This window comes from Acetobacter sp. (genome assembly GCF_022483985.1).
In the GTDB taxonomy this organism is placed as follows: Bacteria; Pseudomonadota; Alphaproteobacteria; order Acetobacterales; family Acetobacteraceae; genus Acetobacter.
Window position 1 is genome coordinate 200,111 of the sequence record NZ_JAKVME010000003.1, and the last position, 230,686, is coordinate 430,796.

189 protein-coding genes and 3 tRNA genes (2 of these 192 cut by a window edge) are annotated in these 230,686 nt (G+C 58.2%); 117 read left to right on the forward strand and 75 right to left on the reverse strand.

Annotated features, from left to right (window positions below; translation table 11 throughout):
* Together LKE90_RS15115 and hemE are read right to left on the reverse strand one after the other, a co-directional pair.
* A protein-coding gene (locus LKE90_RS15115; RefSeq protein ID WP_291491498.1) for an HAD family hydrolase crosses the window boundary here: on the reverse strand, positions 1-314 show its beginning. The gene continues 388 nt to the left of window position 1, outside the view; only the first 314 of its 702 coding nucleotides appear in the window; the start codon lies at positions 312-314; the stop codon falls past the left edge of the window.
* Positions 315-316: 2 nt separating this feature from the next.
* Positions 317-1,324: a uroporphyrinogen decarboxylase gene (gene hemE / locus LKE90_RS15120; protein WP_291491567.1), complete on the reverse strand. Its 1,008-nt coding sequence runs from the start codon at positions 1,322-1,324 to the stop codon at positions 317-319.
* Positions 1,325-1,786: 462 nt separating this feature from the next.
* Between hemE and LKE90_RS15125 the strand changes: the two genes are divergently transcribed.
* Both LKE90_RS15125 and LKE90_RS15130 read left to right on the forward strand, forming a co-directional pair.
* Entirely contained in the window at positions 1,787-2,434 is a 648-nt protein-coding gene (locus LKE90_RS15125) for a Maf family protein (protein WP_291491497.1), read from the forward strand.
* Between the two features lie 96 nt (positions 2,435-2,530).
* A tRNA-Ala gene (locus LKE90_RS15130) sits at positions 2,531-2,606 on the forward strand.
* Between the two features lie 831 nt (positions 2,607-3,437).
* Here the strand turns inward: LKE90_RS15130 and LKE90_RS15135 are convergent.
* From LKE90_RS15135 to LKE90_RS15145, 3 genes are all read right to left on the reverse strand, one after another.
* Positions 3,438-3,980 carry a recombinase family protein gene (locus tag LKE90_RS15135; protein ID WP_407066049.1) on the reverse strand — a complete coding sequence of 181 codons (543 nt, stop codon included), beginning with the start codon at positions 3,978-3,980 and terminating at the stop codon, positions 3,438-3,440.
* Positions 3,981-4,216: 236 nt separating this feature from the next.
* Positions 4,217-4,681, reverse strand: a complete 465-nt coding sequence (locus tag LKE90_RS15140; protein WP_291501556.1) for a hypothetical protein — start codon at positions 4,679-4,681, stop codon at positions 4,217-4,219.
* A gap of 71 nt (positions 4,682-4,752) precedes the next feature.
* Positions 4,753-6,033: a DUF927 domain-containing protein gene (locus tag LKE90_RS15145; RefSeq protein ID WP_291491495.1), complete on the reverse strand. Its 1,281-nt coding sequence runs from the start codon at positions 6,031-6,033 to the stop codon at positions 4,753-4,755.
* Positions 6,034-6,732: 699 nt separating this feature from the next.
* Here LKE90_RS15145 and LKE90_RS15150 point away from each other — a divergent pair.
* A complete protein-coding gene (locus tag LKE90_RS15150) occupies positions 6,733-7,779 on the forward strand; it encodes a virulence RhuM family protein (RefSeq protein WP_291491494.1) in 1,047 nt (348 codons plus the stop codon).
* Positions 7,780-7,791: 12 nt separating this feature from the next.
* Here the strand turns inward: LKE90_RS15150 and LKE90_RS15155 are convergent, their stop codons facing one another.
* Positions 7,792-8,766 (reverse strand): tyrosine-type recombinase/integrase, encoded by a 975-nt coding sequence (locus LKE90_RS15155; protein ID WP_407066044.1) that lies wholly within the window; start codon positions 8,764-8,766, stop codon positions 7,792-7,794.
* 160 nt (positions 8,767-8,926) lie between these two features.
* On the opposite strand from LKE90_RS15155, the gene LKE90_RS15160 reads away from it, so the two are divergent.
* Complete coding sequence (locus LKE90_RS15160) at positions 8,927-11,047, forward strand: prolyl oligopeptidase family serine peptidase (protein WP_291491493.1); 2,121 nt, start codon at positions 8,927-8,929, stop codon at positions 11,045-11,047.
* 315 nt (positions 11,048-11,362) lie between these two features.
* Here LKE90_RS15160 and LKE90_RS15165 read toward each other — a convergent pair whose 3' ends face one another.
* From LKE90_RS15165 to thiC, 7 genes are all read right to left on the reverse strand, one after another.
* Positions 11,363-12,412 carry a CorA family divalent cation transporter gene (locus tag LKE90_RS15165; RefSeq protein ID WP_291491492.1) on the reverse strand — a complete coding sequence of 350 codons (1,050 nt, stop codon included), beginning with the start codon at positions 12,410-12,412 and terminating at the stop codon, positions 11,363-11,365.
* A 279-nt stretch (positions 12,413-12,691) separates the two neighbouring features.
* Positions 12,692-14,050 carry an ATP-binding protein gene (locus tag LKE90_RS15170; RefSeq protein WP_291491491.1) on the reverse strand — a complete coding sequence of 453 codons (1,359 nt, stop codon included), beginning with the start codon at positions 14,048-14,050 and terminating at the stop codon, positions 12,692-12,694.
* Between the two features lie 14 nt (positions 14,051-14,064).
* On the reverse strand, positions 14,065-14,853 hold the full coding sequence (locus LKE90_RS15175; protein WP_291491490.1) for a response regulator: 789 nt from the start codon (positions 14,851-14,853) through the stop codon (positions 14,065-14,067).
* Between the two features lie 92 nt (positions 14,854-14,945).
* A complete protein-coding gene (gene mnmA, locus LKE90_RS15180) occupies positions 14,946-16,028 on the reverse strand; it encodes a tRNA 2-thiouridine(34) synthase MnmA (protein ID WP_291491489.1) in 1,083 nt (360 codons plus the stop codon).
* 72 nt (positions 16,029-16,100) lie between these two features.
* Complete coding sequence (locus LKE90_RS15185; RefSeq protein WP_187668801.1) at positions 16,101-16,415, reverse strand: ferredoxin family 2Fe-2S iron-sulfur cluster binding protein; 315 nt, start codon at positions 16,413-16,415, stop codon at positions 16,101-16,103.
* Positions 16,416-16,439: 24 nt separating this feature from the next.
* Positions 16,440-17,606 carry a cysteine desulfurase family protein gene (locus LKE90_RS15190; RefSeq protein ID WP_291491488.1) on the reverse strand — a complete coding sequence of 389 codons (1,167 nt, stop codon included), beginning with the start codon at positions 17,604-17,606 and terminating at the stop codon, positions 16,440-16,442.
* A 226-nt stretch (positions 17,607-17,832) separates the two neighbouring features.
* Positions 17,833-19,671 (reverse strand): phosphomethylpyrimidine synthase ThiC, encoded by a 1,839-nt coding sequence (gene thiC / locus LKE90_RS15195; RefSeq protein WP_291491565.1) that lies wholly within the window; start codon positions 19,669-19,671, stop codon positions 17,833-17,835.
* Between the two features lie 422 nt (positions 19,672-20,093).
* On the opposite strand from thiC, the gene LKE90_RS15200 reads away from it, so the two are divergent.
* Both LKE90_RS15200 and ung read left to right on the forward strand, forming a co-directional pair.
* Positions 20,094-23,237, forward strand: coding sequence for a Hint domain-containing protein (locus tag LKE90_RS15200; protein ID WP_291491487.1), 3,144 nt, complete (start codon positions 20,094-20,096; stop codon positions 23,235-23,237).
* 199 nt (positions 23,238-23,436) lie between these two features.
* A complete protein-coding gene (gene ung, locus LKE90_RS15205; RefSeq protein ID WP_291491485.1) occupies positions 23,437-24,138 on the forward strand; it encodes a uracil-DNA glycosylase in 702 nt (233 codons plus the stop codon).
* A gap of 5 nt (positions 24,139-24,143) precedes the next feature.
* On the opposite strand, the gene rimI is transcribed toward ung, so the two are convergent.
* The 6 genes from rimI to LKE90_RS15235 all read right to left on the reverse strand — a co-directional run bounded on the left by rimI (position 24,144) and on the right by LKE90_RS15235 (position 28,786).
* Positions 24,144-24,572 carry a ribosomal protein S18-alanine N-acetyltransferase gene (gene rimI, locus LKE90_RS15210; protein WP_291491484.1) on the reverse strand — a complete coding sequence of 143 codons (429 nt, stop codon included), beginning with the start codon at positions 24,570-24,572 and terminating at the stop codon, positions 24,144-24,146.
* 35 nt (positions 24,573-24,607) lie between these two features.
* A complete protein-coding gene (gene tsaB, locus LKE90_RS15215; RefSeq protein WP_291491483.1) occupies positions 24,608-25,339 on the reverse strand; it encodes a tRNA (adenosine(37)-N6)-threonylcarbamoyltransferase complex dimerization subunit type 1 TsaB in 732 nt (243 codons plus the stop codon).
* On the reverse strand, positions 25,324-25,905 hold the full coding sequence (locus LKE90_RS15220) for a malonic semialdehyde reductase (protein ID WP_291491482.1): 582 nt from the start codon (positions 25,903-25,905) through the stop codon (positions 25,324-25,326). Before LKE90_RS15220 ends, tsaB begins: the two co-directional genes overlap by 16 nt.
* Positions 25,906-26,133: 228 nt before the next feature.
* Positions 26,134-26,844, reverse strand: coding sequence for an ABC transporter ATP-binding protein (locus LKE90_RS15225; protein ID WP_291491481.1), 711 nt, complete (start codon positions 26,842-26,844; stop codon positions 26,134-26,136).
* Positions 26,841-27,857: a FecCD family ABC transporter permease gene (locus LKE90_RS15230; protein WP_291491480.1), complete on the reverse strand. Its 1,017-nt coding sequence runs from the start codon at positions 27,855-27,857 to the stop codon at positions 26,841-26,843. The genes LKE90_RS15225 and LKE90_RS15230 overlap by 4 nt, the downstream gene beginning before the upstream one ends.
* Positions 27,854-28,786, reverse strand: a complete 933-nt coding sequence (locus LKE90_RS15235) for an ABC transporter substrate-binding protein (protein WP_291491479.1) — start codon at positions 28,784-28,786, stop codon at positions 27,854-27,856. The genes LKE90_RS15230 and LKE90_RS15235 overlap by 4 nt, the downstream gene beginning before the upstream one ends.
* A gap of 362 nt (positions 28,787-29,148) precedes the next feature.
* On the opposite strand from LKE90_RS15235, the gene LKE90_RS15240 reads away from it, so the two are divergent.
* The gene (locus LKE90_RS15240) at positions 29,149-29,658 is read left to right on the forward strand and encodes an Rrf2 family transcriptional regulator (RefSeq protein ID WP_291491478.1); all 510 of its coding nucleotides are present in this window, start codon (positions 29,149-29,151) and stop codon (positions 29,656-29,658) included.
* A 91-nt stretch (positions 29,659-29,749) separates the two neighbouring features.
* Here the strand turns inward: LKE90_RS15240 and thrS are convergent, their stop codons facing one another.
* The 3 genes from thrS to LKE90_RS15255 all read right to left on the reverse strand — a co-directional run bounded on the left by thrS (position 29,750) and on the right by LKE90_RS15255 (position 33,733).
* Complete coding sequence (gene thrS, locus LKE90_RS15245; RefSeq protein ID WP_291491477.1) at positions 29,750-31,678, reverse strand: threonine--tRNA ligase; 1,929 nt, start codon at positions 31,676-31,678, stop codon at positions 29,750-29,752.
* 76 nt (positions 31,679-31,754) lie between these two features.
* The gene (locus LKE90_RS15250; protein ID WP_291491476.1) at positions 31,755-32,672 is read right to left on the reverse strand and encodes a glycosyltransferase family 9 protein; all 918 of its coding nucleotides are present in this window, start codon (positions 32,670-32,672) and stop codon (positions 31,755-31,757) included.
* A 59-nt stretch (positions 32,673-32,731) separates the two neighbouring features.
* Positions 32,732-33,733: a tetratricopeptide repeat protein gene (locus LKE90_RS15255; protein ID WP_291491475.1), complete on the reverse strand. Its 1,002-nt coding sequence runs from the start codon at positions 33,731-33,733 to the stop codon at positions 32,732-32,734.
* Positions 33,734-33,771: 38 nt separating this feature from the next.
* Here LKE90_RS15255 and LKE90_RS15260 point away from each other — a divergent pair, with 38 nt between their 5' ends.
* From LKE90_RS15260 to LKE90_RS15300, 9 genes are all read left to right on the forward strand, one after another.
* A complete protein-coding gene (locus LKE90_RS15260; RefSeq protein WP_291491473.1) occupies positions 33,772-34,974 on the forward strand; it encodes a glycosyltransferase family 4 protein in 1,203 nt (400 codons plus the stop codon).
* A 554-nt stretch (positions 34,975-35,528) separates the two neighbouring features.
* Positions 35,529-35,819 carry a hypothetical protein gene (locus LKE90_RS15265; RefSeq protein WP_291491472.1) on the forward strand — a complete coding sequence of 97 codons (291 nt, stop codon included), beginning with the start codon at positions 35,529-35,531 and terminating at the stop codon, positions 35,817-35,819.
* A 280-nt stretch (positions 35,820-36,099) separates the two neighbouring features.
* Positions 36,100-41,247: a non-ribosomal peptide synthetase gene (locus LKE90_RS15270; RefSeq protein ID WP_291491471.1), complete on the forward strand. Its 5,148-nt coding sequence runs from the start codon at positions 36,100-36,102 to the stop codon at positions 41,245-41,247.
* Positions 41,248-41,252: 5 nt separating this feature from the next.
* Complete coding sequence (locus LKE90_RS15275; RefSeq protein ID WP_291491470.1) at positions 41,253-42,029, forward strand: thioesterase II family protein; 777 nt, start codon at positions 41,253-41,255, stop codon at positions 42,027-42,029.
* A gap of 87 nt (positions 42,030-42,116) precedes the next feature.
* Entirely contained in the window at positions 42,117-43,250 is a 1,134-nt protein-coding gene (locus tag LKE90_RS15280) for an HlyD family secretion protein (RefSeq protein WP_291491469.1), read from the forward strand.
* Entirely contained in the window at positions 43,247-44,827 is a 1,581-nt protein-coding gene (locus LKE90_RS15285) for a DHA2 family efflux MFS transporter permease subunit (RefSeq protein WP_291491468.1), read from the forward strand. Before LKE90_RS15280 ends, LKE90_RS15285 begins: the two co-directional genes overlap by 4 nt.
* Positions 44,824-46,416 (forward strand): efflux transporter outer membrane subunit, encoded by a 1,593-nt coding sequence (locus LKE90_RS15290; RefSeq protein WP_291491467.1) that lies wholly within the window; start codon positions 44,824-44,826, stop codon positions 46,414-46,416. The genes LKE90_RS15285 and LKE90_RS15290 overlap by 4 nt, the downstream gene beginning before the upstream one ends.
* 357 nt (positions 46,417-46,773) lie before the next feature.
* A complete protein-coding gene (locus tag LKE90_RS15295; RefSeq protein ID WP_291491466.1) occupies positions 46,774-47,262 on the forward strand; it encodes a sterol desaturase family protein in 489 nt (162 codons plus the stop codon).
* Between the two features lie 153 nt (positions 47,263-47,415).
* Complete coding sequence (locus tag LKE90_RS15300; protein ID WP_408737098.1) at positions 47,416-47,976, forward strand: 4'-phosphopantetheinyl transferase family protein; 561 nt, start codon at positions 47,416-47,418, stop codon at positions 47,974-47,976.
* A gap of 154 nt (positions 47,977-48,130) precedes the next feature.
* On the opposite strand, the gene LKE90_RS15305 is transcribed toward LKE90_RS15300, so the two are convergent.
* The 3 genes from LKE90_RS15305 to LKE90_RS15315 form a co-directional block, all read right to left on the reverse strand.
* Positions 48,131-48,658 carry a GNAT family N-acetyltransferase gene (locus tag LKE90_RS15305; protein WP_291491464.1) on the reverse strand — a complete coding sequence of 176 codons (528 nt, stop codon included), beginning with the start codon at positions 48,656-48,658 and terminating at the stop codon, positions 48,131-48,133.
* Positions 48,659-48,929: 271 nt separating this feature from the next.
* On the reverse strand, positions 48,930-50,609 hold the full coding sequence (ettA, locus tag LKE90_RS15310) for an energy-dependent translational throttle protein EttA (RefSeq protein WP_291491462.1): 1,680 nt from the start codon (positions 50,607-50,609) through the stop codon (positions 48,930-48,932).
* Positions 50,610-50,705: 96 nt separating this feature from the next.
* Positions 50,706-50,779 (reverse strand) — tRNA-Ile (locus LKE90_RS15315).
* A gap of 131 nt (positions 50,780-50,910) precedes the next feature.
* Between LKE90_RS15315 and ppa the strand changes: the two genes are divergently transcribed.
* From ppa to LKE90_RS15335, 4 genes are all read left to right on the forward strand, one after another.
* The gene (gene ppa / locus LKE90_RS15320; RefSeq protein ID WP_291491461.1) at positions 50,911-51,435 is read left to right on the forward strand and encodes an inorganic diphosphatase; all 525 of its coding nucleotides are present in this window, start codon (positions 50,911-50,913) and stop codon (positions 51,433-51,435) included.
* A 217-nt stretch (positions 51,436-51,652) separates the two neighbouring features.
* Complete coding sequence (locus tag LKE90_RS15325) at positions 51,653-53,605, forward strand: esterase/lipase family protein (RefSeq protein ID WP_407066042.1); 1,953 nt, start codon at positions 51,653-51,655, stop codon at positions 53,603-53,605.
* Positions 53,605-54,570, forward strand: coding sequence for an Lnb N-terminal periplasmic domain-containing protein (locus LKE90_RS15330; RefSeq protein WP_291491459.1), 966 nt, complete (start codon positions 53,605-53,607; stop codon positions 54,568-54,570). Before LKE90_RS15325 ends, LKE90_RS15330 begins: the two co-directional genes overlap by 1 nt.
* Before the next feature lie 157 nt (positions 54,571-54,727).
* Positions 54,728-57,163, forward strand: coding sequence for a membrane-bound PQQ-dependent dehydrogenase, glucose/quinate/shikimate family (locus LKE90_RS15335; RefSeq protein ID WP_291491458.1), 2,436 nt, complete (start codon positions 54,728-54,730; stop codon positions 57,161-57,163).
* A 433-nt stretch (positions 57,164-57,596) separates the two neighbouring features.
* Here LKE90_RS15335 and LKE90_RS15340 read toward each other — a convergent pair whose 3' ends face one another.
* The 5 genes from LKE90_RS15340 to ahcY form a co-directional block, all read right to left on the reverse strand.
* The gene (locus tag LKE90_RS15340; protein WP_291491457.1) at positions 57,597-57,944 is read right to left on the reverse strand and encodes an ArsC family reductase; all 348 of its coding nucleotides are present in this window, start codon (positions 57,942-57,944) and stop codon (positions 57,597-57,599) included.
* A gap of 85 nt (positions 57,945-58,029) precedes the next feature.
* Positions 58,030-58,842 carry a sulfotransferase family 2 domain-containing protein gene (locus LKE90_RS15345; RefSeq protein WP_291491456.1) on the reverse strand — a complete coding sequence of 271 codons (813 nt, stop codon included), beginning with the start codon at positions 58,840-58,842 and terminating at the stop codon, positions 58,030-58,032.
* Between the two features lie 44 nt (positions 58,843-58,886).
* Entirely contained in the window at positions 58,887-59,612 is a 726-nt protein-coding gene (locus LKE90_RS15350; RefSeq protein WP_291491455.1) for a glycosyltransferase family 25 protein, read from the reverse strand.
* A gap of 498 nt (positions 59,613-60,110) precedes the next feature.
* Entirely contained in the window at positions 60,111-60,485 is a 375-nt protein-coding gene (locus LKE90_RS15355) for a DUF3597 domain-containing protein (protein ID WP_291491453.1), read from the reverse strand.
* Positions 60,486-60,560: 75 nt separating this feature from the next.
* Entirely contained in the window at positions 60,561-61,862 is a 1,302-nt protein-coding gene (ahcY, locus tag LKE90_RS15360) for an adenosylhomocysteinase (protein ID WP_291491451.1), read from the reverse strand.
* A 137-nt stretch (positions 61,863-61,999) separates the two neighbouring features.
* Here ahcY and LKE90_RS15365 point away from each other — a divergent pair, with 137 nt between their 5' ends.
* Positions 62,000-62,215 carry a hypothetical protein gene (locus LKE90_RS15365; protein ID WP_291491564.1) on the forward strand — a complete coding sequence of 72 codons (216 nt, stop codon included), beginning with the start codon at positions 62,000-62,002 and terminating at the stop codon, positions 62,213-62,215.
* A complete protein-coding gene (locus tag LKE90_RS15370) occupies positions 62,212-62,865 on the forward strand; it encodes a helix-turn-helix transcriptional regulator (RefSeq protein ID WP_291491449.1) in 654 nt (217 codons plus the stop codon). Before LKE90_RS15365 ends, LKE90_RS15370 begins: the two co-directional genes overlap by 4 nt.
* Positions 62,866-62,984: 119 nt before the next feature.
* Here the strand turns inward: LKE90_RS15370 and LKE90_RS15375 are convergent, their stop codons facing one another.
* Positions 62,985-64,247: a 3-phosphoshikimate 1-carboxyvinyltransferase gene (locus LKE90_RS15375; RefSeq protein ID WP_291491447.1), complete on the reverse strand. Its 1,263-nt coding sequence runs from the start codon at positions 64,245-64,247 to the stop codon at positions 62,985-62,987.
* A 380-nt stretch (positions 64,248-64,627) separates the two neighbouring features.
* Positions 64,628-65,653, reverse strand: coding sequence for a recombinase RecA (gene recA / locus LKE90_RS15380; protein WP_291491445.1), 1,026 nt, complete (start codon positions 65,651-65,653; stop codon positions 64,628-64,630).
* 431 nt (positions 65,654-66,084) lie between these two features.
* On the opposite strand from recA, the gene LKE90_RS15385 reads away from it, so the two are divergent.
* The 3 genes from LKE90_RS15385 (at position 66,085) to tgt (ending at position 70,307) form a co-directional block, all read left to right on the forward strand.
* Positions 66,085-67,794 (forward strand): hypothetical protein, encoded by a 1,710-nt coding sequence (locus tag LKE90_RS15385; protein WP_291491443.1) that lies wholly within the window; start codon positions 66,085-66,087, stop codon positions 67,792-67,794.
* A gap of 91 nt (positions 67,795-67,885) precedes the next feature.
* Positions 67,886-68,944: a tRNA preQ1(34) S-adenosylmethionine ribosyltransferase-isomerase QueA gene (gene queA, locus LKE90_RS15390; protein ID WP_291491441.1), complete on the forward strand. Its 1,059-nt coding sequence runs from the start codon at positions 67,886-67,888 to the stop codon at positions 68,942-68,944.
* Positions 68,945-69,143: 199 nt separating this feature from the next.
* Positions 69,144-70,307, forward strand: a complete 1,164-nt coding sequence (gene tgt / locus LKE90_RS15395; RefSeq protein ID WP_291491439.1) for a tRNA guanosine(34) transglycosylase Tgt — start codon at positions 69,144-69,146, stop codon at positions 70,305-70,307.
* A 119-nt stretch (positions 70,308-70,426) separates the two neighbouring features.
* Here tgt and LKE90_RS15400 read toward each other — a convergent pair whose 3' ends face one another.
* The 3 genes from LKE90_RS15400 to LKE90_RS15410 form a co-directional block, all read right to left on the reverse strand.
* Positions 70,427-71,980: a PepSY-associated TM helix domain-containing protein gene (locus LKE90_RS15400; RefSeq protein ID WP_291491437.1), complete on the reverse strand. Its 1,554-nt coding sequence runs from the start codon at positions 71,978-71,980 to the stop codon at positions 70,427-70,429.
* Positions 71,977-72,264: a hypothetical protein gene (locus LKE90_RS15405; protein ID WP_291491435.1), complete on the reverse strand. Its 288-nt coding sequence runs from the start codon at positions 72,262-72,264 to the stop codon at positions 71,977-71,979. The genes LKE90_RS15400 and LKE90_RS15405 overlap by 4 nt, the downstream gene beginning before the upstream one ends.
* A gap of 277 nt (positions 72,265-72,541) precedes the next feature.
* Complete coding sequence (locus LKE90_RS15410) at positions 72,542-74,809, reverse strand: TonB-dependent siderophore receptor (protein ID WP_291491434.1); 2,268 nt, start codon at positions 74,807-74,809, stop codon at positions 72,542-72,544.
* A gap of 363 nt (positions 74,810-75,172) precedes the next feature.
* Here LKE90_RS15410 and LKE90_RS15415 point away from each other — a divergent pair, with 363 nt between their 5' ends.
* Positions 75,173-75,346, forward strand: coding sequence for a hypothetical protein (locus LKE90_RS15415; protein ID WP_291491433.1), 174 nt, complete (start codon positions 75,173-75,175; stop codon positions 75,344-75,346).
* 419 nt (positions 75,347-75,765) lie between these two features.
* Here LKE90_RS15415 and LKE90_RS15420 read toward each other — a convergent pair whose 3' ends face one another.
* Positions 75,766-78,351 carry a Hint domain-containing protein gene (locus tag LKE90_RS15420; RefSeq protein ID WP_291491432.1) on the reverse strand — a complete coding sequence of 862 codons (2,586 nt, stop codon included), beginning with the start codon at positions 78,349-78,351 and terminating at the stop codon, positions 75,766-75,768.
* Positions 78,352-79,077: 726 nt separating this feature from the next.
* Between LKE90_RS15420 and LKE90_RS15425 the strand changes: the two genes are divergently transcribed.
* The 4 genes from LKE90_RS15425 (at position 79,078) to LKE90_RS15440 (ending at position 85,716) form a co-directional block, all read left to right on the forward strand.
* On the forward strand, positions 79,078-80,007 hold the full coding sequence (locus tag LKE90_RS15425; RefSeq protein WP_291491430.1) for a nucleoside hydrolase: 930 nt from the start codon (positions 79,078-79,080) through the stop codon (positions 80,005-80,007).
* Between the two features lie 342 nt (positions 80,008-80,349).
* Positions 80,350-82,254, forward strand: a complete 1,905-nt coding sequence (locus LKE90_RS15430) for a CocE/NonD family hydrolase (protein WP_291491429.1) — start codon at positions 80,350-80,352, stop codon at positions 82,252-82,254.
* Between the two features lie 191 nt (positions 82,255-82,445).
* Positions 82,446-83,225, forward strand: a complete 780-nt coding sequence (locus LKE90_RS15435) for an AraC family transcriptional regulator (RefSeq protein ID WP_291491428.1) — start codon at positions 82,446-82,448, stop codon at positions 83,223-83,225.
* A gap of 262 nt (positions 83,226-83,487) precedes the next feature.
* Complete coding sequence (locus LKE90_RS15440; protein ID WP_291491427.1) at positions 83,488-85,716, forward strand: TonB-dependent siderophore receptor; 2,229 nt, start codon at positions 83,488-83,490, stop codon at positions 85,714-85,716.
* Positions 85,717-85,870: 154 nt separating this feature from the next.
* Here LKE90_RS15440 and LKE90_RS15445 read toward each other — a convergent pair whose 3' ends face one another.
* Positions 85,871-86,986, reverse strand: a complete 1,116-nt coding sequence (locus LKE90_RS15445; protein WP_291491426.1) for a threonine aldolase family protein — start codon at positions 86,984-86,986, stop codon at positions 85,871-85,873.
* A 60-nt stretch (positions 86,987-87,046) separates the two neighbouring features.
* On the opposite strand from LKE90_RS15445, the gene folD reads away from it, so the two are divergent.
* Positions 87,047-87,979, forward strand: coding sequence for a bifunctional methylenetetrahydrofolate dehydrogenase/methenyltetrahydrofolate cyclohydrolase FolD (gene folD, locus LKE90_RS15450; RefSeq protein WP_291491425.1), 933 nt, complete (start codon positions 87,047-87,049; stop codon positions 87,977-87,979).
* Between the two features lie 74 nt (positions 87,980-88,053).
* Here the strand turns inward: folD and LKE90_RS15455 are convergent, their stop codons facing one another.
* The 3 genes from LKE90_RS15455 to LKE90_RS15465 are packed head-to-tail and all read right to left on the reverse strand — an operon-like array spanning position 88,054 to position 91,202.
* The gene (locus tag LKE90_RS15455; protein WP_291491424.1) at positions 88,054-89,178 is read right to left on the reverse strand and encodes an acetoin dehydrogenase dihydrolipoyllysine-residue acetyltransferase subunit; all 1,125 of its coding nucleotides are present in this window, start codon (positions 89,176-89,178) and stop codon (positions 88,054-88,056) included.
* A gap of 3 nt (positions 89,179-89,181) precedes the next feature.
* Positions 89,182-90,210, reverse strand: a complete 1,029-nt coding sequence (locus LKE90_RS15460; RefSeq protein WP_077811444.1) for an alpha-ketoacid dehydrogenase subunit beta — start codon at positions 90,208-90,210, stop codon at positions 89,182-89,184.
* Between the two features lie 26 nt (positions 90,211-90,236).
* Entirely contained in the window at positions 90,237-91,202 is a 966-nt protein-coding gene (locus LKE90_RS15465; RefSeq protein ID WP_291491422.1) for a thiamine pyrophosphate-dependent dehydrogenase E1 component subunit alpha, read from the reverse strand.
* Between the two features lie 200 nt (positions 91,203-91,402).
* On the opposite strand from LKE90_RS15465, the gene LKE90_RS15470 reads away from it, so the two are divergent.
* Positions 91,403-92,323, forward strand: coding sequence for a helix-turn-helix domain-containing protein (locus LKE90_RS15470; protein ID WP_291491421.1), 921 nt, complete (start codon positions 91,403-91,405; stop codon positions 92,321-92,323).
* 122 nt (positions 92,324-92,445) lie between these two features.
* On the opposite strand, the gene serS is transcribed toward LKE90_RS15470, so the two are convergent.
* The 3 genes from serS to tatB are packed head-to-tail and all read right to left on the reverse strand — an operon-like array spanning position 92,446 to position 95,188.
* A complete protein-coding gene (gene serS, locus LKE90_RS15475) occupies positions 92,446-93,729 on the reverse strand; it encodes a serine--tRNA ligase (RefSeq protein WP_291491420.1) in 1,284 nt (427 codons plus the stop codon).
* Positions 93,729-94,505, reverse strand: coding sequence for a twin-arginine translocase subunit TatC (gene tatC / locus LKE90_RS15480; protein WP_291491563.1), 777 nt, complete (start codon positions 94,503-94,505; stop codon positions 93,729-93,731). Before tatC ends, serS begins: the two co-directional genes overlap by 1 nt.
* 32 nt (positions 94,506-94,537) lie before the next feature.
* On the reverse strand, positions 94,538-95,188 hold the full coding sequence (gene tatB / locus LKE90_RS15485; RefSeq protein WP_291491419.1) for a Sec-independent protein translocase protein TatB: 651 nt from the start codon (positions 95,186-95,188) through the stop codon (positions 94,538-94,540).
* A 498-nt stretch (positions 95,189-95,686) separates the two neighbouring features.
* Between tatB and LKE90_RS15490 the strand changes: the two genes are divergently transcribed.
* Positions 95,687-97,051 carry a lipopolysaccharide biosynthesis protein gene (locus LKE90_RS15490; RefSeq protein WP_291491418.1) on the forward strand — a complete coding sequence of 455 codons (1,365 nt, stop codon included), beginning with the start codon at positions 95,687-95,689 and terminating at the stop codon, positions 97,049-97,051.
* Here LKE90_RS15490 and LKE90_RS15495 read toward each other — a convergent pair.
* The 3 genes from LKE90_RS15495 to LKE90_RS15505 all read right to left on the reverse strand — a co-directional run bounded on the left by LKE90_RS15495 (position 96,986) and on the right by LKE90_RS15505 (position 100,246).
* Complete coding sequence (locus LKE90_RS15495; protein WP_291500999.1) at positions 96,986-97,963, reverse strand: glycosyltransferase; 978 nt, start codon at positions 97,961-97,963, stop codon at positions 96,986-96,988. The two genes, LKE90_RS15490 and LKE90_RS15495, sit on opposite strands and share 66 nt — an antisense overlap.
* Positions 97,964-97,968: 5 nt before the next feature.
* On the reverse strand, positions 97,969-98,961 hold the full coding sequence (locus tag LKE90_RS15500) for an ELM1/GtrOC1 family putative glycosyltransferase (protein WP_291491416.1): 993 nt from the start codon (positions 98,959-98,961) through the stop codon (positions 97,969-97,971).
* Between the two features lie 316 nt (positions 98,962-99,277).
* Positions 99,278-100,246, reverse strand: coding sequence for a metallophosphoesterase family protein (locus LKE90_RS15505; RefSeq protein WP_291491414.1), 969 nt, complete (start codon positions 100,244-100,246; stop codon positions 99,278-99,280).
* Between the two features lie 399 nt (positions 100,247-100,645).
* On the opposite strand from LKE90_RS15505, the gene LKE90_RS15510 reads away from it, so the two are divergent.
* Entirely contained in the window at positions 100,646-101,779 is a 1,134-nt protein-coding gene (locus LKE90_RS15510; protein ID WP_291491413.1) for a sensor domain-containing protein, read from the forward strand.
* On the opposite strand, the gene LKE90_RS15515 is transcribed toward LKE90_RS15510, so the two are convergent.
* Positions 101,758-102,849 carry a glycosyltransferase gene (locus LKE90_RS15515; RefSeq protein ID WP_407066041.1) on the reverse strand — a complete coding sequence of 364 codons (1,092 nt, stop codon included), beginning with the start codon at positions 102,847-102,849 and terminating at the stop codon, positions 101,758-101,760. The genes LKE90_RS15510 and LKE90_RS15515 overlap by 22 nt on opposite strands.
* A complete protein-coding gene (locus LKE90_RS15520) occupies positions 102,846-103,763 on the reverse strand; it encodes a glucosamine inositolphosphorylceramide transferase family protein (RefSeq protein WP_291491411.1) in 918 nt (305 codons plus the stop codon). The genes LKE90_RS15515 and LKE90_RS15520 overlap by 4 nt, the downstream gene beginning before the upstream one ends.
* A gap of 731 nt (positions 103,764-104,494) precedes the next feature.
* On the opposite strand from LKE90_RS15520, the gene LKE90_RS15525 reads away from it, so the two are divergent.
* Positions 104,495-105,481, forward strand: a complete 987-nt coding sequence (locus tag LKE90_RS15525) for a class I SAM-dependent methyltransferase (RefSeq protein ID WP_291491410.1) — start codon at positions 104,495-104,497, stop codon at positions 105,479-105,481.
* Positions 105,482-105,758: 277 nt separating this feature from the next.
* Here the strand turns inward: LKE90_RS15525 and LKE90_RS15530 are convergent, their stop codons facing one another.
* Positions 105,759-108,101 carry a glycosyltransferase gene (locus LKE90_RS15530; RefSeq protein WP_291491409.1) on the reverse strand — a complete coding sequence of 781 codons (2,343 nt, stop codon included), beginning with the start codon at positions 108,099-108,101 and terminating at the stop codon, positions 105,759-105,761.
* A 172-nt stretch (positions 108,102-108,273) separates the two neighbouring features.
* Positions 108,274-108,711 carry a Rid family hydrolase gene (locus LKE90_RS15535; protein ID WP_291491408.1) on the reverse strand — a complete coding sequence of 146 codons (438 nt, stop codon included), beginning with the start codon at positions 108,709-108,711 and terminating at the stop codon, positions 108,274-108,276.
* A gap of 113 nt (positions 108,712-108,824) precedes the next feature.
* On the opposite strand from LKE90_RS15535, the gene LKE90_RS15540 reads away from it, so the two are divergent.
* The 5 genes from LKE90_RS15540 to ptsP all read left to right on the forward strand — a co-directional run bounded on the left by LKE90_RS15540 (position 108,825) and on the right by ptsP (position 113,396).
* Positions 108,825-109,325 carry an HPr kinase/phosphorylase gene (locus LKE90_RS15540; protein WP_291491406.1) on the forward strand — a complete coding sequence of 167 codons (501 nt, stop codon included), beginning with the start codon at positions 108,825-108,827 and terminating at the stop codon, positions 109,323-109,325.
* Positions 109,326-109,502: 177 nt separating this feature from the next.
* The gene (gene rapZ, locus LKE90_RS15545; protein ID WP_291491405.1) at positions 109,503-110,600 is read left to right on the forward strand and encodes an RNase adapter RapZ; all 1,098 of its coding nucleotides are present in this window, start codon (positions 109,503-109,505) and stop codon (positions 110,598-110,600) included.
* Positions 110,597-111,133, forward strand: coding sequence for a PTS sugar transporter subunit IIA (locus LKE90_RS15550; protein WP_291491404.1), 537 nt, complete (start codon positions 110,597-110,599; stop codon positions 111,131-111,133). Before rapZ ends, LKE90_RS15550 begins: the two co-directional genes overlap by 4 nt.
* Entirely contained in the window at positions 111,133-111,441 is a 309-nt protein-coding gene (locus LKE90_RS15555) for an HPr family phosphocarrier protein (protein ID WP_291491403.1), read from the forward strand. The genes LKE90_RS15550 and LKE90_RS15555 overlap by 1 nt, the downstream gene beginning before the upstream one ends.
* 113 nt (positions 111,442-111,554) lie before the next feature.
* Entirely contained in the window at positions 111,555-113,396 is a 1,842-nt protein-coding gene (gene ptsP / locus LKE90_RS15560; protein WP_291491402.1) for a phosphoenolpyruvate--protein phosphotransferase, read from the forward strand.
* A gap of 129 nt (positions 113,397-113,525) precedes the next feature.
* Here ptsP and LKE90_RS15565 read toward each other — a convergent pair whose 3' ends face one another.
* Complete coding sequence (locus tag LKE90_RS15565; protein WP_291501558.1) at positions 113,526-114,602, reverse strand: hypothetical protein; 1,077 nt, start codon at positions 114,600-114,602, stop codon at positions 113,526-113,528.
* Between the two features lie 166 nt (positions 114,603-114,768).
* Positions 114,769-115,698 (reverse strand): oxygen-dependent coproporphyrinogen oxidase, encoded by a 930-nt coding sequence (hemF, locus tag LKE90_RS15570; protein WP_291491400.1) that lies wholly within the window; start codon positions 115,696-115,698, stop codon positions 114,769-114,771.
* A gap of 476 nt (positions 115,699-116,174) precedes the next feature.
* On the opposite strand from hemF, the gene queG reads away from it, so the two are divergent.
* The 4 genes from queG (at position 116,175) to LKE90_RS15590 (ending at position 118,863) form a co-directional block, all read left to right on the forward strand.
* A complete protein-coding gene (queG, locus tag LKE90_RS15575; protein WP_291491398.1) occupies positions 116,175-117,284 on the forward strand; it encodes a tRNA epoxyqueuosine(34) reductase QueG in 1,110 nt (369 codons plus the stop codon).
* Positions 117,281-117,550, forward strand: a complete 270-nt coding sequence (locus LKE90_RS15580; protein ID WP_291491397.1) for a ribbon-helix-helix domain-containing protein — start codon at positions 117,281-117,283, stop codon at positions 117,548-117,550. Before queG ends, LKE90_RS15580 begins: the two co-directional genes overlap by 4 nt.
* A 208-nt stretch (positions 117,551-117,758) precedes the next feature.
* The gene (locus LKE90_RS15585; protein WP_291491396.1) at positions 117,759-117,935 is read left to right on the forward strand and encodes a hypothetical protein; all 177 of its coding nucleotides are present in this window, start codon (positions 117,759-117,761) and stop codon (positions 117,933-117,935) included.
* 100 nt (positions 117,936-118,035) lie between these two features.
* Positions 118,036-118,863, forward strand: coding sequence for a TerB family tellurite resistance protein (locus LKE90_RS15590; protein WP_291491395.1), 828 nt, complete (start codon positions 118,036-118,038; stop codon positions 118,861-118,863).
* A 54-nt stretch (positions 118,864-118,917) separates the two neighbouring features.
* On the opposite strand, the gene LKE90_RS15595 is transcribed toward LKE90_RS15590, so the two are convergent.
* From LKE90_RS15595 to LKE90_RS15605, 3 genes are all read right to left on the reverse strand, one after another.
* Positions 118,918-119,733 (reverse strand): siderophore-interacting protein, encoded by an 816-nt coding sequence (locus LKE90_RS15595; protein ID WP_291491394.1) that lies wholly within the window; start codon positions 119,731-119,733, stop codon positions 118,918-118,920.
* Between the two features lie 26 nt (positions 119,734-119,759).
* Positions 119,760-120,374 (reverse strand): PadR family transcriptional regulator, encoded by a 615-nt coding sequence (locus LKE90_RS15600; RefSeq protein WP_291491393.1) that lies wholly within the window; start codon positions 120,372-120,374, stop codon positions 119,760-119,762.
* Between the two features lie 168 nt (positions 120,375-120,542).
* Positions 120,543-121,595, reverse strand: coding sequence for a glycosyltransferase (locus LKE90_RS15605; RefSeq protein WP_407066048.1), 1,053 nt, complete (start codon positions 121,593-121,595; stop codon positions 120,543-120,545).
* 264 nt (positions 121,596-121,859) lie between these two features.
* Between LKE90_RS15605 and LKE90_RS15610 the strand changes: the two genes are divergently transcribed.
* On the forward strand, positions 121,860-122,099 hold the full coding sequence (locus tag LKE90_RS15610) for a (2Fe-2S)-binding protein (protein WP_291491390.1): 240 nt from the start codon (positions 121,860-121,862) through the stop codon (positions 122,097-122,099).
* Positions 122,100-122,262: 163 nt separating this feature from the next.
* On the opposite strand, the gene LKE90_RS15615 is transcribed toward LKE90_RS15610, so the two are convergent.
* Both LKE90_RS15615 and guaD read right to left on the reverse strand, forming a co-directional pair.
* Positions 122,263-123,963 carry an OprO/OprP family phosphate-selective porin gene (locus LKE90_RS15615; protein WP_291491389.1) on the reverse strand — a complete coding sequence of 567 codons (1,701 nt, stop codon included), beginning with the start codon at positions 123,961-123,963 and terminating at the stop codon, positions 122,263-122,265.
* Between the two features lie 120 nt (positions 123,964-124,083).
* Positions 124,084-125,421 carry a guanine deaminase gene (guaD, locus tag LKE90_RS15620; protein WP_291491388.1) on the reverse strand — a complete coding sequence of 446 codons (1,338 nt, stop codon included), beginning with the start codon at positions 125,419-125,421 and terminating at the stop codon, positions 124,084-124,086.
* A gap of 187 nt (positions 125,422-125,608) precedes the next feature.
* On the opposite strand from guaD, the gene LKE90_RS15625 reads away from it, so the two are divergent.
* The 3 genes from LKE90_RS15625 (at position 125,609) to LKE90_RS15635 (ending at position 130,410) form a co-directional block, all read left to right on the forward strand.
* The gene (locus LKE90_RS15625; protein ID WP_407066047.1) at positions 125,609-126,661 is read left to right on the forward strand and encodes an ion channel; all 1,053 of its coding nucleotides are present in this window, start codon (positions 125,609-125,611) and stop codon (positions 126,659-126,661) included.
* Between the two features lie 277 nt (positions 126,662-126,938).
* The gene (locus tag LKE90_RS15630) at positions 126,939-129,377 is read left to right on the forward strand and encodes a membrane-bound PQQ-dependent dehydrogenase, glucose/quinate/shikimate family (protein ID WP_291491387.1); all 2,439 of its coding nucleotides are present in this window, start codon (positions 126,939-126,941) and stop codon (positions 129,375-129,377) included.
* 172 nt (positions 129,378-129,549) lie between these two features.
* Positions 129,550-130,410 (forward strand): transporter, encoded by an 861-nt coding sequence (locus LKE90_RS15635; protein WP_291491561.1) that lies wholly within the window; start codon positions 129,550-129,552, stop codon positions 130,408-130,410.
* A 325-nt stretch (positions 130,411-130,735) separates the two neighbouring features.
* Here LKE90_RS15635 and LKE90_RS15640 read toward each other — a convergent pair whose 3' ends face one another.
* The 3 genes from LKE90_RS15640 to LKE90_RS15650 all read right to left on the reverse strand — a co-directional run bounded on the left by LKE90_RS15640 (position 130,736) and on the right by LKE90_RS15650 (position 133,147).
* On the reverse strand, positions 130,736-132,175 hold the full coding sequence (locus LKE90_RS15640) for a glucoamylase family protein (protein ID WP_291491386.1): 1,440 nt from the start codon (positions 132,173-132,175) through the stop codon (positions 130,736-130,738).
* A 259-nt stretch (positions 132,176-132,434) separates the two neighbouring features.
* Positions 132,435-132,857 (reverse strand): EVE domain-containing protein, encoded by a 423-nt coding sequence (locus LKE90_RS15645; RefSeq protein ID WP_291491385.1) that lies wholly within the window; start codon positions 132,855-132,857, stop codon positions 132,435-132,437.
* Positions 132,854-133,147 carry a YciI family protein gene (locus LKE90_RS15650; RefSeq protein WP_291491384.1) on the reverse strand — a complete coding sequence of 98 codons (294 nt, stop codon included), beginning with the start codon at positions 133,145-133,147 and terminating at the stop codon, positions 132,854-132,856. The genes LKE90_RS15645 and LKE90_RS15650 overlap by 4 nt, the downstream gene beginning before the upstream one ends.
* Before the next feature lie 216 nt (positions 133,148-133,363).
* Here LKE90_RS15650 and LKE90_RS15655 point away from each other — a divergent pair, with 216 nt between their 5' ends.
* The 12 genes from LKE90_RS15655 to ybaK all read left to right on the forward strand — a co-directional run bounded on the left by LKE90_RS15655 (position 133,364) and on the right by ybaK (position 144,127).
* Entirely contained in the window at positions 133,364-134,146 is a 783-nt protein-coding gene (locus tag LKE90_RS15655) for a heme ABC transporter permease (protein ID WP_018308074.1), read from the forward strand.
* Positions 134,143-134,313, forward strand: coding sequence for a hypothetical protein (locus LKE90_RS15660; protein WP_291491383.1), 171 nt, complete (start codon positions 134,143-134,145; stop codon positions 134,311-134,313). The genes LKE90_RS15655 and LKE90_RS15660 overlap by 4 nt, the downstream gene beginning before the upstream one ends.
* Positions 134,310-134,822, forward strand: a complete 513-nt coding sequence (gene ccmE / locus LKE90_RS15665; protein WP_099347365.1) for a cytochrome c maturation protein CcmE — start codon at positions 134,310-134,312, stop codon at positions 134,820-134,822. The genes LKE90_RS15660 and ccmE overlap by 4 nt, the downstream gene beginning before the upstream one ends.
* A 139-nt stretch (positions 134,823-134,961) precedes the next feature.
* A complete protein-coding gene (locus LKE90_RS15670; protein WP_291491382.1) occupies positions 134,962-136,941 on the forward strand; it encodes a heme lyase CcmF/NrfE family subunit in 1,980 nt (659 codons plus the stop codon).
* Positions 136,938-137,531, forward strand: coding sequence for a redoxin domain-containing protein (locus LKE90_RS15675; protein ID WP_291491381.1), 594 nt, complete (start codon positions 136,938-136,940; stop codon positions 137,529-137,531). Before LKE90_RS15670 ends, LKE90_RS15675 begins: the two co-directional genes overlap by 4 nt.
* Positions 137,528-138,013, forward strand: a complete 486-nt coding sequence (locus LKE90_RS15680; protein ID WP_291491380.1) for a cytochrome c-type biogenesis protein — start codon at positions 137,528-137,530, stop codon at positions 138,011-138,013. Before LKE90_RS15675 ends, LKE90_RS15680 begins: the two co-directional genes overlap by 4 nt.
* A 33-nt stretch (positions 138,014-138,046) precedes the next feature.
* Complete coding sequence (ccmI, locus tag LKE90_RS15685; RefSeq protein ID WP_291491379.1) at positions 138,047-138,775, forward strand: c-type cytochrome biogenesis protein CcmI; 729 nt, start codon at positions 138,047-138,049, stop codon at positions 138,773-138,775.
* A gap of 237 nt (positions 138,776-139,012) precedes the next feature.
* The gene (gene metX / locus LKE90_RS15690) at positions 139,013-140,224 is read left to right on the forward strand and encodes a homoserine O-acetyltransferase MetX (RefSeq protein WP_291491377.1); all 1,212 of its coding nucleotides are present in this window, start codon (positions 139,013-139,015) and stop codon (positions 140,222-140,224) included.
* A 1-nt stretch (position 140,225) separates the two neighbouring features.
* The gene (gene metW / locus LKE90_RS15695; protein WP_291491376.1) at positions 140,226-140,828 is read left to right on the forward strand and encodes a methionine biosynthesis protein MetW; all 603 of its coding nucleotides are present in this window, start codon (positions 140,226-140,228) and stop codon (positions 140,826-140,828) included.
* A complete protein-coding gene (locus tag LKE90_RS15700) occupies positions 140,825-141,727 on the forward strand; it encodes a BadF/BadG/BcrA/BcrD ATPase family protein (RefSeq protein ID WP_291491375.1) in 903 nt (300 codons plus the stop codon). Before metW ends, LKE90_RS15700 begins: the two co-directional genes overlap by 4 nt.
* Before the next feature lie 351 nt (positions 141,728-142,078).
* A complete protein-coding gene (locus tag LKE90_RS15705) occupies positions 142,079-143,371 on the forward strand; it encodes a DEAD/DEAH box helicase (RefSeq protein ID WP_291491374.1) in 1,293 nt (430 codons plus the stop codon).
* A gap of 279 nt (positions 143,372-143,650) precedes the next feature.
* Positions 143,651-144,127 (forward strand): Cys-tRNA(Pro) deacylase, encoded by a 477-nt coding sequence (gene ybaK / locus LKE90_RS15710; protein WP_291491373.1) that lies wholly within the window; start codon positions 143,651-143,653, stop codon positions 144,125-144,127.
* A gap of 369 nt (positions 144,128-144,496) precedes the next feature.
* Here the strand turns inward: ybaK and hmpA are convergent, their stop codons facing one another.
* Positions 144,497-145,711 (reverse strand): NO-inducible flavohemoprotein, encoded by a 1,215-nt coding sequence (gene hmpA, locus LKE90_RS15715; protein ID WP_291491372.1) that lies wholly within the window; start codon positions 145,709-145,711, stop codon positions 144,497-144,499.
* 120 nt (positions 145,712-145,831) lie between these two features.
* Here hmpA and LKE90_RS15720 point away from each other — a divergent pair, with 120 nt between their 5' ends.
* From LKE90_RS15720 to ilvD, 14 genes are all read left to right on the forward strand, one after another.
* On the forward strand, positions 145,832-146,266 hold the full coding sequence (locus LKE90_RS15720) for an Rrf2 family transcriptional regulator (protein WP_291491371.1): 435 nt from the start codon (positions 145,832-145,834) through the stop codon (positions 146,264-146,266).
* Between the two features lie 302 nt (positions 146,267-146,568).
* On the forward strand, positions 146,569-147,447 hold the full coding sequence (locus LKE90_RS15725; protein ID WP_291491370.1) for a metal ABC transporter solute-binding protein, Zn/Mn family: 879 nt from the start codon (positions 146,569-146,571) through the stop codon (positions 147,445-147,447).
* Between the two features lie 56 nt (positions 147,448-147,503).
* Complete coding sequence (locus tag LKE90_RS15730) at positions 147,504-148,214, forward strand: metal ABC transporter ATP-binding protein (RefSeq protein WP_291491368.1); 711 nt, start codon at positions 147,504-147,506, stop codon at positions 148,212-148,214.
* Positions 148,215-148,247: 33 nt separating this feature from the next.
* Positions 148,248-149,045, forward strand: a complete 798-nt coding sequence (locus tag LKE90_RS15735) for a metal ABC transporter permease (RefSeq protein WP_291491367.1) — start codon at positions 148,248-148,250, stop codon at positions 149,043-149,045.
* Between the two features lie 111 nt (positions 149,046-149,156).
* A complete protein-coding gene (locus LKE90_RS15740; protein ID WP_291491366.1) occupies positions 149,157-149,516 on the forward strand; it encodes a hypothetical protein in 360 nt (119 codons plus the stop codon).
* Positions 149,517-149,624: 108 nt separating this feature from the next.
* Entirely contained in the window at positions 149,625-150,314 is a 690-nt protein-coding gene (locus LKE90_RS15745) for a Fe2+-dependent dioxygenase (RefSeq protein ID WP_291491365.1), read from the forward strand.
* A 44-nt stretch (positions 150,315-150,358) separates the two neighbouring features.
* On the forward strand, positions 150,359-151,192 hold the full coding sequence (locus LKE90_RS15750) for a hypothetical protein (RefSeq protein ID WP_291501000.1): 834 nt from the start codon (positions 150,359-150,361) through the stop codon (positions 151,190-151,192).
* A gap of 442 nt (positions 151,193-151,634) precedes the next feature.
* Entirely contained in the window at positions 151,635-152,354 is a 720-nt protein-coding gene (locus LKE90_RS15755) for a glycoside hydrolase family 108 protein (protein WP_291491363.1), read from the forward strand.
* Between the two features lie 121 nt (positions 152,355-152,475).
* Positions 152,476-152,847 (forward strand): phosphoribosyl-ATP pyrophosphatase, encoded by a 372-nt coding sequence (locus LKE90_RS15760; protein WP_291491362.1) that lies wholly within the window; start codon positions 152,476-152,478, stop codon positions 152,845-152,847.
* Positions 152,848-153,083: 236 nt separating this feature from the next.
* Positions 153,084-153,749: a CvpA family protein gene (locus LKE90_RS15765; protein ID WP_291491361.1), complete on the forward strand. Its 666-nt coding sequence runs from the start codon at positions 153,084-153,086 to the stop codon at positions 153,747-153,749.
* A 54-nt stretch (positions 153,750-153,803) separates the two neighbouring features.
* Complete coding sequence (gene purF / locus LKE90_RS15770) at positions 153,804-155,306, forward strand: amidophosphoribosyltransferase (RefSeq protein WP_291491359.1); 1,503 nt, start codon at positions 153,804-153,806, stop codon at positions 155,304-155,306.
* Between the two features lie 81 nt (positions 155,307-155,387).
* Positions 155,388-156,440, forward strand: coding sequence for an NAD(P)H-dependent flavin oxidoreductase (locus LKE90_RS15775; RefSeq protein WP_291491358.1), 1,053 nt, complete (start codon positions 155,388-155,390; stop codon positions 156,438-156,440).
* A gap of 132 nt (positions 156,441-156,572) precedes the next feature.
* Positions 156,573-157,733 carry a hypothetical protein gene (locus LKE90_RS15780; RefSeq protein WP_291491357.1) on the forward strand — a complete coding sequence of 387 codons (1,161 nt, stop codon included), beginning with the start codon at positions 156,573-156,575 and terminating at the stop codon, positions 157,731-157,733.
* Between the two features lie 204 nt (positions 157,734-157,937).
* Positions 157,938-159,800 carry a dihydroxy-acid dehydratase gene (gene ilvD, locus LKE90_RS15785; RefSeq protein ID WP_291491356.1) on the forward strand — a complete coding sequence of 621 codons (1,863 nt, stop codon included), beginning with the start codon at positions 157,938-157,940 and terminating at the stop codon, positions 159,798-159,800.
* Positions 159,801-160,031: 231 nt separating this feature from the next.
* Here the strand turns inward: ilvD and LKE90_RS15790 are convergent, their stop codons facing one another.
* Entirely contained in the window at positions 160,032-162,554 is a 2,523-nt protein-coding gene (locus LKE90_RS15790; protein ID WP_291491560.1) for an excinuclease ABC subunit UvrA, read from the reverse strand.
* Positions 162,555-162,739: 185 nt separating this feature from the next.
* The gene (locus tag LKE90_RS15795; protein ID WP_291491355.1) at positions 162,740-163,528 is read right to left on the reverse strand and encodes a deaminated glutathione amidase; all 789 of its coding nucleotides are present in this window, start codon (positions 163,526-163,528) and stop codon (positions 162,740-162,742) included.
* Positions 163,529-163,654: 126 nt separating this feature from the next.
* On the opposite strand from LKE90_RS15795, the gene LKE90_RS15800 reads away from it, so the two are divergent.
* Positions 163,655-163,936 carry a SelT/SelW/SelH family protein gene (locus LKE90_RS15800; protein ID WP_291491354.1) on the forward strand — a complete coding sequence of 94 codons (282 nt, stop codon included), beginning with the start codon at positions 163,655-163,657 and terminating at the stop codon, positions 163,934-163,936.
* A gap of 231 nt (positions 163,937-164,167) precedes the next feature.
* Here the strand turns inward: LKE90_RS15800 and LKE90_RS15805 are convergent, their stop codons facing one another.
* Positions 164,168-164,563, reverse strand: coding sequence for a hypothetical protein (locus LKE90_RS15805; RefSeq protein ID WP_291491353.1), 396 nt, complete (start codon positions 164,561-164,563; stop codon positions 164,168-164,170).
* A 241-nt stretch (positions 164,564-164,804) separates the two neighbouring features.
* On the opposite strand from LKE90_RS15805, the gene LKE90_RS15810 reads away from it, so the two are divergent.
* From LKE90_RS15810 to LKE90_RS15825, 4 genes are read left to right on the forward strand one after another with little or no spacing between them, the layout of a single operon-like run.
* The gene (locus LKE90_RS15810; protein ID WP_291491352.1) at positions 164,805-165,128 is read left to right on the forward strand and encodes a YnfA family protein; all 324 of its coding nucleotides are present in this window, start codon (positions 164,805-164,807) and stop codon (positions 165,126-165,128) included.
* A 42-nt stretch (positions 165,129-165,170) separates the two neighbouring features.
* Positions 165,171-165,806: a 7-carboxy-7-deazaguanine synthase gene (queE, locus tag LKE90_RS15815; protein ID WP_291491351.1), complete on the forward strand. Its 636-nt coding sequence runs from the start codon at positions 165,171-165,173 to the stop codon at positions 165,804-165,806.
* 2 nt (positions 165,807-165,808) lie between these two features.
* Positions 165,809-166,558, forward strand: coding sequence for a 7-cyano-7-deazaguanine synthase QueC (gene queC, locus LKE90_RS15820; RefSeq protein WP_291491349.1), 750 nt, complete (start codon positions 165,809-165,811; stop codon positions 166,556-166,558).
* Positions 166,551-167,075: a 6-pyruvoyl trahydropterin synthase family protein gene (locus tag LKE90_RS15825; protein ID WP_291491348.1), complete on the forward strand. Its 525-nt coding sequence runs from the start codon at positions 166,551-166,553 to the stop codon at positions 167,073-167,075. The genes queC and LKE90_RS15825 overlap by 8 nt, the downstream gene beginning before the upstream one ends.
* Before the next feature lie 463 nt (positions 167,076-167,538).
* Here LKE90_RS15825 and LKE90_RS15830 read toward each other — a convergent pair whose 3' ends face one another.
* Positions 167,539-167,943 carry a hypothetical protein gene (locus LKE90_RS15830; protein ID WP_291491347.1) on the reverse strand — a complete coding sequence of 135 codons (405 nt, stop codon included), beginning with the start codon at positions 167,941-167,943 and terminating at the stop codon, positions 167,539-167,541.
* 223 nt (positions 167,944-168,166) lie between these two features.
* On the opposite strand from LKE90_RS15830, the gene LKE90_RS15835 reads away from it, so the two are divergent.
* The 6 genes from LKE90_RS15835 to LKE90_RS15860 all read left to right on the forward strand — a co-directional run bounded on the left by LKE90_RS15835 (position 168,167) and on the right by LKE90_RS15860 (position 172,373).
* Positions 168,167-168,706, forward strand: a complete 540-nt coding sequence (locus tag LKE90_RS15835; RefSeq protein WP_291491346.1) for a hypothetical protein — start codon at positions 168,167-168,169, stop codon at positions 168,704-168,706.
* A gap of 333 nt (positions 168,707-169,039) precedes the next feature.
* Positions 169,040-170,443: a glycosyltransferase gene (locus LKE90_RS15840; protein ID WP_291491345.1), complete on the forward strand. Its 1,404-nt coding sequence runs from the start codon at positions 169,040-169,042 to the stop codon at positions 170,441-170,443.
* A 50-nt stretch (positions 170,444-170,493) separates the two neighbouring features.
* Complete coding sequence (locus LKE90_RS15845) at positions 170,494-170,865, forward strand: LapA family protein (RefSeq protein ID WP_291491344.1); 372 nt, start codon at positions 170,494-170,496, stop codon at positions 170,863-170,865.
* Between the two features lie 3 nt (positions 170,866-170,868).
* Positions 170,869-171,576 (forward strand): orotidine-5'-phosphate decarboxylase, encoded by a 708-nt coding sequence (gene pyrF, locus LKE90_RS15850; protein WP_291491343.1) that lies wholly within the window; start codon positions 170,869-170,871, stop codon positions 171,574-171,576.
* 13 nt (positions 171,577-171,589) lie between these two features.
* Positions 171,590-172,225 carry a phosphoribosylanthranilate isomerase gene (locus tag LKE90_RS15855; RefSeq protein ID WP_291491342.1) on the forward strand — a complete coding sequence of 212 codons (636 nt, stop codon included), beginning with the start codon at positions 171,590-171,592 and terminating at the stop codon, positions 172,223-172,225.
* A gap of 57 nt (positions 172,226-172,282) precedes the next feature.
* Positions 172,283-172,373: transfer RNA gene (locus LKE90_RS15860), tRNA-Ser, on the forward strand.
* A 306-nt stretch (positions 172,374-172,679) separates the two neighbouring features.
* On the opposite strand, the gene LKE90_RS15865 is transcribed toward LKE90_RS15860, so the two are convergent.
* Positions 172,680-173,915: a hypothetical protein gene (locus LKE90_RS15865; RefSeq protein ID WP_291491340.1), complete on the reverse strand. Its 1,236-nt coding sequence runs from the start codon at positions 173,913-173,915 to the stop codon at positions 172,680-172,682.
* 671 nt (positions 173,916-174,586) lie between these two features.
* On the opposite strand from LKE90_RS15865, the gene LKE90_RS15870 reads away from it, so the two are divergent.
* The 4 genes from LKE90_RS15870 (at position 174,587) to LKE90_RS15885 (ending at position 178,377) form a co-directional block, all read left to right on the forward strand.
* Positions 174,587-175,786 carry a cytochrome b gene (locus LKE90_RS15870; RefSeq protein ID WP_291491339.1) on the forward strand — a complete coding sequence of 400 codons (1,200 nt, stop codon included), beginning with the start codon at positions 174,587-174,589 and terminating at the stop codon, positions 175,784-175,786.
* A 53-nt stretch (positions 175,787-175,839) separates the two neighbouring features.
* Positions 175,840-176,538 (forward strand): cytochrome c1, encoded by a 699-nt coding sequence (locus LKE90_RS15875; RefSeq protein ID WP_407066046.1) that lies wholly within the window; start codon positions 175,840-175,842, stop codon positions 176,536-176,538.
* On the forward strand, positions 176,528-177,427 hold the full coding sequence (locus LKE90_RS15880) for an S-methyl-5'-thioadenosine phosphorylase (protein WP_291491337.1): 900 nt from the start codon (positions 176,528-176,530) through the stop codon (positions 177,425-177,427). Before LKE90_RS15875 ends, LKE90_RS15880 begins: the two co-directional genes overlap by 11 nt.
* Before the next feature lie 197 nt (positions 177,428-177,624).
* The gene (locus LKE90_RS15885; RefSeq protein WP_291491336.1) at positions 177,625-178,377 is read left to right on the forward strand and encodes a hypothetical protein; all 753 of its coding nucleotides are present in this window, start codon (positions 177,625-177,627) and stop codon (positions 178,375-178,377) included.
* Positions 178,378-178,446: 69 nt separating this feature from the next.
* Here the strand turns inward: LKE90_RS15885 and LKE90_RS15890 are convergent, their stop codons facing one another.
* On the reverse strand, positions 178,447-179,214 hold the full coding sequence (locus LKE90_RS15890) for a Crp/Fnr family transcriptional regulator (protein WP_291491335.1): 768 nt from the start codon (positions 179,212-179,214) through the stop codon (positions 178,447-178,449).
* Positions 179,215-179,852: 638 nt separating this feature from the next.
* Between LKE90_RS15890 and LKE90_RS15895 the strand changes: the two genes are divergently transcribed.
* Positions 179,853-180,644 (forward strand): OmpW/AlkL family protein, encoded by a 792-nt coding sequence (locus tag LKE90_RS15895; RefSeq protein WP_291491334.1) that lies wholly within the window; start codon positions 179,853-179,855, stop codon positions 180,642-180,644.
* A gap of 361 nt (positions 180,645-181,005) precedes the next feature.
* On the opposite strand, the gene LKE90_RS15900 is transcribed toward LKE90_RS15895, so the two are convergent.
* Both LKE90_RS15900 and LKE90_RS15905 read right to left on the reverse strand, forming a co-directional pair.
* A complete protein-coding gene (locus LKE90_RS15900; protein WP_291491333.1) occupies positions 181,006-181,749 on the reverse strand; it encodes an endonuclease/exonuclease/phosphatase family protein in 744 nt (247 codons plus the stop codon).
* Positions 181,746-182,813 (reverse strand): AI-2E family transporter, encoded by a 1,068-nt coding sequence (locus LKE90_RS15905; protein ID WP_291491331.1) that lies wholly within the window; start codon positions 182,811-182,813, stop codon positions 181,746-181,748. Before LKE90_RS15905 ends, LKE90_RS15900 begins: the two co-directional genes overlap by 4 nt.
* Positions 182,814-183,115: 302 nt before the next feature.
* On the opposite strand from LKE90_RS15905, the gene LKE90_RS15910 reads away from it, so the two are divergent.
* From LKE90_RS15910 to lexA, 4 genes are all read left to right on the forward strand, one after another.
* Complete coding sequence (locus LKE90_RS15910; protein ID WP_291491330.1) at positions 183,116-183,988, forward strand: helix-turn-helix domain-containing protein; 873 nt, start codon at positions 183,116-183,118, stop codon at positions 183,986-183,988.
* Between the two features lie 42 nt (positions 183,989-184,030).
* On the forward strand, positions 184,031-184,912 hold the full coding sequence (locus tag LKE90_RS15915; protein WP_291491329.1) for a sulfurtransferase: 882 nt from the start codon (positions 184,031-184,033) through the stop codon (positions 184,910-184,912).
* The gene (gene metC / locus LKE90_RS15920) at positions 184,909-186,123 is read left to right on the forward strand and encodes a cystathionine beta-lyase (RefSeq protein WP_291491328.1); all 1,215 of its coding nucleotides are present in this window, start codon (positions 184,909-184,911) and stop codon (positions 186,121-186,123) included. Before LKE90_RS15915 ends, metC begins: the two co-directional genes overlap by 4 nt.
* Before the next feature lie 98 nt (positions 186,124-186,221).
* Positions 186,222-186,920, forward strand: coding sequence for a transcriptional repressor LexA (gene lexA / locus LKE90_RS15925; RefSeq protein WP_291491327.1), 699 nt, complete (start codon positions 186,222-186,224; stop codon positions 186,918-186,920).
* Positions 186,921-187,033: 113 nt separating this feature from the next.
* Here the strand turns inward: lexA and LKE90_RS15930 are convergent, their stop codons facing one another.
* The 5 genes from LKE90_RS15930 to LKE90_RS15950 form a co-directional block, all read right to left on the reverse strand.
* Complete coding sequence (locus LKE90_RS15930; protein WP_291491326.1) at positions 187,034-189,286, reverse strand: TonB-dependent receptor; 2,253 nt, start codon at positions 189,284-189,286, stop codon at positions 187,034-187,036.
* A 213-nt stretch (positions 189,287-189,499) separates the two neighbouring features.
* On the reverse strand, positions 189,500-190,972 hold the full coding sequence (locus LKE90_RS15935) for a sugar porter family MFS transporter (RefSeq protein ID WP_366509532.1): 1,473 nt from the start codon (positions 190,970-190,972) through the stop codon (positions 189,500-189,502).
* A 555-nt stretch (positions 190,973-191,527) separates the two neighbouring features.
* The gene (locus LKE90_RS15940) at positions 191,528-191,923 is read right to left on the reverse strand and encodes a hypothetical protein (protein ID WP_291491323.1); all 396 of its coding nucleotides are present in this window, start codon (positions 191,921-191,923) and stop codon (positions 191,528-191,530) included.
* Positions 191,924-192,084: 161 nt separating this feature from the next.
* Positions 192,085-192,564: a thioredoxin-dependent thiol peroxidase gene (gene bcp / locus LKE90_RS15945; protein WP_291491322.1), complete on the reverse strand. Its 480-nt coding sequence runs from the start codon at positions 192,562-192,564 to the stop codon at positions 192,085-192,087.
* A gap of 179 nt (positions 192,565-192,743) precedes the next feature.
* Positions 192,744-195,866 carry a bifunctional [glutamine synthetase] adenylyltransferase/[glutamine synthetase]-adenylyl-L-tyrosine phosphorylase gene (locus tag LKE90_RS15950; protein ID WP_291491321.1) on the reverse strand — a complete coding sequence of 1,041 codons (3,123 nt, stop codon included), beginning with the start codon at positions 195,864-195,866 and terminating at the stop codon, positions 192,744-192,746.
* Positions 195,867-196,054: 188 nt separating this feature from the next.
* Between LKE90_RS15950 and LKE90_RS15955 the strand changes: the two genes are divergently transcribed.
* The 23 genes from LKE90_RS15955 (at position 196,055) to LKE90_RS16065 (ending at position 229,879) form a co-directional block, all read left to right on the forward strand.
* Positions 196,055-199,426: an AsmA-like C-terminal region-containing protein gene (locus LKE90_RS15955; protein ID WP_291491320.1), complete on the forward strand. Its 3,372-nt coding sequence runs from the start codon at positions 196,055-196,057 to the stop codon at positions 199,424-199,426.
* A gap of 248 nt (positions 199,427-199,674) precedes the next feature.
* The gene (locus LKE90_RS15960) at positions 199,675-200,655 is read left to right on the forward strand and encodes a CobW family GTP-binding protein (RefSeq protein ID WP_291491319.1); all 981 of its coding nucleotides are present in this window, start codon (positions 199,675-199,677) and stop codon (positions 200,653-200,655) included.
* A 38-nt stretch (positions 200,656-200,693) separates the two neighbouring features.
* Complete coding sequence (locus LKE90_RS15965; protein ID WP_407066045.1) at positions 200,694-201,746, forward strand: WD40 repeat domain-containing protein; 1,053 nt, start codon at positions 200,694-200,696, stop codon at positions 201,744-201,746.
* 819 nt (positions 201,747-202,565) lie between these two features.
* Positions 202,566-203,714: a type VI secretion system protein TssA gene (gene tssA, locus LKE90_RS15970; RefSeq protein WP_291491317.1), complete on the forward strand. Its 1,149-nt coding sequence runs from the start codon at positions 202,566-202,568 to the stop codon at positions 203,712-203,714.
* Positions 203,715-203,791: 77 nt separating this feature from the next.
* Positions 203,792-206,446, forward strand: coding sequence for a type VI secretion system ATPase TssH (gene tssH, locus LKE90_RS15975; RefSeq protein WP_291491316.1), 2,655 nt, complete (start codon positions 203,792-203,794; stop codon positions 206,444-206,446).
* 24 nt (positions 206,447-206,470) lie between these two features.
* On the forward strand, positions 206,471-206,950 hold the full coding sequence (locus LKE90_RS15980; RefSeq protein WP_291491315.1) for an Hcp family type VI secretion system effector: 480 nt from the start codon (positions 206,471-206,473) through the stop codon (positions 206,948-206,950).
* Positions 206,951-207,144: 194 nt separating this feature from the next.
* Positions 207,145-207,651 (forward strand): type VI secretion system contractile sheath small subunit, encoded by a 507-nt coding sequence (tssB, locus tag LKE90_RS15985; RefSeq protein ID WP_291491314.1) that lies wholly within the window; start codon positions 207,145-207,147, stop codon positions 207,649-207,651.
* A 3-nt stretch (positions 207,652-207,654) separates the two neighbouring features.
* The gene (gene tssC, locus LKE90_RS15990) at positions 207,655-209,151 is read left to right on the forward strand and encodes a type VI secretion system contractile sheath large subunit (protein ID WP_291491313.1); all 1,497 of its coding nucleotides are present in this window, start codon (positions 207,655-207,657) and stop codon (positions 209,149-209,151) included.
* Positions 209,152-209,174: 23 nt separating this feature from the next.
* On the forward strand, positions 209,175-210,683 hold the full coding sequence (gene tssC / locus LKE90_RS15995) for a type VI secretion system contractile sheath large subunit (protein ID WP_291491311.1): 1,509 nt from the start codon (positions 209,175-209,177) through the stop codon (positions 210,681-210,683).
* Positions 210,684-210,726: 43 nt separating this feature from the next.
* Positions 210,727-211,545: a type VI secretion system accessory protein TagJ gene (locus tag LKE90_RS16000; protein ID WP_291491310.1), complete on the forward strand. Its 819-nt coding sequence runs from the start codon at positions 210,727-210,729 to the stop codon at positions 211,543-211,545.
* Positions 211,542-212,069, forward strand: a complete 528-nt coding sequence (gene tssE, locus LKE90_RS16005) for a type VI secretion system baseplate subunit TssE (RefSeq protein WP_291491309.1) — start codon at positions 211,542-211,544, stop codon at positions 212,067-212,069. Before LKE90_RS16000 ends, tssE begins: the two co-directional genes overlap by 4 nt.
* 4 nt (positions 212,070-212,073) lie before the next feature.
* The gene (gene tssF, locus LKE90_RS16010) at positions 212,074-213,906 is read left to right on the forward strand and encodes a type VI secretion system baseplate subunit TssF (protein WP_291491308.1); all 1,833 of its coding nucleotides are present in this window, start codon (positions 212,074-212,076) and stop codon (positions 213,904-213,906) included.
* Positions 213,903-215,117, forward strand: a complete 1,215-nt coding sequence (tssG, locus tag LKE90_RS16015) for a type VI secretion system baseplate subunit TssG (protein WP_291491307.1) — start codon at positions 213,903-213,905, stop codon at positions 215,115-215,117. Before tssF ends, tssG begins: the two co-directional genes overlap by 4 nt.
* 258 nt (positions 215,118-215,375) lie before the next feature.
* Positions 215,376-216,554: a peptidoglycan-binding domain-containing protein gene (locus tag LKE90_RS16020; RefSeq protein ID WP_291491306.1), complete on the forward strand. Its 1,179-nt coding sequence runs from the start codon at positions 215,376-215,378 to the stop codon at positions 216,552-216,554.
* Positions 216,555-216,556: 2 nt separating this feature from the next.
* On the forward strand, positions 216,557-217,432 hold the full coding sequence (locus LKE90_RS16025) for a Tll0287-like domain-containing protein (RefSeq protein ID WP_291491305.1): 876 nt from the start codon (positions 216,557-216,559) through the stop codon (positions 217,430-217,432).
* Positions 217,433-217,434: 2 nt separating this feature from the next.
* On the forward strand, positions 217,435-218,976 hold the full coding sequence (locus tag LKE90_RS16030; protein ID WP_291491304.1) for a serine/threonine-protein kinase: 1,542 nt from the start codon (positions 217,435-217,437) through the stop codon (positions 218,974-218,976).
* A gap of 15 nt (positions 218,977-218,991) precedes the next feature.
* Complete coding sequence (locus LKE90_RS16035; RefSeq protein ID WP_291491303.1) at positions 218,992-220,767, forward strand: type VI secretion system Vgr family protein; 1,776 nt, start codon at positions 218,992-218,994, stop codon at positions 220,765-220,767.
* A gap of 24 nt (positions 220,768-220,791) precedes the next feature.
* The gene (tagH, locus tag LKE90_RS16040; RefSeq protein ID WP_291491302.1) at positions 220,792-222,348 is read left to right on the forward strand and encodes a type VI secretion system-associated FHA domain protein TagH; all 1,557 of its coding nucleotides are present in this window, start codon (positions 220,792-220,794) and stop codon (positions 222,346-222,348) included.
* Positions 222,345-223,673 carry a type VI secretion system baseplate subunit TssK gene (gene tssK / locus LKE90_RS16045; RefSeq protein WP_291491301.1) on the forward strand — a complete coding sequence of 443 codons (1,329 nt, stop codon included), beginning with the start codon at positions 222,345-222,347 and terminating at the stop codon, positions 223,671-223,673. Before tagH ends, tssK begins: the two co-directional genes overlap by 4 nt.
* Positions 223,674-223,683: 10 nt before the next feature.
* The gene (gene icmH / locus LKE90_RS16050) at positions 223,684-225,063 is read left to right on the forward strand and encodes a type IVB secretion system protein IcmH/DotU (protein ID WP_291491300.1); all 1,380 of its coding nucleotides are present in this window, start codon (positions 223,684-223,686) and stop codon (positions 225,061-225,063) included.
* A 5-nt stretch (positions 225,064-225,068) separates the two neighbouring features.
* Positions 225,069-228,587, forward strand: a complete 3,519-nt coding sequence (gene tssM, locus LKE90_RS16055) for a type VI secretion system membrane subunit TssM (protein ID WP_291491559.1) — start codon at positions 225,069-225,071, stop codon at positions 228,585-228,587.
* A 21-nt stretch (positions 228,588-228,608) separates the two neighbouring features.
* Positions 228,609-229,151: a type VI secretion system-associated protein TagF gene (gene tagF / locus LKE90_RS16060; RefSeq protein ID WP_291491299.1), complete on the forward strand. Its 543-nt coding sequence runs from the start codon at positions 228,609-228,611 to the stop codon at positions 229,149-229,151.
* Positions 229,148-229,879, forward strand: a complete 732-nt coding sequence (locus LKE90_RS16065; protein WP_291491298.1) for a PP2C family protein-serine/threonine phosphatase — start codon at positions 229,148-229,150, stop codon at positions 229,877-229,879. Before tagF ends, LKE90_RS16065 begins: the two co-directional genes overlap by 4 nt.
* A gap of 216 nt (positions 229,880-230,095) precedes the next feature.
* On the opposite strand, the gene LKE90_RS16070 is transcribed toward LKE90_RS16065, so the two are convergent.
* Positions 230,096-230,686: the 3' portion of an ABC transporter ATP-binding protein gene (locus LKE90_RS16070; RefSeq protein WP_291491297.1), read on the reverse strand. It continues 189 nt past the right edge of the window; only the last 591 of its 780 coding nucleotides appear in the window; its start codon lies off the right edge, out of view; it ends in the stop codon at positions 230,096-230,098.

A 230,686-nucleotide genomic window follows, 5' to 3' on the forward strand; every position in this document is an offset into this window, starting at 1 on the left:
TTTTCCAGCATGTCCCGGGCTCCATCGATCATATCGACAGACACATTGAAGGATTCAACAAAACGATCCCTCATGAGAATGGGCCAGTCCTGTGGAAGAATGGTGTCGGTCCTCTCCTCGATTTCCTTCTTCAGAAGCGTCAGGGCTTTCCCGCCAAACTGTGTCACCGCTTCTTCGTCGCTGAGAGCCCATCCGGCCTGACGAACCTCTTCAGCGATCAGACGACAGCTTGTACCTTCGCTGTCGATCAGCACACCATCGCAATCAAAAATGACAAGCTGTAACCGACCGTCGGCAGCAAGCGCGGATGTCATGGTCAGACAGTCCGCAACGCAGCGATCAGATCGCCGACATGCTCGGTCGGTGTCTCCGGCAGAACGCCGTGGCCCAGATTGAACACATGCGGACGGCCACGCCCGGCTTCACGGATCGCCAGAGCTTCCTGCACCATCGCCTCGCCACCAGCCAGCACGGCAACCGGATCAAGATTGCCCTGCAGGACCAGATCGGAACGGACCTGCGAAGCGACCGTGGTCAGATCGGCGCCGGTATCGAGCGCCATCGCATCCACACCTGTTTCCCGCGCATATTCCGGAGCCATGACACCGGCGAGGCGTGGAAAACCGATCACCGGCACATCCGGGTAACGCTCTTTCAGGAACGTCACGATCTGACGTGTCGGGTTGATGACATGACGGCGGAATTCCCGCGGAGGCAGCAGCCCGGACCACGAATCAAACAGCATGACCGCCTGAGCGCCTGCTTCGATCTGGTCTGCCAGCATGGTCGCCGTCGTTTCGGTCAGAAGATCGATGAGGCGATCAAACAGGCCCGGATCACGGAATGCCATCAGACGGGTCTGGGCAAATTCCTTCGAACTGCCGCCATCGACCATGTAGCAGCTCACAGTGAACGGAGCGCCTGCAAAACCGATCAGGGTGACGGTGTCAGGAGCCGCGGCTCCCACCTGTTCCCCAAGAGCCTTTCGGACCCGCCGCAATGTTTCCGCGACAGGCGCCGTGCGCTCGGGAATACGCTTCGGATCGAGCCTGTCCAGATCGGCGCGACTGCGGATCGGAGTGAGAACAGGCCCCTGTTTTTCAATGAACTCAAGAGATTGCCCCATGGCCCAGGGCAGGATGAGAATATCCGAGAACAGGATGGCTCCATCCATGGCAAAACGACGGATGGGTTGCAGCGTGATGTCCGTCGCCAGTTCCGGGGTCATGCAGCGCGTCAGAAAATCCGCCTTTTCGCGAAGCGCCCGAAACTCCGGCAGAAAACGCCCGGCCTGACGCATGAGCCAGACTGGCGGCGGCCACATGGCCTCGCCCTTCAGCGTGCGAAGAAGTCGTCGGTTCTCATCGGTTCCGTATGGGGCGTTCACTATCCGTCTACCGTCCGTTTCATCAGGCCCTCATCTCTAACGAATAAAAGAAAATAAAGAAATGATGAGGTTTCTATAGGGGGTGTGTATGTCGGGGTACCCACCTTTCCGAAAATGTACCCCAGTTTTCCCCGACTGTGTACAGAATGTATCCTGCCGGAAAATAAGGCCTTTCGGGAGTTATCCAGAAAAGTCCCCAGAAGACCTGTGTACAACCCACAGTGTCGGGAGAAGACTCACTTGTCCACGGTACTCGGTACGGACCGGAAAGATGTCTGGTACTATCCCCATGTACCCCAGTACCGCACAAAGTACTCGGTACAGTACTCACCGAAGTACTAACGAGATGAATGATGGATTATCCTTGTTCAGCCCTGAGGAATGGAAGGCGCAGGAAAAATGATCGACTCGAGTACTGATGAAGATGAAGTACTGACGCCCTCCTGTTTTTCTCTGGTGCTGGCGAGCGGTTCCACCATACGACAGACCCTGCTGCGGAACAGCGGTGTCGCTTTTACCGTCCGGACACAGCCCGTTGATGAGTCTCTCTATAAGAAAGAAGGTCGTCAGGCCGGAGACAGCGCGGCCAGCGTCGCTCTTCGTCTTGCGGCTGCAAAAGCGCAGGCAGTCAGTCGCGAGGCCGGACAACGCGATGCTCTTATTATCGGTGCGGATCAGATGCTGAGTTGTGAGGGAGACTGGTTCGACAAACCCGCTTCCTCTCTCTCCGCCAGAGCCCAGCTATCTCACCTGAAAGGAAAATCACACTTTCTCCATAGTGCGGTCGTGCTGTGCAGGAGAGGTGAGGTTGTGTGGTCACATGTCGAAGAGCCGAGACTGGAGATGCGCGATTTTTCGGATGCGTTTCTTGATGCCTATCTGGAGACGGAGGGAGAGGCCTGTTTAACGAGCGTTGGCGCCTACAGGCTCGAAGGGCCGGGTATCCAGCTTTTCAGCCGGATTGAAGGGGATTATTCCGCCATTCTCGGCCTGCCTCTGCTGCCTCTGTTTGCGGCACTTCGCTCGCTGGGTATGCTGGTCGGCTAATAAGGAAGTGGCAGGCATTAAAGGGCTTGTCACGGGCGTATCAACAGGATATATGCCCGTCACCCGGACGGTCTGTCACAGACAGGACGTCCTGATGGGGCCATAGCTCAGTTGGGAGAGCGCCTGAATGGCATTCAGGAGGTCGTCGGTTCGATCCCGATTGGCTCCACCAGTTCCCACCTACAATTTTTCAAAATCTGTGCGTTGAACTGGTGATGGAAATAAAGCTTCCGGACTCAATCCGGACTCTTTCAAAATTCCTGCTCGCTGCTGTGGTGAACCATGGGGCCGCATTGATGGGCCTTGCCGTTTAGGCAGGCGGTCCAGTGCCACTGTCACCCTACTGGCGAGCATGTGTCGGTTGGTGGCATCCATCCGATCTCATTGCTGCATCTCATCGTCCAGCAGATCCGCAAGCCGAGCGAACGACAACAACAACACCAAGCTGATTTTCTATTTGCACAAAAGGTGCCTCTTACCGGGGCGCGAATAACCCCCGACAGGCGGCCTTCCTAGGAAGGACCCATGACTTTTTTCTCCGGCACACCCTCCGGAGGTATGCGTTTGACGCATGATGTTCTGATACCTCACCTCTCCCTCTTTTTCTGCATTGTTCGAAAAAAGGTGTATGAGGTGTAAAGGTGTATGAGAACGCCATAAGGCAATGAAAACACTATCGTTTTCGAGTTACACCTTTTGCGTTTGGTCATTACACCTTTCGAAAAAGGTGTAACTGGCTCTTGTGTGTAAACGCCAGAAATCCGCCATTTTTAAAACAGAAGCACGTCACGAGTGGAAGTTATCCACAAGAGAAACGTCATTTTCACGCATGTTCGGCGCGTGTTTTGTTATGCGTTTAACGCATTCCTTGGGGCGTTTTCATGTCTGAAGCGCCTAAAAATCGGGAAGAAAACCATCGCGCTGCCCGCGCGCACCGGACACGCTCCGCAGGGTTCAGGAGCACACCGAAGGCTCTGGACGCGCCCGCAGGCAGGAAAGCAGATCAGGCGTCCTTGAGGCACCGATGCACATGCTGACGTGACACATTGAGACGTTGGGCAATCTCGGTGATGCTCACGCCTTCATTCTTCAGCTTCCGCACGGCATCACGATCCACTGTCCGCTTGCGCCCGGTATAGACACCGTTGGCCTTGGCGACAGCGATGCCGTCAAGCTGGCGCTCTTTGCGAAGATTGGTCTCAAACTCTGCGAAGACACCCAGCATATCCAGAAAGGCTTTTCCGGCTGCCGTGGTCGTGTCCACAGGCTGCTCGGTGCATTGCAGCGCCACGCCCTTGTTCCGAAGTGTCGTCACGATGGTCTGAAGGTCCGCAATGGAACGGGCCAGCCGGTCGATGCGTGTTACGACCAGCGTATCACCATCGCGCATGAAATCCAGCAGCGTGGCAAGCTCGGTTCGACCTTCCAGCTTTGTGCCGCTCTTCTGCTCCACTCGCACCTGTTGACACCCAGCCGCTTCGAGGGCCAGTCTCTGGGCTTCCGGGTTCTGGTCCGTGGTGGAGACTCTGGCGTAACCATATCGCATGGTGATGTGTAACATTAGGTTCTAGACTCACTCCTTTTGATGTAACATAACCAAAAAGTCAACCCTAATGTGATAGAGAAACCCTCACTTCCTGAAAGCCGATGTTACATCATCTTAGGGTATAGTCTAAAGTTACACCCCGGAGGCGGTCGACCACATACGGAAACCCGACCAACGAAAAAGGGCCGCCACAGTGTGACGACCCTCCGGAGGCTGACAGGAAAGAGGAACACGGTTCAGTCCGCGTCCCCGGCGTCCGATCCAAGGATTGCCGGATTGACCCGATAGGCCCGCACCGATTTCAGGCCCGGCGGACTGATGACCATGGCCAGCTTATTATCAGGACCACGAACGAGAAAGCCACGCTCGACCAGCACATGCTTGGCGTCACGAGCGTTCAGTCCATTCAAAGCTTCATTCATGCCTTCTGCCGTCAGATAATATACCCAGCCCGTCCCGCCACCATCGAGCTTTTCCCATCGCTTCCAGCCCGCACGCATCTGGGTCCGGAACCGTTCGCCCGGAGGTTCGGCATCACTCTCACTCTGAGGAATATCGGTTTCCTTGCGGTCCACCCACCGCTCAAAGCGGCCTTCGCCATTTTTGGCGATGAAATCCCGGAGCTGCTCGATAGCCTGCTCATCCTCACGGCGACCGGTTGTGCCGCGCATCCGAAGCCAGTCATTGAAACACAGCCGCACCAGCTCCCGTGCCGTGTCATTATCCCATCCCGTCAGTCCGAAGCCGGTCGCCAGTTCTCCGCCGAGGGCGACTATGGCAACCCGCCACCGTCTTCACCAAGGATCGTCAGGAGCGGCGCGGCAAAGGCAGCGGAGGCGGCCAGCACAAGGCGAGAATTGCCGCGACAGACGATGCCGATCCTGTCCCGCCATTCTTCAGCCGTGCCGGACACATTGAACAAATCAGGTTCCGGTGATTCCTGTTGCAGGACGACACGTTCGTCAGAACGACCGAACGCCTCCGATGCCAGCACAAAGACAGAACCATTGCGGAATTCATGCCAGCCGATCCGCGCCACGCTACGCGCCCGCTCCGAACTGGAAATCATGGCCATCCATTCGCTGAAGGCATTTTTTGCAGCCGGACCCGACGCCAGCGTCAGGCCACCATTCGCCAGACGGCTCCGAAGCTCACCGCAATCTCCGGAAAACATGGCCCGAGCAAAGGCTTCTTCATGACGGACACCGTCACGATCGGTCCAGCCGAACAGCACCCCCCAGCCATTGCCTTCTGCATCGCGCGTTTCGGCCAGGCACTCAATCGGCCCACTGACGAACAGATCAGGCTTGTCTTCATCGGCAGATTCACCCTTCCAATAAAGCCGAAAAGAATCCCATACGCAGGATGCAACAGGAATAGCGGAGTATTTCTCCATCTTTTGGGTCTGCCACTCATTGCCCGCCAGCCGCCGCCTCACGGCAACATCAATCGCGCTCCACGCTTTTCGGAAACGCTCAACAATGGCGCTCCTTTTGACCGCGTCCACCGTGGACGACGCATTTGGACCGCTTCGCCCCGCTAATTCAGCCTGTCGGCTACTGTGTACCTGCCTGATAATCGCGCTTACTTCGCTATGCGGATAAGCGCCATAGTCCCAACTGCGGACAGGAGACGACGAATTTGAACCGTATTTCCTCGCCCATTCAGCCGTTCGGTCATTATCTGCCTGTCGAGCAATCGCGCTTACGCCATCATAAGGAGCGGCCTCCGCAATCGCGGCTTTAATTTCTTCCTTCAGATCGGAGGGAACGAGTTCCGGAAACGCCTCATCCAGAGTCACCCAGTCGCCGCGTTCAAGTCGCGCCTTGACGCTTTCATCAGTCATTACAGCCGCCCCACGCCAGCTATCCCCACGCGCAAGAGCTGATGGCGCGGCGGGCCAGACGTGGGGTTCCGGCGTTCGGCGGCCAAACCTAGCCGCGCCGTCTGGTAGCATCAGGCACAAAGCAGGAACGGGCAAGGGCTGACTTATCGTGGGACACGTCACAGTCATCATGCGCCCTCCACCAGCAAATCCTGACAAAGAAGCCATGCCGGATATCCCTTTCGATCAGGGGGCATAGAGCCGTCTTGGCGGGTTTCGAGCGTTGTCATCACAAGCTTCGCCTTGGCCCGGAACCCAGCCAATGTGTGGGCAGGAATGGCGAGGGCTTGCGACCTCAGATCGTCGGCAATGATGGAAAGGCGGGTCTGCTCAGCGTCCACATGGTCCGGGATGTGAACCATACGGCACCATTTATCGACACATGCCCCAAACGCATCCCAAGCTGCCAGAGCTTACCTCCGCAGCGGCACCACATTGCCGCCCTCCGGCCTGTCCGCCTTTCCCTTCCCCCACACCCAGAACATGCCGCGCTCATGTATCCACACCCGCCTCCCCCAGCACCAACGGTGCAATGGTGTATGAAGAGCCGCTTTTTGTGGGGTGGCGAAAGGGTAGCCGCTTGGGTGGCAGATGGGTGGCAAGGTGGTAGTCGGATGGGTAGGTGACGGGTCTGTATCAGTGATGGTGACACATCGGTAACGGGTCGGTGTCGGGTATCTGGATGGTCCTTCATAGACCATTGCATCGTTGGTGCAGGTCGAAGTCTTGGCTGTCTCTATGAGCTGTTCATTCTGAGGTAGGTTGTATTGACGACGCCGAGACAGTGTTGATCACGATCTGATGCCGCGATAGCCATCAGGCGGGCAATCCGGAACGCTGGCAGTTGGAATAGCGACGGACGGGCAAGTGGCTGAGGAAGGACATGACAGCATGAGCAATGGCGAGATCATCCTCTACACGACCGAGGACGGCAAACAGACGATCCAGCTTCGGGCGGTCGACGGAACCGTCTGGCTTACCCAAAGGGAGATAGCAGACCTCTTTGATCGTGATGTAACGACCATAAATCAACACATTAAAAAGATTTATGAGGAGGAAGAGTGCGAGCCGGGAGCAACTATTGGGAAATTCCCAATAGTTCAAACTGAAGGAGGTCGTCAGGTTGCGCGTGAGGTTGAAGTTTACAATCTCGACGTGATCCTCGCCGTTGGCTTTCGCGTGCGAGGTCCGCGAGGCACCCAGTTTCGGAGGTGGTCGAACAGCGTCCTGTCAGAATATCTGGTCAAGGGTTTCGCTATGGATGATGCCCGGCTGAAGGATCCTGACGCGGATTATTTCGAAGAGCTTCTTGCCCGCATCCGGGACATTCGGTCATCGGAAAAACAGTTCTATAAAAAGATACTGGAGATTTACGCTACCAGCATCGACTATGACCCGTCAGCAGAAGCTTCCACACGGTTTTTCCAGACCGTTCAGAACAAGATGCACTGGGCTGCACATGGGCACACAGCGGCTGAAATCGTGGTCAGCAGGGCTGATGCCGACAGGGACCACATGGGGCTTACTTCTTGGACCAACCAGCCGAAGGGTGGCCCTCCACGCAAGGCTGATGCTGTCATAGCCAAGAACTACCTCAGCGACGAAGAGCTTCATGCGCTGAATCGTATCGTTTCCGCCTATCTGGAATTTGCCGAATTTCAGGCCATGAACCGCAGGCAGATGACGATGCAGGCATGGGTCGCCAAACTGGACGATTTCCTCCGCTTGGGTGATCGGGATGTGTTGACGCACGCAGGAAAATGCACAGCATCAGCCGCGAAACAGAAGGGCGGTGAAGAGTTTGAGCGCTGGCGTAAGCGGGCCATTGAAGCGCCGAGCGCTGTGGAACTTCACTTCATGGAGGCTGTCGGCAAGGTGAAACAATTAGCGAAAACCACCAGGAAGAAATCGTAATCAGACATCTGCCTACCTCCGTAGCGGCACCACATTGCCGCCACCCGGCCTGTCAGCCTTTCCTTCCGCCACTTCAAGAACATGCCGTGCCCAGGTATCCAGCGCCGCTGCACGCTCCGTCAGGAATTCATGGCGCTGATAGACCGCCGCCACACCCTTGATGGCACCCTGCACATGGTTCAGCACCCGGTCAGCAACATGATGGCCGATCCCAAGGCGTGCCATCACCGTGACGCCCGTGCGCCGGAGGTCATGGGGTCGCCAGTCAGTTCCGGGCAGGGGCGAGGTCTTTTTTCCGGCCTGTGGCTCCTCTGGCGCTGCCATCAGTTCCATGAGACGCGCCTTTGCCTTGGAGAAGCCTGAAATCGGCGTGCGCCCGTTGGTCGTGAAGACGTAGGGAGAGATGGCGCCGGTTTTCGGGTTGCTCTGTCTGGGAAGGCTGGCGAGGATCTGACTGGCTGGCTCAGACAGGTGGATGATATGTGCCCGTCCGTTCTTTGCCCGCTGCGCCGGAATGGTCCAACTGGTCAGGTCCGGGTCCAGCTCTGACCATTCCATGTCCGCCACCTCATCCCGACGCTGCAGCGTCAGAGCCAGAAGGCGGAAGAACGGGCCGAAAGGATAAGGAAGCTCACCGGAGGCGTTCCAGTAGGCCGAAAGCTCTTCATCTGTCAGCACCCGGTCCCGTGAGACGTTGCCACCTTCCACGATCACGCTGCCGAAAGGATTGGCTTCTATGAGCTGACGCTTCTGCGCCCATGTCATCATCGCTCGCCCGTAGTCATGCAGCCTTCTGGCCATGACAGGATGCTGACCCGCGATTTCATCGAGACGTAACTGCAATTCGCTTGAGGTGATCAAGCGGGCTGGACGGTCGAGGAAGGCCGCGAACGAGGCCCGTACTGCATTGTGAAGGGGGCTGTTCCGACACAGGTTGTCGCATTTCCAGAACAGATGGGATGAAACCGGGGCTGCCGGAGTGATCATTCGTTCAATATTACAGAAACTGTCTTTAACATGTCAGACAGTCCGATGTGATAGGGTCGGCTGTTATTGCACAAGATCATTCAGGTTCCTGATGGCAGTCAAACTTTTTGTCCGCGAAAAATCCTGTCTCTTTTGCTCAGGTTGGAAAATTGGTCTGACCATGACGCTGTCAGCGCTGCTGGCTGTACCGGCGCTGGCACAGCAGTCTGACACGCTTCCTTCCGGTGTTCCGGTCTTTCTCGATGAAATTCATGGTGCGCAGGCTCAGGATTGGGTCGAACGGCAAAACCGCAAGACTGTTTCCGTGCTGGAAGCCGATCCGCGATATCGGGATTTTTATGATCAGATCCTTTCCGCAGAGCAGAGCGTGGACCGTCTGGATGAACCGGAATTTCTGGGCGGAAATATCTGGAATTTCTGGCAGGACGGGCATCATCCGCACGGTATCTGGCGACGCACGACGCTGGCGTCCTATCGTCAGACCCTCACAGGCTGGCAAACGAAACTGGATATCGACGCTCTGGCCACGAGGGAGCACGAAAACTGGGTATTTGAAGGAGCGGACTGTCTCAGGCCGAAAGAGCGCTACTGCCTGGTCGGCCTCTCTTCCGGGGGAGAGGATGCCCGCACGTTGCGGGAGTATGACACGCAGGCAGGTCTGTTCATCCTGAACGGTTTTACGTTACCCCGCGCCAAGCAGAGCATGGCGTGGGTGGACCGTGACACGCTTCTGGTAGCGCGTGACTGGGATGGAAACGGAAGCATGCTGACTTCATCCGGCTATCCGTTCGTGATCAGGCGCGTTGTCAGAAATGAACCTTTCGATCAGGCGCTCGAAGTCTACAGGGGAGAAAAAGACGATGTCGCCGTTGATCCTCTGGTCATGATGGATGGCGATGGCAACAGGATTTTTCTTGTGCGGCGTTCTCCGTCATTCTTTGTCAGCCGGTTTGCCGTTCTTGAAGGGATGGACACGGCTTTTCAGGGGAGAGGGAAAGGCGTGTTACGCTGGCTGGCATTACCTGACCGCGTCGACCTGAAGGGAATGATTCACGGCAAGCTCGTTTTCAGTCTTGAGGAAGACTGGATACCGACAGGGAAGAGCAGGATTCCAGCGGGCTCTCTTGTTTTATTTGATCCGCACGATCCTCAGGCCACGCCAGAAATTCTGTTTTCTCCTGACACTGGAAGGGTTCTTGAAAACGCAGCCGTTACCAGAAATACAATCGTTATAAGCTACCTTGATCATGTTCAGGGGCACGCCATGGTTCTGCACGCTTCATCTGACGGCAGCGAGCGCTGGCATCAGGTAGTGCTCCCTCTTCCGGATATGTCTTCCGTTCATATTGTCGATGCGGATCAGTCTTCTGACGCGGCTTTTCTGAAAGTTGAAAGCTTTCTGTCTCCTCCGGAACTCTGGCTGGTGGGCACGTCCCAATCGGGGCTGGAGAAAATACGGCAGACAAAACCGCTGTTCAATACGGATGATCTTGCCGTCGAGCAGCTTCAGGCGCGCTCATCCGATGGAACGGAAATTCCCTACTTCCTTGTCCGATCAAGAAATATGACGCGTGATGGCACACACCCAACCCTGCTGACAGCCTATGGCGGTTTTCTTTCCTCACTCACGCCACGCTACGATCCTGTCATCGGTCGTGCCTGGCTGGCTCATGGCGGTGTCTATGCCGTCGCCAATATCCGTGGTGGCGGGGAGTTCGGTCCGACATGGCATGACGCCGGAAAAACGATTCATCGTCAGAAGGTCTTTGACGATTTTACGGCTGTCGGACGTGATCTGGTGAAAAGAGGCGTGACGTCCCATGACAGGCTGGGGATACGCGGCCGTTCGAACGGCGGGTTGCTGATGGGTGTCGCCTTCACGCAGCATCCAGAACTCTGGAAAGCGGTGATTATCGGCGTGCCGCTGCTCGACATGATCAATTACGAAAGCCTGTCTGCGGGAGCGTCGTGGGCCGACGAATACGGATCAATGAAAAAAACAGACGAGGCCCGCTTTCTCAAGGCGATCTCTCCTCTCCAGCATCTGAAAGTCAATGTGTCGTATCCCACGCCTTTCATCTTTACCTCGACATCTGATGATCGTGTGGGACCGGTGCATGCGCGAAGGTTTGCCGCGCGACTGGAGGCGCTCGGAAAGCCATTTTTCCATTATGAAGATGTGGAGGGAGGGCACTCCGGAACCGTGAATGCGGAAGAGGTCGCTCATGAGAGGGCGCTTGAGGCCGTTTATCTGGCGCAGCAGCTTTTGTCAGTTCAGTGAGCGCTGGGCCAGTGAGCTTTGGGCTTCAAAACGGCCAGTCCGTTTCATCGCAGAAGGCTCTCATAGGGTCGGGATAACTGACTGACCTTTGCTGATGTCGAAGCGGACTTTGCCCGCACCCACAAGGGACCACAGGCCCCTTGACCCCGATCTGTTTATAAAAACGGTTTTCAAAGGCGTGCCTTTGGCGGGGTGCGGGGCAGCGCCCCGTCACTCTCCCTGGCGTGTCAAAACCGAATCAGGAGCTGCTCCCTGTCCTTTTTTGAAAAAGAACCGAAACACCTTGTGATATACTGAATGAAACCCGATCTGACTTTACAGCAGACGGGTCACTTTCAGGACCAGCCATGTTCCCAGCATGATCAGAAAACACAGCCCTCCGGCGATGACGGTTCCCCAGTCGCCGCTGGTCAGGAACATGCCGGCGGTGTTCATGCCGAAAAAGCCGGTTACGAACGTTGCAGGCAGCATCAGGGTTGTGCCGACGGAAACGATATAAAGCCGTCGGTTGGTTTCTTCCGCCTGCCCCGATGTCAGTTCATCCTGCAATGATCGGGCCCGGTCCTGAAGTGCGAGAAGATCATCCAGCGCGCCATGAATCTGCCGCTCGGAACGGTCTTTCAGATCATCCTCGGCCCATTCCGGAATTTCCAGTTCTTCATCATGAAGGATACGATTGATCGGAGAGATGACACGTCGCAGTTCTGTGGAACGACGACGCACCTGACCAAGCATGCCGCCCATCCGTCCGAGGTCCGTATCATGGTCGAGCAGCAGCAGTACATCTTCAGCGCGGTCGAGCTGGTCATCCAGACGGGAAAGCGTGCGTCGGGCGGTATCGGCAAATTCCAGTAGCGCCATATCAACGAGACCTGCCGGGTTATCCGGCATTTTCCTACGATGAAGTTCCCGATAGACGACGCCAAGCGCCGGGACAGGATTGCGTCGTGTCGTGATCAGCAGGTTGGGGCGCATGGCGAAACGCCAGACACACACATCTCGGTCATCATCCGAGGCGGCGTCATCGAACGCGGGAAGAGCGCCGTAAACCAGATCATCGTCACCTTCCAGACGCGGACCGAAATCCGTGCTGGTCAGTGTCTGTTTCGCATCGTCTGTCAGCGTCGGAATGGCCTCGACCTGCGCCCGTGAACGGGTATGCACGATGTCGAAATGCAGCCACGCCCAGCCTTCTGAGGGGAAGGACAGATCTTCCAGACACCGGGCCGCTTCCTCGGCGGACAGTTTGACCGGCGTGTTTTCCGATGGATTTTCCGGCAGGCAGTGAATGGCCCACACGAGCCCGTCAGCCAGCGCGTTATTGACCTCGGAGAGAAGCGGAATGGCTGTTCTGGTTATCGGCATTATGGCTCCCTCCTTTCACTCATGGTTCAGGAAAAACATCGCGGACGAGAGACTGAATGCCTCACTATCCTTACGGGCAGTGATCTTGCACAGGATAGATTGAGTGACAATGCATCGTCTCAGCCCACGACCGGACATAATTCTGCACTGGGTGGCAACGAAGATGCTGCATATCGAAAGAGATTCAGCCGGTCGCCAGTCGTCTATGACATAAAACGGTCAACAAACTGCCTGTCATGGAACATCCCGGCCAGCGGGGCGACGCGGATCACAGAAGCATTACGGCGCAGGCAGCCGGTGCAGGGAAAGTGTCACCTGCGCCCGCAACCCGCCGTCCTGACGGTTGCACAGGCTGAACGTTCCTCCCGCGCGTTCCACTTCACGCTTTACGATGGCAAGTCCCAGACCAAGCCCGCCGGTTCTGCGTGAGCGGGAGGACTCCACACGATAGAACGGCGTCATGACACGGCTGAGTTCAGTCTCCGGGATGCCGGGACCGTCATCATCAATATTCACGACGACATGCTGCGCCGTCAGTCGCACGGAAATGGCGGCGGAGCCTGCATAGTGCAGGGCGTTTTCGACAAGGTTTGTGAAAACTCTTTTGATGGCCAGAGATGGCAGCACAAGCGGCAGCCGGTCCGGCCCTTCGTAGGTCACAGTGTCGCCCCGATCCGTGGCGTTATCCATGATCGTCATCAGGATAGCCGCCAGATCGGTCGAACGGGTGGCCTCGCGCTCCTTCTCGCCCGAAAGATAGGCCAGCACGCCATCCACCATGGCTTCCATCTCGTCGATATCGGCTTCGATGGCCTCCTGCGCCTCCGCATCGCCGATGAAACCCGCACGCAGCCGCAGCCGGGCCAGAGGGGTGCGCAGATCATGCGAGACCGCCGCGAGCGCTTCGGTACGGTCCTCGATCAGGTGTGCGATCCGGGTCTGCATCGCATTGATGGCGTGGGCCAGTCGCCGGACCTCCTTTGGCCCTTTCTCGGCAAGAGGCTGCCAGTCGCCCGCTCCTATCGTGTCGGCGACCGTGGCGAGAGCCCGCAGAGGCATGCTGAGAGCGTGGACGAGCATGGCCGCGACGAGCAGGACCGCAAGCGTGACGATGGCGGCGGTCGCCAGTCCCTGCGTGACGACATGGCTGCGCAGGATGTCAGGCGCGGTGAAGGAGATCTGGCTTCTGTCGTTCAGTTCGACCGTGCCGCCGATATCCGTCCAGCGTCCGGCCCCGCCGGTATAGAGTTGCAGTGCCGAGTGGCCGAGAATGGGATTGGCCTTTACCAGCCGCGCATGAAGCTGGTTCATGCCCTTGGGTTCCTGATGAACCTCATGCACTGCCGTCGCAGGCCGCCAGTTGATGCGCAGATCGTCCGTGGACAGCATGGTGGAGAGCATCGCACGGGTATTGGCGGGCGCCCCTTCAATCACCCGGACATCGGTGGCCAGCCGTTCTCCGATCAGGTCGAAACGGTCGCTGTCCTCGATATAGGCTTCGGCGTGTTCGTAGAGGGTCCAACTGGCGACAAAGACAATGCCGATCGACGCCAGAAGCACGAACAGCACGCGGCCCATGAGACCGCGTGGCCAGAGACGGATCAGTCTTTCACGCGGCGCGGCGTTGTCCGGCTGCAAGGGAGTGTCCGCTGTCAGACCCGTTCAACCGGCGCGGTGAAGATATAGCCCTGTCCCCGGACGGTGCGGATCAGACTGTCGGCTTCCGTGCCCAGCTTGCGGCGCAGACGACTGACCAGCACGTCGATGGAACGGTCCGACACGTCTCCAAGCCGGGTGCGGGAAAGCTCCAGCAGCCGGTCACGCCCGATCACGCGCTGCGGGTTGTCGAGAAAGCTGACCAGCAGATCATGCTCGGCTCCGGAAATTTCAACCACGGCGCCAGTCGGATCATACAGCTCGCGGCGGCGCAGATCGAGCGACCAGCCGGCGAAGTTGATGACTTCCCTGCGCTGACGTCCTGCTGCTGCGGCCGGCACCGTGCTGTTCTGACCGCGGCGGAGGACAGCCCGCACGCGCGCGAGCAGTTCCTTCTGTCCGAACGGCTTGGCTACGTAGTCATCCGCTCCGAGTTCAAGCCCCAGAACGCGATCGAGCTCCTCACCACGGGCAGAAACCATGATGATGGGGATATTTGAAAAAGACGCGTCCTCGACGCCGCCCTTGATCCCGCCCTGACGGAGGCTGCGGCACAGATCGAGACCATTCATGCCGGGCATCATCACGTCGAGGATGATGAGATCGGCTGTTTCGGTTTCAAGAGCATCCCACATGGATCGGGCGTCAGGAACCGCACGGATGCGATAGCCGTCCGCCTGAAGCGTACGGCTCAAAAGGGTTCGCATGCCAGCGTCGTCCTCGACCACGAGAATACGGGTCGGAAGATCGTGCAAATCGGCGTCGTGCGAGGCTTGTTGATTCATTTTTTTCGCATGGTCCGGTTTGTGAAACAGACTGAAACTCTAATCGCTTTGTTGCTGTCAGTCGAGCACGACACGCAATTCAGCTATGCGGCCTATTCACTTGTGCGGCAGATCAGACCTCCGCCCAGCACGCGCGAGCCGTCATAAAGCACACAGGCCTGCCCCGGAGCGGGCAGCGCCGGTTCATCGAGAATGACCTCGGCTCCGTCGCCGAGAGGCCGGACCGTCGCGGCACGGGGTTTCTCGCGGGCGCGAAGCTGCACCATGCACCGCACACCCTCGCCGCTGGCCTCGGTGGGAGGCGTGATGAGCCAGTTCATGTCCCGCAGGTGACAGACGGTCACCATGGCGCTTTCACGCGGGGCCACGACAATGCGTCGCCTGCCGGGTTCGATCCCCACGACCATCTGACGCTCCCCGGCAATCTGCGCGGCATCGCCGAGACGCTTGGTCTGGCCGATGGTAAAGCGCGTCACGCCCTCATGACGGCCAAGGACGTTGCCCTGACGGTCCACGATCTCGCCTTCGCCCCTTGTGTCGGGACGAAGCGTTTCAACCAGGTCGGAATAGTTACCCTTGGGGATGAAGCAGAGGTCCTGGCTGTCCGGCTTGTCGGCCACCAGCAGACCGAACCGCTCGGCTTCCTGCCGCACGGCGTCCTTGTCGGGCATTTCACCCAGCGGAAAGCGCAGATAGTCGAGCTGGTCCCGGGTGGTGGCGAACAGGAACCAGCTCTGGTCACGGTCGGCATCGACGGGACGGTGCATTTCGGCTCCGCTGGAGCCTTCGACGCGACGGACATAGTGCCCGGTCGCCATGGCGTCCGCGCCGATATCCTTCGCCAGACCGAGCAGATCGGTGAACTTCACGCCCTGATTGCAGGAGACGCAGGGAACGGGCGTTTCACCCTGAGCGTAGGACGTGGCGAAGCGTTCGATCACGCTCTCACGGAAGCGCTCTTCAGCGTCGATGACGTAATGCGGGATGCCCAGACGCTCCGCGACTTCACGGGCGTCCTGAATGTCGCGCCCCGCGCAGCACGCGCCCTTCTTGGCTTCTCCACGGGTGTCGTAGAGCTGCAACGTGGCGCCGATGACCTCATGCCCCTGTTCGACCAGACGCGCGGCGACAACGGAACTGTCAACGCCTCCGGACATGGCAACGAGAATACGCATGATGGTCAGGCCCCTTTCCCGGGAGGAACGTCCGGCCCCCGCCGTCGTTCTTCCGACGGGACCGGTCTCTTCTCAGCTTTTGCGCGGCAGACGGACTGTCAGGCCATCCAGTTCATCGTTCATGATGATCTGGCAGCCGAGGCGCGATGTTGCCTCAAGTCCGAAGGCGAGGTCCAGCATATCCTCTTCGTCCTCTGTCGCTTCCGACAGCTTCGGCGCCCAGGACGGATCGACGATCACATGGCAGGTCGCGCAGGCCAGTGAGCCTTCGCACGCGCCTTCCAGATCGACGCCATGCTTGTGGGCAATCTCCAGAACGGAAAGACCAACAGGCGCATCGACCTTGCGCTCGGTGCCATCGGGCTCGACGAAAATCATGTGAGGCATTTCGGAGTTCTCGCTCAGTCTGTCCTATTGAGTGGAGCCTGCGGCCCTCACCCGTTGCGCTGCTGTGGCAAGCAGGTCCGCCACACGCATGATATCGGCGGGCGTGGTAAAACGTCCGGGCGAGAGACGCAAGCTTTCTGCGGCTTCCGTGGCGTTCAGACCCATGGCTGTCAACACGTAGGACGGCGCCAGATCAGCCGATGAGCAGGCCGATCCCACCGACAGAGCCATGTCGGGAAGCGCTTCCATAACCCGCGCAGCCTGAGCGCCGGGGAGGCGAAGACTGATGATGCCCGGCAGACGCGGCGCTTCCCGTGCATTGATGACAAAGGCTGTCTGACGTTCTTGCAGACCGTGAAACAGGCTGCCAGCAAGGGCGGCGAGATGCCGGTCGTCGGCCTGCCACTCCGAGCGGGCGATACGGGCGGCCTCGCCAAATCCTGCGATCAGGGTGGAGGGGAGCGTTCCGGACCTGAGCCCCCGCTCCTGCCCGCCTCCCGAAAACAGAGGCTCCAGCCGGACGCGAGGGCGTCTGCGCACGAACAGCGCGCCCACGCCTTTCGGGCCATACATCTTATGGGCGGAGACAGAAGCGAGATCGAGCCCCAGCGCCTGCACGTCAATGGCCATTTTCCCAGCAGCCTGCGCGAGATCTGAGTGCAGGAGTGCTCCGGCCTCCCTGACCATGCGTCCAAGGGCGGGCAGGTCCTGTTTCACGCCGGTCTCATTGTTGGCGGCCATGATGCTGACCAGTGCGGTTGGAACGGCGAGGGCATTCCGGAGAGTGGCCGGATCGACCTGACCATTATGGTCCACGCCGAGAATGACGGGCTCGAACCCTTCCTGCGCCAGATCACGCACGCTCTCCAGAACGCATTTGTGCTCGGTGGCCAGAGTGATGACCCGCCTGCGCCCGTCGCCCATCCTGTTGCGAAAACGGACAACGCCCTTGATGGCCAGATTATTGGCTTCTGTCGCGCCGGAGGTGAAGATGGTCTCTCTCGGATCAGCGCCGATCAGCGCCGCCACATGCGCGCGCGCCTGCTCGACAGCCTCGGCCGCGCGTTTGCCGGGCGCATGTGTATCGCTGTGCGGGTTGGCGAATTCCTCTGCGAAAAGGGGAGCCATGACCTCCATGACGCGCGCATCGCATGGGGTGCTGGCGGCGTTGTCGAGATAAATCTCCTGCATGACTTTCTTTCGTGGCGGCGGGAGACAATGTTACCGGAAAATGGTTCTTCTGTCTCGGCTTTTGCCGGGAGGATTTGCGGGGCGCTGTCCCGCGCCCCGCCAAAGGCCCGCCTTTGGAAACCGTCTGTTATCAAGTTATTGGGGACAAGGGGCCTGCGGTCCCTTGCGGGCGCGGGCAGAGCCCGCATCCCTTACTTGACCAGAGACTTCAGTAAAGGATCAGTCTCTATTCAGCCGACACATAAACCTTGCCGCCAGCCTCGCGGAACTCGCGGCTTTTTTCCTCCATTCCGGCAATACGCCGGGCGTCGTCACGGATATCCTGCGAAATCCGCATCGAACAGAACTTCGGACCGCACATCGAGCAGAAATGCGCTGTCTTATGCGCGTCTTTCGGCAGCGTTTCATCGTGATAGGCGCGAGCTGTGTCCGGATCGAGTGACAGCTTGAACTGGTCCTCCCAACGGAACGAGAAACGGGCACGGCTCAGTGCATCGTCACGCAGTTTCGCCGAAGGGTGGCCCTTGGCGAGATCGGCTGCGTGGGCTGCAAGTCGGTAAGTAATCACACCAACTTTCACATCATCGCGGTTTGGAAGGCCGAGATGTTCTTTCGGGGTGACGTAGCAGAGCATCGCCGTGCCGAACCAGCCGATCATCGCGGCTCCGATGGCGGAGGTGATGTGGTCGTAGCCCGGTGCAATATCTGTTGTTAACGGCCCAAGCGTGTAGAAGGGGGCCTCGTGGCATTCCTTCAACTGCTTGTCCATGTTGGCCTTGATCTTGTGCATAGGCACATGGCCGGGGCCTTCGATCATGACCTGACAGCCCTTCGCCCAAGCGACTTTCGTCAGTTCGCCAAGCGTTTCCAGTTCGGCGAACTGCGCGGCGTCGTTGGCGTCGGAAATGGAACCGGGACGGAGACCGTCACCGAGAGAGAACGAGACGTCATACTTGCGCATGATGTCGCAAATCTCGTCGAAATGCTCGTAGAGAAAGCTCTCGCGGTGTTCCATCAGGCACCAGCTCGCCATGATCGAACCGCCGCGTGAGACGATGCCGGTGACCCGGTTGGCGGTCAGCGGAACGTGAGCCAGCCGCACGCCCGCATGGATGGTGAAGTAATCCACGCCCTGCTCGGCCTGCTCGATCAGCGTATCACGGAAGACTTCCCATGAAAGCTTGCTGACATCACCACCGACTTTTTCAAGCGCCTGATAGAGCGGCACGGTGCCGATCGGCGTCGGGGAATTACGCAGAATCCAGTCACGGATATTGTGGATGTTTCGACCCGTCGAAAGATCCATGACCGTGTCCGCGCCCCAGCGGATCGACCAGACCAGCTTTTCGACTTCCTCGGCGGCGGAGGAAGTGACGGCGGAATTGCCGATATTGGCGTTCACCTTCACAAGGAAATTGCGACCGATGATGACCGGCTCAAGCTCCGGATGGTTGATGTTGGCGGGAATGATGGCGCGTCCGCGGGCAATCTCGTCACGCACGAATTCGGGGGTGACGAATTCCGGAATGGCGGCGTCGAAATCCTCACCATCGGCCCGACGTGCGGCAGAACCTTCGACAGCTTTCAGTCGGCCGAGATTTTCTCGGTGAGCGACATAGATCATCTCCTCGGTGATGATCCCGGCGCGGGCGAATTCATACTGCGTGACATATTGAGCGTCACCAGCTTCAAGAACCATATGCGGCGCGGGACAGGGATCGACGAGGTTATCACCCGTCGCGCCGCCATTATCTTCCGGCTTCACCGTGCGGGGAGTCGCCCTGCTGAAGCCGCGTTTCGTCAGCCATTCGGAGCGAACTTTCGGCAGCCCGTTCGCCACGTCGATACTGATGTCTGCATCGGTATAGGGACCGGATGTATCGTAAAGACGCACCGGTTCTGCGTTGGCCGAGGGATCAAGCGCGATTTCCCGGAACGGCACACGAATTTCGGGATGGTTTGTCGGACTGGAATAAATTTTTCTTGAGCCCCAGACTGGACCTGTTGTGACATGCCCCGGTGCGGGAGCCTTGGTGTCGGGGCCTTTGGGTGAAATATGGTTCATGACGACGTCCTCGCGTGTGTGCGAGGAACGGGCCGAGCCGGATGGGTCTGCCGTGGGCATGGGGACACACGGCGCTGCTCGCGACCAGACCAGTCCCTCCGCCGGTACTAACCGGATCAGGTTCCCCAGCACTGATATAAGCGCTGGCAGGGTCGCTACGCCGTCCTTTGCAGGACATGCAGCCTCTCAGTTCCTTGAGCGGAACCCCCCTTGGTAGGCGTTATGAGGCAACAAACGGGGCTTGCTGTCAATCAGTGGTTTGATTGGCTGCTCCGAATGCCAAAGAAGTGATATCTATGTATCTTTTTCGTTATTAATGCTTTATTTTTATATGAAATAGTTAATAAATTGTTGATTGTTTGGGCGGTCTCAGTAAAATAAATTAAATAAGAATGTCATAAGTTAACAGAAAGCAATACAAAATGAGTGGAGCTATCTCAGGCGCAAATATTCCTTCCGTTATCTATGATGGGGGCACCTATGAAGTTGCTGCAGGAGCATCCGTCTCAGGTATCACTATTCTCAGTGGCACTCTCAATGTCGCGGGAAGCGCTTCTGGAACGCAACTGAACGGCTCCAGCGGCGGAGCTCATACGGCGACCAGCGAGCATGTCCTTTCCGGCGGGGTGGAATATCAGGCGACAGCCAGCGGCGGCTTTATCAGTGTCGCAAGTGGCGGAAGGCTTGTTTCGGCAAATCTGGAACAGTCTGATCTTGTCGTCGATGGTGGATCAGTAAATTCTCTGAGTGCCACTTCTGGTTCACAGGTTTCCGCAACCAATGGGGCCACGATCAATTCGGCAACCATGTCCCAATATGGCTGGCTTAATATTGATGATAGCAGCACCCTGGAAAATTCCGTTGTAGGTGGCGGTGCCTATCTTTCTATTGAAAAAGGTGCAAAATTTGAAAATGTTAGCCTGCTGGAGGCAGGTAACCTGTGGGTGAGTGCCGGATCGAGCGCGGGTGTCATTTCGGGGGCAGATCTTGAGGGAATAACATTCCAGTCCGGATCGACTATTGATGTCAGGCAAGGCACGCTATCGGATTTTCATCTTCCTGCCGGTGTTTTCCTTACGATCGGTGATTCAAATTCCGCGAACAATCTTGTTGTTGCCGGGACGGAAATCGTAAGCTCGATGGCTCACGACCAGAACAGCATCATTCAAAGTGGTGGCAAGCAGGTGCTTCTTGTATCTGCTGTGACATCAGGTGTGGTCGTATTATCGGGTGGAACGCAGGTTGTTTCGTCGGGTGGAATTGCTTTTGAAACGCGTCTTGAAAGCGGCGGCACTATTTATGTTTCGTCCGGTGGTTCCATCGTCAATTCTGACGACACCAAGCTTTCACAGGGTGTGGTCAATCTTGATGGAGGCAGCGTCGTCTTTACCGGTGACACAACGCTGAGCAGTGGTGTCATTTCCGGTTGTGGCTCCATTGTACAGGAAGGAAGCGGCTCACTCCATATCGCGAACGATGATGGCCTGTCCGGTTTTTCGGGAACCATCTATATCACGGACGGGGAGATTGTTGTTTCTGATATTACTGATCTGCACTCAGCTTCACTCGAATTCATGGATGGCCATACAGGCTCGCTTGTCATCAGTGGCTCGACCTCTCCCTCCGGTATAATCGGAGATATAGATCTCGGTGATACAATAGAACTGTCTTCCCTGACCTGGCAGGATGGCCTTACGACGCATCTTGAGGGTACCAATACGCTCCAGATCACACAACCTGACGGCGCCGTTGTGGGATCTCTCAATCTTGGCGACGCCAATTATACATGGTCTTCCTTTGTTCTCAGCAAAGGGAGCGACGGCGGTACGGTTATCGCTCTTGACGACAACAGTTCTCCTGGTGTCATCGCGAATACGATATTTTCCACCAATACTTCCAACGTGAATGTGAGTGGCACAGGGGCCGTCGTAAATGGCGCTACCGTCAGTAATGTGAGTATATCTTATGCTTCATTGTATGACCCTGCCACGACAGGCCATCTGATTCTGTATAATGGCACAAAGTCATTCTATACAAAAATCGATCGTAATACAGAAGAAGTCATCAGAAAGGGTGCGTCTTCCTATAATTCCACAGTAACAGGTGGAAGCGAACAGGTTTACGGCAACAGTTATCAGTCCCAGTTTTCTACATGGACACAGTTCAATTTCCAATATGTTGAGGCAAAACAGTTCATTTATGCTGGAGGTGTTTCTGATGGCGCGACTTTCAAACCATCCATTTGGGTCGCCGGAACCGCGGGTCCGCAGTCGACGGAAGCCAACCAGTACATTTATTCCGGTGGTCTGGCCAGAAACACGACTCTGGATGGCGATTTCTATACTGTTGGTGGAGTTCTTGGATACACGAATGTCTTGACCCAGTCGATTGAAACCATTTACAGCGGCGGCACGGCAGTCAACACCACAATTACACAATACGGTGTTGTCAACGCGGCAAGCGGAGCAACCCTTACCAGTGCTGTTCTGGATGGTGGCGTGCTCAACATGGCGTCTGGCACGATCATTTCCGATGGTCTGACTTTTAAAAATGGGACTATCTATATAACAGACATGAAATATGCAGCGGGAAGCGCCCTGCAGGTTTCTCTGGATGACAACGACAATCTTCTTATAACCGACGGAGATCTTTCCAAGGAGATTCATCTTAACGGCGATTATTCCAAGGGCTTTGATATAACACATGATGCTCAGGGCAATGTTTTTGTGACTTATGGCACGCCTGCACCCTGCTACTGCCGAGGCACTTTGATAGACATGCAGGATGGCAGGAAAGCCGTTGAGGATATTGTCATAGGTGACGTGGTGAAAACGGCCAACGGACAGTATCGTCCCGTGCGCTGGGTGGGATATCGTGCCTATGACGGCCTGTTCGCCAGAGGAAATCCTGATCTGATTCCAGTCATTTTTAGAAAAAATTCTCTGGGCAACGGCGTGCCGGTGCGTGATCTGACGGTTTCACCGCTTCATGCCATGTTTGTCGATGGATGGCTTATCCCTGCTCACTGCCTGGTGAACGACATGAGCATTGTTCATGGGGTTATCGACGAGAGGCTGGAATATTTCCATATCGAGCTTGAGACCCATGATATCCTGCTGGCAGAAGGTGCTCCCGCAGAAAGTTTTGTGGACGATCAGAGCCGCAACATGTTCCACAATGCTCATACATTCCACGAACTGTATCCTCATGTCTGTTCTGGTGAGGCACTCTATTGCGCACCGAGATTGGAAGAAGGAGTGATACTTGAACATATCAGGCAAAAACTAGCGGGATTGGATGGTGTTATGGAGACTGTCTCTGTCTGTCTGATAAAAGTGACCAGTAACGTCATTGCAGGCTATGTGACCGGTGGTTCGGTCAATCATGATGCGCTTGTCCTGAGTATTTCAGTCAATGGAGTTCATGTGGGCCATGTGACTGCGGATCAAAAGGATGCCGATGGTCGGAGACATTTTGTATTTGGGCTGACACGTTCGCAACCCCTTGCGGGGGATGAGGATATTCAGGTCGCTCCTGTGTATGTCGGGCAGGAACAGGCTGCCTGAGATGCAGGCATGGTTTGCGGTAATTTAGGTCGAAGCTTCAGGATACAAAAGGCGGTATCCTGAAGTCATTATGCCTGCAATCAAAAGAAGTATCTCCACAGAAGCTGTGAAGTGATTGAGAGGCCTGTAAATTCTCCTGATTGTCTGGCACCCTGATGCGAAGAGAGTTCTTGTCGATCCGGAGAAGGAAACGCGATTCATGGCAGAGGCAGGCATCAAACTGGACGAAAGCTGGCGTGTCGCGCTGCAGAAAGAGTTCGATTCCCCTTATATGAAGGATCTCAAGGCGTTTCTTCAGGAAGAGAAGAAAGCCGGAAAGATGATCTTTCCGCGTGGTCCGGAATGGTTCCGTGCGCTTAATCTGACGCCACTTGGGTCCGTCCGTGTCGTTATTCTCGGACAGGATCCTTACCACGGCGCGGGGCAGGCGCACGGTTTATGCTTCAGCGTGCGAAAGAATGTGCGGATTCCGCCGTCCCTGAACAATATCTACAAGGAAATGCTGAGTGATCTGGGAATTCCTCCCGCCCGTCACGGCAATCTGACATCATGGGCCAGACAGGGCGTGCTGCTTCTCAACAGTGTTCTGACTGTGGAGCAGGGGCGTGCGGCGTCTCATCAGCGCCACGGCTGGGAGCGGTTTACCGATGCGGTCATTGCCTGCGTCAACGAGCAGAAAACACCGGTCGTTTTCATATTATGGGGAAGTTATGCCCAGAAAAAAGCGGCTTTTGTCGACAGTTCTCGGCATCTGGTTCTGAAAGCGTCCCATCCATCACCGCTTTCGGCCCATACAGGATTTTTCGGGAATCGTTATTTTTCAAAAGCCAACGCGTTTCTGGAAGAGCACGGGCTGAAGCCGATTGACTGGCGTTTGCCTGATGAAGCCGAAGAAGACTGAGTGGCTTATGGTGATCTGGCAATGTCGCGCACCATAACAATGGCGTCCGAGCCATCTTCATAATAGCGTTTGCGGATTCCGGCTGCGCGAAAGCCTGCTGTAGTATAGAGCGCTTCTGCTGATATGTTCTTTGTGGAAACCTCAAGAAACAGCTTTGTAATCTGCTTTTTTTCCAACCCCTGCTCGACTGTCTCAAGCAGTTTTCTGGCGACGCCACGTCGTCTCCGTTCCGGAGCGACAGCCAGAGTCAGGATTTCGGCTTCATCCAGAACAATTCTGATAAGAACAAAACCAATCGGCTCGCCCTGCTCTGACGCGACAAACGCCTGAGTGCCCGGCGTGGTAAACAGTTCTGCAAATGCGCTTTCCGGCCAGCAGGCGCCTCCTTCAAACGCGCTTGCATGCAGGTCTGCCAGAACAGCAGAAAAATGCATGCCCCTTTCGGAAATGACAGGATCAGACACAGAAGTCACTCTGGTCTCGCCCGCAAACCCGCAGCAGGTAACTTGGCTTCCGGTGGATCGACATACAGGGGAAGAGCCGGGCGGGGCGCGGTCTGTCCTTCCAGCCGTTTCAGGCCGGATTTTGCGATCTCCTGCATGGACGCTTCTTCCCTGACCGGAAAAATCTTGAGGGAAAGAGGAGCTTTAAGAAGAACGTCATCCACGACATCCCCCGCGATCAGCCAGCACCCTGATGGAATTTCCCAGTCATCCTGTCTGACGGCAACGACAGAGCCCGGCGTCAGACTGTCCGGAGCCGCGCTTTCAACAAACCAGCGACCGCTTCTTGCCGCCGTCACACAGAGCCAGCCGTCAAGACCGTGTTCCGTGGCGTAAGCGGAAAGCGCTTCAGCAAGAGCCTCGCCCCGCGTGACGCCGACAACGGGGCAATCGTACCCAAATGCCAGCCCAGCCGCCAGCGAACAGGATGTCCTCAGACCAGTGAAGGAGCCGGGACCGGTCACGACGACGACAAGGTCGGGCCGTTCCCATCCTGCTTCTTTCAGAACGTCCTCAAGAAGGCTGGCCATGTTGCCGATGCCATCATGTCCGGTTTCGTTCCGCGAAGAAGCAACCCGAAACCCGCTTTCGTCATGGAGCACGCAGGCCACACGCGCCTGCACGGTCGCAGGGGCTGCATCAAGCACGGCAATGCGATGGCTGGCTGTAGGATGGCTGGCCGTCACAGGATACGGCACGCTTCATCGAAGGGTAGGCGCGGCGCACGCGGCGTTTCGACCGGCTCGCCATAACCGAGGCAGACGAGGAAATTTGCCCGCCAGCCTTCTCCGGCCAGAAACGTGTCTTCGACGATGGACGCATCGAAACCGGACATGGGAAGAGCATCCAGACCCAGAGCACGGGCTGCCATGATCAGGTAAGCGCCTTCCAGTGAACTGTTACGGAACGCCGTTTCTTCCGAAAGGCCCACGTCGGACGCAAACCATGTGCGCAGGTCCGGATCACTGCCCAGACGGGAGAAATACTCGAAGAACAGGGGATCGTATCCCACAATCGCCACGACAGGCGCTGTCATGGCCTTCTCGATATTGCCTTGCGAGAGCGCCTGCTTCAGCCGTTGCCTGGCATCGTCTGTGGTGAGAAACACAAATCGTGCGGGAGAGCTGTTTCCTGATGTCGGTCCGGTCTTCACAAGGTCATACAGTGCCCGAAGCGTATCCTCCGGGATGGGCCGGTCGGTCCATTTCTCCGGCGTCCGTGCCGTACGAAACAGATGGTCCAGAGCACTCTCATCAAGCGACATAACGGCTTTCCTCACCACTTTCTGCCTGTGTGAATACCGTTGTGTGGAGTGTGTTTCCAGTGACGAGTTTCTTTCGGCGGATTTTTACGGGAAAAATTCAACCACAGTCCTCAGAAAATCCCATATCACAGCAGAAGTTTTTCGGTATAATTTTTTTAAAAAGGACAGAATTTACCAAGGATTTTTTGAAAATATCTGTCAAAAGCTTTCTCATGATTTTCCGGGAGATCAGGAAGCGTAAAGCATCTCGATCCCTTCATCCGTCAGCACGGTCGGTGCCGGACCACACTCCATCAGCCTGCCGTCTCGCATCAGCAGCGCCTCATCAAAAATCTCCCGGGCTTTCAGGGGATCATGCGTGGTGCACAGGATCGTATAACCACAGTCAGTCAATTCACGAAGCCGGGTCCAGAGCCGTTTCTGCTGGCCGAAATCCAGCGCCGATGCCGGTTCATCGAGAAGCAGCGTCCGGCCTCCCTGCGCCAGCGCCCGGGCAATCAGCACAGCCTGCTGTTCTCCCCCAGAAAGCTGAGTGTAGGTCCGGTCGGCGAGGTGAGTGATGTTCATGAGGTTCAGAGCCTCTGAAACAGCCTCCTGATCGTCCCTGCCGGGGAAGAGGCCCAGACGTGCGTGAGACAGTCGTCCCATGGCGACCATATCTTCCACCGTATAGGCAAAGGCGACGGAATGGGTCTGCGGCACGTAGGCGATGCGACGGGCCGTTTCACGAGGAGACAGGATGGACAGGTCTTCGCCGTCCAGAAGCACTTTCCCCGCCACTTTCTCAAGACGGAGGATGGCGCGAAGCAATGTTGTCTTCCCTGCCCCGTTGGGACCAAGCAGGCAGGCCAGAACACCGTCTCCGATCGTGAAAGACACAGCATCCAGCACCAGACGATGATCCCGTCTGCATGTGAGATGTTGAGCCTCAAGGGTCATCGCCAGTTGCCCCGCAGACTGGTTTTCACACGCGGGAGCAGCAGCAGAAACAGGATCACACCGGACAACTCGGTCATGATACCCACTGGAATTTCCGCCGCTGAAAGATTGCGGGCGAGATCATCGGAAAAAGTCAGGAAAATCGCGCCGCTCAGGGCGCTCATGGGCAGAACGAGACGATTGCCGGGACCGACCAGAAGCCGGGCGATATGGGGAATGACAAGCCCGACCCAGCCGATAATGCCGGTCATGGAAACAGTCAGGGCGCAGAGCAGGGTCGCCAGCGCCACGACCAGATTGCGCACGAGGCGCACGGACACGCCAAGGCTGCGCGCCTCGTCATCGCCCATGCTGAGCGCATCCAGCAATCGTCCCATGACGCACAGGGCGGCCATCGCGCAGATCATGGGTATTGTGACGAGAGACAGGGTTTCCGGCGTAACGCGCGAGAGTGTGCCGAGAAGCCAGAACACGATATCGGGAAGCTGGCTGTCAGGATCGGCGAGATATTTGAGGATGGACAGCAGAGACGTGAAAAGGGCGTTACTGACGAGACCACCGAAGATCAGCATCAGGACCGAACTGTCGCCTGTCAGACGGGCGATGCCGGTTCCCATGAGCACTGCCAGAGTTGAGCCGGCAAAGGCCGAGACGCCGATCATCCACTGCGGAACATGCAGGATGATGCCCAGCGCCGCCCCAAAGCCCGCGCCGCTGAGCGCGCCCAGAATACCCGGAGAGACAAGAGGATTACGGAAAACGGCCTGATAGGACGCGCCTGAAACGGAAAGTGCGGCGCCCGTCAGAAGCGCCGCCCCCAGTCGTGGCAGGCGGATATGCGCCAGAATGGAACAGGAAATGCTCTGGCAGGAAGCCTGTGCGTTCCTGAAGAATGACAGGAAGAAATCAGAAAAATCATGCAGCGGTATGGGATAGCGGCCAACACAGAGCGAACCTGTCGCAACGATCAGGAGAAGGAGGAATGTCGTTGCGAGGGTAACGGCTCCCTTCATGCCGGCGGCTGGGCCGCGAGGATGCGCCGGGCTTCATCCTGCGCCAGATCGTAGGAGAAGAAGCGGCGATAGAAAGCCCGCGTGATCTCCATCATGTCCGTGTCATGAAAAAATTCCGGGTGAATAATGGTTGCCGCCCACTGAATCTGAAGGGCGAATTCAGTGCCGTAACGATCCCACGGAAAGACCCCGACGGGGTTGCGATAGACCTTTCCCGCTTTCACGGCCTTGAGTTCATTCCAGACTGGTCCATCAGTTTTTGGTTCGGCATCTCCGCTCATCCCGCCCAGAATAATGATGTCGGGATTCCAGGCGGCAATCTGTTCCAGAGATACCGGGCGTTTGGCTCCCTTGATCTCTTCCGCAGCGTTCCGCCCTCCGGCGAGACGGATCCATTCGTCAATCATCGTGCCTGCGCCATCAACCTTCATGGGAGAGAGTGACAGGATGTGCAGCACACGCGGGCGTGACGCCTCGGGAATAGCCGCCAGCCGGGATGTCAGGGCTTTCTCCGTCTCATTGAGGTAAGCCCGGTAGTCACGCGCCACCGTCTGAGCGTGGGGTGTGTCAAGAACGGTGGCGGTCAGATCAAGACAGCGCAGCAATCCGGCAGTGTCATGAAATTCCACGCCGACCGTGGGAATGCCGGTTTTCCGGTAGGTTTCCACTCCCGAGAGAGAAGGAGTGGCAAAAACCAGATCAACGTGACCTGCCAACAGGGTTTCGGCAGTCGGTGTGGTTGATGGCAACTGCGTGGCGTTACGCAGTGCTGGCGCCAGATGATACATCCAGGGAGACATGCTCTCCCGCTCAACCGTCATGGCGATAGTCGGCGCGCCGCCGAGCATGACAAGTATTTCGTTATGCGCATACCAAAGGTCCGCAATATGAGCGGGCCGGGCCGGTAATTCACCGACCACGCCAGTCATGTCCTGCAATATCCTTGCTTCCGCGGAGGCAGGATACGGGAGCATCCAGATGGCTGCGGCAAGGGTGCATCTCTTTATTTTCCTGAGAAAATATCCGGACATACCCATGCTTTCTTGTCTGCGGTGTTGCGGAACCCGTGCGGGGCTCGTTCCATCCGGATATAGACAGGAAGCGCACGAACGTCGAGGAGCGGTTTGATTCAATATTTCGTTAATTTTTAGATGGTAGGCACATAAGGTTACAATTCAATAATTTTAATGCAATTTACCGGGAACCCTTTTGTTTCTCTTTCGTTGGATTTTCAGACGAGCCGAAGGGGCTCGGATTGTAATACCAGCTTCTGAAACGGATCTGTGGCGGCATGCGTCTGACCCTGCATACGGACTATGCGCTGAGAGCGCTCATCTTTCTTACCTGGACGACGGATCGTCTCGCGTCTATTCGGGAAATTGCAACAACATACGGCATTTCTGAGAATCATCTGGTCAAGATTGTGCACAAACTTGGTCAGCAGGGTTTTATCGAAACGGTCCGTGGTCGAAACGGAGGTATCCGGCTGGCCCGTGACGCAAGCCAGATCTGTGTGGGCGACGTTGTGCGCGTCATAGAGGAAGGGCTGGAAGCGGCGGGCACCAAAAAAGAGCTTCTGTCAGAAGAGCCCGGTCGGCTTTTGCCGCAGAGCCGCTTCCGGGATGTCGTTAATACCGCCCTGAAGGCTTTCATGGCGGTTCTTGATGAAACCCGGCTCTCTGATCTGATTTTCGATGAGCAGAAGCAGATGCTTGGGATTGCCAGCAGTCCCCGGGCGCGGCTTTTAAAATCGAATGAGAACCGGGAAATCTGTGGAGTAGCGGTTCCGGCTGCGCCGTGAACAGCCTCTTTCGCACCATGCCAGCGTGGTCATGGAACCTGAAAAAGGCTCCGGAGAGACAACTCCGGAGCCTTTTTTAATGGGGCGGATATCAGCCCCGTCGTATGTCGGGAGCCTTGGCTTCCTCGGACAGAAGCGCAACAGCCTCGTCCAACGTCAGCATTTCCTGATCCGCACCGCCGAGACGGCGCATCGCCACCGTTCCGGCTTCCGCTTCCTTGCGCCCCACAACCAGAATGACCGGCACACGGGCAATGCTGTGCTCGCGGATCTTGGCATTGATCTTGTCCGCACGGGTGTCGGACTCGACCGTGAGACCGGCCTTGCGCAGACGCGTGACAACCTCTTCGGCGTAAGGCGCTGCATCGCTGACGATGCTGGCCACGACGACCTGCATCGGTGCAAGCCACAGTGGGAATTTGCCCGCATGCTGCTCGATCAGAATGCCGATAAAGCGCTCGAATGAACCGAGAATGGCGCGGTGCAGCATGACCGGGCGGTGGCGGGCGCTGTCCTCGCCAATGTAGTTCGCATCCAGACGCTCCGGCAGCACGAGATCGACCTGAAGCGTACCGCACTGCCAGTCACGACCGATGGCGTCACGCAGCACGAACTCCAGTTTGGGACCGTAGAACGCGCCCTCACCCGGATTATATTCATATTCGACGCCGGCAATTTCACAGGCCCGCTTGAGCGCGGCTTCGGACTTGTCCCACACCTCGTCGGAGCCGGAACGCTGTTCCGGACGGTCCGAGAACTTGATGCGGAAATGCTCGAAGCCGAGATCCTTGTAGACCTCCGTCAGCATCGCCACGAAACGCACGGTTTCGTCCGCAATCTGGTCTTCCGTGCAGAAGATGTGTGCGTCGTCCTGCGTGAAGCCACGCACGCGCATGATGCCGTGCAGGGAACCGGACGGCTCATAACGGTGGCACGCACCGAACTCGGCCATACGCAGCGGCAGTTCGCGGTAGGAGCGCAGGCCGTGACGGAAGATCTGCACATGACACGGGCAGTTCATCGGCTTGAGCGCGAGGGTCTTGTCCTCGTCCTCGACGGTCGCCACGAACATGTGGTGGCGATATTTACTCCAGTGGCCTGACGCTTCCCACAGGGCGCGGTCCACGAGCTGCGGCGTGCGCACTTCCTCGTATCCGGCGCGGGTCTGGGCGCGGCGCATGTAATCCTGAAGCGCCGTGTAGAGACGCCAGCCCTTGGCGTGCCAGAAGACCTGACCGACAGCTTCTTCCTGAATATGGAAGAGGTCCATCTCCTTGCCGATGCGGCGGTGATCGCGGCGTTCCGCTTCCTCAAGCTGGTGCAGATGCGCTTCCAGCTCTTTCTTGTCGCGCCATGCGGTGCCGTAGATACGGGTCAGCATCGGGTTGCGATGATCGCCACGCCAGTAGGCTCCGGCCACCTTCATCAGTTTGAAGGCGTTGCCGACATCGCCGGTGGTGCGCAGATGCGGGCCACGGCAGAGGTCGAGCCACTCACCCTGACGATAGATCGAGATTTCCTCGTCGCCCGGAAGGTCACGGATCAGCTCAGCCTTGAAGCGCTCGCCACGATCCTCGAAGAACTTGATCGCTTCATCGCGCGGCCATGCCTCGCGCGTAAAGGGCGCGTTGGCCTTGATGATCTCGTGCATCCGCTGCTCGATGGCCGTGAAATCTTCCGGCTTGAACGGTTCGTTACGGTAGAAATCGTAATAGAAGCCGTTTTCGATCGACGGGCCGATGGTGACCTGTGTGCCGGGGAACAGCGACTGCACCGCCTCCGCCAGCACATGGGCGGCGTCATGGCGGATCATTTCCAGCGCTTCCGCATCCTTGCGGGTCACGAAGCGGATGGATGCATCCTGTTCGATCGCGCGATCCATGTCGCGAAGCTGTCCATCAACTTCGATGGCGAGGGCCGCCTTGGCGAGGCCGGGACCGATGGACGCGGCGATGTCCGTGCCCGTCACCGTTCCGTCAAACTGGCGAACGGAACCGTCTGGCAGGGTGATGGCAGGCATGGATGGATGCTCCAGGCATTGAATGGGACGGACGACCGGGATGGACGTCCTTATGGGAAGGCCGACTTTAATGGCGTCAGCCGAGGGCGGAGACAACCCTATCCACGGAAAGAGTTGCCATATCGTGCACCCGGAGCACACGAACCTGCTCGGCAAACCGCCCGATGGGGGCTGTAAGGCCGGGATCACTCTCCGCTGAAAACAGCACAAGGCAGCGACAGCCGACAGCGGCGGCAAGGTGCATCGGGCCGGTATCATTGCCGATGGCGACGGTGGCTCGGGCGCAGATGCCGCCCAGATCAGGGATGGACGTCTTTCCTGTCAGGTCAACGGCGTTCGGACACACTGACTGGATGACGGTCGCCAGAGGGGTGTCCGCACCGCTGCCGATGACAACCGGCGTCAGACCCGTTGCCGCAAGATGAGCGGCCAGCGCGCCATAGCGTTCCGCCGCCCATCTCTTGCCGGGACGATGGGGCGCGGCCCCCGGCACGATGACCGCGTAGGGTGTGCTGAACTGCGTGACGAACCGGGAACCCTGCGAGGTGAGCCAGCCAAGGTCGGCCACCTCCGGCACCTCCGCAAGTCCCGCCACCCGGAGCTGGTCGCGCTGGCGGGCGCGGGTGTGCATCAGAGTGCGGCTGGGATTGGTGTGGGAAAGAAGGCCGTTACCCCCGATGCCGGACCAGTCAGCCGCTCCTGTCAGGCGGCGGTACCCGCTGGAACGGCCGGAGGTCTGGAGGTCATAGATACTGTCATAACCGCTTAACTGTTGTCTGAGCCGCTTCATGCCCCGGAGGTTGGTGATTTTCGGACGGGTATCGATCTCGATCTGGTCGAACCACGGGCTGGCTTCGGCAAGCTCACGGAACGGCGCTGTCGTCAGCAGGGTGATGGAGGCATCCGGATGATGGGCGCGGATCGCGGCGAAGGCAGGAAAACTCTGCACGACATCACCAAGGGCGCTGAGGCGGATGACAAGAATGCGCGTCATGGGCGGCAGATTGCCCTGCCCTGCCCTTTCACGCCAGAGCAGCCTGTTGGTGGAGCGTATCAGTGCGTGTCCGGTGCCGGAGACGCCGCTGAGGCGTGCAGTGTCACGTCGCTCGGTGGAAGAGCGTCCGGATCGGAGGCGAGAACCGTCAGATCCTGTCGCGCCAGGTCGGCTTCATGGGAATCAGGCTCAAGAGATACGACCTTTTCCCAGTCGGCGCGGGCGCCTGCCGGGTCGTTCAGACGCTGGCGGATGATGCCCCGCTCAAGCAGGGCTGTGGTGTCATCCGGCTCCAGCGCCAGAGACTGCTCAATGTCGATTTTCGCCAGCGCCAGCGCGCCGGTCTGTATTTCCGCCATGGCTTTCAGCCTGTGCGTCTCCGCCGCCAGCAGAGGGTTGCTGGCGAGTGGCGTCAGGTCCCGGATGACGGTCTGCGGCTGATCCATCTGGAGAAGCGCCCGGTCTTTCAGCAGGCGGAGAGCGACGGATTCCGGCGTCAGTGTCAGTCCGTATCCTGCGGCGTCGGAGGCTTTGCCGGGCATGGCGGCAGCGAACCATGCGCGGGCGGCATCAGCGGCGACATTGGCCCGTTCTTCCGTGGAATCATCGTCAGCGCCCGCCTCATGTCGGGCTGCCTCATGCGCCAGATGATCGAGCTGTTCCGCTCCGGCGAGCGCGTCTCCATCCATGACATCCGCAATCGCCCTGCAATGTCCGACTGCCCGCTCGCTGCCCGCAGTCATGTGGCTGGAGACGTAATCCTCCGCATCCGAAGGATCGTCATCCAGAAGGGCAAGGCATTCGGACAGGACAAAGGGAGGCTGCGCGATGGCTGTTGCCGCGCGGGCGGCACAGGTGCCGGTTGTCAGGGAGGCGAGCAACATGAGGGTCGATGCTCTGGGGCTACCCGGGAAGCGGGCGGTTTTTCGCTGCCCGACCATCATGAGCGATGCGGGGGGATGTTCGGAAACCAGGGACGGGGAAGAGGCCGGACCAGTCATGGGACCATTGAGGGCAGGGATGGCGTTGCGGTCAAGTCCGAACGAAAAAAGAGACAACAAGGTGCGGGATCGGCTGGTCCGTGCTATCCGCGAAAATTATGAATGCGTTAACTCGTAGGCCAGTCATCCTTCAGGTTCTGCCTGCCCTTGATGCGGGCGGTGTGGAACGGGGCACCGTTGAAATGGTGCAGGCCATCACGCAGGCTGGTGGAATACCGCTTGTCGCCAGCGCGGAAGGGCGGCTGGCTCCGATGATCGCCTACTATGGCGGTCGTCATATTCCGCTGGAACTGGGCCGGAAATCGCCCTTCGCCATTCTGCGGAATGCGCGGAAACTGAAAGCGATCATCAGGAAGGAAAAGGTCAGTCTGGTCCATGCCCGGTCACGCGCACCCGCATGGGCCGCGAAGCTGGCATGCCGGTCGCGCAAGGTTCCTTTCGTCACCACATGGCATGGCGTTCACAACGCGAATTTCCCGGGCAAGAAGGCCTATAACGCCGTGCTGGCCGCGGGCGACCGTGTGATCGCCATCAGCCAGTTCATCGCGGATCGTCTGAGGCGGGAATACGGGGTCGGGGACGATCGGCTCCGCATCATCCCCCGTGGCGCGGACACGGTGCAGTTCGATCCTGAAAACGTGCGGGGAGATCGGGTCGGCGCTGTTCTGACTTCGTGGAATATCGAGGATGACGGCGCTGCGATCATTCTCATGCCGGCGCGGCTGACGGAGTGGAAAGGGCAGGGGTTTCTGCTGGAAGCGCTTTCCATCATGATCCGCGAGAAGTGGACGACGCGCCCGTGGGTCTGCGTTTTCGCGGGAGAGACGCCGGAGAAATCAAGCTTTCCGGCCCAGCTTGAATCGCGTGTTGTCGAACTCGGTCTGACACCGCACGTGCGGTTCGGAGGTCATTGCACGGATATGCCAGCGGCCCTCGCCTTGTCCGAGATGGTTGTCGTGCCGTCTCTGCGACCGGAACCGTTCGGGCGTGTGGTGGTCGAGGCGCAGGCGATGGCGCGGCCTGTCATTGTCGCGGCACATGGCGCGGCCGTGGAGACGGTCCGGCATGGTGAAACCGGTCTGCTGTTTCCGCCCGGTAATGCGCGTGTTCTTGCGGAAATGATCGCCGCCACTCTGGAAGCGACGGAGGAGCAGCGCATGGCGTTGGGTCATGCGGCACGGCTGAATGTGCTGGAGCATTATACGACCCGCTCCATGCAGCAGGCGACGCTGGCGGTTTACGATGAAATGCTGGGTGAAGGGTTGGCTGGACGTTTTGCAGAGCCGGGTAGTGAGGGATAGCCCGTTCAGGGGTGTGCTATGTCTCGTTGAGTGAGATGGTCTTTCTGAATTTTTATTTAATATTCAGGAATTTTTTGTAAAATATCCTGAAAACCATCTTGTAAAATGGTATTTTGAAAACAGGGTTATTTATGGACAGATTTTTCTGTCCACAGATTAAGGGGCCGTTCTGTCGAATGGGATCAAACGGTTCAGGGACAGCACATGATTGGCAGTAAAGAGCATCCTCCTGGAAGACACCGGGGAGGCTGGCCCCTGCCGATAATAAGATAGAAATGGTGATAAAATAATACATTTAATACAGTAAATATGCATAACAAATGCCTATTTATTTCGTATTTTACTTGTTTATTTGTTTGGTGCAATAAAAATATTTACATGCATAGATAATATTGGTTATAATGATGACATTTGTATTTATTTTAACAAATACAGTTGATATAAAATCAAGTTAATGCTAAATATATTTTCTGTAGAGGGAATATATCTTTCTATAATCCTTTCAGAATTAATTGTTGAGGCTTTCTGTCATGAGAACACTAAGCGCTGAAGAAATGAATGAAATTTCTGGTGGCGGTCTTCTGGGTGGTCTGGGTAACGCGCTGATTTCTGTCGCTAACGGCATTAACACGCTTCAGGATCAGACCAACGTTTTCGGGTCGCTTCTTCACAATGTCGGCCTGGGTCCAGTAACGGGTATTGTCGATAGCATCATTCAGGACGGCACTGACGCCATTTCCTCTGCCGGTTACCTTCTTGGTGGAACAGAATCACGCGTGTCCCATCTGAGCAACACGGCAGCAACGGGTCAGTATGGCTTCAGTTTTCTGGGTTTCAGCCTCTAAAACTTCAGTCTGTGCAACCAGAAAGACAAAGTCCTGAATCTTTGCCATTTTTTTATGGCCCTGATTCATCTGGTGATTTCTGAAATGGTAGATTGATTTGTTTTGATGCGATTACGGTAATATTGGTACCGCAATCGCATTTTTCAGAGATCTGTCAGAGGGTCTCCTGAAATATGTAATATATATATGAAAAAAGAAAATATAGGAGCTTGCTCTTGAAATAATGGTGATTTTTTGTCCCAATTCTTGTCGTTTTCTGGCGTCGAAAAGGTAATTTGCAGTGGTGAAAAATGCGGATTTCATTGATATTCTGTCAAAAAGAGCCACGGCTCAATCTGCATCCATTGCTTTTTCGGAGCTTGATGCAATGCTCGATGTGCAGGCGTCACTTACTTACGCCGATCTGGATTTGCGAGCCCGCAAGATTGCCGTTTCCCTACTGAAAAGATCATCGCGTGGCGCAAGATGCCTTCTGCTGTATCCTCCGGGTCTCGATGCTGTCGTGGCTTTTTTTGGCTGCCTTTACGCTGGCATTATTCCCGTGCCAGTTCTGCCCTACGCGTCCAACAGACATCTTGATCGTATATGCCGCGTTGCTGAAAACGCAGGCGCTCTGATTGGATTGGCCACTGATACGGTCATTTCTGTTCTGGGGTGTCACCTTCCGCTCTCCAATGGAGAGATGCTCGAGTGGCTCCAGCTTCCCGTATTGCTGGATGAAGGCGAGGCTGCGGAATGGTCCGGTTGTGAGCATAATCCGGAAAATATCGCCTTTCTTCAATATACCTCTGGATCAACAGGCGCTCCACGCGGTGTGTGCGTATCTCATGCCAACCTTGTTTATAATGCGGAAGCTATCGCATCCGGTTTTGACGTTGTGGAGGACGGTGTACTCGTTTCATGGCTCCCTGCCCATCATGATATGGGTTTGATAGGATGTCTTCTTCAGCCGGTCTTTAGCGGTGTTTCTACATATCTTCTGTCACCACTGCATTTTACACGGCAGCCGCTTGACTGGCTTCGCGCAATCAGTCGCTACAAGGGCAATTACAGCGGCGCGTCTGATTTTGCCTACCGTATGTGCATTGAAGCTGCAGCGCAGAACGGATTGCCTGATGATCTGGATCTGAGTTGCTGGAAGACCGCTTTTTCGGGTGCTGAAGTCGTCAGGGCGTCAACATTGAAGAAATTCCATGAAATTTTCTCTCCTGTGGGTTTCAAGGCTTCATCGATTACAGCGTGCTACGGCATGGCGGAAACGACATTGTGGGTTTCTGGCGCTCGTGACTCCATGGCGCATATCCTTGATGTCAATCGGCAGGCTCTGGCTGCGGGTAATGCTGTCACTTCATCGGGTTCGGGTGAGACCATCCAGCTTGTCGGCTGTGGAGGCGTCTACGGTGATACTGATCTGCGTATTGTCAATCCGGATACCCTCAAGGAATGTCCGCCAGCCCGGATAGGAGAAATCTGGTATTCGGGACAGAATGTTGCTCAAGGATATTGGAAAAACTCTAAGGCAACAGAAGAAAAATTTGATTTTTTCCTTGATGGAATGAAAGAAAAAAAATATCTGCGCACAGGGGATATGGGCTTTATCAGTAACGGGCAGGTTTATATCACCGGACGCTTGAAAGATATCATCATCATCAACGGTAAAAATTACTATCCGGACGATATCGAAAATATCGTAATGGAAAGCCACCCGGTCATGAAAGGGGCTGCCTGTGTCGCTTTTTCCGTTGATGATGAGCATGGCGGTGAACGATTGGCGATTATTGTTGAACCGCACAACTGGCATCTAGGCAAGCCGGAGCAGGAGGCTGCCACGATAGCCTTGCGTTCGAGGATTTCATGCGAGGCAGGGTTGCGCGTGGATGAAGTGCTTTTTGTTCGTAGAGGACAGGTTCCCAGAACTTCTAGTGGCAAATTGCAGCGAAGCGCCGCAGCACAACGTTATCAGGCTGGTGAATTCAAGGAAATCAGGAATAAATCCGGTCAGAGTTGTATTGAAAAGAATAAATGTTCTACACCTTCTTTGCGCGCGTTTGTGGAGGAAGCGCTCCGCTTGCTTCCGGGATCTTTGCAGACCGATATCCCTCTGACATCGCTTGGGTTGGACTCTCTTACAGCCATGCGCATTTCCGGTGCGATCGAAAAGGAATTTCAGGTTCAAATTCCGCTCGATCTTTTGTTCGACGGCGCCAGTTTTGATGATTTGCAGGCGCATATTGCTTCTACCGATCCGATATCCGCTCCGGCAACGGAGATCGTGAATAATAGATTTTCTGGTGAAGAGGAATTCCCGCTTCGACCCATTCAGCGTGCTTATGTCGTCGGACGGGACGAAAATCTTTCATTCGGTGGCCTGTCCACATACGTTTATATTGAAATCGATGGAAATTGGCATCCTTCGCAGCTGGAAAATGCCTGGAACAAGCTCATATGTCGTCATGCATCTTTGCGGACTGTTGTCCTGTCACGTGGCGCACAGCAAATTCTTGAATCTCCCGGAAAATATATTATTCTGGTTAATGATTTTTCTGAATTGTTCGAAAAAGAAAAGCAGGAAGCGCTCCTTGCCTGTAAGCAGGAAAATGAAAACCGGGTTCTTCCTCTTGGCACATGGCCTCTCTTTGATCTGAAAATCAGCAAGATAGAAAGGGGAAGAAACAGACTGCATTTCGGTATTGATATGTTGATCGCAGATCTATCAACAATCACTCTTCTTCTGTCCGAAATGAATCAGCTTCTACAGGGAGAGGAACTGCCGGCGCTTCCGGAGATCAGTTTTCAGACTTATGTCGCATATGAACAGGCAGCGCAGTCCGGTAGGGCGAGAGAGAATGCTTTGCGTTATTGGCAGGATAGAATTGCCGATATCCCACCACCACCGCTTTCAATCGCGTCCCTTCAGGGACAGCGTCCACGTCTTGGACGTAGAAAATACGTATTGTCTGAAGATATGTGGAGTCGTCTTGTCCAAAACGGTGCACGTTTCGGCCTGACCAAATCAACCATCATGTGTGCGATTTATGCAGAAGTTCTGGGACGGTGGAGCGGCAATGCGCATTTTCATCTGAGCCTGCCATTGAATGACAGGCTGCCTGTCGATCTGAATATTGATCGGGTTGCAGGTGATTTTACCCGTATAGAAATTTTGGAGATTGATAATCGCAACGGAAAGAGTTTCGCTGACCGCTCTTTTGATATCCAGAAGCGTCTCCGTGAGGATCTGTCACACCGGATGGTCGACGGTGTGGATGTATTGCAACTTATGTCGCGAGTGGCTCCAGAGACAACTGAATATGGTCGTGTCGTGTTTACCAGCGGAATCGGCCTTCCTGATTTCATTTCAGACCCTGATTTCTGGATACTTGGTGAGGAAGCGGGAGGTATCAGCCAGACGCCACAGGTCGTTCTGGATAATCATGTTTTCGAGAGGCATGGAGGTCTCGTAGTTAACTGGGATGCCATGGAAAATGCCTTCCCGGACGGTTTTCTTGACAGCATGTTCGAAGCCTATATTGCTCTGATCACAGATTTGGCGGACAGTCCAAAGACTTGGTTCAAAACCTCTCCTCTTTTACTGACTCGTGGTCAGAGACTGACGAGAGATCATGTAAATGCGACAGAGACAGTTCTGCCTCATGGTCATCTTGATGACCCGTTCGGTAGACGGGCTTTACTGACTCCTGATGCGCCAGCTCTTCTCGGTCAGGGGGGAGATACGGAACTGAGTTACTCCGAACTGCGGCAATTGGCTGATGGAATTGCTCAGACGCTTGGACAGCCTCCTCTCAGCGGTCTGACCGGGGTTGCTATCGGGAAGTGTTTTGCCGGATTGGCTGCTATTATCGGAGTCTTGCTGTCAGGTTCTGGATATATACCGATCGATCCGGATTTACCTCTTCTTCGCCGGAAGCAGATACTGGTGAAATCTGGTATCAGCCGAGTGGTTGTGTCAGAAAAAAATGTTGATGATCCAGCCTGGTCTGGCCTTGAAAAAATTATTGTTGGTGCTGATGGTATGGTTATGGGTACGACATCAGCAGATAATATGGTTGAAGAAAAGAAAAGTGGTTTTGAAGACCTCGCTTATGTAATCTTCACATCCGGTTCGACTGGTGAGCCTAAAGGCGTGGCTCTGAATCATCGTGGTCCGCTGAATACGATCATGGACCTCATCCGCTGCTACGATATCAATGAGAATGATCGTTTTCTGGCGCTCTCTAATCTGAATTTCGACCTTTCAGTCTTTGACATTTTTGCTCCGCTTTCAAGCGGTGGCGCGCTCGTGCTCCCCACTGTGGAACAGCTTCGCAATCCAGAGCAGCTTCTACAACTGATGGCGGATACCGGAGTGACCATATGGAACAGTGTTCCTGCCCTGATGGACACTCTTATTGATCATATTGAAAATACTCCGGAATCAATACCGAATTTAAAGCTCCGACTCGTCATGCTCAGTGGTGACTGGATTCCACCTGCGCTTCCGGCAAAAATATCGGCTATCTGGCCGGGCATCCAAGTCCTTAGTCTCGGTGGGGCAACTGAAGCATCTATCTGGTCAATTTCACATCCGGTTGTGGATAATGAAGAAGGCTGGACAAGTGTGCCTTATGGCACGCCGATGGGTAATCAGACTTTTAATGTAATGAATGACAGGCAGGAGGACTGCCCAGATTGGGTTGAAGGTGAAATTTGCATCGGCGGCATGGGGTTGGCTCAGGGGTATCTGCATGATCCTGTCAGGACAGCAGAGCATTTCATAACAGATACTCGCTCTGGGAAACGCTTTTACCGGACAGGTGATCTGGGTCGTTATCGCCCAAACGGTGTGATTGAGTTTCTGGGACGTCGTGACGATCAGATAAAAATCAACGGATACAGAATAGAACTTGGTGAGATAGAGAAAATTCTGCTCTCTCATGATAGAGTGAGCAAGGCTGTCGTTCTGCGTCATGGTGATCGCTATGCGGGTCGTCTAGTTGCTTATGTCGTGCTTTCTGAAAACGACTGTCTTGCATTAGCTGAATTGAAAGAAATGTCACGCATTGCCCTGCCACATTATATGGTTCCTGAGCGTATCGTGATGCTGGAAGCATTGCCGCTGACTGCGAATGGGAAGATTGATCGCAAAGCTCTCAAAGAGAAGGAAATATCTTGTAGAGATTCTGATGTCGGTAATGTCAGTAATGACACAATAAAAAAATTACGGAAAATAGTTTCTGATGTAATGGAAATTTCTGAAGTGCCGTCCCATGCCAGTGCATTTGACCTTGGTGCGACGTCCATGCATCTGATTCGTATCCGGCGACGTATAGAAAGCGAGTTTGGTTGCAAGATCGGCCTAGCCAATCTGTTCCAGAATCCAACGGTGGAATCTTTGTCAGAATATTTACATGAAAATTCTGAAAAAGTTTGAGAGTGATGTCTAAAAAAAATCAGGTCACTCTGAAACGGTTTTCCGGAAAAGAGTCGTCCCGTCTGAAATTGATATGTTTTCCCTATGCTGGAGGGAGTGCAGGTGTTTTTCGTAACTGGGCAGATAATTTTCCTGAAAAAATATCTGTTTACGGTGTGAATCTACCTGGGCGTGAAGAGAATATTGGCAACTCCTGTCTCGATGATCTGATCGAAATAGCAGAAAATGTTTCTAATAGTCTTGAAAATGAAGATGGTGATTCATCAGTTTTTTTTGGGCACAGCATGGGAGCGCTTGTTGCCTGGGCTACGGCGCGTGAATTGAGGCGTCGAAAGCAGCCTCTTCCATTGCAGCTTTTTGTTTCTGGTATGAATGCTCCATCTGTCCCGCGAGATAAATTTTCTCATCTTGGCGATGATGAATTTATCCAGAAATTGCTGGAGATGAGTGAGGGAAGTCCGGAAGTTGCTGATAAAATAAACATTATTAAAGAAGAACCTGAACTTGTTGAGATCATGATACCAGTGGTCAGATCTGATATTCATGCTGTCGACACTTACAGATACACAGATGAAACTCCTCTTGCCTGTCCGATTTTCTCTTTTTACGGCAGCGTTGACAGTCAGACAACACCAGAGGGGATAGCGGCATGGAGAAAAGAAACACAATGCTCTTTTGGAATGCAGGAGTTCAACGGAGGCCATTTTTTCTTACATGATCGAGAACAGGAAGTTATTGATAAAATAAAAAATATATTTTCTAAAGAAGGTGTTTTTACATAAATATTATTTTTATCGTGCCCTGATACCATCGGCTTTCTTTTCTTGCGATGAGCTCAGGCAGATTTGGAATGGTGTGAAAGAGAGGACATGACGCAAGCTGATAAAATACAGGAGGAAGGAGGAGCTTTATACAGTATGGATGCTCTTGCTACTGAAGGCGATGCGGATAAGAAACTGCAGAAGAAAAACTGGAGACTGAATGCTGTCCTGATAGTTTTTCTCGTTATTCTAACCGTGTTTCTCTTATATCATTATTTTTATAAAAGCCGTAATGATGTAACGACAGAGGATGCCTATACGGCTGGTCGGAAGCATGCGATCTCATCACAAGTCAGCGGATATGTGACGCAACTACTCGTTGACGACAATCAGTTTGTCTATCGCGGGGATCTTCTGTTGTCAGTTGATCACAGCGATTACGTAGTTGCCTTTAACAAAGCGCGAGCATCCGTTCTCAAGGCAGAGGCCAATATCAAGGCATTTCGTATGATTGCGGAGATTTCACACAAAACTTTTCCCGGAAGACTTCGTGTAGCGGAAGGAAGCCTACAAATTGCAGAAGCTCAGCTTATGCGAGCGAAGGCTGACTATCGTCGACAACTCACAGTCATGCGGGAGGGAACGTCCCAGCAGGATATCGATCATGCCCGTACAGCTCTTGAAGAAGCTCAGGCGCGAGTTGCCTCTGCACAGGGAGATGTCACGCAGGCTGAGCCGGTCGAATCAAATCTTGAGAATGCTGCTGCTCATGTTTCCCAGGAAGAAGCGGCATTGGTTGAGGCAAAGGCTGATCTTGAACAGGCCGAAATCAATCTTGCCCGTACTCATATTCGTGCGCCCTGTGATGGGTGGGTGTCCCAGCGCAATGTGGAAGTCGGAAATTTTGTGAAGCCCGGCCAGCAGATGATGTCTATTGTTCCATCCGAGGTCTGGATCGTAGCGAATTACAAGGAAACGCAGATCCAAGGCATGAAGCCCGGGCAGAAAGTGGATATTTCTATCAATGCTTTCCCAGAACTTCGTCTTCAGGGGCACGTGGATTCCATTCAGTTGGGGTCAGGTGAGTCTTTCAGCACTTTTCCTCCTGAGAATGCTACTGGAAATTTTGTGAAAATTGTTCAGAGAATTCCTGTAAAAATTCGTATTGATACCGGTCTTCCTCTGAATAGTCGTCCTTTGCCGTTGGGCCTGTCCGTTGAACCGGTGGTTCATATAGAATGAGCAGGAATGAAATTCTTCCACAAAGAGGTTGGAAACCAAAGCATAATCCCTGGCTGATTGCTGTCGTTGTGACACTCGCAGCATTTATGGAAATTCTTGATACAACGGTCGTCAATGTGGCGATGCCTCATATCGCGGGAACTCTTGGTAGTTCCTATGACGATGCGACGTGGGCGCTGACGTCATATCTGGTTGCAAATGGTATTGTTCTAACGATTTCTGGTTGGCTTTCACGTGTTTTTGGACGAAAACGCTATTTTTTGATCTGCATTGTCATGTTCACCGTTGCGTCTCTTCTGTGTGGTCTCGCGAATTCTCTATATGCTCTTGTTATATTTCGTATTCTTCAGGGATTTTTCGGTGGAGGGCTCCAGCCCTGCCAGCAATCGATTATCCTTGATACGTTTCCGCCGGAAAAGCGTGGAGCAGCTTTCAGTCTGACGGCTGTGGCGACAGTAGTGGCGCCTGTAACCGGACCGCTGATTGGAGGGTATCTTACTGATGAGTTGTCATGGCGCTGGATTTTTTTTGTCAATGTACCATTTGGTATTCTGACCATTCTTGCGGTCATGATGCTGGTTGAGGATCCGGCGTGGGAGAAAGCCAGAAGGGAAAAGGTTGATGTTGTTGGCATCGGACTGATTTCACTAGGTCTTGGTTGCCTTGAAATAATGGCTGATCGTGGTGAAGATGAAGACTGGTTCAGTTCATCATTTATCGTAACAATGTCTCTTGTTGGTGGATTCTGTATTTTTGGTGCAATTATATGGCTTTGCCGTATAAAAAATCCTCTCGTCAAGCTTTCTGTTTTAAAAGATCGCAATTTTGCGGTTGGAACAATTCTGATTTCTGTCATGGGAGGTATACTCTATGCGTCGGCGGTCATTATTCCACAATTTTCACAACAGATGCTCGGGTATACAGCTACGATTTCCGGATTTGTGCTGGCGCCGGGTGGTGTAGCCGTAGTCTGCCTGATTCCTTTCGTAAACTGGCTTATGAAGAAAGTTCACGTACGCTTTATAATTGCATGTGGATTTTTTCTTCTGGCAATGGCGATGTTTCAGGCAACGTCACTCTATGCAGAGATTGATCTGGAGCATCTCATATTCTACCGGGTCTGTCAGACAGCAACAATGGCTTTTCTGTTTGTGCCGATTACCACAGTTGCCTATTCCACATTGCCGCGTGAACTTAATGCTGACGCTTCTGCGCTATTCAGTATGACCCGAAATTATATTGGTTCTCTGGCAATCTCTATAGGAACGGCAACTATTATTGAAATACGACAGAGGCATCAGGTCTATGTTGCAGATAATATGACTATCGGGCGGAGCGAATATTCAGCCTATCTTGATCGGGTAAAGGATATCGCAGAAAATTATGGATATTCCAGTGATATGGCTGAGACCTACGGGCGACATCGTCTGTTTAGTGAGTTTACAAGACAAGTGGCATTGCTGGCCTATAACGATGTTTTTTTTCTAATTGGTCTTCTATCGCTTGCAACTATTCCACTTTGTTTCTTTTTGCCTGCTAAGAGGGCAGATACGCCGATAGGCGTACGATCAAAATGATTTTCTGGAATTTTTTATTATCAATACTGATAGCTGAACAAAAATTTTGGCATCGGAGATTCAAAATGCGGATAACCTCGCGAATCGGGATAGTGTTTTCTTCTTGTCTTGTCCTGACATTAACGGGCTGTTTGCATGTTGGTCCGAAATACCAGGCACCAAAAGTGAGTGCTCCTGAGCATTTTGATCATCTGAACTCTAAAAACTCTGGAAGCATAACAAAAGAAAGCGAGATTTATATACAATGGTGGAAGACTTTTAATGATCCTGAACTGACGTCACTGGAAGAACGTCTGGTCACCAGAAATCTATTGCTTCGTCTGGCGCTTGCCAATTTGTCTGAAAGTCGTGCGCAACTTATGCTTGCTGGGGCAGAACGTTTTCCTGCCTTGAGCGCTACTGGTTCTTATCGTCGGGCTCAACGTAGTACAAAACTGATGCAGGAAACATTGCACCGTATTGGTGGTGGTATCGTTCGTGGCACGAGCGGGCAGATGGGTGAACTGGCTAGTGGATTTATTGAGGAGGCAGGGAATACTGCTACGGTCCCCCTGCTCAATCAATGGAGTTCAAGTGTAGACGCTACTTATGAAATTGATCTCTGGGGCCGTGTTGCTCATCAATATCAGGCAGCAAAGGCGGCGTTACAGGCGACGGAGGAGGAGCGGCATGCTGTTCTGATTGCCCAGCAGGCTGATATGGTGCGTGGTTACCTGATGCTGCGTGGCGATCAGCACCGGTTGCTCGTCATGCAGGAAGGTTTGAAGGTCATTCAGAAAATCTCCGATATTGCCAGAGGGCGGTATGAGGGAGGGCTTGTTTCCGAGACGGATTATGAGTCGGCACAGGCGCGCTTGAACGATATGCAAGCCCAGATTGCTGAAATGCGTATAAAGATAGCTCAGGAAGAAAATGCTCTGGCTCTTCTGCTTGGCGCGATGCCGGGGAGTCTGAACGCAGAGTTGGAGAAGAGTTCGACTATTCCAGTTGTTCCTCCCATTGTGCCTGTTGGTCTACCGTCAGAACTTGCCCACAGGCGTCCAGATATCAGGGAGGCTGAAGCGAAACTTCGCTTTGCTGTTGAGGAAACGGGTGAAGCTGTAGCGGATTTTTATCCAAAAGTGACAATTAATGCCGATTTTGGATTCCAGACACTTTCCTTTCGTGATCTGGGTTTCTGGAATGCCAAAGCGTGGAATGTAGGACCATCAATTTCCCTTCCCGTTTTTCAGGGAGGACGATTAAGTGGTCAGCTTGAGTTGAAGAAAAGCGCACAGAAAGCTGCGGCTATTTCATATCAGGCGATTGTTTTGCAGGCTTGGCATGATGTTGATAATGCCTTGGTTGCGTATCACGATGAGCAGACACGTCGGCAAAGACTGCATGACGAGATTACCAATGATCGTCACATTCTGATGTTGGCTGAAAGTCAGTATGGGAGCGGTTTGACGAATTATCTCAATGTACTGAGCACACAAGATCAGCTTTTGACGGCAGAACTGACTCTGGCGGAGAGCGATGAGGCAGTCGCAACAAATCTTGCCCGACTTTACAATGCTCTTGGTGGTGGTTGGGAAGATGTAGAATAATGTATTAATTATCTATATTTACATAATAATTGTATAAATGTATTGTGTTATTTTAAATAATATATGCGTGGAATTGAGTGAGTTCTGATAAAAATGTCTGTCTGCGCATTGTTTTTGCTTGAGGTGGAGGAGTGAGAAGCCGTTGAAAGGGTATCTTTTCTCACCCGAGCAATTTTCTGTTGGCTGAATATGAGGGACAAAATGGCACACAGTGTACAGAATTTCAGATTGTCATATCGAAGTAAAATATCAAAATATTATAACGTATATCTTCATAGCACTTTCGTAATTTTAGTGGGTGTTTTTGTTATAATTTTTTTTGGCTCAAAATTGCATAATGTTCAATGGATCGAAGGCGTGGCGTTTGTCGTCGGCGTGCTGTTTTTTAATGTCTGTGAATATTACATTCATAAAAGTTTTGGTCATAGAAAAAATCCTGTCGCTCTTCTTTTCTATAAAAGACATACAGGTGACCATCACAGTTTTTTCTCTGATGATGAAATGTACTTTGATCAGGCTCAGGACTGGCGGGTTATCCTATTTCCGCCATGGCTTGTTGTTGTTATATCTGTCTTACTTTTAGGGATATGGTCTGCTGCTTCTATCCTAAATCAAAATATGGCGTCTTTATTTTCCATTGCGGTGATGGGCAGCTTTTTATGTTATGAAATTTTCCATGTCTGCGCTCATGTGCCGTCTGGATACTGGTTTACAGAACTTCCCTGGATCAGAATGGTCCGTCGCCTTCATACCATTCATCATAGACGTCATCTTATGGCGGATCGGAATTTTAATATTCTTTTTCCAATGATGGATAAGATTTTGAAAACCATCGTAGAAAAATAGAAATTTTTTGTCAGTGCCTTTTATCGGGCACTGCTTTCTGGTGTCATGAGTATAAAAATACACAAAATATATCTATCTCCGTCATGTGAAATTGAAATATTTCATGTAAACCATCACGAAAATGATGGTTTCTTTCCTGAATTACTCGATTTCATGGATGGCCACGAAACTCGTAGGATAAAATCTCTAATTCATTATAAGGACAAACGATCGTTTGTGATGACGAGATACGCTTTAAAAAATATACTATCAGAAAAGATTGGTATTGATTTTGGTTGTTTTAGTATTATTTCGGAAAATGGAAATAAGCCCGTTATTGATCGGGATTGCGAAATATATTTCAATGTCAGTCATTCTGGTAGCGATGGTGTTATTTGTATATCCAGAAAATATAATGTTGGCATAGATCTGGAGCCTCATTCCTCAGGTGTTTTTTGTTCAGAGTTATCTGATTTTGTTTTCAATAAAAAAGAATATGAGTTTGCCTTGTCTCTGTTGCCGGAAGAAAGAGAAAAATTTTTCCTGAAGTGCTGGACAGCAAAAGAGGCTTACTGCAAGCTTCTGGGATACGGAATTACAGAAAATTTTAGAAATTTCGAGATTGTCCCTAATCAAAGTTCAATGACAACAAGAGATGGTCTCTCGGAAATTCAGTTGTTCTGGACAGATGAAGTGAAAAACCATTGTTTATGCGTCGCTGCCAGACCCGTGTAACAAAAGCAAATTTGACCCGACGCGATACTTTTTTTTCCTTGAAACACAAAAAATGGTGCCGAGATGGAAATCTCTTCTCATGGATGATGGAACAAAGTCCTTCATGCATAAGTTTGTTTTTTCCTGATCGGTCAAAAAATTTTGAAAAATGCGTTTACAGTTCGTGCGGTGACGCAAGACCCGCTTTACCTACCACACTTTCGAACACCAGCATGTCGTGTCCACCACGCATGAAATTCTCACACACCCGCATGCCAATGCCTCCGAGCACCTTGCGGGAGGCAATATTACTGTCTCGGGCGACAGCCACCACACGGGGAAACCCTGCTGCGTGGGCATGGCGGAGCGCCGCCGCCGCCGCTTCCCGGGCAAGACCTCTTCCCGCGGCCCACGGATAGATGGCGAACCTGAGGGCGACGCCACGTTTGTCAGGCCGTTCATGCACGCCGGTAATGCCGATCAGTTTGTCATTCTCGCGAATGGCAAACATGCCCGTACCGTGTTTTGCCCAGAAGGTGATGTCGGACACCATCTCCGCTTCAGCCTGCTGGCGGTTCCGAACGCCGCCAAGCATCATGGCGAATGCGCCGCCATCCGCCTTGAGACGTGCAATGTCCTCCATGTCCCGCCAGGATACTGGCGTCAGTGTGAGGCGGGCTGTGCGGAGGATATGGAGGCTCATGGATGATCTATCAGAAACACCCTGATGTGAGTTTGTAAAACGGAAACCAACACAGTCTCTGAAAACAGGCTCTCGGAAGCTTTTAGAAAAAGCTCAGCCAAAACTTTCTGGTGTTTGAAAGCTGGCCTTGGAGGGAAGCCTTTCCCGGTTACACCGAACCTCGGTAGAAGGTTCTGCTTTTATAGGCAGGACAAGAAGATCGAAAGAAAAGAACTCTGTTCCTTTGTGGAGCACGGGGCCACGCCCCGCAACTCCTCTTCCGGACTCGGGTTTATCGCGCCAGAGGACGATACTTGATGCGGCTCGGCTCAACCGAGGCGTCACCCAGACGACGCTTCTTGTCTTCCTCGTAAGCCTGGAAGTTGCCCTCGAACCATTCGACATGGCTGTCGCCCTCAAAGGCGAGGATATGCGTGGCGAGACGGTCAAGGAACCAGCGATCATGGGAGATGATCACGGCGCAGCCCGGATACTCGGCCAGCGCGTCTTCCAACGCGCGCAGCGTATCGACGTCAAGATCATTGGTTGGTTCGTCAAGCAGGATGACGTTGCTTTCCTTGCGAAGCATCTTCGCAAGGTGGACGCGGTTGCGCTCACCACCGGACAGGATGCCGACTTTCTTCTGCTGGTCCGCACCCTTGAAGTTGAAAGCGCCGACATAGGCACGGGATGCAACCGCACGCTTGCCGAGATAAATGACGTCCGTGCCGCCTGAAATCTCTTCCCAGACGGTCTTGTTGTCGTCGAGACTGTCGCGGGACTGATCAACATAACCGAGTTCGACGGTCTCACCAACGGTCAGCTTGCCGCTGTCCGGCTGCTCCTGTCCGGTGATCATCTTGAACAACGTGGACTTACCCGCGCCGTTCGGTCCGATCACGCCGACGATACCGCCCGGCGGCAGCTTGAAGTTCAGCTTGTCGATCAGCAGATGGTCACCGAAGCCTTTGCACAGGTCTTCGGCCTCGATCACGACATTGCCCAGACGGGGACCCGGTGTGATGACGATGTCCGCCGTGCCTGTGGCCTTTTCATTGCTCTTGGCCAGCAGTTCTTCGTATTTGGTGATACGGGCCTTGCTCTTCGCCTGACGCGCCTTCGGGCTGGAACTGATCCACTCCTGCTCTGCGGCAAGAGCGCGCTGACGGCCGCTCTCCTCCTTCTCTTCCTGCGCCAGACGCTTGCGCTTCTGCTCCAGCCAGGAAGAATAGTTGCCTTCGAACGGATAGCCACGACCACGCTCGACCTCAAGAATCCAGTTGGTCACGTTGTCGAGGAAGTAACGGTCATGGGTGATGACCATGACGGTGCCCTCGTAATCACGCAGGGTCTTTTCGAGCCAGGCCACGCTCTCGGCGTCGAGATGGTTGGTTGGTTCGTCAAGCAGCAGCAGGTCCGGCTTTTCCAGCAGCAGACGGCACAGCGCGACGCGACGGCGCTCACCGCCGGAGAGTTTTTCGACCGGGCTGTCGGCGGGCGGGCAGCGCAGCGCGTCGAGGGCGATTTCCAGCTTGCGATCGAGTTCCCAGCCATCGCCCGCGTCGATCTTCTCCTGAAGATCGGCCTGCTCGGCGAGGAGCGCGGTCATTTCGTCCTCGTCCATCGGTTCGGCGAACCGGGCGGAAATTTCATTGAAACGGTCCACCGCCTTCTTCAGGTCGCCAAAACCCTGCGCCGCGTTCTCGCCAACCGTCAGGTTCGGATCGAGCTTCGGCTCCTGCTCAAGGTAGCCAACCCGCACGCCCTCAGCGGCCCACGCCTCGCCGCCATATTCCTTGTCGATCCCGGCCATGATCTTGAGCAGGGTCGATTTACCGGCGCCGTTGACACCGAGGACACCGATCTTGGCGCCCGGCATGAAAGAGAGCGTGATGCCCTTGAAGACTTCGCGACCGCCCGGATAGGACTTGGTCAGATCCTTCATCACATAGACATATTGATATGGCGCCATGAGACGAAACTCCGTGACAGTAATGGAAGGACCGGACCGAGAGGGCCAGAAGCGGCGAACATCCGACAGGGTAATGACCCCGTCGATGGAGACGCCTGCGCCCGGCAGGACTTGAACCCGCAACCAAGCCGTTATGAGCGGCCCGCTCTAACCAATTGAGCTACGGGCGCGCAGGCGGGTCATCAATTCGCGCAACCCAACCCATTTTGCAAGCGTCCAGTGCAAGGAAATATGCCCGTCTTGGCAAGAAAGCGGCGCAGGGCTACGCTCCGCCCGCAATTTATCCATATGGAGCAGGACGATGGACGTCTCAAAACTTTCTCCCGGCAAGGACGTGCCGAACGACATCAATGTCGTGATCGAGATTCCGCAGGGGTCTTCGGTCAAATATGAGATCGACAAGGAAAGCGGCGCGTTGTTCGTGGACCGTTTCCTGTTTACGCCGATGGCCTACCCGGCAGCCTATGGCTTCATTCCCAACACGCTGGCCGCTGACGGTGATCCGGCCGACGCCATGGTTCTCACGCCGCGCGCTGTGGTTCCGGGCAGCGTGATCCGTGCCCGTCCGATCGGTGTGCTGCTGATGGAGGACGAGGCCGGTCAGGACGAGAAGATCCTGTGCGTGCCGCACGACAAGATCCACCCGCAGTTCTCCAAGGTCGAGAAGATCGAAGACCTGCCCGAGATACTGATTCAGGAAATCGAGCACTTCTTCACGCGCTACAAAGATCTGGAGAAGGGCAAGTGGGTGAAGGTCACGGGTTGGGGCGACAAGGCCCGCGCCGGTGAGATCATCAAGGCGTCTCTTGAGGCTGCAAAGAAGTAAGTGTCTTTGTTCGCTCTAACACACTGTTTATCGAGCCGCTTTATCCGACCAGACGATTCCGTCTGATCGGATGTTGCTCTGGAACCAGTAGAAACACCCTGCTTCCGGTCTGGATGCAGGGTGTTTTTTTGATTGCCGGCTGCCACAGGGGCAGGTCTGGTCGTGACGCGTCTGATGAGGGTGAAGGGGCGGACTGAGTATGGGACGGGGCGGACGGATGCCGGAGGCGGGAAGGACGAGGCGGAACACTGTGTGGGGGACGGTCGTGGGACTGTCGGTTCTGTTGCTGCTTTCAGCCTGTTCGCCTGTTTCCGTCCACCATCTCAGTCTGGTCGATGCTTACAGGGAACGCACCCGGAGCGCGCTGGAGACAGACCGGTTCAGCAACTCGACCTACACGGTCCTGCAACGACAGAACCTGCTTTCGGTCTGGAAAACCCAGCCTGAAAAAGCACTCGCCTCCCTGCGGAAAGCCACACAGGCGGGCTTCTATTCGGAAAATATTTCGGCCCAGATGTTTGCTCTGGCGGAGCTGAACTACCTGCTGGCGCGTCGCCATCATGACCCGGCCCTGTTCATGATGGCGGCTCTCTATGCCTATGCCTATCTGTCGCCCGACGCACCGGAGGCGGAGCGCCCCAGCCCGTATGACGGGCATTTCCGCCAGGCGTGCGATCTCTACATGCTGGCCCTGACAGAGGCGTTCGGCTCTCCGGCCAGAGTGGGAGCGCAGGTCTGGACGCTGCCTGTCGGGCGGCTGGAATTGCAGGCCAACCCGGATGATCTGAACTGGCATGGCCATACCCTGACGGATTTCCGCCCGACAGCCCGTTTTGCCGTCAGTGGACTGAACAACATCTATTCCGAACCCGGGCTGGGAGAGCCGCTCGCCGCGATCCCGCAGATGAACGCGGGGGAGACGAGTTCCTTCCAGATTTCGGATAAAATGCGTGTTCCGGTCAGTCTTTTCATGGAGATCGATCATTCAAGGGAACAGGTTCTGTCGGATCATATGTCCGGCCGGCTGGTTCTGACGGCCAGTGACAACGCCATGGAGCATCAGGAGGACAGACATCAGGTTCCGTTGCAGTATGACCCCAGCACCGCCCGCGCCATCAGCCTGAGTGAATCCGTCGACTGGTCTGCCGAATATACCGGTTTTCTGAATGGTCGTTATTTCGACGACCATAAACGGCTTCAGCTTGCCGCGATCGAACCGCATAGAAAGGGCCGCATGCCGGTTGTGCTGGTTCATGGCACAGCGTCCAGCGCCGGGCGCTGGGCCGACATGATCAATGATCTGCTGGCGGACCGGGATATCCGCAAACATTTTGAATTCTGGCTTTTCTCCTACAGCACAGGCAATCCCATCCCGTATTCGGCCATGCAGCTCAGGGAGTCGTTGCAGGAAGCCATCCATAACCTTGGCGGCGTGGAGGCGGACCCGGCGCTGGGGCACGTCACGCTGATTGGCCACAGTCAGGGTGGCCTTCTCTCCAAGATGCTGGTGATCAATACCGGAAACCGGCTCTGGGACGGGATGGTTTCCGTGCCGCTCGACAGTCTGGATCTGACGCCGAAGACAAGAGACCTGTTGCAGGAAGCGCTTTTTCCATCCGCCATGCCGGAGGTGAAGAATGTCGTTTTCATATCGACCCCGCAGCACGGCAGCTATCTGGCCACGCTCTCCCTGTCACGGTTTCTGGGAAGAATGATAACACTCCCTTTCACTGTCACACATATTCTGAATCAGCTTGTTCAGGCCGATGGAGCGCTGCGTCTGGATATGAGCCCTTGGAGAGTGGCCAGTGTGTATGGCATGTCTCCGCAGAGTCGTTTCATCAGGTCAATATCGGCCATTGAGGTGTCGCCGGATGTCGAGGCGCATTCCATCATCCCTGTGACAGGAGACGCTCCGTCACCGACCGCCAGCGACGGTGTCGTGGATTATGAAAGCGCTCACGTCCCCTACGTCAATTCCGAACTGGTTGTGAAACATTCCGAGCATTCCACACAGTCCAACCCGGTGACGATTGCGGAGGTCCGCCGCATTCTGTTCCAGCAGATTGTGGAAACATCCAGCGACAGGCCGCCTGCGGGCGATATGGCGAAAAGGAACATCGTGCGGATCGGAGGCGAGTATGTGCCGACTGAAAGAAGCTGGAAATAATGCGGGGGAAAGCCGGACGATGGTTCTGTTCTCTGGCCTGCGGCGTGATGCTGCCGTTCACAGCGGCGGCGTTCTGGTATTCGACCATTCTGCCTGACTGGCTGCGGATCGGTCTCGCCCTTCTGTTTCCAGCATTTTTTTTGGTGTGTCTGCTATGGGGTGGAAAAATCCGTCTGACTGGCTGCGCCATTCTCATGGCCGGTTTCTGGGGATGGTATCTGACCGACCCGCCCCGTAATGATCGGATCTGGGCGGGGGAATATGCTGTTCCGGCAGATGCGCGGGTTGACGGGACCATCGCGCATGTCAGTCATATCCGGAACTTTACCTATAAAACCGAGACCGATTACAAGTCGGCCTATTATGACGCTGACTATGATCTCGATAGACTGTCGGGGATGGATCTGGTCACCTCCTACTGGGCGGGCGACGCCATTGCCCATGTTTTCCTGTCATTTTCCTTCAGTGACGGACGGCATCTCGCCATTTCGATCGAGACCAGACGGCAGAAGCGCTTTTCCTATTCCACGATTGCCGGATTCTTTCATCATTACGAACTGTTCTATGTGACGGCCGATGAGCGTGACCTGATCGGCGTCAGGACCGATATCCGTAAAGAGCGTGTCTATCTCTATCATCTGCAATTGGCCCCGGCGACGGAACGGAGGCTGTTTCTCAGTTATCTCGCCGAGATTCACGCTCTGAACACGCAGCCCCGATGGTACAATACGCTGACAGACAACTGCACGACCGGCATCCTGCAACGCGCCGACGCACGCTGGCGCTATCGTCTGGACTGGCGGGTGCTGCTCAGCGGCTATACTGCTTCTCTGGCCTATGATCTCGGCTTTCTGGATCACAGGGACAATTTCGCAACCCTTCAAAATATGAGCCTTATCCGCAGACCGGAAGGCTCCCGTCCGGATGCGGATTACTCTCGTGAAATCTGGGAGAACAGGCCGTAGAGCCTGGGCCGGCGTCTTCGGTGAAAGCAGCTTCCGGTTGCTGCAAGGTTGGTCGCGCGGAGTTTTTTACTATGCGCCCTCTGTTTTTTCAGTCAGAGACAGTGAGCAAATTTACAAAATTTTCCGGCGGATGCCGGGATACGCTCTGGAGTGTCTTATGGGTGATCTTCAGCCCACTTACCGAAAATCCGGCCTGCTCAGCGGCTGGCGCGTTCTGGTCGCATTGCTCTGTCTGCTCATTGGAGCCGGTCTTGCCGCAGGAGGATTCAACCTCGTCATGCTGGGCGGCTCGCTGTACTATCTGTTCGCGGGTCTCGGTTATATCGTTCTCGCCATTCTGCTGGTCCTGAAACAGAGGGTTGCCCTGCCTTTTTCGGTTGGCGTGTTTGCCGCGACCATCCTCTGGGCGCTGTTCGATACACCGGAATTCGGATACTGGGCGCTCCTGCCGCGCCTTGTCGTTCCGGCTGTTCTGTTCGTCCTCAGTCTCTGGGCTGCCGCCACGCTTCAGTCTGTCGCACCGAAGACCCGCAGGTGGAGCGTGCTGGGCGGACTGGCGCTCACATGCTGCCTGCTGATCACTCTGCTGGAGGCCTTCACGCCTCACGGCGCGATCCACAACGATACGGGCTTCAGCAAACAGCCGCCTCTCGCCGTCGCGAAAGAGGATGTGCCAGAGGACTGGCAGTATTTCGCCCGCAACGAGCATGGCACACGGTATGTGCCCTACAGCCAGATCACACCGGAGAATGTCGGTCGTCTTCAGGTCGCGTGGGTCTATCACACGGGCCGCCGCATGGCTGGCGCTGGTGCCGGCGTCGATGAAAATACGCCGCAGCAGATCGGCAATGTGCTCTATTCCTGCACGCCGGAAGATCTGGTCACCGCCATTGATGGCGATACCGGCAAGGCGCTCTGGAAGTTCGATCCGCAGGCGCATTCGGCCGAGCATGTTTCCTGCCGTGGCGTTGGGTACTATGACATCGACAAGGACCAGACATTGTCCGTCGAGGACAGGGCTGCTGATCCGGATGCACCCTGCCGCCAGACCATCATCGTCAACACAATCGACGCCCGTCTGATCGGACTGGATGCTCACACCGGCGCGCTGTGCCCTAAGTTTGGTGAAAACGGCATTGTCGATCTGAAGCCGCGCATGGGGCCGGTGGAAAACGGCAAGCGCTACCATCCCACGGGTATCCCCGTGATGATGGGGCATACGGCGGTCATCGGCGGCTGGGTGCGTGACATCGTGCACGGCGAACCTTCCGGCGTGGTCCGTGCTTATGATGTCCGCACCGGCGCGCTCGCATGGGCCTGGGATGTCGGTGATCCGGACAACGCCAACGCAGCGGATCAGGGCAAGACCTACACGCTGGAAACACCCAACGTGTGGACCATTCCGACCTACGACCACGCGCTGAATCTGGTCTATCTGCCGACTGGTAACGGTCCGCCGGACTACTGGGGTGGCGACCGTGACGCGGTGAAAGAGAAGTTCGGCGCAGCCATCGTCGCCGTCGACGCCTCGACAGGTCAGACGAAATGGGTTTTCCAGACCGTGCATCACGATGTCTGGGACTATGACCTTCCTTCGCAGCCGGTTCTGTTCGATATGACGAACAAGCAGGGCGAGAGTGTTCCGGCCCTGATCCAGACGACCAAGACGGGCAACATCTTTGTCGTGGACCGTCGTACGGGCCAGCCGGTGACGGAGGTGATCGAAAAGCAGGTGGCCACGCAACCGGCGGCGGAAAGCGAGCATCTCTCACCGACGCAGCCTTTCTCCGTGGGGATGCCTGACATCGGCGCAAAGCCGCTGACGGAACGCTCCATGTGGGGCGTCAGCACGTTCGACCAGCTTTACTGTCGCATCATGTTCCGCAATTCGATCTATGAAGGCGCTTTCACGCCTCCCGGCGAGAAACCCTACATTGAATATCCGAGCCTGCTTGGCGGCATGAACTGGGGCGGCATTTCCATCGACGAAGCCCGTGGTCTGATGTTCGTCAATGACATGCGTATGCCGTTGCGCATGATGCTGGTGAACAAAAAGAACGCCTCGCACTACAGGATTTCGATGGACGAGGTTCCGGGCTTCATGGGCACGCTGCGTCCGCAGGTGGCGGGCCCCTATCAGGGTGTCCGTATCGACATCCTGCAATCACCACTGGCTGTCCCCTGCAACACACCCCCTTTCGGCACGATGAACGCCATTGATCTGCGTAGTAGGAAACTGCTGTGGCAGGTGCCGCTTGGCACGGTGAAGGACACCGGCCCGATGGGGCTGAAGACGCATATGGACGTGCCGCTGGGTCTGCCGACGCTTGGCGGTCCGACTTCGACGGCATCTGGTCTCGTGTTCTTTGCTGGCACACAGGATTACTACCTGCGAGCCCTGAACTCGCTGACGGGTGAGGAAGTGTGGAAGGCCCGTCTGCCTGCGGGCGCTCCAGCGGCTCCGCTGGTGTTTCGTTCTCCGAAAACCGGCAAGGAATATGTCGTGATTTCCGCAGGTGGGATGAGTCACTCACCTGACGTCAGCGATGAGATCATCGCCTACACGCTGCCGGATGAGGTGGCGGCTCACTGACAGGTCAGGGTTTCCGGGAAGAGTTTCCCGGAAATCTTGCGAACACATCGCCTTTTTGAAGAATGGCGATGTGCTCTCAAGAGGCCTGTATAGTGTCCGGTCGAGAGGTTCCGGACTTAATCGCCTGCGTCGCGACGATACGCACGCAAGTCCATATCGACATCCCGACCCCGCCTTCCCGAAAGCCGGAACTGGATCGCTCGGAAGAGTGGTTGCGAAATCGATTTCCGCCACACTTTCTTCAGGGACTCTTTCGGTTGAGGTGGTTATGGCGAGTGAAGCGCTACCACGTCATACCGGGGAAAGCAGACGTAATCCCCTCTCCTTAAATCCCGCTTCCAGCTCATATTGCTGACAGTCTTGTGTCCGCCATGATGACGGGATTTCCGTCCCTGACATCTGTGCAGGATTGTCTGAAACGGCATAAGAACAATCAGCCTTTGAAAAATTCTGCATATCTTTCAGGCTTGAAACCGATGAGCAGCGTCGCTGCCTCCAGAACAGGACGGCGGATCATGGAGGGATTGTCTGTCATGAGCTGGATCGCTTTTTCCTCGGTCAGATCAGTCTTGTCCGCCTCGGGGAGCTTCCGGAATGTCGTGCCGGAGCGGTTGATCAGTTCGGCCCAACCCACTTCCCTGACCCAGCCGAGCAGTCGGGCGCGGTCCACGCCTTCCTTCTTGTAATCATGAAATATGTAGGCAATGCCATGGGCGTCGAGCCAGACCATGGCCTTTTTCATTGTGTCACATGATTTGATTCCGTAAATCGCAACGCTCATCGTTCTGTATCCTTGAAATTTCAATATGAAATTTAAGGTCTAAAAAGAATTTGTAAATTGTCTGCGGAATCAAGGGCGTTCTGCGTCAGGAGGCATGAAGCTTCTGTCGCAGTTCCCGGACTTCTGTCGTAAGATGGGAGATCAGGAAGTCTTTCGTGCTGTTCCGCACAAATCGCTCATAGGCAGGAGCGGCAGTCGTATAACCATTCCACTCTCCTCCACATAAAGGGTCCGTGAGGAGAGCCTTGAAGCCTGTGGCAACGGCTTCATCATATGGTGGGGGGGCGTAACCGAAAAGCGCGTAGTCCCGCCGATAAAATCTCATGAGAAGAGATTTCATCTTTTCCTCGACGTCAGCGGAAAGATTATCCGTGTCTGATGCAGGCATGGCGGGCAGGGTATCGACTGCCTTGAAAAAATCATCACTCATGCCGCAGAGCATTCCCACGGCTCTCAGGTCTTCGGGCAGGGATTCTGTGCGTACGACAAAATCGGCGTATCTCTTGTTGCCGATATGTGTGAAGCGGCATTGAGGGATGAAGTGAATGTAGCGCGGATCATACGAAATCCGCACTTCATCGAGTTCTTCCAGAACCTGTAGCATGTTTCTTTTTCTGTGCTGTTTCATATGCTCCTTCAGGGAACTGACAAATCGTGACCAGGGATCACGAACAACAGCGATGACCGTATAGGAGCGGATCTGGCGCCATTCTTCTGTCTGGCGCAGGATATGGAGTGGTATATGGGCCTGATCCACCCATTCTCCTGCTGGACGGAGCCAGGCCCAGTCCCACCATGGACCTGTAGAGGCGATGGCTGAAAATGCTTTCCGCAGGGCTTTCCCGCCACATTTCGGCGTGTGGAGAATCAGGGTTCTGTCATTTTCGAGCAGGATCATCGTACACTCCTCCTGATCTATCGATACGTTATGGTTTCTGCTTGTCACGAGTGGATGATTGTCGATTTTGTATTCTCGTTTCTGGAGATACAGAGAGAGGGAAAACAGCAGAAAGCGTCTATTGTCTCGTAGTGATGACACATGACGTGGTCGAGCGACGTATTGTGCAGCGTTTCATTGGTTCTGCGATACCAGTATTCGGCATTCTGGAGTGGCAGACAGAGATCAAGGAGGCGGCGTGCTCCTCTGGGGGAGAGGGCGTATCCACAAATCCCCAGAGCCTTGAACAGTTTGAAGGGCGAAGCATTGATGGGCTGGCTGCGGTAACGCTCCACGCCGAGACGCATCAGCGTCTGGTTGAAGTTTGCGACGCAATAGGTAACGCCGGACAGAAGCTCGAAGACGAGATTCACATCGTAATTATAGCCCCAGAGAACGATGTCCCATTCATTTCCAAGGGATTCTATAATCCTGCCGGATTCTGCCGGAAAATTGCCGCTCAGGATGGCGTCATCCTCAAAAATCGAGACTGCCTGATCATTTTCCACGACAGCATTCCACAGCAGGATGTGGGAAAGCGCCGAGCCGATGGCGCCCCGGCTGTAGCAGAGGTCGGGCGCGATCAGGCCTGCCGACTGAAGTTCCTGCATGTCGAGTGTCTGCCCGTCGATCGCGCTGAAACGCCCGATCTCCGCAATGGAGCCGTTCATCTGACAGAAGCTGTCATAACGCTCCACGTCACAGTCGCGATTGATCACCAGAAGCTTCATATGCCGACGCACCCGAAATTTTCTTCAGGGTCGAGCCTATGGAGAGATATTAAAGGCTCTCCTAAAGATAAGGAGAACATTACAATTCGTTTCAAAACATGATGAATTGATGACTTCCTGTTTCGATCCGAGATCGCGCAGGAAAAGTTTTTCTTTCTTGCAAATCAGAACTGAAGGAAGCGTGCCGCCTTTGCGGGATTTGGAGTGGAGCCCTGATATCAGCGGCCCTTCTGCTTTACTCTTCCTGCCGGGGAGATTGACGGGACGCTGCCTCGAACCCCCCTCAAAGACGGCGCTTTTGGCAACCGTTTGTTATCAATAAATCGGGGTGAAGGGGCCTGTGGTCCCTGCCGGATGCGGGCAGCGCCGCACCGACCCCAGCAAAGGTCAGTCAGTGATGCTGAGCGTATGAGACTGCGCCACTCTCACATACGGAAAGACCAATAAAAAAGGAGGGCATGAAGCCCTCCCTCCCGACGTCATTGAAATTCTGAAAAATCAGAAACCGGCTGGCAGCTTGCCACCGTTTTCCGCCAGCTTCTGACGGACTTCCTTGATCAGCCACACGTTCATCGTGGCGGAATCATTCTGGTCGCCAGAATATTTCAGTTCCGTCGCCAGTTGCTTGCGGGCTTCGAGAGAGCTGTCGAGGCCGAGCAGCTTGAGAAGATCGACGATCGACTCTTTCCAGTTCAGCGGCTGGCCGGATTTGGCTGCCAGCGCTGTCAGGACTGCGTCGACATCCACCGGAGCCGCGGAGGCTGCGGCTGGAGCGGCTGCGGACGCGGCAGAGGTCGGGGCAGAAGCAGCATCAGGCGTTGCGGCTTCAGCGTGGCCAAAAATGGCAGAGACGATTTTACCGAAAATGCTCATGAGAGAACTCCCTCTCCGGGTTACACGCACCATACGTCACGGCTCCCGCCTGTCGGCGGGAACCACTCAGGCCAATCAGTAACGGTATTCTTCGTGCTTGAAGGGACCGTTGACCGGCACACCGATATAATCGGCCTGCACCTGACTTAGTTTCGAAAGATGCGCGCCAACTTTGGCCAAATGAAGGGCGGCGACCTTTTCGTCGAGCTTTTTCGGCAGCGTGTAGACCTTCGCCTCATACTGACCGGGCTTCGCCGTCCAGAGTTCGATCTGGGCGAGCGTCTGGTTGGTGAAGGAGGCCGACATCACGAAGGACGGATGACCCGTGGCGTTGCCGAGGTTCACCAGACGGCCTTCTGACAGCAGGATCAGGCTCTTGCCGTCGGAGAAGATGACCTCGTCCACCTGCGGCTTGATGTTGTCCCACTTGAAGTTGCGCAGCGCGCCGACTTCGATCTCGGAGTCAAAGTGGCCGATGTTGCAGACGATGGCGCGGTGCTTCATCTCGCGCATGTGCTCCAGACGGATCACGCCCTCGTTGCCCGTCGCCGTCACGAAGATGTCGCCACGCGGAGCGGCGTCTTCCATCGTCACAACCTCGTAGCCTTCCATCGCGGCCTGTAGGGCGCAGATCGGATCGATTTCGGTCACGAGCACGCGGCAGCCGGCGTTGCGTAGGGACGCGGCGGAGCCCTTGCCCACGTCGCCGTAACCGGCAACCACGGCAACCTTGCCGGCCATCATCACGTCGGTTCCACGACGGATCGCGTCGACGAGGCTCTCGCGGCAGCCATACAGGTTGTCGAACTTGGACTTGGTCACGCTGTCATTGACGTTGATCGCCGGAACCTTGAGCGTGCCTTCCTTCGCCATCTTCCACAGACGGTGAACGCCGGTGGTCGTCTCTTCGGACAGGCCGCGCACGTCCTTCAGCAGTTCAGGGAACCTGTCATGCATCATGACGGTCAGATCGCCGCCATCATCAAGGATCATGTTCGGCGTCCAGCCGTCCGGTCCCGTGATGGTCTGCTCGATGCACCAGTCGAACTCCTCTTCGTTCAGGCCCTTCCAGGCGAAAACGGGGATGTTCGCGGCAGCGATCGCGGCGGCGGCATGATCCTGCGTCGAGAAGATGTTGCAGGACGACCAGCGGACGGTCGCGCCGAGAGCGGTCAGCGTCTCGATCAGCACGGCGGTCTGGATCGTCATATGCAGGCAGCCGGCAATGCGGGCGCCCTTGAGCGGCTGGCTCGCGCCATGCTCTTCACGCAGCGCCATCAGGCCGGGCATTTCGTCCTCGGCCAGAGAGATTTCCTTGCGGCCCCATTCTGCGAGGGAAATGTCCTTGACCTTGTAGTCGGTGAATTCTGCGCTCATGTGACGTCCTGTTCAAAGGGAAAGCTGGCTCCCTATACAGGTTGAATGGCTGTCTTGCCACCCGGAGCGCACGCATGGACCGTATTGCGGGCCGATTGGCTGTTGCGCAATGCGGCAGGATTACGGACATTCACCTCATGTGGAATGAACCCTACCTTGAAACATGCTGCCGGTCGGCGCTGCATCGCCTCAGTCTCTCCGGCAGGCATGGGCGGCCTCACGGGCTGAAAGATGAGCCCTGCCTTGAACGGCTGACGCGCAAGGGACTGGCCTGTGTTGCGGAGGACGGGTGTTTTCACATCACGCAGGAGGGTGAGGCGCGTCACCGCTCCGAGATTCTGAAACAGGCATGAGCGACGGACGGTCAGAGCGTGTATGGGACGCCATTGACCGGCTCGCGATGGAGAAGGGCCTTACGCCTTCCGGGCTGGCGCGTGCCGCCGGACTGGACTCCACGGCGCTCAATCCATCGAAGCGCCGTACGGCTGACGGGCGGGTGCGCCTGCCCCGGATGGAGACCATGCTGGATCTGCTGCGGGCCGCCAACGTATCGTGGCGTGAGTTCGCAGGCTCTCTGGATGGCGAGGGGCATCCGGGGCAGGGGGAGCCGGAGCGCGGGCTGTCTGTCGGGCGGATACGGGTTGCCGCCTTTTCCCGGCTTGGGTCGGCTGAACTGTTCGATCGCGCCCATCTCCCCGTTCCGCATCTCTGGGCGGAAACAGACTCTCCATTTGCTGACGCCGGGTCGCATGACTACGCCATCCGGCTGGACAGCGCAGACTATGAGCCGTCTTTCCGGCAGGGCAGTCTGCTGCTGGTCACGCCAGCGAGCCTGATTCACAAGGGGGATCGGGTGTTGTGCCGTGCACAGGCGCCACTCATAGCCATTGCGGAGCAGAACGGAGAAGCCGGGTGGACGGTAACGACCTTCGGCGGGGAGTGTCTCACCATCCCGGTGGATTCAGTGTCTCCGGTTCACAGAGTGACCGCCGCCACCTTGTGAAAAGCGTTATGGTTCTGTCTTTGTCAGGGGCGGTTTCAGGGGGCTGCTTCTGAAGCCTTGATGAGTGCTGGCTTTTTGCAAAAGCCAGTCTCTCAAAATTTCATTCCCGTTGGTTACCGTCACTCTTCATTGATCAGCGACACACCAAGACCGCCAAGCGCATCCCAGTAGCCGGGATAGGTCTTCCCAACGCAGGCGGGGTCCAGAATGGTGATGCCGTCGATCTTCAGTCCTGCGAGCGCGAACGCCATGGCGATCCGGTGGTCGGAATAGGTTTCGATCCGCGCTGGAAGTAACTGACCCGGCAGGGAGGGGTCACTGTTTACAACCAGATCGTCGCCCTCTTCCCGGGCCAGCCCTGAACGGATGCGGTTCAGTTCTGTGGAAAGCGCGGCGATGCGGTCACATTCCTTGACCCGCAGATTGCGGATGCCGACGAAGCGTACGGGCGTGGCGTTGAACGCGGCCAGCACGGCGAGGGTCGGGACGGCGTCCTGCATCTGCGAGCCGTCGATTTCAGCGGGCATATGCGGGAAAAGCGATATCATGCCGAAAGCTTTCGCATCCGGCTGAGAGAAGGATTCCGGCGCCAGCCCGACATCGATTTTTCCGCCTGTCAGGGCGGCGGCGGCCCAGAGATAGGTCGCGGCGGAGGCGTCTGGCTCAATCCGGAAATCAGTCGCCCTGTAAGGTGACGGCGTGACATGCCAGCTCATCTCGCCACGCTGTTCGACCTTGCCGCCGAAGGCTTTCATGGCGGCGACAGTGAGATCGACATAACCCCGCGCGTCGAGACTGCTTCCTTCCAGCACAACGTCCGTGGGAGCGTCGGCCCGTCCGGCAGCCATCAGGATCGCCGAGATATACTGGCTGGAAAGGCCGGCATCGATCGTGACCTGTCCGCCTGCAAGATGTCCCGTGCCTTCGACCGTGATCGGAGGGCAGCCGGTCGGAGCGGAAAGGGTGACGCCCAGAGAGGACAGCGCCGTGATCAGCGGCGCGATCGGACGTTTCTGCATGTGGGCGTTGCCGTCCAGAATGACCGTGCCCTTCACATAGGGCGCTGTGGCCGTCAGGAAACGGACTGCTGTTCCGGCATTGCCGAGGAACAGGGGGGCGGAGGGAGCCGCGAACGTGCCGTTTCCCTTCACGATAAAGCTGGTGTCCGTCGGCTCATCGACGCTGATTCCCATCAGACGCAGCGCCGTCGCCATGTAGAGTGTGTCGTCGCTTTTGAGAGCGCCCGTCAGATGGCTCTCCCCATCGGCCAACGCTGCGAGCAGCAGCGCGCGGTTGGTGATGGATTTCGACCCCGGCAACTCGATCTGGCCATTCAACGGGCCTGCGGATGGAACGATGCGGAGTGCGGAAACGGCGACCATGAGACCTCTGCCCTGTAGCTGATAGCAGTATCTAACACACAAGGGCCGTTCTGTCTGATGGGGTCGTAAAATGCGTGGGAAACAGGGGAGATGTGATCAGTGTGAGCGCTGACTGAAAAGCGCTCAAATGGTGTTTTTTGAGAATTTCAGAAAGGACGATGAAGATTTCATGACAGCGGTTTCTGTGGGATGACTTTTATGTGGGTTCTGCCGCACCCGACAATCAACGGTTTCCAAAGGCGAGCCTTTGGCGGGGTCCGGGGCAGCGTCCCGCATCTCGCCGACAGGAGGCGACAACCCACAGGAGCGGTTGGCGCCAGACGGCATGACATGGTTCTGGTGTCAGGAAGCGTCCTGACACCAGAAAATATCCGGCAAGCTCAGCCCTCTTCGCCTTCGTCGGGGCCATCCATCATGGCTTCGGCGACCACACCGGCCTGCTCGCGGATGCGATGTTCGATGGCGTGCGCCATCTCCGGATGTTCACGCAGGAAGTTTTTGGCGTTCTCGCGCCCCTGACCAACCCGCTGGCTGTCATAGGAGAACCACGCGCCGGACTTCTCGACCACACCGGCCTTTACGCCGAGGTCGATCAGTTCGCCCATCTTGCTGATGCCCTCGCCATACATGATGTCGAACTCCACCTGCCGGAACGGAGGGGCCATCTTGTTCTTGACCACTTTCACGCGGGTCTGGTTGCCGACAACCTCATCCTTGTCCTTGATGGACCCGATACGGCGGATATCCAGACGCACGGAGGCGTAGAATTTCAGGGCGTTACCGCCTGTCGTTGTTTCCGGATTGCCGAACATCACGCCAATCTTCAGACGGATCTGGTTCAGGAAAACCAGCAGCGTGTTGGAGCGAGAGACCGTGCCGGTCAGCTTGCGGAGCGCCTGACTCATCAGGCGGGCATGAAGACCGACATGGCTGTCGCCCATATCGCCTTCCAGCTCCGCGCGCGGCACAAGAGCCGCGACACTGTCCACCACCAGCACGTCAACAGCGCCGGAACGGACAAGCGTATCGGCAATCTCAAGCGCCTGTTCACCGGCATCCGGCTGACTGATCAGCAGATTGTCCACATCCACGCCCAGCTTGCGGGCGTAGCCGGGATCAAGAGCATGCTCGGCGTCGATAAAAGCGCAGGTGCCGCCTTTTTTCTGGGCTTCGGCGATGATGTGCAGCGCCAGTGTCGTCTTGCCCGAGCTTTCCGGGCCGTAAATCTCGACAATACGTCCACGCGGCATACCGCCGATACCCAGCGCGATATCAAGCCCGAGCGAGCCGGTCGAGATCGCATCCGCTTCCTCTTTCGGACGCTGCCCGAGGCGCATGATCGACCCTTTGCCGAAAGCACGCTCAATCTGGCTCAGCGCCCCTTCAAGGGCCTTCGTCTTGTCCATGTCCATTCCTCGAAACCCGTTTCCACCTGTTGTTCCCCCCATCAAGGCGAACAGCGATGGCTCGTCAGGTGTAAAAACCGCACTGATTGACGAGTCTGTCACAAGCCTGACCCTTCCCGCAACGTGCGGCATCGGGAATTATCCCTGTTCCGCATATGTTCCAGAAACTGTTCCTTATGGCGCTTCTGCTCTAAAATCGCAGTTTCTCCACAAAAGCACTTTGTTAAGGATTTGTTCGCGTTTGTTCTTTTTTGGAACAAAAAAAGAACAAACGCAAGGGAAATCTGGGACTCGGGACTCTTTCGTGTGTACGGCAATCGGAGCGGATCAAAATTGAGATTTGATTATTACTGATGTCGTAAGAGGGACAGGGACTGCCGGGCAGGCTGAGAGCCGATGCCGTGTGTCATCAGAAGAAGGTATTCGTGCCAATGAACAGAAAACTGGCCTGCGTTTTGGGGGGACTGCTCTGTTCCACATGGCTGACGGCCCTGAATGCTGGTAACGCCGCTTCCGTTTCCGGCTCGGCGCCTTCCGTCAGGAAGTCAGATGCTCCCGTCGACGCCGATAGTGCCGCTGCTGAAAACGCATGGCGAGCGCAGGATTTTAATCAGGCCGCCATCCTGTACGGCAGGGCGGCGGAAAAAGCGGCCGTTCAGGGAAATGGCAAGAGTCCCGATTATTCCATGCGGCAGATAGGTGCCTTGCTCGTGCAGGATGCGCTTACGCCGGATATCAATATCTTGCTTCATGTCGTGTCGATTTTTCAGAATGAGATGTCGCATGTTTCGCGGGAGAATAATCCCGAACAGTGGGCTGTGATGCAGTTTCATCTGGCTCAGGTTCTGATCACAATCAGTCACAGGGAAATCGGATTGGCGTCTCTGGAGCAGGCGCTGGCGATCACCCGGACGGCTTTGCGTTCCCTGTCACGGAAGCAGTCTCCGTCCGCATGGGCCGAAGGCGTCAGGACCGAAGCGAATGCGCTTTGGTTCAAGGGAAATAAAACGGGAAATCCTCTGTTTCTTCAGTTGGCATTATCCAGCCTGGAGTCTGTCCAGACTGAGATGAAATGTGAAAGGTCGCCAGCCTTATGGGCTGTAACTGAACTTTTCCGCAGCACTACGCTCGCCCACATGGCAGTATTTGAATCCCGGACGGACCTTCTGAAGGAGGCGGAAAAATCCGCCCGGGTAGCTTCGAATATCCTGAAGGTCTTCGATAGTCCTCCCTATCAGGCGGCGATATGGAGTGCTTTCGGTTCTATCGCGATGCTTCAGGGAGAATTTGAAACCGGAACATCAGCCTTCCGGCGTGCCATTACCGATTTTCAGGCGGTTACCGCCATCTACACACAGACTCACATGCCGAGAGAGTGGGCTGAAACACAGTCAGCGAGGGTTTCCAGTCTGCTGCATATATTCTGGAGAAATGATGATCCTGTGACGATTGGACAGGCTCAGGAGGCGCTTCACGCTGTCGCTGCCCTGTTTACGCCTCAGAAAAATCCGCGCTCATGGGCAGTAAGTCAGATTTTTCAGTCTTATGTCCTCATCGAAAAGGGGCGCCTGACTGCGGACCGGAAACTGCTGGATCAGGCCATTGCCATACAGCACACCGTGCTTTCTGCTGTTTCCCCAGAAGCGGAACCTGCTCTCTGGCATTACGGACAGACTAGTCTTGCACGGGCTCTGTATGAATTGGCGAAACTGGACAGGGACAGTCTGACACTCAACAAAGCCGAGCAGGCAGTAAAGCTGGCATTGGATACAAAATCTGATGGAATGGTTCAGGATGTTCATGGGTATGAGCAGCAGTTTCTTGGACGGATTCTTCTGGAAAAAAGCAGATACGAGAAAGGTGTGGACAGTCTGGGACAGGCGATCACGGCGGAAAAAGCGTCTCTGGTGGATTTTTCAGGGAAAAAATTTTCTTTCGACTGGATTTCTTCACAACAGGTGCTTGCGACCATCCTGTCGGAGATGACGGCCCGCACCGGGCAGGCAAGGTATGCGCGGCAGGCTGTGGCTCTGTTCGATCTCTGCCTGAAGAAGACGCAGCAGGCATGGCCGGAAGCCAGAAGACGGGCGCTGGAGGAAGAACGTCTGGTGGCCGTCCAAAGGGTTCACGCTGCCCTGTGAGGGCTCTGAGCACTGAATGGGTCATCGGAGAGAGCATAATTTCCTTCTGACGACTGGCACAGGACGGCCAAATTCCGTAAATGCTGGCCGTATGGACGACCGTACCGCCGATTTCGATTTTCATCTTCCCGAGAGCGCGATCGCGCAGCATCCGGCGCGACCGCGCGAAAGCGCCCGCCTGCTGGACGTGCCTGCCGACCCAGTCACGCCGTTCATCGACCGGCATGTATCCGATCTGCCCGGCCTGCTGAGGGGTGGCGACCTGCTGGTGGCGAACGATACGGCGGTTATCCCGGCGCAGTTGCACGCCTTGCGTGGCGAGGCAAAGATCGGCGTCACGCTTGATCAGCATCAGGCGGACGGGTCGTGGAGCGCGCTGATCCGAAACGCCAAGCGGCTCAGGCTCGGCGACACGCTGGCCTTTCCCGGCACGGACGATACGGCCGAGGTGGCCACGCTCGACGGACAGGGCGGCGCAACCCTGCGTTTTAGTGCGGAAGGCGATGCGTTCGACGCGTTCCTCCAGACCGCCGGAGCGCTGGCGCTGCCGCCTTATATCGCCCGTCCACAAGGCCCGACCGCCGAGGATCAGAGTGACTACCGCACCATCTTCGCCGAGCATCGCGGCGCGGTGGCGGCTCCCACGGCAGGGCTGCATTTCACGCCCGACCTGTTGCGTCGCATCGACGAGGCTGGTGTCGGGCGCGAGACGCTGACGCTGCATGTGGGCGCAGGCACGTTTCTACCGGTGCGGGCTGAGACGCTGTCCGGCCATCGGATGCACGCCGAGCGCGGTATCATCACGCAGGAAACGGCGGACCGCATCAATGCGGTGAAGGCGCGTGGCGGTCGGATTGTCGCGGTCGGCACGACGACCTTGCGATTACTGGAAAGTTCGGTGTCGGAGGAGGGGCGCGTGATGCCGTTCGATGGAGATACGTCGATCTTCATTCATCCCGGTTTCAGGTTTCGCGCCGTTGATATGCTGATGACCAACTTTCACCTGCCGCGCTCGACACTCTTTATGCTGGTCTGCGCTTTTGCGGGGACGGAGCGGATGAAGGCTGCGTATCAGCACGCGCTCCGCGACGGCTACCGTTTCTATTCCTATGGCGACGCCTGCTTGCTGCGTCGGGCAGAAACTCCATGATGTTCCAAATGGTTTCCAAAGGTACAGCCTTTGGCGGGTCAAGGGCAGCGCCCTTGCTATCTTATCGGGGCTTTGCCCCGCACCCCACCAAAGGCTCGCCTTTGGAAACCATTTTTAACCAATCAAGGTGCAGGAAGCCGAGCTTCCTGCCGGGTTATGGGGTAGAGCCCCATAACATCACGACAAGAGGCCGAACATCATGAGCAGCACCTTCCGCTGGATATGCGAGTCCACCGACGGGCAGGCCCGTGCCGGCACGCTGCACACGGCGCACGGCCCAGTTCAGACGCCGACCTTCATGCCCGTCGGCACGGCTGGCACGGTGAAGGCCATGACCATGGACGCCGTGCGCTCGACAGGGGCAGGGATCGTGCTGGGGAACACCTATCACCTGATGCTGCGTCCCGGCGCGGAGCGGGTGAAGCAGCTCGGTGGCCTGCACAAATTCATGGACTGGTCGGGGCCGATCCTGACGGATTCCGGCGGGTTTCAGGTCATGTCGCTCGGCGCGCTGCGTAAGCTCGATCAGGATGGCGTGACGTTCCAGTCGCATATCGACGGTTCGAAGCACCGTCTTGATCCACAGCGTTCGACCGACATCCAGCACGCACTGGATGCGACCATCACCATGTGCTTCGACGAGTGCCCGGCTCTTCCCGCCGCGCCCGAGGCCATCGCCGCTTCCATGCGGATGTCGATGCGCTGGGCGGCCCGGTCGCGCGAGGCGTTCATCCAGCGCGAAGGCTATGGCCAGTTCGGCATCGTGCAGGGCGGCACTGAACCGGAACTGCGCGCCGAGAGTGTGAAGGCTCTGACGGATATCGGCTTCGAAGGCTACGCCATTGGTGGTCTGGCCGTGGGCGAGGGGCAGGAACTGATGTTCTCCACGCTCGACGTGACAACGCCGCTCATGCCGAGCGGCAAGCCGCGTTACCTGATGGGTGTCGGCACGCCGGACGATCTGCTGGGCAGCGTGATGCGTGGCGTGGACATGTTCGACTGCGTGATGCCGACCCGCGCCGGACGTACGGCGCGGGCCTACACCGAACGTGGCCACATCAACCTGCGCAACGCCCGTTTCGCGCTCGATGCGCGCCCGCTGTCGCCGCACTGTGACTGCCTCGCCTGCACGCGTCATTCGCGCGCCTATCTGCATCATCTGTTCCGTGCGGATGAAATCCTCGGTCCGATGCTGCTGACATGGCACAATCTTGCCTATTATCAGCGCCTGATGCGCGGTATCCGGGCGGCGATTGTGGACGGCACGCTGTCGGCGCACGCGGAGCATCTCCGCGCCGAATGGCAGGCTGGTGACTGGAGCGAAGACGAGGTGCCGCAGCCGCTCATTCCGCCGGTTGCATGAAGTAGAAACAGCGGTAGAAAGCGGAAGGCCGATGATGAAAATTTCTGGGCGTCGCTTTTTTAAATGCGACGCTTCCTGAGGTTTTCTGAAAAAATCTTCGCCAAAAAACTTTTGTAAATTTACAGGATTTTTTCAGTGGCAAGTCCTGAATATCCCTTTTTCTTCGCCATCATGTAGAAAAGGAGAGCCAGAATGACAGCCAGAACCGCGATGATGAACGAGGTGCCATCACCAAGACTCCCGCCTCGTGTCAGCGCAGCCACGGCCAGAGTGATGTGACTGAGAGCCGTAACGCCGAAAAGCACCCGTGCCTTGCTCTGTGAAGGCAGACTGAAAGCCAGCAATGTGCAGAACAGGAAAGTCCCATAATAGACCAGACTGACCGGCATGTAGGTCATCGGAGTGGGGAGGGCGGCGGCAAGCGTGATGATGGCGGCGATACCGGTCATGCAGCCTGTGCTGCATCCGATGGTCAGTGAGGAGAGAATACGCGAACCGCGTGTCTCGGTGACAAGGCCGGTGGCTCGTTCTCGCCGCCGCCGCGCCATGATCCAGAGCTGATTGCCCGAATAGAACAGAAAAGCCCCGCCAAATCCGAGAACAAGATAAGCCCAACGAACCGGATATCCGCCATAGCTGCCAAAATGCAGACTGAAGAAAGAGGTGATCGTTGCAAACCCGCCTGACTGGTGCCCCGGCAGATAGTCGGTCGAAAGGATACGACCGGTGACCGGGTCCATGACGGCAAATCCGGCGTTCGGTCCGCGCATGACAAAACGCGGGTCATGCCCGGCGACACGAAGCGTGAGCGTTCCGCCGCCGGGGCCGGGTCGTGTGACATAATTCAGTGTGTCGGCCTCAAAACCGGGCGCCTGTTGGGTGAGAGACGCGACAAGAGCCGCGGGTGTCAGGGGGGATGCGGCATCTCGTGCGGGAGAGGGATGCGGTCGGGTATGGGCCGGATGCGCGTCGCTGTGAAACAGTATGTTCTGTACTGCGTAAATTGGTTCATGGAATGCAAAAAGTACAGACGTGATCGCCATGACGACATGAAAGGGAAGTGAGAAAAAACCGAACACATTATGCAGGTCGAGCCACGCCCGGCGTTTGCCGCCTTCAAGCCGGACAGCAAAGAGGGTCCGTTTCAGTGCGGGCAGAAAGGCGATCACGCCTGACACCAGCGCGATAGCGTAGGCCAGCGCAACTACGCCCATGAAGGGCATCGCCAGATCTTCCGGTAAAGGCAGGCCCACGCGCTGGTGCAGAACGTCAATGAAATGCGCCGTTTCTGAAAGCGGCTGTTTTTCCGTAACCAGTGTTCCATTCGGATCGAGAGCCGCGGCGACAAGACGGTTGGGTCCGTGTTCACGGCTTTTCGGATTCTGGGGCCAGACCAGACGGGCAGGCTGGGTTTTATCCGGCGTCAGTACGATGGTGTAGTTTCCGCGTGCGTCCGGAAAAGCGGCAAAGGCTTTTTCCATCAGTTCCGGCGTACGGTCGAGAGACACGGGCGGGGGTAAATGGCTTTCCGGTGTCAGCCAGTTCTGAAGAGTCTGCTCAAACATGCTGACTGAGCCGGCATAGAACGCGATAAACAGAAAAAGAGCCGCCAGTATGCCGACCCAGCTATGAACTTCGCGATAAACAGAGACGATATCATCACGGAGTTTCATCGCATCACGTTCTTCAGAATGAGAAAAAGCAGCCAGACAAGAACGCAACTGCTCCCCAGCCCTGTCCATGCCCTGCGTCCGGAGGGAAACAGGAAACAGGCGCAGACAGGCACGATCCATATGAATGTCGCCTGCCACAGCAGGGCCTGGGCGGAAAGCGTCATGGGGCTGCCCGTCGTGTGACACAGCAGGCCAGCGATCCCCATCGCTCCCAATGCCAGTCCCGCTCCAGCAATAACTCCGGCGGAGAGTTTGCCTTTCCATTCCCTGTTGTCGAGTTTCATCGCCGTTCACTCCGTGGGTTCAGAAGAGCGATCCCAATCGGCAGAAGGCAGAGGCATAACATGAGCAGAACCGCAGTTGTGAACAGGGCGGCTGTCAGGCTCATGGTTTGTATGAAACACATAACGGCGCACAGGGTGAGGACGGCGCCGCCTCCTACACCCGTAACGCCGGACATGCATCGCGCAGAAAGCCTCTGCTGGCCGGAGGCGCAGTAGAACATGACGCCTGCGGACAATGTGGCAAGCCCCCCGATCGCCAGAAAAAATTCAGGCCGCATTACCAGCGATATTCCAGACGCATCGTCAGGCTTCTGCCCTGCCCGTAATAGCAGGCGGCAACGGCCGTGCAGGTCGCGACAAACCGCTTGTTGGCAATGTTGCGGACGTTGGCCGAGAAAGACAAACCCTCATACTGTGGGTGGGCCTGTCCGAAATCGTAGCGCAGAAACATGTCAAAGACGGTATAGCCGGGAATGGACAATGTGTTGTTCGTATCGCCGTAGCTGTGCCCGGTGTAGCGTACGCCGCCGCCAACGCCCGCTCCCCGTAAAGCGCCCTGACGGATACGCTGATCGACAAACAGGGAGGCCATCCATTTGGGAGCCTGCGGAAGATAGTTGCCGATCTGGTAAGCTGTGTTTGATTTCGTGACTCTGGGGTCGCTGCGCGTTCCGGTGAAAATAACCGACATGTCCCACGGAAGATTGGCGCGACCTTCCAGTTCAAGACCTCTGACACGCCCCTCGCCGGTCTGCACAGAACAGGTTGCCGTGCCACACATTTCTCCATTCGGTGCGGGCGTGGTCATGTTCTTCTGCTTGATCTGATAAGCGCCGAAGGTGACGTAAATGCTTTTCTTGTACTGATAGCGCAGACCGGCCTCATACTGATCACCCGTGGTCGGCTTGAAGGGTTTGCCATCCAGTGAGGTTGAAGGATCGGAGACCTGAGGCTGGAAGGATGTCGCATAGCTGAAATAGGGAGCCAGCCCGAAATCGAGCAGATAGACGGCGCCTGCGCGCCATGTGAACTTGTTGGAAGACGTGACATAGCGTTGGCGGGTCAGGATGTTGAGTGTATCGTCCGTCGCCCAGTCCTGCCGTCCGCCGACCGTGACGCGCAGGCGCTCGAATTTGAGCTGGTCCTGAAAATACACGCCATTCTGGTAGGATTTTGTGGCGCTGTAGACCTGTGGACCGAGGCCGCCTGAATAACCGCCCACACCCCGTGCTGATGGATCAAAGATATTCAGCATGGGCAGCACGAGCGAGGACGTGACCAGATCGCGGGAGCTTTCCCAGCTTGTGTAGAAATAGTCGGTTCCGACAAGAAGCGTGTGCTGCACAGGGCCTGTGTTCACATGCCCTTCAATCTGCGTGTCCATGGCTACGCCCTGAGAGCGGCCTCGTCCTTCCACGGCGCGGCGGTTCACGGTTTCACCCGCGACACAGCCCCGCACCGACCCCGGACAAGCCGCAAGCGTGTCGCCGCTCAGAACGGTCGCGCGATAGAGATTATCGAGGTAGGTGTAGCGGGTATTGTTGCGGACCGTCAGAAAACGGTTGAACCTGTGCTCCAGAAACGAGCCTGCGAGCGCCTGCGTGCGGTCGAATTTGTCCCAGTCGGGTTCACCGATATTGGCGTCATTGGCGATATATCGGCCTTTCGATGGAACGAGCGTGCCGGTCTTGGGCAGGAACTGGTAGGTGGAGCCGCCCGCGTCGCGCTGATACTGCGCCAGAAGGGTCCATGATGAGCCGGGAGCGTATTTCCAGGTCAGGCTGGGAGAGACGTAATAACGCCCGTTCATGACGCTGTTGACCTGCGTGCCGCCATAACGGGCAAGCGCCACCACACGTCCAAGGACCGTTCCCGATTTGTTGAGTTTACCCGAGACATCACCAGCCGCCTGTCCCTGCCAGTTGGCGAGATCCGTATAACCGGCTGTCTGGGTAAAGAACTCTCCGTGGCTCGTCTCGGTGGGTTTCTTGGTGGTCAGGTTGACGATGCCGCCGGGTGCTGTCTGACCATAAAGGGCGCCTGAGGGGCCTTTGAGGACTTCGATCTGCTGAAGGGCGAACGGGTCGAACGAGGTGCGCGTCCACTGACCTCCCGAAGGCAGGCGCAGACCATCGACAAAATTGTTGTTGGACGAGAAGCCGCCGGCGCCGAAACCCCGGACGGAAACCTCATCGACACGGCTGTCGATTCCCTGTGGTTCGGCCTGTACACCTGCCGTATAGGCCAGAGCGTCCGCTATGGTCGGAGAGGCGCGCAGTTCGATTTCTTCACGGGAGACAATCGAGATTGTCTGAGGGGATTCAATGATCGGGGTGCGTGTTTTTGTGCTGGCGGCGGCATGTGACAGACCGGTGGCGGTCACGATGATGACTTCATGTCCGGACGGCGGTTTGCGGGTTTTCTCACCGGTGGATTTCTGCCCGTTCACGGTCGCGTCGGACTGTGCCGCCCAGGCAGTCGATCCGAGAGACGCCATGATGACAACGGGCACGGCGCTGCGTGTCAGATATCGCGATTGCCGCATGAAATTCTTTCCGCATTCACATTCCAGAGAAAACGCCTTCTACGCAAATGCGAATCATTGTCAACAACAATCCATGATAGACACTTTATGACATATTTGACGGGAGAGACGTTTTGTAAAACTTCCTGTTTTTCCATTCGATATAAGACTGAATGTCCGGTCGGCTCCAAAGGTCAGAGGTGGAAAATTTCCTTTGTATAGCGTGGGTTCGTCTGAATCAATGGACAGATGGTGAAGTATAGGAGCCTGATGACCCTGTGCATAAGGCAGGCCACAATGACGGACCGGAGAGAGAGGCCCCAGCCACTCCTGATTCAAGGACGGTACCTGCGCTCTGGTTTGATGAGGTCCGCAGGCGTCTGTGTGGAACTGTCGGTTATGCTTGTTCACGGCACTGACAGGGAGAGCGGAGACCACGGCTTTTGCGAGACAGGAACCGGCAAACGTCTTGAGGGTTTCATGCGGGGTGTCGCAATAGCGGGTGTCTGTGACGAAGGGGTGACCGGCATGGAAATCGCCAGACAGCCTTTCTGCTGACAAGGATCACTGTTTTCGTCGCTGACAGGCTTGCCGTCCCTTCAGGGTATGGGCCGAGATGTGGAAGGTGGCTGGGGGCGTGTAGCACGCGGCTTTGACCTTGGGCGGAGCCGACTGGGCGTTGAACCGCTTCATCAAGGGCTGGCGTTGGGGGCGTGTGAGCAATGTCCTGTAAGGTGGTCAAGAGGACATTGCCACGACAGGAAGGTGAGAGGGCGCGAAATTGAAAGCAAGGGTGACGGGAGCCTGATAAAAGAATTATTTTTAAAAGAACCTGAAAACAATAAGAAATTTTCGGTGAAGATTTTTCAGGAACAATTCAGGCGGAATGTCTTCTCCGGATGCGGCGGCGGAAAGATCCTTCGCCACGGAACCTGACGATCTCCAGAATTCGAAGCGGAGATCGTCAGGGGTGAGTCTTATGCGCAGCGACGCATATCGGCAGGCGCGTCCTCAAGATACGGTCCGGCCGCGTGAAGCTGGAGCGTCAGGACCGCATAGGAGCCTGCTTCATAAAGCGGCAGGTCCAGAGTGGCCTCTCCCTGAGTCCAGCGCATGGGAACGGCTTCCCGCACGTCCCATCCTTCCCCCTCTTTGGTCAGATGGGTTGTGATGGAATGTGAATGTCCTCCGGCGTCAAGTGTGACCTCTCCCACGAGCACACCGAGAAAACGGCGGTCGTCTATGAAAGGACCAATGACGTCACAGGGCCGCGAAGCCCGTGACACAATGCTGACCTGAGAAATGGCGGACGGAAGATGGAACGTGAACCGGCCATCCATTGTCGCGACAGGGGCAAGCGATGTGCCGTCCGGCAGATGAAGATGCAGGGCCGGATCATGAATGAGGGAGGGGGCCTCGTGAGCCTCCGTGGTCACAGCACGCTCGACAAACCTGTTGAACAGCGGCTCCACAAAGGCGCGATCGACGCAGAGAAGCCCGGCCGCATCCGTCTCCCAGCTCTTGGGTCTGCCGGAGAAGGCGGTCACGACCCGCTCCTCCGCGACAGGGCGGAAATTGCGGCGGTTGCCCGTATCCAGATAGCTCTCGGTCAGCAGTCCGTTGACTCGGATGACCGCATGATCCCGTGTCTCGACATGATAACAGGTGTAGGAGTGGATGGTGCGGTCGTAGGCAATGCTGCTGCCGTTGACGAGCATCCGCACCGGCACGAACCGGCCATCGAACCACAGGCAATGTTCCGGCGTCACCAGAAGGTCGGCAAACGGTACAGTGTTCCCCAGAGCGCCTGCGCGGATACGCACCGGACAGCCTGCCATATCCGGCGGCAGATCGGCCTGCACACGCACATCCTGTCGGCCCACCCAGACGATTTCTTTCAGCAGCGCGGTTCCATGATCAAAGGTGGGGACCATCATGCCGGGCTGAAGAGTCTCGACCGCTACAGCGCCTGTCTCCGTCTCGACGAGGCTGCCCGGAAGGAAGCAGACGACTGCCGTGAGCAGCAGCGAGCCGTCCTCATCCGCCGCCAGCACGAACTGGTTCACTGTGTCCGCCAGAGAAACCGTCAGCGTGTAGGTGGTGCTTCCGGACGTGACGGTGACAGTGGAGCCGGATGCCTGCACGGTTGCATCCGCGCTGTAAGCCAGTGCCGAGAAATCGATGTAATCACTGGCGCTCATGTTGATGACGGCAGCGGAGAATGCGTCCGCGGCATCAAGGATCAGCGTGCCGCTGGAGGAAAACGCGATGGTCTGCGTGGAGAACGCCGCGCCTTCCAGCGTCAGTGTGGCGCCGCTATTGAACGCCACCAGATTGTAGGACTGGTCGCCAGTCAGAACCCAGTTTCCGGAAACGGTCATGGTCTGGAAATTGTCGGCGCCGTCAAAGGTGCCTGTGCCAACAAGATTGACGGTGTTGGAGCCCGCTCCTCCATCCACCGTGCCGTCAATCTCTGACCCGGTCAGGATGTTCAGCGTATCGTCACCCGAGCCGAGCAGGATGGCGTATGTGGTGCCGGAAATATAACCGGCGTTGGTGATGGTGTCGCCGAATGTATCGGTGATGTGGATGCCGTAACCGTCCAGCCCCTGAATGGTGCCCGCATTGACGATGGTCGTGGCGTACGGCGCGTTACCCTGACTGCTGTCATCGACCAGAATACCGTTATTGGCCCCGCTGATGATGGCGTCGGCGGCGTTCAGGATGTCACCGCCGCCGATCGACACGCCTTCACTCCCGTTGGGGAGGCCATCGCTGCCATTGCCGCCTGCGCCGGTCCCTTCAATGGTCCCGTAATTGGTGATCGTGGCGTAACCGTCGATATCGACACCGTCGCCGTCTCCTGTGCCTGATCCGTCATAGGCTCCGGTGATGGTGCCGTAATTGAACACCGTGCCGTCGCCATCGGACCCCACACCTGAGCCATCGCGACCCAGAATGGTGCCATCGGCGCCGTTGATGACAATGGCATTTTCACTGCTGGTAATGGCGTGTCGGGCGCCGGTGATCGTGCCGTTGTTCAGGACGATGCCGCCGTAATCCTGAAAATCGATCCCGTCATTTTTCGTGGCGCCGTTGACGCCGCCTGCGTCGATCGTGCCGGTGTTGAAGATGACGGCGTTGTTGCCGGGACGCAGGGCATCCGCATCCGTGGAGATGATTTCACCATCCCCCACATTGAAAATCAGAGTGATGTCGTTTGTAGCCACCGAGTTGAAATCGACGGCCTGCCCGTCGGTCGTCGATTCAATCGTACCGGTATTGATCAGGACCAGCGCGCCGTCCGGAAGGTCTGAATCGACACGGACGCCATCATCGCTGCCGCTGATCGTGCCGCTGTTCTGGATGAGCAGCACGGTACCGGACGCAGCGTCTCCGGACGTGTCGATGCCTCGTTTCGCTGTCGATTCCAGAGTGCCGCTGTTGGCGATGGCGAGAAAGGAAATCTCATCAAGCGTAGCCGTTACGGTTGTTTTCTTTGTGATCAGGTCTGCATCATTTGTGTAGGTCTGGTTCACATCCAGAGAAACTTCATCGCTCATGGGGCATCGTTCCGGAAACGGCGGTTGAGATCGGGTGGTTCTGCCGGAGAAAGCCCTATTGCATCTCACGACGCGAAATTGTGACTTTTTAGTTAAATAATTTCGGATAAGTCTCTATCGTTAAGAACTCGGGAATAATTGCGTGGACTGAGACTTCAGGATGGAGTGAAATTCTCAGAGTGTAATGTAAGAGAAAAATGATTATTTGTTGTATTCTGACGGGGTGTAGCAATATTCAGAGTGGTGGTTTTTGTCGCGGATTGCCTGTGCGACTGTCGTTTTCTGGATAACGACAACCAAGGCGGGTTCTGAATGATTTTTCGTTTTAAATAAAAAGAGATATTCAGAATCGTGTGTTTCTGTAAGTGAGGCTGGTTTTCTTGGCGGCAGGAGCCATACTGATACGACGTGTGTAGGGCAGTTCGTTGTCCATCGAGCATCTTCCCCAGTTTTTTAACTGAATCTGCTCTGGACACGCACGAGAGATGATACCCGCGTGTCACCCGCAACACAGCCTGTATTCCTTTCAAGAGCCCAATGATCTCGAAAAAATACCGGGATGAGTCGCTTTGGTCAGCCGGTGAAGCCTGCAAAGAAAACAGATCAGTGCGACATGTGAAAAGGACTGCTGACGGGACCGCCCGCAGAGGCTAGGCTCCCGTTACCTTGGCAATGAACCGATCATGCAGGCCCGCGACCGAGAGGGTCATATGAGGAGAACAGGCGTTGAAAATCATCATCGACACGGACCCCGGACAGGATGACGCCCTGACAATTCTCCTCGCGCTTGCCAGCCCGGAAATCGAACTGCTGGGCGTCACCACGGTTTCGGGAAATGTCGATGTCGATCAGGCGACGATCAATGCGCTGAAAACGATGGAACTGGCCGACCGACCCGACATTCCGGTGTTTCGGGGAGCGGAACGTCCGCTTCTCCGCACACCGGTCAACGCGACCCATGTGCATGGTCGCACGGGCTTTGAGGGAGTGGATCTGCCCGAGCCGGTGACAGCGGTGGCTCCCGGGCATGCGGTCGATTTCCTGATCCGTACCATCATGGAGAATCCTCCCAACACGATCACGATCTGCGCCATCGGTCCCATGACCAATCTGGCTCTGGCTCTGTCACGCGAGCCAGCGCTCCGGACGCGGATCGGTCGGATTGTCACCATGTCAGGCGCTTTTTCGGAGGTTGGCAATATTACGCCCAGTGCGGAATTCAACGTCTATGTCGACCCGCATGCCGCTGCCATCGTGCTGGAATCAGGTATTTCCATCACCATGTTGCCGCTCGATGTGACGCACACGCTGCACACCAGCGCGGCCCGTATGGCCCGTCTTGCGGCCATCCCCAACCGTGTCGGTCCGGTCGTTGCCGACTGGCTGCGGTTCGAAAAACGCTTTGAAGCCAATAAATACGGCACGGATGGTGGGCCGCTGCATGACCCCAACACAGTTCTCTGGCTTCTGAAGCCGGATCTTTATCGCGGGCGGCAGGTCAATGTGCGCGTGGAAACCGGTAGCGAACTGACAATGGGCATGACGGTCGTGGACTGGTGGGGTATCAGCAATTTTCCGAAAAATGTTTTGTTTATCAGGGAGTGTGATGTCGACGCCGCGTATGATGTCATAGCGGAGCGTCTGGCCCGGTTCTGAAGCGATCCGTCTGTGACCCGGATGGTGATTTCACTTTGAAGAGGATATCACCGTGAGTTTTGACGATACGGACTGTGCAGACATCTCTTTGTGAGGGCAACTGTCACATAGTCTGAAACCAGCGGGAAAAGACCTGAATATGCCAGTGGGACGAAGGCAATACCCCGAAAACGAAACTATATTTTATTGTTTGTGTCTTGGAGACAAAAGCACATGATGAGCATTCAAAACCCATGTCGGCCCCAAGCATGATCCACAGACGATATCTTCCTTTGATGCGAGAATTTTTAATCCTGAAAAGTGTCTTTCTGAAATGGAACTCTTGGGTTGTTCGCTTTGTCGATGAGCGCTGACATCTGTCGGAAAGGTCGGCAGGTGATGGTGGCGGGCATCATCGCTCTGCTGCTCACCGCCTGCGCGTCATCAATCGACCATCCGAGGACGGCTGAGCAGAAAGATTGCCGCTATACCATTGATATTTCCATGCGGGATGGTGTCCGGCTGCATACGGTCATCCTGCTTCCCGCAGAGGTTTCCAGCAGGACGACCCATCTTCCGATTTTGCTCACAAGGACAATCTATGGCGCCGATGATATCTCCCGTCAGATGGATGACCGGAGCGGGTCCAGCCCATTTGACGGGTGGGGGAAGCGTCTTGTCGGCGGACCCTATATTCGGGTTTTGCAGGACGTGCGGGGCCAGAACCGGTCGGAAGGAGAGTTCGTTGTCACGGGACCGTTGGCCCATACGGCGAACAACCATACCGCGACGGATGAATCCACGGACGCGTACGACACGATCGACTGGCTGGTTCATCATGTTGCAGAAACGGACGGGCGGGTCGGACTGATCGGTACTTCCTATGACGGCTTCACTACCCTGATGGGTCTGATCGACGCGCATCCAGCGGTGAAGGTGGCGGTGGCCGTCAATCCGATGGGCGACGGGTGGCGTGGCGATGACTGGTTTCATAATGGCGCTTTTCGACAGCTATTGATTCCGCAGATTGGTGCGGATGGAAAGCATGCCGATATTTCCCTCCCCACCACTGTCAGCGGGCAGGCTCAGCTCTTTCTGCATGAAGGGTCTGCGGGTGCTTTCGGACATCGCCACGGTATCGACGATGTGGTTTTCTGGCGTGAGATTCTTGCCCATCCCGCCTATGATTCCTACTGGCGGGCCAGAGCGCTTGACCGCGTTCTCGCCGCGCACCCTCCGCATGTTCCTCTGATGCTGGTTCACGGTTTGTGGGATCAGGAGGATATCTATGGCGGGCTCGCCGTCTGGAACGCATTGCGACCTCAGGGGAGACGCGCCGATACAACGTTCCTGACGATCGGACCGTGGCGACACGCGCAGGCTCTGGAAGACGGGAGCGCTGTCGGTGCTCTGCAATGGGGGCAGGACACCGCCGCATGCTGGCGTCAGGATGTGCTGATGCCGTTCCTCGCGCATTATCTCAAGGGCGTGCCGATGGATGTAGCGCCCGTCACGGTTTTCCGTTCAGGTTCCGGACAGTGGTTTGGTCTCCCGGACTGGCCACCTGCTACAGAGACACGCCCGCTTTATCTTCTGCCTGAGCACAGACTGGCTTTTTCCGCTGGACCGAAGCGGATGCAGACACTGGAATATCGCTCCGATCCTGCTCATCCGGTTCCTTTCATGCCGGATGCGGGAGGTGTGGTGTCGGATGAAACCTGGCTGGCTGCTGATCAGCGTTTCGTCACGGGGCGTGATGATGTGCTGACCTTTACATCGGATGTGCTGACCCACCCCTTGACGGTGGAAGGCACGCCTGTCGCTCATCTTGGAGCCTCCACCAGCGGAACGGATGCTGACTGGGTGGTGAAGCTGATCGACGCCTATCCTGTGGACTCCCAACAGGAGCCGGGGCTGTCGGGCGCTCTCATGCCGGTTGCAATGGATATTTTCCGGGGACGATATCGTAAGTCTCTGGAAAAACCTGAGCCTTTGCGATCCGGCATGCTTCAGTCCTATCGGATCGCGCTGCCGGAAGTCTCCCATACCTTTCAGGCCGGTCACAGGATTGTCGTGCAGATTCAGTCGAGCTGGTTCCCGCTCTACGACCGCAACCCACAGCGGTATGTCGGTAATATCTTTTTGGCCCATCCGGCAGACTATCGAGTGGCTCGTCAGCGTATCGCCGTAGGAGGCCCTCTGCAAAGCCATGTCGATCTTCCAGTCGTGAACGATGGTGGTGTGCTGCCTTCTCCCTCTCATCCGTGATAAGGGTGGGAACAGAAGAAGCCGTGGGCAAGGGTTGGCCTGTGTGCGTCCGATATGCCCGTTTCTGGCAGACCGGTAGCGGTCGATGAGGTTCTGTTCGTGTAAAATCTTGAAACAGAAGCGGTATTTCATATTTTTATGGATATTTTCGTGCTGTAACGAATGGCGCAAGACGATGGGGGCGTAGCATCATGAAGCGGACAGCCGATCTGCCCTGTCATCCGCCGCCTGTCGTGGGGTTTGCCGACAGCTATACCGGTGGTTTTATTGATGGCTTTCACGCTCACGACCGGGGGCAACTGTCGGTATTTCTGGCTGGAAGCGTGACGATCAACACGCTGGACAAAAGTTTCGTGCTTGGTCCCGGTCAGGGCATGTGGATTCCCGCCAACACGCTGCATCAGGCCAACTGCCGGACTGACCTGATGTTTCAGGTCGTGTATGTTGAAGCGGATTTCATCGGTTCTGATCTCCCCTGCAAGATGTTTGAACTTTCCACTCTTGTCAGAGGTCTGGTGGACGAAATCATCGCCATGCGCTTTGAGTTCACCATGGATGAACGGATGTCGGTCATCGCCCGGCTGCTGGTTGATGAAATCAGACGCGCCCCCCGGATCGCGGAGCGTCTGCTGCTTCCGTCCGACTCCCGGCTCCGGCGTGTGTGCGAGACGATCATGCTTCAGCCCGGGGATTGCCATGATATTGATTACTGGGCCCGTGAAACCGGCATGGCGCGGCGTACCTTCACCCGGCTCTTTCAGCAGGAAATGGGTATGGGTTTCGCGGCATGGCGTCGCAGGGTGCGGGTGATCGAAGCCGCGTCCCGCATCGCGGCGGGTCAGCCGATCTCGCAGGTCGCGTTCGACCTTGGATATGACAATGCCAGCAGTTTCAGCACCATGTTTCACCGGACTTTTGGTGTTGCGCCCCGTACCCTGCGTTTCAATTCAGAGGCAGGTCCGCACGCATAGTTCATGCGTCGTCTTCGGCGCCATGAGATTATCGCTCTGCGTTTTTAGACCAGAAATCAGCAGAAGACCGTTGGTCTGAAGGTCTGTCTGACGGTCCGGCGTCAGCGATCAGGCAGAATTTGCTCGTGTTCGGGCCAACCGTGGCGTTGCCGGTTGCTACGGGCCGCGAATGTGGCTAGGTGCGCAACTAAGACTTATTCTTAATATTAACACGGACGGCCGTACCCTCACGTAGCGGAGGCCGGTCACGAAATGAGTGGGCATGCAGCGCTACAGGATCATTTATTCGGCTCTATTCTCGCTTGTTCTGGGTGACGCCGCTCTGGCCGCCGAACAGGAGAAAAAAGCGCCTGAAAGACCTCGATCTTCCGGAACTGTAGCCGTCAGTCAATCCTCGATGGGCAAGTCCGGCAGTCCGTCCGCAAGACGAGCGACAACCGTTGAACAGATCAGGGTGCGTGGCCGTATACCGGCAACCGTAGCCTCCTCCGCCACCAAGATGAATACGTCTCTGGTCGAGACGGCGCAGTCTGTCACGGTCATCACGCGCGACGAGATGGATGCGCGCGGCGTGCTGACCCTCAACCAGGCCATACGGTATGCGGCAGGTGTGACAGCGGACACCCGTGGTGGAGAAGGGACACGTTACGACCTCTATGATCTGCGTGGTTTTACGGTGCCCACTTTTCTTGACGGGCTGAAATTACAGGATAGCCCAACAGGTTTTGCCGTTGCCCAGACCGATACGTTCCGTCTTGATCGTGTCGAGGTTCTGAAGGGACCGGCCTCTGCGCTGTATGGACAGTCCAGCCCGGGTGGCCTCACGGCGTTGTCCAGCAAACTGCCGACCAACCAGCGCTTTTATGGTGGCGTCACCACCACGGGCGGTATGTTCGATCTCTATCGTGTCGATGCCGATGTCGGTGGCTTCGCGACGAAGGATGGTCTCGTGCGGTACCGTATTTACGGCACTGCGAACGGACAGCATACCCAACTCAGCAGGACAGGAAGCCGACGTTTCAGCATCAGCCCGTCCTTCACGTTCGGAGGAGACGGCCCGACTACCCTGACTCTGCTGGGCAATTATCAGTACGATCCTGAAAATGGTTCCTACGGCGGTGTTCCACTGGTCGGGTCTCTCAAACGGGCAACCTACGGCTACCTGCCGCGCAATTTCTATGATGGTGATGTGCCGTCCGAGAAATTCAACCGGCGGCATGGCGCGCTGACCTATATGTTCAATCATAACTTCAATGATGACTGGAGTTTCAGCACGCGCGGCCGTTATGACGATATCCGCACGATCTACCGCAGTGTCTATAACAATGGTTACTATGACAGTGACGATGGCAGCAGTGGTCAGATGTTGTCGCGTTCTGCCTATGGTACGCAGGAGCACACTTACAATCTGGCCTTCGACAGCCAGTTCAAGGGCCATGTCCGCACGGGACCGTTGCGTCATGTGATGATGTTCGGCTTTGACTACATGCAGCAGCGGGCGAATGATCACGAGGCTTATGGGGACGCGCCTGATCTGGATGTCCTGCATCCGGACTATCATATGGACATCTCCGCTCTGACCCCGTCTCAGGATTATGTGACAAGATCCCATCAGATCGGCGTCTATGGTCAGGATGAAATCCGCTGGAATCGTCTGATCCTGACAGGAAGCATCCGTCATGACTGGTATCGCTCGCAGCAGATCGAGCGGATTGGTCAGACGGATATTCGTCAGAGCGCAGGCCAGATTACATGGCGTGCGTCGGGCCTGTATCATTTCGACTTCGGTCTTGCGCCCTACATCAGCTATTCGACTTCTTTCCAGCCGCAGTCAGGAAGCGTGTCGAGTGATGGGGGGCTTACAAGGCGTCAGGCCAGTCCGTCTCTGGGTAAGCAGCTTGAGGGAGGCCTGAAATATCAGATTCCCGGGACATCTGTTCTGTTTACGGCGGCTGGATTTCATATCGAACAGAGCAATGTTCTCGTTTCCGTCGCCAACACAGGATATAATATCCAGAGCGGTCTTGTGCACTCGGATGGTTTCGAGTTCGAAGCGCACGCGCAGCCCTATAAAAATCTCATGATCACGGCGGCTGTAAGCGTCCAGAAGGTGCATGACGACTCAACAGGCAAGCCACTCATGCAGTCCGGCAAGGGAAATGCTTCCCTGTTCGCATTTTATACGATGCCGAAAGGAAAGTTAAAAGGTTTCGGTTTTGGTGGCGGTATGCGGTATTCGGCCCGGGCTTATGGAGGTGAAGCGACATATGGCAGTGTCTGGCTTCCTCAATATGCGCTTTTCGACGCTTCCGTGGCCTACGATCTCACTAACCTGTCGAGTTCGCTCAAGGGGTGGAAAATATCGGCGAATGTCCGGAATCTTTTCGACAAGCATTATATCTCGAACTGCTTTGCCTATGGTACCGATGGAGAATACTGTTATTACGGAGAGCGGCGAAACGCTCAGGCCAGCATAGGGTATAGCTGGTAAGACGCTTCAGGAAGTATCGCTTTTTTGGAAAAAGACGATAGCCAGAAATTTTGTCGGGTCAGACAGCAGCGCATTCAACACATAAGCTGTCTGACAGAAAAAGATGCCGCCCGCTCCATCTGCCGCGTTTCTGACAACAGATGGAGCGCACCCATTATTCTATCGATGCCAGCGCCTCAAGCAGCGCATCGATATCGGCGGGCTGCGTGTCGTAGGACGTGACAAAACGCACCAGCGTACCTTCGACACCCGGAGGTGCGGTTCTACGGAGGAAGATATATCCGGCGGCCTCAAGCCCCTGCACCAGCAGTTCTGGCAGGATAGCGAAGACCTCGTTCGCCTGTGTGTCGAACGGCAGGATCGCACCCGGATGACGGAGGAGACCGCGGGCGAGGCGACCGGCCATCTCGTTGGCCTGATGTGCGTTGTGCAGCCACAGATCGTTTTCCAGCCATGCGAGAAGCTGCGCACTGATAAATCGCTGTTTGGCCCAGAGATGGCCGGCGCGTTTGATGCGTCGTTCCATGTCTTCGGCCAGCGTCGTGTCGAAGATCACCACCATCTCGGCGGCAAGAGCTCCGCTCTTGGTCGCGCCGAGAGAGAGAATGTCCACGCCGGCGCGCCAAGTCGTATCAGCAGGCGAGCAGCCCAGATGCGCGAGCGCATTGCCGAAGCGGGCGCCGTCCATATGCACGCCCATGCCCGCGTCGTGGGCGAGCGTCGTCAGTTCGACCAGTTGTTCGATCGTATAGACAGTTCCCCATTCCGTAGCCTGTGAGAGGGACAGGGCGGTCGGGCGGCTCAGCCGTCGGCCACCCGCCTGAAGGTCGGCGATCGTGCGGGACAGCAGCCCTGTGTGCATCCGGCCTTCCGCCGACGGAATCGGGCAGAGTTTGGCGCCGCTGGTGAAAAACTCAGGCGCGCCGCATTCCCTTCGGAAGATGTGCGAACTCTCGTCACACAGGACCGTTCCCCAGGGCGGCGTCAGGGCCGTGAGCGCGAGGCCGTTTGCCGCCGTGCCCGTTGCGACGGGAAAAACACGCGCCTCGGCTTCAAAGACTTCGGACACGCGGGCTTCGAGGCGGGCGGTCCATGCGTCATCGCCGTGGGCAGGGGCGTCACCCGTATTCGCGGCTGCGATGGCGGCCAGAATCTCGGAACAGACCGGTCCCACATTGTCGCTCATGAAGTTCGTGCGTATACGCTGCGACCCAGTGTCGTCATACGGTAGCGTGTCACCGAGCGGCGGTGTCTGAGCAGTCTGTTCCATGTCGCCTCCTGCCTTTTGATACGACCCGTCCACTCTAGCACCCATGGAAGGCCAAGCCCAATGTCCGAAATGACAGCGTCAGAAACAGCCAGCCTGATAGACGGCAAGGCCTTCGCGAAGAACCTGCGCCAGAAGACGGCGGAGGAAGTCCGGGACTTCCACGAGAAGCACGGTGTGACGCCGGGGCTGGCCGTGGTGCTGGTCGGCAATGATCCCGCGAGCGAAGTCTACGTGCGGAACAAGGCGCTGGAGACGCATCGCGTGGGCATGCGCTCGTTCATGCACATGCTGCCGGAAACGACGTCCGAAGCATCCCTGCTGCATCTGATCGAGCGGTTGAATGATGACCCGGAGATTCACGGTATCCTCGTGCAACTGCCGTTACCCAAACATATCGACCCGTTCCGCGTCACCAACGCCATCGCCCCGAACAAGGACGTCGATGGTCTGGGCGAAGTCAATGCCGGGCGGCTGACGGTCGGTCTGCCGGGGATCATCCCCTGCACCCCGCTGGGTTGCCTGATGCTGCTGAAGTCGGAACTTGGCGACCTGCGTGGCCTGAATGCCACCGTCATCGGCGCGTCCAATCTGGTCGGCAAACCGATGGCGCTGCTGCTACTCAATGAGGGCTGCACGGTTTCCGTCTGTCACATCGACACGGTCAATCCGGCGGCGATATCCCGCACGGCGGATATTCTGGTTGTCGCGACAGGCAAGAGCGGGCTGGTGAAAAAGGACTGGGTGAAGCCGGGCGCGGCTGTCATCGATGTCGGGATTACCCGTATCCCGACCGAAGGCGGCAAGACCCGGCTGGTCGGCGATGTGGATTTTGAGGAGGTCGCCCCGATTGCCGGACGCATCACGCCGGTTCCGGGCGGTGTGGGGCCGATGACCATCGCCTGTCTGCTGCGTAATACGCTGAAGGCCGCCCGCATGAGTGTCGGCGACAAGGCCTGCAAGGAAAGCGGCGACAAGAACTGGCTGCCTTACTGAGAGAGCGGGCCGCCATGCGTTTTCGGCGGATGGAGGGTTGTAAAAACCCTCCATAGAGTAAAATGAAACGTCTGCTATCCAATAAACGCGCTGATGGACGCGTTGACGGCGGCGGCCTGCTCCAGTTGCGGCATGTGGCCCGTATCCGGATAGCGGGTGACGCCGATGGCGGGGGGAAGCCCGTCAGCGTCTTTCACGGACAGAATCTCGTCCTGCTCGCCCCACAGGATCTGGACGGGTTTGTTGAATGTTTCCAGAACCGGTCTCAGAGAAACTGCCTGCTTTCCGTCAGGAAATGAGGCTGAGGCAATGGTTTTCAGGCCGTTGACCACCCCGTCGAGCCGCTTGTAGCGGATGATTCCTTCCACCATCTGCCGGGAAATCAGGCTCTTGTCGTGGACAAGATATTGCAGGACAGGCTCAAGGGTTTTGCGTCTGTCGGCTTCAATGAAGCCATTGATGAAGTTCATGTTGATGTCCTGACCCAGACCAGCCGGTGCAATCAGGGTCAGACTTTTCACCAGATCGGGTGAGGATTTCGTCAGTTCCAGCGCGATCGCGCTGCCGAGGGAGTGCCCGACGACATGCACTTCAGGCAGATCCAGCGCCTTGATCAGCGCTTCAACGGTTTTCGCAAATCCTGCCGGTGTGCCGTCTCCAACCTGCTTCGTGGATTCTCCATGTCCCGGCAGATCAAAAGCGATCACGTGATGAGAGGACGCCAGAGCGGACTGCGTCAGCATCCAGTTGCTGACATCGCCTCCGAAACCATGAATCAGAAGAACGGCCGGTCCTGTCGTGTCGTTTCCGCTTTCCTGTACGGAAATCCTGAGATCGCCAACATCCACCGTTCTGCGGGCGGAGGCGTCACCGTTTTTATCTTCTGTTTCCCCTGAAGAGAAATTGTCGTTGAAATTCTGAATGAAGGCATCAATCTCGGCATCGGAAACGTCCGCGTCAGCCAGAATGCCGATCAGCGCGCCGACGGGCAGCATCTCGCCTTCCGGCGCGACCTGTCGACGCAGGATTCCGGCAGCCGGACTCTCATAGCCGTTTGTAATCTTGCTTGTTTCGATATCAGCCAGTTCATCCCCGGCCTTGACTTCCTTGCCGATAGGAAGATTCCAGCTCGCCAGCTTGCCTTCGGTCATGGCCAGACCGAACTTCGGCATGGTGATCGGTGTGATGGTGCCACCCATGGATCAGGCCTCCTGTTTCACGCGGTAGGCAGCGACCGAGCGCACCGCGGCTTCAATTTTTTCCACGCTGGGCATGTAGAGATTCTCAAGAACCGTTGCGAAAGGGACGGGTGTGTGCGGTGGCACAACGCGACGGATCGGGGCTTTCAGGGCGTCGAACGCTTCTTCCGCGACCAGAGCGGCGACATCCGTCGCCAGATTGCAACGCGGGCTGGATTCATCAACGATCACAAGACGACCCGTGTCGGCCACACAATCGAGAATTGTGCCTGTATCCAGCGGGGATGTTGTCCGGGGGTCGATCACGGTGCAGGAAATGCCGTCTTTTTCCAGACGGTCCGCAGCCTGATTGGCGAAATTCACCATGCGGCCAAAGGCGACAATGGTGACGTCATCGCCTTCGCGCGTCAGGTTGGCTTCGCCGAACGGGATGGTGTACGGCTCGTCAGGCACCTCTTCCTCGTCGTCATACATGACCTTGTTTTCAAGGAAAATCACAGGATCATCATCGCGGATTGCTTCGATGAGCAGCCCTTTCGCCTCGTAGGGAGAAGACGGCACGACCACTTTCAGGCCGGGGATATGGGTGAACAGCGGATAGAGCGCCTGACTGTGCTGGGCGGCGGCATTGAAGCCCGCGCCATACATGGCCCGGATGACGAGGGGAGTGCGCGCCTTGCCGCCGAACATGTAGCGGAACTTGGCAGCCTGATTCATGATCTGATCGAGACAGCAGCCGACAAAATCGACAAACATCAGTTCCGCGACAGGGCGGAGACCGGTCGCCGCCGCGCCTGCCGCCGCGCCGATATAGGAAGCCTCGCTGATGGGAGTATCGAAAACACGATCTTCCCCGAATTCCGTCTGCAGACCCTTGGTGACGCCCAGAACTCCACCCCACGCGTCTTTCACGCCAGATGTGCCGCCACGTCCACCTGCGACATCCTCACCCATGAGGATCACGCGAGGGTCACGGCGCATCTCCTGCCGCAGGGCTTCATTGATGGCCTGACGAAAGCTTTTCCTGCTCATTTTATTATCCTTGTTTGCAAGAGAGATCAGTAGGAGACGTAAACATCCCGCATCAGATCAGCCTCTTCCGGCAGAGGGGCCGCCTTGGCGGCAACGACGGCCGCTTCGATCTCGCTTTTCACGGAGGCGTCGATCTCATCGAGAGCCGAACCTTCAAGCAGACTGATTTCCGTTACATGTTTCCTGAAATTGACAAGGCAGTCGTGTTCGGCGCGCTCTCTCGCCACTTCTCCCTCAGCCCTGTAGGTCATGGCGTCGCCTTCGAAATGGCCATACCAGCGGGACAGATGCACATGCAGCATCGCCGGTCCCTTGCCGGAGCGAGCGTGGGCGATGGCCTCGCCTGCGGTTTCATAAACGGCGAAGAAATCGGTGCCGTCGCATTCGAAATAGGGCATGCCGAAGCCTGCGGCCCGATCTTTTTGCGTGCCCGCGCAGGCGTAGGAAGCGCCTGTCGCCTCGCCGTAACCATTGTCCTCCACCACGAAGACCGCCGGGAGCTGCCATACGGTGGCGAGGTTGAGGCTTTCCAGTGTGCTGCCTTCGTTGGAGGCGCCATCGCCATAAAAAGCGACGGCAACACCGTTATCTTTCAGGAGCTTGTGCGAGAGCGCCGCGCCACAGATCAGAGGCGGTCCACCTCCCACGATGCCGTTGGCCCCCAGCATGCCGAGTGACAGGTCGGCGATGTGCATGGACCCGCCCTTGCCGCGACACACGCCTGTCTGACGGCCATAGATTTCCGCCATCATGCCGTCCACGGCGACACCTTTTGCAATACAGTGTCCGTGTCCGCGATGTGTGCTGGCGATGGTGTCGCTGTCGGTGAGATGGGCGCAGACGCCCACGCCGGACGCTTCCTCTCCGCAGTAGAGGTGGACGAAGCCCGGAATCTCTCCTGTGGCGAATTCGACATGCAGCCGTTCCTCAAAATCCCGGATCGTACGCATGGCCCGATAGGATCGTGTCAGGATATCCCTTGAAATCTGCATGACATTCCTCGTTTTTTCTTGTTTTCGCGCGGCCTGCCGGTATCCGCGCTGTCCGGGAGCAAGAAAAGAGGTGTTGCAGCGTTTCGGGTAAGGGTGGCTATTGCGCTGATCACACGTAAGTGACGAGGTAAGAAAGAGACTGTCGCGTTATCGCTACAGAGTTCAACAGAAATGCAATACTCAGGGGAGGGATGAGGATCATGAGCGAAAACGTGCTGATTACTCCTGATCGTCTGGCGATGATCCCCGCAGCCCTTCGCGTCTCATGGACGCGGTGCGCCTCGGCTTACGCCATTTCACCGATGGAGGAGGGGTGTGTCGAACTGCTCTGTGGCGCGGAACTCAGGCAGGCCTGTGCACGGATGGGGCCGCTCATGAAGACGGCAGGGCCGGAACTCGACCGGCTCCACGGCATTGTCTCCACGCTGGATTACACCGTGCTGCTCGCGGACCCGAACGGCATTGTTCTGGCCCGCCGGGGTGATCCGCCGCAGGAAAAGGGAAATCGCCGCTGGCATCTGTGGCCCGGCGCCTGCTGGTCGGAAAAACGGGCTGGCACCAACGGCATCGGCACCAGCCTTGTCGAAGGCCGTCCTGTCACGGTGCATATGGATCAGCACTGGCTGCTCAGCCTGCGGTATCTGGCCTGTTCGGCTGTGCCGTTTTATGGGCCGGACGGGCGCGTGGCCGGGGCGCTGGACGCCAGCTCAACCCGTCCCGACCCGGAAGGCCGCATCGCCATCATGATGGAGGCCGTGCTGGTGGATGCCGCCCGCCGTATCGAGCGCCGGAGCTTTCTGGATGCTTACGGCTCCCATACGATCGTTCTGCTGGGCGAAAGCAGTGACATCTCGCTGCCGATGGTGGCGCTGGATGAGTCGCGCGTCGTCGTGGGGGCGACGTTCGCCGCCCGTCAGATGCTCAAGCTGGGAGATGCAGGCTGTAACGTCTGCTTCGACCTCGGCACACAGGGCCGGGGAGTGCCGGATTTTCAGGAAGCCGAGCGGGCGGTCATCGAGGGCGCGCTGGCCATGTCCGGAGGCAAGGTCGCTCCGGCGGCGCGGCTGTTGGGGGTCAGCCGGTCAACGCTGCATCGCAAGATCAGGGCTATGGAAGCGTAAAGGTGGGAATCATGCGGGCTTTGCCCGCGCCCACAAGGGACCGCAGGCCCCTTGACCCCGATTTGTTGATAACGAACGGTTTCCAAAGGTGTGCCTTTGGCGGGGTGGGGCAGAGCCCCTCTTCAGACCAACCGCTCAACGCCACCCATGTAAGGCCGCAGGACCGGCGGCACGGTGATGCTGCCATCCTCGTTCTGCCAGTTCTCCATCACCGCGATCAGTGTGCGCCCAACCGCGAGGCCCGACCCGTTCAGCGTGTGAACGAAAGCTGGCGCTTTCTGATCCGGCGCACGGTAGCGGGCGTTCATACGACGGGCCTGAAAGTCCTTCGTATTCGAGCAGGACGAAATCTCGCGCCATGCCTGCTGACCCGGAATCCACGCTTCCAGATCGAAGGTCTTGGCCGCGCCAAAGCCGGTATCGCCCGCGCAGAGCAGCATGCGGCGATAGGGGATTTCCAGAAGCTCAAGAATCTTCTCGGCGCAGAGCGTCATGCGTTCATGCTCGGCCTCGCTCTCGTCCGGGGTGGTGACGGAGACCATCTCCACCTTCTCGAACTGATGCTGGCGAAGCATGCCACGCACGTCGCGCCCGGCGGACCCGGCTTCCGAACGGAAGCAGAGCGAAAGTGCCGTCATGCGGATCGGCAACTGTGCTGCGTCGAGAATGTCGCCCATCACCGAGGCCGTCAGAGGCACTTCGGCGGTCGGGACCAGCCAGCGATCGTCTTCCGTGTGAAAAGACTGATCGGCGAATTTCGGCAGCTTGTCCGTGCCGTACATCGCGGCTTCGTTGACCAGTACCGGCACATGGGTTTCGGTGTAGCCATGCTCGTTGACGTGCTGGTCAAGCATGAACTGCCCCAGCGCCCGTTCCAGTCGTGCGATACCGCCGCGCAGCAGGACAAAGCGCGCGCCGGACAGCTTGGTGGCCGTGGCGAAGTCCATCTGCGGCTGGCCATTCTGCTGCATGGCTTCGCCAAGTTCGAAATGCTGCTTCGGCGTGAAGGAGAACGTCTTCGGCTCGCCCCACTGCTTGACCTGCACGTTGGCCGCCTCGTCCGGGCCGGGCGGCACGGAGGCGTCCAGACGGTTGGGCAGCACTTCCAGAACGGCCTTCACCTCGGCGTCGAGGGACTGGGCGCGGGTTTCCAGCGCCTCCATGTCCTCGCGTAGACGCACGGCTTCGACCTCAAGTGCGGCGCTGTCGCCCTGATTGCGTTTGAGAACGCCGATTTCCTTGGCCAGTGCGTTCCGGCGGGTCTGCTTTTCCTGAAGAGCTGTCTGGGCGGCGCGGCGCTCCTCGTCGAGCGCCACGACCTTCTCCGATACCGGCTCCAGACCGCGACGGGCCAGATCGGCATCAAAACCGGCAGGGTCGGCGCGCAGGGCGCGAAGGTCGTGCATCAGGAAGCCTCTTTCTCTTCGGTCTCGCCCTCTTCTGTCGCGGAGGGCCGTTTCGGCTGGACAAGTCGCGCCGAGATAATGGAAATTTCGTAAAGGATGACCAGCGGCACAGCGAGGCCCGTCTGGGTGATCACGTCCGGCGGCGTCAGGATGGCGGCGGCCACAAACGCGCCGACAATCGCATAACGGCGGAACTTTTTGAGCTGCTCGGAGGTGACGATGCCGACCATCGCCAGCAGGGTCAGCGCCACGGGCAGTTCGAAGGCAATTCCGAACGCCATGATCAGCTTCATCACCAGACTCAGATACTCGGACACCTTGGCCTGAAGCTCGATCTGGAGACCGTCCGCGCCGCCGCTGGTCTGGAAGGACAGGAAGAATTTCCACGCCATCGGAAAGATGAAGTAGTAGGCCAGCGCCGCGCCCATCAGGAACAGGACCGGCGTTGCGATCAGGAACGGCGCGAAGGCGCGTTTTTCGGAGCGATACAGGCCGGGCGCGATGAACATCCAGAGCTGCGTGGAGATCATCGGGAAGGAGATGAACGCCGCACCGAACGCCGCCACGCGGATATAGGTGAAGAACGCCTCATACAGCGCCGTATAGATCAGATGCGGCTGCTCGCCCTTCTGACGCATGATGTCGCCGAGCGGGCGGGCAAGGAACAGGTAGATGTCCTGTGCATAATGGTAGCAGACCGCGAACGCGATGGCGAAGGTGACAGCGGACCAGATCAGGCGGCGACGCAGCTCGATCAGATGGTCGAGCAGAGGCATGGGTTCGTCGTGAATCGGATTGTCAGTCGTCGTCACGACAGGTCGTTCCTCGTCTGGTCTTGTGACTGCTGGATATCTGGCGCGGGCGCATCAGAGACCGGCGCTGTGAAGGGCGCGACCCGTCTGTTGCCATGCAGCACCCGTGACGGGGGAAGAATGGCGGGCGTGCGAAGGCGCGGCCACGCGGAGGCGATGCGGCGGGCGATGGCGGGCGGCACCATGGCGGGCGCGGGGGCCTCTCCCGGTTCGGTCTGCGGCGTGCCGTCGGCAAAGGAAAGCGGCTCTATGCCCAGCGGCGAGGAGCCGACAGCCTCTCGTGGCGGAGGCGGCAGCAGGGCAGGCGCATCAGCGGTGGACAGGGCTTTCGGCCTGTCATCGAACGGGCGGCCCTTCAGCGTGGGATCGTCGAACGTCCGGCGTAGACTGCCGTCATTGTCGATGGTCCGCATGATCTGACTGCGGACATTGAGCGAGCGGAACTGGCGGACCTGATCACGCACCTCGCCGAGATCCGCCTCCCGGACCATCTCATCCACATGCCCCTGAAAATCAGAGGCCAGCCTGCGGGCTTTCTTGACGACTTTGGCAACGGACCGGATCGCGGTGGGCATGTCCTTCGGTCCGATGACCAGAAGCGCCACCACGCCGATCAGCGCAAATTCCGACCAGGCAAAATCAAACATTATTCTCGCCGGTACCCGCCATAATTCTCAATCCGCCGCGACTGCCGGATGGGGCAGGCGGACGGGACCATACAGAAAAGGCAGGTTCTTGTATATTTTGCAAATGCAGAAGAACGCCGCTTTCTGCCTCATATCTGGAATGGAGCCTCAAAACCTTCATATTCCTGTCTGTCGCGGGGCCACATAGCTCTGACGTTGCCTGATATGGCCCTGTTTGCAAACACGGATAAGCCGTAAAACAGATGTCGGGGTTATCGGAGCCGGCCGGAAACGGATGGCGGCTTCGTGGGATTTTGAGCCTGAAGCGGTGTTCGCATCGTTCGGATTCAGGCGCTGCGGACTGGTGCTGTTCAGGAGGTGGGGGAACGCTGCCGCCGACAGCCTGAGGGAGAAAGAAGGTTTTTCGATTCCCTCCGATATGCCAAAAGCCGGGACGGCCCGCATCGGCCACCGTCAGCCAACAAGAAGTCCGCCCAGAAACCCGTCCAGAAAGTCCGCATGACCCGGAGCCGCTCCACTTTCAGATCAATCTTCAGCAACGTCAGCATGCTGACGCTTGGTCGGGTTCTGACGGCGCTATGCAGCTTCGTTTATATGGCGTTTGCCGTGCGGGCGTTGGGGCTGTCTGATTTCGGGCTGCTGATCCTGATCCATTCTCTCGCCATGACCGGCTCGACCTTTTCGCGGCTTCAGACATGGCAGACGCTGATCCGCTTCGGGAGCGATGCGTTTTTCGATGGCGAGATGGGGCGTTTCAGGCAGGTGGTCTCGTTCTGCATCCGTCTCGATGGGCTGTCGGCTCTGGCGGCGCTGGCGCTCAGTCTTGTTATCGTGAGCTTTTACGCGTCGAGTGTCGGCTGGACGCCTCATGAGCGTTCGCTGGCTCTGCTGTACGCCTTTGTTGCGCCCTTCATGTATACGGGATGGTGTCACGGCGTGCTGCGTCTGGCCGGGCGGTTCCGGCTGGTGCCGATCACGGACGGCTTCACGGCGTTTGGCAAGATGTGCGGCGTGCTGCTGGCCTATACGCTGCATCTCGGCGTGGGGTGGTTCCTGTTCATCTGGGCGGCGGCGGTCCTGTTTGATTATGGGCTGTATACCGCGTTCGCCCTGTCCATCCTCCGGACGCGGGCCTCCTTCGGCTACTTCGAAGCATTCCGGCACTGGCGCTGGAAGGGCGAGGGGATGTGGGCCTTCACGCGCGGCGTCAGCCTCAACCAGACGCTGGCGTCCGCTTCCACCCATGTTGCCACACTGATCGTCGGCAAGCAGATCGGCATTGCGGAAGCCGCGATTTTCCGGGTGTGCCGACAGATCGCTTCCGGCATCGTGACGCCCGCGCAACTGATTTCGCCGGTACTGTATCCGGAACTCGTGAAAATGCGCGACCGGCAGGACTGGGCGGGTCTCCGGAAGGTCACGCTGTCGATTTTCGGAATCCTGATCGCCATCTCGGCGTTCCTGATTCTTCTGACGGCTGTGGCGGGATCACATATTTTTCGCGCCCTGCTGCATGTGCATGTGCCGCATACGTCGTTCTACATCACGATGATGCTGCTGGCGGCGATTTTCAGCCTGCTGATCGTGCCGCTGGAGCCCCTGCTGATCGTGACCGGCCAGTTGCGGCTTCTCGTCAGAACACGCGTTCTTGTCACGCTGCTCTATTTCCCGGCGCTCTATCTGCTGACCCGGCTTTATCACCTCACGGGCGCCTGTCTGGTAACGCTGGCTTCAAGCGCTGCGGTCTTTCTGTCCTGCCTTGTCGGGGCAGTGGTCTTTTCCCGACGGCTCGGTCGCTCAGGCCAGTCCGGCGTGGAAGGCGCGGCGGATCAGTCTGACCCGGCGCAGGAAGGCGGGCGCTGAACCGGGACGCGCCAACATGGTTCCCAGATTGGGCGCGATCACTTTCACCAGCAGGTAAAGCGCCATATTGAGGCGATGCAGGAACGGCGAGGTCGCCAGAGACCGTTCCAACCAGAGCCGGTTGCGGATCGTGCAGAAAACGCGCCGTTCCTCGGTCTTCGGGTCCAGCCAGGGGTGAATGGCTTTGCGGTTCGCACGCCAGGATTCGTCGATGTCACGGAGGCGACTGTCGGGACAGAGCCAGATATGGCCGCCAGCCGCCGGGATCTGCTGCGAGAAGGCGTAATCATCGAAATAGAGATGGTAATGCCGTGGCGGCAGGGTAATCCGGTCGAGCCACGAGCGGGCGAACCAGAAGCCGCCATAGGCCGCGACGCCGAGTTCGAAACAGTCTTCCCGTGTCGTGGCTTTCCGTTTTCCACCGTTCCACAGATGCGCCAGATTGAAATCGAAGAACGCGCCGGGCTCGACCCAGTGCAGGGTTTTGCGGTCCAGCACCTTGCGATACTGCCGCTTGTCCACGCGGAAGCTCATCATGGCGTTGCTCTCGTCCGCGCCAAGGCGTTTCCAGCGATCCAGAAGGACAGGCAGGGCGTCTGTTTCCGGCACATTGTCGTCGTCCAGCACCCAGATGAAACGCATATCACAGAGACCCGCCGCATGGGCCAGTCCGGCATGGAATCCGCCCGCCGAGCCTTCATTCTGCGCCAGCCGCACGATATGCAGGGCGTCAGCCCCGAACTCCTCCCGCAGTTTCGCGAGCGCCTCCTGCGCCGGACCGGGTGTGCCATTGTCCACCACGACGGCGCAGGCGGCCCCGCAACGGAAAGCGGCCCGCAAGACTTCCGCAAGAAGATGCGTGCGTTCACCATAGGTGACGGTGACGACACAGGTCTGGTCTTGCAACGGCAATAGCGTCATCTTTCAACGTGATCGGAGGCAGGCTGTCTGTCGGCGACCAGCGCAAGAACCCGGTCACGGCACATCCGCAATTCGTCATCATGTGCCGGAAGCGGCATGCGCCAGTCTGGTTCCTTCAGACCCTGCTCCGTCAATGGCCGCACAAGTCCCTGCCGGACAAGGGCTTGATGCCAGCGGGTGAAATCCGTGCCGCCGGCGAGCCAGCCACGCCGGATCAGCGTATGGCGAAGTTCCGGCGTGATCCGGTCCGCCATGATTTTCAGGCGCTGGACGGGCGGCAACCGGACCGGAAGCGGATACAGCCAGGTCGGTTTGCCGGTCCGCCACGCGTCGGCGATCAGGGAAGCGCTGTCCGTCGTCACCACCAGTCTGCCGCTCTCTTCCAGAACCGTCGGGAGAGGTCTCCGGTCAATGCGTTCGGGTGTCTGACGATACCGTTCCCTGACAATCTCCATCACATGATCCGGTGTGCGCGGGCCGGGCACGATCCGGAGTTCCGTACCGGTCGCTGCGGCCAGCCGCTCGGCGCGGGACAGCAGAATCAACGCGTCATGATCGCTGAATCCGAAATGACGGGTCGGTCCTCCCAGCAGCACGGAGAGCGGTCCCTGCGCCGTGCTGGCGGGAATGCTTGATCGTGCGATATCCGCGCCGTTCAGCGGCATGTTCAGATGCAGCACCTGCGGGCCTGCCGGGTAATCATCCTGTGGCATCAGCAGGATCAGATCCAGCTCCGATGGGGCTTTCAGGCGCGGACGTCCGAGCTGGATGATGCGGGGGCGACCGCCGAATGCCGCCTTCAGACGCCATGCCTGTCTCAGCGCCCTGCCGAAGGACAGGATCAGCGTGGGCTCACTGGAGGTGGATTGGTCGTCGTGAGTGAACTGCCAGGGCAGGCCACATGCCATGGCGAGCGCCTCGCACTGTCGCATTTCACCTTTTCGACCGGTATCGATGATCAGAATGGACGCGTTGGAAATGGTGTTCACCGATGAGGCTGTGCAGTTTTTGGTGCGGTTCAGGGAGACGTGATCTTCTTGACTGCTGACGTATAGGGCCAGAGAGCGCGGGAAATCGGTTCGGGGGCTGGTATGATGAAAAGTCGTCTGCCTTATACCAACTCTCCTTCTGCCTGAACTTTTTGGCGGGTGGGATTCGCGGGGCGCTGCCCCGACCCCCGCCAAAGGCGCGCCTTTGGAAACCGTTTGTCATCAACAAGTCGGGGGCAAGGGGCCTTGCGGTCCCTTGCGGGTGCGGGCAGAGCCCGCATAAGGGTTATCTAATAGAGCGGCTGGATTACGCCAGTTATCCGCCTACAGCGTGCTGATAGACCGGCAGAGGGGGGGCGTCGAACACATCCGGGATCGCGGGACTATTCTGCACAGGCACACGGGGACGCAGCCAAGTGATCTGACCGGAACTGACGAACTCACCTGTTTCGGTCATGCGCCTGCGGGTCATTTCGATACGCCAGTAATTGGCCTCGGGGACAACGCGGAAGGCGTTCCAGCCCGCGGCCTTGTCAGGATCGTCTGACATCAGGGATGCGGAGGGCGTGGAGATGAGCGGAATCGAGGTGTCGGAGATAAAGCGGATTGTGGCGCAATGGGAGTGGCCGTGCAGCACGAGTTCTGCTCCCGCTTCTTTCAGGGCGTCGGCGACATGCCTCCATCCCAGAAGGGATTTGCGCCATGGCACCAGACCCGGCGCCACGGGATGATGGATCAGCACGATCCGGCAGGCGTCCCGTGTGGCGTCGAGAATTCTGCGCAGGCGGGCCGCCTGTTCGATGTCGACATGTCCATAGGCCATGAGCGGCGGACTGGCGACGGCGCTGCATACGCCGATCAGCGCCAGATTGCCTACCCGGCGGATAAAGGGGAAATCCTCGGCGCGGGGCGCGGTCCATCGGCTCCATGTCGCAAGCGCCTGCTTTCTGGCGCCGGAGGTCATGGCGTCGTGATTGCCCGGCACCACGATCGTAGGGGCGGGCATCTGCTCAAGCCAGTCCGCTGCCTGCGAAAATTCCTGCGGAAGGCCGAAATTGGTAAGATCGCCGGTGTCAGCGATGGCGTCCGGCGCGAAGGCGACGATATCGTCCATCACGGCCTGCGCTGTCCGGAGAGTATGGTGTCTGGAGCGCCGACGCTTCCACGACAGCACGCTCAGCGCACGCTTGCCCACGAAGGCCTTGGGCGAAAGGGCGTGTGCTGGTGGAAGATGCACGTCGGACAGGTGAGCAAAGCTCTGAATCTGGCCTGCATTACTCATCATGAATGCCGTCGGATTGGGTCATTCCGCCTGCTGTCTGTCTGAACCGCTGGCCGTGGAGCATCTTTGTGCGGGTATGTTCCCGGATTGTCATGCGACAATGAGAAAGTCATGACATTGTCCATGCGTTTCAATCATCAGAGAGGTTGTTTCGCAGCACCATATCGCATGCAAATGAATGTTTTAAAATTAAATTGCCACAATTTCATTAAACTATCACAATGCAGTTGAGGAATTTCAATTTCTTTATTTTGGCGATGTGTAATAAAAATGTAATATTTAGGTTGGTTTCTGTGATATTGAAATAAAGTGTTTAAAAAAATGAAATGAAGTCCTGTTGTTTGTGGAGGGATGTTGTCACAGAAGACAAACCATATTTGATCCTTATGGAAACAGTGAGACATGCTGAAGGTTGTGTTGCCGTTCATAGCCCAGCCGCATCAGACGTTGCATTCGCTTCCAATAGGCATGGAAATTGCAGCCCGCAGCCCGGATGTCGAAGTGCAGTTGGCCTGTATGACGGAAAGTCATCTGGAATATGCCCGTGAGCTTGCGGCCTTCTATCCGGAGAGCAGGGTTTCGTATGAACTCCTGCGGATGCCTCAGCGTCTGCGGCGCAGGATTGAGGAAAAGGGACCGGGTCCGCTCGAAAAAATTTCCGTTCTTGCGATGAACCGCTCCTATTTTTCACAGTTCAGCGGTATTGTCGTGCCAGAGCGGACTTCTCTCTATCTCAAGCGCATGGGGGTTCGGAAACCACGTCTGGCATGGACCCGGCATGGCGCGGGCGATCGGGCTGTGGGGTTTGCAAAAGACACAAGACTGTTCGATTTTATCGTTCTGTCTGGAAAAAAGATTGAAAAACGCCTTCTTCAGCAGGGCGCCATTACGCCCGGGCGTTATCATCGTGGCACTTATGCGAAATTCGATATCGTCCAACGCATGAATCGCGCGGCGCGTCCGCTTTTCAACAATGCCCGCCCTGTCGTTCTCTATAATCCGCATTTCTCTTCCCGGTTGTCCTCATGGGAGAAATTCGGCGACAGAATCCTTGCTTTTTTCGCGCAGCAGGATCGCTACAATCTGGTTTTCGCTCCCCATGTTCGCCTGTTTGATCGAAACAGAGAAGCTGGCGAGATGTTGCGACAGCGTTTTTCCGGTTGTGAAAATCTTCTGATTGATCCGGGTAGTACACGAAGTGTCGATATGACGTATACGATGGCGGCTGATCTTTATCTGGGTGATGTCAGCAGTCAGGTAGCGGAGTTCATGATCCGGCCGCGCCCCTGCATTTTTCTCAATGCTCATAACGCACGATGGGAAAACGACAGCAACTACAGTTTCTGGCAGCTTGGCGACGTGCTGGACGGCCTTGATGGTCTTGCCGATACGCTGGAGAGTGCGTTTCTGGTTCACCCGCAGTTCAGGGAACGGCAGGTCGCCTATTTCTCGGAAACATTCGAATTGCCGGACAACCAGCCGACCGCCCCGGCGGCGGCCGATGCGATGGTGGATTATCTGAGGCGCTGCGCCTGAACAATCTGTTTGACACGTTCCACAATATCCTGTCCAGTGGCGTCGAACCGAATGGCGTTGAATCGTTCCAGCACCCGCTGCCGTGCCGCCTGTCCCCATTCGGCCAGTCTGTCAGGCGAGCGAAGCAGTTTTTCAAGCGCATCCGCCAGAGCCTGTGGATCATGAGGCGGTACCACGCTTCCCATTTCTCCAATGATGGTAAAGGGAAGTTCTCCCACGGCTGAAGCAGTGACAGGCAGACCCGCGAGCATTGCTTCATGGGCAGCCAGACAGAGTCCCTCCCAGAAGGAAGGCTGCACATAGGCGTGCAGTGTCGCCAGAAAGTTTTTGGGGTGCTCGACATATCCGACCAGACGGACAGGCAGACTATCCCGTCTGATCAGATCTTCGAGGTGGGCGCGTTCTTCGCCTTCTCCGGCAATCAGCACTTCGAAGGCGGGAAGATTGCTCCGTTGCCCCAGTAACTTCAGAGCATGGCAGAGGATATCGTAACCTTTCACCGGATGCAGGCGTCCGAGCGAGCCGATACGCACGGGTTCGCCCGGTTGCCAGGCGGATGCCAGAGGGACATCGGCGTCCGCCCGGAAAATGGGCCAGCAGGTGACCCGTTCTGGCGGAATCCCCAGTTTTTCCCTAGTCATTTTCTCTACACAGCAGGAGTCCGCGATCCAGAGGGAGGTGCGGGACCGCAGGAAGCGCAACATCCGGGCGTTCGCTGGTTTGAGACGCGCCGAATGCTGCCAGCTCACCACTGGATACCGGCGGCAGGCTCCGAGCAGCTGTCCCAGCAGAGTTGCGCGGGTCAGGGAGGTCCAGATTACATCTGGCGAAAATGCCTGCATCTGACGCTTCAGCCAGAAAAAAGCGCTTAGATGGTCTCGCGGAGAACCATCCCGGACATGCACGTGTAAGCCATCCTGTTCCATCGGCGTGATGGCGCGTCCATCCCGACGGCTGAGCGCGAAGATTTCGACATGATGCCCGCGGTTACGCATGACCCGGGTCACGGCGGGCACCGGCAGGGCCGCTCCACCGCCTTCCACCGAGTTGATGATGTAGGCGATTTTCAAAATGATCTCCTCTGCCCGAACCATTTTCCGACATGATGACGGAGATCCATGCAGGCCCGCGCCGTGACATTACGCAGGATACGCTTGGTATCAATGAGCGTGACATCCCCTGCGGCTGAGAGTGTATGCAGGCCCGCTGTAAACGGATGTGCGCTTTGAGGAGCTGTTATCCGAAAACTCTCCTGAAAAGTCATGAATTGATCAGGAGAAGTCTTGGCCGTCAGAAGGCGGATCGCTCCGCCGTAGGTCTCGGTGCAGTCCTGCATGGGGAGAATAAGCTGTCCCTCCATAATCCGGGGTGTGCCTCCCATCCGGCTGCTTCCCGGTGCTCGTCTTAACGGTTGGGTGGAAACATCCTCCCATCTACCGAGCAGCGTGTCTGCCCGTGCCAGTCGAAGAGCCGCCATGCGGTCCGTGTCAGGAGAGGAAGGAGCGTAGAACATCCACCATGCTCCGGCGGTAAAAATCGGAGAGGCGTCGATTGCGGCGTGAGGAAAACGAAATTCGGGAACCGCTTCCCATTCCCATGGGAAATGACGGGCTCGATAGAGGGTTAGTTTCCCCGAGCGGCAGGCTTCGGGCAGCATCCAGACTTCGCCATCCGCTTCAAAGATGAAAGGGTAGGAAAGGTGCCATGGTTCTGAAAGGACTGTGCCCTGCTGGATGATTTCCAGCGCCCGATTCAGGATCAGGAGGTGGATCTCGCCTTTACGGGTGCGATAGTCATAATGCTCGACAAAGACATGCAGTCTGTCGTCACGCCATATCCCGAACGGGTCCGCCAGAAAACGATATCGTCCCGGATTGGGCAGCCAGCGAATGGCGAACGGGTCGAGGGAGCCTGTGGCGCAGATCTCGGAAAATCCGGCCAGCACGACGCCGACGCGCCAGATATCGGTTCTGAAGATACTCATTGCCCTCATATAGCATGATTTTTCGTTCTCTTCTTTTCCAAAATAATCTTGATAGTTTTATGAAAGTTCTTTTGGCCTCTTGCATTTCGGCTCTGTTGCTGAGGCATTCAGAGGGATGATGTGGCGACGTCGTGTGAAAGATGATGTTGATCGGACAGATTACATGCGTGGAATCCGGAGAGCCTGCGTCGATTGATGAGGGTGACGCGGATGTGAATTCCCGTTGATTCTTTGCTGATCCCGATATGGGGCTTGCGCCAGACACGACCTTCCTGCTGTCGATCAGGAAAGGAAGAGGTCTTCCGAACCACGTACGGGATGTAAATCGTCAGGGGTTTCTCTGACGATGGAGTATGCTGGAATCCGGGACAAAGCCGGTCGTCTGCCGCAAGGCCGTGCAGAGAAGAATTTTCAGTGTGGACAGGCCGGGTTTATTTACTGAATCCCGTAACGGAACCAGCCTGACCCAAAATATTTAGGAAAATGTAATTAATTTATTTCTATAAGAAAATCCATCAAAAAGGATTTTTATAATGAATAATCAGTTAAAAATTTTTCTTTCGCAATCGATAAAGAACGAAAAACCATTCCTTCAGACGAAACTACAGTGCAAGATGTGTACCGGAACCGCCTCTCATTTCGATATCGCGGATTTCAACAAGAACTGTCAGATGGAGAACCTGCCGCGAACGGATATTGCTGTTCATTATTATAAATGTTCGCGGTGCAAGATGATATTCACGGATTTCTTCGACGACTGGACGCGCGAAGATTTCTCACAGTTCATATACAATGACGATTACATAAAAGTTGACCCGGAATACAGCGGAGTACGCGCCACGAAATGCGCTGAATATATCGCCGGAATGTTGTCTTTTGATCAAAATCTCTCATTGCTTGACTATGGCAGTGGAGAGGGTCTTCTCAGCAAAAATCTTGCCGACCGCGGGTTCAGGAATACAGAAAACTACGATCCTTTTTCTTCCCCTCGGAAACCGGATCAGAAATTCGATATCGTCACGGCTTTCGAGGTTATAGAGCACACAACCTCTCCCCGTGAAACACTTGATGAAATCATCGGTTATCTCAAACCGGGTGGCTTTGCGCTTATCAGTCAACTGATCACGCCGATCGATATCGACAGGCAAAAGGCGAATTGGTGGTACATAGCTCCCAGAAACGGGCACATCACGTTTTATAATTACGACACCATTCTTGAATACGCCCACAAAAAGGGTTTTCAGTGTGCCTTCATGGGCGGCTCATTCGTGCTTTTTCCTCGTGACTTCTCCGCGGCGACACGCAAATTTCTGCTTCAGGTCAAAGAAAACCCGCGCGTTACCAAGCTCATAGCGCCTTCCGGGGCCTGCTCCAGTCCGGAATGGAACGACACGGATACGACGCCGCATGGCGAACGGTTTCGCTGGACCGCCCGGTCGGAGGTCTTTTTCGGCGATATTGCTGCCGATTGCGACTCCGTGTTTCTGGAGATTCCGCTCATAGGCGCAGTTTCCGATGATTTCATCGACAACTGCATTCTGCGGGTTGGAAATGACCACATCCGGCTTCACCGCTATGGAAACAGTCTGTGTGCGCTCGTCAAGGGAGATTATACGAGGAAATTGCCTGTCACGCTGGTCACACCTCCGCCTGTTCAGCCTTCCTCCCTGAATGGCTCCGGCGACCAGCGTTTTCTGGGTCTCGCCATCGCGGAATAAGAATCCAGACAGCGGCAGGGTGACAGATGCGTCTCGTCGTCAGGTCGGGTTTCGGCCGTCATCCAGCCGCCATGATCTTCTTTGGCGCTACAATATCGTGCGTCGGAAACCCTGTCAGACCCGTAAGTGTGGATGAGCCTTATCGGACGTAACTGGCGTCCGTCGGGCAGCCTCTTTTCTTTCCGCGGGGGAGGGGTATTTGCGGTATCCCGACAGGGTAAAGTCAACACGAGCACTGATCGTTTTTGTAAATATTTCGACCATCCTGTCCCGCAATCTATGCTTCCAGCGCATCCAGAAGCGCATTTCCAAACCGCTCCGGCGAATAACCCCCGCTAATCAGTTCTTTCCCCGCGTCCGAATGCTTCCGCCACAGCGCATCATCTTTCAGTAACGCCAGCAGTGCTTCGGCAAACTGGTCCGCGGTCTCCGCTAGAGACGCAACATCGTCCAGCCCGGCAATCCCCTCCGCGCCGACCGGCGTGGTGACGAGCGGCAGTCCATGATGCAGGGCTTCCAGCACCTTGTGTTTCACACCCGCCCCGAAGCGTAGCGGCACGGCGGCGACACGGGAGGTGGCGTAGAGCCGGGTAAGTTCTTCATCCGAGATAAAACCCGTGACGGTGACATCCGGACTGGCCAGCACACGGACTTCGGCAGCGGGTTTTGATCCGGCGAGGATCAGGCAGGCGTCCGGCATGTGCTGACGCACGAGCGGCATGATTTCCCGCACCAGCCAGAGGGCTGCATCGACATTGGGTGGGTGGCCAAAACCGCCGACGAAGAGAATGGTTTTACCGGGTGTAACGGGGCGTGCCGAGCGGTCCGGTGGGAAGCAGAACGGCACGATGGCGTGTGGCCTTGCGTTCGGAGCGAGTTTACGAACGAGGTCGGCTTCGTATTGCGACAGGTAGAGCACGGCATGGAACTGTGGCCACAGCCATGTCTCCAGACGTCGCATTGTGAGCGCGTCCTCTCGGGGGCGGCTGTCCCCCGTCACTTCGGCCTCGCGTTCCAGTCGCAGGAAGTGAATGTCGTGGCCGTAATAGGAGCGGCGTGCATCGGTGTTGAGCGCTACCTCCGGCAGGAAGGCGCGGGCGATGGTGGGACGCATGATCATGACATGATCGAGATCCGGGCCGTTTTCCCTGATCCACGCCGGAAAATCGTAGGGGCTGGTTTCGTCCAGAATCTCGACGCCCAGCCGTTCCAGCGCATGGGAGTAGGCGTTGCGCTGACGGTTTTCAGGCCAGAATTTCACCAGCCATCCGGCATCAGTCAGGGCATGGATCACATTCATTGTCGTGCGGGAGCCTGCGTCACGGTCGGGTTCGGGCACGTAATGGTCGATGATGAGAATGGTCCTGCGGTTCCGGGCATGGGATGCGGCGCGCAGAAAATGTGTTGCGGGTGGGAAATGTTCCGCCGCCAGCACGTCGTGCCAGCGTTCCAGCATCAGGCGCCGGTTGCGGACCTGATACGTCTTGATGCCGCTGGTCTCGTCCGTTCCGTGCGAAACGCCTTCATGGTGGATGACCGCTGAAGCGGGCTCGAACACCACGCGCAGCCCCGAGGCGCGGATGCGAAAGGCAAGGTCCGTGTCCTCGTAATAGGCGGGAGCGAAGGCTTCATCGAAGCCGCCGAGAGAGTCGAACAGATCGCGGCGCAGCATGATCGACGCGCCGGAGATGTAATCCACGTCACGCGGATAGCTGTAGGCGGCCTGGTCGGGATGCGGATCGTTGCGGCCGAAATTCCAGCCTGATCCATCGTTCCAGATGATGCCTCCCGCTTCCTGCAACCGCCCATCCGGATAGAGCAGTTTCGAGCCGGTCAGTCCGATGGTTTCGTCGGTTTTCAGGCGGGACAGAAGGGCGTCGAATGTGTGGGGCAGCACTTCCGTATCGTTATTGAGCAGATGGAGATACGTGCCGGATGCTGCTTTCTCCGCCTCGTTGCAATTCTTCAGAAAGCCCAGATTGTTGACACGCTCGATCAGCACCAGCCCCTCGATGGCGCGCAGGGTGGCGACAGCCGGATCGCCGGAGGCATCTTCCGCGACGATCACTTCGTAAGGGCAGGCTGGGGGATGCCGCATGATGGAACGCAGGCATTGCAGCGTGACGGGAACCTGACCGTAGCTCGGAATCACGATGCTCAGGACTGGAAAAGCATGGCGTGGAAACCGAAGAGGAGTAGGGTCTTCCGAACGGCGCGAAATGGCTCTGGCGCGACCGGAAGAGGGCTTCGCAGGAGGCTGTGCAGGCTCCTCTTCTCTGCAAAGAGGCTCTGATGCACGCGCCCGGAAGGACGGATGCAGACGGGCCGGAAACTGGCCGCTGGCAAGCTTCCGGCAGGAACGGGCTGCCTCGCGCAGAAGATGCTTCAGTCGCGGAGAATGTTCGAGGATTTTTCGGGCAGGGCTGGTCAGACGCCAGAACGTACTGTTCTCATAGGCCTGTATGCGGCGTCGCAAGTCTTCGATCGTGGCTTCCGAGCGCTCGAAAGCCGTAGCCCGGAGGCGAAGGCGGGTCAGTTCATCCTGCAATCCGCTTTCCGACGAGTGTGCCTGCTCGTCTTTTGCTGCGCCGGGTCTGGGATTGTTGGAAGAAAAAGACACTGCGGGGTCTGGCCTCGGAAACGGAAGCAGGCTTTCCGCTATCACCCGACTGAAAGTGCTGATGCGTCCGATGTCCGGTGAGGCTCAAGCCCTGTGTCTCCCTCCATACAGAGGGACGAGTCCAAAGGAAATGGATCGTTAATATATCGTTTCTGTCTGACAGCCCTGTGTCTCAGTTCGCCAGAGCGTCTTCCGGAACACGGGCGATGAGTTCCAGCTCGATTTCGATTTCCGGACGATCGAATTTTTCAACCACCAGCACCGTGATTGCGGGGCGGTTGTCACCGAGGGCATTGCTGGTGAAGCTGCCGCACGAGGAGAGCTTGCTGGCGTCCTTGACGAGGTAGACGACCCGGACGACATCCTGAAGCGAGGCCCCGCGTGACGAGAGGGCGGCGTCACCGGCCGAGAAGGCCAGCCGGCACTGGTCGCTGATGCGGGGTGGAAAATCTCCCGTCCGGGAATCAAACCCGCGCAGGCGGCGGACGCGCATTCCCTCGTGGGACTGTTCATAGCTTGGCTGGACAGTGTCGAGGCGCAACAGCGGGTCTGCGGACGTATTTTCTGGTCGATCATACCGGGTCCGCATGAGGGCTGTTGCTGCTTCCATTTCGGCTATCCTTTATGGTCGCGCCCGTTCGTGTGTTAAGACAAACCGGCGACACAAAATTGTCATAATCTGAAAAGAGCGGCAAAGAAAGATGTTTCTCTGGAGAAACGCTATTGAACCGTAACGATTTCGGAACGGAAGCGCCAGTGACGATCCGTGATGGCGTGAGGCGATTTCACGGCGGATGTGTCGCCCGACGCGGGCTGGGCGTGCTGATTCTGGGGGCGTCGGGCTCAGGCAAGTCCGACCTGCTGCTTCGGTTGCTGGCGCGTGGCTATGATCTGGTGGCCGATGACCGGATCGAGATGGAGGGGGAGCTTGTCCGGGCGCCCTGTGCCCTGCGCGGACTTGTCGAGGTGCGGGGCTGGGGCATCGTGCGGCGCTCTTTTGTACCGGAAGTCACGCCCTGTCTGACGGTGCGGTTGATCCGGCAGGGAGAGATGTTCTCCCGGCTGCCGGAGGAGGGACTGACAGACGGGGAAACGGGGCTGCCGGTTTTGACTCTGGATGGCATGATGGCCTCCGCGCCGGAGCGGATCGACATGGCGCTGGACTGTCTGGAAGGGCGAGCCTTTCTCCTGTCGCAGAGCGCCATGCTGGCCCGTGATGACTGAGAGCGACAAAAGTGTGTCAGACAGGCGGGAGCTTCTGGTATGGTGTGTCAGCAGTTGGAACGCGGCGTCCTTTCGACGTGCCGGGTGGTGTCTTGCAATGGGGCGCGCGGCCCTGAAATGCGATAGTATGTCGGTTCTGTCGTTCTGTTCTCCGTTATAGGATTTTGTCGGATTTCAATGGTGACGTCCCAGACTGCTGATGACCAGACTGCCGATGGGGTTCCAATGCGTCAGATCCTGCTTGTCACGGGTCTGTCGGGGGCAGGGAAATCCTCGATTCTCAGGATTCTGGAGGATCTTGGGCATGAAGTGATCGATAACCCGCCTCTCGGCATGCTGGATGAGATCGTGGCGCGCGGTGATCGGCCGCTTGCGATTGGCGTGGATTCCCGGACCCGGGATTTTGATACCTCGACCGTGCTGGAAGCGCTGGCGCGTCTGCGTATGAACCCGCATCTGCGGGCCGAGCTGATCTATGCGACGGCTGACGAAGCCACGCTTCTGCGCCGCTACACGGCGACCCGCCGCCGTCACCCCCTCGCGCCGCACGGCAGCGTGAAGGAAGGCATCGATTCGGAACGGGAACTGACCGGAAAGCTGCGGGCCAGCGCGGATATGGTCATCGACACGTCGGACCTCTCCGCCCCCGAACTGCGGCGTCTGATCGAGACACGCTATGGCACATGGCATAGCGGGCCGGATGAAGGGCTGACGGTCGTGCTGATGTCGTTCGCCTTTCCCGCCGGTCTGCCGCGAGAAGCGGACATGGTGTTCGACGCCCGCTTTCTGAGAAACCCGCATTATGATCCCGTGCTGGCGCCGCAGACCGGTCTCGATCGGCCGGTCGCCGCCTATGTCGAGGCTGATCCTGACTACGAGCCATTTCTGAATCAGATTTTCGGGATGCTGCGTCTGGTCATTCCGCGCTTCGTGCAGGAAGGCAAGAAATACGCGACCATCGCCGTGGGCTGTTCGGGCGGGCGTCATCGCTCTGTTACGTTGGTGGAGGCATTGGGCCGGAAACTGGCCGATATCTCCGACAGTCCGGGGGGCGAGGGGCCGGTGGCGGTCGTTCACCGGGAACTGGCGCGGCTCGGGATCGCCGGTCCGGGAGCCGCCGCCTGGCGCTGGGCGCGAAAGCCCGCTGATGACCGGGCTGACCTCCAGACGGATCTGGCGGAGCGGTTCGTAGATGTCTCCAGTGTGGACAACAGTAACGTGAATTCGGACGACAGGACGTCGGCGTCACAGTCCTTGGCGCGGGGAAACGCATGATCGGCATTGTACTGGTCACTCAGGGTGCTCTGGGTGTCGCCCTGCGGGAAACGCTTGAGCATGTCGTGGGACCGCAGGAAAGACTGGCGGCTGTCAGCATTGGCGCTGATGATGATCTGATGGCGCGGCGTCTGGAACTGGAAGCCTGTGTCGCCTGTGTCGATGATGGAGACGGGGTGATGCTTGTGACCGACATGTTCGGCAGCACGCCGTCCAACCTCGCCGTCGCGATGATGAAACCGGGGCGGATCGAGGTGCTGGGCGGGGCCAATCTGCCGATGCTGGTCAAGCTGGCGCAGATGCGCGACCTGCATACGCTTGAGGAATGCGCCACGGCGGCTGAGCAGGCGGCCCACAAATATATCAGCCGCGCTTCCCATCTTCCCCTGCAATGTCTGGACGGAGCGCGCCGTTGCTCCGAGGGTGCCGCTGGCGAACCGGTTCACATTTTTCTTCCCTTCTCTGACAAGGCCTGTCCTGAACCGCTCCCACCTGTGAGTCTGATCTCTGGGCGGAAGGTCGCTGTCGGCTGATGGAAACCTCTGAAATACCGCTGACCCGACCAGTTACAATCGTGAACGCCAAGGGGCTGCATGCCCGCGCCTCGGCGAAATTTGTTGCGGAAGCCGAGAAATGGAATGCCGAAGTGACAGTCACTTATGGCAGCGAAGTGGTGTCTGCCTGTTCCATCATGGGGCTCATGCTGCTGGGTGCTGGTGTTGGCGCGACCGTCACCCTTTCGGCGACAGGCGCACAGGCGCGGGAAGCGCTCGGGGCGCTGGAGGCTCTTGTCGGTAGCGGGTTTGGAGAAGATACTGAAACGGTCACTTTGGCGCGTTAGGGCCGTGGCTGTTCACACGGATTCATAAACGTCGCGATGCGTGATGATTGGACGGATATCCTGATTCGGCCAGACGTTTTCGTGCGGCCGGATACGGCTCTGATGAGGATGAGATGAACGCCCAGCGAAGTTCCGGTCGCGGAGAAGACCTCGCCAGAAGTGGAACTGATGAAGCGGGTGGCGAGTGTCTTCTGCATGGCGAGCCGATAGGCGCAGGCTATGCAATCGGTCCGGCGTTTGTGGTCGGAGAGGACCCTTCTCTGGAACCGGAAGCCCGGATCAGCCATCTGACGCGGGAGCAGGAACACGCCCGGTTCAGCGAAGCGGTCGAGCGTTCCATCGGCCAGTTGAAAAAACTCCAGAATCGCATCGCCCGGCTGCCGGAAGAAACGCAGGTCGAGATCGGGCCGATGCTGGAAGTCTATCAGCGTATGCTGGGGCCGTCCCGCCTGCAGAACGGCGTTGTCAGCCGTCTTGATGACGGCCTGACCGCCGAAGCCGCCGTCCATGAGGCGACGGCTGAACTGGCGGATCTGATGCTGGCGTCCAGCGAAGAAAGGCAGCTCGCCGGAGAAGATGCCGCCGCCGCTGAGCGCAGGGCGGGTGAGTTTCGGGAAATCGGTCGTCGCGTCATCCGTAATCTCATGCGGGAAGCCTTTCTGTCGCTGTCCAGCATGCCGGACGGCGCGATTCTGGTGGCGCATACACTCCGTCCCGCCGACGCCGCGCTGATTGATCCGGCCCGCGTTGCCGCCGTCGTCACCGAGGATGGTGGCACCACGGGGCATACGGCCATCATGCTGCGGGCTCTGGGCGTACCGGCCGTGCTGGCGGTCGAAGGGCTGCTCGATCAGGTGACTGACGGGGCCACTCTGGTCGTGGACGGTTATTCAGGCGGCGTCACGGTCGGTCCGTCTGCCCGCACTGTGCGGCAGGCGCGCAAGCAGGTCGCGGCCTATGCACAGGAGCGGCAGGAACTCGGCCGGATGCGGCGGCTGGCGTCACGCATGGCCAGCGGCGAGAAGATCAGCCTTCAGGCCAATCTGGAACTGCCTGCCGAACTGCCCCTGATCGCGCAGTCGGGCGCCGCCGGAATCGGCCTGTTACGGACAGAGTTCCTGTTTATCAACGCCGAGACGCTTCCTGATGAGGTGACGCAGTATGATATTTACGCTGCCATCGTCGCCACCATGGGGTCTGATCCGACGACCATTCGTGTGCTGGACTGGGGTGGAGAAAAGCAGGGAGAGGCGCTGATACGCGCCGGGATTGTCGGGCGTGATTCGGTCAATCCGGCTCTGGGTGTGCGGGGCATCCGGCTTCTGCTGGAATATCCCGATCTTCTGGAGACGCAGTTTGCGGCCATCCTGCGGGCAGCGGCGAAGGGGCCGGTGCGCGTGCTGCTGCCGATGGTCACGGCTGCTTCGGAAATCATCGCGGCTCGCGAGATTTACGAACGTGTGGCGCGGAGACTGAAGCGCAAGGGCATTGACACCGGCGAGACCCTGCCGCCGCTGGGTGTGATGATCGAAACTCCCGCTGCGGCCCTGACGGCGGGACATCTGGCGCAGCACGCTGATTTTCTGGCGATCGGATCAAACGATCTGACCATGTATACGCTTGCGGCTGACCGGGCGTCCTCGGAAGTTCTGGCGCTTTATAACCCGCTGCATCCCGCCGTCCTGAGAATGGTCAGCGAAGTCCTGTCAGCAGCTTTCCTTGAACGATGTCCCGTGTCCGTCTGCGGTGAAATCGCCGGTGATCCCCGTCTGACTCCTCTTCTGATCGGGCTTGGGTGTCGATCCTTTTCCATGTCGGCTTCGATGGTGCCGCGTGTGAAGCAGATCGTGCGGCAAAGCAGCTATAATGAATGCCGTCTGCTCGCCCGGAGGGTTCTGGCCGAAACGGATGTGGGGGAAATCGGACGCCTTCTCGACGCCTTTCAGCGAGGCTGATCGGTGTTAGGGCAACATCCGATCAGCCGGAATCCTCTGGCCGGGTGAAGGAGCTCGATAAACAATGAGTTAGAACGGCGCTGGTGCCCCAGTCTGAACGGACGCCGTTCTAAGTTCTGAAGTCGGGTGTCAGCCGGTACGCCATGAGACGGAAGACGCCGACAGCCAGCGACGAAAAGCGAGGACGCTCGCAAGCGGCGGAGACAGCGCAGCGTAAAAAGATGGGACATCCGACTCGGTCGTGAGATGCGTGTGGCTGTTCCGGGCAAGCTCATCGACGCCGGGCTGCGTCGCCGTCAGATGCGCGGCATGTCGCCAGAGTGCTGCGTTTGCCGGAGGTGTCAGCATGGGCAGGACCAGCGCGGCGTCAATGGAGGCCGCGTGGGCCGCCGCCTGATAGGCGGGAAAGAGCGGATGATCCGGCGCATGCCCCCGCAGGGCGGCAAACCGGCTGGCGAAATCGGGTATCCCGCCTGCTGCGTCCGTCGTCAGGGAAAACAGCGGTACAAAACCCTTCCCCTTCAGGGAGTCGAGCAGTTCCGGCGTGGCGCTCCCGGGCGACAGTTGGACCACATCCACTTCGCCACGTTGCAACGCATCGATGGCGGTGTCCCGTGTTGCCAGCCCGCTGACCGGGATGGCGCGCATCGACAGGATCGCCATTGCGAGGAGTGTCGGCAGTTCCGCTCCGGTGGGTGTCGTGACAGCCACGCGCACGGGCCTGTTCTGGAGCAGGGTCCGCAGGGAGCGACGGAAATCGACATGTCCCACAACCAGCGGAGAGCCGGTGACCAGCGCGACCGGCAGCCAGCGCTGGTAATCGAAATGCACGCGGGAATCGCCGGACAGGGCGGCGAGGATGGCCGTGCCGGGAACCAGAAGGGCATTGTCGCCGGATGCCTGTGCATCGAAAAGATTGGCCCCGGTGACTCCGTCCTGCCCCGCTACATTATGCAGGTTCAGTGGGCCGTCCGTCGGCAGCGTCGTTTCAAGGGAGGGCGCGAGGACGGGAGCCCAGCGCGCCGGGCCTGTGCCCGGACTGCCTGCGACGATCAGGGCTGGCGTGCCGATTGTCGGCGCCGGAATGGCGGCGGACGCCGCCTGAAGAAGTCCGTCAGTCTCGGAGCGGTCGGCAAAGGCGCGGGCTGTCATGAAGACGCCTGCGCCGGAACCTGCCAAGAGGCCGAGAGCCGCCTTCAGGAGCATCCGCCGGCTGTGACGCCGTGGAGGAACTCGTGAAAGGCAGGTATCGGATGGCAGGTCTTGTTCTGACAAAACTCGGAGATCTCCCTTAAAGATGGTCCGGGTAATATTTTCAGGAATATTACCACCATAAAGTTAAGGCCGTTCTGTGGCGATCAGGCCCGAAGGGTCAGGGCCACTTCACCTCGGGAGGCATGCTCATGAGGATCGCCTCCGTGTGACCGCCGGTTTTCAGGCCGAAAAGTGTTCCACGGTCCTGTAGCAGGTTGAATTCCACATAACGTCCGCGCCGGATCAACTGCTGCTCGCGCTGTTCCGGGGTCCACTGTTCCACCATGCGGGACCGCACGATGTTCGGGAAGGTTTCAAGGAAGGCCAGTCCCACATCTTTTGTAAAGGCGAAATCCATCAGCGGGTCGCCACTGTGGAGACGGTCGTAGAAAATGCCGCCCAGCCCGCGTGGCTCCAGACGGTGCGGCAGATAGAAGTATTTGTCGCACCAGGCCTTGAAGCGCGGGTAATATTCAGGATCGTGCTTTTCGCAGGCGAGACGGAAGCCATCATGAAAGATTGCTGCGTCGTCCTGCGCTTCCTCGCTTTCGGGGAACATGGGGGTGATATCACCGCCGCCGCCGAACCAGCCTTCCGTCGTGACGATCATCCGGGTGTTGAAATGGGCTGCCGGAACAACCGGGCTGCACATATGGGCGACCAGACTGATGCCGGTGGCGAAGAAGCGCGGATCTTCGGACGCGCCCGGGATCGACTTGCGGAACTCCGGGCTGAACTCGCCGGAGACGACCGAAACATTCACGCCGACTTTCTCGAACACGCGTCCGCGCATGACGCTCATGACGCCGCCGCCTTCGGTGTGGGCATCTTCCCCGGCTTCGCGGGTCCATGCCGTGCGTTCGAACCGTCCGGGGGCTGTGGAGCGTCCCGGCAGGGTAGGAGCGTTCTTCTCTGCGGCTTCCGTTTCAATACTCTCGAAAGCGGCGCAGATCCGGTCGCGCAGCGACTCAAACCATTGCTGCGCTTCCGGTTTCAGAGGTTCGTAATGCCGGGCGGCGGCAGAGGAAGGGGCGGTGGTGTCATCCATAACCGGATATCTCCTGATCCTGTCAGTGCGTCCTGTTGGGCCCCCCGGTCTGGTCCCCCGGTCTGGTCCATTGACCTGGCGCGTATGGGCTCGGCTCCGTGGCGGACGCGCAGAATGCGCCTATGGGGTGCGATATCCCGGCTGTGATTGCAAGAGGGCTTGTTTCGGGATGATGGCGCACCGGCGACATTCCGGATGCGGTCTCCCGACGCTCATGCTGGTCTTTGGCTCTTCCGCACGCAAACGAGGCGGAAGCCCCGCCAGTGGTCTGGCTCCAGACATGTATTCAGTCATTTCCCGGATAAATCATAAAGACATTTCTGATGAAGTTTTTTCAAAAACTTCAGGAGCGGCACCTTGCTCTGAAAACAGGTGACACAGGTCAGTTTTTGCTTTTGTGATTTAAGGCCAGTCCAGTATCAGAGCGAGCCAGAGTCAGGGCTTACCTCCCGCTCTTTCCATCAGGGGAAACCGGGATGCCTTCCTCTTCTTCCACATCCATGCCCAGGCTGGTTGAGCGGCTGGAGACCAAGGCCCGTGAGCTGGGCTTTCACGCCTTTGGAGTCTGCGCCGCCGATATCGGCGCGGAAGCCGGAGACCGCCTGCGGGAGATGATCGCGCAGGGGCATCATGGCACGATGTCGTGGCTGGCTGAACGGGTGGAGGCCCGGGCGCATCCCAACGGATTGTGGCCGGAAGCCCGCAGCGTGATTTCTCTTGGCCTGTCCTACGCGCCGGAGGGCGATCCTCTGGCCACGCTCGCCGACAGGGCATGCGGGAATATCTCGGTCTATGCCCGGAACCGCGATTATCACGACATTATAAAGGGTATGCTCAAGCATCTGGCGCAATATCTGGTCGCGGACATCCGCCGGGCCGGACTGGAGGCGGAAGTCAAGGTCTTTGTCGACACGGCGCCAGTGCCGGAAAAGCCTCTGGCTGAACGGGCCGGGCTGGGCTGGCAGGGGAAACACACCAACCTCGTGTCGCGCGATCATGGGAGCTGGCTGCTGCTCGGCGAAATCTACACGACACTCGAACTGACTCCGACAGCCCACCGTGCCGGTCAGTGCGGAAGCTGTACGCGCTGTCTCGAAGTCTGTCCGACGAACGCCTTTCCCACCCCCTACCGGCTGGACGCACGGCGCTGCATTTCCTATCTCACCATCGAACATGCTGGACCTATTCCTCACGAATTCCGGGAGACGATGGGCAATCATATCTACGGTTGCGATGACTGCCTGTCCGCCTGCCCCTGGAATCGCTTCGCCGAGGAATCGCGCGTGATGAAGCTGAAAGCGCGGGAAGACCTGATCGCACCCCGTCTGTCGGAACTGGCGGCGCTTGACGATGCGGGGTTCCGGGTTCTGTTTTCAGGTTCTCCGATCAAGCGGATCGGACGGAATCGCTTTGTGCGGAATGTGCTGATCGCCATTGGCAATTCAGGGGACAGCGGGATGCGCCCTGTTGCGGAACGGTTGCGCGATGATCCTGATCCGGTTGTGGCGGAGGCCGCAGACTGGGCGGCGGAACGGCTGGCGGGGCTGGCCAAGCACGTGGTTTCCTTTGAAAGTCCGGAATCATGACACGCCATCTTCTCAAGCGCAGCCTCATTCTTTCCGGGCATGGGACCAGTGTGGCGCTGGAACCGGAGTTCTGGGTTGTACTGGACGGGATGGCGCAGCAGCAGGGTCAGACAATCGGCAAGCTGGTGGAGAGCATTGACGGAAAACGTGATCCGAATCGTCCTCTGGCATCGGCTTTACGTGTTGCGGCGTTGCACGCTTCCAGATCAGATGCTGTTTCGTCTTTGGGACAGGATAGAGTCGCGCTGTCGTCTCCCGATCTGTGAAAGCTGACAGAAAAACCTCGCTCCATAAGGAAGAATGGTAAAATCTGTCCGGGACGGCACTCCCTGCCCAATCAGGAACGTGCAGTTTACCAAAATGAAGAACACCTCAATTTCTTATCTAGTTAACCATTCAGAAACACCGCTCCCCCTAGCGTCGGACGCTCGACGACAGAACACTTCAGACAGCATGACCTCAGATGAGAAATCCATGTCAGGGAATATTCTACGCCTGCCACATTGTCCCGAGGCCAGCCCGATGCTGATCTCCCATTCCCTGCTTCAGTTGGCGGATGTTGTCTGGCAGGCCGGTCTGCCGGGTCTTGCGAATGATCTGGTCGGTCTTGCCCACTCGGCCATTGACCGTTCTGCGGAAACGACGTCGTAAGGTGGGGAACTGACGGAATTTCGTGTCGTGTCGCGGGAGGCTGGCTGCCCTGATCACAAGGGGGCTTTAGTCCCCGCTGAAGTAAGGCTAGACTCTCTGCATGGCTATCTGGGGTAAACTGTTCGGAACCGTGGCTGGGTTTGCGGTGGGCGGACGAATGGGCGCGTTGCTGGGCGCGGCGCTCGGACATGCGGCTGATCGTGGATCCCTGCTGGAACCGCCGACAGGTGGATGGAGCGATCGCTGGGCAGCGCGCGCCGCCCCTGACCCCAACAGCGCCGCTGCCTTTGTCGCGGCCAAGCTTGCGGCAGTAACCGGCAAGAAAGACCAGTTGTACGCGCTTTGCACCGTTCTGCTCTGCGCCAAGCTTGCGAAATGCGATGCGCCGGTGAACCGCAAGGAAATCGACGCTTTCAAATCACGGCTCAGGATTCCGCCTGAAAACGCCTCGGAAGTCGGGCGTCTGTTTGATCTGGCCCGGCAGCGGACGGATGATTACGAACGCTTCGCCCGGGAACTGGGGCAGGCCTACCGCGATGATCAGCTCATGCTTGAGGATCTGCTTGGTGTGCTCTTTTTTGTCGCACGGGCAGATTGCGCCAGAGATGAAGCCCTGCACCCGGCTGAAATCAAATTCCTGAAAAACGTGCACAAGGCGTTTGGCCTGAGTGCCGGAGCCTGGAGCCGGGCTGAAGGAGGCCGTTCCCGTCCGGCCATGGCCGAAAACGCTGCCTATGATGTGCTGGGAGTTTCCATAGACGCGTCAAATGAGGAAATCCGGGCGACATGGCGGACACTGGTGCGCGCCAATCACCCGGATACTCTCTCGGCGCAAAATGCATCCCAGCCTGAAATTGACGCGGCTGTTGTGAGGATTTCCCGCATCAACGCGGCATGGGACGTCATCAAACGGGATCGTGGCCTCTAAAATCTGATTTTGATGGGGGCGCTTTTTCAAAAAGCTTCTCATCTAGTCAGGGTGTCAGTCTTCCACACGACCACCGCCATCAGCAGCACCCAGACGCCAGTAGCCTGCCGAACGGATGTGGTCGCGCGTCACGCCCTTGTCTTCGATGAGGAGTGTGCGGAGTTGTCGGACTGTGTCGATTTCAGCGCCGATCCAGATATGAAGATCGTCTGACGGCAGATCATGGTCTTGCAAAGCCTCCTGAAGAACAGTGGATTTTCCAGCCTCGACTCCGTTGCGGGGAAACCAGAGGATACGGGCGTCAGCCCGGCTCGCCAGTGGACGCTCTTCTTCCGCATCCGCGACCTCGATCATGGCCGTAACGCTCGTGCTTTCCGGCATTTCTTCCAGTCGACGGGCTATGGCGGGCAGCGCGGTCTGATCTCCGATCAGAAGATAATGCGCGTAATTTTCGGAAACGATGAAAGAACCTCTCGGACCGCCGATGCCAAGTGTCTGGCCGGGTTTGGCCTGAGCCGCCCATGTCGCCGCAGGTCCGTCGCCATGCAGGACGAATTCGATGGCAAGTTCATTTGTCTCAGGATTGAAAAAGCGTGGTGTATAGTCGCGCATGATCACGGATGATGAGGACGTGTGCATGGGGCGGCCGCCTGTATCCACATCCGGCAGGACGGGCATGTCCTGTCCGGGTTGCGGGAAGAACAGTTTGACATGATCGTCGGCGGCAGCCGAACTGAAATCATGCAGGTCATCGCCAGTAAAGATGATACGCCGCATCAGTGGTGAGAGCTGCTCGATCCGTGCGACCTGCGCCATACGCAGGCGCACGGGCTGGCGGACGCGCAGAGGCGTCCGGGACAGGGAGTTCATGTGTTTCTCCATTGAAAAAGTCTGGATTATTCAGGTTTTTTGAGAATTTCTGCCGTGGCGCGCCTGAGGATGTCGGTCATGCGTTTTCTTTCTTCTGGTCCGCATCCACGCTGACGCATCAGGGCCTGTTTGAAAGCATGTCGGGCTTCGTGAAATTCGTCGGAAGCGCGCGGGTCTGCATCATCAACGCCCGAGAAGGCGTCCCGCACCTCGCTCATGCGGCTGCCGATCCGCTTCAGGGTTTCGAGGATGCCGTCAGCCTGTTCCCGGTTTGCTTCGAGAAACGCCTTGCCTTCATCAGTCAGCGTATAGAGCTTGCGGTTACCCTCAGGAGAGGATGTAACCTGCCCGGTTTCATCAAGGTAGGTCAGGGCAGGATAAACCATGCCCGGGCTCGGCGCGTAAAAACCGCCGGATTTTTCTTCAAGAAGACGGATCAGCTCGTAGCCGTGCGCGGGCTGGGTTGCCATGAGCGCCAGAAGGACCAGTTGCAGTTCGCTGGAGCTGAGTTTGCGTCCGGCAGGGAAATCACCTCTGCCGAAGCCATGACGGGAGCCATCACCGAACCGGCGGCGACCTGTGGGGTGTTCACCATCGGCATGGCGGGAAGGACGATGTCTGGATGTATGATCTTTAAACATATCTTACGATACATATATCTTAAGATATAAATCAAGACTATTCTGGTGACATTCTGTTTTTAAATATTGCAAAAAGTAACATATATGTTTTGCCGGTCTCGCTGGCCCGTCGCAGGAGAACCGCTCGGCGGACGACTCACCCACTGGCTGCGGGCGACCGGGACGGCTTCAGACGGAAGCGAGGCAGGTGTCGTAAATTGTCCGCCACCGGTCGATCACGACTCTGGGTGTAAAACCATGCTCGTAATCGGCAAGGCCTCCGGAGACGATCCGGTCTCTCAGCGTGCTGTCATCCAGTACGGACCGGATAGCGCCGACCAGAGCGGGAAGATCGTCGATCGGTGTCAGCATGCCGTTTTCGCCGGTGCGAATGTAAGCGCGAGGCCCTGCGGCGGCGCAGGCCACCAGAGGTGTTTTTGTGGACCAGGCATCAAGAATGACGGTGCCGAACGGCTCGTAGCGCGAGGGAAGAACACAAATGTCGGATGCGGCCAGAAGCGCGCCGCGATCGGTCCGCCACCCCGCGAAGCGAATCCGGTCGATCACGCCTTCCTGTCTCGCCTGCTCTTCCAGTGCGGCGCGTAACGGACCTTCCCCCGCCATCCAGAGATAACAGTCCGGCAGCTCCCGCATGGCGGAGATGAGGGTTTCCAGTCCCTTCGCCTCATGCAGACGTGAGAGTGTCAACAGAATGCGGGCATCCTGCGGAGTATCGAGGGCTGCGCGGGGAAGCGGTGGTTCCGGCGTGACCGAGGAAAAGGTCGGGGCTGAAAATATGCGGCCCGTTGTGGTGGCGCTGTCCACAGGATGCCAGTCCGGATTGGTGCGCATGCGCTCCGCGATATCCGGCGTGCAGCCCACAAGATGCGTGCAGTGGGCATAGGGTTTGAGGTCGCGGTAGTTGCCGAACCAGCCGATGACGGGACGTCTGCCGGAAAGATGGCTGGCGTTGGCGGGCATGCTCGCAGCGGCGCGTCGCATCCAGCAATGGACGATGGAAGGCTCAAGGCGACGGATAAGCTGGGTCATGCGCCACTTTCTCCACAGCGGGAAACGCGGCTTCAGCGTATCGGTGTCGATGGTCAGGCCTGCATCGGCCAGTTCCTTCAGACGGGGAGAGTCGGGGTGGAGGACGACGGTCTGCCGGATGCCGGCCCTGTGCAGACCCAGCATGACGTCGGTGGAGTACAGTTCGGCGCCGCCGTGGCCGCGTGCCGCCATGACCTGCAGAATGTGCGGAACGTCCCTCACATCACCTCCTTCAAAACTGTTTCGGGTGACATATCTGCCTGATGGAGAAAAAACGAAAGATGAAATATTTGTAACGAATCCGGAATAAGAAGCCTTTCCATGGCTGTCCGGCATTTACGCCGGGTGAACTCCCTGTCCGGAAGCGGTTTTTCGAATAAATTGACATGAATGTTATTGCGAGGCGTTCTCATTATCTGTTAGCCTGTATGCGTGTTGAGGCTATGAGGCACGTGGATGTATATCTGCTCCTGTAACGGGCTGACCGATCACGATGTAAGCGCTGCGGTGGAAGCCGGAGCGACGCGACCCGTAGAGGTTTATGCGGCCCGGAAATGCCGGGCCCAGTGCGGCAACTGCGTCAAGGGCGTCGTCTGTCTTCTCCGCGAGGCGCTGAAGCAGCGTAAGGCCTCCGCAGCCGTCATGGCGTCCATGGAGCTTGCGGCGCAGCAGGAGCTTTCCCGCGCCGTCGCCTGACAGTTTCCGTTTTTCATTTTGCAGAATGCAACAAAGGCAGGGAGTGAAAACTCCCTGCCTTTGTTTTTTTGCTCAGATGCTCGGAGTTGCTGAAGATTCGGGCCGCATAGCAGGCATAAAAAGGGGGGGTGGGACGTATCCCACCCCCCTTGGGTAATGAAGATCAGAAAGCGGCCTGCACACGGGCAGCGACGGAGTTTCCGTTGCGGCCTGCGATGTTGACCAGACCGTCGTTCTTGGTCCGCTGGTCGATGAAGTGGTTATAGTCCAGCATCACGCGGAAGTGACGGTTCGGATACCAGTTCAGACCACCCGACCAGACGATCTGATTGCCGCCGCGGACGCCTGTGGAGGAGTTGGGCTGGCTGTTGAGGTCCGTTTCACTGTAACGACCGGTGATTTCAAGAGCGCCCCAGTGGCCGGTTGCTGGGTTGAACTCCTGACTTTCTTTCACACCCGGAGCCGCGAAAGCGCCTTCCTTGTAGTTATAGGCGCGTGGCGTGCCGAACAGGGTGTAGTTCGCGGCCACATACCAGCCGCCAAAGTTCAGGTTGTCGAGCGACTGGCCTGAAGCGTTACGCGAGCGGTTGACACCAATATGGTAGTATTCGCTCTTGATAACGAGGCTTTTCCAGCGAAGACCGACTTCAGGACCGGCAGCCCAGACCTGAGAGACATTGGTGATCGCGCCGGTGCCGAGCAGGCTGTCTTCGCCAAGATTGACTTCAGGACGCTGGCTGAGCGTGAAGGAACGGCCATGCGTGCCATTGTTCGGCTTGAAAGCCGAGATGGCGGAAAGGCCGAGATGCAGATCCCAGTCCTTGGTTGCGACAGGACGACCTGCGACACGGAAGGTGCCGCCCGTCTGGCTGTCGCTGACCGCGCCGTCACCGCCGTAATAACCGCTGGCGTTACGTCCGCCGAACTGCTGACCCGTGAAGTAGGCGCCAATCCACCAGCGCTTTTCATAGTGCAGACCACCGATCGAGAAGCGTGCGTCGCTGGCTGCGATATTACGCACGATATCGGTGATGCCCGGACGCTCCATGAACTCGAATTCGTTCGAGCTTTCGGAATCTTCTTCCGTCACGCGCGGCTGGAAGTAACCGACCGTCAGGATGGTGTTGCGCAGACCGGCGTAGTTCAGGTTCGCTTCGTAAAGACCGACGGTGCCGTCGTTGTTGCCTGCACCGAAGTCAGGCGTGATGTTGGCGACCCAGTCCTTGTAGCGGAAGGTGAACGGGATACGCAGACGGCGTGCGTTCGACGTGAAGCTGTTGAACTTGCCCTTGGCTTCACCCGCTCTGGGGCTCACGCCCATGAAGCCACCGAAGTCTTCATGGAAAGCCAGACCGATCGAGAAGGCATACTTGCCGTCTTCGGACTGGAGGGTCGGGCGGCCATTCGGGAAGCCGATCTTCATGCCGCCGACCTGCACGACTTCTGTGTCGGCAGAAGCGCGCTTGAAGTCTTCCCACGAGCTGGTGATGCCGCGATCGGAAGCCGGACGACCATCGCCTGAGGCGTGGTAGTTGATTTTGGCCTGCTGATTGAAACCGATGCCGGCTTCCGGAGCGCCGTTATAATCGTTCGGAGTGTGGGCTGCTGCGTGGGCATTCCGCCATGAATGAGCCTCGCCGCGATCTGAAGCCGGACGACCATCATGGTTGGTCGGGAACGTGTTCCGGTGGCGCAGTTCGGAGCGCATGCTCAGCATCTCATGGCGCATTTCGGCCATTTCGCGACGCAGGGCTGCAACTTCCGCGCTGTCAGACGTTGCAGCATGTGCGGGGGACACTGACAGGGCTGATGCTCCGCTCAGTACTGTCAGTGAAAGAAGGAGGAAACGGGAGGACAGGGTCATCTCTCTCTTGATCCGGAGCCGTGGGATGACGTCCTGTTAATCTCTGCTCATGGAAAACGGCGTGAAGCTTGAATGACACACAGATTGCAGTTTTATTTCACTGGCGGATTTCTGCGGTTTCTAGCGGTATAACGAGCCGCTTTCAGGCGTGTGGACACACTCCCCGCCGACCCATGTGGCCGAAATGCAACGCTCATCGCCTAGGGTCATCAGGATAAAAAGCAGTTCTTCAACGCTTTCACAGCGGGAAGCCCTGTAATCGAGCAGGGGAAAGGCGTGGGGATCAAGCACGCACAGGTCAGCCTCCATTCCGGGAGCAAGTGTGCCGATTCTGTTTTCCAGATGCAGCGAACGCGCTCCTCCGGCGGTCGCCAGCCAGAAAGCCTGCACCGGATGCAGCGAATGTCCCGTCAGTTGTGCGACCTTGTAGGCTTCTCCCAGAGTCCGGAGTTGGGAGAGGGAAGTGCCTGCGCCGACATCGGTGCCAAGCCCTACCCGCACAGGACGCCGGGGAGACAGGGCTTCGAAAAGCCTGAAAAGACCGCTGCCAAGAAACAGATTGGAAGTCGGGCAGTGCGCAAGGCTCGCGGCGCTTTCATGGCAACGGCAGAACTCCTTTTCGCCGATATGCACGCCGTGGCCGAAGATGCTGCGGGGACCGACCAGCCCGGCGTGATCATAGACATCGAGATAGGATGAGCGCTCAGGAAACAGACGGGCGACGGTCTCGATTTCGTGCAGGTTTTCGGACAGATGCGTCTGCATGTAGAGCCCGTCATGCTGGCGGAGCAGATGACCGGCGGCTTCAAGCTGTTCGGGGGTGCTGGTAATGGCGAACCGTGGCGTGACGGCGTAGGACAGCCGTCCTTTGCCGTGCCAGCGTCCTATGAGCGCCGCCGAGTCGTCATAGCCCGTCCGCACCGAATCCCGCAGGGTGTCGGGCGCATTGCGATCCATCAGCACCTTGCCTGTGATCATGCGTGCGCCGATCCGCCCGGCCTCGGTGAAGAAGGCGTCCACGGACTGGGGGTGGACCGTACAGTAGACGGCGGCAGTGGTTGTTCCGGCGCGCAGCAGTTCGCCGAGGAACCGTCTGGCGGTGTCCTGCGCCACGGCCGGGTCTGCAAACGCGGCTTCCGCGGGGAAGATATACTGGTCCAGCCATTCCAGAAGCTGCTGCCCCCATGATGCGATGACCGGTAACTGGGGATAATGGACATGCGTGTCGATGAAGCCCGCCGAGATCAGGGCGTCACCGTAAGAGACGACAGTCGTTTCTTTCTCAAGTCTGTCACGGAGTGTTGTGTAGGCGCCGACCTGCGTGATCAGGCCGCCTTTCATGATGACCAGCCCGTCTTCCTCAACCAGCAGGGCTTCGGAGGGAGGGACGATGAAGGGATTATCCCGGAAGGTGACGATACGGCCACGAACTGCGGTCTGAGTGTGGCTTGATGTCATGCGGGCGCTCCCTGTGTGATGCCCGGACTGGCGTGAGCGGTCCTATGCGGGCGGCTGTCAGAGGATAGGAAGTTTTTCATTCAATAGGGAATGCGGGTGTTCCATGCGTGCGTGTCGATAGTCTGGAAGCGGACATGGCGGTATGGGGGAAGAATGTGGCGGCGCGGCCTGTTTTCCGTGTCTTTTCATCCTTGGAGAGGGCGAGATGAAGCGGATCTGGCGGCGACTGAATGAGAGGCGTTCTTCCTCGTTTCGCGAGACGCAACGGGACGAACGGCATGAAACCAGAGTGCATGCGCCGCCTGTAGGCGGAGCATCCGGAAAGACGAAAAGGCACGTCTCCACAAAGGAAGCGATACGTCGCTTTCGCACGCATGCTTTTGATGAAAAAAAACATGCCGATGTGGTGCGTCTGGGTGTGAAGGACGCGTTGTGGTCTGACCTGTATCACCATGCTCTGACGGCTAGCTGGATGGCTTTCACTTTCTGGGCGTTCATGTCCTATGTGCTGGTGAATCTGCTGTTCGCCCTGCTGTATGCGCTGGTTCCCGGCGAAGTGACGGGTTCGCACCCGCTGTCATTTCTGGACCTGTTCTTTTTCAGCGTGCAGACGCTCTCGACTGTCGGGTATGGCGGCATGGTGCCGAGCGGTGTCGTCGCCAATGTGATCGTGTCGTTCGAGGTGTTGCTGGGCATGATGGTCAATGCGCTGGCCGCGGGCGCCGTCTTCGCCCGGATTGCCCGTCCCCGGGCGCGGATCATCTTCAGCGACAGAGCAGTCATTTCGGATGAAAACGGTGTTCCCGCCCTGTGTATCCGTATCGCCAACTGCCGTCGCAGCCTGATCCTGTCCGTTGATGCTGAAGTTGCGCTATCCCGCCTGATCGTCACGCATGATGGCCATCTTGAACGGCGTTTCGAACCGCTGACCCTTGTGCAGGCGCATGTGCCGGTACTGCGTTTTGCGTTTGTGCTGGCGCATGTCGTGACGGAAGTAAGCCCACTGCACCGATATTCGCTGGAAGAGCTGAAGGCGGAAGAAGCCGAGATTATTGTGACGGTCACGGGAACGGATGAGGCCATGGGGCAGACGGTGTTCGCCCGGACGGCCTATGCGTTTGACAAGGTCCTGCACAATCACCGGTTTGTGGACATCATTCACACGCGGCCGAGTGGCGGTCTGTCTGTCGATTATTCAAGATTTCACGATATCGAGGCCCATATTCCGCCTCGGGACTGAGCGGGATACGAAGCCGTTCTGATCCGGAGCCATGCTTTTACAAGCAACAGGGAAAACAACGCGTTCCGCGTGATCCGGATCTGGCGGCGTCCGAAACTGTGTCACATCCGATACAGTTTCAGGCGCGGGAAAACAAGTTTTTGTGATGATTACGTTTGATTTCTTGTTTTGAAAACGGCGGTTGCTGTGAATGCCAGCATCTGTCCGCGTGATCTTTTGTTTGTGTTTGAAAATAAATTTTCGACATAAAACAGAGGTGCATAAGAAAGAAAACAAGATGCAGCAAAGTGGCATGAAATTATGGTCAGCCATAACGTCTGTTATTTTTGGAATTACAGGTTTATTTCTTCTTATTGGAGGGTTGAAGCTTCTTTTTATTGGTGGGTCATGGTTTTACGCTCTTGCGGGGTTGGTCCTTCTTGCCTCCGCCGTTCTGGGGTTCAGAAAACCTCAGACAGCGATGCGTCTTTATGCGGCGTTTCTGCTGCTGGCCACTCTCTGGTCGCTTTTTGAAGTTGGCTTCGACTTCTGGGGACTGGAAGTCCGTCTGCTGACCCTCGTGGGCTTCGGCGCGTGGCTGCTCATTCCGGGCGTCTGGCGCGCCGGTTCAGTCTGGCTGACCGACAAGCGGGAAGTGCTCGGCGCTCTCGCTGTCTCCTGTCTTGCGCTGGTTGCAAGCTGCTTCACGTCCTATTCCATCAACGGCACGGTGGCTGCGGACCGCATGACCGCCAGCCTGCCTGATCTGCATGACGGCGTTCCTGCCGGTGACTGGCACTATTATGGCCGTAATGCTCAGGGGCAGCGCTACACGCCGCTGGATCAGATCACTCCGGCCAATATCGGCAGCCTGAAACGGGCATGGGTCACGGAAACCGGCGACACGCAGCAGACAGGAGAAGATGTGGTCGCGGGGCCTGATGCAGGCCATGAGTTCAACCTTGAACTGACGCCGATCAAGGTCAAGGACACGCTCTATATCTGCACTCCGCATAGCTGGGTGATGGCGCTGGACGCCCGGACCGGCAAGGTCAAATGGAAGTACGATCCGAAACCGGCCAAGGCTGATCTGGACTCGAATGTCTATCTCGCCTGCCGTGGTGTTTCGTACTACCGTATTCCGGACGAAATCGAGACGTCATGCCGGGAGCGTATCTATTCGCCCGTGGCGGATGCCCGCATCGTCGCGGTCAACGCCGAGACCGGTCAGCCCTGCGATGACTTTGGCGATCACGGCTTCATTTCCATGCGCGACTACATGGGCAATGTGCCGCTGGGCTTCCATTTCATCACCTCGCCTCCGATGGTCATGAAAAACCGTCTGATCACAGGCGGATGGATCTTCGACAATCAGGCCAACTTCGAACCTTCGGGTGCTGTTCGCGCCTTTGACGCCACGACAGGCAAGATCGCCTGGGCGTGGGATGCGGGCCACACCCCCGAGACATGGACGCCGGGTCCGGGTGACATGCTCACGCGTGACACACCGAATGCCTGGGGTGTCTACACGGCTGACCCCGACCTTGGTCTGGTCTATTTCGGCACGGGCAACGCTCCGCCGGACAACTGGGGTGGTTCACGTCGTCCGTTCGATGACGCCACATCCAGCGCGACTGTCGCTCTTGATATCGTGACGGGTGAGCGTCGCTGGCTTTATCAGACGGTCCACCATGATCTGTGGGACATGGACATTCCGAGCGGTCCGACGATGGTCGATCTCCCGGATGCAAGCGGCCAGACGGTTCCGGCTCTGGTGCAGAGCACGAAGCGCGGCGAGTTCTTCGTTCTCGACCGTCGCACCGGCCAGCCTGTTCCCGGCTATCCTGTCGAGGAGCGTCCTGTTCCGACAGCCGGTGTTGCGTCCGATGACCGTATCAGCCCGACGCAGCCTTTCCCTGTGGCCATGCCGAGCCTGACTCCGCCGGATCTCAAAGAGTCCGACATGTGGGGCGCAACCCTGCTGGACCAGATGCTGTGCCGTCTTGAGTATCGTGAGTCGGCCTATGAAGGTCAGTTCACACCGCCGCATGTCGGCAAGACCACAATCGTCTATCCGGCTTTCTACGGTATTGTGGACTGGCAGGGCATCACCATCGACCCGGCCCGCAAGCTGATGTTCGCCAACGCCAGCTATTTGCCTTTCCGTATCAAGCTCGATCATCGCAACGCGCTTGAGCAGGAAGGCGTTCTGCCGAAATGGCAGGGCGAAGGCAACGAACCTGCGGCGAAGGGTAACGCTCTGGCCATCTCGCCGGACTACGGCACGCCGTATGTCGCCTACACCAACCCCTGGCTGAACTCTCTGGAGATTCCCTGCAAGGGGCCTGTCTGGGGCACGCTGACCGCGATCGACCTCGTAACGAAGAAGATCGTATGGCAGCACCCTGTCGGCACGACGCGCGATACCGGTCCTTTCCGGACGCACACCAATCTGCCGCTGCCCACGGGCATGTATAACATCGGTGGAAACATCGTGACCAAGGGCGGACTGCTCTTCATGGGCGCCACAGCGGACGATTATCTGCGGGCGTTCGATGTCGCCACGGGCAAGGTGATCTGGAAAGACCGTCTCCCGGCCGGTGGTCAGGCGACCCCCATGAGCTATGAAGTCGATGGTAAGCAGTATGTGCTGATCGCGGCCGGTGGTCATGGTGGTCTGGGCACCCGTTCGGGCGATTACATCCTCGCCTACACGCTCGACGGAGCGGCGAAGTAGGGAGTTCGGGAGCGGGAAGGGGACGGTCATCGTCCTCTTCCGTTTCTGTCCTGTATTTATCTGAACTGTTTTCAACAGGGACTGCATGGGTCACCCGGCGAGACTCATGCCTTCTGATTGTTTCGGAATAAAATCAATGCACTCCACAGAAAGGGCGTCATGGCGCCGTCGCATGGTGTTGTGTGTCTGTGTATCGATGCTCGGCTTTATCCCTGTGCGGAAAGCGGAGGCCGCGGATGTCACTCTCGGGATCATCGGTCCGCACGAGTATGACCTGCCCGTCGATTTCAAACCTTTCAATGTTCTGGTGCAGTATGGCAACGGCAATGCTGCCGGGAACTATTATAATTCCGGAGGCCAGCGTAAGCCGGGCGAAGGCAGCCATACCTGGTCGGGCATGACGAAATATGTGCATTTCCGCACGTTCGACGCCATTCCCCATGTCGGCTTTGCTTTTGAACTTATCCAGACGGAAAGCTATACTCTTGCCAACGGCACCAATTACGGAGGGCTTGGCCCGACGATCGTGGGGCCTGCCGCCTGGTTCAAGCCGAATGCACACAGCACGTTTGGCGTACAGACCTTTCTACAGACCAATTCAGGCACGAGGGATGCGCTGACGCCGGGGTACTGGTCAAACATCTCCAGTATTATCTTTGATTATGAGTGGAAGCATTTCAGCTTTGATGGCGATGTCGGGACGGTTGTGGGGGGAGGACAACACAAGAAGGGAGAGCACAGCTACTCTCCGGGTGTTGTGTTCTACAGCAATCTTCGTTTCAGTTGGAAAGCCACCCGGCTTGTCGAGCCGTTTCTCGCATTCGACTGGCAGAATGTGACCGGCACATATGACAGGACGGCGGATCGTTATGTGGATGATTCCAATAGCCGTGAAGTCGCGCTTGGAACCGGTATCATGTTCAATATTGCCCGGGATTTCAGTCTGACGGCCCGTTACAGTCACTCAGTGGAAGGGCGAAACATACCCGAAAGCAACGCCTATTACATCAAGCTTCTCTATCTCTGGCCCTGAAACCGGATCACGGAGCCGCCTTTAAATAAGACCAGCGACCTTTTTGCCTGATCTTTTCTTCCGGGGAGATTTACGGAGCGCGTCCTGAACCTACCAAAGGCGCGCTTTTGGAAGTCGTCTGTGATCGATAAATCGGGGTGAAGGGATCTGTGGTTCCTGCCGGGTGCGGGCAGAGTCCGCATCGATCTCAGCAATGGCCAGTCGGTTATGGCGATCGCATAACGTACGGGATTTTGATGCGTATTTTACAAAAACCTTTTCCGGGCATCACCTTTTTTCGGAAAGATGATGCCCGGAAAGTCTGTTGCGAACGATCAGCAGGCTGTCATTCTGCCCCGGAGTTTTTGGTCTCCAGCCAGCCACCGGAGAATCCGGCGCGTTGCAGGCCTGTGCGGATATACGGATTGCGCTTCATGACATTCCACACAAACCCGTCCCGCCAGTTCTCAATCATGAGCAGAATGGGGCCCTGGTCGATTCCAACATATTCACGATCAGACCAGAAGGTTTTGCCATCCTGAAAGCTGGGGTTGAAGGCGTCGACAAAACCGTATTTGCCGTAAACCTGTTTTCCATACCGGTTCTTCATCTCGCGTATGGAGGGAAGCACGATTTCTGGTGCGAAGGCGATGGAGCCTATCGAGGCTGTCGGCGCGATCGTGCCGTCATCCTGCACATAGTCCCTGCCTGTTCCTCGGGCGACGTACGACATGAAGCGTTTGTCCTTGCCGTCCACTTTCTGCGTGATTTCACCGGGACCATCGGAGGCGGTCAGGCCCCAGACGGTTGCGCTGTAATCGCGCCATCCGCCGGGATTGGCCATGGCGTAAGCACGCTGGGAATAGGCTGCCCGACGACTGTTCTCGAAATAATCAACGCTTTTTCCGCGGGCCCATTCATCCTGAATGCCCCGGAAATCGATCCATGCGTGAGTGTACTGGTGTCCGAAAAGAGGAGCGAAATTCAGGAAGGTCTGGCCGTAATACTCGCCCCAGCGCCTGTCATTGGTGCTGAGCCAGGCCTGCCATGATACTGGTGTCAGGGCATGCTCCTGATCGGGAGAGCCGAGCCCGAGAATATAGGCCATCATCCCTTCGCTGTAGCCTTCCCAGTAATTCGGGATGAACTGATGCTCCGGTCCCCAGCCCATGCTCAGGCGATTATCGGGACGTTTCATCCACTGCCAGTCGACCTGTTTGTAAAGAATGTCGGCCAGAGCACGGATTTCTGTTTCCTGTGATGTGCTCCGGTCATAGAAACTCCGGGAGAACAGGATGCCCTGCACCAGCAGCGCCGTGTCGATACTGGACAGTTCGATGTCCGGATTCAGGCGCAATCCTGTCTTCGGGTCGAGGAAGTGGTAGAAAAAACCGTGAAACCCGGATGCCTGATCCTTTGAGTCATTTTCCGGCAGACGGGACAGATAACGCAGGGTCGTCAGCGTTCGCTCGGCGGCCTGTTCCCGCGTGATGTAATGACGCTCCACCCCGATGCCGTAAGCCGTCAGACCGAAGCCGATGGAGGCGACGCTGTCGAAGGTCTGCGGAGAGGGATAGCGGTCGGGGATCAGTCCAGTCTTCGGATCGGCGGCCTCCCAGAACCAGAGGAAGGTGCGGTGCTCCAGATCGTCGATCATGGCGCGATCACCTGTGGTCAGCCTGACGACTGATGGAGGGGTGGCTGTCTGGTGGGCCTGCGCCTGAGAGGAGAGACCTGCAAGAATCAGGCTCACTACGCAAAGTCTGGATTTACGGGCGATCGTCATTCTTCTTCCTGTATGACCGTTCGTTCCGGGTCAGTGAACAAACCGGCAGACAGTAGACCAGCCTTTGTCGTTAACGAAGCGCATGCCTCCTATTACAGAATAATTTTTACATTTTATGACAAACAGCACGACCTCTGTGCCCGGAATGGATCACAGATATCTTCACCTTTTGCCGTTTTCATCATGTGAGGTCGAAGGAACCGCGCCCCTGTGAGGGGCTCGGGGCAAGCCCCGAATGCCGTTCCCTCAGACGGGACATCTATTTTCCCGGCCAGCCACCCATTCCGCACAGGATGGCCCAGTGCTCTTCCGACACAGGCACGACCGAGAGCCGGGACTGTCGGACCAGAGCGAGATCTTCCAGTTCGGGAGACGCCTTGATTTCCGCGAGCGTTACCGGTCGCGGCATGGGGCTGACGGCCTTTACATCCACACAGACCCATGACCCGCTTTCGGCGGACGGGTCCGGGTAGGCTTCCTTCACGATCTCGACCACACCGACGATCTCACGCCCGATGTTGGAGTGGTAGAAGAACGCGAGATCGCCCTTCTTCATGGCGGCGAGATTTTTCTTGGCCTGATGATTGCGGACGCCGGTCCACGGCTCGATACTGTTGGCGACCTGCTCATCCCATGAGAAGGCGTCCGGTTCTGATTTCACCAGCCAGTAGTTGCGGCTCATTCGGCCAGTTTTCCGTCACGGAAAACCGTGCGCAGGGGGCGAACGATCACGCTTTCAAACAGGCTGGCCTTTGCATAGGGGTCGGCGGCGGCGAAGCCTTCGGCCTCCGCCTTGTCGGCGGCCTCCAGCATGACGATGCTGCCGCACGGTTTGCCGTCCGGTCCCATCATCGGACCTGCGAACTGGATGCGCTCGACATAGGTCTTGAGGTAGGCGAGGTGATCCGGGCGGGTAGCCGAGCGGGTTTCGAACTGGCCGGGTTTGTCGGTGCAGATGATGGCGAACAGCATAGAGGGCTCCGGGTTGAAATGAGGGAGTGCCGCCCATGCAGCGGGCACCCCGTGCCAATATCCGCATGATAGTGTAGGAAGACAGCCCGCACGACCCCCTGCATGATCATCAGGGCCTGATTGCGTGCCGTCTTCCGTGCTCGCGGGCGGTGCGCCATAAGGAATGGTTTACCCACATGGGCGTAATGATGCGCCCTGCCAATGAACGGACGGACCTTGAGCGCGACGCCGACACTGACAGAGCGGGCCGGAGCCCTGTTTCACCGCTATGCCAACCCCGGCCGCTTCCTGCGTCTGGGCGACAGGATCCAGCCCTGGCTGACATGGTCCGCCGTGATCATCACGCTGATCGGGCTGGGCTGGGGGCTGTTTTTCTCCCCCGCCGACTGGCAGCAGGGTGATTCCGTGCGCATTATGTATGTACATGTTCCCTGCGCCTGGCTGTCGTCTTCCGGCTATTTCGCGCTGGCCGTCTGCTCGGTGCTGTCTCTGGTGTGGAAGCATCCGCTCGCCGATCTCGCCGCCGTCGAGATCGGGCCGGTCGGTGCCTGCGTGACGGCGACCTGTCTGGCGACCGGCTCCCTGTGGGGCAAGCCGATGTGGGGCACATGGTGGGTGTGGGACGCCCGGCTGACCTCCGTGCTGGTGCTGTTCTTTCTCTATCTCGGGCACATCGCCCTGATCCACGCTTTCGACGATCAGCAGCGCGGCTATCGTGCGGCGGCCATTCTGGCGCTGGCCGGAGCCGTGGATCTGCCGATCATCAAGTTCAGCGTGCAGTGGTGGAACACACTGCATCAGCCCGCCAGCATCACCCTGACTGGTGCGCCGACCATGTCGCAGACCATGCTCTGGCCACTGCTGATTTCCACGCTGGGGTTTACGCTTGGGTTTGCCGCGATTGTTGTTGCGCGTCTCCGGGCTGGTGTGATGGAAAGCCGTATCCGCAGTCTGCTCTCAAGCCCACGTCGGGCTTCATCCGGGGAAGCATCCGCATGACCCACCTGCCTTATATTCTGGCGTCCTACGGGCTGGCGGGCAGTCTGGCCGTCATACTGTCCGCTGGCGCAGCACTGCGCCTGAAGCGTGACAGGTTGAAACTGGCCTCGCTGGAAGCTGCCCGTGGCCGGGCCCAGAGTGGGACACAGGGAGGACAACGCGCATGAAACGCAAGACCCGCCGTCTCTGGCTTGTCATTGCCTGTGTCGCCGGACTGGGCACGGCCGCCGGTCTGACGCTTTCGGCCTTTTCCTCCAATATCCAGCTTTTCATGGCACCCTCTCAGGTGGTGGACCATCCTCCGGCGGCGGATCGCACGATCCGGCTTGGCGGCATGGTGGTGGCAGGATCGGTGAAGCGTGAGCGTCAGGGCGAAACGCCCATCAACCTGTTTCAGGTGACTGACGGGCAGGCCGCGGTGACCGTGCGCTTCGAGGGCATCCTGCCGGACCTGTTCCGCGAGGGGCAGAGCGTGGTGGCCGTGGGCTCTCTGGAGCCTGACAAGACCTTCGTGGCGTCCGAAGTGCTGGCCAAGCATGATGAGACCTACATGCCGAAGGAAGTGGCGGAAGCGTTGCAGAAATCCGGGAAATGGAACCCGAAATTCGGGCCTCCACCCGATGCGGCAAGCTGGAACGCCATGACCGGCAAGGATACAGCGGCCGGAAAGAACTGATGCCTTCCCTCTGTCTGTTCTCCAAGAGCAATCTCTACCCGATTCAATTTCATGCACGGTTTCCAAAGGTGAGCCTTTGGCGGGGGCCAAGGGGGAGAGCCCCTATTCCCGGTATATCCAAAAAGAGAAGTGAGGCCGTATGAGCCCCGAACTTGGTCGTTTCGCGCTGGCGCTGGCCTGCGTGTTCGCGCTGGCGCAGGCTATCCTGCCGGTGCTGGGCGCACGCAGGCGAGACCGTCGCCTGATGGCGCTCGCCCCCGGTCTGGCGCTGGGGCAACTCATCGCGCTGGTCGCCTCCTTCCTCTGCCTTGTGAATGCAGCGGTGACCAACGACTTCTCGGTGGCCAACATTCTTGAGAACAGTTCGGTGACCAAGCCGCTGCTCTACAAGATCACCGGCGTCTGGGGGAATCATGAAGGGTCCATCCTGCTCTGGGCGCTGATTCTGGGCATCTGCGGTGCAGCGGTGGCGGCGTTCGGGCGCAATCTGCCGTCCGCCCTGCGGGCGCGGGTGATTGGTGTGCTGGGTGGCGTAGCCGCCGGGTTCGAACTGTTCTGCCTGACAACGTCCGATCCGTTCGACCGGGTCTGGCCCGCGCCGCTCGACGGACAGGGCATGAACCCGCTGTTGCAGGACCCTGGCCTCGCGTTTCATCCGCCGATTCTCTACACCGGCTATGTCGGATTCGCCGTGCCGTTCGCCTTCGCCATTGCCGCGCTGATGGAAGGACGCGTCGATGCGGCATGGGGACGCTGGGTGCGCCCGTGGGCCGTGGCGGCGTGGTGCTTCCTGACCTGCGGCATCGCGCTCGGGTCATGGTGGTCCTACTATGTGCTCGGCTGGGGTGGTTACTGGTTCTGGGACCCGGTGGAGAATGCCTCGCTGATTCCATGGCTGTCCGGCACGGCGCTGATGCACTCCGCCATCGTGGTCGAGAAGCGCGAGGCGCTGAAAATCTGGACCGTCCTGCTGGCCATTGGCACCTTCTCCTTCTCGCTCTCCGGCACATTCCTCGTGCGCTCAGGCATCCTCAACTCGGTCCACGCCTTCGCGCAGGACCCGGCGCGCGGCATCTTCATTCTCGCCCTGCTGGGACTGGTCATCGGCGGATCGCTGGCGCTGTTCGCATGGCGCGCTCCGTCTCTGACCAGTGGCGGCCTGTTCGCCCCGGTTTCGCGGGAAGGCTCGCTGGTGCTGAACAACATCCTGCTGTGCTCGATCTGCGCCGTGGTGCTGACCGGCACGATGTATCCGCCGTTCATGTCGCTGCTGTTCGGCAAGACGATTTCGGTCGGCAAGCCCTTCTTTGATGCGGCCACCATTCCGCTGGCCATCCCGCTGTTCACCTTCATGGGGTTCGGGCCGATGCTGCCGTGGAAGCGGGCGCAGCTCTGGCCGGTTCTCAGACGCCTGTGGGTCGCGGCGCTGGCCACACTGGCCGCGTTTGGCGTGACGGTAATCGGGCTTTCGGGCGTGCTCCCAATCCTGTGCGCGACGATGGCGGTATGGATCATCGGTTCCAGCCTGACAGACATTGCCGGTCGGCTGGCGCTGTTCCGCGTGTCGTTTTCGCAGAGCATCCAGCGGGCGAAGTCCCTGCCACGCTCCGCGTTCGGTGCGGCGCTGGCGCATATTGGTGTGGGCGTGAGCGTGCTGGGTCTGGCGGTCATGTCGCAGGCCCAGCACAAGATCGTTGAAGTCCATGTCGGCCAGAAGGAAGAGCTTGCCGGCTATGAGTGGACCCTGACGGATGTCCGGACGGTGCCGGGACCGAACTACATGGCCATGGTGGCGACCATGGAAATCCGCCACAACGGGCGTCTGGTGACGGTGATGCATCCGTCCAAGCGCAGCTTCAACATGCAGAACCAGACGACGACCGAAGTGTCGATCCACACCAATGGTCTGTCCGATCTGTATGGTGTGATCGGGGACAAGCATGGGCCGGACAGCAATCCGACTTATGTCTTGCGTCTTCACTATAATCCGCTTGCGCCGTGGATGTGGTTCGGGGCGCTGATCATGGCGATGGGCGGGGCGCTATCCCTGTCTGATCGTCGCATGCGCGTGGGTGCTCCGAGACGGGCTCCGGCTCCAGATATGGTGGCAGCAGAATGAGCAGTGAACAAACTCCGGCAGACTGTCAGAACGCTGTCACGCGGCGGCGTATTCTTTTTGGTGGCCCATTGTTGATTGGGGCAGGACTCTGCGGTGCGGCGTTCTGGAAAATGCTGTCCGGGATGCAGACAGGCTCGTTCAATCCGCACGATATCAACGCGCCGGTGACCGGGCGACCGGTTCCGGACTTCAAGCTGCCGGATCAGACACCCGGCACGGGGTTTGCGACGGCTGATCTGAAGGCGCTGACCAGACCGGTCCTGATCAACTTCTTTGCTTCATGGTGCATCCCCTGCATCGCGGAGATGGAGGCTCTTCTCGCACTTCAGAAGCAGTTGCCGATCTGGGGTATCGCATACAAGGACAAGCCGGAGAATGCGGCGGGTCTGCTGAAGCATGCGGGCAATCCCTATGCCCGTATCGGCAGCGATCGTGATGGTCGTGTGGCCATCGACTGGGGCGTCTCCGGTGTGCCTGAAAGCTTTCTGATCGCGCCCGGCGGCATGATCGTCTGGCATAGCGCGGCGGGGCTCGACAGCCCCGAGGTGAGCGACGGCCTGAAGAACGCGCTGAAGGCTGTGGGCGGATGAGGGCTCGGTTGCGCGTGAAGGCAGCGTTCAGGCTGAAGACTGCCCTGCTGCTGGTCTGCCTGTCCGCGCCTGTCATGGCGTGGGCGGTCGATGATCCGTCCGAGATGCTGCCTGATCCGAAGCAGGAACGGCAGGCCGAGGCGATCGGGGCGCAGCTCCGCTGTCTGGTGTGTCAGAACGAGTCGATCGAGGATAGCAGCGCTGGTCTGGCGCGGGATCTCCGCAAGGTGGTGCGCGAGCATGTCGCCAAGGGCGAGAACAGCCAGCAGGTCATAGACTGGATGGTGGCGCGGTATGGCAACTTCATCCGACTGAGTCCGCCGGTGACGGTTGCGACGCTGCTGCTCTGGGGTATGCCGGTTCTGGCCTTGCTTGTCGGCATCGTGTCGGCTGTGATGATTTTCCGCCGTCGCACGGTGGCTCCCACGCCGCTGAGCGAAGCTGAGCAGGCGCGGCTCAGGGAGCTTGGCGATGGCCAGTAACTTCTCTTCTGCCTTTTGCCCCGGATGTGATTTATGATCTGGCCCAGCATTGCCCTCCTGAGCGCGATGACGCTTCTGCCTGCCGGCTTTACCCTGTGGCGTCGCGCCGTCGCCCGGGATGAGCGGAGCACGGCTCTGGCGCTGCATGAAGCGCAACTGGTCGAGCTGGATCGTGATCTGGATATCGGCATGATCGCGCCGTCCGAGCATGGCATCGCCCGGCTTGAGATTCAGCGGCGGATTCTGGCCGCCGACCGGGCTCCGGCGAACATGGTGGACCGGGCCGGACGTGTGAAAACCATTCTGGCTCTGCTGCTGATTCCGCTGGTGGCGATTGCGCTTTACTGGACGGGCGGTCATCCGGGCTTTCCGGCCCAGCCCCTGCAACCTCGTCTAGAAGCTTTAGCTCAGCGTGACATGCGTGCGAACAGAGTCATCGACCAGCTCAAGGACGCCCTGTCGAAAATGTCGGTGAACGACCCGCAGCTCAGGCAGGGTTACATCCTGCTGGGGCAGGCCGAAGCGTCACGGGGGCATGATCAGGCCGCCATGGCAGCATGGCGCAGGGCGCTGGAGCTGCGGTTTGAGCCGGATCTGGCGATTGAACTGGCGGAAGCACAGGTCAGGGCTGAAAGGCATATCGGCGCGGCCAGTCTCGCGCTTTATCAGCGGGCGCTGGACGCGGCGCCGAAGGACGCCCCCTGGCGGCAGGCGGTCGAGCAGCGGATTGCACAGGGCGAGCACGAGCAGGAACAGCCCTGAGACCGGCCTGTCAGGTTTCCCTGTGATGTCACAAAAGAGTGCCGATTCTTTTTTGAAACACGGCCGTCTGCGGGACAAAACCGTTTTGATTACAAGAGTGTAAGCTTCCGTGCGCTTGTCGACGAGACTGTTTTGCGGGCAGTCTGCACACCCTTTCTGGAAAGAGACGTCCTGTCTCGTTCTTGATCCAGATGATTTTGGCCTTTATGTGGCGGTAATCTTTGGAAGCCCCGGTTTATGGACCAGACAGTCATTCCTTCTACGGTAGATCATACACGCGCCGTATTCCCGGAAGGGTTGACGCTCGACTGCGGGTCCGTGCTCGCGCCGGTGGAAATCGCCTACCGGACCTATGGCACCCTGTCGCCTGAACGGAACAATGCGATCCTCATCTGTCATGCCCTGACCGGGGATCAGTATGTGGCCGAGACCCAGCCGGTGACGGGAAAATCCGGCTGGTGGGAGCGCATGGTCGGGCCGGGAAAGCCGATTGATACCGACAGATTTTTCGTCATCTGTTCGAACGTGCTCGGCGGCTGCATGGGGTCGACGGGGCCTCGTTCCCTTCGCACTGTGACCGGCGAAAACGGCGAGAGCCGGGAAGAGCCGTGGGGGACCGACTTTCCACCGATCACCATCCGCGACATGGTGCGGGCGCAGCGGTTGCTGGTAAGACAGTTTGGAATCGACAGGCTTTTCGCGGTAATCGGCGGTTCGATGGGAGGGATGCAGGTCCTTGAGTGGGCGGCGACCTATCCCGACATGGTGTTTGCCGCCATGCCGATTGCGACCGCGCCTTTCCATTCCGCCCAGAATATTGCGTTCAATGAGGTCAGCCGACAGGCGATTTTTGCCGATCCGGACTGGCATGGAGGACGCTACTGGGAAACGGACGCCATTCCGGCTCGCGGACTGGCTGTCGCGAGGATGATGGCGCACATCACCTATCTGTCCGAGGAGGCCCTGACCCGGAAGTTCGGTCGGCGGGTGCGCCGGTGTGACGAACCGGTTGTCGGAAGTCCTACCCCCGGCGCGTTATCCACATTCGGCGAGATTTTCGAGGTCGAGTCCTATCTGCGTCATCAGGGCTCGACATTCGTGCGGCGTTTTGACGCCAATTCCTACCTCACCATCACCCGGGCGATGGACTGGATGGATCTGGGCATGGAGCATGACGGCGATTGCGCCGGGCCATTCCGGGAAACCAGAACCCGGTTCTGTGTCGTCTGCTTCTCTTCGGACTGGCTGTTTCCCACCTCCCAGTCCCGGATCATCGTGCGGGCCCTGACCCGGGCGGCGGCGAATGTCTCTTTCGTCGAGATTGAAAGCGACAAGGGACACGATGCGTTCCTGCTGGACGAGCCTGATTTCGACCGTACGGTCGTTGGCTTTCTGAATGGGGCCGCGGAACATGCGGGTCTGTTTCCCCGGACGTTGAAAGGGCATTGAAATGCGTCTTGACCAGCGTCTGATCGCAAAGATGATCACGCCCGGCACGCGGGTTCTGGACATTGGAAGCGGTGATGGCACCCTGATCGATCATCTTTTTCGCACGCGGGGATGTGATGCGCGCGGGATCGAGATCGATATGGGAGAAGTTACGCGCTCCGTGGCGCATGGTCTGCCGGTGGTGCACGGAGACGCCGACCACGATCTGGCGCATTATCCGGATAACAGCTTTGACTATGTCGTCCTGCAACGCACGTTGCAGGCGGTCGAGCGGCCTCGTGAGGTCCTGCGTCAGATGCTGCGGATCGGACGATATGCGATCGTGTCTTTTCCGAATTTCGGTCATTGGGAGATGCGCCTGAAACTGCTGCTCAGCGGCAGGATGCCCAATACGGCGGTCTGGCACACGCCGTGGTACGCCACGCCCAACATTCATCCTTGCACGATCAGGGATTTTCTCGCGCTCTGCGACGAGGATGGCTATCGTGTGCATGAATGGATGGCCATTGATGAGGAAGGTGACCGCGCGCCGTGGCGACGGTCGATTCGGCTTGCGAATCTTTTCGGCGAGCAGGCGCTTTTTCGTCTCGGCAAAGGGAATTGACCAACCCGTCAACGCTTCTGGTCGCAATCGATGCCGGTGCGACAAAAACAGCCCTGCGTATTGCGACGCCTTCCGGGGATGTGCTGGGTGAAGGGTTCGGAGGGCCTGCCAATATTGCAACTTCCGTGGAGCAGGCGGCAAAATCCATGGAAACCGCCTTGCGTGACGCGGTGCGGAGTGCGGGTCTGGACGAAGAAGCCCTGCATGATGGCGCGGTGCAATGGATTGCCGCAGCGGGTGCTGCGGGTGCCGAAGTCGCTGGATGTACCGAAAAACTGAAAGAGCTTCTGCCGTATTTAACGATTTTTGACGTTCGGACCGATGCCTACACCTCCTGTCTCGGAGCTCATGGAGGCGAGGATGGGGCGATTGTCGCCATCGGCACGGGCAGCGTTGGTTATGCTATTCGTGGCGATCGTAATCATCGTGTTGGCGGATGGGGTTTTCCGCAGGATGATGAAGGCGGCGGAGCCCGGATTGGTCTTGAGGCGGTGCGTCACATGCTTGCGGCGTCTGACGGCCGGGCAACCGAGAGCGCTCTTTCTGTTTCTGTACGACGTTATCTGCAAGAATTCGGAAAAGATCCCATGACGTGGAGCGTCGGAGCGTCAGCGGCGGATTTTGCTGTTCTGGCTCCCGTTGTTTTGCGGGCTGCTGAAAACGGATGCGATGTGGCCGCAAATCTTCTTGAAAATGCAGGGCGGGCTATTGCCGTTCTTGTGAATGCCTTGCTGAGGGAGGAGGGATTTTCTGAATTGAAGGTTGCTTTTACCGGTGGCCTCGCATCGGCGCTTTTGCCATGGTGTCCTCAGGCCGTCAGGGATAAGGGTGCGCTCTGTCAGGGAACATCTCTTGATGGCGCGATGAGGCTGGCCATGGAGCGGATCTGCATGGTGTAGGTGTTTTTTCTTTCCGCTGTTGCCGGAATTCACCTGTGTAAAATCAGGAAATCTGCAAAAATACCGTGTTTCGAAGTGTGAATTTGGTCTGTGTGGCTTGAGCCACAGCCAAAAATGATGTAGAGGTCGTACAGTTTCTGTGAACAACTTGTTAAAACAAGCTGTGATATCAGTCTCATACAAATTGTTTATATATCTCCAGAAACAGCAGAACGATCCTGTAGCCTCCCAGGGAAGGTTGCTACAGGCTCAGCCGTTGATGGACAGGAATTCATTGCATAGGGATGTGTCATCAGACGCAGACTGTGTGAAGCTTTTTCCCTGTGGTATTCCGAGAGGTGTCTTCGCTCAATGACCACGTTTGCCGACCTGCAGCTTGCCGAACCCTTGTTGCGGGCTCTTACCGAAGAAGGCTATTCGGAGCCAACGCCCATTCAGGCGCAGTCCATTCCCTACCTTCTGGCCGGGCGTGATCTGCTTGGCCTCGCGCAGACCGGAACGGGCAAGACGGCGGCTTTCGCACTGCCTATTCTCCAGCATCTTCTGACGCATCGTCATGCCGCTCCGCCGAAGGGCGCCCGCGTTCTGGTGCTGGCGCCGACGCGTGAGCTGGCTTCTCAGATTGATGAGAGCTTCAAGTCCTACGCTCGTCACATGAAGCTGACCCATACCGTGATTTTCGGTGGTGTCGGTCAGGGACGTCAGGTCGAGGCGATGCGGCGTGGCGTTGACGTGCTGGTGGCGGCTCCGGGGCGTCTGCTCGATCTGATGGGTCAGGGATTCATCGACCTGCGTGATCTGGAAATTCTGGTTCTGGATGAAGCTGACCGGATGCTGGATATGGGCTTTGTCCGCGATATCAAGCGGATTGTCGCTACCCTGCCGCGTGATCGCCAGACGCTGCTGTTCTCCGCCACCATGCCGCACAGCATCACGGAACTGGCTGGCAGTCTCCTGCGCGATCCCGCAAAGGTCGAGGTGACGCCTCCATCTAGCACGGTGGACCGTATCCGGCAGGTGGTGATGTTCGTCGAGCCTGATCAGAAAAAGGATGCGCTCCTTCTTCTTCTGGAATCGCCAAAGGTGGTTCGCAGCGTTGTCTTCACGCTGATGAAGCATGAAGCAAACAAGGTTGCGGAGTTCCTGAATAAGAACGGTATCACAGCTGAGGCCATTCACGGCAACAAGTCTCAGGGCGCTCGTGAACGGGCAATGAGCGGTTTCCGTTCAGGAGCGGTAAAAGTGCTGGTGGCGACGGATATCGCGGCACGCGGCATTGACGTGGATGAGGTTTCTCACGTCTTCAATTATGATCTCCCGAACATTCCGGAAAGCTACGTGCATCGTATCGGTCGTACCGCACGTGCCGGACGTGAAGGCTGGGCCATATCCTTCTGTGACCCTGAACAGCGGGCCTGGCTGAAAGATATTGAACGTACGATCGGCAAGAGTGTGCCGGTTGTTCGCGATCATCCCTATCACTCCGATGCGGCCGAGCATTCGACGCAGCGTCCGCCCGTCCTTGGTGGAGGTCGCGGACGCGGTGGCGGCCAGAATCGCGGTGGTCCAAGCCGCAGCGGCAACGGGGGAGGTGGCGGAGCCGGCGGCAATCGTCGCCCCCGGGGAACCCGTCGGGTCGCCTGATCAACAACGAACTGCTCTGGTTTCAGGATCTGTAGCGCGTTGCTACCGGATTTCTGAATACGGGGGCTGGCGATGCGCGTAACTGTCTGAGCCCCTGAGTCCTTACAGACTCAGGGGCTTTTTTTTGTGGCGTTGATCGTTTTTGCCCCGACAATGCAATGGTCGGACAAAGGTTTCTGTCGTCTTTTGAAGCGGCGCATCGTTTTGTTCCGGAGCAGGTTCCGGGTTAAGGAAAGCCTGATAAAGACTGTTGGTTTTGTAAGATAGTGTAACGAGGTCATGAGCAAGGCAACCCCGGCCAGCGCCTTCCTGAAGCGTAGCGGCATTCCGTTCGAAATGCTTCAGTATGAGTATGACTCTTCAGTCAGCAGGCTGGGTGTGCATGCGGCGGCGGCGGTCAATGAGCCTGCCGAACGGGTTTTCAAGACACTGATGGCGGAAGTGGATGGAAAGCCGGTCTGCGCGGTTATTCCGGTTGCACAGGAATTAAGCCTGAAAAAACTGGCGGCCGTCTGTGGCGGTAAAGCTGCAAAAATCATGAAACCTGCTGATGCGGAACGTATCACCGGCTACAAGGTTGGTGGAATCAGCCCTTTTGGTGGACGCCGGACGGTGCCGACTTTTCTGGCACATGAAGCGTCAGGTCTGCCCTATATTCTTATGAATGGTGGTGGACGTGGCTTGCAGGTCAGATTGGCTGTCGAGGATGCGCTTGTCGCGATGCAGGGACAACTCGCTGATCTTGTGGCTCCTTAGGGATGGTGGCATGTCGATGTGTCTTTATGAACATCATCTTTTTGTAGTAATATATTGATATTTTCACATTATAATCTGAGAGGTGTCCATTAGAGCGGCAAAAATGACATGCTGATCAACGCTGGAAAAGCGCAAAAAGCTGGATTTCCGCCTCTCGACCGATTATTGCTCGCTGGGGCAGGACAGGAAAACCGGTTCCGGTTTGTTTCGACGAAACTGTTTTATATGCATGGATTTTTATAAAACCCATGCATATCCTCCGTCAGATTTTCCTGTGACGAACAGTCCCATTATGCAGGGCCACAGTCGGTCATCTGTTTCACCAAATGACCAAATAAATACATGCTGCTCAGATCAAAAAAATTTTGTTTACACAGCAGAGAGCAGCTCTGCGTCAGCGGCTGAGCCAAAGAATTCGTAACGGATATTGGCAGCCGGAACGTCCGCTGTTTTCAGTATGTCCACCATGTCGCGCATGAAGGCGTCCGGACCACAGAGGCGATAGATTGCGTCGGGGTCAATCTGTGTTGTCAGCCAGTCTTTTGTAATGCGGCCTGCATGATACCGTAAGCCAGACTCGTCGACAGTGTTGGCAGGAAGGCCGGTGCTGAAGAAGATATCCGCCTGCAACACACCTGAACCAGCCAGCTTCTGAATGTCGGCACCAAAGGCGCTGGTTTCAGCGGCGTGGGCACCGTGAATGAAACGGATATTCTTTTTCTCGTCAGCGGACAGGGTGTCGACCGCAGAGATGAAAGGCGTCAGGCCGATACCTGCGCTGAGAAAGACGGTTTTCTGTTCAGTGGCAGAATCATAGACAAAATCACCGGCGGGAGCGGAGACCTGCAATTCCGTTCCCTCATGCACAGCATCGTGGAACCATGAAGAGACGACGCCACCGTCCTCTTTGCGCACGCTGATCCGATAATGATCGGAGGACGGTGCTGAGGAGATGCTGTAGTTGCGCCGCTGGGAGCCGTGCTCCGGAATCTCCAGTCTGAAACTCAGATACTGTCCCGGAAGATGCTTCATCACCGGTTTGCCGTCAGTCGGCACCAGTACGAACGAGCGGACGAGGCTGTTTTCCTGAACCACGGAGCGGACCCGGAAAGAGCGCCAGCCAATCCAGCCGCCGGGGGCTGCTTCGTGCTCGTCATAGATCTGTTTTTCACGACCGATCAGCACATCGGCGAGAAACCAGTAAGCCTTGGCCCATGCCTCCATGATCTCCGGCGTCGCCGCGTCGCCGAGTACGTGCTCGATGGCTCCCAGCAGCGCCTTGCCGACAAACGGATAATGCTCGGGCAGGATATTCAGCCCGACATGCTTCTGTGTGATGCGTTCGACCATGCCGCCGAGATTGCCGAGCGTGTCGATGTTGCGGGCATAGGCCAGCACGGCGAGGGCTAGCGCTTTGGGCTGCTCACCGTCTTTCTGGTGCGACATGTTGAACAGGTCACGGATTTCGGGAGCCGCCAGCAGCCGCTTGTACATCTCCTGCGTGATATCCAGCCCATGCGCTTCGAGCGCCGGGACGCAGGCTTTGACGATGGAACGGGTTTTGTCGTCGAGAGGAGCGGTCATGAAACATATCCATTAAGGTAACTGAGTCGGTAACCTTTATAGGCGCGCAGGCTTTAAGGTGTCAAATTGGGTTACCTTAAATGGCTGACAAAGACGTTCCGGCTGGTTTATTGTCAGGAGATGCGTCTTACCCAACATTCCGACTATGCCCTGCGCGCCCTGATCTTTCTGGCGGCCAACCCTGACCGGCTGTCATCCATTCGGGAAATCGCCGAGCGTTACGGTCTTTCGGAAAATTATATGGTCAAGATCATCCATCGCCTTGGGCAGGGTGGGTTTATCGAGACGATCAGAGGCCGCAACGGCGGTCTGCGACTGGGACGTCCGGCGGACAGCATCCGGATTGGCGATGTCATTCGTTTTACGGAGGATGACTGCGCTCTGGTTGCCTGCATGCACCCATCGGGGGAGCAGAATGGCGTACCCTGCCTGCTCATGCCTGACTGCACGTTACGTCATACGCTCGATGACGCGCTTGGAGCGTTTTTTGCCGTGCTGGATAACCGGACTCTCGCGGACATGGTCGGTCAGGGAGAGAGGCGAAAACTCACGTAGCCGGTGTGCGCTGCTTCGTAATGCCATATCAGTTGCGGCCTTACCGATAATATCAGGATTCTTTCTGCCTGATTTTTTTGTCTGGAGAGGATTTGCGGAGTGCTGCCTCGACCCCCGCCAAAGGCGTGTCTTTGGAAGCAGCCTGTTATCAAAAGTTGGGTCGAAGGGGAGTTGCGGTCCCTTGCGGGTGGGGGCAAAGCACCCACAAAGGCATTCTACTGGACCGCTGGCGTGAGAAGGGACGACAACTTCGGCAGAATCTCTATTGATATAGTATAACATTGCCTTTAGGGGTTTCTGCCATGCGCGTTCCCCTGCCTTCCGCCGCCATTCTCGCGATGTGTTTCGGCGTTTTGTTCTCTGGCGTTCTGTCTGTCTCTCAGGCCAGCGCGGAGAGTGAGGATGTGACGCGCATTGTGGCTGCGGAAAATGTCTGGGGCGATATCGCCGCCCAGATCGGTGGCCCGAAGGTCGTTGTGGACAGTATTCTCAGTTCGCCCGACATTGATCCGCATCTGTTCGAGCCGTCTCCGGCGACGGCGCGCGAGGTGGAAAAGGCCGATCTGGTCATCCTGAACGGGGCGGGGTTTGATCCCTGGATGGACCGGATGGCGCATTCCAAGTCCACGATCCGGGTCGCGCCGCTTGCAGACTGGCAGGATGGCGGAAACCCGCACTTCTGGTTCGATCCGGTCGTGGTCGATCGCGTCGCCCGGGACATCGCCCGTCAGCTTCGGCTGGATACCGGTTCATCGGGAGGTCTGGCGTCTTTTGAAAGTGACCTTGCCCGCCTGCAGACACGCATCGTTCGTCTGGGGCAGCGTGTACGCGGGATTCCGATCGCCGCGACCGAGCCTCTGCCCGGCCGTCTGACGGATGAACTGGGGCTGGTTATGAAAAACAGCGCCTTCCAGCTCGCCGTGATGAACGATGTCGAGCCGGGGCCAGCCGTTGTCGCGCAGTTCGAGAATGATCTGAAAAGCGGCCGGATCAGGCTGCTGATCTATAATCGCCAGACAGTGACGCCCTCTGCCTCGCGTCTGCTGGAAGTCGCCAGAAAGGCGGGCGTTCCGTGCATGGCCCTGACCGAGACATTGCCACCGGGATTGCACTGGCAGGACTGGATGACGCAGATTCTCGATGAACTGGAACGTCATCTTCTGAAATCCGACCAGCACTGATGCGGGCGGAGGCGATCATCTGCGAGGATGTAACCGTAATACGGAACGGGAAATCCGTGCTGTCCAGCCTCTCCCTGTCCATTCCCGCCGGGCAGTTCGTCGGCCTGTTTGGGCCGAACGGCGCGGGCAAGACCACCTTTCTGCGAGCCCTGATGGGGCTGCTGCCGCTTCAGCAGGGACGGATCAGCGTGCTGGGGAAGCCGCCCGGCGCAGATATGAGCGATATCGGTTATATGCCGCAGAACCGGAGCGCCAACGGCGCGTCGCTCACAGGGTGGGATCTGCTGGCGTCCGGTATGTCCGGAAATCGGTGGGGGCTGCCGTGGCTCTCCCGTGCCGACAGAATGATCATTCAGGAAGCACTGGAAAGCGTGGACGCCGGCGATCTCGCCGCACGGCGGCTTGGGGAGCTTTCCGGCGGCGAGAGACAGCGTCTTCTGATCGCGCAGGCGCTGATCGGTTCTCCGCGACTGCTGCTGCTCGATGAACCGCTGGCCAGCCTTGATCCGGTGCGGATGCGTGACATTGCCGAACGTCTGGGCGCGTTTGTGAGGCAGAGGGGCATGACCGTGCTCTGTTCCGCGCATGACATCAACGCCCTGATGGGGGTCATGGACTCGGTGATATATGTCGCTCGCGGCCATGCCCGGCTGGGACGCGTGGATGAGGTGATGACCACGGAGGCGCTTTCCGCGCTCTACGGCGCACCGGTTGAAGTCTGCCGCACGCCGTCGGGTCGTCTGCTGGTCAGCGCGGACGCTTTGTGATGACCGTTTCTCAGACCATGACCGGTCGTTCCGATGCTTGACTACGATTTCATGCGGATGGCGTTCGCCGCTTCTGTCTTCGTGGCGCTGCTGGCAGGGCCGGTCGGATGGTTTCTCGTCCTGCGTCGTCAGAGCTTCGCCGGGCATGCGCTGGCGCATATTGCCTTTGCGGGCGCGGCGGGTGCGGCGCTTGTGGGCTGGTCCCCATTGGTCGGGCTGTTCGGGTCCTCCATTCTGGCGGGTGGCGCGATGGGCCTGCCGGACCAGAAGGCCGCCGGACGGGACGTCGCCATCGGTCTCGTGCTGTCACTGGCCATGGGGTGTGGTGTACTGTTCCTGCATCTGATGACACGGTCCGCTTCCGTGGCGAACGCCCTGCTGTTCGGCAATGTGCTCGGGGTGAGTCCTCAGACGCTGGGCTCTCTGGCGGTTTTCACTCTGGCGGGTCTTGCCGGGTTGGCCGTCCTGTCGCGTCCGCTTCTGTTCGCCAGTCTGCAACCGGAACTGGCTGAAGCACGCGGTGTGCGGGTGCGGATGGTGTCCATCCTTTTCCTGATGCTGGTGGGCGCGGCGACAGCCGAGGCGGCGCAGATCACCGGCGTTCTGCTCGTTTTCACCCTGATGGTGGGGCCTGGCGCGACGGCGCATCGGCTCGGTCTCTCGCCGTGGGCCGGTCTCGTCTGCGCGACGTTGCTGGCGGTTGCCGAGGCGTGGGGCGGGTTGATGCTGTCATGGTGGACGGATGCGCCGGTTTCCTTCTGGATCGCCGTGCTCAGCACGCTGGCTTTTCTTCTCGCGGGCCTGATGTCTGCCGGACGGCGTAAGGTCTGAAATCTTTCGTCACGCTGACGCATGACGCCCTTTAGCCAGCGTGCCTTGCACAGGCAGTGGAAAATTGGGACAAGCGACATGATGGATCGGGTTGTTCAGAAGGAACGGCGAATGCGCGGAACCCTGTGGCGTATGTGGAGCGCGGCGGCGCTTGTTGGCGGGATGCTGTCGGGGTTGCCTGCTGTCGCTCTGGCGCAGGATGCTCCTGATGATGACAAGTCGTCCGCGCCTGACATGCATGCTCTGGCCTCGCGCTTCAACGCGACCCGGGTGAAGAAGGATTACAGCTACATTCACCGTCCCCCCGGTGACAAGGTTGTGGAACAGCCCGACATCGACCGTCTGATGTTCTGGACCAAGGATGGTCAGCCGGATGGTTACGCCCAGAGACGCGGTGACAGCGTGATCTATTATAATCCCGGTGGTCAGGCCGTGCGCGTCCAGCGGCTCGCGCCCGGTGAAGGCGACTGAACCGGCTTCCGACTGGCGGGAGTTTTCCGGGTGGCGCATGTCCGGCTCCTGATCTGATACTGCTCCGGCGCGGACAGAGCGGCGAACCCCATCAAACGGATATGAGTGATGCTTCTGCATATTCCCCAGGTTCTGACAGCCGAAGAGCTGGCGCAGTGCCGCGCCGTCATGGACACGGCAGACTGGAAAGACGGCAAGGTGACGGCGGGGCAGCAGTCGGCCAAGGCGAAAAACAACCTGCAACTGCCGCTCAACCATCCTGAGCATCGTGCGCTGGCTGATCTTGTACTGCGGGCGCTGGGGCGTAATCCGCTGTTCAACAGTGCGGTCATTCCATTGCGTGTCGTGCCGCCTCTGTTCAATCGCTATGATCCGGGCATGGAGTTCCGCGCGCATGTGGACAACGCCGTGCGGCCTATTCCCGGCTCGGGTGGGCTGCGTATCCGCACGGATGTATCCTCGACCCTGTTCCTCAATGATCCGGAGGATTACGAGGGTGGCGAACTGATCATCTACGACGAATCCGGTACAAGGGAGGTCAAACTCCCTGCCGGTGACATGATCGTTTACGACACGACGGTTCTGCATTCGGTTGAGCCGGTGACGGAAGGGACGCGGCTGGCCTCGTTTTTCTGGACTCAGTCCATGGTGCGGGATGAAAGCCAGCGGCGTATCCTGTTTACCCTCGATCAGCAGATCATGGATTTGCGCGCCCGGCTGGAGGATGACGATCCGGCCGTTCTCGGTCTGGTCAATGTGTATCACAACCTCATGCGACAATGGTGTGACGTGATGTAGCCCTGCGGGATCAGGGACTTTTCTTTTGGTGCGTGAGTGAGGTGATGGTTACAGAAGCGACGGCGCGGTTTTCAGACCGGCAGTTGGACAGGCTGTTCGAGGCCATTCTGGTCAATGACGTGGCGGAAGAGCAGGTCACTCTGCCGGAGACCGTTCCATCTCCTCTTGAGGATGATGTCGTCGAGGACTGTTTCGGAATCAGTCATGAACTCTGGGTGCGACAGGTGGATCGTCGGGCGCTGGCGGCGCTTGCCGGGCAGCTTGTTCTTTCGGCTGACATTGATGCGGAAGGGCGCGTAGCCTTCAAGCATATCCGTGCAAAATTCAAACACATGCGCTTTGCCTGCGTGCTGTACACAGCGCGACACCAGAGTCCGATCCTGTTCAAGAGTGTCACCACGCTGATGGGGCATGTGCAGGATGCCTTCCGGAATGGTCATTCCCTGAAGACCCGTCTTTATGCGCTGGTGCTGCGCCTGATGATCGTCACGCCTGTCTGGCGCCTGATGGAGAGAGAATTGTCCCGGATGAGGCTCGAAACGGGAGCAGCGTTTGAGCGATATCTGCGTGAACAGATCAGGATGCTATCCGACAGCCTGAGTGCAGACAGCATGACCGCGCATCCTTTTCATGCGCTTCGCAAGATCATCAGTCGGCAGGTGTCTTTTTTTGACGATTACAGAACGATTTTTCCAGACAGTCGTTCTGATGTGATGGCGCGTTATCTCAGCGACCTGAATGGTCGCATGGGTCGGATGCATGATGATCTCATTTTGAAACATGCAACAGGGGAGCAGGATTATCGAATCCATCGCTTCCCTCTTGACGTGGCCTTGCGGGAAAAGCTGAACAATCTGGTGCGTCAGTATCCGTTATAGGGCGAGCACTCTGATTGAGGTTCGGGAAGAGTGCTCTTTGTTTTCTGACGAAAACTTTGTTTTTTAGAAACACTCCTGATTTCCATGTAAGGAATGAGAAGTGTCTTCCGGTGCCCTGACTTTTTCCAGAGATGCAAAAATGCGGAATGCGCATGGGCCGGACGGCTGACAATCGGAGCTCTTCTTCTCGTGCAGAGAGATCCGGGCTTTCAGAAATGAAAATGATATCCCGACAATAATATTTTTTGAAAATTTTGACGTAGGTCTTCCTGTTTCTGTCCAGATATCCGCGTCAATGGTTTATCGCAAACAGAATCAATAAAAGAGGCTTATTTGATACGCCATTTTTTGTGTGGAGACGGATATTTTCTGTGGGCCGTGCGTGAGGTCTGCCTTCAGGTCTGAGCCGGTATCTTATCAAGGAAAACCGGAGAGAGTCACTTTGACTGGCCAGAATTTTGATGCCTGCCTGGATTTTGTTCGTACGGCTGAAGGTGGGTACAGTGAAGATCCAAAGGATCTGGGTAACTGGCTGCCTGATGAAAACGGTCGGAAAGGCGTCCTGATCGGCAGTCATTACGGCGTTTCCGCAGCAATGCTGGCATCATGGAGAAAGCCCCACCCCGTTTCTCAGGATGATATGCGCGATCTGGACCTTGAGACCTTTGATGCCATCGCCCGCTCCAGATTCTGGAATCCGCTGGTCTGTTCCGCTCTGCCCGCCGGTCTTGATCTCATGGTGTTCGACTTCGGATGGAATTGCGGTGTGTCCGCGTCCGCCCGCCTGTTGCAGCGGATGGTGGGGGTCACGATGGACGGATGTATTGGTCCGCAGACTCTCTCAGCGCTGAATCATATGAATGCCTCCGAACTGCTGCCGCAGATTGACCCGGAGAATCTGGCGATCCTGCACACTCGTCTCGGACTGCCAGCCAGCAGCGGTATCGGACCGGAAGTGAAGCGGGCTCTTGAAGGCCAGCAGATGATGGAACTGCTTCTTGTGCTCGTCCTGTCGGGTATGCAGGAACGTGAATACAGGGTGCGGGCCGGTTTTCGTCGCTGGGGGCGGGGATGGCTTGCCCGCACGAAGCGCCGCACCGAGACGGCGCTTGCCCTTGTCGCTGCCGCCAGAGGGAGAGAGGCAGGTCCGGCCATATTCTGAGCGTTTCCTGCGGAAAACACCGCTCCTTTAATGTCGGCGGCGATGCCGGGCCATTATTCTGTTCCGTATTGTGGTCGCGACCTGATTGACGGTTGCCACAATTGTTTTTCATGATGGTCTCATGACAATTCGTTCCTCTGGCGCCGTCGAAAGTCTCGCTCCCCTGTTGCACGCGCTGGCGCAACAGGAACGTGAGAGATCAGATGATGCAAAAACCCGGCGTCTTGCCAGAACGCTGGGTCTTGTCACGGCTGAATGCGCGACGGCGGTTATTGAGGGCGACAGGGAAGAGGTGGTCCGGAGTAGCGCCGGGTTCATCCGGGAGCTGGTCGCGATATGGGCTGATCAGGGGCTTGACCCCGATGCCGTGTGGACGGAACTGCACTGTCGGATTGAAATGGGAGAGTTGTGCCTGCGTCTGAGCCGTGCCTCCGGACCGCACAAGGGGCGACGCAAGGGACCGTGGCGGGTTGCGACCAGCAAACTGCCATAATGTCGTGAGACAGATAGCGGCTGGGGAGAGATGCGCTCAGGCCGGATACCGCTCCAAAAGTAACGCAGAGTAATGATCTGTTTCTGTTTTAAGAGAGCTTTCAGGACTCTTCGGCTAGGCATCCCTGAGACCTTTGATGAGGATGTAAAGAGCAGCCGTGTTGTGAGGATAAGCCCCCCAGTGTTCCGAGACAGGCTGTCTGGTGGCGTGGTTGCGTCTGATCGGGGCGCTGTCTGATGGCAGCCGCCCTTTCATTTGTGTCTGAGCATATTCCCGCATGGAATACCGTGCAGGTTGCGCTGGGAGAGGCCGTGCGGGCGGTTGTGAACACGCCGACATCGGCGCCTGCCCTGCTGGTGGAGCTGATTCTGGCCCTGTCCATTGTCAGCGGGTTCAGAAAAGGCCTCACACGGGAAATAATGGGACTGATCGCCTGGGCTGTGGCCGGCGTGGCGGCGATCAGATACCGGCATGTCTTTGTCGTATGGGCGATACCGACGATGGAGCCGGTGGAACTGGCAGATGGGATCGGGTTCGGTGTGATATTCTTTGGCGGTCTGGCTGTCGGCGCCCTTGTGTCCAGCCTTTTCGCCCACCTTATCAGAATCTCTCCTCTGGCCGGGCTGGACAAGCTTTTGGGCGGGATGTTCGGGGTTCTGCGGGGTGGAACGGTTATTGTGACCCTCTATATGGCCTCTCACTGGGTTACAGCCACGAATATGGTTGTGGCCGGACAGCGTGGCGATGGAACAACAGAGAACTCGATAACGACCGCGCTCTCCTATATTGCGCCCCTGATGTCGAGATTTGTGCCCTCAGACCTTGCGCGAGACGCTGGCTCGGGCCATGACCTCGGCGAGCCGGAAGACGTGCCCGGCGAGGCTTACCCAGAGAACCCCTGACGCGCCACGTAATCGGGTCTGCGTGGATGATGATCGGGGGAAGGATGAAAACTGATGTCCGAACAGCTTTCTCTCCGGCAGACGGCGGTGACCACCCATCCATGGGCTGACGACCGGCAGGAGGGGGATGACAAGTTCCACGAAGAGTGCGCCGTTTTCGGGGCATGGAACGTCGCGGATGCGGCGGCCATAACCGCTCTTGGCCTGCATGCGCTTCAGCATCGCGGGCAGGAAGCCTCCGGTATTGTCAGCTATGATGGAAAGAAATTTTCTTCCCATCGCGGTCTCGGTCTGGTGGGCGACGTCTTCCATGATACCCGGATCATGGCCGGTCTGCCGGGCGCCTGTTCGGTCGGGCACAACCGCTATTCCACGACGGGCGACACCCTGCTGCGTAACGTGCAGCCGTTATTCGCCGAGTTCGAGTTCGGTGGACTTGCCGTCGCCCATAACGGCAACCTGACCAACGCCCACGTTCTCCGCCGTGCGCTGATCCGTCGCGGGTGCCTGTTCCAGTCCACTACGGACACGGAAGTCTTCATCCACCTCATCGCCATCTCGCTTTACGCCACGGTCGAGGATCGCCTGATCGACGCGCTGAAGCAGGTGCAGGGCGCCTATTCGCTGGTCGTGCTGTCGCAGGATGCGCTGATGGGCGTGCGGGACCCGCTGGGTGTGCGTCCGCTGGTTCTGGGCAAGCTGCCGGGTGCGGCTGATGATGCGTCCGGCTGGGTGTTCGCCTCCGAAAGCTGCGGTCTGGATATCGTGGGCGCCGAGTTCGTGCGTGATGTCGAACCGGGCGAGATGGTCATCATCGACAAGACGGGCGTCCGTTCGGTCAAGCCGTTTGCGGCCCAGCGCTCCGGTTTCTGCGTCTTCGAATATATTTACTTCGCCCGTCCGGATTCGGTTCTGGATGGGATGCCGGTCTACAATGTCCGCAAACAGATCGGCGTCGAACTGGCCCGCGAGAGCGGAGTCGAGGCCGATGTGGTTGTGCCGGTACCGGATTCGGGCGTGCCGTCGGCGATGGGTTTCGCGCAGGAAAGCGGCATTCCCTTCGAACTCGGTATTATCCGCAATCACTATGTCGGACGCACCTTCATCGAGCCGACGGACCAGATCCGCAACCTCGGCGTCCGTATGAAGCATTCGACCAACAAGCCGATGCTGAACGGCAAGCGTGTCATTCTCGTGGACGATTCCATCGTCCGTGGCACCACGTCCCGCAAGATCGTCGATATGGTGCGCGCTGCCGGCGCTACGGAAGTTCATATGCGGATTTCGTCTCCGCCGACCAAACATTCCTGCTTCTATGGCATCGACACGCCGGAACGCAGCAAGCTGCTGGCGGCGCAGCATGACATCGCGACAATGGCGGAGCTGATCGGCGTGGATAGCCTCGCCTTCATTTCCCTCGATGGTCTTTACCGGGCTCTGGGCCATGAGGATGGTCGTGACGCGGAGCGTCGCCGTTATTGTGATGCCTGCTTTACCGGTGACTACCCCATCCCGCTTGTGGACCATGATCAGGAGTTCGGTCCCGGCACTGCCTGAGTCCAGCCGGGTTGGGTCTGAAATACCGGTGCGTCGCAACAGTCACATGCAACCGGCGCGCCTCTCAGGCGTAGGTCTCCCATGCTGATAGAACGTCTGGGTCTGAAAGTTCCGGTTCTGCAGGCCCCGATGGCCGGTGTTTCCACGCCTCGCCTCGCGGCTGCAGTTTCGGACGCCGGGGCGCTCGGTAGCCTTGGAATCGGTGCGATGACGGTGTCTGCCGCCCGTGACGCCATCCGTCAGACGAGGCAACTGACCCGCTGTCCGTTCGGCGTGAACGTCTTCTGTCACGTGTCCGTTCCGCTGCCTCCCGAAGAAGCGGCGGACTGGCTTCACTGGCTGGAGCCGGAATTTGAGCGCTTCGACGCTCGCCCCCCGGAAACATTGCGGCAGATCTATCCGTCCTTTCTGGATGGGACCGCCGTTCTGGACATGCTGCTTGAAGAACGGCCCGCCTGTGTGAGTTTTCACTTCGGTCTGCCCGATATGGCGGCGGTTCGGTCTCTCAGGGCCGCGGGGATCATGCTGCTGGCGAGTGTGACCAGTGTGCGGGAAGCCGAACTGGCGGAGCAGGCCGGAATGGATGTTCTGATCGCTCAGGGCTATGAGGCCGGAGGGCATCGCGGCGTCTTCGATCCTTCGGCTCCCGATGCACAGGCCGACACGAAGACGCTTCTCGCCACACTGAAGTCTGTGAGCGGACGGCCCCTTATCGCGGCCGGTGGTCTTATGACCGGTCGTGATGTGGTGCAGATGCTGGATGCGGGCGCGGTCGCCGGACAGCTTGGAACGGCGTTTGTCGCCTGCGATGAAAGTGCGGCGTCTCCTGCCTATCGTGCCGCCCTGAAGGATGGCGACAGGGTGGGAACCGCGATGATCACGGCGATTTCTGGACGTCCGGCCCGTGGCCTGCGTCAGAAATTTCAGGCGCTGGCCGATCACCCGGGTTGTCCGCAAGTGCCGCCTTATCCCTATGCGTATGATGCGGCGAAACAACTCGATGCCGCAGCCCGCGCTCGGGACGAATCAGGATATGGCGCGTTCTGGGCCGGGACGGGCGTGGCCAGTGTGCGACCGATGCCGGCGGCCCGGCTTGTGGAAACGCTCAGAGGGGAGATTGTCGGCACGGGCTGAAACCGGTCATGGCGTCGGCAGGCCGTCGCCATGCTCTGGACGTCGTTGCCGGAATGTTGAATATCCCGGATTATCTAATATCCTGCATGGGAAGAGGGCCTGTTCTGGGCTTGGGGTGGAAAAGACCTGATTATGGCGACTGACGCGGAAAAAAACGAAACGTTCCTGACCCTGCCCATAGAGAAGACTTCGGATTTCACTCTTGAAGATCTCGCCGACAACCATCAGGCGATGAATTATTTCCACAAGCATGGCGCGGCGACTGTCGAACATGCTTTCGCGCTGGCCAATATTCTGCACATGCACAAGCAGGTGAAGGAGGCGGCCTATTTCTACGGCCTCGCCTTCAATCTGCACTCCAAGCATCCGAACGAATTCCCGCTCGCCTCCTCCCTGTTGCAGGCCCGCCTGCTGTGCCTGCTCAAGGCCGGGATGAGCCCTCCCGAAGTTGAGCTGGCGCAGCTGAAAGCGCTGTCCCAGCCGATCTATGACTATATTCTTGGGATCGAGATCGCCTGGCGGCAGCATGACCCCAAGGCTGCGCTCGAACGGATGGGCAACTGCTTCGAAGCCTTCCACACGGGCGAAGAGGTGGATGTGCTCTATCTGGAGACGGCGCTGTCCGTCCTGCCGAAAGCAAAAATCCCGGCGCGGCCCGGTGCGGAGCAGATCATCCCGGCGAACATCTATCAGTACTGGGACCAGAACCCGCCTGCCGAAATCACGGATAACCTCGCCTACCATCAGGAATTGGAAGCGTTCGACGTCCAGATGTTCAACCGCGAGTCAGGCGCTGAGTGGCTCTATGACCATTATGGACGGGAAGCCCAGTCCCTTTTCCTTCAGGCCCGTCATCCCGCCGAGGCGGCCGATTTTCTCCGGGTGCATGTCATTCAGGAACTGGGCGGCTGGTGGCTGGATGCCGATGTCCGCATTGTCTCGCCGGAAACGCTGGAAGACTATGCCGCGCAGAAGCCGTCCCACGTCTTCTTCGTGACGGACAATTATTACGTCCATAACGACTTCTTCGGCAGCCGTCGGAACAGCCCGATCCTTGCGGACTGTCTGCTGTCACTTTATCGCAACAGCTACCTCTTCCGGGATCTGTATATCGCCTACAAAACCGGGCCGGGTGTGTTCAACCGTGCGCTCAACCGTCGTCTCCATACCGCCATCAGCAGCGGAAAACCGTTTGATCCCAGTGTGATGGTCCTGCGTGCGCCGGAATTCAACAGCATCATCCAGGATATGGACATGGCCTACAAGAAAGGCGGCAACTGGCACGCCGCCTGAGAGGTTTTTCCTCCGACCACCGGCCCGGAACTCATTTTCGGGCGTTGCTGCCGAGCGAAGCCGGGCGGGAAGCGTGGCAGAGCCCATGAATCTCCTTCCCATCGGCTGACTCGCCCTGTTTTTCCCGCTATACGGCCCCATGTTGAAGGTGGAACACCATTTTCGTCGTGTCCCGCCCTGTTTCAGATCGGAAAGAACAGTCGTATGGCCGGTTACCGCTCCCGCACCACCACCCACGGTCGCAATATGGCCGGAGCCCGCAGCCTCTGGCGCGCCACGGGCATGACGGATGCGGATTTCGGTAAGCCGATTATCGCTGTCGCCAATTCCTTTACCCAGTTCGTCCCCGGTCACGTCCATCTGAGAGATCTTGGTCAGCTTGTCTGCGAAGCCATCGCGGAGGCTGGCGGTGTCGGACGTGAATTCAACACCATCGCGGTCGATGACGGCATCGCCATGGGCCACGGTGGCATGCTCTACAGCCTGCCCTCGCGCGAACTGATCGCAGATGCCGTGGAATACATGGTCAACGCCCATTGCGCCGACGCGCTGGTCTGCATCAGCAACTGCGACAAGATCACGCCGGGCATGCTGATGGCCGCCATGCGTCTGAACATCCCCGTGGTGTTCGTCTCCGGTGGCCCGATGGAAGCCGGTCATGTGAAGGACGGCGAGATCGACAAGGCCATCGATCTGGTCTCCTCCATGGTCGCCGCCGCCGCACCCGGCGTCACGCAGGAAGAGTCCGACATCATCGAGCGCTCGGCCTGCCCGACCTGCGGTTCCTGCTCGGGCATGTTCACCGCCAACTCGATGAACTGTCTGACCGAGGCGCTCGGCCTGTCGCTGCCGGGCAACGGCAGTCTCGTCGCCACCCATGCCGACCGGCGTGAGCTGTTCCTGAAAGCAGGCAAGCTCGCCGTCGAACTGGCCAAGCGTTATTACGAGCAGGGCGACAGCAGCGTTCTGCCGCGCTCCATCGCCACGTTTGAAGCGTTCGAGAACGCCATGACCGTCGATATCGCCATGGGCGGCTCGACCAACACCGTGCTGCACCTTCTTGCCGCCGCCCATGAAGGCGAGGTGCCGTTCACCATGGCCGATATCGACCGGCTGTCCCGTCGCGTGTCGAACCTCTGCAAGGTCGCGCCGTCCAAGGCCGATGTGCATATGGAAAATGTCCATCGCGCCGGTGGCGTGCAGGCCATCATGGGCGAACTCGACCGCATGAAGCTGCTGCATAGCGGAATCCCGATGGTTCATTCGAAAAGCGTCTCTGAAGCGCTGGCGCAGTGGGATATTGGCGGCGAGACCGCGACCGATGAAGCCCGCACTTTCTACAAGGCCGCTCCCGGAGGTGTTCGCACCACGCAGGCGTTCTCGCAGGCCAGCCGTTACAAGGAACTGGATCTCGACCGTGAAAAGGGCGCGATCCGCTCCGGCGATCATGCATTCAGCAAGGAAGGCGGTCTCGCCGTGCTGTATGGCAACATCGCTGAAGACGGCGCCATCGTGAAAACTGCTGGTGTGGCCGAGGGTCTTCTGACTTTCTCTGGCCCAGCCCGTGTGTTCGAGAGTCAGGATGCCGCTGTGTCCGCCATTCTTGGCGACCGTATCAAGGCCGGTGATGTGGTGGTGATCCGCTACGAAGGACCGAAGGGTGGTCCGGGCATGCAGGAAATGCTCTACCCGACCTCCTACCTGAAATCGAAGGGGCTGGCCGAGTCCTGTGCGCTTATCACCGATGGTCGTTTCTCGGGCGGCAGCTCGGGTCTGTCCATCGGCCATATCTCCCCGGAAGCGGCGGAAGGTGGCGCGATCGGTCTGATCGAAGATGGCGACATCATCGAGATCGATATTCCGAACCGCGTGCTCAAGGTGGTGCTGCCGGAGTCCGAACTGTCAGCCCGCCGCCAGAAGATGGATGACCGGGGTGTTGAGGCATGGAAGCCGGTGCGTGAGCGTGTGGTCTCCACGGCGCTCAAGGCTTACGCAGCGCTGACGACCAGCGCGGCGCGTGGTGCTGTGCGTGATCTGGCGCAGTTGGATCGTCGTTCTTCTCGGTGAGAGGGAAGAGGTTTCATCCCGTCTCCCATAAGGGGACGGGATTTCTTTATTTCCGCTTTATATCCAGAAAGAAACAAAAACGACGCTCTTCAAAGCTTTTTGAAAAAAGCTTCACCAAAAACGTCTTGATGATTTGCTGAAGTTTCAGGGCGAGTTTCTTGAAATATCGGGATCAAAGGGACTGTGTCTCTTTGTGGGGTTCGGGGCAAAGTCCCGTGCGGATTCCGGTTTCTACCCCGTATACCGCTCCAGAAACGGCGCCGTCACACTCCCCTTCACATGCGCGACCGTGTGTGGCGTTCCTTCCGCCACGATGTGACCGCCTTTATTGCCTGCACCCGGTCCGAGATCGATCACCCAGTCACCACGCGCCACCAGACGCATATCGTGTTCGGCGACGATCACGGTGTTGCCGCCATCCACCAGTTCATGCAGATGATCCATCAGGCGGTCGGCGTCCGATGGATGCAGACCGGTCGTCGGTTCATCGAGAACGTAAAGCGTGTGACCACGACGCTGTTTTTGCAGCTCTGTCGCCAGTTTGATCCGCTGCGCTTCGCCACCTGACAGTTCCGTTGCAGGCTGACCGAGCTTGAGGTGTCCAAGACCGCCGCGCTGAAGCGTGGTCAGAGCCTGTGCAGGACCGGCATCCTCGGCAAAAAATGTGCAGGCGGCATCGACATTCATGTCGAGCACCCCGGCGATGGATTTGCCGCGATAGGTTACTTCCAGAATCTCAGGCCTGTAGCGCGCACCGTGACAGGCGGGGCACGGCGCATAAACACTGGGCAGGAACAGAAGTTCCACCATGGTCGATCCGGCGCCTTCGCAGGTTGGACAACGGCCCTTCGGAAGATTGAATGAGAAATGGCCTGCATCGTATTTGCGTGTCCGCGCCAGCTCGGTCCCGGCGTGCAGCTTACGGATGGTATCGAAAAGCCCCGTATAGGTCGCAAGATTTGAACGAGGTGTTCGACCGATGGGCTTCTGGTCGATCACCACAAGACGTTTGATGACTTCCAGCCCTTCCACAATACGGCCTTCCGGTTCGCCGGCATGCGCTGATGCGGCAAGCGTGTTCTCTTCCTCATCCATTTCGGACAATGCCTGACCAAGCGCTTTGGCGACGATTGTTGTGAGAACCTGACTGACCAGCGAGGATTTTCCTGAACCGGATACGCCGGTGACGGACGTGAACACGCCAAGCGGGAACGAAGCGGAAAGCCCGTTCAGATTGTTCCAGTTTACAGCATCCAGTTTCAACCATCCGGATGGATTGCGCGGTGTGTGGCGGACTTTCGATGTGGCGGCAAACACGTAATCCCGTGTTCGCGAACCCTCGATGTCTTTCAGCCCTGCGAGCGGCCCGGAATACAGGATCTCACCGCCACGCGTGCCTGCCTGCGGCCCGACATCCACGATCCACTCCGCGTTGCGGACGATATCGAGATTGTGCTCGACAAGAAAAAGGGAGTTTCCGGCGTTGCGCAGACGGTCGAGGGCGGTAAGCAGCGCCTGCGTATCAGCGGGATGCAGTCCGGCGGAAGGCTCGTCCAGCACATAGACCACGCCGAAGAGATTGGAGTGGACCTGTGTGCCAAGACGCAGGCGCTGATACTCACCGGGCGAGAGCGTCTGCACACCGCGATCCATTTGCAGATAGCCCAGTCCAAGATTTTCAAGAACGCCGATACGCGCAACCATGTCTTCGACAATGCGCCCGGCGGCGATGGCTGTCGCATCTTCGCCGGGGTTCGCGTCAACCGATGTTCGCAATGTCGCTGCGATGGTTTCCAGCGGCAGGGCCGTCATGGCCGCGATGTTGTAGCCGCCGAACGTCACGCGCAGCGCATCGGCGTTCAGTCGCTGGCCGTGACAGTCCGGGCAGTCGGTGGACGTCATGAACGCCTCGACCCGCTTGCGCATCATGGCGCTCTGCGAGTTGGCGAATGTCTGGAGAATGTAGCGGCGCGCGCCGGTGAATGTGCCCTGATAGCCGGGTTCCAGCCCACGGGCGATGGCGCGTTGCACCTGTTCATGCGTGAAACCGGGATAGACCGGATAGGTCGGCGTCTCGTCAGTGAACAGAATCCAGTCGCGTGTCTTTTTCGGCAGATCATGCCAGGGACAATCCACATCCACGCCCATGGTGATGAGGATGTCACGCAGGTTCTGTCCCTGCCACGCTGTCGGCCATGACGCGACGGCCCGGTCACGGATGCTGAGAGAGTCATCCGGCACCATGCTCGCTTCCGTCACATCATGGATGCGGCCCAGCCCGTGGCAGCGTTTGCAGGCTCCCATCGGCGTATTCGGCGAGAAGGATTCCGCTTCCAGACGCGTCATGCCTGCGGGATAGGTGCCGGCGCGGGAGTAGAGCATCCGTAGAAGGTTGGAGAGTGTCGTAATACTGCCGACGGATGATCTCCCCGAACTGCCGCCCCGCTGCTGCTGGAGCGCTATGGCGGGTGGAAGCCCATCCACACTGTCCACGTCTGGAACAGGCATTTGCTGGAACAGACGACGTGCATAGGGTGAGACGGATTCGAGATAACGACGCTGCGCCTCGGCATAGAGCGTGCCGAACGCGAGCGATGATTTGCCGGAGCCGGAAACGCCGGTGAACACGACAAGACTGTCTCGTGGCAGGTCCACGCTGATGTTTTTCAGATTGTGCTCGCGTGCGCCACGGACATGGACGAAGCCGTCATCCCGGCTCCGGATCAGGTCTTTCGTCTCGTTCGGCATGTCCATGAAGGCTCCGGTTTCAAAAGGCATGTGTTTTTCAGAGTGAATCAAAAGAACAGCATTATGTTGGCGGACTATGCTGCTCGGAGAACCATTCTTTGTAAATCAAAAGATTTTGATTATTCCTCAGAAGAACATGAAATCATGTATCTTTCCGCATGTCGGACAAAGTAAAACCTCTACACAGCGCTCTATCCAAGCTCGGGGTCCCTGAAGCGGCGGTTTGCCAGTACAGGCAGCACCTCACGGGTCGCGCGGATGCGCTCGGGGTCCACATCGGCGAAGATCAGGTCTGGTGCGATGCCTGCCCGAGCCACCGCCACGCCCAGCGGATCGACCATCATGCTGCACCCGATATTGCGAGGCCCGCATTCGCCGACGGCGGCCACGTAGCAGGTATTTTCCAGTGCCCGTGCGGTGACCATCACTTCCCAGTGCCATTCCTTGCCGGGACCCCGTACCCAGGCAGCGGGCACCGTCAGCAGATCAGCGCCCCGTACGGCCAGCGAACGGGCTATTTCGGGGAAGCGCACATCGTAACAGGTCATCAGTCCGACCTTGATATTGCCGACCTGCACGATGGGGGGGAGTTCCGTGCCGGGGATATAGTCGTTCGATTCCTTCATGCTGAAGGCGTCGTACAGGTGCAGCTTGCGATAACTGGCGACCAGACCGGACGCGTTGAGCACGATCTGGCAGTTATGGGTCAGAACCGGTTCGGCTGGCACGGCGATGCAGCAGATGACCGTCAGATCCTTGTCCGCCAGAGCGTCGATCAGACCGGTGACAAAGGGGCCGTCAAGCGGCTGCGCCGTACGCACGGTGATGCGGGGGTCGTTCATGTCGGCAGCAATGATGCTCTCCGGCAGAACAAGAAGCTTTGCTCCTTCCGCCGTCGCCTTGTCGATCAGCGACACGCACTGTGCGAGATTGGTGCTCCATTCCGGAGCAACAGCGAACTGTCCGAGAGCGACTTTCATGCAGGTGGTCCTTCTGATCCCCGAAAAGACAGCGGGGGATGTGGTGTCTCCGGTCAGGACTTTCTACGCTGCACTGGTATGGAAGGGCAAAATATCCGCTCTGCCTGTTCTGGGAGAATAGTCCGCATGACCGAAACGGCTCACCGAGTCTCGATCCGCTATTGCACGCAGTGCAACTGGCTCCTGCGTTCGGCGTGGATGGCGCAGGAACTGCTCTCCACGTTCGGCACAGACCTGTCGGAAGTGGCGCTGTGTCCTGATACGGGTGGCATATTCGAGATCAGGGTGAATGATGTTGTGGTGTGGGAGCGCGTGCGGGACGGGGGTTTTCCGGGTCCGAAGGACCTGAAGAAAAAGGTGCGCGACGTGATCGCTCCTGAGCGCGATCTGGGACATGTGGATCGGTAATGCCCGGGCTCACGGTCCGTTCGCCATCCGGCTCTATGGCCTGTGATGAATCATCTGATGGGGTATCGCGGCGATCCCGCGTGGCGGCCCCGTGTGACGGCGATATCAGTTCGGGCTGGTCAAACACTGCCAGCCGAGGTTCATGCCTGACCGGAGTGAGTCTGTTCTATCGGGATTCGGGGTGGCTGTTCCCGGCGCCGAGGAGGAGCGGGAACAGCACGGGTCGTGTGATCAGCCGAGCGCGCTGCCGGTCGAGATCGGGAATGCAATCAGGGTTTCGCTGGTGACACGGCCACATTTGTTGACAGTGACAGCGGAGTTGATGGTTGAAACTGTCTGCTGCAGAAGGCTGAGGGCGCCGCTTACAGACATGCTTGATCCAATGCTGTAGCCAATCTTCATGTCATTTCCGACATTCTGCCAGGCGCTGGCAATGGTGGAGGAGGATGCGTGGTTAAAATAGTCAGCGCCGACATTATACATTCCAGCAAGATAACCGGCGTAAGCGCCAATCATGCCGGAAAGCGAGACCTGGCTAAATCCGCCGCAGGCCGGACGCGGGTTATAGCAGCAGCCACCAGAAACCGTATTGAGTTCGGACAGTGAAAGTTCGCGCATGCCAGACATTTACTTTTTCCTTTTAAGTATTTGAGATTTTCTTACCGTTTCGTTGAGCTTTTTCTATCAGAACGTCTGGTTTCTACACAGATAATAGGTCGTTAATCCGATGTGTTTTGTGTTATTAGTTCATCAAGAAAGCGCCATAAAATCGTTACAGCGAATGGAGAAATACTTTTGAAACATTAACAATATCTTTATAACATCTTTCGTAATGGTATATTTTATCAATTGTTAACTTGAGAGCGTCATGTCCCTGATCATCTACATACTCGCAGCCTTCGTTGAAATTGCAGGATGTTTTTCATTCTGGGCCTGGCTGCGGGAGGGGCGTTCGCCGCTCTGGCTGCTGCCGGGATGCGCTTCGCTCGTGGCGTTTGCGTGGCTGCTTACGCTGATCAACACCGATGCCGCGGGTCGGTCCTATGCCGCCTATGGAGGCGTCTATATCGCGGTAGCGCTTTTCTGGCTCTGGAGCGTTGAAGGGGTCCAGCCGGATCGGGCTGACTATATCGGTGTTGCGTTGTGTCTTGCCGGCACCGCCGTCATTCTGCTTTCACCACACAACACCTGATGCCCCTTGCCATCCATGCCATCTTGTCGGACATGACCGGGCATGAGTTACGCTGTTAAGGAACTTTTCCATACATTGCAGGGCGAAGGCGGCCAGACCGGCCGCTCCGCTGTTTTCTGCCGTTTTGCCGGCTGCAATCTCTGGACCGGTCGGGAAACGGACAGGGAAAAGGCTGTCTGCCGTTTCTGCGATACCGATTTTATCGGCACGGACGGTGAGGGCGGCGGCCGTTTTGCGGACGCTGCCGCACTCGCCAAAGCCATCGCGGAGACCTGGGCGCTTCCGGAGCATGATCAGCGTTTTGTGGTGTTCACCGGCGGTGAACCGCTTCTCCAGCTTGATGCGGCGCTCATTGACGCGGTTCATCAGGAAGGATTCATGATCGCCGTGGAGAGCAACGGCACCATTGCTGCGCCCGAAGGCATCGACTGGCTTTGTATCAGCCCGAAAGCGGGTTCGGAGTGGGTCCAGAAAAGCGGTCACGAGCTGAAACTGGTCTATCCGCAGCCTGAACTGGACCCGGCGGACATGACAGATCTCGACTTCGGACAGTTCTGGTTACAGCCGATGGATGGGCCTGATCGCGTTGCCAATACCGAGTCTGTGGTCCGATACTGTCTTGATCATCCGCACTGGCGCCTGTCTCTTCAGACTCACAAGCTCATCGGGATTCCCTGACCATGTCTTTCCTGTCCTCATCAACAGACGGCGCGCTTGTGGTCTTCTCCGGCGGGCAGGATTCGGCGACCTGTCTCGCCTGGGCGCTTGATCGGTTTCCCCGCGTGGAGACGCTGGGATTCGACTACGGCCAACGTCACGCTGTTGAGCTGACCTGCCGCGAGACGCTGCGTGACGGCATGGCGGCCCTTCGAGGCGACTGGAAGGAGCGGCTCGGCCCGGACCATACGCTGGAACTCGATGCGCTCGGAAAAGTATCGGATACGGCGCTGACCCGTGAGACTGAAATCCGGATGACGGAAACAGGTCTGCCCAGCACGTTCGTCCCCGGTCGGAATCTGATTTTCCTGAGCTTTGCCGCCGCGCTCGCCTATCGGCGCGGGCTGCGTCACATTGTCACAGGCGTCTGCGAGACCGACTATTCAGGTTATCCCGACTGTCGGGATGATACGATCAAGGCGCTTCAGGTGGCGCTGAATCTCGGAATGGATTCGCGCTTCGTCCTGCATACGCCGCTGATGTGGATCGACAAGGCGCAGACATGGCGGCTGGCCGAAACGCTTGGTGGTGAACCGCTGGTGACACTTATCAATCAGGAAAGCCATAGCTGCTATCTCGGGACACGCGGCAGGCTTCATGCATGGGGGCATGGATGCGGTACCTGCCCGGCCTGTGAGTTGCGCAAGGCGGGCTGGACTGCGTACGAGGCGCTGCATCAGGCCACGCACAGCGGAAATGACAGACATGGTTGATCTGATCTTCACCCGACGTTTTTCGATGGGGCATCGGCTGATTCACGGTGCGAGCGAAAGCTGCGCCCTGCCGCATGGTCATAACGAGTTTGTCACCGTGCGTCTTGAGCCGACAGGTCTGAAGCCGCTGGATGGTGTGTCGAACATGCCGGTCTCGTTCCAGCGGGCCAAAAGCGGCTGGCACAGGTTTGTTGACGAGAGACTGGATCATGCCCTGCAACTGGCGGAGGATGATCCGTTGCTGGCGTGGTTTCGCGTCCATGAGCCGGCGAGAGCCGGGCGGATCATCGTGACGCCGGGTGATCCGACCACCGAGATGATGGCCTGTCTGCTGAAGGCCAAGCTGGATGCCATGCTTGCCGCCGATGGAGCCATTCTGCGCTGCACGACAATGACATTGCAGGAAACGCCGACCAACACGGTGGAGTTCTCCGGTGACCCGCTGCCCATGCTTCCCATACCTCGCCCCGCCGATCAGTGCTGGTGGCGGCGGCCCGACATGAGCATTGCGGACTGAATGCTCCGGAAGCGGGAACTGTAAATGACAGGTCTTACCAACCCGGGAAAAGATTGACGCTTGTGAGGGCGTTTTCCAGGGCTGCCCCACACCCCGCCAAAGGCTGACAGCCTTTGGAAACCGTTTTATTATCAATAAATCGGGGTGCAAGCGGAGCCCGCGCTGAACTTTCAATATGTCACGGCCAAGGCGAGTTAGAGCAACATCTGATCAGACGGAATCGTATGGTCGGATAAAGTTGCTCGATAAACAATGAGTTAGAGCGGTATCCGTGATCCAGTCTGAACGGATACCGCTCTAACATAAAAGTCTGGCGAAGCTTTTTCCGGAACGCTTCGGTGAGATGGTAAGCCTGAAAAAGGCGGTGGCGCGGACACACCTGAAGTCTTCTTGCGAACAGGTGTGTCCGCCCGATCACGATCTGCTCTGGCCCGTCACTCCAAACGGATGTGGGCTTTGGAACTCAGTCCGTCTCGTTTTTCAGAACGGTACAGGGCTGAGTCAGTTTTGCTGGTCGGTCCTGCGCCATGCAGAGGCGACGCGCATCAGGACCACACATCTCGATCGCGTTCTCATAGTCCGATTCGAGCACGTCCTTGGCGACCGTGAGATCGGCGGAACTGGATCTTTCCTCGGCAGCGGAGATCTTCGCCTGCGTGTCGCGCAGTTCCTTCATGGCGTTGATGCATGCTTCGCTGGCCTGCTCCGGGTCTGCCTGCAATACGGCGAGTTCCTTGCGGAGCTGTTCATTCGCAACCGAGCTTTCCGCTGCAGATGTCAGCGTTTCATCCGCCATCGCGGGTGTGGCGAACCATAAGGCTGTCAGAGTCAAAAGAGACAGGGCAGTCTTCACGTACAAGCCTTTCATCGGGCCTTTCATTCAGGCCTGACCGGTAGCGGTGCCGAACTCTATCGGCAGGATACGACGGAGAAAAGGCCCGTTACCGCTGATGTGTAAAGATCAGGCAAATCCTTTCTCCGCCTTTCCCCTGTGGACAAGTAGAGTGCGCCGCGTAACCGCACCGTTATGGTCCGGCTCTTTCGAACAATTTCCCTATTTTTATCTGTTTCATTTTATTTCAGGAGATTTCATGTCGAGTCTTTCCCGTCGTTCACTGCTTCGTGCCGGTCTTCTCGCCAGCGGCGCAGGCGCAATGGCTTCCCTGACCGCCTGCACGGTGACGTCTTCCGATGGCAACACAACCTACAGCGTCAATGTCACCAAGGTTCTTTCCATCATCAGCAGCATTGAATCCGGTCTGACGCAGATGGTGAATTCCACCACGGTCAGCAGTATTATCGGCGCCGATAATGCGACGAAGATCACAGATGCAATCACCAAGGTCAGCACAGTGACCGCTGAAGTGGCAGCGACCGCCGCTTCCACAGTGACGCTGACAGTCGCCAAAAACTGGATCGCGACGGCCGAAAGCGCCGCCTCGGCCGCCGTAACCATCCTGCAGGCGTTTCAGTCGGTGCTTCCGGCCTCGGTCGTCGCCATGGTTCAGGCGGTCTCCGCGTTGCTTCCGGCGCTCGAAGCGGTGATCGGCAGCGTGTCCACGACGCGGAAGGCGACGCTTTCTCCGTCTGAAGCCCAGACCATCATCGCTCGTGGTCTTCAGACCAACTGATGCCAGTGGTCCTGTGGAATGATTGTTGTGCCCGCACCCATAAGGGACTGCGGGCCTTTTGACGGGGGAGCGGGGCAGTGCCCCGTAAATCCCGCCCGACAGAAAAGTCAGGCGGAAAGTTTCCCCGGTAAAGAGACTGCTTTTTTCCATCCGTTCAGATTAAAGCGGTCTGAACGGGTGAATGAACCTTGTTCCCGGCCTGTCGGGCAGTGTCCGGGAACAAGGCTCGACGGCATAGTGCGATCATGTCGATAGCGCGTCACGCATGATCTGGTCTCTCCAGAACCGGTCCGGTATCAGTTTCCTCATCAGAAGCCGGAAACACCCCTGACGATGCCAGCCGCGCCCCTTTCTTCAGCCTCCCTACCCGGACATGTCTGGTTCGATGTCGAGGATCTGTTTGAATATGGCCGCACCAACACACGCCCTAGCGGCATCCAGCGGGTTGCTTTCGAAATCCAGCGGGCCATGTGCTCGCTGCCGGGCATGCAGAAACGGGTCGGTTTTCTGAGGCACAGTCTGGACGGGCGTCGGTTCGTCATTGTGTCGCATGAGGAAGTCGAGGCGCTTTACGAACGTCTTACCGCACAGGCGGGGCAGGGTGACGGGCTGGTCTGCCACGGCAGTTCCGGAGAAAATCCGGCTCCCTCCCGCCTCAGGCGCGTCGCCCTGCAACTGCCTGTCGCGGTGCGTGTGCCCTTGGGACAACTGGTCGCTCATCAGAGCGCAGTTCTGCGGGATCTGTCCGCGTTGGTGCGGGGAGGGCTTGCCACCTTCCGTCAGGCCAGACGGCAGAGAGACGCCGGTCCCCGACAGCTTTTCCTGCCTGCATCGCACGATAGCATTCTGGCGCTGGGCGCGCCGTGGGCGCATCCCGATTACGGCGTGCTCATCAACCATTACCGACATCGTTACGGCGTGACATTCGGGTTGCTGGTGCATGACATCATCCCATTGCTTTATCCGGAATGGTGTCCTGCGGGTCTGCCCCGCGTTTTTCGGCGCTGGCTGGCCTCCACACTGCCGGCCTGCGATCAGGTGTTTTCAGTCTCTCAAGCCACGCGGAACGATCTTGAAAGGCTGTTTCCCGGTGTCACAGCCCGTTCGATCCGGATGGGCACCATGAAAACCGCCGGATCGAAAACAGACGACGCTCCGCTTGCCATGAACCGTCCCTATGTCCTGTCCGTGGGGACATTGGAGGTCCGCAAGAATCACCTGCTCCTCTTCCGTCTCTGGCGACGGCTGCTGACCGAGCACAGGGGGGAGGACATCCCCCAGCTTGTTCTTGTCGGATCGCCGGGATGGCTGGCGGAAGACCTGATGGGACAGCTCAGAAACAGCGATTTTCTGGACGGGTATGTCACGCTCATTCTGCGCCCTTCTGACACGCGGCTCGATACGCTTTACCGGAACGCGCTGTTTACGATCGTGCCGTCCTTCTACGAAGGCTGGGGACTGCCCGTGTCGGAAAGCCTCATACGCGGCAAGGTGTGTCTGGCGTCCGATCGCGGAGCGCTGGTGGAAGCGGGCCAAGGGCTGGCCGTGCATTTTGACCCGGACAATCTCAACGATGCTCTGGAAAAGATCAGGCCGCTTCTGTTCGGAGCCGACACGCTTGCCGAGATGACGCAGCGGGTTGAAGCAGACTTCAGGCCAACAGCGTGGAATTGCGCGGCGCAGGAGATGCTTCAGACGCTCTGCGCCACGACAGAAGACATCGCCCCCATAAAGTAAAAAGCACGGCTTTTCTTGCCCCCGGCAGCGGCTGGGGCTACGAATGCTTCATGATTCGTCTTATCCTGCTTGTCCCCTTTCTTCTGGCCCTGATCCTGTTTGCCGCGAGCAATCAGGAGTCCTCGCAGATGTGGTTCCTGACCTATAGCTGGTCCTCATCCGTCGGCGTGCTGGCCCTGCTGATCGCCTTTGGCGGCCTGCTGCTTGGCGCGTTCGGCGTCTGGGTCAGCGAACTGGGGCAGCGTCGCCGGGCCAGAAAGGCCGAAGTGCGTAACAGGGAGTTGGAAACAACCGTCGCCAGCCAGACGGCGGAGCTTGAGCGTCTACAGACGCAGATCCGTCTTGCCGCCGTAACCAACGCTGCCCCGCCGATTACAACGACAATCACACCGATTACACCTCCATCCCCTTCGGCGGTCTGAAGCATGACGCAGCGTCGCACACGGCTGATCGCCGCTCTTGATACGCGTGACTCCGGACAGGCCGAGGCATGGGCAGCCTCGGTCTCTCCTCATGCGGACGCCATCAAGCTGGGGTTGGAATTCGCCTACGCCGCCGGATTCGACGCCGTTGAGCGCGTCGCTGCCGGACGTGACCTGTTTCTCGACCTGAAGCTGCACGATATTCCCAACACGGTGGGGGCCGCCATCGGCAGTCTGAGCCGCATCAAACCGGCGATGCTGACCATTCATGCAGGCGGTGGCGGCGCGATGGTCGCAACCGCCCGCAGGGCCTGCGATGACAGCTTCCCGGAGGGCCGGAAGCCGATCCTGCTGGCGGTCACGGTGCTGACCAGCCTCGACGATCACGGTCTCGCCGAGATGGGCATACAGGACGGTGCAAAGGCGCAGGTGCTTCGTCTGGCTGAACTGGCGCTCCGCAATGGCGCGGACGGGCTGGTCTGTTCCGCTCATGAACTGACGGCGCTGCGGGCGGAATTTGGCGACAAGCCGGTGCTGGTGACGCCCGGTATCCGACCACATGGCGCCGCTGTCGGTGACCAGAAGCGCGTCATGACTCCCACCGAAGCACGCACGGCTGGCGCTGACTGGATTGTTGTCGGGCGTCCGATCACCGGCGCGGCAGACCCGGCCGCAGCCGCTACGGCCATAGCGGCAGAACTCTCGACATAAGGTTCCTTCGTGCATGGCTGTGGGCGTCAAGATTTGTGGGCTGACTGAAGAGCGTGGGCTGGATGCGTGTCTGGAATATGGGGCGGACTGGATCGGGCTCAACTTCTTCGCGAAGTCGCCCCGCCATGTCACCCCGATGCGCGCTGCGGAACTCGCACGGCGTGTTGACGGCTCCCGTTCGGTCTGCGTCGGTCTGTTCGTCGAACCTACGGACGAAGAGGTTACGGCAGTGCTCGACGCCGTGCCGCTCGATGTGCTTCAGCTCTACACCACGGCGGAGCGGGCGCTCTCGCTTGCACGCCGGTCCGGCAAGGAAGTCTGGCTTTCATGTCCTGTGTCGAACCGTGCGGACCTGCCGGTTCAATGCGACGTTCAGCGTCTGGTCATCGAATCCCGCGCTCCGAAAGACGCCGGTCGTCCCGGTGGGAACGGACTGACATTGCCTTGGGACGTGACGGCTGGGTGGACCGCGCCAGTACCGTGGATTCTTGCGGGCGGTTTGACGCCGGAGAATGTCGGGCAGGCTGTCCGGGTGAGCGGCGCGCCTGCGGTGGATGTGGCGTCCGGTGTGGAAAGCGAGCCGGGAATCAAGGACCCGACGGCCATAAAACAGTTTATCGAGCGGGCGCGATCAGCCCGGATGGCCTGAAACGCATTTTCCCCCTTGAGTCTCCGGCAGATGCTGGTATGAAACGCTCCGTGCGCTGGAGAGATGGCCGAGCGGCTTAAGGCGCACGCTTGGAAAGCGTGTGTGCGTTAATAGCGTACCGTGGGTTCGAATCCCACTCTCTCCGCCAAACACCGCTGATTGCCCTCTATGGTGCGATATAGCCGCCGATGGCCGTAGGCCGCCGGGTAGATGGTGAGGCGCTGATTTTGCTCTACAGCCTGATGATTGTTGTTAGAAGCGACGGCAGCTTCCGACTCCATTGCGGTTGCGAATGGATCAATTCTCAAATCCTGAAAGCAGTCATTGAGCCTGCGTTGCGACAAGAGCGGCTCTGTGTCCATTCCGCTCATTCGTCAACCCTTGGCGATATACCAAAGGCCGGAATGCTGGGCGTTAACAGTTCAAGCTGCACGCAAGCGGGCATAAAAATTAACTAGATAGTAAGTCGAGCCTGCGGAAAGTACATCGAAACGGGCGTGTCGACCTCTACACCCGCCTCTAATGCCCGACGAGCTTGGCTCGCTATTTCGGATTTGTACAATTCTACATTCGGCAATAGAGTGTAAATGTCTCGATTGTCGATCGTCACGGTGCGCATCTGATTAATGTCAAACGGGATAGGATCTCCGTGTCGAATAATCTGAACGATGGGGAGTCGAATCGCGTGTCTCAAAGCTAGTTCGTAAAATACATTGGCATTTGAGAATGACAAATCCGCAACCACCAAGCGAGATCGAAACAGGTATTCGATAATCTGCCTTGTGATCATGCCTGGTTTGTCGATTTGGTCAGCGCGAATAACTTTCAGACCAACTGTCTGTATAGCTGGCTCAACAATATTCTCGAGAAACAAATTGGAATGCTTTCGTTGATCGGAGTCCGTAGAGCCGATCGCGGTAATATAGAAGCACGTGCTTTCAAAAGCCGCTTGTTCTTGGGTCATAAGATTTTGACCATCAACGATGGCGGGCGGTATGCTCGAACTAGCGGATGTGGGTAAAGTTCCTGGCAGAGTATCCAGTAGGTGCTCGACGGTTACCACCCGATCAGCACCTGACAAATTCTGCAGAAGCCCCACAAATTTAAGGTTCACGATAAAGGTGTCGACGCCCTCTTCTAGATGATCTGGATCGGTACCAGCTTCCTTCATGGAGTCGATCAAAGCTGCCCGGGGAGGGAGCTTCGCATTTGTGAACTTGTCGTATAGCGCTTGGAAGGGAGCTATGTCTGAAATCGCCAATTTGGCCTTCAGGCGTGCCGCTTCGCGAGGGCTGGTATTGTCATCGCAGACTTTTTTGCCATCGAGGGTCAACTCAAGTTGCTCGCTTGCGTAGCTACCTTTGACCAAACCGTATTTGCTGGCATTGGTCACCAACATACGGCTGGTACTGCTGTCTGGTGTCCGCTGGAGATGATCAAAAAGCGTCAGACGGCGGACTGGAGTGCCACTCCCCAAATTGTAAATTTCTTTGGCAAACGTTAAAGCTTCGTCGAAAGGGCCAGCCGGAAAAGGCCGTGCCGACCTAGCTCGCTTAGGTTTGTTTGGGCTTGAAGCTGTCGTGGGCGACTCTTTAAGATCAGGTGCAGGAGCGGCAGGAGTTTTTTTGCGCCCGCGCATGTTCTTCTTAGTAATTGGATTTGCTGCGCTTTTTTCTTCATCTTCAGCCATCTCTGCCCCCAAGCAATATGGGCGTAAATGTGACGGCTGCCTAAACCGAAAGTCAATACGGCTTGGTGGTTACCTATCCATTTCGAGAGGCTTTTCTTCTCGTGGGAATAACAGGCTGACCGCTGATAACAGCGATTATCGCCGTAATATCGTCGATTCCTAACTGTTCTTTCGTCGTGTCGATTACGACCCACATGAACAAGCGTTCGGGGCTTAGATCGTAAAGACCGTCTCATACGAATAAGTCGTCATAATGCGTAACTAAAAATAGACGATCTTTATCCGGGACGTAGGTTCACGATGTCACCATCGCGCAAATTGACTCTTTCCGGCACGGCATACAATCTGTGTGCCTGCTTGTATGTTTTTTCACAGTCCGGGACCGGATAGCTCCGAAAAACTGGCTGTTTACTGCGGGTGTGTGAAAGTGAAAGGGTTTCCCACTTTCTCCGCCAGCTTATCATCTTCCCATGAGAGAATCAGCTGATTATAAAATCAGTATTGGATCCCGGCTTTCCCGTCAGGGAAGGTTCAGGCAGTTCCTCATCAATAGAAGCTATCATCGTTCTTTTTTAAAAAAGAACTGGAAATGGCGCCTCAATGTCTGTTCCGGTCTGTCCAGAAGTGCATAACACTCTGCGGTTTTGAATGGAAACTCAGGGGAGCGCCGTATGACAGGCTCGTCGTCCAAGGACAGGGAGAGCGACGGAAGCAGACAGGACTGGTTCGACAACCGCCTGCCTGTCAGGCGCTTTATCGCCGCTCAGTTCCGTTCTTTCCCGATGCCGCGTTCGGCCAATATGCTGTGGACCGTGGGGGCCATGCTGTCGGTGGTTCTCGTTCTGATGCTGTTATCCGGTCTCGTGCTGGCCATGAACTATACGCCGACGGCGGCGGGAGCATTTGCGTCCATCGAGGCGATCGAGCGTCGTGTCCCGTCCGGCTGGCTGATGCGGTCGATGCATATGGCGGGTGCGAGCCTGTTTCTTGGCGCGCTTTATTTGCATCTGTTTCGTGGCCTGTATTACGGTTCCTACAAGAAACCGCGTGAGCTGGTGTGGCTGCTTGGTCTCGTGCTGCTGGTGATGACCATGATCACCGCCTTCGCCGGGTATGTCCTGCCGTGGGGGCAGATGTCTTACTGGGGGGCGGATATTGCCGGGAAGGCGCTGGCCTCCATTCCCGGTATCGGTCCGTTTGCGGAACGCGTGTTTCTCGATGGGAACCAGCCCGGCGACGGCACGCTGCACCATCTTTTCGTGCTGCATTTCACGCTGGCGTTTGCGATTGTCGCCGTGGTCGGTCTGCATGTGGCGAGTGTGCATGTCGCAGGTTCCGGAAACCCGAGCGGCGTTGAGCCGGACCAGAATGGAAATCTGCCCTTTTCACCTTATTTCGCGATCAAGGACGCCTTCGGGGTAGCGGTATTCGCAATCGTGCTGGCCGCAGTGATGTTCCTGTTTCCGGATCTTGTGACGGAAGCGGCGAATTATCGTCCTGCCAATCCTCTTCGCACACCGACAAATATTGAGCCTGAGTGGTATTTTCTGCCTTTTTACGGAATGCTTCAGGCTATTCCCTTCAAGTTCGGAGGTCTTCTGGCGGCTGTCGGGGCCGTGGCGGTGTTGTTCCTTGTGCCGTGGCTCGATACGTCTTCTGTGCGATCCGCGCGGCAAAGACCGCTTATCCGCCTGTCCATGATCCTTCTTGTGGCGTCGTTTATGGCGCTGGGTCTGGCCGGAAAACACCATATGGAGGGGCACTGGCTGGTGATCGGACGCTGCGCGACGGTATTCTATTTTTTCCATTTCCTCGTGGTGCTGCCGTTTGTGTCCCGACGTGAAAATGCGGCTTCGGAGGACGCAGCGTGAGGGTGAAACCTGTTCTTCCTGTCCTCGCTATCGCGCTTTTCAGTGCGTCGCCCATGCAGGCGCAGACACCTCCTGATCACGATCATGCGCCGCCTCAGCACTGGAGTTTTGAGGGACCTCTGGGCAATTTCGATCTTGCCGCCGTGCAGCGTGGGTATGTGGTTTACGAGCAGGTCTGCTCCTCATGCCACGGCATGAAGCACGTTCAGTTCAGGGATCTGGAGGGTATGGGCCTTGATGCCGAGGCCATAAAATCCGTTGCGTCCGGCTACCAGATTCAGGACGGTCGGGATCTGTCCGGCATGCTGAAATATCGTCGCGGTCTGCCGGACGACACGTTTCCGACACCGGTAAAACCGGCTGGCGTTCCGAAAGGTATCCTGCCGCCGGACCAGTCCCGGCTGACTGTGGTCTATCCGGGTGGTCCGGACAGGGTTTACGCGCTGATCACCGGTTATGGTCCTGCCCCGGCGGGCGTGGCGGTCTCGTCCGGTCAGTTTTACAACCGTTTTGCACAGGGGCGGCAGATCGCCATGAGGCCGCCGTTGCGGGACGGCGGAGTCCATTACGCCGACGGCACGCCCGCCACGGTCGAACAGGAAGCACGCGACGTCACGACGTTTCTGGCGTGGGTCGCGCAGCCGCATCTGGTCGCCCGTCATCGTACCGGTGTGCGCGTGCTTGTCTATCTGCTATGTCTCGCGCTTCTGCTTTTTGTGTTGAAACGGAGAATCTGGTCCAATGTCGAATAATTCCGCGCCTGAGGTCAAACCGGTTATCGGCATTATCGGCGGATCAGGGCTGTATGACATCGCCGGTCTGGAGAACAAGGAATGGCGGCGCGTTGACACCCCCTGGGGCGCTCCGTCTGACGAGCTGCTGTTTGGAACGCTCGACGGCATCCGCTGCGTGTTTCTGCCCCGTCACGGTCGCGGCCATCCGATCCCGCCGTCGCGCCTGAACTATCGCGCCAACATTGCGGCGATGAAGATTGCCGGTGTGACCGACATCATCTCCCTGTCGGCTGTTGGCTCCCTGCGTGAGGATCTGCCACCGGGTCATTTCGTGATCGTGGACCAGTTCATTGATCGCAGCTTTGCCCGCGAGAAAAGCTTCTTCGATACGGGCTGTGTGGCGCATGTCTCCGTCGCGGACCCGGTCTGCCCGCGTATCGGTGACGTGGCGGAAGCAAAGCTGAAAGACCTGAACATTCCTCATACCCGTGGCGGCACCTATCTGGTGATGGAGGGGCCGCAGTTCTCCACCCGCGCCGAGAGCGAGCTGTATCGGAGCTGGGGCTGCGCCGTGATCGGCATGACCAACATGCCGGAAGCCAAGCTCGCCCGTGAAGCCGAGATCTGCTACGCGACGGTTGCGATGGTGACTGACTATGACTGCTGGCATCAGGATCATGACAGCGTCACGGTCGATGCGGTGGTGCGTGTCATGCAGCAGAACGCCGACCATGCCCGCTCGCTTGTCAGGGCGATGATTCCGGCGCTCGGGCAGCCGCGTGGTCTGTGCCCCGCCGGTTGTGACCGGGCACTGGAACATGCGCTGATCACAGCGCCGGAGCGTAGGGAGCCAGCCTTGCTGAGCAAGCTGGAAGTGATCGCGGGACGCGTGCTCAGCGGCCAGTAATCAGCAGCTCCGGTAATTTATAAAAGTTCTCGAATGTCGCTTTTTCAAGAAAAGGCGACATTCGAAGCTTCTGAAGAAAAGCTTCACCAGCTTCTCCATTATGTTCCGATCATCTTTCTCGACAGAGACCCCGGCTCCTCGGTGGGGCTGGGACACGTATCGTTCTCCGCATGCTCAACAGTGGAGAACCCAACAGCATGACTCAGCGCAGACTGGGCAAGAAGCCCGCGCGTCTGGACCCGCGAACCTACCGTCTTTCCGCTCCTCTCAGCTTTCGCCTGCCCGTTCCTCCACCAGTGGTGAACTGGGCTCCGGACGTTGACTGGCCGATGTGGCGCAATGATCGTCTTGGCTGCTGCACGCAGGCGTCTGTCGCATCCGCCATCCGGACATGGACCGGTTCCGCCCTTACGCCGATTATTCTCAGCGATGAGGAAGTTGTCGCCAATTACAGCGCAGAGTCCGGATATGTTGAAAATGATCCAATGACGGATCGGGGCGCGGTCGAGGTTGAGGTTCTGTCCCGCTGGCGCCGTGAAGGATATGAACGGCCGGGTCAGACACGCGATTATCTGACGGCTTTTGGTTATATCAACCCGAAAGACACGCAGTCCGTTCACCGCGCCATCGCCATGCTTGGAGGGCTGTATATCGGCCTGACCCTGCCCCAGTATGCCTGCGTCGGCAACGATGACTGGATCATCGCCCCCGCCGCCGATAACAGCATCGCGGGCGGCCATGCCGTGTGGCTGCATGGGTATGATTCCGACTGGCTCTATCTCAATACATGGGGTGGGGCGCGCCGTATGTCATATGATTTTTTCACGACGCGCTGTGATGAAGCCTATGGTCTGATTTCCCGTCAGAACTGGACGGGTCTGAAAGGCGTTTCCCCGGAAAACGAAACGGTGGATGCACTCGTCGAGGAACTGAAGGCATCGATCGCTTAAAGGTGCAGCCCCGAAAATATTCATGATTGTCAGCGGGGGTGTTTCGCAACCGGCATTCTGCGCGGGACGTTATTCCTCGCCGCCGGCAATGATCTGCAAACGGGACGGTGAGGGGACGGTGATCTCGTGGCCAGTGCCTGTTGCGATCAGACCTTCCCGTCTCAGGCCGCTGATCGTCCGGCTTACGGTCTCCACGGTCAGCCCCAGAAAATCGGCGATGTCCGCGCGTGTCATGGGGAAATGGAGTCTGGCGTTTTGCGGAATGTCATCACCGTAAAGCTCGGCGATCTGGCTGTGAAGAAAGCTGGCCACTCTCTCTCGGGCGGTCTTGCGTCCGAGAAGCAGCATCTGGTCCTGCGCGGCGACCAGTTCGTTGGCGGCTTCGTTACGCAGGCGCCGTTCCAGACGAGGGAATTCGTCGATCAGGGTTTCAAGCCGTTCGCGTGAGAAGCGGCAGAGACGGACCTGATCAATGGCTTCAGCGCCGAACGCGTACCGGTCCGATGCGGCAAGTCCGAGGAAGTGACCGATACTTACGAACCCCGTGATCTGCCTGCGTCCGTCGGGAAGTGATTTGAAGAGCTTTACCGTGCCGGAGGTGATGTTGAAGAACTCGCCAGCGGGAGAGCCTTCTTCTATGAACTCTCGTCCCGGCGGGATTGTCACGCGCACGGCTGCCTGTGCGAGCTGGGCCAGTTCATCATCATTCAGGGCGCTGCAAATGCCATGCGCCCTGACTTCACACACAGAGCAGGCCTGACACCCGTCCATTCCGGCGATGACGATTCGCCGCGGGGCTGACTGACTGTTTCCGGCTGTCAGGGCAGATACTGACATGATGTGTCTTTCTCTCCTGCCGGATGCGGCATTCTGTTGTCTGAAGCTCGGCCTTCTCTAGCGCGAATGGGTGCGGATCACACCCCCTGAGATCGGGTGACAGCCTTGATTTAAATCATTGTGAAAATGATACGACGTCTGACGCTGACAAACCTGAACCTGTCCGCGCAAGAGAAGAGGCGTGTTGGCGCGGTATTCCCGGCGTTGTAACGCAGCGCTCCTTTTGGCCCCGTCAAGGCGGCGGCCTGTTAACCTGCGGATCAGACTCTCTCCGGTATAAACAGACGTATCCATTGCGCTGTCTGGCCAGAGACGAGAAAAAACATCTATTTTACAGCATATTGCGTGATGTCATGGGTGATAGGTAGAGCTGCCTTCAGGCGGAAGGCCAGTCGTCCGGTCCCTCCGGTCGCTGAGGTGTCTTGCCTTACGCTGTGAGAGCACTGGCAGGCTGAATATCTGGATACCGAGTGTTGCCGGATTTTCCGTTATGCATTCCGGACCGGGCTGATCGCTTTACTGTTGCAGAAAGAACTCACCCTTGCGGAAGTTGTGACGAATTGATTCAGATCAACGCCGTTAATACTCGGGGTATGGTTTCAGCGGCGCATATTACAGTTTGATAAGAGTAACGTCCCATGATGAAGACCGGATCCTTTCTGGCCACCACGGTGCTGGCCGCCAGCGCACTCTGCGGCACGGCCCACGCTCAGACAGTTGCCGTGCCTCCGGCCGGCGCTTCCGCCTATGTCAACGCACCCGTGGCAGCTCCGGTCGCGGCTCCGGTTGATCGTAGCGGTCACTGCGGCATCTTCGAGACCTGCTCCAGCACAAAGATCGGTCTTGGCAGGGGCGATTTCATGGTGCGTCTGTCCGGCGTCGGCATCCTGCCGCAGGACCGTGACAGCAAGGTCAGCCTGAACGGTCAGCATCTGCCGGGCGCGCACATCTCCACGACAAATCAGGCGATGCCTGAGCTGACTCTCGAATACTTCTTCACTGACAATCTTTCGCTGGACCTGATCGCTACCAGCACCCGTCATGAGGTTGCCGGTCACGGTGGCGCTCTGGGCGCGAAGACGGACGTCGGTTCCGCATGGGTGCTGCCGCCGACCCTGACGGTCGCCTGGCATTTCCGTCCGCATAAGCGCTTCAACCCTTATGTCGGTCTCGGCGCCAACCTGACCTGGTTCCACAGCATGCACGGCGCTGACGGCCTGAAGCTGAATTCCGGCTTTACCGGTGGCCCGTCGGTCAATGCCGGTTTCGACTACCAGATCGTCGGCAACTGGTTCTTCAATGCTGACGTAAAGCAGGTCTTCATGCGTATGCACGCATGGGCGCAGAACTCGGCTGAGACCGTCCGTATCCGCGCTCACGAGTCCCTCGACCCGACCGTGGTTTCGGCTGGTATCGCTTACCGCTTCTGATCCTTGCGCACTGCTCCATCATTCCGGTTCGCCGGTGGTGATGGAGCGGGTTGCATGGAATTGGTCCGCGCCAAACAGTTTGTGAGATTGGCGCGTGTCCGGAATATCCGGTCGATCACATCGAGCAGTGTTCCCGCGTGTGATCCGCACGACAGTCCCGTCCCGAGGGCATCGTACCCCGGATTCGGGCTGCTTCTCGTGGCTCAAAGCCACAGCCCGTCCGGTAAGGCAGCCGCATGTTGCGCGGAACTTTGCCCGTGATATTTCAAAAACAGTTCGATAGGCCCCAAGACGTTCTGGGGCGGGCTTTGCTCCCCGAATTTTCAGAGAGCATGTTTCTGACAAACAGAGAGAGCCAGCCCTATTCAGCCGGTGTCGTGGTCTCTTCATGTGCGGCAGACACGGCAACGCCCGGTCGGAGCGTGACCATGATCGGTCTGTGATCAGACGCGAAAACCGGCAGCACCTCGGCATTTTCGCAAACCGCGCCCCTGATCAGGCAGCGGTCGATCCGGATCGGGACCAGATCAACCATCCTGTGAGTGGGCGCGCGCGGGCCGACATCCGAGAAGCCCGGCACCAGTGTTGGTCCAACCAGATTGAAATCCCCCAGAATGGCGGCGGGAGCTGGAAGAATGGCGGAGAGACGCCGAAGCTGCCGCCGGTTCATGATCTGCCCGTGTGACAGGTGGACGTTGGCGACCGTGAGGGAAGGCAGGCGAATGATCTGCGCGATGCGCCTCACGATCATGCCGGATGGTATTACGCAGGTGCGGGGCGCACGGGAAAAAGGCGTGCGGCTCCAGCAGGCAACACCGTGAATCCGGCCGGGCAGCGGAGAGCGGGCGTAATATCCGCCCACCAGATCGGGAAGCTGGTCGATTTCCTGCGTTGCTTCCTGCATCAGAAGCAGGTCGGGCTTTTCCCGCTCCAGAAGGGTCAGTACGTCCCGGATGCTGGCTCCGACACTGTGCAGCAGATTCCAGCTGATGATCCTGATCTCGGCATCGCCTTGTCCGGTGATGGTCGTTGCAATCCTGCCGCGCAGACGGGGGCGGCGACGCATCCGTTTGAGAAGGGGTTTCAGCTTGGGCGCGGCCATCATGTCTCCGATGTCTTGCGGTCTTGTGGCAGGTCAGCGACGCGACCGGCGGCGAATTCAACGATCAGGATATAGCCGACCGCAAGCAGGACCGGACCGAGAAAGATGCCGAGTCCGCCGAACGCCAGCACACCGCCGATCACCCCGATGAGTGTCAGCAGGTAGGGGAGTTGTGCGCCGCGCGCGATGAAGATCGGGCGAATGATATGATCCGCGCCGGAAATCAGGATGATCCCGTAAAGCGCCAGAAAGATGCCGCGCCAGAGATGCTCGGACATGGCCAGCCAGACGGCGGCCGGAACCCAGACCAGTGGCGCGCCGATCGGGAGCACGGAAAGAAACGCGGCCAGAGTGCCGAAAAGAACGGGCTCGGGGACGTGGACGATGGAAAAGCCGACACCCGTCAGCATGCCCTGCACGATCGCCGTGCCGAGCAGGCCATACACGGTTCCCCTGACGGTTCCGCCGACAATGCGCAGGATGCGGTCCGCGTGGCGACCGGCGACGCGGCCGATCAACTGACGGATGGTGCGCCCCAGGGAATCGCCGCTCAGCCAGAAGAAGAAGGCGATGAACAGGGCCATCGCCAGATGCAGGCCGCCGTTCGCCAACTGCATGAGAATGGAAATGAAGGACTGGGCGATATCGCCGGCATAGGGGCGCAGACTCTGCCCGATATGGCTGAGATCCTTGCCCGCCTGATCCCATGCATGCGTGGCCTCGGCGCCTGCAAGGGGGAGCCTGCTGAGCCATGCCGGGACCGGGGGCAGACGCAGATTGGGCAGGAACGTGTCTGTCAGGTCGGACAGGACCTGCGGTGCGTCGGCCAGACCTTTGGAGGTGATGCCTGCAATGGGCACGACGATGCAGATCGTGCTGAGCACGGTCATGCAGATGGCGGCCGTTACCGGACCGACATAGCGTCTCAGTCTGAGCAGGATGGGCCAGGTCACGAAGGTCAGGATGGCGGCCCACAGAATGGCGGAGAGAAAGGGCGCGGTGACGACCACGCACCCGTAGGCCACGCCGAGTATCAGCAGCCCGGAAATGAGTCGTTCAGCGTTCATGACGCCCGAATCCTGCGTTTCGTTGCTCGGTTTCGCAGGATCGCCTGCGCGCACGTCTTTTCCGGGATGAAAAGCCGAGGATTTTGGAAACACATTCTGCGATGTCTGTCACGCTTCGAATGTGTGGTGGCTCAGGCGCGGAGGCACAAAATTGCGCCAGGCCCGCCTTACAATCGCCCGATTCATTCGTTCAGCGTCACAATTTTATCATATCGCAAATTATAGACACTTTACACCCCGTAATATTAACGTATTATTGACGAATAATCCTATCCAGAAACAGTGTCTCAAGGAATGACGAAATGGCTGCTGTGACAATGCGTCTGAGCGAAATCGGACAGCAGCTGCGTGCTTTTCGTCTTGAATCGGGTATGAGGGCGGACGAAATCGCCGCCCGCCTCGGTGTGTCCCGTGCCGCTCTCTACAGGTACGAGAAGGGCGAGGTGATCAAACTCGACACGGTTCAGAGACTGGCCGAGCTGCTTAAAGTTTCACCACTCACGCTTCTCGGGATCGGCGTGGAATATTACAGTCGTCCCCTCAGCTTCTTCGAGCGTGTGCGGCAGGTTGAGGAGGAGGCCGACCAGATCCTCCAGATCAGTGATCCGGTGGCCTATCTGGTGACCTCCCCCGAGTATGATTCCATCCTGAACCGCGCGATTGCGGAGCAGGTGGAAAACAAACAGCTGATTGAGCAGTATCAGGAGATTTTCACGGCACGGCGGGAGAGCTACCGCCTCCGCCGTCCGACGATGATCACCATGCTGAGCGAACAGTCGATCGAGCGTTTTCTGCAGCGCGGCGTGGGCGAGGCGATCACCATGTCGGATGAACTGCGTAACGAGGCGCGCAAGGTGGCGGCGATGGAAATCGGTCGTATTGCCGAACTGATCGAAGCCGAGCCGATCGGTCTTCAGTTCAGCCTGCTCGCGGACGTGGAAAGCACGACCAACTGCATCCTGATGCGGGGCCGCGAGCGAATGATGCTGGCGATCAACCCGTTCCGCTGCGACATGTCTCCTGCCGCGACGACCGGCGTGTCGCTCGTGACCAGCGCTCCGGAAGCGGTCAACGCCCATCAGCGGGTGATCGAAGTACTCTGGGCGGAATCCTGCAAGGGCAGGCAGGCGGCGGAACGTCTGCGCTCCCTGCTTGCACAGCACGCCATCCAGTGATTCACTCCTCCTCTCCGCAGGCAGCGGAGAGGAGTCGAATCCGTGTTACAGCCTCTAATAGGTGCCGATACGTTGAAGGATGCGCTCGCATCCGGAGACGTCATCCTTCTCGATGCAACCGCCAGACTGCCCGGCGAGCAGACCGACCCGGAAGCGGCTTTTCTGGCCTCCCGTCTGCCCGGCGCACGCCGCTTCGACATCGAGCTTTTTTCCGATCCAGAGCAGTCACTCCCGCATATGGCTCCCGCCGCCGGACGTTTCGCGCGGCTGGCGGGTGAACTCGGACTGACCCGCGACAGCATGATCGTTGTCTACGATCAGGGTAATATCGCCTCTTCCTGCCGCGCCTGGTGGCTGCTGCGTCTGTTCGGCCATGAGCGGGTGTTCATTCTCGATGGCGGGCTGCCCGCATGGCGCGAGGCGGAGGGCCAACTGGAGCAAGGCGACCCTTCACCTGTCGTTGCCACGCAGTATGTGCCTCGCCTGACGACCGCCCTGATCAAGGGACTGGGCGACATGCTCGTTCTCTGCTCCTCTGACGCGGATGACGTCATTCTCGACGCCCGTTCTGCTGGCCGCTTCACCGGCGAGGCTCCGGAACCACGGGCCGGACTGTCGTCCGGGCATATGCCGGGAGCCCGGAATATTCCCTTTGGTGAACTGCTGGACGAAAACAGACGCTTCCTGCCTAAGGCGGCGTTGCGGGAACGCTTCGAAAAAGCTGGTGTCGAGACCCTTCAGACACCGCTCATCGCCACATGTGGATCGGGGATGACGGCTTCCGTGATCGTGGTCGGCGCCGTGCTTGCGGGTTACGGGACCGTCTCTCTCTATGACGGTTCGTGGGCGGAATGGGCTGCCACACCTGACGCACCCATCGTAAAGGGAGAAGCGTCATCCGACAGGGAGCGGAACGGATCATGACAGGAGAAGACAGGGTCGCGGCGGGCTGGGAGCAACTGAACGCCCGGCTGGTGAAAATCGGGCGCCCCGATGTACATGACGAAGCGTTTCGCGGGACCGGCACGCTGGTCAATGCGTCGGTTTCCCGAGGTTCGACGGTGCTGTTCCCCGATCTGGACACCATGCGGCGTGTCGGTGCTGAACGCTATGAGCATACACCGATCTACGGCGCGATGGGTTCCGCCGTGCAGCACGATCTGGAGCGGGCCATCGCGATGGTCGAGGAGGGGCGAGATACGCAGATCGTGTCGTCCGGTCTCGCCGCCTGCACGACGGCGCTGCTGACATGGACCAGTTCGGGCGGCCACTGTCTGTTGCCGGATTCCTGCTACGGTCCGACCCGACGGTTTGCCGACACCATGCTGCGGCGGTTCGGTGTGGAGACGACCTATTACGATCCCATGATCGCGGAAGAGCGGTTGCGCGGACTCATGCGGCCGAACACGCAGGTCGTGTTCGCGGAAAGCCCCGGCAGTCATACGTTCGAAGTGCAGGACGTCTCCATGCTGGCCCGCGTGGCGCATGAAAGCGGGGCGCGGGTGCTGCTCGACAATACATGGGGCTTCGGAATTTTCATGCCGTTCGCGCATGGAGTCGATGTGTCGATTCAGGCGCTGACCAAATATCCCGGCGGCCATTCTGACGCGATTCTGGGCGCCATCACCGTCGGTTCCGAGGAAGACTGGCATATGCTGCGGGACGCGGCGATCCAGTTGGGGCAGCTTGCCGGACCGGATGACTGCTGGCTGACACTGCGCGGCCTTCGGAGCATGGGCGTGCGTCTGGCGCGGCAGGCCCGTACGGCGTGGCGGGTGGCGTGCTGGCTGCGTGAGCGGGGAGAAGTGGCGCAGGTGCTCTATCCCGCGTTCGTCGAGTGCCCGGGGCACGAGTTCTGGGAGCGGGATTTCTCTGGTGCCGGTCCGTTGTTCACCGTGGTCCTGACGTCCAACCATGACAGGGTGGCCATGGAGCAGTTGATCAACGGTCTCCGGCATTTCGGGATAGGAGCATCCTGGGGCGGCTATGAAAGTCTGGTGCTGCCCACAACGGGAGGCGTGTCACGCTCCCTGCCTGACGCACTGCCGGAGGGGCCGGCCTTCCGGCTGGCGATCGGACTGGATGACGCGGCGGATCTGATTGCCGATCTGGAGAGCGGTTTCTCGCGTTTGTAACGGAACGGGTCGGGTGCAGGATTGACCGGAAAAGGGAACCAATGTAGAACAAATCCGATTCCGCACACAGATGAGACATTGGCAGAGGACCGGACTCGATGCTCACACGCAAACAGCATGAACTGCTGCTGTTCATCGATTCCTATCTTGGCCAGACAGGATTCTCTCCTTCATTCGATGAAATGAAGGATGCGCTGGGGCTGAAATCCAAATCAGGCATCCATCGTCTGATCTCGGCTCTGGAGGAGCGGGGTTTTATCCAGCGGCGGCATAATCGGGCGCGTGCGCTGGAAGTGCTGCGCCTGCCTGAACCTGTCCATCTGTCCGCAACAGACGCTTCCCACTCACTGAATGTCATCAAGGGTGATTTTTCACAGCGTCTTGCTGGCGTGAAGACGGGAGAAGCCGCGGCTTCCGTGAGCCTGCCGCTCTATGGCCGGATCGCGGCGGGCCTGCCGATAGAAGCGCTGAACGATCACAGCGAGCAGGTGGAAGTGCCGATGGCCCTTCTCGGTCAGGGCGAGCATTATGCTCTGGAGGTCGCTGGCGATTCCATGATCGAGGCGGGTATTCTGGACGGTGACACCGTCATCATCCGTCGCGAGGACAATGCCGAGAATGGTGAGATTGTTGTCGCCCTGATTGACGATGCGGAAGTGACTCTCAAAAGGCTACGGAAGAAGGGCAATACTGTCGCCCTTGAAGCCGCCAACCCTGCTTATGAAACACGGATTGTTCCGGCTGAGCGTCTGAAGATTCAGGGACGGCTGGTCGGGTTGCTGCGCACATATCACTGAGGAAAGACAAACTGTTCTCTTTGGACAGAAGCTTTCATCATAAAACAGCAGTTTGCGGGCCGCCCTGTTCCAGCAAGGCGGCGTTCCCTGAAGGGTTTGCCTGACAGGCAGTTTCAAAATCTCTGCGAAATGCCAGTCAGGATCGTCCGTCTGAGTCCGTACTGCGGCGCGCCGACACCGATGCCCGATCCGCTCCGAAGCATGTAGCGGCGGTCGAAGAGATTGGTGACATCCAGTCTCAGTTCAGTACGTTTCAGGAAAGATGTGTGAAACAGGTTGTCGAAAGACTGAACCAGCCCAAGGTTGAACGTCACGTAATTGGGGACTGAGGCACCGTTGGGGATCGCTGAATCTTCCCGAAGACCGCTGCCATAAACCATTGTCGCTGACAGACGCAGCGGATGACCGGTCTTGTGGAATGCCGTGTAACTGCCTCCTGCTGACGCCGTCCAGCGCTGGTCATGATCCACATGCACCCAGTGATTGCTGATATAGGCGAGATCATCTGGCGCCATATTCCACTGGGCGGAAACAATGTTTTTTCCTATGGCGCGTGACCACGCGAAATTGCCGTAAACCGTAAAGGGTCCGCGTGAATAGTCGGTGGTCACCTCATATCCGTTGACCTGACCACGCTTGTAGTTGAACGCCGACAGAATGATGGGAGATCCGAACTGTCCCTCGTCAATCATGTTGCGGGCCAGTTTGACATAGGCGTCAAAGGACGCATGCCAGTGCGGCAGGATTTCCTGCGCGAAACCGGCATCGAAATAGTGATCCCGTTCAGACTTGACCATCGTATTCTGGAAATTGGGCGGAGCGCCCGATGTGTCGGCATACTTATTCAGCTGCGTTCCACCGACCAGCTCAAACGGAGGCGGTGTGAAGTAGCGGGAATAACCTGCATGGAATGTGCCGCCTTTCCATGGCGTCCAGACAATGTTGATCCTTGGGCTGACCTGCTTGGAGTGTGTGTATTCATCCACGCCGTCAAAACGGAGGCCGTAATTGATGGTCAGGTTTCTGAGAGGACGCCATTCATCCTGAGCATACAGCCCGTAGACCCAGCCTGTGCGGCCTGTGCCATCATGAATGGACTGAGTCAGGCCATTGAACTCCGCGTTGCCATCGTCATCCGTGCCGCTCTGTGTATAGACAGTGGCGTCCGACTTTGAAACCGTTCTTTCCACATAAGCCTGAAAACCGAATCTGATGGTGTGCTTCGGTGCTACGCGCCATGTGAGGTCTGTCTGGTTGCCTGATGAAAAGATCGAGCGCTGGGCGTGCTGGGCGATACCGTTATAGACAAGATCGCCGAGCGGATCGGGAGAATATCCGAGAGAACTGTAACGCGTGATCGCTGAAGTCTGTAGGCTGAGTTTTCCCATCTCCTTCTGAAGGGACAGTATTCCGAAATCAGTGATTTCCTTCTGCTGCTCGCGCAGGGAGGCGCTGTCCACACTGCCGTAAACCTGCTGGGACAGGGCGCTGTTCAGAAAGGACGGGTTGGCAAACTGTCTCTGCTGGCCTGGATTGTTCGGAAGTTCATATTGAGCGTTCGACACACCGGCGATAAAGCTGATCCGTGTGTTTTCGTCAGCCGTGTAACGCAGATGTCCAAGGAAGTGATACTGATTGCTCAGATCATGGATCGCGTTGAAATCCGGTGTGGGGTTTTCGATGCCGACACGGTTATGCACGAAATCCGCTGTCGCGAAGTAATCCCATTTCCCGGAATGTCCGCCATATTGCAGGGACGGGAAGAAATAATCACGAGCGCCACCGTAAATGGAAGCATTGCCGCCACTGTCAGACGTGCCGTTCTTTGTCGTGATATCAATCACACCAGCCTGAAGAAATCCGTATTCGCTGGGGAGGGCTCCGGTCGTCAGGGACATGGAGTGAGCGAAACGGGTCATGAGTGTCTGGCCAAAGACGCTCAATCCTTCCGGAAGTGCGACACCGTCAAGACGGAACTGCACCTCGTTATGGTCGCCGCGGATATGAATCTGACCATAGCTGTCCTGCGTCACACCCGGAGCCTGCAACAGGACCGTGTTCAGTGGGGCGTTGTCACCACCGGGAATTCTTTCGATATCCGCGCGGGTGAAGTGATAGACGCTTGCCCCCGTCGAAGGTTGAAGACTGGCTCTCTGCTTATCCAGATGCGCCGTGACGATGATGTGCTCGTCACGGATCGCCGTCACTGCTTTGACCGGGGTCGTTTTGGCCGAAGAGTGTGTGGTTACAGGCGCAGGTGTCGTCGTTCCCGTCTCTGCGGCATGAGCAGGTGTGAGGACGTGCCGGGAGAACAGCAACGGGCTGGCGACAAGCAGAAAAGTAACGGGATGGACAGGGCGATTCATTGAGCATCCGTATTGGCTGATTTCAGTTCTCCATACGATGTTATGTTATAATATAACAATACCTAAAATGCCGCAAAAGCCATTCCGACTAAAATTGCAGGCACCTGATGCAGAATGGCCAACAAAAAACGCTGTCCCGGCTTTTGGCCGGAACAGCGTCACGAGAAAGATTAACAGTCTGATTTTCCTCCGAATTAGGCCGGAGAAAAACGATCAGAGGTTGTCAGTAATTCTGGGACTTTGTCCAATTCTGGGACGGAAGGTGCCCTGACGGAGAGTCGTCTCGATGTCCTCAAGCGAGGCCCCGACTGTTTCAGGAACCAGCAGAAAGACGAAGATGACACTGACCAGATTGACGCCGGCATAGAACCACATGGTGCCGCCGAGTGTCAGGGTCTGCACCAGTTCCAGCGTGGTGGCCGTGACGACGAGGTTGCTGCCCCACAGAACCGCAGCATGGGCGCTGGTTGCAGCGCCACGCATCGGCAGCGGGAACATTTCCGCTCCGGTCAGCCAGCCGACAACCTGAATACCGCCGGAATTGAACAGCATGAACAGCAGCAGGAAAGCAAGAACGGCGAAGCTGCCGATACTGCCGGGCGCCGGGTGCAGCGCGAAGCAGATTCCCAGCCCGACAAGACTGAGCACGGCCCCCGGCCCCATGATCAGCATCAGGCGACGACGCCCGATCCGGTCAACGAACAGGCACCCGAGCAGGGTCATGATGCAGTAGACAACCGCCACACCAAGGCTGGCCCAGAGCGACCACTGTGAACCGAAACCGGCGTCGGTCAGAAAGGTCGGGGTGTAGTAGATCATCATCTCCAGACCGCCCGCCTGCGTGAAGAAGGCGACCCCGAGCGCCGCGATCACCGCAGGCCGGACCCAGGGGAGTGTCAGGCCTTTCCAGCCCCGCTCCGTGGTGTTGATCTTCTGCATGTTCGAGTGAATTTCACGAACTTCCTTCTGCACGCTCTCCCGTGTGGTGCGGATGCGTCCAAGCTGTTCCGCCGCAACGTCCAGACCCTCGTTGCGGGCGGTCCAGCGCGGACTTTTCGGCAGGAAGAACATCACGATGAAAACGAAGCCTGCCGGGATGGCCGCCGCCGCTACCATCGGACGCCAGCCCCATTCGTCGCGCATCAGAAGACCGGCGATATTGGCGAGCAGAATGCCGATGCCGATCGCCACATTGAACAATGTGACGAGATTACCGCGTCTTTTCGGTGGAGCCAGCTCGGAGATATAGGTCGGCACGACCTGCGTTGAGCCGCCGACAGCCAGACCGAGGAAAAATCGTGCCGTAATCAGAAGATTTATGCTCGGCGCCAGTGCGCAGGCGATCGATCCCATGACAAAGATGGCCGTGACGAAGATGACGGTGGCCCGACGACCAAATTTTTCAGAGGACCAGCCGAAACCGATCGCTCCCACCGCGGCTCCCGCGAGAATGGCGGACGCCACCCATTCCTGCTGGGTAATGGAGAGATGGAAATCCTGCTTGATCAGCAGAAGCGCGCCGGAAATGATGCCTGTATCGTATCCATAGAGGCCGCCGCAGATGGCGGCCACGATGGTTGCGATCCATAGGGTTTTGTCTGCGTTCGGTGAAATCTCAACCGATTTCAGGACAGATGACAGGGATGGCCCCGGACTGTTTGTGGTAGTCAATCGTGTGGTCTCCATGATGACATTGCTGGAAAAGAGGAAAGTCCTTTCGGAGAGAAAAGGTTCCCGAACCGTCTGTCGCAGTCTGATTCTGTGGAAACACTCTGGATTATGAAGCCCGGAGCTGGATCATCCACTTCAGAAAATTCCCGGTCAGAATTTCGTTATGAAATCCTGTTTCAAAAAGGGAATTTTTTCGCTTTTAACTCTGTGTCGTTTTCTGATCCTAGAAATATTACGACAAATTCATGGTTTTGTGAACATTTAATTTTTTAAAAAATGTGATATTGAAAAAATACTTTATATAAAATGATAATTTCTAATATATTTTTTTGATTGGTGCGGCTCCCGCGAATTCGTGAAAACATTCCTTGATTCTGTCTGCATGAAAACGGACTGATCCCTCCACCCTGACTGATCTGGTCTGAAACCGGGCTGTGTATGATATGGCGGTGCTCCGCCTGAAGCTGATGGAGCGGCTTCCACCCCTGTAACTCCAGCATCAGGACATAAAAAAAGCCCGGGCTATAAAGCTCCGGGCCGGAAGTCGTGTCGGTCTGATGTATGATGTCGTTACCAGCCGCCGTAATAAGAGCCGTAAACCGGCACTGCGGGTACGACCGCATAAGGCGCAGGGGCCACATAAACCGGCGGCGGAGGTGGCGGAGGAGCGTAGACCATGCGAGGCGGCGGCGGTGAGTTCGCCATGGCCATACCGGCCACGGCTCCGAGCGCCATTCCGCCGATAATGCCACCCGCGATGGCGCCGCCGCCCCATCTGTCATGGTGACGCCATCCGGGGCCGCCGCCCCAACCACCACCCCAGCCGCCATGACGGCCACCACCCCACCCACCACGGGGGCCACCGCCCCAGTGCTGGGCATGCGCATGGGCAGGCAGCGTCACGGAGCCGGCGACAAGGCCGAGCAGGGCAGGAATAGCGACGAGAGAGCGAAGATATTTGTTCATGTCATGTGTCCCGGATCATGAGCGGGCGTGAATAGCAGGCTCGTTGTCCTTGTATGAGACACATGAAAACCTGTTTTCATGGCGAATTATGGGCAGACTCATTGCCGTTATCACACGACAACATGAAAATCGTGTAATGGCGGGTTGCCCTCACCAGACGACTATCCGCGCAAATCTTTCGCTGCCGCCTCAACCAGCGCGACGTGCTCGGCAGGCTTCACCTTGCGCCAGAACGCCTTGATCCGGCCATCCGCGCCGACAAGGAAGGAGCTGCGCTCCATCCCGAAATAGGTCCGTCCGTACATCGATTTCTCAACCCATGTGCCGTACTGATCGGCGAGCGCATGCTCAGGATCGCTGGCCAGCGGGAACTCCAGACCATACTTGTCCGCGAATTTGTCGATCTTCGCGACAGGGTCAGGGCTGACGCCGATCACGGTGAGATCCAGCCTGCCCAGCGCGGGGAGGGCTTCCTGAATGCCGCAGGCCTGCGTAGTGCAGCCGGGCGTGTCCGCTTTTGGATAGAAATAGAGCAGGTAGGGCTTGCCCGAAAGAGCGTCGCTCGAAACCGTGCGGCCTCTGCTGGCTTCAAGGGTGAAATCAGGGGCCTTGTCGCCCACCTTGATGGAATCTGTGCTCATGCGGCGAGCCTGCCTCAGAGGACGGCCTGCCGCAACCTGAATTCGTGGAAGCAGCAACCGTCCTATAGATTGATCTTTCCTGCCGGGAGAAAGTGACAGACAGTTCCCCTAACCTCGCCAGAGGTGGGACCTTCGAGAACTGTTTGTCATCAATAAATCAGGATGAAGGGGCCGCCGGATCAGCCCGCATCCGTGACAGGGCCGATCAACCGCGTGAACAGTCCGCGCACGGTCTCCGCCAGTTCTTCGATTTCCTCCCGCAGGGTTGAGACCCCCGGCACATCCATCGTCCGACAGAGAAGATCCAGCGTGGCGGCGGGCAGTTCCTGCGCCGGATCAACGGGTGGCTTCGGTCCGCACAGTAGTCTGAGGACGCTTTGCAGACTTCTCCATCGCTCATCGGCTTCAAGCAGGACGGTCGCCTGTTCCGGCGACAGCAAGCGCGCTTTGGCCAGAAGTCCAAAGGCCTGTGAGGTGACGGGAGAGCGCACCCGCGCGGACTCCGATGTGAGCTGAAGAGCTTGTGCGATGAACTCCACCTCCATCAGTCCGCCCGGTCGCCGCTTGACGTCCCACGGGCTGGAGGGTGGCAGATCACGGGCGAGACGGCTCCGCATGGCGGCGGCGTCCTCCCTCACTTTCCCGGCGGGACGGCGGGCGTCCGGCGATAGAGCCGCTTCAATATCCTCGCGCAGGGATTTTTTCAGGCGGGTTCTGACGCCGCTTTCTCCCGTGATGCTGACAAGCCGCGCCCGTGTCAGCGCCATGCGCTCCCACGTCCATGATTCCTCCGCATGATAGCGACGGAAGGCGGAAAGCGACACGGCGACCGGTCCCGCCGCACCCGACGGACGCAGACGCATGTCCACCGGATAAAGCGGACCTTCCGAGTCCGGCGCGGTCAAGGCGCCGATAAAGCTGTGCGCCAGCCGGAGATAATATTGTGACACGGTCAGGGTGCGCCCGCCCCCTCTGGGCAGCGCCGTGCTTTCGGTCACATGGTCCGGATGGTCGAAGATCATCATCAGATCGAGGTCGGACCCGGCCATCATCTCCCGCGATCCGGCCTTGCCCAGCGCCAGCACGGCGATGCCCCCGCCCTCCACCCTGCCGTGGCGCGCCCGGTGCGTGTGGAAAACACTGTCGAGCAGCGCCGTCATGACGGCATCCGCGACATCGGTGCGTTCCTGCGCCGCCGTGTCTTCGTCCAGCCGCCCTTCCAGCCGGGCGACGGAAAGGCGGAATTCCTCGGCCCGCACGACTGGGCGCAGCCGGGTGACCAGAAGCTCGGAATCAGGCTTTTCCGCTGCCAGAAGCCGAACCTGCTCCGGCGCGAAGGTGGCTGCGACGGGGAGATTTTCCTCCTCTTCCTCCTGAAGTTCCAGCAGTCCTTCCAGCGCGGACGGACTGTCCGCGAGATGGTTGGCGAGAAAGGGCGAGGCGTCGAAAATCGCCGCGATCCGGTCGATCAGCGCGGGATTGCGCTCCAGCAGGGAGAGCAACTGCACTCCGGCGCGTTGCCGCGAAAGAAGTGTGTCAAAGTGGCGCAGACAGGCCAGCGGATCACGCCGGGCGATGAAGCTGGCGAGCAGATCGGGCATCAGCCCCCGGAGCAGGGCATGGGCGCGGTCCGAGCGGAGCGCCCTGCGGCTGTTGCCTGCCCAGTGACCGAGGATCGTCGCGGCGTCATCACATCCGGCCTGCGGAAAACCGAGTTCGCCGAGGCGGGCGGGCAACTCATCCGAACCGAGATCGAGCAGCGCTTCCTCCGGACGGATTCTGCGGGTGGGCGTGCTGAAATGCTTCTCGAAAATACGCCGCGCCGCCCGCATCTGCGGCAGCAGATCCAGCGCGAAATCGCCCCCGCTCCCGTAACCAAGAAAGACCGCGAGATCGTTGAAGCGCTCTTCCGTGTCCGGAAGCCGGTGGGTCTGCTGGTCGGCCCGCATCTGCACCCGATGTTCGACAATCCGCAGCAGACGGTAGGCGCGGGCGAGACTTTCGGCCTCTTCCCGTGGCATGTGGCCGGAACGCGTCAGCGTGCGGAGCGCGCCGAGCGTGGTTGGATCGCGCAGGCTCGGTGTTCGTCCTCCCCAGACAAGCTGCATCGCCTGAGCGACGAACTCGATCTCGCGGATGCCGCCTTCTCCGAGCTTGGCGTTATGGCCGAGCAGCCATCGGACACCTTCCTCCGGGTCGGTCAGTGTCGAATCGGCCATCTTCGCCAGTCCGGAGCGGCCCGGTTTGCGGTGCTGGTCGATCTTGGCCTTCATGACGTGAATGTCGTCAATCAGGGCGAAGTCGAGATGACGTCGCCAGACAAACGGGTGGATGGCGGTCAGGAATGCGCGTCCCAGCCGGATGTTTCCCGCGACAGGCCGCGCCTTGGTCATGGCGGCGCGTTCCCATGTCTGGCCCAGACTTTCGTAATAGGCGATGGCGGCGGGGAGCGAGACGGCGAGCGGCGTCGCGGAGGGATCGGGACGCAGGCGCAGATCGGTCCGGAAAACGTAGCCATTCGCGTCACGCGCTTCCATGAGGCGGACAAGGTCGCTAGTCATGCGGATGAAAGTCTGCCGGGCCGTATCGGGGTCCGCGTGAAGATCAGCGTCGAAAAGCACGACAAGATCGATGTCCGAGGAGAAGTTCAGTTCCCGCGCCCCGAGTTTCCCCATCGCCAGAACGACATAGCCGCTGCCGCGCGTGGGCCGGGCCGGATCTTTCAGGGACAGCCGTCCCCTGTCGTGCGCCGAGCGCAGCAAATGCCTGACCGCCGCGTCGAGAGTGCTTTCAGCCAGACGCGACAGCGTCTGCGTAACGGTTTCCAGAGACCAGAAATCGCCGATGTCCGCCAGCGCGCAGGTCAGCGCGATCCGGTTCTTGGCGTCGCGCATGGCGCGGGCCAGCGTGTCATGGTCGATATCCGGCGGCAGGGCGTCGATTTCGGCAAAAGTGGCCTCGGCGAAGCTGTCCGGACCGTTGCGCAGCAGGGTCGCGAAGTCGGCGGGGCTGCGCAACGCGAGTTCGGTCAGGTAGGGGCTATTGCCGCCCATGGCCGCCAGAAGCCCCGGCACGCCGGGTTCTTCCAGCAGAACGGGTTCCAGCCCGGCCTCCCGCCAGCGTTCGGCAAGATCCTCCCGAAACCGCGCCAGCGCGTTTGGGTCCGCGGGATCAGGCCATGCGAGTTCAGGCCAGGAAGCCGCCCTCCTGCGGCCCCGCCAGCCTGCGCCGCCGGAGCGACCGGCAGGGCTGACGGCGGAGGCGGATGGAACCTCTTGCGGCATGCCATCGTTTGGACGCATTGCCCCCTTTTCTGGGGGGGTATGGTCCGTCAGGGAACGGATCGGGGAAGAAGAGGTGCGTCGCGACATGGGCTTTACGGAATGATCGGGCGGACAGGGTGGCGGTGATGGACGGGTCCGGTCAAGATGAAGCTCAGGACGGTGCGCGGCGCGAACGGTCCGCGCCCGCTCAGGGAGCGTCTGTGGGGATGTCTGTGAAGCGACCCCGAAAACCCGCCGCGGGCAGGCGTTTCCTGAAAGGTGCGATGTGGGCGGCGACTGCTCTGGTGGGCGTGCCGCTGATCGCCGCCGGAGGTCTCATGGCCGCCATGATGGTCGGGCCGGTCAATATCTCCCCATTACTCAGGCTGGCCCTGCCGGTCAGGATCGTGGGAGGCGGCAAGGGACAGCCGCCGAGAGGACGTCTGGACATAGGTCATGCCTCCCTGCGCTGGACCGGACTGCGCGACGGGTTCGGCTCGCCGGTGCTGCTGGAACTCCGCGATGTGATCGTTCTCGATGCGACTGGCAGGGTTGCTGACCGCATTGACGCCGGAGCCATTGCGCTGGATGCGTTCCCGCTGTTGCACGGGCGTCTCTCCGTTACCGATTTTCGCGTGAGCGGCGCGCGCATCGCCCTGCGGCGGGATGCACAGGGCGACGTCGATCTCGACCTTCCCGGCACACCCTCCGGCGGCAGAGGTGGTTTCCCCGATATCGACGTCCGCCGTCTCCGGCGACTGACGCTTGCCGGAACGCATGTGGTTCTGGTTGATGATCACGACCACAGAACCTGGACCGTTGATCCTCTCGATGCCGCGCTGACTCCTGTCGTGGTGAAGCACCGGCACGGACTGGTGGGATCGGTGACGATCGGCGCCGCGAGCGAGAGCGCTGGCGCTCCGGTCATCGCGCATCTCGCCGCACAGGGGGGCGTGACGCCTGATGGCGCGTTGCACTGGCATGTTGCGCTTGATCCGCTGATGCCCTCCGGCTTCGCCAGTTTTGCACCTCAACTGGCTGCGGCCCGGGTACCCGTGGGGCTGACGGGAGACATCACGCTGACATCGGCGGGGCGCGGCTGGTCCATGCTGCCGAGTGATGCGCTGGTCAACGTCACTCTCGGAGCCGGGGAAGTCGATGTCGCCGGTTCCACGCTGTATCCCGCCGAGGGAAATGCGGCGCTGCATATGACTTTCGGAAAGCGGGCCGCAGCAGGCTGGCCCGCGCATCTGCCAGCGCGTCTGGATGTGCGGGCGCTGTCCTTGCAGTTGCGTGCGCCGCCTGCTCCGGAGGGGGGTGTGCTACTCCCGCCGCAGTCGCCGGTGATCGCGCCTGACAGCCCGACAGCCGGGAAGGAAGCTGCGAAAGAGGCCGTGAAAGATCCTGCGTCACAGGAAGCCTCCACCCCGGTTCCACCACCCCGGCTCACGGCCAGCGGTTCCGCTGACTGGAGGGATATCACGGCTCCCGGTCTCATGAACGGTGACGTCGATCTCACGCTGTCACCGGTGCCGTTTACGGAAGTCGGCAAATACTGGCCGATGAAGGCCGCGAAGGGCGCCCGCCGCTGGGTGGGGCGCAACATCACCGCCGGTATGGTCACGAATACGCAGGTCCATCTGAAAATCGGTCCGGATGCGAGCGGTCGTGTTTCGAAGCTGACAGGGGTTTCAGGAGGGCTCGACGGTGAGAAGATGGAAATCCACTGGCTGCGTCCAATTGCCCCGTTGCACGATGTTGACGCGCATCTGGATGTCACCAGTCTGAGCACGCTGACTCTGTCTTTCAATCACGGCTGGCAACCCACCACGCGGACGATCAAGAGTGTCGGGGTGGCGGGGAGCGGTCGCCTGACGGCGCTGCCCGGCGGCATGATCATCAACGATCTCGACAAGAAGGATCAGACCGGCATCATCACGGTCGGGCTGGCTGGTGATCTGCGCGATCATGTGGCGCTGCTGTCCGAGCCCCGGTTGCGTATCCTGTCCCGTCATCCGCTGCCGTTCACGTATCCGCAGGGTTACGCGGTGGTGCATACGAAGCTCACATTGCCGCTGGTCTCGAAAGTCTCCACGGATGACATGACGCTCGATGCCCACGCGCACATCACCCATGTCAGTCTTGAGCACGTCGCGATGAATCGGGGTGTGAGCGACGGCACGCTCGACGCCGATATCACGATGCACAGCATGAAACTCGTGGGAAAGGGGGCTTTCAGCCATATTCCCGCCGATGTGCAGGGGGATGTCCTGTTCGACCGCGTCGCTAGGGGGCAGGTGGTCGATCATGTGGTGACAAACCTGCATCTGACACCTGAAAACGCGGCGGCAGCGGGGATTCCCGTAGCGGACTACATGTCCGGGCGGGGTGAGATGAAGGTGGATTATGCCGCCGTCAAGGACGCGGATGACCGGCTGGCCCTTGATCTCGATCTGGCCGATGCCGGGGTGCATATTCCGCTCTGGAACAAGGCGACAGGGCGCGCAGCGACCGTACATGCCGATCTGCTGCTGGATGGTGGAAATGTTGTCGCCGCGACGGGTATCCGTGCAAAGGGACCGGATCTGAATGTCAGCGGCGAAGCGCATTTTCCGGCAGGGCAGTCGCCCGAACTGGTGATCCCCGCTTTCCAGATTGGCCGCTCGACCGGTTCGGCGACCCTGACGATGCCTGCAAGCCCTGTGCAGCCCGTGACGGTCAGGGTGCAGGCCCGCACGGTTGACCTCAGTCCTCTGGTGGAAGGCGCGCCCGAGAAGGTCGAGCCGGCCAAACCGGCGACGACCCTGCATGTGCCGCAGGCTGCCAGCGGACGTGTCCAGGGGCCTCCGGGCCGACCCTGGCTGATCGATGTGACGGCGGACCAGCTTTATTATCGTCATGACCGCACGCTTGGCGGCGTGAAGGCCGTCATCGACCATAACGGCGTGCGCGTGGACAGAATGACGTTGTCCATCACGGAGCCCACGGCTGCGAAGGCCGAGATTCTGCCGCTCGGCAACAGTCGCCGGATGACGGTGGATGTGTCCGATTTCGGTGCGCTGCTGAGCCGTCTGGCGGTCACGGACATGATTGTGGGGGGGCGTGCGAAGTTTGAAGGCAGATTCGATGACACCAAGGCGACCGCGCCCTTCAGCGGCAATCTGAAACTCTCTCCCTTCACGATCCAGCACGCGCCGGGAGCGTTGCTGGTGGCGCGCAGCCTGTCGATCTATGGCTGGCTCAATTCGAAAGACACATCCAGATTCGAGGTGACGCGCTTCGAGATGCCGGTGACGTTCGCGGATGGCGTGATGCATATCCATGACGGTCGCGCCGGAAACGGGGCGCTCGGGGCTACGCTGGAAGGACCGGTCTATCTCGACAAGGGAACGCTCGACCTGTCAGGCACGATCGTCCCGGCTTTCGCGATCAACACCATTCCCGGCAAGATTCCGGCTCTTGGAAAGCTGTTGTCGCCGGAGAAAGGCGGGGGGCTGCTGGCCGTAAAATTCACGCTGGATGGCAGAATTGACAAGCCCGATTTCGGTGTCAGCCCGCTGACCATCCTGCTGCCCGGCGTGCTGAGAAACCTGTTCTAGGAAGAGGTTTCTTCGACAGGGAATTTTTGGTGCAGCTTTTTTCAAAAAAACGACACCCAGAAATTTTCCCTGATTTTTCTCGATGAGTGCGGAGGGGGAAACCGTCTTCCGTGATACCTTCTCTGGCTTCTTTTCCGTGTGGTCCTCTTTGCCCTGCGGGGCGGGCGGCCCTATATGGTCCACAAGGTAATGATAGCGTTGCGGGCACAACAGGCACGCCGGTTCGCATGCAGGAGAAGGAGCAGGTCATGTCGGAAACACAGGACAGGTCGAAGGATCAGGTGCCGGTCACGGTGCTGACGGGCTTTCTCGGCGCGGGGAAGACCACTCTGCTCAACCATATTCTCACGGCGGAACATGGCCGGAAATATGCCGTCGTCATCAACGAGTTCGGAGAGCTCGGAGTTGATAATGATCTCGTCGTGGATGCCGACGAGGAAGTGTTCGAGATGAACAATGGCTGCATCTGCTGCACGGTGCGTGGCGATCTGATCCGTATTCTCGGCAGTCTGATGAAGCGTCGTGCGAAATTTGACGGGATCATCGTCGAGACCACAGGACTGGCCGATCCCGCGCCTGTCGCGCAGACCTTCTTTGTCGATGAAGAGGTAAGAGAGAAGACCCGTCTCGACGCCGTCGTGACCGTGGTGGACGCCTACAACGTGCTTCAGACGCTGGAAGAGAGCCCGGAAGCCGTGCATCAGATCGCTTTTGCGGATGTCATCATCCTCAACAAGACCGATCTTGTCGATGAGGCGAAGCTGACTGAAATCGAGACGAAGATTCGGCAGATCAATGCCTATGTGAAGATTCATCACGCCGTGCGCGGGAATGTTTCCCTGACGGATGTGCTTGATCAGGGCGGCTTCGATCTTCAGCGTGCACTGGAATACGCGCCGGATTTTCTGGAAAACACCGAGCATTCCCATGAAGAAGGCGTGACCAGCATGTCCTTCCCGGTCAGCGAGCCGATTGACGAGCCGCGTTTCCATGCGTGGATCAGCGCTCTATTGCAGGAGCAGGGAGCCGATATCCTCCGGTCGAAAGGAATTCTGAACTTCGCTGGACAGAACGACCGTTATGCGTTTCAGGCGGTTCACATGATGGCGGATGGAGATTTCATCGGTCCATGGAAAGAGGGCGAAAAGAAGGAATCCCGGCTGGTGTTCATCGGACGCAACCTGAATCGTCCGCGGCTGCGTCGTGGTTTTGAAAGCTGCCGGGCCTGAATGGTCTTTTCATACAGAAACTCATGAAAGGGACCATGATGAGCGACAAGGTGACACTCTCCGGAATTGTTGGGGAGCGGGGAGCGGAACGGACTGTCGAGGGGCATATCACCGCCTGCTGCGCGTCACGCGACAATAGCCGTTTCGCGTTCGCCACAGGGGAGGGCGATCTGCTGATCGTTCCGCGTGAAACGGTCCGCGATACGGCGACATGGGCCACGGTGCAGGCTCATGACGGGCCGGTTCTGGCGCTGTCTGCGGATGTGAGCGGTGCGGGCTTTCTGTCCGGTGGCGAGGACTGCCGCCTGAAGCGCACACTCGATGGCGCTTCCGAAGAACTGGGGAAGGTTCGTCGCTGGGTCGAGCATGTCGCCTGCTGGAGTGATGGCCGTAAAGGTACGATCGCTTTCTCTTCTGGCAAGGAGGTTCATCTTCGTGACGCTGACGGCACGACCGTCCTGCGCACGCTGGAACATCCCTCGACAGTTTCCGGCATCGTGTTTGACGCCAAAGGCAAGAGGATTGCCGCGTCCCACTATAATGGCGCGTCCATGTGGTTCGTGAATTCCAAAGACAGCACAGCGAAGGTTTACGAGTGGAAAGGCAGCCATATCGGCATTGCGATCCACCCCGCAGGTGAGGCGCTGATTACCGCCATGCAGGAGAATGACCTGCATGGCTGGCGTCTTTCCGATGGGCACAACATGCGCATGAGCGGCTATCCGACCAAGGTCCAGTCGCTGGCATTCACCCGAAATGGCAAATGGCTGGCGACCAGCGGAGCGGACAGCGTGATCCTGTGGCCGTTCTTCGGTGGCGGCCCGATGGGCAAGCCACCTTCCGAACTATCGGGAATTCCGGGTGTGCTGTGCACGCGGGTAGCGACACACCCTCAGCAGGACGTTGTTGTGGCGGGGTTTGCAGACGGCTCCGTGTTGATGATGGATCAGTCATCCGAACGGGTTCTGCCGGTCTGTTCCGCCGGAGGCGGCGCTGTCACGGCGTTATCCTTCAGTGCGGACGGCTGCATTCTCGGATACGGGACGGAAGACGGGCGCATCGGGGTTGTGGATCTGACCGCGCCAGCATGAAGATTCGTGGTCTGACACAGACGGTATGAGAGTGTTGTCTGTGTCAGGTGCGATTCCGAAACTGGCTTGATAAAGTTGAATGGTTTTGGATGGCAGCTTCTTCAAAAAGATGCTGTCCCGATAAGTTTGATACAGTAAGCTTCAAAAATTGAGGCTGATACCCTGACAAACCTGCTGGTTGTGACATTGTTTCGGGTTTCTGGCCGACAGGGGGAATGACAGGATGCCGGGTGGTATTCTGAGGTGTTCTTTCCGTAATCCTGCCGTGTTCAGATCACACATTCGATATTCCTGTGATTTCTTCAGTGATCGGAATTGCACTCCGCTGTGACAGGATGAGAAACCCCATTCTCGCCTTGTTCAATACTGCGGTTATCAGGGTATGATCACCATCAGTCGATCATGACTCCATCGAGGATGTTTTACACTTTTTTGTTCTTGGTGGATCGGTGATATTGAATTTTTCTTTCTGGAATCGTGGTATTCTATCAAGTAATCTTCAGAAATTACAGAAAGTCACCCTTGGTTCGGCCTTTGCCTGCCATGACGTGTATAACACGCTCCGGAGATATCTTATCGTGGCAGCGCCGAGAGTCCGTGAGCATAAGAGTTTACACTCGCGCTGATATAAGAGCGGTGCTGATTGCTGTTCGTGATATGGATCCGGGCGCGCAGGTGGATTTTCTCTTTGAAGGTAGGTTGAAAATTTAAAGAACCACCAAGAAATTCCGGAAGGCTCTTTTGTGAACGGGGCTGGTGCCGTAGTAATGGTCAACGAAAGTTTTCAGTCCCCTCGTTGTGCCCGGGATTATTTGTCCGATGATCAGTGATGTAGAGAATATTCTGCCTTTAGTCCTTGGTCCGATAGCGGAAGGGCCTCCTCAGGGCGTCGATCCACGGCTCAACGTGTCTCCATCGTCTCCTTATTTTCAGCTCAGGGATGCCCGGTCTGACGCTCGCGCAGCGGAAAGGCGCGGGGAGTATGATGACACTGAAAACGTGGAGGCGCTGCGTCACTGGACCCGGGTGAAGGACTTCGCCGTTCAGATTCTGCACACGGTCGGGAAAGATGTCGAAGTCGCGGCATGGCTGATGGAGGCCATGATCCGACTTGGGGGCCTGCACGGGCTGGCTGTGGGCATTCAGGCGACGTATGACATTTTTACTGAGTTCTGGCCGGATTTTTATCCTTCTCCCGATGAGGATGGTGTCGAGGCCCGCTTCTCGGCTCTCGCTGGCCTGAATGGTGTCAGTGCGGACGGCACACTGATTCAGGCGCTGCGAAAGCTGGAACTGTATCGCCGTTCGGATGGTGCGCCCTTTCTGTTCTGGCAATACGAGCAGTCGGAAGAAGTGGAGGGTATCGGTGATTCCGCCCGCAAGAAGCAGCGTCTTGAGGCGGGTGTGGTGCCGTTTGCGGGGGTGGAGGAAGAGGCTTCCCGTTTTGGCCAGACTTCTCTGACAGAGCTATATCGCAGCAGTCGGGACGCTCTGAGGCAGTGGCGGGCTCTGGACGCCGTCATGACGGATCGTCTGGGCAAAGAGGCGCCTTCGACCGCCAGAGTCACCGCGCTGCTGGAGAAACTTGCCAGAATTGCTTCCCGCTATGTGTCTGTTACGGAAGAAGATGCGCCAGAGACAATGCCAGAGGAGACTGTGGTGGAGACGTCCATGACGGAAACGACGCCTGAGGCGGCAGCTCCGGCTGTAACACCGCCAGCGGGTGGCAAAAGATCAGAGAGGCCGGAACCGACCCGCGAGGAGATGCTCCAGCAGTTGATCGTCGTGGCAAAGTATTTTGAAAAGCACGAGCCGCAGTCTCCATTGGCGGAAACATTGTATGAAGCTGTACGCCGTGCGCGTCTTTCATGGAACGATCTTCTGGTCGAACTGGTTGATGACCCCACGGCAAGAGCCGCTATTCTGTCGCGGCTTGGTATTACGACGCCCTCTTCGTCTCAGGAATAAAAATTAAAGCCCGTGCGGGACTTGAGACAGGTCGCTTTTTCTTGTCAAAAGAAAGAGGCAACCAGAGAAGAGAACGCATGAGGCCGATTGATCTTTCCAGTCTCGTCCGGCGGCTGAGTGACCTGTCCCGTCGGCAGCTTGAGAGTGCTGCCGGGATGGCTTTGTCCCGCACGCAGTACGATGTGGAGGCCGAGCACTGGCTTCTCTTTCTTTTGCGGGAAAAACAGAGCGACTTCGCCTGTATCGTGGATGCTCTGGATATTGATCCGGCCGTGCTGGAAGTGCGGCTGGAAAAGGCCATCAACAGCCTGAAGACAGGCAATGGCCGCACACCGTCGCTCTCGCCGGAGATTGTGCGGCTAATGAAAACCGCGTGGCTGGCGGCGTCGGTCGAGCGTGGCGCGGCGACAATCCGTTCGGTGGATCTTCTGGTTGCGCTGGCTACCGATACAGAAAATGGTTCCGGTCTGCGCAGAACTCTGGCTCCCGTAATGGAAGCTCTTGCGCGCTGTAGCGAAGCCGATCTGCTGGGATTCTGTCAGAACAGTGAGGAAGCAGCGGCAGCGACTTCCGCCCGCGACGTTGAAGAGGAGAGCGGTACGGACAGCGCACCACGTGACAGACGTTTCGGCGCAGCGCTGACACGTTACGCTCAGGATCTGGTGGCGCTCGCCGAAGCGGGAAAGATCGACCCCATCCTTGGGCGCGATGTGGAGATTCGGCAGGTTGCCGATATCCTGCTGAGGCGCAGGCAGAACAACCCGATCCTCGTGGGTGAGGCGGGTGTCGGCAAAACAGCCGTTGTCGAAGGGCTGGCTCTCCGGCTGGCTGCGGGCGATGTGCCTCCGGCCCTGAAAAACGCACGGATCTTCACGCTCGATCTCGGCCTGTTGCAGGCCGGAGCCGGTGTGAAAGGGGAGTTCGAAAATCGCCTCAAGGACGTGATTGCCGACGTCGATGCGGCGCCTGTTCCCGTCATCCTGTTCATCGACGAGGCCCACACGTTGATCGGGGCAGGCGGAGGGGGCGGCTCGGCGGATGCCGCCAATCTGCTGAAGCCGGTGCTGGCGCGGGGGAGTCTGCGCGTGGTCGCCGCCACGACATGGGCTGAATATAAGAAGTATTTTGAAAAGGATGCCGCTCTGACAAGGCGTTTTCAGCCGGTCAATGTCGGGGAGCCGGACATTCCGACAGCCACGGCAATGCTGCGGGGACTCGCCGACACGCTACGGCGGCATCATGGCGTGCTGATCATGGAGGATGCCGTGGAAGCGGCTGTCAGCCTGTCGGCGCGGTATGTGGCGGGACGCCAGTTGCCCGACAAGGCGGTGAGCCTGCTGGATACGGCCTGTGCCCGTGTCGCGATGAGCCAGAATGCGGTTCCGGCCCTGCTGGAGGACGCCGAGCGTCGCATGGCTGTTCTGGATACGGAAATAAAGGCGGTGGAACAGGAAGCCGTCTTCGGGAATGCGGAGCACAAGGGACGGCTTGAAACGCTGAATACTGAACGCAGGACTGTGGAGAACCGTAAGGCGGCTCTGGAGGACAAGGCGGGACAGGAAAGGGAGCTGGTCGGGGCGCTGGAGGATCTCTGGGGCCGGATAGCGACAGCCGACGGGGTGGAAAAGGCAACGCTGGAAGAGGAATACCGGACTGTTTTCGCCCGTCTGAAAGACGTGCAGGGTGAGCAGCCGATGATCTTTCCGATGGTCGATCAGGCGGCTGTGGCGGCAGTCGTTTCGGACTGGACGGGGATTCCGCTGGGCCGGATGAAGTCGGACCAACTGGACACCGTGCTGAATCTTGAAAAGATCATGCAGCAGCGCATCATCGGTCAGGACCATGCGTTGCGCGCCATTGCGAAGGCCGTGCAGACGTCACGGGCGGGGTTGAACGACCCGCGCAAGCCGGTGGGCGTCTTTCTGATGGTCGGGACATCCGGTGTCGGCAAGACGGAAACCGCGCTGGCTCTGGCCGACCTGCTTTATGGCGGGGAGCAGAGCCTGACAGTCATCAATATGTCCGAGTTCAAGGAAGAGCATAAGGTCAGCCTGCTGATGGGCAGCCCGCCCGGCTATATCGGCTATGGCGAGGGGGGTATCCTGACCGAGGCAGTGCGTCGGAAGCCCTATTCCGTCCTGCTTCTGGATGAGATGGAGAAGGCGCATCCGGGCGTTCAGGAGGTCTTTTTCCAGGTTTTTGACAAGGGCCACATGAAGGATGGAGAAGGCCGGGATATTGATTTCCGAAATACTTTGATCGTGATGACCTCGAACGCGGGAACCGATCTGATCGCCAGCCTTTATGCTGATGAGGAAACGGCTCCACCACAGGAGACGATCGACGGGCTGGTTTATGAAGATCTTCTGAAATCTTTCAAACCGGCTTTTCTGGGTCGTACAAAAGTTGTCACCTATGTCCCTCTGGGCAGGGAGACGCTTCTCAGGATTGTGGATCTGCAGCTTAAACGCGTTCAGGAGCGGGTCAAAAAGCAGTTTGGAGTCACGCTTGATATCACGGAGGCTGTCCGCACAATGCTGGTCGAGCGTTGTGAAGAAGGCAGTGCGGGCGCTCGGGCTCTGGAAAGTGTCATCTCCAATGCTCTGCTTCCGGAGATATCAAAGATACTTCTAAAGGACATGATTATGGAGGAAGAAAAAAATATTAAGAAAAATAAAGACCTCAGTATTGACTTGTGCGAAGGTTCGTTGCTTGTAACAAAAAAGCATTAACTTATTTAAAAAGGAAACTGTTCTATGGCGATTTATCTGCAGATGGATGGTGTGACCGGCGCTGTGACCGAAGCTTCCCACAAAGGCTGGGTCGAGCTGACAGGTTTCCAGTGGGGCGTGGGCCGTGGCCTTTCCAGCCGCGTCGGTTCTGCTGCTGACCGTGAATCCACCGCGCCGAGCGTCGGCGAAGTGATCGTGACCAAGAACAACGACGCCTCAACAGGCGACCTGATGAGTGAAGCTCTGTCCGGTCATGGTGAGAAGACGGTGAAAATCGACTTCGTCCGCACGAACAAGGACCAGCAGATCGTTTATCTGTCTCTGGAACTCGACCACGTCATCATCAGCTCCTACTCTCACTCTTCCAGCGGTGAGCGTCCGGTTGAGACACTGGCCCTGAACTTCAACAAGGTGCAGGTCACGACTTCCCAGATGGATTCGGACGGTTCGGCCGGCGGCAACAAGATCACCACCTACGATCTGTCCACAGCCACGGCTTCCTGATCCGTCAGGTCGATCTGAATTATCTATATCGGCGGGCCGGGCGGAATATCTGTGTTCTGTCCGGCCTTTTTGTAATCAGAGGCCTAGGTTCCGCTCCGTCCGTTCTCAGTATTTGGCTGTTGTGCGCGGGGGAGGAAGGTGCCAGAGTCCCCCTCTGATTCAGGTTCACGGCGTATTATCCGGGGAGTGTCGGCATGAGCGGCAGTATACATGACAAGCTGAAGCGGGTGCGTAAGCCACGTGTCCACATCACCTACGATGTGGAAACGGAAGGGGCCGAGGTCGTCCGTGAACTGCCGTTTGTCGTGGGTGTCATGGGAGATTTCTCCGGCGATCCCCGCAAGCCGCTCCGTCCGCTGGCGGAACGAAAGTTCGTCCAGATCGACCGTGATAATTTCGACGAAGTCATGGCGCGTCTGGCTCCCGGTCTTGAACTGGCGATCCCGAACACTCTGGCCGATGATGGTTCGGAGATGATGGTGGCGCTGAAGTTCGACTCCATGGAGGATTTCGAGCCCGCCAGAATCATTGATCAGGTTCCCGCCCTCAAGGCATTGCTGGAAACACGCAACAAGCTGCGCGATCTGATGAGCAAGGCGGACCGGTCAGAAGAGCTTGAGGAGCTTCTGGAGAATATTCTCAAGCACGACTCTGAAATCGCCCGTGTTTCGGAAGAGCTTTCCACCAAGAAAGAGGACTGAGCCATGTCTGGATCAAAGGCAAAATCATCCACCCAGACATCCGCCAGTCCGGAAACCGCCTCGTCATCCGTTCTGAATCAGGTGATTTCCGCCACCAAGCAGACTGAGCCGGATCGCGCCGCTGATCTGGTCCGGGCTCTGGTGGAGCAGGCCTCCGCAGGCGTTGTGAAGTTCGACCGCAATCTCAATCAGACCATTGAGCGTGCGATCACCCAGATCGACAAGAAACTGTCCGAGCAGCTCAACGCCATCATGCATGACGAGCGTTTTCTCAAGCTGGAGGGAAGCTGGCGCGGACTGCACTATTTCGTGCACAATACGGAGACCAGCGCCAATCTCAAGTTGCGGATGCTCAATGTATCCAAGCGGGAGCTCAACCGCGATCTGACCCGCGCCACCGAGTTCGATCAGTCCGTCCTGTTCCGCAAGATTTATGAGAGCGAATTCGGCACGCCGGGCGGCGAGCCGTATGGCGCGCTGGTGGGCGATTATGAGTGGACCAACCACCCCGATGACATCGAGACGCTGCGTCAGGTCTCCTCGGTCGGCGCGGCTGCGTTCGCGCCTTTCGTCTCGGGTGTCAGTCCGGCCATGTTCGGGTTCGATGACTGGTCGGAGCTGAGCAAGCCGCGCGACCTCGAAAAGATTTTCGACGGTGTGGAATATCAGAAATGGCGTGGGTTCCGCGACAGCGAGGACAGCCGTTTCGTCAGTCTCGTCATGCCGCGCGTAATGGCGCGCCTGCCTTATGGCAATGCGACCCGGCCGGTTGGTGAGTTCGACTATGAAGAAGCGCCTCTGGATGAGAACGGTCGTCCGACCGCCATGCAGCATGACAAGTATTGCTGGATGAATGCCGCATTCGTCATGGGCGCGCGTCTGACCGACTCCTTTGCACGGACAGGTTTCTGCACGACGATTCGTGGCGCAGAGGGTGGCGGCAAGGTTGATAACCTGCCGACCTACACCTTCATGTCCGATGATGGCGATGCGGACACCAAGTGCCCCACGGAAATCGGCATCACGGACCGTCGTGAACACGAACTGTCCAAGCTCGGATTCCTGCCGCTGTGTCACTACAAGAATCACGATCATGCCGTGTTCTTCGGAGCGCAGACGGCTCACAAGGCCAAGGAATATGATCGTCCGGAAGCCACGGCCAACGCGAAGATTTCTTCCCGTCTTCCCTACATCATGGCAACGGGCCGCTTCGCGCATTATCTCAAGGTGATGGCCCGCGACAAGATTGGTTCCTTTGCGGAAGCGGAAGATTGCGAAAGCTGGCTGAATCGCTGGATCGGAAATTACGTCAACACCAAGGACAATCCCGGCCCCGAGAACAAGGCGCGTTATCCGCTGCGTGACGCCCGGATCGAAGTGCGTGAAATTCCGGGAAGCCCCGGCGCGTATAACGCCGTGGCCTATCTGCGGCCGTGGTTGCAGATGGAAGAGCTTACCACGAGCATGCGCCTGGTCGCGCGCGTTCCGAAGAAAAGCTGAGAATTCGCCGGGTTTATACAGAAATGTCGTCATCGTCCGCCCTGCGTGAAACGGTCCTTTCCGGTCGTTTCACCGTTCAGGCCACGGAGGCGGAGGCTTTTGCAGACTTTCTGTGTTCTTCCGGCGTCTCGGCCCTTGCCGTCTGGTTCGATGAGGCAACGCTGAAAGAAGCTGCCAGCGACCCGGATTTTATAAAGGACAGTCTCGACCGGGATATCGCCCTGATTGACCGGATGCTGTCCCGGCAGCTTGATGCCGTCCTGCATCAGCCGGCGTTTCAGAAGCTTGAAGGTTCCTGGTGTGGTCTGCGCTGGCTTGTCGGCGGCCTTTCACCGGAGGCGCGGGTCTTCGTTCGCGTTCTTTCTGTCCGATGGGCGGAAATATGCAGGGATTTTCAGAGATCCTCTGATTTCGACACAAGCGCGCTGTTTCATCTGATCTATGAGAATGAATTTGGTCTGGCCGGTGGAGAACCGTTCGGGCTGATGGTGGTGGATCATGAGTTCCGTCATGTGCCCGAAGCCAGAAAACCCGGCGGTCCACCGCCCGTGGATGACATCACGGCCCTGAACAGCCTTGCCGCCGTGGCTGCGGCGGCTTTCTGCCCGATGGTGATTGGCGTGTCGCCGGTTCTGTTTGGCGTGGAGCGGTTCAATGATCTTTCGACGGTTGTTGATCCGGTCACCTCGCTGAAGGATGCGGACAAGCGGCGCTGGCAGATGCTGCGACGCCAGACGGACGCCCGGTTCCTGTGCGCCTGCCTGCCGCATGTGCTTGGAAGACTGCCCTGGGGGCATGATCCGGCGCGTGCGGACGGCTTTTTCTATCGGGAGCGGGCTTCAGCCGTGCAGGACCGCGTCTGGACATCCGCTGCTTATGCCTTTGCGTCCGTCGTGATCCGGGCCCAGATCGGCTATGGCTGGCCGGCTGATATCCGGGGTGTGCCGCCGGGGCGTGTGGGCGGCGGGCTTGTGCCTGATCTGGTGAGCGAGATTTTTGACACGGACCCGCAGCATGGCTGGTACCGGTCTCCGCTGGATATTCAGTTGACAGAAGAGCAGGAGCGCATGATCAGCGCGGAAGGCTTCATGCCGCTGGTCAGCCTGTCGTTCGGACCGGAAGCCTGTTTCAGTTCCGTCAACAGCATCCAGCAGATTGTCGAAACCGACGGGACCGCGGTGGCCGCCGCCAACCGCCATCTGTCCTCCCAGATCAACACACTGCTCTGTGTGTCGCGTTTCGCGCATTATGTGAAGGTTCTTGGCCGTGCGGTCATCGGGAGCCATGCCACACCGGAAAAAATTGAGCGCCGGTTGCAGTCATGGCTGCGGGACTATACGAACAGCAGCGTGAAGGCCTCGGAAGAAAACCGTGCGCGCTATCCGCTCATGAACAGCAAGGTGACGATTTCGGAAAAGCCCGGTTATCCGGGGCATTTCTCCTGTGTCATGCATCTTGAGCCGCGTTACCAGCTTGATCAGGTTGATCTCGCATTCAATCTGGCCACCGAACTCGTCGCCCCGGATGCGTGACAGTGTCCAACGATAATCCTTTATCCTGTCGGAGTTTTTTCTCATGACGGCTGAATCCGCCGCTTCCGTTTCCGAAGCCTTCCGCATGGGGGCGCTGGAACAGGCCACCGCGCTCGCCGCCGACGCGATCAAGGCTGCTCCCACGGAGAGTCGGGCCCGCTTTACATTTTTCGAAATGCTGCTGTTCAGCAACCAGACGGAACGCGCCGACAAGGTGCTGGATACGCTTCAGGCGATGGATGCGAAGGCGGGCGTCTATATTGCGGAATGCCGCCAGTTGCTGCGTGCGGATGTCATCCGGCGTCAATACTGGTCATCCTGCCGTGAACCGGAGTTCGTAGGCGATGCGGAGCCGTCCCAGTTGCTCTGCCTGCGGGCGCAGGCGGAGCTGAAAGCCGGAGATGACGTTCTGGCCGCGAAAACCGCTGAAGAAGCCGAGCAGGTGAGGGCGCCCGCGCCGGGGCATGTCGGGACAAAAGCCTTTGCGGATTTCCGTGATGTTGATGATCTCTGTGGCGGCTCACTGGAAGTCCTGACCACAACCGGACGGTATTTCCAGATTCCATTTGGCAGGATTGAAAGCGCGGAATTTCAGGCGGCGCACTGTTACAGGGATCTTTACTGGCGGCGCTGCCAGCTCAGTGTCCGGGGTGGTCCGGACGGCGTGGTTTACGTGCCGGCGCTTTATGGTGGGACGGTGGAACTGGCTGCGGATTCTCCGGACCGGGGGAAACTTCTGACAGGACAGTTGACCGAGTGGACGGAAGGTCCGCTTGTGCGCGGGATTGGTCAGAAACTGTTCCTCGCCGGGGATGAGGGGCTGCCGGTGCTGGATATCGGGACGCTGACGTTCGGCGAATGAACAGAGGTTTCCAGCGACAGAAAGCGGTAACGGAGCGTGTATCCGGAGACGCCAGACCGCTCAGGTTCTCGGTGCTGGATCGTCTCCTGACGGCTGAATCGGACAGGGCCGGCACACAGGATGCGCGGGCGGGGATCAGGCATCTTCAGGGTGCCGTGCTGCGGGATCTGACTCGGCTGCTGAACTCCCGGCGTCCCTGGCATGAACCGGCTCCCGAGCAGAAGGAACTGCGTCGGTCTCCCGTGACCTATGGCGTGCCGGATTTCACGTCAGGAGAGCTGAGCGAGAGGGAGAACCGCGAATATCTCAGGATGGCCATCGAGGAGACCATTACCCGCTTTGAAACACGGCTGAAGAGTGTCAGAGTGGCCCTGCTTGAGGAGAAGGACAGCCGTCATGGCGTTCTGAAGCTTCGGATTGACGCCGTGTTGCATGTGGAGCCCCTGCGTGCGGCTGTCAGATTTGATACGGTCATCAGTCTGGCGTCCTCCCATGCCGATGTTCTGCTGAACGAGACGCGCTGATCTCATGGAAAATCCTTTTTTCCGCTATTACAACCGCGAGCTGACAGCGCTGCGAAAGCTGGCGTCGGAATTTGCGGAGGCTAATCCGAAAGCAGCCGGGCATCTGCGGATCAGCGCGGATACGGTTGACGACCCGCATGTGGCGCGGCTGCTTGAGGGCGTGGCGTTTCTGTCTGGCCGGGTGCATCAGCGGCTGGACGAAGAATTTCCTGAGCTGACGGACGGGCTGCTTGGGATTCTCTACCCTCACTACAACGCGCCGGTTCCGGCGGCCTCCATCGTTGAAATGGTCTGCCGCCCGGACCGGGATGCGATCGGCATGACGGTCCCCCGCGAGACGGTCGTGGAAACCGATCCAATCGGTGGAAAACCCTGTTACTTCCGGACAACGGCCGAGGCCCGGCTCTGGCCGGTGCGTATCGCCAGACTGACACTCTCCGGCCTGCCTCTGGCCGCGCCGTCCAACCCGCTGGCGAGGGGCGCGCGTTCCGTGTTGCGGATCATGCTGGAATCCACTGATCCCGACATCACATTCGCTGACATGGGATTGGAAAAACTGCGGTTTTTCCTGAAAAACTCGTCAGGGCAGGGATATCGTCTGCTGGAGCTGCTGGGACGCCATACGCTCAGTGTGGCCTGCGCCTCCTCACCGAATGACCCCGCGCCGACCCTGCTTCCGAAAGAGTCCGTGCTGCCCTGCGGATTTGATCCGGAAGAGGCGCTGCTTCCGTGGACGGCGCGTTCCTTCTCCGGTTTCCGGCTTCTGACGGAATATTTCGCCTTTCCAGAGAAGTTCCTGTTTGTGGAACTGGACGGTCTGGATGCCCGTACGCTGGTGCATGATGAACGCAAGATGGAAATCTTCGTTTATTTTGACGCCTCCTTTCCGGAGCTTGAGCGCACGCTTCTGCCGGACGCGCTGGCGCTGGGCTGCGTGCCTGTGGTCAACCTGTTCCCGCAGCGCTGCGAGCCGGTGACGCTGACGCACGAGACCACGGAATATCGTGTGGCGGCCAGTCACCGTGATCCTGACCATTATGAAATCTGGTCCGTCGAACGTGTGCGCGAAATGGAGGGCGCAGGCGCGTCCCGTCCGTGGATGCCGCTGTATCATCGTCCTCCGCAGGAACTGCGGAGTGATGGACGGGGACAGCCTGCTTCCTACACCCTGACGCGGCGTCCGGCTCCTACGGAGCTGGGGGGCACGGAAGTCTATCTGGCGCCCGTTCAGCCTGATCTGGACCCGGAAGGGCCGACCGACCACATTCTGCTGATTGACGCGTTATGCACCAACCGCAATCTCCCCGAGCGCCTGCCTTTCGGGGGTGGCGAGCCGGTGCTGCGGGTTCCGGCAATGGCCGACCGGCTGGCAAGCGTGAGCTGCGTGATGCCGTTCTCCTCCACGGTGAGGCCTTCCCTTGCCGGAGACAGGGCGTGGAGGCTGATCGCGCATCTGGCGCTGGGTCATATTTCCCTGACAGAGCCGGGAGCCGGATCGCGCATCATTCAGGATCTTCTCACGCTCTATGACTGCCGCGAGACGCCTGAGACCCGGAAAGTCATCGACAGTCTGGTCGATGTCATCGCGCAACCGGGCCATGCCCGTCTGCCGGGCGTCAGGCCCGGCGGCTTTATTCGCGGAACGGACATCACGCTGGTATTCGCGCCGGACGGGTGGGAGGCTGGAGGTCTTTACCTGCTGGCCAGCATTCTCGAACGGTTCCTCGCCCTGCATGTCAGCGTGAATTCCTTTGTGCGGGTCAGCGTGGCGCTTCAGGGGAGAACCGGCTTTATTGCGCGCTTCCCACGGCGCTGCGGCACGCGGACGCTTCTGTGAGCGGCAGCGGCTCCCATACCCCTCCGACCGGGGCGGTGGTTCTGGTCACGGAACAGGAAGCCGCGCCCGTTCTGCGTCAGGCTCCTGCCTCTTCGGAGGAGAAGGAGGGGCGCACCGAACTGCTGCCTGTTGTTCCGGTCGGGCCTGAGACTGCGCGGGACGACGCGCCTGCGGATGGTCTGCTGGGTCAGCTCCTGCGCGATCCGGGGCCATTCAGTTTCGACGCCGCCGTCCTGCTGATGCTGCGCGCGCATGGATCGAGCGTTGCAGAGCCGTCAATCCGTTTCCAGACTCCGCTGGGCACGGCCTATCCGGCTGCGGACGTCGCCGCTGTCAGTCTGAATGAACGGGGTTTCGTTACGACCGTGACCCCGATGGGGCTGACTGGTCCAGCCGGTGTGCTCCCGCTCCACTATTCTGCCGAGCTGGTTTCCGAGCACCGGCGACATTCTCCGGCACTGAGCGATTTCATGGAGATGCTGAGTCAGCGCCCCATCGCGCAGTTCGCGGAAAGCGGAATAAAATACCGTCTGGCCAGCAGCCATACCCTGCCACAGGACGTCCCTGCCGCGGACTATGCCCGTACGGTCCGGAAAGTCCTGATGGCGCTGGCGGGTTTCTACCGACCGGAGATCGCGCCCTCGCTCGGCGTTGAGCCCTCCACGGTAAGTTATTACAGCGGCTATTTCTCCACCATGCCCCGCTCGGCGGACCGGCTGAAATTCATGCTGTCGGACTGGCTGGGCCTGCCGGTGAAGGTGGAGGAGTTTACGCCGCTCTGGACCCAGATTCCTCCCGATCAGCAGAGTGTGCTGCCCCTGTCCGGGCTGGCCGGGCGATATGCCGAGAGTTTCAGCCAACTGGGAGTCGATGCTGCTGTGGGGGCACGGTATCTCGACTGCCAGTCCCAGTTTACGGTGCGGATTGGTCCGGTGAATCTCGGGACGTTTCAGGCGCTGATGCCGTCGGGCGCTCTTTATGGGCCGCTGCTGAAGCTGATCCGCACGTTTGTCGGCTCCGAACTTCAGATCATTCTGCGGCCTGTGCTCAAAAGGGATGCTGTGCCAGCCCTGCGGCTGCCGACCGAAGCAGAGTCCTTGTCGCCCCGGCTGGGGTGGAGCAGCTGGCTATCCTGTCCGACAAAACGGCAGCGGGATGCTGACGAGCCTGTCTTTACAGAGCGGCATCTGGATAGGAGCGGCGGCCATTGATACGGATATATCGACTTCGGTCTGTGGTAAAAGCGACAGTAAAGGTGTTCCGTTAAGATTTTTTATGTCAGTCAGCAGGCCGCGCGGATATTTTTTTGACCTGTTTTCTGCGGAGTACAGTCATTCTTCTTACTAAAAAGTCATAAAGCCCTCTATGAGTGCGGAACTGTCTGGAACATAATCTATTAATAAAGACGAGTGCGCCAATCCGCGGGATGACAATGCGGTGGTGGCTGGAGGAGAGGAAAGAGCGTGTCCATGGACTTCGGTATTCGCCGTATTGGCATCACAGCCGCCGCGTTGGCAGTTATGGCGTCCGCGTCCCCCGGGCAGGCGCAGACGGCAGCCCCATCACCTGTTTTCCTCATGATCGGCGATGACCGCTCAACGGAATCCGGCGTACAGTTGACGGCCTGTTCGGAAAATACGCACAGACTGGCCCAGCAGCTCAAGCAGCAGGGTCTGAATGTGTTTGAAGTGCTGAACCCGTCCAGCGTGGATTTGCGGGTGGCCCTGACGCAGTTCGCCCGCTATCTGGATGGCAAGCGGCCCGTCATTTCCTATTGTGGATATGCACCCGTTCAGGATGGCAGGGTTTTTCTCGCCAGTGACGGGAAGGATACGGACCTGCTGAGCCAGTCTGTTCCGGCTGTGTCCCTGCTCCGCATTCTGGACGGGCGTGACGGGCTGGTCTTTCTGGAACTCCATCCGCTGTCAGGGCAGTCCGTGGATCTGTCCAGAGCCGTGCGATCACTGAAAGGCAGGATGCAGAACGCCAATGCGCTCTCTGTTACGCTGGTGGACGCAGCCTCCGCCAATCCTGTCGTGGATGGTCTCGCCTCCATCATGCAGCCGGGCTGGCAGTGGACGAACGTGACGGCATTCGCACGGGGGACCATGGCGGCGACCTCGGCTTCCGCTCCTGTTTCTGCGGCTCCCGCTCCCATGCCGGTGGCCCCGCCTCCCGCGCCGGTGGTCGAGCAGGCGAGTCCGGTCGAGCCTGCACAGCCCCAGCCGACGGCAAGGCAGGATGTGCCCGCGAAGATCATTCCCATTCATGATGCGCCGCCGACTGCCTCCGTCGCTGCGGCTGGTGTCGGCAGTCAGGAAGTCACGCAGCAGGTTCCTGCCCAGGGTGACATGAAAGAGGTCGCCGTCCCGGCGCAGAAACCGGCGGAACCACCCAAACCGGTTCTGACGAAGCAGCAGGCGCTCAAGCTGGCCCGGGCCAAGGCTGCGCTGGCCGCGCAGGCGAAGGCCATGCGGACGGTTCAGGTCGGTCTGCTCGCACATGGTGTCTATACGGGCTCGGTCAATGGCGTGAAGACAAGAGATACGGTCAACTCCATCAAGAAATTCCAGCAATCCCGGAATGAGCCTGCGACAGGTCAGCTGACCGCCACCCAGCTTTCGGCCCTGACCGGTGCGGGAAATTGAAGATGACATTCAGGCTGAAGCTTAATCTCGTCCTTGTCGGTGGATATCTCGTCGCACTGGCCATTCTCTTCCCGATCCTGCGCGGCGCCCTGTCCGACGGGGCGGCTGACGCCGTGCGCGAGCAGGCCACCATGCTGAGCGAAGTGGGGCTGGCGACGGAACACTACACCAGTCAGGAAGTGCTGCCGCAGTTGTTGCAGGGGGCAACAGTGCAATTCCCGCCTCAGAGCGTGCCTTTCTATGCCGTCAGCCGTCTGGGCGAGATGTTGCAGAAGAAGAACCCGGATATGGATATCCGGGTGACGGCTCTCAATCCGACCAACCCGTCGGACGCTCCCACGCTCGCCGAGAGGGACCTGATCGAGCGGCTTCGCACCGCTTCGGCGCCTTCATCGCTGCTGGCTGAAGGGCGGAACGACAAAGGGCAGCCGGTCCTGCGTCTGGCCACGCCGGTGCGTGTCACGGATTCCGGATGCCTGTCCTGCCACTCCGACCCCGGTGTCGCGCCGAAAACGATGATCGACGCTTATGGCAGCCAGCATGGCTTCGGCTGGAAGCCCAACGAAGTGGTGGGCGCGACGATCGTCACCATCCCGACGGACAGGCTGATGGCGGCGGCAAGCGGACGCGCCCTGCGGATTCTGGTCTGGATGACGGTTCTGGCGGCTATCCTGCTCGTGCTGACGAACGTGATCGTGGAATACGCCCTGCTGCGTCCGTTACGTGAAATGAGCGCGGTTGCCGGACGTGTCAGCCGGGGCGGCTTCGCCGAGCCCGAACTGTCGGTGCCGGAAGGCAATGAGCTGTCACCGCTGGCTGCGTCCTTCACGCGTATGCGTCGCAGTCTGGAAAGTTCGTTCAGAATGCTGGATGAGTGACAATGAAATCTGATCTTCCAGCACGGGAAGGGCGGTTCCAGATCGAAGCGCTCCTTGGACGCGGGGCGATGGGGGTCGTCTACAAGGCGTGGGACCCCGCCATTAACCGCTATGTGGCGATCAAAAAAGTCAATCAGTCCCTGCTGGAAGATCAGGAACGGGCGGCCTATCTCGCCCGTTTCCGCAATGAAGCGCGTTTGTGCGGGCTGTGCGATCACCCCAATATCGTAACGCTCTATGATGTGACCGGCGGCGAGAATGATCCCAGCATCATTCTCCAGTATGTCGATGGTCTGGGGCTGAACAAGGCGCTCCCCCGGGGAGAGAAGCTGCCCGTCAGTGAAGTGGTTCCCATCGCGTTGCAGGTTCTCGCGGCGCTGGACTACGCGCACGGTCTGGGGATCGTGCATCGTGACGTGAAACCCGCGAACATCATCCTGACCTATCAGGGGCGTCTGAAGATCACCGATTTCGGTGTCTCCTACCGCGCCCTGACCTCGGAGCCGGATCAGGCGCTGCTGATCGGCACGCCGAACTACATGTCACCCGAACAGTGCTCCGGACGACAGGTCGATGCGCGCAGCGATCTCTTTTCGCTGGGGAGCATCCTGTATGAGCTGCTCAGCGGCCAGAAGGCGTTCGAAGGCCGCGAATACACGGATACAGTCTTCAAGATACTGAACACGGACCCGGAACCGCTCGGCGCGCTGCGTCCCGATATCCCGGAAGCGCTGGTCCGGGTTGTCGAGCGTGTTCTGGCAAAAGACCCCGCCGACCGCTTTTCGGAAGCGGCGGAGTTCGCCTTCGCGCTGCGTCGCGCCGTGCCGGGATTCGATCTCACCTCGCCGCTGCCGCTGCCTGTCTCTCCACCGGAGCCAGTCCCGGTTGCCACTCCTGAGAAACGGGTTGAAACCAGCGTTCCTTCCACGCCTTCCGTGCCCGAGCCTCAGGAAGAGGACGACAGAACGATCATTGTGACAGATGACGGCGACCTCGGCGTGCCGGAACATCCGTCGATCGAGCCCGAATGGATGGAATCCGTCGATACCTATCTTCAGGGATTGTACGGGCCGCTGGCGCGCGTTGAACTGAGAAATGCCTGCAAAAATGTCTCGACCAAGGGAGAACTGCTTGCGTCTCTCGTGAGTGACGTGACGGTCAGGGAACAGCTGTTCGCCCGCTTCCTGACCGATGATAGCAGTAAGGGCGAGACCTCCGTCATTGAGAGACCCATCGTGACGCCGTCCGAAGAACGGAAGGCGGATCATGCCGCGCCAATCCCTGCCCCTGTTCCTCCGCCGCAAGAGCCGGAACCCGAGCCGCAGGAACCTCAGTCGCGGGCGCTGACCGATGACGATGTCAGTGTGGTCGGCGCGGCTCTGGCCGATGTTCTGGGGCCTGTGGCGCAACCCCTGATCCGAAGGGCTTCCCTGCGGGCGAGGGATTTTGCGTCATTCGTCTCGTTGTGTGAGACTTTCATTCATCATCAGGGAGATCTGGAGCGGTTCCGTCGCATTCTGGCTACTTCCTCTCGTAGCTCCTGATTCGAACGGTTTCCCATGGCTTCTGTCGAACCTCTCCTCTTCACCAGCTCTCCTTTCGGAGACGACACCCTGCCCGATCAGCCCGGCACGCTGCATGCGACGGCGCTGAATGCACAGGAGATGCTCAGTCAGCCGTTTCAGGTGACGCTGACGGTCGTGACCACTCTCAGCCAGTTGCAGCCGGACGCGCTTCTCTACAAGCCGTTCTGCGCGATCATCAACAGGAAGCCCGCCGACAACCGGTATTTCAACGGCATCGTCAAACGTGTGACGCCGGTGAACAGCCTGCAACGGGACCGGTGGGAATATCAGCTGGAGATCGTGCCGCGTCTGTGGTTCCTGTCCCAGCGGTCCGACTGCCGGATCTTCCAGAAGAAATCCGTGGACCAGATTCTTCAGGTTCTGTTTCAGGAGGAAGGGGTCGAGGCGTACGAGTTCCGGATCTATGGCGACAAGCCTGTCCGGGAATACACCACGCAGTTCAACGAGACCGACCTCGACTTCATGCACCGGCTGCTTCAGGAAGAAGGCTGGTTCTATTTCTTCGAGCACACCAAGTCGGAACACCGGCTGATCGTCACGAACCGCAACGAGTCCTTCAAGCCGCTTGCCTCTCCCCTGCATCGTATCGTGCATAGCGGAAACAATATCGACATTATTGACCAGTGGACCGGCGGCGCATCCACGGCGCATGGCGAAGTCCACTTTACGGATTACAATCCCTCCAACCCGACCGTTCCGGTCCGGGCGACGCAGTCAACCAGTTCCAAGACCGGTGGGGCTTCGACGCGGCGGGTCTATCGCTGGCCCGCGCTCACGAAGGACGATGCGACCGCGGAGCAGCGCGCCAAACATTTCATGGAACATTCCGAGGTCACGTCCTCGATGTGTCGCGCGCATGGCTACGATCCGCAGTTCATGCCCGGACGCCGCTTCACGGTGGAGAGAGACCCGCTGACCGGCGAGGAAATGGTGGAATACGCGCCTCAGGCCGTTTTTCACAGCGCGGTCGATGAGACATGGGCCGGCCAGTCGTCAGGTTCCTTCTACGATTGCAGCTTTTCCTGCTTCAAGCAGTCGGTGCCGTGGAGAGAGCCGTTCCATAATGTCCGTCCACAGATGACGGGCATCTATTCCGGTGTCGTGGTCGGTGGAAAAGGTCAGCAGATTCATGCCGACCCGCTGGGGCGCATCAAGGTCCGCATCGTGTTCGATCACAGGAAGGACACCGACGCCGGTTTTGCGACCTGGGTGCGGGTGATCCAGCCCTGGGCCGGAGACAGTTGGGGCTGGCAGCACCTGCCGCGTGTGGGAACGGAAGTCGCTGTGGCCTTCATGAATGGCGACCCTGATGAGCCTGTGGTGCTCGGCGGTCTGTACAACCAGAGCATGCAGCCGGTCTTCGCTGTGCCGGGAGAACAGACCAAGAGCGGTTTCCGCAGCCGTTCCGTGCATGGCGGAGCCTCCGAGTTTTCCGAGTTCTCTGTTGATGACAGCAAGGGGCAGGAGAAAATCTACCTCCGTTCCCAGAAGGATCTGCACACGGTCGTCCTGAATGACCAGCAGACGCAGATTGGCAATGACAGTTCGGCCACGGTCCATCGCAATGCCAGTCTGAAGGCGGAAACCGGCTCTGTTACAGTCGAAGCGGAAACTGAAATCCTGCTGAAAGTCGGTGACAGTACGATCCGTCTGACCAAGGATGGTATCACGATCAACGGATCGAAGATTGACGGCACGGCGACGGGTAACATGACCCTCAAGGGTGCTAAAATCCGTCTGAACGACTGATAACCGGCGGGGCAGGAAATTCTTATGACGACACTTACACTGAAGGCCATCGCTGCACCGGACGGCGCCAGCGCCGAAAACCGGACGGTTACAGGGCGGAAGTTCACAATCGGACGCGATCCTGTCTGTGATCTGTGCCTGTCTGACACCAGCCGCATCCTGTCCAAGAAGCATTGTTTTATCGAGCGGCAGGGAGAGTCCTGGAATCTGGTCGATACCAGCACAAACGGTACGTTCGTCAATCAGGACACCACACCGCTTCGCCGGGCTTCACGCGAACTGCGGAACGGAGACGCCGTCGAGATAGGTGGTTACCGGTTCGAGATAGTGATCGGCGATGATGAACCGCTGTCTCCCCCGGTTGTCGCGCCGCACGTCCTGCCCGCGACCAGATATGAGGACGAGCGGCCCATAGGTTCCGTATTCTCGCCTTCCGAACCGGAAGGGGCTGATGGCGTGGCGGATATGGCGGAGGTCGATCCCTTCCTCTCGCAGGATGTGTCGATCAACGTCCATCCACAGGCTGATGATACGCCTGTGATGCATGATCCGGGTCTGCTGCACATGCCCTGCGTGCCGCCCAGGGTGATTCCCGAGATCATCGGAGACGACTGGGATCAGGAGCCGGAACTCTCGGCGTCAGGGCCAGCGTCGAAACCGGAACCGGAACCGCCAGAGGCCCTTCCGATCGAGGAGAGTCCGACGCCGCTTCCCCTTCAGGACAATCCTTTTGCAACGGTGGACACTCTCCCGGACCTGCTGCCTGATGAAAACCATGATCGGGACGAAGCCGCCCTGCCGGAGGAGGACACGTCCTTCCATGAGCACGCCGAACCCCTGATCACGGCTTTTCCGCGCCAGTCGCATGCCGTCGAAGAACGCACGCCGCCTCAGTCTTCCGAACTGTCTCATCAGGATGATGATGGCGTTTTCGGGTCTCATGGGGGGCATGAAGACCTGCTTGGTCCTTTTCTTTACGGTGCCGGTCTGCACGGAATGGAGGCGCGGGACTTCACGCCTGACACCATGGAGGAACTCGGCAGAACATTCCGGGCGATGATCCACGGGCTGAGACAGATCATGATTGCGCGCGCCACCATCAAGGGTGAGTTCCGCATCGAGCAGACCATGATTCAGGCTTCGGGCAACAATCCGCTGAAATTCTCGGCCAATGATGATGACGCCCTTCTGGCGCTGATCGGGGTTGGCCGGAACAGCGGTATGCTGCCGTCGGACGCCATCAGCGAAACGCTCAACGACATGCGCCTGCATGAGTTTGCCGTCCTGCGCGCCATGCAGGACGCTATCGGCGCACTGCTGACACGGCTGGAGCCGGAGCGTTTTCGGGAGGATGCCGAGAGTCGTTTCCTCGATTTCCTTCCGGACAATCATAATGGCCGCGCCTTCAGGCTGTTTGAGGAACGATACAGGCGCACAAGGGAGGCGCTGAGTGACGATTTCGACAGCGCCTTTGGAAAAGCTTTCGCTAGAGCCTATGAAAAAGCCATCGTAAAGGCTGATATCGCCTTGCAGAGAACCGATCCGCACGCAAAGACCCGCCCGAATGGAGACCATTCATGAGCTGGAACAGCCGTGTGGCGTGGCAGGAGGGCATGTTCCTCCGCGCGCAGCATTTCCAGCAGCAGGATCGCTGGATGGAAGAGCAGATCCGCCAGACGCTCCAGTATATGCGTCCGTACGGCTGGGGTTTTGTGCAGATCCAGATCAATCAGGATCTTCTGGCGGCAGGGCGGTTTGCCCTGACCCATGCCGCCGGTCTCTTTGAGGACGGCACTCCCTTCAGCATGCCGGGCCAGACCGATCTGCCGATGCCGCTGGAAATTCCGGAACAGACCCGCGACATGCTGGTCCATCTGGCTGTGCCGGTGCGTCAGCCGGGCGCCATGGAGATGATCATCGCCGGACGGGAGGACGGGCGGTACCGTGTGTCTCCCTTCGAGGCGTTCGACACGCAGTCCGGCTCTCCCCAGCCTGCCGAGATCGATGTTGGCAGGCTGAACGTGACCCTGCGTCTCGACAGCAGCGATCGGGAAGGGTTCTTCTGCCTGCCGATCGCCCGGATCAGGGAGGTGCTGCCGAGCCGGCAGGTAGTGCTCGATCCGCTCTGGATTCCGCCAGCGCTGACCTGTTACGCGGCCCCTGTCCTGTCCACTCTGGCTGTAGAACTGGCCGGGATGCTGAATCAGCGCGGCAACGCGATCGCCGCCCGCCTGACGACGCCGGGCACCAAGGGCAGCGCGGAAGTATCGGACTTTATTCTGCTTCAGGCCCTCAACGGGTGGCAGGCGCTGCTGTCGCATCATGCGGACGCGGGTAATCTGCATCCGGAGGATTTCTACCGTCTGCTGCTGACGATTGCGGGAGAACTGTCCACCTTCACGTCCCCGGACAAGCGGCCCTCGCGCTATCCGACCTACCGACATAACGATCTTCAGGCCAGTTTCGCGCCTGTGGTGGCGGATGTGCGGCGCTCCCTTGCGGCGGTCTATGAGCAGACGGCCGTCATGATCGAGCTGCAACTGCGGCGCCACCATATCCGTGTCGGCACGATCGCAGACCGTTCATTGCTCGCAAAGGCGATTTTCGTGCTGGCGGTTTCAGCGGAAATGCCGACGGAGGAGCTGCGGCGTCTGTTTCCGCAGACCGTCAAGATCGGTGCGGTCGAACATATCCGGGAACTGGTCAACGTGGCGCTGCCGGGCATTGGCCTCAGGCCCCTGCCGGTCGCGCCGCGACAAATGCCGTTCTACGCGGGCGCTTCCTATTTCGAGCTGGATCGCAATTCGCCGCACTGGCAGCAGCTTCAGAACTCGGGCGGCATCGCCCTCCATGTCTCCGGCGATTTCCCGGCTCTGAAACTGGAACTCTGGGCAATCCGGGCATAAGGCGGCAGGTATGAGTGATAATCCGTTTCTTGAGCCGGATGACAATGAGCAGACCATCATCCGACCGCTTCCCGGAGGTCGGCCTCTGCCGCCTCGCGAGGGGGCAGAGGAATACGCGGCCCGTGACCGCCAGCCGGACTCTGCCGCATCCTCTGCGGCGGGCGGGGCGCGGTTCGAGGACATCCAGCGTACGTCCCAGTTTCTGATTGTCGCCGCCGCCGCCGGATGTCTGAGTTTTCTCGGACGGATTCACAACACCTACACACCTCCCGATCCCGGTCAGTTGCGCGAGCATGCGATTGCCGCGCTCAAGCAGTTCGAGCGGACGTTGCGCGACGATGGCGTGTCTCTGGAGGAAATCCGGCCCGCGCATTACGCCCTGTGCGCCAGCATGGACGATGTGGTGCAGGCGACCCCGTGGGGAAACCACGGTAGCTGGACCAATGCCTCGCTGGTCTCGACGTTCCATCAGGAAGTGCAGTCGGGAGAGCGGTTCTTCGATCTTCTGATGCGGGTTTCCAGAAATCCGGGACGGATGCTGGGCGTTCTGGAACTGATGTATCTCTGTCTCTGTCTGGGCATGCAGGGGCGTTATCGCCTTTCGCCGCGGGGACCGGCGGAACTCGACCGGATCAGGGAAGAGACCTTCATCCTCATCATGCGTAACCGTCCGGCCGTGGAGCGCGAGCTTTCGCCACACTGGAAGGGTGTGAGCGCGCCTTACCGGCCGCAGCGTCTTGTCATGCCGGTCTGGCTGGCGGCGCTGGCGGGGGCGGCTGTGCTGGGCATCGGCTATATGTGGGTGACGCTGGGAGTGGCCAGTCTCTCCGACAATCTTTTCGCGTCCGCCCTGTCCATCCCGCCGGGCAAGCAGCCGCAGATCGAGCGGGTTGCACCGGTCGAGGATGTGGTCTCGACGGCGCCGCCGACCGGCGACCGTGTGCGTCTGAAAGCATTCCTCAAGCCCGAAATTGACGAGGGGCTGGTGGAAGTGGACGGCACGGACGCCGTGCCGATCGTGCGGATCAGGGGCGAGGGCATGTTCGGCTCCGGCACGGATGAACTCGCGCCTTCCACACTGCCGACGCTGCGCCGGATCGGCGCGGCTCTGGCCACGGAAAAAGGCTGGGCGGAAGTCATCGGCTATACGGACAGCCGCCCGATTCATACCATGCTCTACCCGTCCAATCTCGACCTCTCCCGGGCGCGCGCCGCTGCGGCGACGGAAGTGATGCGTGGGACCAGTGGCCCGGACATGACCCTGCGGGTGCAGGGCGCGGGAGCCGCGAACCCGATTGCCTCCAACGACACGGCAGCGGGTCAGCAGAAGAACCGCAGGATCGAGGTCGTTCTGCACCGTCAGCTTTCAGACAATGGAACCCAGCCGTGAACGGAATGCCTCCGATCCTTTCTCTTCTGACGGGACGCTGGAGCATCGGGCTTCTGGCGTCCTGCCTTATCGGACTTCTGATCTGGTATCTGGGTGAGATGGTGCCCGGTCTGCGTACGCCGCTGGCCCGGGAAATCTGCATTGCCGCCGTGTTCGTGATCGCCATGGGCATCACGGGCGGTCTGACCTGGTATCGCCGCCGTCGCGACGCCAGACTGATGAGCGGCGTCACCGAAGAAGGCGCTGATGCCACAGCCGACGTTCAGGCCGAAGCCGCGGACGAGGTGCGTCTGCTGCGCGAGCGTCTGCACAATTCTCTGGCGCTGCTGAAAAAGGCGAGAAAGACCCGGGGCTATCTGTATGAGCAGCCCTGGTTTGTCCTGATCGGCCCGCCGGGTAGCGGCAAGACGACGCTGCTGTCGCAGTCGGACCTTCAGTTTCCTCTGGCGCAGCCGGACGGCACGGGCGGGCTGACTCCGGGTTCGGTGGCGGGTATTGGCGGCACCCGTCTGTGTGACTGGTGGTTCGCGGATGAAGCCGTGCTCATCGACACGGCTGGTCGTTTCACGACGCAGGATTCCAACGAGACGGTTGATCGCACGGGCTGGCTCGGCTTTCTCGATCTTCTGAAAAAGACCCGTGCCAGACAGCCTCTGAACGGTGTGATTGTCATGATCTCGCTGGCGGACGTGGTGACCGTGTCCCAGACCGAGCGCCTGTCCCATGCCCGCATGATCAGGGACCGTATCCGCGAGATCACCGAGCGCCTCGGCGTGAGAATCCCGGTGTACGCCGTGTTCACCAAGGCGGACCGGATCGCCGGATTTACAGAATTCTTTGATGACCTCGACCGGGATTACCGCCGTCAGGTCTGGGGCATGACGTTCCCCGTTGCAGGGGAGATCAAGGCGTTCGAAGGCGAGTTCCGTCAGTTGATCGCCCGTCTGAATGACCGCCTCTACGAGCGTCTGCAACAGGAGCGCATTCCTTCCCGCAGGGCGGTGATCGCTTCCTTCCCGATTCAGATCGAAACCCTGACGGACGCGCTGAACGAGTTCCTGACAGCCGCCTTTGGCATGACCCGGCTTGATCCGGCCCCCTTTATTCGCGGCGTCTATTTCACGTCCAGCGCTCAGGAAGGCACGCCGGTCGATCGGCTGAGCAGCATGCTGGCGCGCAGCTTCGGCATCGACCAGCGACGGATGCCGACATTGCGGGCTGTAACCGGGCGGCCCTATTTCGTGGAGCGTCTGATCCGCGAGGTGATTCTCGGTGAAGCGCGGCTCGTGGCGATTTCCCCGTCTAAAATGCGCCGTCACAAGATCATCCGTTACAGCAGTTTCGCCGCTATCGGTCTCTTTACGCTGGCGGGCTGCCTGCTGCTCTGGCAGCGGAATGTGGAAAACCGCACGGCGATCGCCAGCAATGAGCAGGCCATCGGCTTTTATCGCAGCAAGCTTGAGCGTCTCCAGCTCGATCCTGTGCAGGACGACAACCTGCCTTCCATCCTGCCGGCGCTGAATGCGGCCAGTGCGCTGCCGGACGGGCAGACACTGGCCCGGAATCACGGATTCTGGCCCGATCTGGCCATCAGTCAGGACGCGAACCTCGAAACCACCAACCGTTTGATCTATCAGACCGCTCTTCAGCGCCTGCTTCTGCCGCGCCTGCTATGGCGGCTGGAAAACCAGATTCAGGAACATTTCAGCCAGCCGGCGTTTCTCTATGAAGCCACACGCATCTATCTGATGCTCGGCAATCAGGGGCCGCTGGAGCCGAAAATGGTCCGGGACTGGATGCTGCTGGACTGGGAAAGCCGCTATCCGGGGCCTGCGATGAAGGAAACGCGGGACCAGTTGCTGAAGCATCTTGACGCCCTGCTGCGTATTCCGCTGCCGGACATGCAGATCAACGGCGGCATGGTGCGTCAGGCGCGTGCGGAATTCAGCCGGGTGACTCCTGCGGAACGTGTGTATGGCCGGATCAGGGCCGGAGCGGCGTCCGTGGCGGACTGGTCTCCGGAACAGGTGCTGGGTCGTGGACAGAAGGAATTCACCCGCCTGTCCGGTCGTCCCATGTCGGACACGATCCCCGGCTTCTATACCAGCGTGGGATTCCGTCAGGTGCTGCTGCCATCGTTGTCCTCGGCGGCTCAGGATGTTGCCAACGAGAGCTGGGTTCTGGGAAATGTCGACCAGAGCATGAGCGGCACGACGCCCGCCCAGCTGGAAGACGGCGTGATCGCGCTTTATACGGCGGACTACATCCGGCACTGGGATGAACTGCTCAACGATCTCGCTCTGGTGCCGTTCGCCGGTCATTCCGATCTGGTGCAGAGGCTGTATGTGCTGTCCTCTCCGCAGTCCCCCATGCGCGATTTTCTCGTAGGTATTACGCACGAGCTGACGCCCGCGGCTGATGCGCAGGCGGAGCAGAATGGCGATGACAGGAAAAAGCCGGACCCGGAAAAGGCGCGTCTGGCGGGGTTCTTCTCGCAGGCCGGAAAAAACGGTCCGGAAGCTCTGGCGCCGGGGTCGGCGATTGATATGCACTATGCGCCGCTGGTGATCTTCACCGGTCGCACCGGGCAGGCTCCGCCGGTCAATGGCGTGATGCAGATTCTCAACCAGTTCGAAGGAGCGATCGCCCAGCTACCGAACGCGGAAAGCCCGACGCAGATTCTGGAATCGACCCAGAATCCCGTTCAGGCGCTCGAAGCGGAGGCCAGCAGACAGCCCCAGCCCGTCGCCCGCTGGCTTTCGCAGATTGCGACAGGCGGGGCGAGCACGATGGCGGGCGATGCGCGCCGCGCCGCCACGGCAGCCTATACGGAAGGCCAGGGACCGGCGCAGCTCTGTCATGAGGTGGTTGACGGACACTATCCGTTCGATCCTTCCGCCGAGGAAGACGCTCCGTTCGACCAGTTTGTCCGGCTGTTCTCGCCGGGTGGCGCGCTCGACAGCTACTTTACGACGCAGTTGGCGGCTTATGTGGACACGAAAGGGCCGGTCTGGAGAGCCCATCCGATCGGCAATACGGCGCCGCCGGTTTCCGGGGCCGCACTCCAGCAGTTCCAGCAGGCCGCCAGAATCCGGACCCTGCTTTTCCCGGGCAACATGGCAGTTCCCGCCGTTCATCTGCGGATCACGCCGGTCGCGGTGGACAGCCAGTCCACGGCTGTAAACCTGCAGTTCGGCTCGATGGTCGTCGCGTGGAAAGCGGGCACCAACGGCGCGCTCGGACAGGCGCTGGGGGCCTCTGTGACCTGGCCCGGCGATAACATGTCCAACATCTCACTGGATTTTGTGCCTGAGGCAGCCTTTCCACGCCGTATGCAGGGACAGTGGGCCTTCTTCCATCTGCTCGACAGTGGCGTGCTGACACCGACTGGCAAGCCGGATGAGCTGACCGCGACCTTCCGGTCAGGGGACAGGCAGGTAACCTATTCTCTGGAGACATCGACCCCCGAACAGGTTCTGGATCGCAGTCTGTTCGTACATTTCCATTGCCCGGCTCTCAGGTGAGTGAAGGGACAGAGGAAGGATATGGCGGTTATGACAGGACAGTTCGGGTTCTACGGGAAACTTCCTGTCCGGGGTGATTTCGTCAGGCGCGGTCTGTCGGAAAATCTTGTGTCCGGCTGGCATGACTGGATCTGCCGGAACTTCGCCTACGCACGGACAGCCGTGGCGTCGGACTGGCAGAAGGGCTGGCTCGTCGCGCCGATCTGGCGGTTTTCCCTGCCGCCGGGATGTCTTTCGGAGCAGACGGTTTCAGGACTGGTCATGCCGAGCGTGGACAAGGTCGGGCGCTATTTTCCTTTTCTCGTCTGTGTGGAAGACGATGGGGTGATTCCGCAGGATGACGCGGTCTGGGATCAGGTCGAACTGTTCTGCAGGGAAGCTCTCTCCTACGATCAGGAGCCGGAAACGCTCCTCTCCCATATTCAGGCTCTGGAATGCTCCGTCAGGGCTGGGGAGGCCGCAGGGCTATGGTCCACGGAAGGGAATGAATCCATTCCCGGGCAGACGCTTGTCTGTGCTGATCTTCCTGAAGAGGAGGCGTTTGTGAAGCTGTTCTGGGCATGACGGAAACCCTGAAATATTCTGCGTCCACGCATCAGGGAACCGTGCGTGGGGAAAATCAGGACGCCTTTCTGTGTCGGCCCGCATTGCGGATATTCGCGGTCGCGGATGGGGCGGGCGGCCATGATGACGGACGCTGGGCGGCCTGCCGGGTCATTGAGTCCCTCGGCGCGCTCCCGCAGGGGCTGACGCCTCAGGCATTGCTGGTGCATGCGCGCCATCGCCTGACCATGGCTCATGAACAGCTCCGTCTGGAGGCCGCTCGGCGGGGTAGCCGGAAAGGCATGGCCTCAACGGTCGTGGTGTTGATCCTGACAGAGGAATATTTCGCCTGTCTGTGGGTCGGGGATTCAAGGATTTATCTCCTGCGTGACGGAGAGCTTTCGCAGGTGACGAAGGATCATTCCCACGCGCAGGCTCTTGTCGACGCCGGATTGATGCGGACGGAGGACATGGAATTCCATCCGCAGGCCAATGTGGTGACCCGCGCGATCGGCGCAGGCGACACGCCAATCCAGATCGACAAGGTGACGGGGCCGCTGCTGCCGTTCGACCGGTTTCTGCTCTGCTCCGACGGTCTGACGAAAGCTGTGAGTGAGCGGGATATCCTGAGCTGTCTGGAAACAGGGACCAGTTCCGCGGAACTGCTGGTCCAGACAGCACTCCTCCGTCATGCCCGCGATAATGTGACGGCTATTGTCGTCAGCGTCGAGGATGAGGAAGCCTGGTAGCGGCGGCATGGGGAGCGGGCTCATCCGCCCCCGCAAGGGACCGCAGGCCCCCTGGCTCTAGTTTGCCGTAAACGAAAGCTGTTTCCAAAGGCGTCGTCTTTGGCGGGGCGCGGGGCAGCATCCCGTGAATCTTTCCCGGCAGGGGTTCCTGTCCGAACCGGAGCGGGTCATGCAGGTCCGCTGTCTTTTCGCGAAGAAGATTCCGAGCCGATGTAATCAGCTCTCCCTGTATCCCAGTTGCGACAGAATTTCTTGCCGTAACTTCAGAAGAGCGGGATCGTCCCTGCGGCGGTGAAAGGGCGCGTCCACACGGATATCCGACAGGATACGCGAACGGTTCGTGCCGCCCAGAACGATCACGCGCGTCGCCAGAAAGAGCGCCTCATCGACATCGTGCGTGACCATGATCGCGGTGAAATCACGCTCTTTCCATAGTCTGTGCAACTCTGTCTGCATCGTGAGCCGGGTCAGGGCGTCCAGCTTTCCCAGTGGCTCGTCGAGGATAAGCATGCGTGGATGGTTAACCAGCGCGCGTGCGAGCGCCGTACGCTGGGCCATGCCGCCTGAAAGCTGGTGCGGCCACGCTTTTTCAAAACCGTTCAGGCCGACGAGACGGATGGCCTCCTCGACAGCCCGGCTATCCCTCTTTCCGGAAATGTCCTGTGAAAGCGCCACATTCTGGCGCACGGTCCGCCACGGATAGAGCGTCGGGTCCTGAAACATCACGATCCGGTCCGGCCCGGGGCCTGTGACAGGCTGGCCGTCCACTTCAATCCAGCCAGCAGCCGGTTTCTCCAGCCCTGCGAT

Excerpts from the sequence above, each read along its gene's own strand:
- hemE (WP_291491567.1), bottom strand. The coding sequence starts at position 1,324 with ATGTGGCCGCCGCCAGTCTGGCTCATGCGTCAGGCCGGGCGTTTTCTG.
- LKE90_RS15125 (WP_291491497.1), top strand. The coding sequence starts at position 1,787 with ATGATCGACTCGAGTACTGATGAAGATGAAGTACTGACGCCCTCCTGT.
- LKE90_RS15135 (WP_407066049.1), bottom strand. The coding sequence starts at position 3,980 with ATGCGATATGGTTACGCCAGAGTCTCCACCACGGACCAGAACCCGGAA.
- LKE90_RS15145 (WP_291491495.1), bottom strand. The coding sequence starts at position 6,033 with ATGGCTTCTTTGTCAGGATTTGCTGGTGGAGGGCGCATGATGACTGTG.
- LKE90_RS15155 (WP_407066044.1), bottom strand. The coding sequence starts at position 8,766 with ATGATCACTCCGGCAGCCCCGGTTTCATCCCATCTGTTCTGGAAATGC.
- LKE90_RS15160 (WP_291491493.1), top strand. The coding sequence starts at position 8,927 with ATGACGCTGTCAGCGCTGCTGGCTGTACCGGCGCTGGCACAGCAGTCT.
- LKE90_RS15165 (WP_291491492.1), bottom strand. The coding sequence starts at position 12,412 with ATGCCGATAACCAGAACAGCCATTCCGCTTCTCTCCGAGGTCAATAAC.
- LKE90_RS15175 (WP_291491490.1), bottom strand. The coding sequence starts at position 14,853 with ATGAATCAACAAGCCTCGCACGACGCCGATTTGCACGATCTTCCGACC.
- mnmA (WP_291491489.1), bottom strand. The coding sequence starts at position 16,028 with ATGCGTATTCTCGTTGCCATGTCCGGAGGCGTTGACAGTTCCGTTGTC.
- LKE90_RS15185 (WP_187668801.1), bottom strand. The coding sequence starts at position 16,415 with ATGCCTCACATGATTTTCGTCGAGCCCGATGGCACCGAGCGCAAGGTC.
- LKE90_RS15190 (WP_291491488.1), bottom strand. The coding sequence starts at position 17,606 with ATGCAGGAGATTTATCTCGACAACGCCGCCAGCACCCCATGCGATGCG.
- thiC (WP_291491565.1), bottom strand. The coding sequence starts at position 19,671 with ATGAACCATATTTCACCCAAAGGCCCCGACACCAAGGCTCCCGCACCG.
- LKE90_RS15200 (WP_291491487.1), top strand. The coding sequence starts at position 20,094 with ATGAGTGGAGCTATCTCAGGCGCAAATATTCCTTCCGTTATCTATGAT.
- ung (WP_291491485.1), top strand. The coding sequence starts at position 23,437 with ATGGCAGAGGCAGGCATCAAACTGGACGAAAGCTGGCGTGTCGCGCTG.
- rimI (WP_291491484.1), bottom strand. The coding sequence starts at position 24,572 with ATGCATTTTTCTGCTGTTCTGGCAGACCTGCATGCAAGCGCGTTTGAA.
- LKE90_RS15220 (WP_291491482.1), bottom strand. The coding sequence starts at position 25,905 with ATGTCGCTTGATGAGAGTGCTCTGGACCATCTGTTTCGTACGGCACGG.
- LKE90_RS15225 (WP_291491481.1), bottom strand. The coding sequence starts at position 26,844 with ATGACCCTTGAGGCTCAACATCTCACATGCAGACGGGATCATCGTCTG.
- LKE90_RS15230 (WP_291491480.1), bottom strand. The coding sequence starts at position 27,857 with ATGAAGGGAGCCGTTACCCTCGCAACGACATTCCTCCTTCTCCTGATC.
- LKE90_RS15235 (WP_291491479.1), bottom strand. The coding sequence starts at position 28,786 with ATGACTGGCGTGGTCGGTGAATTACCGGCCCGGCCCGCTCATATTGCG.
- LKE90_RS15240 (WP_291491478.1), top strand. The coding sequence starts at position 29,149 with ATGCGTCTGACCCTGCATACGGACTATGCGCTGAGAGCGCTCATCTTT.
- thrS (WP_291491477.1), bottom strand. The coding sequence starts at position 31,678 with ATGCCTGCCATCACCCTGCCAGACGGTTCCGTTCGCCAGTTTGACGGA.
- LKE90_RS15250 (WP_291491476.1), bottom strand. The coding sequence starts at position 32,672 with ATGACGCGCATTCTTGTCATCCGCCTCAGCGCCCTTGGTGATGTCGTG.
- LKE90_RS15260 (WP_291491473.1), top strand. The coding sequence starts at position 33,772 with ATGAATGCGTTAACTCGTAGGCCAGTCATCCTTCAGGTTCTGCCTGCC.
- LKE90_RS15265 (WP_291491472.1), top strand. The coding sequence starts at position 35,529 with ATGAATGAAATTTCTGGTGGCGGTCTTCTGGGTGGTCTGGGTAACGCG.
- LKE90_RS15275 (WP_291491470.1), top strand. The coding sequence starts at position 41,253 with ATGTCTAAAAAAAATCAGGTCACTCTGAAACGGTTTTCCGGAAAAGAG.
- LKE90_RS15280 (WP_291491469.1), top strand. The coding sequence starts at position 42,117 with ATGACGCAAGCTGATAAAATACAGGAGGAAGGAGGAGCTTTATACAGT.
- LKE90_RS15285 (WP_291491468.1), top strand. The coding sequence starts at position 43,247 with ATGAGCAGGAATGAAATTCTTCCACAAAGAGGTTGGAAACCAAAGCAT.
- LKE90_RS15290 (WP_291491467.1), top strand. The coding sequence starts at position 44,824 with ATGATTTTCTGGAATTTTTTATTATCAATACTGATAGCTGAACAAAAA.
- LKE90_RS15300 (WP_408737098.1), top strand. The coding sequence starts at position 47,416 with ATGGATGGCCACGAAACTCGTAGGATAAAATCTCTAATTCATTATAAG.
- LKE90_RS15305 (WP_291491464.1), bottom strand. The coding sequence starts at position 48,658 with ATGAGCCTCCATATCCTCCGCACAGCCCGCCTCACACTGACGCCAGTA.
- ettA (WP_291491462.1), bottom strand. The coding sequence starts at position 50,609 with ATGGCGCCATATCAATATGTCTATGTGATGAAGGATCTGACCAAGTCC.
- ppa (WP_291491461.1), top strand. The coding sequence starts at position 50,911 with ATGGACGTCTCAAAACTTTCTCCCGGCAAGGACGTGCCGAACGACATC.
- LKE90_RS15325 (WP_407066042.1), top strand. The coding sequence starts at position 51,653 with ATGCCGGAGGCGGGAAGGACGAGGCGGAACACTGTGTGGGGGACGGTC.
- LKE90_RS15330 (WP_291491459.1), top strand. The coding sequence starts at position 53,605 with ATGCGGGGGAAAGCCGGACGATGGTTCTGTTCTCTGGCCTGCGGCGTG.
- LKE90_RS15335 (WP_291491458.1), top strand. The coding sequence starts at position 54,728 with ATGGGTGATCTTCAGCCCACTTACCGAAAATCCGGCCTGCTCAGCGGC.
- LKE90_RS15340 (WP_291491457.1), bottom strand. The coding sequence starts at position 57,944 with ATGAGCGTTGCGATTTACGGAATCAAATCATGTGACACAATGAAAAAG.
- LKE90_RS15345 (WP_291491456.1), bottom strand. The coding sequence starts at position 58,842 with ATGATCCTGCTCGAAAATGACAGAACCCTGATTCTCCACACGCCGAAA.
- LKE90_RS15350 (WP_291491455.1), bottom strand. The coding sequence starts at position 59,612 with ATGAAGCTTCTGGTGATCAATCGCGACTGTGACGTGGAGCGTTATGAC.
- LKE90_RS15355 (WP_291491453.1), bottom strand. The coding sequence starts at position 60,485 with ATGAGCATTTTCGGTAAAATCGTCTCTGCCATTTTTGGCCACGCTGAA.
- ahcY (WP_291491451.1), bottom strand. The coding sequence starts at position 61,862 with ATGAGCGCAGAATTCACCGACTACAAGGTCAAGGACATTTCCCTCGCA.
- LKE90_RS15365 (WP_291491564.1), top strand. The coding sequence starts at position 62,000 with ATGTGGAATGAACCCTACCTTGAAACATGCTGCCGGTCGGCGCTGCAT.
- LKE90_RS15370 (WP_291491449.1), top strand. The coding sequence starts at position 62,212 with ATGAGCGACGGACGGTCAGAGCGTGTATGGGACGCCATTGACCGGCTC.
- LKE90_RS15375 (WP_291491447.1), bottom strand. The coding sequence starts at position 64,247 with ATGGTCGCCGTTTCCGCACTCCGCATCGTTCCATCCGCAGGCCCGTTG.
- recA (WP_291491445.1), bottom strand. The coding sequence starts at position 65,653 with ATGGACAAGACGAAGGCCCTTGAAGGGGCGCTGAGCCAGATTGAGCGT.
- LKE90_RS15385 (WP_291491443.1), top strand. The coding sequence starts at position 66,085 with ATGAACAGAAAACTGGCCTGCGTTTTGGGGGGACTGCTCTGTTCCACA.
- queA (WP_291491441.1), top strand. The coding sequence starts at position 67,886 with ATGGACGACCGTACCGCCGATTTCGATTTTCATCTTCCCGAGAGCGCG.
- tgt (WP_291491439.1), top strand. The coding sequence starts at position 69,144 with ATGAGCAGCACCTTCCGCTGGATATGCGAGTCCACCGACGGGCAGGCC.
- LKE90_RS15400 (WP_291491437.1), bottom strand. The coding sequence starts at position 71,980 with ATGAAACTCCGTGATGATATCGTCTCTGTTTATCGCGAAGTTCATAGC.
- LKE90_RS15405 (WP_291491435.1), bottom strand. The coding sequence starts at position 72,264 with ATGAAACTCGACAACAGGGAATGGAAAGGCAAACTCTCCGCCGGAGTT.
- LKE90_RS15410 (WP_291491434.1), bottom strand. The coding sequence starts at position 74,809 with ATGCGGCAATCGCGATATCTGACACGCAGCGCCGTGCCCGTTGTCATC.
- LKE90_RS15420 (WP_291491432.1), bottom strand. The coding sequence starts at position 78,351 with ATGAGCGATGAAGTTTCTCTGGATGTGAACCAGACCTACACAAATGAT.
- LKE90_RS15430 (WP_291491429.1), top strand. The coding sequence starts at position 80,350 with ATGAGCGCTGACATCTGTCGGAAAGGTCGGCAGGTGATGGTGGCGGGC.
- LKE90_RS15435 (WP_291491428.1), top strand. The coding sequence starts at position 82,446 with ATGAAGCGGACAGCCGATCTGCCCTGTCATCCGCCGCCTGTCGTGGGG.
- LKE90_RS15440 (WP_291491427.1), top strand. The coding sequence starts at position 83,488 with ATGCAGCGCTACAGGATCATTTATTCGGCTCTATTCTCGCTTGTTCTG.
- LKE90_RS15445 (WP_291491426.1), bottom strand. The coding sequence starts at position 86,986 with ATGGAACAGACTGCTCAGACACCGCCGCTCGGTGACACGCTACCGTAT.
- folD (WP_291491425.1), top strand. The coding sequence starts at position 87,047 with ATGTCCGAAATGACAGCGTCAGAAACAGCCAGCCTGATAGACGGCAAG.
- LKE90_RS15455 (WP_291491424.1), bottom strand. The coding sequence starts at position 89,178 with ATGGGTGGCACCATCACACCGATCACCATGCCGAAGTTCGGTCTGGCC.
- LKE90_RS15460 (WP_077811444.1), bottom strand. The coding sequence starts at position 90,210 with ATGAGCAGGAAAAGCTTTCGTCAGGCCATCAATGAAGCCCTGCGGCAG.
- LKE90_RS15465 (WP_291491422.1), bottom strand. The coding sequence starts at position 91,202 with ATGCAGATTTCAAGGGATATCCTGACACGATCCTATCGGGCCATGCGT.
- LKE90_RS15470 (WP_291491421.1), top strand. The coding sequence starts at position 91,403 with ATGAGCGAAAACGTGCTGATTACTCCTGATCGTCTGGCGATGATCCCC.
- serS (WP_291491420.1), bottom strand. The coding sequence starts at position 93,729 with ATGCACGACCTTCGCGCCCTGCGCGCCGACCCTGCCGGTTTTGATGCC.
- tatC (WP_291491563.1), bottom strand. The coding sequence starts at position 94,505 with ATGCCTCTGCTCGACCATCTGATCGAGCTGCGTCGCCGCCTGATCTGG.
- tatB (WP_291491419.1), bottom strand. The coding sequence starts at position 95,188 with ATGTTTGATTTTGCCTGGTCGGAATTTGCGCTGATCGGCGTGGTGGCG.
- LKE90_RS15490 (WP_291491418.1), top strand. The coding sequence starts at position 95,687 with ATGACCCGGAGCCGCTCCACTTTCAGATCAATCTTCAGCAACGTCAGC.
- LKE90_RS15505 (WP_291491414.1), bottom strand. The coding sequence starts at position 100,246 with ATGATGAGTAATGCAGGCCAGATTCAGAGCTTTGCTCACCTGTCCGAC.
- LKE90_RS15510 (WP_291491413.1), top strand. The coding sequence starts at position 100,646 with ATGCTGAAGGTTGTGTTGCCGTTCATAGCCCAGCCGCATCAGACGTTG.
- LKE90_RS15520 (WP_291491411.1), bottom strand. The coding sequence starts at position 103,763 with ATGAGTATCTTCAGAACCGATATCTGGCGCGTCGGCGTCGTGCTGGCC.
- LKE90_RS15525 (WP_291491410.1), top strand. The coding sequence starts at position 104,495 with ATGATATTCACGGATTTCTTCGACGACTGGACGCGCGAAGATTTCTCA.
- LKE90_RS15535 (WP_291491408.1), bottom strand. The coding sequence starts at position 108,711 with ATGGAAGCAGCAACAGCCCTCATGCGGACCCGGTATGATCGACCAGAA.
- rapZ (WP_291491405.1), top strand. The coding sequence starts at position 109,503 with ATGGTGACGTCCCAGACTGCTGATGACCAGACTGCCGATGGGGTTCCA.
- LKE90_RS15550 (WP_291491404.1), top strand. The coding sequence starts at position 110,597 with ATGATCGGCATTGTACTGGTCACTCAGGGTGCTCTGGGTGTCGCCCTG.
- LKE90_RS15555 (WP_291491403.1), top strand. The coding sequence starts at position 111,133 with ATGGAAACCTCTGAAATACCGCTGACCCGACCAGTTACAATCGTGAAC.
- ptsP (WP_291491402.1), top strand. The coding sequence starts at position 111,555 with ATGAACGCCCAGCGAAGTTCCGGTCGCGGAGAAGACCTCGCCAGAAGT.
- LKE90_RS15565 (WP_291501558.1), bottom strand. The coding sequence starts at position 114,602 with ATGCTCCTGAAGGCGGCTCTCGGCCTCTTGGCAGGTTCCGGCGCAGGC.
- hemF (WP_291491400.1), bottom strand. The coding sequence starts at position 115,698 with ATGGATGACACCACCGCCCCTTCCTCTGCCGCCGCCCGGCATTACGAA.
- queG (WP_291491398.1), top strand. The coding sequence starts at position 116,175 with ATGCCTTCCTCTTCTTCCACATCCATGCCCAGGCTGGTTGAGCGGCTG.
- LKE90_RS15580 (WP_291491397.1), top strand. The coding sequence starts at position 117,281 with ATGACACGCCATCTTCTCAAGCGCAGCCTCATTCTTTCCGGGCATGGG.
- LKE90_RS15585 (WP_291491396.1), top strand. The coding sequence starts at position 117,759 with ATGTCAGGGAATATTCTACGCCTGCCACATTGTCCCGAGGCCAGCCCG.
- LKE90_RS15590 (WP_291491395.1), top strand. The coding sequence starts at position 118,036 with ATGGCTATCTGGGGTAAACTGTTCGGAACCGTGGCTGGGTTTGCGGTG.
- LKE90_RS15595 (WP_291491394.1), bottom strand. The coding sequence starts at position 119,733 with ATGAACTCCCTGTCCCGGACGCCTCTGCGCGTCCGCCAGCCCGTGCGC.
- LKE90_RS15600 (WP_291491393.1), bottom strand. The coding sequence starts at position 120,374 with ATGTTTAAAGATCATACATCCAGACATCGTCCTTCCCGCCATGCCGAT.
- LKE90_RS15605 (WP_407066048.1), bottom strand. The coding sequence starts at position 121,595 with ATGGCGGCACGCGGCCACGGCGGCGCCGAACTGTACTCCACCGACGTC.
- LKE90_RS15610 (WP_291491390.1), top strand. The coding sequence starts at position 121,860 with ATGTATATCTGCTCCTGTAACGGGCTGACCGATCACGATGTAAGCGCT.
- LKE90_RS15615 (WP_291491389.1), bottom strand. The coding sequence starts at position 123,963 with ATGACCCTGTCCTCCCGTTTCCTCCTTCTTTCACTGACAGTACTGAGC.
- guaD (WP_291491388.1), bottom strand. The coding sequence starts at position 125,421 with ATGACATCAAGCCACACTCAGACCGCAGTTCGTGGCCGTATCGTCACC.
- LKE90_RS15630 (WP_291491387.1), top strand. The coding sequence starts at position 126,939 with ATGCAGCAAAGTGGCATGAAATTATGGTCAGCCATAACGTCTGTTATT.
- LKE90_RS15635 (WP_291491561.1), top strand. The coding sequence starts at position 129,550 with ATGGTGTTGTGTGTCTGTGTATCGATGCTCGGCTTTATCCCTGTGCGG.
- LKE90_RS15640 (WP_291491386.1), bottom strand. The coding sequence starts at position 132,175 with ATGACGATCGCCCGTAAATCCAGACTTTGCGTAGTGAGCCTGATTCTT.
- LKE90_RS15645 (WP_291491385.1), bottom strand. The coding sequence starts at position 132,857 with ATGAGCCGCAACTACTGGCTGGTGAAATCAGAACCGGACGCCTTCTCA.
- LKE90_RS15650 (WP_291491384.1), bottom strand. The coding sequence starts at position 133,147 with ATGCTGTTCGCCATCATCTGCACCGACAAACCCGGCCAGTTCGAAACC.
- LKE90_RS15660 (WP_291491383.1), top strand. The coding sequence starts at position 134,143 with ATGACCCACCTGCCTTATATTCTGGCGTCCTACGGGCTGGCGGGCAGT.
- ccmE (WP_099347365.1), top strand. The coding sequence starts at position 134,310 with ATGAAACGCAAGACCCGCCGTCTCTGGCTTGTCATTGCCTGTGTCGCC.
- LKE90_RS15670 (WP_291491382.1), top strand. The coding sequence starts at position 134,962 with ATGAGCCCCGAACTTGGTCGTTTCGCGCTGGCGCTGGCCTGCGTGTTC.
- LKE90_RS15675 (WP_291491381.1), top strand. The coding sequence starts at position 136,938 with ATGAGCAGTGAACAAACTCCGGCAGACTGTCAGAACGCTGTCACGCGG.
- LKE90_RS15680 (WP_291491380.1), top strand. The coding sequence starts at position 137,528 with ATGAGGGCTCGGTTGCGCGTGAAGGCAGCGTTCAGGCTGAAGACTGCC.
- ccmI (WP_291491379.1), top strand. The coding sequence starts at position 138,047 with ATGATCTGGCCCAGCATTGCCCTCCTGAGCGCGATGACGCTTCTGCCT.
- metX (WP_291491377.1), top strand. The coding sequence starts at position 139,013 with ATGGACCAGACAGTCATTCCTTCTACGGTAGATCATACACGCGCCGTA.
- metW (WP_291491376.1), top strand. The coding sequence starts at position 140,226 with ATGCGTCTTGACCAGCGTCTGATCGCAAAGATGATCACGCCCGGCACG.
- LKE90_RS15705 (WP_291491374.1), top strand. The coding sequence starts at position 142,079 with ATGACCACGTTTGCCGACCTGCAGCTTGCCGAACCCTTGTTGCGGGCT.
- ybaK (WP_291491373.1), top strand. The coding sequence starts at position 143,651 with ATGAGCAAGGCAACCCCGGCCAGCGCCTTCCTGAAGCGTAGCGGCATT.
- hmpA (WP_291491372.1), bottom strand. The coding sequence starts at position 145,711 with ATGACCGCTCCTCTCGACGACAAAACCCGTTCCATCGTCAAAGCCTGC.
- LKE90_RS15720 (WP_291491371.1), top strand. The coding sequence starts at position 145,832 with ATGCGTCTTACCCAACATTCCGACTATGCCCTGCGCGCCCTGATCTTT.
- LKE90_RS15725 (WP_291491370.1), top strand. The coding sequence starts at position 146,569 with ATGCGCGTTCCCCTGCCTTCCGCCGCCATTCTCGCGATGTGTTTCGGC.
- LKE90_RS15735 (WP_291491367.1), top strand. The coding sequence starts at position 148,248 with ATGCTTGACTACGATTTCATGCGGATGGCGTTCGCCGCTTCTGTCTTC.
- LKE90_RS15740 (WP_291491366.1), top strand. The coding sequence starts at position 149,157 with ATGCGCGGAACCCTGTGGCGTATGTGGAGCGCGGCGGCGCTTGTTGGC.
- LKE90_RS15745 (WP_291491365.1), top strand. The coding sequence starts at position 149,625 with ATGCTTCTGCATATTCCCCAGGTTCTGACAGCCGAAGAGCTGGCGCAG.
- LKE90_RS15750 (WP_291501000.1), top strand. The coding sequence starts at position 150,359 with ATGGTTACAGAAGCGACGGCGCGGTTTTCAGACCGGCAGTTGGACAGG.
- LKE90_RS15760 (WP_291491362.1), top strand. The coding sequence starts at position 152,476 with ATGACAATTCGTTCCTCTGGCGCCGTCGAAAGTCTCGCTCCCCTGTTG.
- LKE90_RS15765 (WP_291491361.1), top strand. The coding sequence starts at position 153,084 with ATGGCAGCCGCCCTTTCATTTGTGTCTGAGCATATTCCCGCATGGAAT.
- purF (WP_291491359.1), top strand. The coding sequence starts at position 153,804 with ATGTCCGAACAGCTTTCTCTCCGGCAGACGGCGGTGACCACCCATCCA.
- LKE90_RS15775 (WP_291491358.1), top strand. The coding sequence starts at position 155,388 with ATGCTGATAGAACGTCTGGGTCTGAAAGTTCCGGTTCTGCAGGCCCCG.
- LKE90_RS15780 (WP_291491357.1), top strand. The coding sequence starts at position 156,573 with ATGGCGACTGACGCGGAAAAAAACGAAACGTTCCTGACCCTGCCCATA.
- ilvD (WP_291491356.1), top strand. The coding sequence starts at position 157,938 with ATGGCCGGTTACCGCTCCCGCACCACCACCCACGGTCGCAATATGGCC.
- LKE90_RS15790 (WP_291491560.1), bottom strand. The coding sequence starts at position 162,554 with ATGGACATGCCGAACGAGACGAAAGACCTGATCCGGAGCCGGGATGAC.
- LKE90_RS15795 (WP_291491355.1), bottom strand. The coding sequence starts at position 163,528 with ATGAAAGTCGCTCTCGGACAGTTCGCTGTTGCTCCGGAATGGAGCACC.
- LKE90_RS15800 (WP_291491354.1), top strand. The coding sequence starts at position 163,655 with ATGACCGAAACGGCTCACCGAGTCTCGATCCGCTATTGCACGCAGTGC.
- LKE90_RS15805 (WP_291491353.1), bottom strand. The coding sequence starts at position 164,563 with ATGTCTGGCATGCGCGAACTTTCACTGTCCGAACTCAATACGGTTTCT.
- LKE90_RS15810 (WP_291491352.1), top strand. The coding sequence starts at position 164,805 with ATGTCCCTGATCATCTACATACTCGCAGCCTTCGTTGAAATTGCAGGA.
- queE (WP_291491351.1), top strand. The coding sequence starts at position 165,171 with ATGAGTTACGCTGTTAAGGAACTTTTCCATACATTGCAGGGCGAAGGC.
- queC (WP_291491349.1), top strand. The coding sequence starts at position 165,809 with ATGTCTTTCCTGTCCTCATCAACAGACGGCGCGCTTGTGGTCTTCTCC.
- LKE90_RS15825 (WP_291491348.1), top strand. The coding sequence starts at position 166,551 with ATGGTTGATCTGATCTTCACCCGACGTTTTTCGATGGGGCATCGGCTG.
- LKE90_RS15830 (WP_291491347.1), bottom strand. The coding sequence starts at position 167,943 with ATGAAAGGCTTGTACGTGAAGACTGCCCTGTCTCTTTTGACTCTGACA.
- LKE90_RS15835 (WP_291491346.1), top strand. The coding sequence starts at position 168,167 with ATGTCGAGTCTTTCCCGTCGTTCACTGCTTCGTGCCGGTCTTCTCGCC.
- LKE90_RS15840 (WP_291491345.1), top strand. The coding sequence starts at position 169,040 with ATGCCAGCCGCGCCCCTTTCTTCAGCCTCCCTACCCGGACATGTCTGG.
- LKE90_RS15845 (WP_291491344.1), top strand. The coding sequence starts at position 170,494 with ATGATTCGTCTTATCCTGCTTGTCCCCTTTCTTCTGGCCCTGATCCTG.
- pyrF (WP_291491343.1), top strand. The coding sequence starts at position 170,869 with ATGACGCAGCGTCGCACACGGCTGATCGCCGCTCTTGATACGCGTGAC.
- LKE90_RS15855 (WP_291491342.1), top strand. The coding sequence starts at position 171,590 with ATGGCTGTGGGCGTCAAGATTTGTGGGCTGACTGAAGAGCGTGGGCTG.
- LKE90_RS15865 (WP_291491340.1), bottom strand. The coding sequence starts at position 173,915 with ATGGCTGAAGATGAAGAAAAAAGCGCAGCAAATCCAATTACTAAGAAG.
- LKE90_RS15870 (WP_291491339.1), top strand. The coding sequence starts at position 174,587 with ATGACAGGCTCGTCGTCCAAGGACAGGGAGAGCGACGGAAGCAGACAG.
- LKE90_RS15875 (WP_407066046.1), top strand. The coding sequence starts at position 175,840 with ATGCAGGCGCAGACACCTCCTGATCACGATCATGCGCCGCCTCAGCAC.
- LKE90_RS15880 (WP_291491337.1), top strand. The coding sequence starts at position 176,528 with ATGTCGAATAATTCCGCGCCTGAGGTCAAACCGGTTATCGGCATTATC.
- LKE90_RS15885 (WP_291491336.1), top strand. The coding sequence starts at position 177,625 with ATGACTCAGCGCAGACTGGGCAAGAAGCCCGCGCGTCTGGACCCGCGA.
- LKE90_RS15890 (WP_291491335.1), bottom strand. The coding sequence starts at position 179,214 with ATGTCAGTATCTGCCCTGACAGCCGGAAACAGTCAGTCAGCCCCGCGG.
- LKE90_RS15895 (WP_291491334.1), top strand. The coding sequence starts at position 179,853 with ATGATGAAGACCGGATCCTTTCTGGCCACCACGGTGCTGGCCGCCAGC.
- LKE90_RS15900 (WP_291491333.1), bottom strand. The coding sequence starts at position 181,749 with ATGATGGCCGCGCCCAAGCTGAAACCCCTTCTCAAACGGATGCGTCGC.
- LKE90_RS15905 (WP_291491331.1), bottom strand. The coding sequence starts at position 182,813 with ATGAACGCTGAACGACTCATTTCCGGGCTGCTGATACTCGGCGTGGCC.
- LKE90_RS15910 (WP_291491330.1), top strand. The coding sequence starts at position 183,116 with ATGGCTGCTGTGACAATGCGTCTGAGCGAAATCGGACAGCAGCTGCGT.
- metC (WP_291491328.1), top strand. The coding sequence starts at position 184,909 with ATGACAGGAGAAGACAGGGTCGCGGCGGGCTGGGAGCAACTGAACGCC.
- lexA (WP_291491327.1), top strand. The coding sequence starts at position 186,222 with ATGCTCACACGCAAACAGCATGAACTGCTGCTGTTCATCGATTCCTAT.
- LKE90_RS15930 (WP_291491326.1), bottom strand. The coding sequence starts at position 189,286 with ATGAATCGCCCTGTCCATCCCGTTACTTTTCTGCTTGTCGCCAGCCCG.
- LKE90_RS15935 (WP_366509532.1), bottom strand. The coding sequence starts at position 190,972 with ATGGAGACCACACGATTGACTACCACAAACAGTCCGGGGCCATCCCTG.
- LKE90_RS15940 (WP_291491323.1), bottom strand. The coding sequence starts at position 191,923 with ATGAACAAATATCTTCGCTCTCTCGTCGCTATTCCTGCCCTGCTCGGC.
- bcp (WP_291491322.1), bottom strand. The coding sequence starts at position 192,564 with ATGAGCACAGATTCCATCAAGGTGGGCGACAAGGCCCCTGATTTCACC.
- LKE90_RS15950 (WP_291491321.1), bottom strand. The coding sequence starts at position 195,866 with ATGCGTCCAAACGATGGCATGCCGCAAGAGGTTCCATCCGCCTCCGCC.
- LKE90_RS15955 (WP_291491320.1), top strand. The coding sequence starts at position 196,055 with ATGTCTGTGAAGCGACCCCGAAAACCCGCCGCGGGCAGGCGTTTCCTG.
- LKE90_RS15960 (WP_291491319.1), top strand. The coding sequence starts at position 199,675 with ATGTCGGAAACACAGGACAGGTCGAAGGATCAGGTGCCGGTCACGGTG.
- LKE90_RS15965 (WP_407066045.1), top strand. The coding sequence starts at position 200,694 with ATGAGCGACAAGGTGACACTCTCCGGAATTGTTGGGGAGCGGGGAGCG.
- tssA (WP_291491317.1), top strand. The coding sequence starts at position 202,566 with ATGATCAGTGATGTAGAGAATATTCTGCCTTTAGTCCTTGGTCCGATA.
- tssH (WP_291491316.1), top strand. The coding sequence starts at position 203,792 with ATGAGGCCGATTGATCTTTCCAGTCTCGTCCGGCGGCTGAGTGACCTG.
- LKE90_RS15980 (WP_291491315.1), top strand. The coding sequence starts at position 206,471 with ATGGCGATTTATCTGCAGATGGATGGTGTGACCGGCGCTGTGACCGAA.
- tssB (WP_291491314.1), top strand. The coding sequence starts at position 207,145 with ATGAGCGGCAGTATACATGACAAGCTGAAGCGGGTGCGTAAGCCACGT.
- tssC (WP_291491313.1), top strand. The coding sequence starts at position 207,655 with ATGTCTGGATCAAAGGCAAAATCATCCACCCAGACATCCGCCAGTCCG.
- tssC (WP_291491311.1), top strand. The coding sequence starts at position 209,175 with ATGTCGTCATCGTCCGCCCTGCGTGAAACGGTCCTTTCCGGTCGTTTC.
- LKE90_RS16000 (WP_291491310.1), top strand. The coding sequence starts at position 210,727 with ATGACGGCTGAATCCGCCGCTTCCGTTTCCGAAGCCTTCCGCATGGGG.
- tssE (WP_291491309.1), top strand. The coding sequence starts at position 211,542 with ATGAACAGAGGTTTCCAGCGACAGAAAGCGGTAACGGAGCGTGTATCC.
- tssF (WP_291491308.1), top strand. The coding sequence starts at position 212,074 with ATGGAAAATCCTTTTTTCCGCTATTACAACCGCGAGCTGACAGCGCTG.
- LKE90_RS16020 (WP_291491306.1), top strand. The coding sequence starts at position 215,376 with ATGGACTTCGGTATTCGCCGTATTGGCATCACAGCCGCCGCGTTGGCA.
- LKE90_RS16025 (WP_291491305.1), top strand. The coding sequence starts at position 216,557 with ATGACATTCAGGCTGAAGCTTAATCTCGTCCTTGTCGGTGGATATCTC.
- LKE90_RS16030 (WP_291491304.1), top strand. The coding sequence starts at position 217,435 with ATGAAATCTGATCTTCCAGCACGGGAAGGGCGGTTCCAGATCGAAGCG.
- LKE90_RS16035 (WP_291491303.1), top strand. The coding sequence starts at position 218,992 with ATGGCTTCTGTCGAACCTCTCCTCTTCACCAGCTCTCCTTTCGGAGAC.
- tagH (WP_291491302.1), top strand. The coding sequence starts at position 220,792 with ATGACGACACTTACACTGAAGGCCATCGCTGCACCGGACGGCGCCAGC.
- tssK (WP_291491301.1), top strand. The coding sequence starts at position 222,345 with ATGAGCTGGAACAGCCGTGTGGCGTGGCAGGAGGGCATGTTCCTCCGC.
- icmH (WP_291491300.1), top strand. The coding sequence starts at position 223,684 with ATGAGTGATAATCCGTTTCTTGAGCCGGATGACAATGAGCAGACCATC.
- tssM (WP_291491559.1), top strand. The coding sequence starts at position 225,069 with ATGCCTCCGATCCTTTCTCTTCTGACGGGACGCTGGAGCATCGGGCTT.
- tagF (WP_291491299.1), top strand. The coding sequence starts at position 228,609 with ATGGCGGTTATGACAGGACAGTTCGGGTTCTACGGGAAACTTCCTGTC.
- LKE90_RS16065 (WP_291491298.1), top strand. The coding sequence starts at position 229,148 with ATGACGGAAACCCTGAAATATTCTGCGTCCACGCATCAGGGAACCGTG.